Raw genomic sequence first — 205,293 nt, 5'->3', positions numbered from 1 at the left:
CAACTATGATCATGCGAACAAAATTAAAGATTTAGTAGTAGGTACGTCAAACAGTATTCTACTTTCTGAACGATATGAATATGACCAAGCAGGCAACCGTACAAGTGTTAAGGTTGTAGAGAATGGAAAAGAAACAAAGTCCATAGCGGCAACATTCAATGAAGGAAATCAGCTTGTAAAATTCGGAAACGAATCGTTAACGTATGATGCGAATGGCAATCGTACATCTGATGGAAAGTACAAGTATACATGGAATGAAAATGACCAACTTGTAGCTATCACAAAACAAGGTGAGAGCAATGCATTCGCAACTTATAAATATGATGAGAATAACCGTCGTATTGAAAAGAGTATAAATGGTCAAGTAACACGCTACTTCTATGATGGCGATAGCATTAATCCGTTATATGAGACGGATAGTAGTGGAAATGTTCTTCGTCAATATGTATACTCCACAAGTGGTACACGCTTAGCTATGAAATCAAAAGGGCAAACACTATACTATCACTACAACCCACGTGGTGATGTAGTCGCGATGACAGATCAAAATAGAGAAGTTGTAGCAACGTATGAATATGATGCAAGGGGTAATGTATTAAAGAGTGAGACGAAAGGTATCGCCGCAGATAATCCGTTTGGATATGGGGGATACATGTATGATAAAGAAATTGGAATGTATTACTTGATTGCGAGGTACTATAATCCAGACCATGGTGTGTTCTTATCGGTGGATCCGGATGGACATTGGGCATATCGTCTTTGGGTGACGACACGATTGTGGATTTATGATGACAGAACAGCTTATGCTAACTCTAGGGGAGTAAAAGCGGGAATAAAGGGTTGGGCAGAGAGCTATAGTTTTAATTTTATGGGTGGAGGGAATTTTGTTAGTAAATTGGGATCGTTTATAACGGGAGCATCTAAAGGGTGGAAACAATCTAAAACAAAATGTAAGGTAAAGGCGTCCCAAGTAAAAGTTGGAAATCGAAAAGCGATGCAAAGTGTGCTGAAAAGTGCAGGTAAACAAGCAATAAAGGCTGCTATAGTAAGAGGTAGTAATAAAGCTGTAGGAGTATCATCTAAGGTGATTTTAAATGCTGTTAAAACTGGCGAAAAAGTTATACAAAGTGGCGGTAGAACTAAATCTACTAGTAAACAGGCTGTAGTAGTTTTAAATAAAAAAGGTAAAGTAATTACAACTTTTGCTAAGGGTTCAAAATAAACTGGGAAAGGAGAAGATAAGGTTGTTTAAATTAAATAAAGAGATGCAGATTTTATTGAAACAGACATTAGAATCACAAAATAAACATTTACTATGGTTAAATGTTTATGAAGACTTAAGTATGATAGAAACTGAAAAAATAAATAAATTGAGAGATATTATAGTAGATGAATTAACGGAAAAAGGTTTTGATGAACGAGACAATATAAACGATTTGGGAAGAGCATTAGAAGAGCTAATTGATATCTTAGGAAATTTAATACCTTAGAAAATGTTAAGCTGTATGGCAACGTTTTTAGCAGATGGAAAGTTCCGTTAATTACAGAATGAAAGATTATATAATTTTTAACAATGCGCTTAATACGAGCGTAGCTATGATTAGAGAGTTTTGCATGTGTAGAATAACTCCAAAAATATAAGGATATATTCTGAGGGCGTATGATTATATATTATATTTATTGATTCGAATCTTTAAAAGGAGAGGAAACATGGAGAAAATAATAGGGATTATTCTGATTATAGGTGGTATGATTCCATTAATTTATGCAATGATACAAATCTATCGGCAATGGAAAGAAAAAGGACCTTCTTTTTCCCTTAAATCAATAATTTTCCTAGCCGTAAGCATTTTGCTAGATACTGCAACAACTATTATATTGTGTATAGTAACAGTATTCATTGGTATTTGTTTAATTATCTACACATAATAAGTTCAAGAAGGCTAACTTATCGATTGTTACTAATTGGAGGGATTGGATGAACTTCATTTTACATGGATCTAAACATACAGTTTTGGCTTCCGTTTTTGACTCATTTGAAGGTAGGGAAAAAGAGTTTAATTGGCTTATAACAGACATGGAGATTGTCGCACATCAGGAAGAGAAACTTATCCGAGATTATCCTAAAATGTCGCATCCAATAGTTTGGATAGCAGGTGAAGATCTTTCAAATCTCGTAAAGAAATATAATCCTCAATTTATTTGGGGCGTACTATCTGCGTTTGATAAGTCTATAAACATTGATATTAATAATTTGCTTGTAGAGCCCTATGCAAATGGAAACGAAGGGATCTGGGTACCAAGTCCAAATATTCAGCACCCTCAAGCAAAACTTGAAATTGTTTGTTGGGATTCCAGTTTGATGTTGTTATTAAGTAACGATATAAATATTGATGATAAATTTAGAAATTACTTTAAAGAAGCTAGGGATTTAAATGCCTATAATTCGGAATTTTGATTTAAATGGAGACAACATTAATCCGTTATACGAAACAGATATGGAAAAGGGAATGGTATGCATACTCTACAAGTAGCGTATTATAAGGTGAAAAGCGGATTCTCTGTGAGGAGAATTAGATTATTATTGATTTATAAAAACAAATAGGAATAGATAAACTTAATATTATTAAATGAGAATAGTAGGATGGAATAGGGATAAATATAACTTTGAGAGAAAAGAAGGTGTATTATGGAGTTTACATTCGAAAAGGTTCAACGTATTGAAGATGCAAATATATACCGTGTTAGTAATATAACTGATATTTATGAAACAGATTTATTTGATGATTATAATCGTAATGTTGATAATTTAAGTTTACTTGTTCAAGAGAGGATTAATCAGTTTATTGTACATGTAGATAAATCTGAGGAAAAAAATGTGAAAGAAGAAATAGAGTCTAAAAACATTTCCTACACAGTTTTTGATTCGGGAAGAAGGAACATTTTCTTTGTTTTTGATTCTATACCAAGGACAGAAGTATCATATATAATCAAGTATTTTTATGGTGTAAGTATAGAAAATACTTTTGCTATTATCAGTTTAGGAAATAGCGTTGGTATTAAACTAGAGGAAATAAATCAAAGTAAATTGATGAAGTGTTTAATGGGAGAATGTGTTGTACCACAAATCGAATTAGTTCCATCATCGGCGTGTGCATTTATTCAATATGATGGTGCGCTTTTAACAATTGCTAGTAATAATTTCGATATTTATGCAACATGAAAATAATAAGAGGTAATTAAATGATTTTTTTAGCGCAAGGAGATACTGGAGATATCCAAAGTTAATTAATATATATATATGTCGCACCACTTATATTTTTCAGAAAAGGTAACTTTAAGAATATAGGAGGATAAAAGATACATGGATAAAGAATATGAAGAACTCATAGTTAGGAGTTTTTTTCAAAAAAAAATCCAGGATAGAATTATTTTTGAACTAACTTCACCTAAAAAAAGAGTGAAGGCATTAGGGCGTTTGGCGCATAACCATGACACTATCTTAAATTCTATGTATTTTGAATCTATCCCAAAAAATATGGTGTATGCTGAAGGAATATCAACGCAATTAAAAAAATATGGAGCAAAGGATTCTTGTTACGTAATGTCCCTTATTAGTGAAATTGATGGGAGTTTTATGGGATTAGAATGTGCAATAGAAAAAGTTATTTGGTGTGGTTTACCTTGTTTAATTTCATGCATACCGAGTAAATTATTATATTTTCAAGCTGAGCAGGGGAGCGGCCTGCCTGAAAGATATATTCTACGTAAAATTTAAAAGTATATCCCTATAAAAAGATATATAAGGTAGGAGAAAGAGTGGCACCATCAATCCATTATATGAAACAGATAGAAAGCGTCCCCCGCTAAATATTTTAGTGATTCAATCAATTATATTACTTTTCCTTTGGGGGCTTATGCAGTGTGTAAAGAAGTACAGAGGAAAGTGGTATATTACAATGATTGCACTTATTATTTATGGTCTTAGCTGTTATTTTCATATTATGTATGCGAAAACTGTATAGATAATGAGAGGGTATTTGTAGACCTAGTTACATGATAGTAAGAATCTTTAATGAAAATTATAATAAAATGATGTCAAAAGGGAGGCTAAAAGTGCTTATAGAATTTTTAGAATTCATTTCTATCTTGGCTTTAGTAGCTGTATTAACATTAACTGTTATGTTGCAAGATATATTTTTTATAAATATAAATAAACAATATACTGAAACACGTATTGGGGCGATTATTTTTTGTATTCGGATGTTGTTCGGGACATGGGTAGTATTTGTTACAGAAACTACTATAATTGCTGTCTCAAAAGTGACTGCAATTCAATTAATTATTTTACTTCTTTTTTGGGCATGCTCGAAGTATGTACAAAAAAATCGTGAAAATTGGCTAATTACTATAGTTGCTTTTGTTATTTATGGTGTTGGTACATACATGTATATTCAGTTTGCTTTTAGAGGCTATTAATATATCACCAGAAAAGTTAGTGGTTAGAAAGATGCATTTGTTAAATGTGTATATGAAGGAAGAGCGAATATAGGCTCTTTTTCTTTATATATAGGATAGGACATGTATCTAATCCTCGTGGGACAAATCAAAATAGAGAGCGGAAGGAATTATATGAACAAAAAAGAATTAAAATTAAAGCTACTGCAAGATCTAGGTGAAGAGTTAAAAGAAGACGGTTATAAGACTAGGATTACACAACAAGACCTGGTGAAAAAATTTGATAAAGGAAAAATCGGTATACATTTAGCCTTTATCAATCACCTAGAAGATTTTGATGTGACGGTGGATGTGGGAATTCGTTTTGATGAATTAGAAAATATGAAAAATCAATGGGCTGACGGTTTAACAATTAGAGAGAAAAAGGAAACCTATACAATTGGAGTTGATTTAGGGAATTTAGTCTATAGAGAGCAAAAAAGGTGGCGTGTTGAAAAGGAAGAAGATATTTTACCTGTTACTATGGATATTTTAAAAGAAGTTAAGGAATACTTCATTCCATATATTGATAAGTATGTAGATATGGAAAATGTATTTGATTTATGTGTAAGAGATGATGATGAGGCTGGATTAATAGGGACAATATTTGATGGGACGCGAGCACAAAATGCTATTGGATTAGCCTTGTTATTAAATAAAGAAGAGATGCTAGAACAAATCATTGAGAAAAAGAAAGAGTATTTAAAGACGAGGGATAAATTTGAATTGGAGTTATTTGAAAACTTTCTTTTTAATATGGAACTAGGATAGACAAATTTAGTTACTCATTTTGAGGATTATAGTAGATTTGAGTGCTAATATAGTATTGAAGATTTTTCTGCTATTTAATATTTAGAGGTCCTAAATATTTTTAGTTGTGGGGATGTAATTACAATAAGTTTTATAGAAACATTGTGTAGATTAAAGTAGTTCTCTTTTGCAGAAAGTAATGTTGTAGATGATGATTTTAGTGTCTGTAAAGGGATAGAATTTGGTAGCTTTATGGATAAGAGGCATTATTCGCATAAAAATAAGAGTTTTAATGGTATATAGGAGGGGATTATAATGAAATTCCCAAAAGATGAAGATGGACAAGTATTAAATATGTTATACAAGCAAGGTATAGATGTTAATAAAAAACATATAGTAGATTTCTTTATTGCAATTCCTGATCAAGGTAATGGAGAAAAAATAATTGGCAGAGTACAAGCGCTGGGCTTAAATTGTGAGTTAGATTATAATGAAGAATTTGAAGATTGGACATGTACTTGTTCTAAAGAAATGTTCTTAATTTATGAGGATATCGTAGAGATGCAAAAGGAATTGAATAAACTGGGTGAAGAGTTTGGTGGATATACAGATGGTTGGGGTGCATTTGTGTAATATTGAATTTATTTATCGTGATAAAATAAATTAGACTGAGTAAAGAAACTATTTATGGAAACAAGAGCTTATATAAGCTCTTGTTTCGTTGTATATATTAAGATAGCTTAGTGGTAAAAACGTATATGATATGTGGGGGGCGGGCTGCCTGTAAAAGCCCAATTGGTAAGGGCTGATTAAAGTTTCACTTTATATAGGTTTTGAGAGAGTAAGATATATTGTTTGTAGCAGGATCTTGAAGGAAGGAAGCGTGTGATAATTGGCAATGACGGATGAACAATTCGAGAATTATCTTGTTATGTGTTATGACAAATTAGAAAGTAAACAGCAAAAATTCATTTCGGATTATAATATCGATAACTTTGATGAGTATTGGTATGATCAAGATCAATGTATATTACAGTTTAAAAAAAATGGTCAAGTGTTACTTGAATTTAGTGTTGTTTTTATAGGGTCCTGGTCTGGAAAGAGTAACAGTTGGATGTGGTCTTGGGCTAATGAGAATGTGGCTGATTATACAAGAAGTAAGTCTAACTGTTTGAAAGATTTACAAAAGATTACAGGAAGTGAGGTTTTTATAAATCCACTTTTTGAATGCGATCAAGAAATGGCGTATGAGCTAGCAGCCTTTTCCATTGAATATTTAGATGCAGAAGGAATGTATATGGCACCAGGTGAGAGAAGTGATGTATTTATGGCTGTTATGTCACCGCGTGCGTTGTGAGTAAGCATATTAAAAATATAGATAAGGTAGAATGAAAAAGGAGTACAGTTTAATAAATTAATAAAAGGTATCATAGGTCCCTGATGCCATGGTGATAAATTTAAAGGAGTGAATTATATTGCTTGAAGTAAAGTTTTACGATTGGAAAAAAAACGTCCTAAAAAACATTATTTGCTTGTACATGAAATTAGGATTTTTGAGTTGATTTTCGCAAAGAAAGTTAGCGAGTTTGAGATGGGATTAAAAGAAATTGAGAAAGTTACTGTTTATTGTTTAGCTAAGGAGCACACTGATGTTTCATATAAAGTGAATAGGGCATCGGGTGAAATTAGTATACTGGTTCCTTATGATTTTATGAATTTCTTAACACTGGAATCAGTTGAAGAGAAATACAAAGAGTTTTGCAAATTAGTACGCCAATATGTTGTCCCTGGACTTGAAGAAAACTCTACTCTTTCATCATCTGTTGTTAAAGGGTATATAGAGGAATCTTTAGATGAAATTGTGAAGCAAAACTATGAAGGAATATTTTTAGTTGGAAAGACACCTAAGAAAAGTCCAAGCCGTAAGAAGATAGCGATATTAAAAGGAATTCATCGTGTTAAAGGTTTCCAGCTACGATGTGAAGTGTATGATGAAAAGGGATTAAAGATTCGAGATCAATTATTGGTGGAAGAGGTAGGGAATGAAATGGTGTATGCAAGATTTTTGGGTACATTAAAATGGGAAAGTGAAAATCTAATAGTAGTTCAATCTAAATCCAGTAGTTGGAAAGAAGAAATCTATCTTTAATAACAAGATAGCATTTTATAAAAAAGAATGTTTTTGTGTTGAAGAGATTGCGGATTTTACTTGTATTTGAAAGGAGTAATAATATGGATATTTATGAGTTAGCTAATGGTGTAGATTCAAAAGAAAAACTAGTAGAATTCCTGTTTTATCTTCAAAAAGATTTTAAAGAAAATAAAGATGAGTGGGAGAATATAACGTTAGAATCATTGGAAGCATGGCTAAATGATTGTGATGGTGCTTTTCAAAATAAAGGTGAAGAGATGCCTAAAAATATATCATAGAATTTCATAGCGACGGTATTACTCGCGGGATCTTATTATGAATAAGTAAAAAACGAAGAGTCTAAATAGTCCCTTCGTTTTTTTTACTTATTTTTGCTCTACCAATTTTTTATTCTTCCAATCTAGTGTGAACAATTTATTAAATGTTTTTTGATCAACGTCTTTTACGTTGTTTCCAACCCAGTTTGCAGTTCCGAATGTGTAGCCTGGACGAAGTTGGTAATCGTCGGCGTGTTTTGTATAAGCGACTTGTAAGTTAGATTGATCTGTATTTTTTTCAGAGATAACAACAGCAATCATACCAGGAGAGAAACCGCTATTTGTTAATGCTGGAAGTTGATCCATCGGTATTAAATTACCTTTTGCATCAGATTCATATAGGTATGTGCGAGAGTACATGAAAAGTTGGTTTCCATATAAAGAATGATAGGAGTCACGTGTGTAAATACCCCAGTTTTGATTGTTATATCCGTTAAAGAATACGTTCCACTTTACGTTTTTGTTTGTTTGGTCAATTAAATTTGTTTTATAACTAGTTTGTTTATAGCTTACAGAGTCAGACCAAGTGACTTGACCAGTTGCACCAGCTTCACCGCTAGGGCCATTAGGCGTTACAGAAGCTTTAACAGAGCCACCAAGTTGATAAGATACGCTAGATGTTACAGTCGTTTCTTCTACAGCATTTGTAGGTGCTACGTTAAAGAAACGAGCGCTGTTATCTTGAAGGTTAAATGCAACATCATATTGTGAAGGATAACGTAATGTTGCACTAGCGCCAGGGATTGGGTAGTTATCAATAGGTGCATCACTTATAGTAGGATTTGCTTTTAGAAAACTACCAGTTGTATTAATAACGGCAATCTGTTTATCAGCGCTTGGATCATCGATAAAAGTTACCTTTAAAGACATTGTCATATTATCAGCTTGATCATTATTAAATGTATTATAGCTCGTATGTGTTTTTGCATTTTGCCCGATATCTGTTACAACTTGTGACGTCGTTTGAGCGTAAGTAGCAGGTGTTGAAAGAGTTACAGCACTACTAGCAAAAACAGCGGATAATGCTAAACATTTTAAGTAGGTTTTAGAACGTTTCATACAATCACTTCCTTTTATCTTTGTCGATATATGTCGTATTACATTTATATCGTAACATGAAAATAAAACGTAATGGATGGTTATGCATAATTGCATAGATGAGTTTTGAAGGATAAAGATAATAGAATTTCATCCAACACTTAAGACTCGAAAATGTCCATTACAGCCGTTCTTAAAAATTTTAAGACAATATGTTTATCAATGTTCTTATTCTGAAGATTGAAGTGCTTAATATTTACGTTATAAGTGCATAACAAGTTATAATAGAAGAAATCAATAAGGAGGCTGGCTGTGAAGAATCTTCGTTATCTCAATATATTTACCATATTAATTATATACACACTACTTATGTTTTACATCGGCTGGAACGGATGGGTTTGGCTTCATGCGGTATTTGGCTGGGAATCTTGGGGATATTATGCTTTCATAGTCGCATTTATTTCATATGCGTACATTCTCGTGCAAGTGTTTAAGTTTCTGCCATTTCTGCGAACGATAGGTTCGATTTGGTTTGCGGTTATACAATATGCACTTATGTTGTTGCCATTAGCTGATATTATGGTCTTTCTTTTACAGTTTTCAGTGGAGAAAGAAGCAGCAATTATTTGGACAGGGGCGGCTGTGATAGCTGCATTTATCTTTATCTTTGCGTACGGAGTATTTAATGCGTATAGTCCGGTAGTAAGAAAGTACGAAGTGCACATACCGAAAAAAGTAGAGGGGCGTAAAAGTTTACGCATTGCGATGGCTTCTGATATGCATTTCGGTAAACTGTCTGGCGTTTCACATTTAAAAAGACTTGTTCGTCATGTAAATGAGATGGAACCTGATATTATTTTGCTGCCAGGTGATATTATCGATGATCATCCAGGTGTGTTCATTCAAAAGAATATGGGACCAATCATGAAACAAATGAAAGCACCATTAGGTGTATATGGCGTATTAGGAAACCATGAATACTACGGCAGAGCGGTTCCAGAGTTTTTACAAGAGATGGATAAGATTGATATTCGTATTCTTTTAGATAAAGTAATCACCATTGAAGATGATTTCTATCTCGTTGGAAGAAGAGATAAAACAGAGCGAGATCGCCAAAGCTTTGAAAAACTTATGAGTACAGTGGATAAATCCATGCCAGTTATCGCAATGGATCATCAGCCATTTGAGTTGAAACAGGCAGCGGATGCTGGTGTAGACTTATTGTTATCCGGTCATACGCACCGCGGACAAATGGCGCCCAATCATATTGTAACGAGAAGAATGTACGAGCTAGACTGGGGATACGCACAAAAAGGCGCGTTCCACGCAATTGTTTCTTCTGGATTTGGATTTTGGGGACCACCGCTTAGACTTGGTAGTAGGTCGGAGATTGTGCAGGTAGAAGTTACGTTTGAATAAGGTTAAATAAAAGGGATTATACATATTAATCATGTATAATCCCTTTTATTTTTTATTTCTCAATCGCGCTCTTTACTTAAATATAATCTCAATTAGTTGTTGTGGATGTGCATTAATTAATCCATGAACAATAATAATTACCCATACCTTACGATAACGCGCCCACAAATATCCAAGGAATAGACCTACGATACCAAGGTTCACAATGACCGTAGCTGTATCAATATCCCAATGACCAGAGCCATGTAATGCGATATGCCAGCTTGCCCATAACAATGATGTAAGAAGAATAGCCGGCCAAGTACCTAGTAATAATTCCAAACGTGTTTGCAACCAAACTCTATAAAAAATCTCTTCAAGTAGACTATTTATAAGAAACCCTACAAGTAAAATGGAGATTAAAATCGTCGGTTCCATTTTCATTGAAACAAATGGTGTAGAGAATATAGAAAAGAAGTTGAAGTAACCCCAGATTATAATGACAATAAGTGGTGTAAACTGATACCATCTAATATCCCCTGTTGATTTTACTTGCTTTGGTCGTTCTTTTTTATAAAACAAAAGCAGCATTAATGGAGTGAATAATAATAAAATAATTTTAAATATCATAAACCACAATTGTAATGCCATTCCTTCAAAGTTCGTGGTGAGAAGACAAATCGTGAAGAGGGAGCCACTTAAGAATAAGATAGCAGTTTGAATTATGATGCGCCTTGGTTCAAATTGTTGAAGGGGATTATAGTTTTTATGATGAAATGGTAGGAAACGGACAAGGAGTATACCGACAATAACAGGGATCCACTTGTACCAAAAAGGGATTGTGCCCTTATGATCTCCACTGTAACGAATGTTCGTTTCTCCAATCCATATAAGCCAAAGAGATGAAAGCAAGATAATAAGCATAATGATACCGCCAATTAACTTCCCCGCTTTTGGAAAATAACTGTCCATAGTTATCCGACCTTTCATATTATAATTGTAAGTCAGTTTCTAATTGACTCTATTCGTTGCTTTTTTCTTTAATAAATATGTATGTATAAATCTATTAAAACAAAAAAGAGGGGGTGTGAAAATATTTTCTTTTTTATGATTGAACTTGATAAGAATAGGAGAACCTGCTTTTTTTATAAAAACAAAACGTTTATATTCAAATTGCAGAATAGTATATTTACGCTTCTTCAAAAAAGAGATAATATAAAAAGACTTTGCTTGAAAAGGGGGATTGTAAGTGATCATATCAGATGTACTATACGGAAAATTTGAAGTGGATGCAGTGCTAGAAGAATTATTTTTAAGTAAGCCTATGCAAAGACTAAAGGGAATTCACCAAGCAGGCGCAAGTTACTTAATGAACGAGAAATGGAATGTAACTCGTTTTGAGCATTCAGTGGGTGTTATGTTATTAGTGAAAAAACTAGGTGGTTCAGTAGAAGAACAGATTGCTGGTTTACTGCATGACATATCACATACTGCTTTTTCCCACGTGATTGATTATGTTTTTGATAATGAAGATGAAAGTTATCATGAAGAGATATTTAGTTCTGTTGTGAAAAACTCAGAAATTCCAGCGATCCTTGCGAAGCATGGTTATAACTATGAAGATATTTTATTAGATGATTCGAAGTGGACGTTACTGGAAAGGTCAGCGCCAGAATTATGCGCAGATCGAGTGGATTATACGTTACGAGATATGTATACATATGGGTATATTTCTTTAGAAGAAGTTCATAGTTTTTTAGAGGATGTCATCGAAGTAGAGGGGAAAATGGTTCTTCAAAATATCGAAATAGCGGAATGGTTTACAGAAACGTATTACAAAGAAGTAATCGATTTCTTTATGGAACCAATGAATATTTACGGAAATGATATGTTAGCGAAAACGTTAAAGGTAGCTCTTCATAAAAGGATTATTCATGCAGATGATTTTCTTCTTGAAGATGAGGAGCTTATTTCGAAATTGCAGCAATGTAATGACCCCGAAGTAGAAGCTTTATTAAGCAAAGTTCATCAAAATGTAAAAGTAAAAGAAGATAGAAATGATTATGATTTACATCAGAAAAATAAAGTGCGTCTTATTGATCCGCTGTTACTTCGTGAAGGGAAAATTGTTCAGTCGTCTGTTGTATCAGAAAAAATAAGACAGATGAGTGATATCGCTTATGAAAAAGCGGTGAGAGGGATGTATGTGAAAGTGATTGCGGATTAGCAAAAAGAAGGTATCATCACATAAGATGATACCTTCTTTTTATTCATCTAATATTTTCCACTCATTTCCCCAGTCCTTCATCGCGTCAAAAATAGGACGGAGTGTTTCGCCTTTTTTTGTTAGTGAATATTCCACGTGAGGTGGCATAGTTGAATAGATTTTTCTCTTTATAATATTTTCTTGTTCAAGTTCTTTTAAGCGAAGAGAGAGTGTGCGTGGGCTAATGCCACTTAGACGTCTTTCAAGCTCAGCAAAACGTTTAGGACTATAGAACAAATCTCTTAAAATTAAGAAAGTCCACTTTCCACCTATTACAGACATTGTTTTTTCAATGGGACATTTCAATAAAATTTCATCGTTTTTATTTTCCATATAAACACTCCTTACTATATAAAAGTATAGGTACTATATAAAAAATCAGTACTTTTATAATTAAAGTACTTTCTTTATTATAGTTCTAAAGGAATATATAGGTAAATTACTAATTTTTGAAAGGGGAGTTAGCAAGTGGGTGGGGTGGCTAGTAGAAATTCAGATGTTCAAACAAAAGAGAAATCGGGTATTATCATTTTATTCGCTTTGGCAATGGGATTTATTATGGCAACGTTAGATGTAACAGTAGTAAATGTTGCAGTGGTGAATATTCAAGAAACATTAGGACTGGCATTGTATAGTTCGACATGGATTGTCGACGGATATATTTTATCTTTTGCGGCATTATTATTGGCTGGGGGGTCATTAGCCAATCGATTTGGAGCAAAAAAAATATATATGATTGGTTTAATTATTTTTGTGTTCGCATCTCTTTTATGTGTGATTGCTACAACTGGGAACATTCTTGTTATGGGGCGGGTAATTCAAGGTGTTGGAGCGGCTTTATTTATGCCAAGTTCACTTAGTTTATTAGTAGTATCATTCCCGGATGAAAAGAAGAGAGCTAAAATGTTTGGTATATGGTCGGCAATTGTATCCATTGCTTCTGGTACGGGTCCTTTTATTGGTGGCCTTTTAGTAAATACATTTGGTTGGCGAAGCATTTTTATTATAAACCTTCCAATTGGGATGATTGGTATTGTAGTGGCTTTTGTAATTATTCCAAATGTTTTACCGGAAAAGGAGAAAATAAATGTAGTGAATCATTTAATCGGTATAATTGCAATAACATTATTGGCGTTTACTCTAATTGAAGGTCCAAGTTATGGATGGTCCTCGTCTCAAATTTTAGGAGGAATAGTAGGGACGGTATTAACCGCAATTCTCTTTGTTTATGCAGAACGAAAGTCAAAAAACTCGGTTGTGCCAAGAGTGTTGTTCCAAAACGAGACGTTTACCTCAGCGAATATAGTTGGGTTTCTAATAAACTTTGCTTTATTTGGCGGAATATTTATGTTTGGACTCTTTTTACAAAAAGCATACGGAGCAAGTCCATTTGTAGCAGGATTACAACTATTGCCGATGATGAGTGTATTTGTTATTGGAAATTTATTATTTGCAAAAATGGTGACTAAGTTTGGATCAAACTTGCTATTATTCATAGCGTTATTTATAGCTAGTATAGGATCTGTATTATTAATGTTTCTAGTGAAAAATGTGAGTTATATAGGAATTGCACTCATTTACAGTGTTGTTAATCTTGGAATCGGTATAGCAGTACCTGCCATGACTACAATTGTAATGAAATCTGCCGGTCGTGAAAATGGCAATATGGCTGGAGCAACTTTAAATGTAAATCGTCAAATTGGTGCATTAGTCGGTATAGCGATTATGGGAATCATTTTAAATGAATCATCGAATTGGTACAGAGGGGCAAGCTATAGTTTTTTAGTTATTGGGCTTTCCTATCTATGTGCAGCATTTTTAGTTTGGAAGTTTGTGGAGAGGGAATAAAACAAGTAGAGCATCACTTCTAGATGCTCTACTTGTTTCACATTACTGGTCAAACCAATTCCAAATCTCAATATCTCCAAGAGTCGCATAACGTACGTGCGGGGAGTTTTGTAATTTTAATAACTCTTTCGACGGGCCAGTAATAACAATTCCGTATACTTTTACACCGTTCTCTTTTACATACTCATAACGCTTATCTAAGTTCAGCTCTTTTTCAAGAGTCCAAGTAGTTTTACTTACAGTTTTTTTATGCTCAGAAAGAATGCGCATCATTTCGAGTACTTCATCTTCTTTTGTCTTCGGTCGTTCTGCTTCACTATCAGGGAGGTTTATATGTTCTGGAAATCCGATAACCTCTCCGCCATGTAGGATGAAATCTTCCTCATCTATTCTCTCTTGTCCTGTGTCTAAAGCGTACCATACAGGAGTTGGTGGCATTTCTTGTGCTTCAAATGTGCTATATAGAATAGATTCTAATTCTTGTAAAGTGTAAAGTTTGTCAAAAGATATCGCTACTTCTGCAACGGTTCCCTCATGTACTTTTGCAAGTGTATCCCACACTTTTTTAGATGGTTCTTTCAAATGATCACCTTGCTTTATTTTCGGATGAACAAAGGAAAGTTTAGAGTAATTCAATTTGTTTGCCCAAGATTTATTTGTAACAGTTACAGACGATAAGAAGCTTTTCGTTGTTACTGTACCGAATTGAACTTCTTTTTTGCCGACAGTTTTAACTAAATTCATTTCATTTTCTGTACGGAAAAAGGGTTTGATTTTTGTACTGCCTCCAGTGGAACGAATATTTGGAATTGTTGCTTCTAGTGCGAGTGCTGGAATCTCATTTACTTCAGCTAACTTTTTCATATTATTGAAGTAAAGAGAAGATGAAAAATGATCGGCAAAATAGATTGCTATACAAACCGCAAGAACAAAACTAACAGTTTGCCAACGCTGTTTCCATTTTATTTTCCAAAATGGGACATTAAGATTTTGTGGTGGTAGTCTTTTCTTGATCGGTGCACTCTTCGTAAGCAATTCATCCAAATACACTTCACATTCCTCACAAGTCTCTATATGATTTTCTAATTCTTCTTGTTCATCACGTGTGAGTGTTCCGTTTTCGTACTTCTCCCATAGTGTTTTAAATTCTGCACATCCCATCTGTATCACTCCTCTATGTTTCTCGCTTCTTTCCGTCCGCGGTGTAATTCAATTTTCACTTTCGCTAATGAGAGACCGGTCATTTCTGCTATTTCTTTATACGAGAATCCATAGTAATCTCGTAGTAGTAGGACATTTCGTCTTTCGAGCGGAATAGAAGATAAACTTTCTAACCAACTAGCGATCTCAAATTTTACGAAATATTCATGTTCTGTACTTGGCACGTTTGGTAAATGGAATTCTTCCACTGTAGTTGTTTTATATTTTTTTTCTTTTCGATACCAATCGATAAAGGCGTTGTAGGCTATTGTAAATAACCACGGCCTAATTTCTTCACCTTTATAATAATCAATATGGACGAGCATGCGGTAAAAGGTTTCCTGCATGAGATCTTCAGCAAAATGAGAATCTCCGGTTAGGGAGAGAAGATAGCGAAATAAATCATGCATATGATCTGAATAAATGTCTTCTAATGATTGTTTGCGTTTCACTAATTTCCCTCCCTTCATACATAACAACGAAATACATATAAAAAAGTTACAATTTTTTATGGAATTATAGTAAAAAACGTCAAGAATTGGATTGCGTTCTCTTTTATCATAATACATATAAGGCGGGTGAACAGAGATGGAAAGCTATGAAACACAAATTCAAAGGTCAATTGATTATATTGAGGAAGATGTAATGGAAAAACAAACGCTGCGTAATTTAGCTCGCATTGCAGGTTTTTCTGAGTCGCATTTTCACCGTGTATTTCAGGCATTAGTAGGTGATACAGTAATGGAGTATGTTCGAAAGAGGAGGTTAGCCCGGGCAGCTTATCAACTTTCTCATACGGATGAAAAAGTTATTGATATCGCGTTTGAACATGGCTTTCAATCTCACGAAACGTTCACGAGAGCCTTTAAAAAATTATTTCAAATGACACCGAGTGAATATCGAAAACAAGAAATCGAAACACCGATGTATTACAGAGTGAATGTAAAGCAAAGAAAATTAAATCCGTATTTAGGGGGCATACAAATGGAATATCGTATTGTAAATAAACCAGAATTTTTAGTGGCGGGTTATGAATTGAAGACGACAAGTAAAGAAGGGAAAAACCATCAAGACATTCCAGTATTTTGGCAAGAATATTTACAAAAAGATCTTGGGACAACAATTCCCAATCGTAAAGATACGAGCCAATGGGTAGAGCTTGGATTATGTACTGATTTTAATTTAGAAACAGGGGACTTCACTTACATTATCGGAATGGAAGTTACAGACTTTGAAAATGTACCAAATGAAATTGCGAAGCGTACTTTCCCGGCAGCAACATATGCAGTATTTACAACGCCGAAAGTTCCTCATGAAGAAATGGTATCGTCTATTCACCAAACTTGGAATGCAGTATTCTCAGAATGGTTCCCGCATTCAGGATATGAACATTGCGGTGTTACGGAGTTTGAACTGTACGATGAGCGTTGCCACGAAGATAAGAGTGAGTTTGCACAAGTAGAGCTTTGGATACCGGTGAAGAAAAAATAATAGGGTAAGAGCGAATCGTTGGGAGATGGTTCGCTTTTTCATAAAGGGGGAAATGGGAAAATGTTCAAAAAACTAGAATGTGTATCTATACATACGAAAGATATAGAAAGATCAGTTTCTTTCTATAAAGAAATGGGAATGAAGCAAAACTGGATGATAGAAAGAGAATTAGAAGAAGGGGTTATTTGGACGTTAATAGGATTGAAGTTTCCAGATGAGAAAAGTTCGGAGTTAGTAATAAGCAATCATCCGGATATTAATTTTGCGGAAGTCGAAGTATTAGTAGAAGATGTACAACAAACGTATGAAAGTTTAAAAGATAATAAAGATGTAAAATGGATTCGCGAACCATTTCCAACAGAATCAGGACATGTTGCAGTAATGGAAGCACCTGATGAGAATGTGTTTGTGTTAGTAGGGAAATAGCTGAAATATGGAGTGACCTTTCATAGTGAGTTATGAAGGGTTATTTTTAATTTGTATAGTAGTAGAGGAAGTAGGTTAGTATTGTCGGTAAGTCGATATATCTAGAAAATCGCTGATATAATTCGAGTTGCGCCGATATATTCAAAAAATCGCCGATATAATTTCATATACCGCTAAAACACCTCAAAAAAAAACGATCCACATAATTTCAATTACCGAAAAATTCTCCCAGAAAAGAAAAAAAGACGCCACATAGCGTCTTTCCTACGAACGAAACGGAAATACAAGAATAATCGTCGTTCCTTTTCCGAGTGCACTATCAACGGAAATTGTCCCGTTATGAGCATGAACGAGCTGTTTTGTAATGGCTAGGCCAAGTCCAGTTCCGATGTTGCTTTCTTCTGTGTTTGTTCCGCGGTAATATCGTTCAAATAGAAGTTCTTTCGTTTTTTCATCCATTCCTTTTCCGTCATCTGAAATGGAGAGTGTAAAGGAATTAGCGTTTTGTGATAATTTTACGATGACAGTAGTTGTTTCGTTATTATGTTTTACAGCATTTACGAGTAAGTTTTCAATAATACGCTGGAACCATTTTTCTTCAATGAAATATTGAATTTTATTTGAGCTCGGTACGAATTCAATATTTTGATTTTGGAGTGTTGGATTGTTAATAAATTGCAATAATACTTTTTGAACGAACTGATTGATTTCAACGTTTACGTGTTGGGCAGGAAGGCTGTTATTTTTTAATTGATACGTTAAGCTTAAATCATCAATTAATGTCGTCATATATTGAGATTTCTCTTTCATAACACTACCAAATTGCTGAATATCACGATCAGTCCAGTTATATTGATTCGATTCGAGTAATAGTGCGTAGCCATATATAGAGCTAAGTGGTGTTTTTAAATCATGCGTTAGACCGGTAATCCATTCTTCTCGTGTTTGCTGAAGTACTTGCCTCATCGCATCGTTTTTTTTGAGTGTAATAGAAAGGTGTTCTAGTGAACTTGTTACATCTCTAAACAAACGGAATGACCATTTTTCTTTACCAGATCGCCGGAACCTGACAGGTTTTCCTTTTTTACTAATGGGTTCTTCATACTTTCCACCAGCGATATTTTTAAGCCAGCGCATCGCATGTAATAACGGTTTCCCGAATTTATTACCGTACCAAATAGAAAGAATGACTAAATAAACAAATACGATAAGAAGGATTAATCCGCATCCGATGAGAAACTTCTTAGTAAATACATCTTCAATTTCGTCATCTGGATAGTAGTGATCATTTTTCGCAGTCACAACGAGAAGGTTGCCACTATTTGCATCGTAAAAGCTAGACGTGTTTTCTTTATGATTCCACGGTTCTTTTTCATTAAGGGCGATTTGTATTGCTGAAAATGTTTTTTTCTTTCCAGCTGGATAGGCAAAAACCTCTTCGCCATTTTGATTAAATATTTGAAGTGCTGCTTTTTCTTTAGACAGTAACTGTTTTTCTTGATCTGTTAATGTAAACGAATCCATCGTTAAAGAGGAGTGATCCTTTTGAATTGCTGTCAGTAACGCATTGCTTTTTAACATACCACCATAAATAACAAGTACTTTCTTTTCTTCTAATTCAATTTCCCAATATGTAAATTTATAATTACTTTCGATATGATGTTGTATATATGCGACTAAAGATGTCTTCGTATAAGCATTCGGAACATCATTTGGTGTATTAAAGTGGTAGAGGATTTTTCCGTTTTCATCTACAACTTGGAGCCAATCATTTTTCTCCTTTATTAAATCTTGCACTTCAGATTGTAACGAAATATGCCCATCTTCTGAAGAGATGTATCTTGAAATTGTAAAACTATCAGAATCTGGAATATTAGGTTCGTATAAAGTACTAGTAAGAAGAAAAATTAAATAAGTAAAAGCAGCAACTACAGCGATAAGTAATGTAACTAAAACAAAAACGTGTTGCATGATAAATTGAATAATAAGTCGTTTATTAAAATTCATATCGTCACCCTACTTTGTAACGAACTTATAACCAAGCCCGCGAACGGTTTTTATATATTCTGGTTTACTTGGATCTTGTTCAATTTTTTCACGTAGTTTTCGAATGTGGACCATAACAGTGTTGTCATCGCCATTATAGGCAGGAGCTCCCCAAACTTTTTCATATATTTCCTCTTTCGAAAATACGTAGTTCGGATTCTCGCAAAAGAAGAGTAGTAGTTGAAAGAGTTGAGCGGAACATTCGACAATGTGCCCATCTACTGTTAGTTCTGCAGAGTGCTGATCAATTTCAAATCTTCCAAATGAAATCGAGTGTGATTTTTGTTCGTGTGGTACGGTTTGTTTCATATGTCTCCGAAGCTGTGCTTTCAAGCGTGCTACTACTTCTAATGGATTAAAGGGCTTCGTAATATAATCATCTGCACCGTATGAAAATCCGGATATTTTATCTAAATCAGATGCTTTTGCTGATAGGAAGAAAATTGGACAATCTGTTTGTTGGCGAATGATTGGACAAATATCAAAACCAGATTGTCCAGGAAGCATTACATCTAAAATAATTAAATCGTAATTGTTTTGCTTAGTTAGAGATAAAGCTAGTTCAGCTGATGTTGCAGTTGTAATATGAGAAAAACCTTCTTTTTCAAGAATGGTAGTTAGTAATTGTAAAATTGCTGTTTCATCATCAACAAGTAAAATATTTGCTTGGTACATAAAAATCCCTCCTAATTTTCTCGAATATCATATCATCATTTTGTAACTTATGGAATTTTTAAGGAAATTTTAAGGTTTTCTTTCGCAAAAAATTAAGAATCAAATGATATGATAAAAGTAACATAGGGGAGGAGATGAGTGTGAATCCGTTTCAAGTGATGCGAGCTAGATATTTTTTAATTGTATTTGCACTATTAATTTTAATAGCGAGAAGTAGTGGCGATTTGCTAACAAGTATATTTCATATACAAAATTCTTCTTTTATAAATATCCTTATATTCTATATCCTTCCGATCGTATGGATTTTTTATGAGTATAGAAAGCATCGCATTTCATTTTCATTGTTTGTTAATAAAAATGAAACATTTAACTTGGTGCAAGTTTTATACATTACGATTATGCTATGCATGTTTAGTTACGGGTATCTTATTTTGTATATGTATAGTTTTGCATGGATTACACCGGACTTTATTATGAATGCATTGCATGAACCGATTATAGATAGTACTGGGGGATATGTATATCAAGTCATTAGGGTCGTATTCATCGCACCAATTATCGGGGAGTTTGTTTTTCGCGGATTTTTACTTCAACGTTTTGCAACAAAATGGGGAACGAGCATAGCGACCATCGTTGTAGCAATATTGTTTGCGTTGTTACATGTTGATTTCCTCGGTGCAGCCATATTCAGCATCGTATTATCAATCGTATATATTCGTACGAAAAGTTTACTCATGCCAATTGCAATACATATGTTAAACAATGCATTTGTAATGGGTGCGTCTTTTTTAATAAGTAGAGAAAAAATTATGAGTTTTGCCGATTTCTCAAATTACACGACATTCTTTCCTGGACTTATTATTTTTATAACAGGATTAAACTTAGTACTTATCTTTTTATTTGTTAATCGTAAATATTGGAGTAAAGAAGTGCCAGTTATATATGCAGAGCAGGAAAAGAGCTTTTCAGATGTAGTGGGGAGTAAATGAGATGAAGAAGACGGTTGAAAAAATATTAAAAGATATTATAGATGCTACGTCTATTACAGATATGTGTGATAAAAGCGTTTGTCATTGGCTTCAACCTGTAGTAGATACGATTGTGTTTCCAGAGTATTACTTATTTTCTAGTACTGATTTAAAAGAAAATATTATTTCTCTTCTTATTGTGTTCGGGGTTTTACTAATATTTGGTCTAATTGTAGAAGAAATGATGAAGCGCATCTTCAGAAAGAATGAAGAGAAGTATATGTGGATTCATAAAGTATTCGAGAAAGTAATGGTGGCTTTCCTTTTGTTTTATGGTATAAAAACAATCATTTACTTTATAGCTTTGAAACATCATTAATTCGAAATTTGAAAGGGATGTATAAAATTATATGAATGAAACGATATCATCAAATAAGTTTTTTTATTTGATTTTACTTAGTCTAGTGTTAATAACGACAGTGAATGTTATTTTGCGCTGGGAGGAAGCTTATTTTTTCATGTATTTAGCGCTCCATTTGTTGGGGATTTTATGCATAAGTGGTGGAGTCGTTACTGAAAAAAAGAATGAAGAAAGCGTTAACTATATGTGTGTGATCGGTCTTGTTTTACTTTTAGCTGTACAGGGTATTATGAAATATAGTTCTTTCTCTTTACAAGATTTTAGTTTATTAATAGATGTACTTCCTTAAAGAGGCTTTTTATGTTATCTAAAAAGCAAGTAGGGTACGTGTTGGTTTGCAAGTGCGATCCTTATTCCGGATTGTGAACCGAAGAAAGTGTTTAAAGATAGGTAAAACTCTTCTTATGTAGAAGAGTTTTTTTATGTAAATAAAAGGATTTCGAGCAATTCACATAATAAGCTTGTTCTAATTTAGCGTGTACGAACTTACAATAATAATAGACAGGCAGCATAGAGGAGGGAATAGCGTGAGGAAGGTTATTGGTTGGTCGCTTTTTTTGTACGTTGGATTTGCGTTACTTATATATTGGTATTTATTTGGATGGAATCATGAACTTATTCCGGACATGTATAAAGGAACAAGTGCAGATCCAGAAACGTTTATGAGTGCGAGAGAGCTTACGCTAAGCCAAGATTATTCGCGCGTGAAAAATTTACTATACTTTTTAGCGACGCCTCTTGAATGGATTATTTTATTGTTTGTACTTGTGCTAGGTATTTCAAGAAAGTTTGAGAAATGGTCGAAGGAAACGACTAAAATAAGTGTCTTGCAAGTTGCGATTTATTTCTTTTATTTATCATTACTGACAACAGTGCTTGCCTTACCGATGCAATGGATTGGCCGGAAAGTGTCCGTTGATTACGGCATTTCAACGCAAAGCACACAAAGCTGGATTAAAGATCATGTTATCGGTTTTTGGGAAAGTTATGCGACTATGTTAATTGTAGTGACCGTTCTATTATGGCTTATCCGTAAATTTCCGAAGAGATGGTGGCTAGCAGGGTGGGCGCTCTCTGTTCCATTTACAATCTTTTTAACATTCATACAGCCTGTCGTTATTGACCCACTGTATAACGACTTTTCGACGCTGAAAAATAAAGAATTAGAAACGAAAATTTTAGCGATAGCAGACAAAGCGGATATTCCTGCTAAACACGTATATGAAGTAAATATGTCAGAAAAAACGAATGCATTAAATGCTTACGTAACAGGAATTGGCCCTAACGCCCGTATTGTAATGTGGGATACAACGCTTAAGCAGTTAAAAGATAAAGAGATTTTATTTATCATGGCTCATGAAATGGGGCATTATGTTATGAAGCATATATATTTTGGCGTTGCAAGTTATGTATTGCTATCGTTTATAGGTATGTTTTTAATTAGTCGTATTATAAATATGTGTATTCGCAAATGGGGAGATACATTGCAAATTTCAAAGGTAGCATGTTTCTCCATTTTACCTTTATTTTTCTTAATTTCTTCTGTACTCTCTTTTGCAGCACAACCAGCAACAAACTATGTTTCACGTATAGAAGAAAGAGCGGCAGATCAATATGCTTTAAATATGACGAAGGATGGGAAATCTGGTGTGAAAACTTTTCAATATTTATCAAAAACAAGTTTAAGCCAAGTAAATCCGCCTGCGTTAGTGAAGTTTTTCTTATACACGCACCCACCAATTTTTGAAAGAATTCATACGTTTGAACAATATGAGAAACAAAGAAAAAAGGAGTAGCTATTATGCTACTTTTTTTTATAGAAAAATAAGTTTTATATTGGGAATATTTATCATTGCTTTTTACTGTGATTTTGTAAATAATAAGCTATAAAATTCTAAAAATCTATATATAAAGGAATAAAGGTGAAAAAATGTATTTTTTACAAAATTTAAAAGTGAAATATAAATTATTAGCGCTTATTTCATTAGCAGTTTTAGGTATGGTAATTATGAGCAGTGTAGCAATTAATTCCATTAATAAGATTAAGCACGATACAGAGGTTGTAGTAGATGATTATCAAAATTCCGCAATTTTATTAGAAGGAATGCTTCGTACACAAAATTCACTAGAATATAACTTACTAGAATTAATTACGGCGTCACAAAATGAAGTGGTAAATAAAGAGGGCATAATTGATAATATTGAAAAGGATCTTAAAAAATATGATTCTTTATTAAAAGAATATGATGATGGCGTTAATTTAAGTAAGCAAGAGGATGAGTTGTTTCAAAAGATGAAGAAATCTTTGCCAAGTTATATGGAGACATACAAGAAGTTGTTTGACAAAGCGAAGGTAACAAATGAATCTCAAATGGTAAACGAATTTCAAAAAGACTTAAAACCAAAGGGAGTAGAGTTAGCTGGTTATGCAGTGGATCTAGAATCGTATGTTTCAAACTTAGCTGATCAAGTGTTTAAAGATTCTCAAAAAATGATTGATCGATCCGTTATTACCTTTATCATTCTTGTAGTAGTTACTACAATCGTTATATGTATAGTAAGTTATATTATTAGCAAGCTTATAGTTGCACCTTTACAAACGGTTAGTCGTATGATGGAAAGAGCGAAAGAAGGCGATTTAACCGTACATGGTGATTATACTGCTAAGGATGAATTAGGTGTATTAGTAAGTAATTTTAACGAGATGATTGCAGGGCTAAGAACAAATATGCAAGAAGTAGAGAATAATATTCAGCTTCTATTCCAATATGCAGACGGAGTAGCATCTGCATCAGAAGTATCTAGTAGTGCAGCAAAAAAAATCACTATGGATATTGAAGAAGTCGCAAATGGCGCAGAGAGTCAAATGCAAGCAATGGAACAAACTGCGGGTGCGATGGAAGAGTTGACACAAGGAATGCAGAGTATAGTCAATACATCATCCTCTGTAAATGAATTATCTGCTCAATCAGCATTAGATGCAGAGAGTGGTAACAAATTAATGAAACAAATGATTCAACAGATGGATACAATCCAAAACTCGGTACATAGCGGTGTGAAACAAGTAGAGACTATGAAAGAACAATCAGAAGAAATTGTTAAAATCATTGATGTAATGCAAGGTATTACCTCTCAGATTAACTTATTAGCATTAAACGCCGCAATTGAGGCTGCACGTGCTGGTGAAAGTGGTAGAGGATTTGCAATTGTGGCAGATGAAGTGCGGAAATTAGCAGAACAATCTAGTGATTCTGCAAAACAAATTGAGAATCTTATTACTCAAGTTATGGGAACAACGAACCATACGGTACATATGATGGGGAAAGTAGATAATGAGGTACAGGCAGGTACACAAGTAGTAATGCACACAGAAAAAGTATTTGGAACAATTACAGAAAAAGTACAACAAGTATCTGAGCAAATTCAAACGGTATCTATGTCTACAGATGAAATTGCAGCGAGTAGTGAGGAAATCTCGGCTTCTGCAGAAGACATGGCTCAAATTTCCCAAAGATCATCTGATCGAACTGATAGGGTAAAAGAGTCTATTCAACAGCAAGAAAAATCTGTTCAAGAGATTTCGGTTTCAATTGAACATATGCATAACGCAGCAGGAAAACTAAAACAAATTGTTGCCCAATTTACTCTTCAAAAGTAGTAGCATATTTGAGTGTTAATAAATATAAAAAAAGCATCCTCTTTTAATAAAAAAGGATGCTTTTTTAATTGCTACTATTCATAGACTTCGGGCATTTTCAAGGCGATGATTTATACATACTAGATTTGTATATTACTTATTTTTTGACAGTTTAAGAGATTTATCGACGAGACTCATTTCTGTATTAGTGTTTTTAGATCCTGCTGTTGCCAAACTATTAGACCGGATTTAGATGCAAGTAATAAGGATTATCCTTATATTTGTAGGGATGGCACTAACTTTTCGCAAGGGAAGAGAAGGCGAGTTATCAGTGAAGGGGAATGCTAACTCTGAAATATAAATCATGAATATAGTAACCTCCATTAGGTATTTCCTTTACGCGCCAATAAAGGGAAGTTGTAAAGTGAAAAGGAGTTTATAAAGAGATTGTAGAATGTTTTAGTACATAACACCTTAGAGGTGACAACTTCCTTTTTGAAAAAGAAAGAAGGAGGCATAAAGCAGAAAGGTAGTGGAAATATTTCTTCTAGAAGATTTGCATTTTATCTTACATTCACCAAAAAAGAGTACTCCTGAAACAATGAAATTCATTTTATTTGAATGAAATAGGGAGAGAGGATAATGAAGAAAAAAATATTGGGTGTAATGATGATTGCGACAATGGCAGGAGGTATATTTGCAGGGACGAATGTGACGCCTGTAAAAGCGGAAGAGTATCCACAAATGATTGTGTTTGAAGATGTTCCATACGGATTTTGGGCATATGATGCTATTATGGATTTAGCATATCATAAAATTATATTAGGTTATGGAAACGGGAAGTATGGTGTTGGTGATCTTATAACACGTGAACAAGTAGCTGGGACTATTTACAGAACACTTGAGATAAAAGAAGAAGGATCAGTAGCGAATCCATATAAAGATGTTTCTGATAGTACAACAACTTTTAAAAAGGAAATTTTGGCGTTAACAAAACGTGGTGTTTTTACAGGGGATGGCCAAGGGAATTTTAGGCCGAAAGCACCAATCTCTAGAGCGGAAATGGCTGTCATTTTAAAACGAGCATTTAATTTTGAAACGAAACAAAAACATACATTTAAAGATATTCCAAAAGGCCACTGGGCAGAAGATGCAATTAGTGCGCTACAATCTAATAATGTTGTAAGAGGAACTGGGAATGGCATGTATGAATTAAATCGCCCTGTACCTAGAGAACAATATGCTCAGTTTATTAATAATGCGATTATTAATTATCATTTGAAAGAGGATTGGAAATAGAGTGAAATATGAAAGCACAAATAGAAATATTTGTGCTTTTTTGTTTGTTTAAAAAAGAATTATTATTCGTTTATTTGTATTTTTAATGTTATACATAAGCTTTATAATCAACCCCATAAAAAAGACATGATGTGTAATATGATTCACAAAACCGTCACGAAATGTGTCGAAAAATATATTGTCACTATACCATTCATTCTGTTTTTTTTTTTAAAACATATACATATTGGGGAGATAATTTGATGAGCAAAAAATTATTAAAAACAGCTACAGCATTAACAATTATGGGTGGGGTGTTATTCTCACCAGAGAGTAACAGTGTAAAAGCGGAAAGTGCACCGTTGCAAAAAACAAATACAATTGTATTTAAAGATGTACCAAAAGGACATTGGGCATATGAGGCAATTCATGAATTAGCGGAACAAGAAATTATTTTGGGATATGGCGATGGAATATTCGGTTTTGGGGATAATGTAACACGTGAGCAAGTTGCAGCTTTAATTTACCGTGTGTTTGATATGGAAGAACAAGATGAATATGAAAACCCATATGGAGATATTGATGAAAATTCAACAAGCTTTATCGAGGAGATATTGGCTTTAACGGAAATGGGAATTTTCCAGGGAGACGAGAATGGAAACTTTAGACCGAAGGCGACGTTAACGCGTGCGGAAATGGCACAAGTTCTTACGAATGCTTTTGACTTACAGGCCAAGGGATCTCATAACTTTAATGATGTTTCAGCAAATTCATGGGCAACGAATGCAATTAGTGCAGTACAAACAAATGGTATTACAATGGGAATCGGAGAAGGTAAATTCGGTCCGTCTATGAAGGTAACGAGAGAACAATACGCACAGTTTTTACATAGAGCAATATTGCATGATATGGAACAAGGGCAGTAATAAAGTTTAACTAGTCAAAGTGAAATTTAAAAATAATACAAAAAGGTCGTTGTTGTATAACAGCGGCCTTTTTTGTATGAAATAAAGCACGAAAGAATGGCGTTTTGAAAAAAAATGAAATGAATTTTCAAAAAAAACTTCCTTTTCTGAAGATTTGTTATATAATATAAAACATGAAATCAAATCTGTTATAAAACAGTTTAAGAAGGGGATGCTAATATGTCGACGCAAACTTCACGGGTTACACTCGTTGGAGAAATGTTACCAGCGTACAACGAAATATTGACACCTGAGGTGCTTAGTTTTTTGAAGGAACTACATGAGAATTTCAATGAGCGCCGCATAGAACTTTTACAAAAACGTGTAGAAAAACAAAAGAGAATTGATGCAGGGGAGTTTCCGAAGTTTCTAGAAGAAACAAAACACATACGTGAAGCGGATTGGACAATTGCCAAGCTGCCAAAAGACTTAGAGGATCGCCGCGTAGAGATTACTGGACCGGTAGATAGAAAGATGGTCATTAACGCTTTAAATTCAGGAGCGCATCTTTTTATGGCGGATTTTGAAGATTCGAATGCACCAACTTGGGAAAATGCAGTTGAAGGTCAAATCAACTTACGAGATGCAGTAAAGGGAACGATTTCACATAAAAATGATAAAGGGAAAGAATATAGATTAAATGAGAAAACAGCTGTACTCATTGTACGTCCAAGAGGATGGCATTTAGAGGAAAAGCATATGCAAGTTGATGGGAAGAATATGTCGGGTAGCTTAGTAGATTTCGGCTTGTACTTTTTCCATAATGCGAAAGCTCTTTTAGCAAAAGGAAGCGGCCCATACTTTTACTTACCAAAAATGGAAAGTTATTTAGAAGCGAGATTATGGAATGATGTATTCGTATTTGCTCAAAAATATATCGGCATTCCAAATGGAACGATTAAAGCAACTGTGTTACTGGAAACGATTCACGCTTCGTTTGAAATGGATGAAATTTTATATGAGCTAAAAGATCATTCTGCTGGCTTAAACTGCGGAAGATGGGATTATATTTTTAGCTTTTTAAAGAGTTTCCGTAATCATAATAAATTCTTACTACCAGATAGAGCACAAGTCACGATGACGGCGCCATTTATGCGTTCGTATTCTTTGAAAGTAATTCAAACATGTCACCGCCGTAATGCACCAGCAATTGGAGGAATGGCGGCACAAATTCCGATTAAAAATAATCCAGAAGCAAATGAAGCAGCTTTTGAAAAAGTGCGTGCTGATAAGGAACGCGAAGCTTTAGACGGTCATGACGGGACTTGGGTTGCCCACCCTGGACTTGTACCGGTTGCAATGGAAGTGTTTAATCACATTATGAAAACACCAAATCAAATTTTTAGAAAACGTGAAGAAATATGTGTAACAGAAAACGATTTACTAGAGGTACCGGTGGGAACGATTACAGAAGAGGGCCTTCGCATGAATATTAGTGTAGGTATTCAATATATTGCATCTTGGTTAAGCGGACGGGGAGCAGCACCCATTTATAACTTAATGGAAGATGCGGCAACTGCTGAAATTTCAAGAGCACAAGTATGGCAATGGATTCGTCATGAAGGTGGAAAACTAAATGATGGTCGTAATATTACGCTTGAATTAATGGAAGAGCTAAAAGAAGAAGAATTAGCAAAAATAGAAAGAGAGATTGGTAAGGAAGCCTTTAAGAAAGGGAGATTCCAAGAGGCGACAACGTTGTTTACAGATCTCGTTCGAAATGATGAATTCGTACCATTTTTAACATTACCGGGTTATGAAATTTTATGAAAAATGAAAAGGGGATGGAACAAATGAAAAACGAAAGAATCGAGAAGTTACAAGAAAGCTGGGAATTAGATGAGCGTTGGAAAGGGATCACACGTCCATATTCGGCAGAAGATGTAATTCGCCTGCGCGGGTCAATTGATATTGAACATACGTTAGCGCGTCGCGGTGCTGAGAAGCTTTGGACATCGCTTCATACAGAAGACTATATTAACGCACTTGGCGCATTAACAGGAAACCAAGCGATGCAACAAGTAAAAGCTGGGTTACAAGCGATTTACTTAAGTGGTTGGCAAGTAGCAGCTGATGCAAACCTTTCTGGACATATGTATCCAGACCAAAGTTTATATCCAGCGAACAGCGTACCTGCTGTAGTAAAACGAATTAATCAAACGCTTCAACGTGCGGATCAAATTCAGCATATGGAAGGAAGTGATGATACAGACTATTTCGTACCGATTGTAGCAGATGCAGAAGCTGGATTTGGCGGACAATTAAACGTATTCGAACTGATGAAAGGTATGATTGAAGCAGGTGCATCAGGTGTGCATTTTGAAGATCAATTATCTTCAGAGAAAAAATGTGGCCATTTAGGCGGAAAAGTACTACTACCAACGCAAACAGCAGTACGCAATTTAATTTCTGCACGTCTTGCAGCAGATGTAATGGGAGTGCCGACAATTATCGTTGCAAGAACAGATGCGGATGCAGCTGATTTAATTACGAGCGATATCGATCCTGTTGATAAAGCATTTATTACAGGAGAAAGAACACCAGAAGGATTTTACCGTACGAATGCAGGTCTTGATCAAGCAATTGCGCGCGGTTTAGCGTATGCACCGTATGCAGACCTCGTTTGGTGTGAAACGTCAGAACCAAATTTAGAAGATGCAAAACGATTTGCGGACGCAATTCATAAGGAGCATCCAGGAAAGCTACTTGCATATAACTGCTCACCTTCATTCAACTGGAAACAAAAACTAGATGAAAAAACAATTGCAAGCTTCCAAAAGGAAATCGCATCTTATGGTTACAAGTTCCAATTCGTAACACTTGCTGGATTCCATTCATTAAATTACGGTATGTTTGAACTAGCACGTGGCTATAAAGAGCGCGGCATGGCAGCATACTCTGAACTACAACAAGCAGAATTCGCAGCTGAAAAACATGGCTACTCTGCAACACGTCATCAACGCGAAGTAGGAACAGGTTACTTTGATGAAGTTGCACAAGTGATTACAGGCGGAACTTCATCAACGACAGCGTTAAAAGGATCTACGGAAGAAGCACAGTTTACGAAATAAAAGGAAGGGGCACCTTTTTGAAGGGTGCCCCTTGTTATTTTCTAAACGATTCGAAAAGAGAGATTGAGTTGTCGGCAAAAAACGATACTTCCTTTTCTTTATTACTAAATCAACTCCACTCAGCCCTATGATCACGAATAAACTTCATATCTTTCTCATAATGCTCTAGATGTCCTTCATCAATCATTCTTTGGAAATTCAAGTCGCCTTCTTGCGCTTTTCGTTTCATATATGTACATAATCCTTCTAATCGAAGCAACACCATTCCTAAGTAATCTTCATCCATATTTTTATCATAGGACTGAACGAACAAATTCATTCTCTCTTTAATGCGATCTGCATGTTGCGATAAGTCATAATGAACGGCTTCACCGGATTCTGTATAATACACTCTACTTAAAGGCACACAAGTATAGAGTGTATAAGCGATATCCCATAGTCTTGGACCAGGAGCAGCAACATCGAAATCAATAATCCCTACTGGCTTCTCATTATTAAAAATAATGTTATATATGGCAAAATCATTGTGACATAAAACCTCAATGTTATTTGGAGTGTGATCCATCGGTTTCCAATCATCTAATAACGGAAAATCACTTACAGCATCATGGTAAAGGCGAAGTATCTTTGCGATTTCTTTTAATACATCATTAGATCGCATATATTCTTTTAAAGGATAATTGCCAGCTTCTCCTTCAATAAAGGATAAAATCTCTCTATCTTTTTCATCTACACCTAAAAACTTTGGAGCATAATGAAATCCTTTGTTTTCTAAATGTTGCAATAGCTTATGAATCTTTTCACCGCCCGGCTTTAACTCTCGCCGAACAGTATTTTCAGAACGATATACGTTTGAGACGTTTCCCCCTGTTAGCCTTTCTTCTTTAGCGTAGTTTGACATGTGAAAATTCCCCCTGTGATTACAAAATCCAATTCCAAATAGTAAATAGACCAACAATGGCAGAAAAGAGAAGGCAAGTAAGGAATGCTAGACAGCCAAAAGGAACTAGCTTATCTTGCCATGTTTCTTTATACTCATAAATTAACTCCTCTGCTACTTTCTTCTGCACTGAAGATAAAGGTTGATCTTTATACAAACCTTTTATATGGTTAGAATCACCTTTAAACTTTAAAGCACGTGCAATATGATGAGGATTATTTCCCATTGATTTTTCAAATAATAAACATGATTCATGCATAATATCTGTTTTATGCTCCTCTAGATACCAGTAACGTCCAGCCATTTCTGGATATTGTAATGTATAATAAATATCTCCGAGTTTTTTTCGAAGATGTAATTCATTTGGATATGTAAAGATGAGGCCATGCAATCTATCTCTTGCTTTTCCAAGATTATTATTTTCAATATCCTCTTCAATTCTTTTTAATGTTTTTCTAGGAATTTTATTGGTCATAAACTCCTCCTTATTTGGAATAAAGATAATTATATTTTATAAGAAATACTAAAAATTAGAAATTCTATTTTCGAAAAAGATTGTACATTTTATTTTAATGTGCTATGATGATGTCAGTTGAATAGTTAAATTAAGCAATCCATATGTTATCAAGTGCTGAAAACGAACGAGAAAAAGTATGTGAGAACTAGTTTATGTTTCGTATTTGATAATGTGTGGATTCTTTTTTTAGACAGGAAGACTAAAAAAATTAAATTTGTATTTTCTTAGGAGGAAATAATCATGGCAGTAACAGGACAAGTAAAATGGTTTAACAACGAAAAAGGCTTCGGTTTCATCGAAGTTCCAGGCGAAAACGACGTATTCGTACACTTCTCTGCAATCGAAACTGAAGGTTTCAAATCTCTAGAAGAAGGCCAAAAAGTTAGCTTCGAAATCGAAGAAGGTAACCGTGGACCTCAAGCTAAAAACGTAATCAAACTATAATTTTATAGTTGATGATGGAAAAAAGGATGGCTAATGCCATCCTTTTTTTTGTTGTGGGGAAAGTTTTTTCAGAGCCTGTTTTTATATCTAAATCTCTTTTTCTATGTTACAACGGGTGAAAAATTATCTGGAATGCGTATTAGTTTCTGTAGAAGAATTAGTTCAGCAAGAGCATTTGCTGTGTATGATAGTAAATAACTATAAATTTGTATTCTCTGTTGAAATGGGGAAATCTTTTCCAGATGGACCTTAAGTAACATCTTTTTTGTTAGTGTTGTTGTTGGAATTTTGTACGTTTTGAGATGATGTTTCTAACAGTTGTTCTTGTTCCTTACTAGGGGTATTCAGAGCATCTGAGGGGATGCTATTAACCTGCTGGCTTAATAGGTTTTCTTTATCCATAGTATACAGCTCCTTTTTGGAATTCGATAAAAAGCAATGTAATTATAAAATGACCACTTATATATATTGTGTTTTTGAATGAAATTATATACAAAACTTATATTATAAAGTTAACTAATTAACGAATTGTTAGTGATGGATAAAGGTGTACAAATTTGAAGTTATTAATAAAAATTAAAAGCGAGTAACAAGTACAAATACTTTTTCTCATGTTTTAGATAAGGATCATATTACAAATCAAAAAAGATGTAGAGAACCTTGGAAGAAAATATAGTTTTTTTAGAGTGAAGAAGAATAAATAAAATGATACTACAAATGTAAAAAGGCATTCCATAAAGGAAGGCCTTTTATTGTTCTTGCCCTGATTTTTTCTTCTCACGTTTTTTACATTCTGGACATTTTGATTTACGAAACGGTTTAGCAAAGAATAGCAGAATGAAAAATAAACCGAATATAATGCTAGCTGAGTTTTTCACGATAATGACGCTGCTATTTTTCATTTGAATCGATGGTTGGATTTCTTTTTCTTCCATAGTGGCCCTCCATATATTGGATTTATATTTTAATTATAGCAAAGTTAGTTGTTGTAATGATGTGAAATGAGGAAGTGATTTCAAATATTTATAGTAGAATAAATGTTTTTTGTGTACATTATTATCTTTTTATTATTATATAGTTAATTTTAAATTTAAAGAATGGTTGATAAATAATAAATCTATGTAAAATAGTGGAATATGCAATCCGTTTTCTTTTCATAGGTGCTAAAATTATATATGCAGCTGCTAATATAAATGGAAAAAAGGAGATAATAGAGCATGGAAAGTAAAGTGGAACGCTATGTCGAAAATTATGTTGTAACGAAAAATACGATGGCCTTACTTCCTGTTATTCTAAGTGAAAAGAAAATTGTTACTCGAGTCGTTGAAATGAATGATTCTTTTTTCGTATTTCAAAAACCTCTAGATATTATAGAAAGAAGTTGCCGCAAGCATGGCTCTAGTTTCTTAGGCAGAAAAGAAGGAACGAAAGAGTTAACTCATATTACACATAAAGCACCGATTGCGATTAGTCCAGCAGATCAACTTTATTTTTTCCCTACCTATTCTTACTCTAGAAAAGAGTGCGCTTGGTTGTCTCATTTTTATATTGAAAGTAATAAAGAATTAAAAGATGGAAATCTTATTATTAGATTTATAAATGGCTTTGCTGTGAAATTAGAGATATCAAAAACTAGTTTTGAAAATCAACAAAATCGTACAGCGAAATTACGTACTGAATATGAAGATCGTAGGAAAAAACAAGGGAATCCTTGTTTTAAAGAGGTTGATAAAAAAGAGGAATCAACATTAAGACCCGCTTATGAGAGTGTGTATTTTGTGAAGGAAGGCGAAGTGTGAAAGGATGGGGGAATCCCCATTCTTTTTTGTTTATCCTGTTATTTGTGGGCAGTAAGACCCCCGCCTCAAAATTCAGCGAAAGCAAAGAAGTTAAGCGGGGGATCAACAAAATCCCCACTGATTAAAGTTTCACCTTATCAGTCTTTGTAGGTAAGGCGATATATTAGAAAAACCGAGTTGTAATTGTTATATTTAGAAAATCACCAGTGTAATTTCATTTAACGATAAAAATCGGAAAACCATCTAAATAACAAAACGAACGACATGTCCTGTCGAATATTGATAGATTATCATAGCTAAATAATGAAGGAATTCTTATGAAAGATATGGAAACTTTAATAAATGCATCTCCATATGTCGTATCTACCATTTCCTCTTTCATATAAGCGATGATACAGTAGGGATAGTATTTAGAGTAAAGGGGTAAAGTGTAGAATGGATTTTCAGACAATCAAAGAGTATTTTTCACCAGAAAATATGGATCATATTGTTGAGAGTTATAAAGCGTTCGGACCACTTCTTGGTATTGGTTTACCGATGATAGAGGCGTTGATTCCAGCATTACCGCTTATCGTATTTGTACTGGCGAATGCTGTTGCATTTGGCTTTTGGCTCGGTTTTCTTTATTCATGGCTTGGATCAGTAATGGGTGCATTACTTGTCTTTTTCATCATCCGCCATTTTGGTCGCAGTCGTTTCTTTTCGTTTGTAAATAAGCATGAGAGAGTACGAAAAGCAATGGGGTGGATTGAAAGGAAAGGATTCGCACCGATTTTTGTTATATTTTGTTTTCCGTTTACACCGTCAGCGCTCATAAATGTTGTCGCTGGTTTATCCCGAATTAGTGTAAAACAGTTTGGTCTAGCGTTAGTATTCGGAAAACTTGTGATGATTTTTATTTTAACGTATATCGGTCATGATTTAATGTCATTTATTCATAACCCGGTGAAATCAGTCATTGTAGCGATTGGTATTTTTATTTTATGGTATGTCGGTAAGAAAATCGAAGTAAAGTTAGAACTACATTAAGAATAGTCTTCTTTGTAAAGGAAAGCTTCAGTATTAAAGGATAAGGGGAGAAGCAGATGAAGAAAACTTTGAAAAAAGAAGGCATAGAGTGGATACGAACAATTTTAATTGGTGTATTATTAGCTGTATTTTTTCGAACGTTTTTCTTTTCAACGTATGTTGTAGAGGGGAAGTCAATGATGCCGACATTGCAAGATGGCAATATGCTCGTTGTAAATAAGGTGAGTTATCAAGTTGGGGACTTGAACAGATTTGATGTTGTGGTGTTTCATGCGAATAAAAAAGAGGACTATGTAAAGCGAATTATCGGTTTACCTGGAGATCATATTGAATATAAGCATGATAAGTTATATATAAATGGACAATTTATTGATGAGCCGTATCTAGAGAAGTATAAGAAAGAGATAAATGGAAGGCAACTAACAGGCGACTTTACATTAGAAGAGTTAACGAAAGAAAAGCTGGTGCCACCCGGGTTTATTTTTGTAGTAGGTGATAACCGGCTCGGGAGCTGGGATAGTAGACACTTTGGCTTTGTAAAAGCTGATACAGTCGTCGGTAAAGTTGATTTGCGATATTGGCCAATTCAAGAGGTACAAACGAATTTTTCAAAAGGTTGATATAATGAAGTAGAAGTATAGAAAAGACAAACAACTCAGTTTGTCTTTTTTCGTGTACTATAATACAATTATAGTAGCAAACTAACGTTCGTTATGTAAGTGAAAGGTGGGGTTACATGTCACTTCGATTTGTGATTGGTAGAGCGGGAAGTGGAAAAAGTACACTTTGTTTACGTGAAGTGCAAGAAGAGTTAAAACAGCGCCCGAGAGGGAAAACAATATTATATCTTGTGCCAGAACAGATGACATTCCAGACGCAGCAGGCGTTAATTGGAAGTGAGGATGTAAGAGGTTCTATTCGGGCACAAGTTTTTAGTTTTTCACGATTAGCGTGGAAGGTGCTGCAAGAAGTTGGCGGAGCGAGTCGTCTTCATATTGATGAAGCTGGTGTACATATGTTACTCCGTAAAATTGTAGAGTCTCGTAAAGATGGATTATCGGTGTTCCAAAAAGCAGCGGAGCAAAATGGTTTCTTTGAACATCTTGGCAGTATGATTGCAGAGTTTAAACGTTACAATGTAACGCCATCTAACGTATATGAAATGTGGCAACAATTAGATGCGCATAGTAGCAGTGCCGAACAAAAGTTACTAGCGAATAAAGTGTATGATTTACAGTTACTATACGATGATTTTGAACGTGCTTTAATTGGAAAATACTTAGATTCAGAAGACTACCTGCAATTGCTAGTGGAAAAGCTTCCGCAGTCTGAATATGTAAATGGTGCGGAAATTTATATAGATGGATTTCATTCATTCTCCCCGCAAGAGTTAGAGATTGTAAGACAGCTTATGATTTGCGGAGCGAGAGTTACGATCACGTTAACGATAGATGAAAAAACGTTAGCACAGCCAGTAAATGAACTCGATTTATTTTATGAAACGACGTTAACGTATGAAAAAATAAAACAAGTAGCGCGTGAAGAGAAAATAGAAATTGAAAAAACAATTCCACTTATGGAACAGCCGCGTTTTCATTCTCCGGCATTAGCGCATTTAGAAGCTCATTATGAAGCGCGTCCGAATGAAAAATTTAACGGTGAAGCGAGTGTAACGATTAGTACAGCTGCGAATTTACGAGCGGAGGTAGAAGGTGTTGCTCGTGAAATTCGTAAACTTGTTGCGGACGAAAAATATCGTTACCGAGATATTGCAGTGCTTCTTCGTAATGGGGAAAGTTATTACGATGTGATGCGAACGTTATTTACAGATTACAATATCCCGCACTTCATCGATGAAAAGCGCCCGATGTCACACCACCCATTGGTAGAATGTATTCGTTCTGCACTCGAGATTATTAGTGGGAATTGGCGTTATGATGCGGTGTTCCGTTGCGTGAAAACAGAGCTTTTATATCCATTAGACGTAAGAAAAGAAGCGATGCGTGAAGAAATGGATGAATTTGAAAATTACTGTTTAGCGTACGGTGTACAAGGAAAGAGATGGACTGCTGAAGATCCATGGATGTATCGCCGTTATCGTTCTCTTGATGATACGAACGGGATGATTACAGACAGTGAACGTGAAATGGAAGAGAAAATAAATAGGCTACGTGACGTTGTAAGAACACCTGTTATTCGCATGCAAAAAAGGTTAAAGCGTGCAGGAACAGTTATGCAAATGTGTGAAGCAGTTTACTTGTTTTTAGAAGAACTGGATGTTCCGAAGAAACTAGAAGAATTACGTATACGTGCAGAAGAAAGTGGAGATTTCTTATTTGCGACAGATCATGAACAAGTATGGGAAGAAGTAATGAACCTTCTTGATACATTTGTAGAGATGCTTGGGGAAGAGAAAATGTCTCTTTCTATGTTTACTGACGTTATGTCGACAGGTCTTGAGGCACTTCAATTTGCTAACATTCCGCCTTCATTAGACCAAGTGTTAATTGCTAATATTGATCACTCCAGATTATCTGATGTGAGAGCAACGTTTATTATAGGTGTAAATGAGGGTGTCATTCCAGCAGCACCTATGGATGAAGGTATGCTTTCTGATGAGGAAAGAGAAGTTCTTGGTGCGGCAGGGATTGAATTAGCGCCAACGACGAGACAAACTTTGTTAGAAGAACAGTTCGTTATGTATCAAATGGTAACGAGAGCATCTGAGAAGTTATACATTTCATGCCCGCTTGCAGATGAAGAAGGAAAGACGTTACTTGCGTCTAGCTTTATTAAGAAAATAAAAAGAATGTTCCCTAATGTGAAAGATTCATTTATTACGAATGACGTAAATGATTTATCACGTTCAGAACAAATTTCATATGTAGCAACGCCAGAAGTAACGTTATCTTACGTTATGCAGCAACTACAAACGTGGAAGCGATACGGATTTGAAGGGAATTTAGACTTTTGGTGGGACGTATATAATTTCTACGTAACTTCAGATGAATGGAAACAAAAAAGTAGCCGCGTCCTATCAAGTTTATTCTACCGAAATCGTGCGAAGAAACTAAGTACAGCAGTAAGTAGAGATTTATACGGAGATATAATTAAAGGAAGCGTCTCTCGTATGGAACTATTTAATCGTTGTGCATACGCTCATTTTGCGCAGCACGGTTTATCGCTTAGAGAGCGTGATATTTTCAAGCTTGATGCGCCAGACATCGGCGAATTATTCCATGCGGCATTAAAGAAAATTGCGGACAAGTTATTGCGTGAAAACCGTACTTGGGCGGATTTATCTATAAAAGAGTGTGAGCATCTTTCTGTTTTAGTAATAGAAGAAATTGCGCCGTTATTACAACGACAAATTTTATTAAGCTCAAACCGTCATTTCTATTTAAAACAAAAACTACAACAAATCATTTTCCGTACGTCAATCATTCTTCGTGAACATGCGAAGTCAAGCGGATTCGTACCAGTTGATTTAGAGGTGCCGTTCGGTATGGGAGGTACAGGGTCACTTCCGCCGATGGAATTCTCATTACCAAATGGTGTAAAGATGGAAGTAGTCGGCCGTATTGACCGTGTTGATAAGGCAGAAGATGAAAACGGGACGTTCTTACGTATTATTGATTATAAATCAAGTTCAAAAGCGTTAGATTTAACGGAAGTGTATTACGGATTAGCACTTCAAATGTTAACGTATTTAGATGTTGTTACTTCGAATGCACAGACGTGGATGAAAAAAGGCCACGCAGCATCACCAGCTGGTGTATTGTATTTCCATATTCATAACCCAATCGTTGAGATGAAAGGTGACGCATCTGAAGCTGAAATTGAAAAAGAAATTTTAAAGAAATTTAAAATGAAAGGACTCGTATTAGGAGATGCTGACGTTGTTCGTTTAATGGATAACAAACTTTCAACAGGAAGCTCAGATATTATTTCTGCTGGCCTGAAAAAAGACGGAAGCTTTAGTGCGCGTTCAAGTATTGCAAGTGAGCAAGAGTTTAACGTACTGCAAAAATATGTACACCATACGTTTGAAAATATCGGAAAAGATATTACAGAAGGTGTTATCGATATTGCTCCTTATAAAATGGGAAATAAAGCAGCATGTACGTTCTGTAACTTCAAATCTGTTTGTCAATTTGATGAGTCACTTGAAGATAATCAGTTCCGATCGCTAAAAGATATGAAAGATAGCGAAGCGATGGAGAAAATAAGAGAGGAGGTTGGCGGAGAATGATAGAAAATTGGCCTAAAAAACCAGAAGGTAGTCAATGGACAGATGACCAGTGGAAAGCTGTTGTAGCGAACGGACGTGATATTTTAGTTGCGGCTGCAGCTGGATCAGGTAAAACAGCAGTATTAGTTGAACGTATTATTAAAAAGATTATTAATGAAGAGAACCCAGTCGATGTCGACCGCCTGCTCGTTGTAACATTTACGAATGCAGCAGCACAAGAGATGAAAAACCGAATCGGAGAAGCGTTAGAAAAGGTATTAATTGATGAACCAGGCTCTCAACACGTAAGAAAGCAGCTGAGCCTATTAAATAAAGCTTCCATTTCAACAATTCACTCATTCTGTTTACAAGTAATTAGAGGATATTACTACATGCTTGATGTTGATCCTCGTTTCCGTATTGCGAATCAAACAGAAAATGAATTGTTAAAAGAAGAAGTGCTAGATGACATATTAGAAGAAGAGTATGGCATCGAAGATAATACGATATTCTTTGAACTCGTTGATCGTTATACGAGTGACCGTAGTGATGATGACTTACAACGTATGATTTTAGCGCTTCATACAGAATCAAGAGCGCATCCAAATCCGGAAAAATGGCTTGATAAATTAGTAGAAGCATATGACGTAGAAGGAAAGACAATTGAGGATTTAGTATATGCTTCTTATTTATTAGAAGATGTGAAATTCCAGCTTGAAACAGCGGAACAGCATATTCGTAAGGCAACTGAACTCGCAATGCTTCCTGACGGTCCAGCGCCTCGCATTGAAACCCTGCAAGCAGATGTAGCTTTACTTGGAACGCTATCATCAGCTGCTCGTGAGTCGTGGACAAGTTTGTATGAAGCAATGCAAAACGTATCGTGGCAAACGTTAAAGCGTATTAAGAAAAGTGATTACAATGAAGAGGTTGTAAAACAAGTAGACTCTCTTCGTAATAAAGCGAAAGATGAAGTGAAGAAATTACAGGAAGAGTTATTTAGCCGCAAACCTGAAAGTTTCTTACGAGATTTTCAAGATATGCACCCAGTATTAGAAAAGCTTGTTCAACTTGTAAAAGTATTTACAGAACGTTTCCAAGCGATGAAGCGAGACAAAGGAATGGTCGATTTCACAGATTTAGAGCATTTCTGTTTACAAATTTTAAGTGAACAAAGTGAAAATGGTGAAATGAATCCTTCAGCAGTAGCGCTTCAATATCGTAATAAATTTGCTGAAGTGTTAGTCGATGAATATCAAGATACGAACTTTGTACAGGAATCCATTATTAAATTCGTAACGAAAGATTCTGAGAGTGAAGGAAACTTGTTCATGGTTGGAGACGTAAAGCAGTCAATTTATCGTTTCCGACTAGCCGAACCAGGCTTATTCCTAGGAAAGTATAAACGCTTTACGCAAGAAGGATCGGGCGGCGGAATGAAGATTGACTTAGCGAAAAATTTCCGTAGTCGTCATGAAGTGCTAGCAGGAACGAACTTCATCTTCAAACAAATTATGGGCGAAGAAGTTGGGGAAATCGATTACGATGCTGACGCTGAATTAAAGCTAGGTGCTAGCTATCCAGAAGGTGAAGATGTAGCGGCAGAGCTATTATGTATTCAGCAAACGGAAGAAGAAGTAATAGACGGTGAAGAAGGTGCAGAAGTCGAAAAAGCACAGCTAGAAGCTCGTCTTATGGCGCAGCGTATTAAAGCGATGGTTGATTCCGGTTATGAAGTGTATGATCGTAAAACGGATAGTATGCGCCCTGTACAATACCGTGATTTCGTTATTTTACTCCGCTCGATGCCGTGGGCGCCGCAAATTATGGAAGAGTTAAAATTGCAAGGAATTCCAGTATATGCTGACCTTGCGACTGGTTATTTTGAAGCGACAGAAGTAAATATTATGATGAACGTATTCCGCGTTATTGATAATCCGATGCAAGATATCCCGCTTGCAGCTGTACTTCGTTCACCGATTGTGGGACTAAATGATGAAGACCTTGCGACGCTTCGTGCTCATGGGAAGAAAGGGTCATTTTATGAAGTAATGAGCTCGTTCTTAAAAGGAGCACCGCTTGAAGAAGAGCAAGAACTTCATGATAAATTAGAGTGGTTTTATAATTTACTTCAAGGATGGCGTGAATTTGCCCGTCAACAATCCCTTTCTGATTTAATTTGGAAAGTGTACGGTGAGACAGGTTATTACGACTTCGTTGGCGGTTTACCAGCAGGAAAGCAAAGACAAGCAAACTTACGCGTACTATATGACCGCGCAAGACAATATGAAGCAACATCATTTAGAGGATTATTCCGCTTCTTGCGTTTTATTGAACGTATTTTAGAACGCGGTGATGATATGGGTACGGCAAGAGCTCTCGGTGAACAAGAAGACGTCGTTCGAATTATGACGATTCATAAAAGTAAAGGGCTAGAGTTCCCGGTCGTATTTGTAGCTGGACTCGGTCGTCGTTTTAATACACAAGACTTAATGAAGCGTTTCTTACTGCATAAAGATTTCGGTTTCGGTTCACAATTTATCGATCCGCGTAAACGAATTAAATATACGACATTATCGCAACTTGCAATTAAACGCAAAATGAAAATGGAATTAATCGCGGAAGAAATGCGTGTATTATATGTAGCGTTAACGCGTGCGAAAGAGAAGTTAATTTTAATCGGAACAGTTAAAGATGCAAATAAGGAAATGGAAAAATGGCTTGATGCGAGGGAACATAATGAATGGTTATTACCAGATCACATACGTGCCGGAGCGTCTTGTTATTTAGACTGGATTGCACCTTCATTATATAGACATCGTGATAGTGAAATGCTTCTTGAATTAGGACAAGGAAGCATTCCGGATGAAATTTACGGGTATGACACTAGCTGGAAAGTAGAAGTTGTGGACGGTAACACGCTACTTGCACCAGAGCCAGTTCAAGAAGAGAAACAAGAATTGTTAGAAGCGCTTCGTGAGAAAAAGGCTGTTCCCCTGCAAAGTGAACGGAAAGAAGAAGTGTACGACAGATTAATGTGGAAGTACGGATATGAGGATGCGACATCTCATCGTGCGAAGCAATCTGTTACAGAAATAAAGAGAAATTATCAATCTGAAGAAGGTAGCGATAACGCCTTTATTAAAAAACTACGTGCACCAATTAAAACACGTCCGCGCTTTATGGAGAAAAAAGGGTTAACGTACGCAGAGCGTGGAACAGCAGTCCATGCCGTTATGCAGCATGTAGATTTGAAGAAACCGATTACGGCCGAAACGCTACAAGAACAAATCGCAGGAATGGTAAATAAGGAATTATTAACATTCGAGCAGGCGGAAGAAATAGCAATTGAAAAAGTAATTTCATTCTTTGACAGTGACTTAGGTAAAAGGGTATTAGCGGCAAAAAGTGTAGAGCGTGAAGTACCATTTACGATGATGCTTGCAGCAGAAGAAGCATATCAAGATTGGCAAGGGAAGAGTGAAGAAACGATTCTTGTCCAAGGGGTTATCGACTGCATGATTGAAGAGGAAGATGGCATTACGTTAATCGACTTCAAAACAGATACGATTGAAGGGAAATTCCCAGGCGGATTCCAACAAGCAAAACCAATTTTAGAAGATCGATATAAAGTGCAACTTTCGTTATATGCAAAAGCACTCGAGAAAAGCTTACAACATCCTGTCAAAGAGAAATGTTTATACTTCTTTGATGGGAATCACGTTGTAAATATTGAAGGATAGACGACAGAAAGGGGCTATAAAAAATGACAACGTTAAAAACTTGTGAACAGGGACACGAGTACTATAAAAGTAGCGATTGTCCAACTTGCCCAACCTGTGAGAAAGAGAGGAAACCAAAAGAAGGTTTTCTCTCTCTTCTTTCAGCGCCAGCAAGAAGGGCATTAGAACACCATGGAATTCAAACTGTAGAAGAACTCTCAAAATATAGTGAAAAAGAAATTTTAAAACTGCATGGTATGGGACCTGCGTCTTTGCCGAAGCTTAGACAAGCTTTGGAGGAGAGCGGATTATCATTTAAATAAAATGAAATAGTGCCTCTTCACTACTTACTTGTTTATACTACTATTTGTGAACAGTAAAGCTCTTGCTGATTAAAATTTCATTCTAATAATTTGAATTAGATAAAAGAAAAAAGTAGGAGAATATCTCCTACTTTTTTTACGCTGTTCCAATCTGATCTTGATCCGCCACATCAGAATCAAATGTATTTGTTGCACTAACACCGCTAAAAGTATTCACAACAAACCCAACATTGGAAGCTCCAGATCCGTTATAGGCTTTCGTGTTTTCTTTCGGAGACACGTTATAAAAATCTCCTAAGTTGAAAGAGCCGTTACTGTTTTGAACGACGAGATTTCCTACAACCGAAGGCATACCATCCACCTACTTTACTAAGCTTTTTAATTACTATATGAATTATTGTGCGGAAGGTTCATCTGTAATATATTGGCGGATTTGCATAATACGAGAGTTATTAAAAACATAATCAACATTTCCAATTTGAAAGCAACCAGAATTTAAAAGTGTCCGTAATTCAACGTTATTAACTTCAATAAAAGGGCATTCATTTACAATATTTAATTTTACATCTGTCGTTCGTTTTGGAATTGTAATGTGTTCATCTGTAAAGATTTCAAAAGCATCAAAACGACCTTCTCCCCTTATATAACAAGGAATTTCACGGTGGACGGCAAGAGCTCTACTTTTTAATTCCATTTGGTTTGCATCTCCAACTTGCAATACGGCAGTAATCCCTAAAGAAATAATAGAAACATTTTGGACAATGGACACATGATGCAACATAATTTCTCAGTCTCCTTAACCTGGAGTAGGAGGGACATCTGTTACTAATGGTACAAATGGACCCTCTGTAACTGTTTCAAATGGTGTATCGAGAATAGAAGATAGAATGAGGAGATTTGCATCTCCAATTAAAAAGAGTGCGGACGATGATACACCGTTCATTTTAATCTGTCCGACTTTTAACTCACGGTTTACAACGTTAAGGTTCATACATACTTACTCCTTTCGGAAATTTCCCGGTATGTGCTGAATAAAGGAGAGAAAGGCTTTGTCAATATCTTGTTTCATTGCCTGAATAATGATATCTCGTAAATAATCTGGATCTGTTGAAATACCTTCATATGATTGAACTTGTGATAAATAATAAGGGAGTCGATGCTCCATCTGTTTTTTTATGTCATCCACCATCATTTGTCGATACATTTCATCAAGCGGTGTTCTCTCTTCTTGTTCAAAATGTAGAATACGATTATATGCTTCTTCATCTAAGTATCGATGCATTTCTTGAAGGATACCTTGATAAAAGTCTGGGTTTGTTTCGGTTTCAGGATTTACCTTCAATGTTTCTGTATCCACTTGAAAATCTTCAATTTGTTGTCCTTTTGCTGAAAATGGATTTAAACCAATATTTAAAGTACCATTTAAGTTTTCGACTTTTAATTGATCGAATTTGTATTCCACTTTTCCTACAGAAGAGGAGGGGCGATTTTTTAATTCGTTAAGCTCTTCTTGGAGTTGTCGCACTTGATCTTCTAAATTCAGGATGGCTGCTTGTTGTGTTTGAAGAGCTTGTTGAAGTTGGTGTAAGTAAGTATATATATCTTGATTCATTTGTGAAACCTCCTTTTCAATAGGGAGGGTAAAAATATTCCTGCTATATATTTATGACAAGGATGTCTTAAGAAGAACTAGTTGATGGTTTGATAGAAATAATTTGTCCTTTTGCCTGTAATGGGCGAAGTGGCTCCGTAAATCCGCCTGTATTTGAAAATTTAGATAGGGCTTTAATACTTCCGGCAGTACCAATTTGGAATACAGAAGAGGTTGTGATGCTATCAATTTTAATACTGTTGATGATGATACTTTGATTTACATAAAAATTCAATTCAATTGCCTCCTTTAAGTTGAGCCAATTATCGCTTGATCGATTACATCTGAATCGTTGACAGTCGTTGCACTTTGATAATTGTAGACAGAAACATTATCTCCAACGTTGAAAGAACCGGCCCCGGCGAAAGCACGTGAGTAACTAATAGGCCTAATCGCAAATACATCTCCAATATGAAAAATACCACTTGATCCAATATTGACGATACGAATATGTCCGACCATAGCTGGCATACAAAACACCCTTCGTTTTTAAAATTTTCTTTTCTACTATTGTATGGGCGTTTCCAATAAAATGTGTGTTTTTTTGAAATAAAAGAAACACACGCGTTATTGCGTGTGTGTGTTGAACGTTTGAGTAGGGTGTAAATCCGTATGTACATGACAAATTACATTTAAGAGCCTGTCCAGTTCTTGGCTACAATCCACTGTTCTTTGAGAAGTCATTCCATAGCGTTCAGCAAAATAGATCATTTTTTCACGTTTTTTTTCAATAGCTTGCTCAAACATTGAAATCGGCTCCATCTCTAAATGAAATTTTTAGTATATATGTAGTACATATTATACAAAAAAATCATAAAAAAGAAATGCCTTCGCTAAAAAAAGTAAAATTTCTACATTTTATGCTAAATAATGAATAAGTAACGAATAAGATGCGAGAAGAATATTGTAAAAATTAGCGTGCATGAGAAGGTTTTTTTCTTGCGGATGCGAATACAATTAAAGGGTATGAGTTTTAGGATGGAGAGTGGAAATATTGCGTTTTGTAACGGCGAAGAAAGAAGAAAAGGTATTTGTAGGTATTGTGGATGAAGAAGAAGAAAAGGTATTACACTTAAGAGAAGCGCAAAGACAAAAAGGGGAAAAGGTTACAATCCCTATTACAATGTTAGAGTGTATTGAAAGAGGGACTGAATGTTTTGAGAAAGTATGTGAAATTGTAAATTGGGCAAAAGAGAACGGGGAAGCGGCGTATTATCCGTTAACAGAGGTGAAAATATTAGCGCCGATTCCAAGGCCAAGAAAGAATATTTTGTGCGTTGGAAAAAACTATCGTGAGCATGCGGTAGAAATGGGCGGAGTAGAGTCTATTCCAGAAAATATAATGATCTTTACGAAAGCACCAACAACAGTTATTGGGATAAATGAGCAAATTAATGGTCACCCTCACGCAACGGACGAACTAGATTACGAAGGAGAACTAGCTATCATTATTGGTAAGCGAGGGAAGCAAATTAAAAAAGAAAAAGCGCTTGAGCATGTTTTTGGTTATACGATTATAAATGATGTAACAGCTCGAGACATTCAAAGAAAACATAAACAGTTTTTCCTTGGGAAAAGCTTCGATACATTTTGTCCGATGGGACCTTATTTAATTCATAAATCGGTGGTTGAAACGCCGAATGCATTACACATTGAAACGGTAGTAAATGGAGAAGTAAGGCAAACTTCCAACACAAATAAAATGATTTTTTCAATAGAAGAAATTATTTCAACGATAAGCAAAGGAATGACTTTAGAACCAGGCGATATTATCGCAACAGGAACGCCGGCTGGTGTCGGAAAAGGTTTTACACCACCGAAGTTTTTACATGCTGGTGATGAAGTGGTCATTACAGTGGAAAGAATTGGTACTTTGCGAAATGTAGTGAAATGAGAAAAGAGCTATCTTGTATAAAGATAGCTCTTTTCTATGGTCTCGGATTATAGAGATAATCGATAACGGCAAAAGTGTAAAGACCAATTAATGCAAGTGTACAAATGCCAAATAATATAACCGCAAGTGCGCTTTTTTCTCGTCCAAATCCAATAATAGTAAGAATAACAGCAGTCCAAAATGATGCTTTCAGTAGTGTGAGTGTAGTAGGAGTTGAGTAATGAAGCCATGTTGTGGAAAGTAGGAAACTAAAGAATGTAACTAAAATAAACGCTGTAGCTAAATAGTTAATATGTTTACCATATCTTAGTAGCATATCGCACCTCCTTTATGAATTTAAAATACAGAAAATTACAATTTAATTTTAGTATAAATCAATATAAAAAGAAAGAGGTTGTCCCAACATGTTGGACAACCTCTCTATTATTACGATAATACAGCTTTAATTTTTTGGAATGCCCACTCTAAATCTTCTTCAGAGATTACTAGAGGTGGTGCGATACGAATTACGTTTTCGTGTGTTTCTTTACATAGTAGACCAGCTGCTTTTAGTTGTTCACAGTAAGGACGAGCTGGCTCGTTTAATTCGATACCGATGAATAAACCTTTACCGCGAACTTCAGTGATCATTGGGTTATCAATTTCTTTTAATTGCCCAACTAATTTTTCTCCTAATTGAAGAGAACGCTCTGTTAATTTTTCTTCTTCTAAAACTTCAAGAGCTGCGATAGAAACAGCACATGCAAGTGGGTTACCGCCGAATGTAGAACCATGAGAACCTGGCTCAAATACACCTAAAATGTCGCGGTTTGCTGCAACACAAGAGATCGGGAACACACCGCCGCCAAGTGCTTTACCAAGTATGTACATGTCAGGAGTTACATCGTCCCAGTCACAAGCGAATACTTTACCAGTACGGCCTAAGCCTGTTTGGATTTCATCTGCTACGAATAAAACGTTTTCTTTTTTACATACTTCAAGAGCTTCTTTTAAGTAACCAGCTGGTGGGATGTTAATTCCTGCTTCACCTTGAATTGGCTCTAAAATGAATGCTGCTGTGTTTGGTGTAATTGCGGCTTTTAATGCTTCTAAATCACCGTAAGGAATTACAATGATGCCAGGAAGCATTGGACCAAATCCACGCTTGTACTCTTCATTTGAAGACATAGAAACAGAACCCATTGTACGTCCGTGGAAGTTATCTTCACAAACGATGATTTCAGCACGGTTTGCTTCTACTTTCTTCACATCATAAGCCCAGCGACGAACTGTTTTAATTGCAGTTTCAACAGCTTCAGCACCTGTATTCATTGGAAGTACCATTTCTTTATTAGTTAGTTTCGCAACTTTTTCGTACCAAGGACCTAATTGATCGCTATGGAAAGCACGAGAAGTTAACGTAACACGATTAGCTTGGTCAATTAAAGCGTTAATAATTTTCGGGTGACGATGACCTTGGTTTACTGCAGAATATGCACTTAATAAGTCCATATAGCGGTTTCCTTCAGGATCTTCTACCCAAACACCTTCTGCTTTAGAAATAACGATTGGAAGTGGGTGATAGTTATTTGCTCCATATGTGTCTGTAAGTTCGATAATATCCTTAGTTTGAATCATGATTGTTCCCCCTTTTGTTATTACAAGAAGTTTGTAAATACTCTAAATATTATAGCATTTAAATGTAAAAAAGCGAAACATTTCCTGAAAATAAATGAACATGTTATCATATAGAGTGAAAAAGTGTGAAAAGAGGAGGTAAGGGATACGATGGTACATATGCATATTACAGCATGGGCGTTAGGTTTAATTTTATTCTTCGTTGCGTATTCACTTTATTCAGCAGGAAGAAAAGGGAAAGGTGTACATATGGGGCTTCGCCTAATGTATATCATTATTATTGTGACAGGCTTCATGTTGTACATGAGTATTGTGAAGACAGCAACAGGTAGCATGCACATGTGGTATGGCTTAAAAATGTTAGCTGGTATTTTAGTTATCGGTGGAATGGAAATGGTTCTTGTGAAAATGAGCAAAAACAAACCAACAGGGGCGGTTTGGGGCTTATTTATTGTTGCGCTAGTAGCAGTATTTTACCTTGGGCTGAAATTACCGATTGGCTGGAAAGTATTCTAATAAAAAATAAAGCCACCTTATAATCTCAAAGACTTGGGAGATTATAAGGTGGTTTTTTACTTTATCCCGTAAACATCAGATTGGTGAAGGCTAATAATCAGTGGGCTCCCCCGCTGATTAAAGTTTCACTTTATATCGCATCGATATGCAACTCTTCTCCATTTACTTTCGTAAAACGGAACATATTTTTATTTGACGTAGTGTGACGGACGAAATGGTGCTGCAGTGTACAGATCATTTCTTCGTTATCAAACAAAAGAATATTTACTCCTTCGCGTGACTCCTCTTGCGGTAAGAAAGATAAATAATTATGACAATACATGCAATCATATAAAGAGTAGTGAAGTGATTGCAATGATTCGGTTAATAATGTGAAGACAGAGTCAGGTAATTCCTCCAGCCATTCATTATAGCTAAGAAGTAACTTTTTTCGAATACGTATCATTTCACCATTTTGCAAATGGTGTTGCTCGTTGGCGATTTGTAATACATCTTGTTCATAGAAACGGGCTGGTAGCCAATTGTTATTATACAAAATTTCAAACCCATCTTCGGCAATATCTTCTAATAAAAACGCTTCATCATTTTCATCATCAAAGAATACCCACTCATTGTTTATATATTCTACATTACCGACTGTATGAGCACGGGGCTGATTATATAAAATATGTTTACGTTGTATCATACACGATTTCTCCTTTATGAAAAGTAGTTATTCCTGTTATAGACAGTTCGTGCATTCTTTATAACTAGACACATATAGACATAGGTGGGCATACAATAAAACACGTTTTACTGAGTGAAAATGCTATTCCATATGTGGATAGTAGGTTATCGTCAAGTTTTTCATTTTTTTGATCCGCACTCTTAGGGTGGGGATTACTGCACGTTCAAGAAAAGAAATAAGATGGAAGGATGATTTATATGTGCGGGATTACAGGATGGGTGGATTATAAACGCTCATTAGAAGGAGAAAGAGATGTCGTTACGAAGATGGCTGAGACGTTAGCGAAACGGGGGCCGGATGATAATAAAGTTTGGATTAAAGGAAATGTCGCATTTGGGCATAAGCGGTTAATCGTTGTGGATCCTGAGGGCGGTAAACAGCCGATGACTTGTTTAAAAGATGAAACGAATTACGCCATTTGCTATAACGGTGAACTTTATAACACAGAAGACATTCGAAAGGAATTATTAAGAAGAGGATATACATTCAAAGGTCATTCTGATACAGAAGTATTATTAGCTTCTTATATTGAATGGAAAGAAGAATGTGTCGATCATTTAAACGGTATATATGCGTTTGCTGTATGGGATGAACAGAAAGAACAAGTATTTATTGCGCGAGATCGACTAGGTGTAAAACCTCTATTTTATAAATATGATAGTGGGCGATTACTATTTGGTTCAGAGTTAAAAGCGATACTGGCTCATCCAGATGTGAAGGCGGAAGTAACGTTAGAAGGGTTATCCGAAATATTCGGCCTCGGACCGTCAAGAACGCCTGGCCATGGTATTTATGCTGGTATAAAAGAATTACGTCCAGGTCATGCGATGACATTTTCAAAGAACGGTTTATGTATATGGAGATATTGGAATGTAGAAAGTAAAAAACATGAAGACTCTTTTGAAGAAACAGTAGAGAAAACGCGCTTTTTATTACAAGATGCCATTACAAGACAGCTTGTTTCTGATGTGCCACTATGTACTTTTTTATCAGGTGGTGTAGATTCGAGCGCTATTACAGCTATCGCAGCGAAAGAATACGAGAGATCAGGAAAAGGGCAATTACACACGTATTCTATTGATTACGAAGATAATGACAAATACTTTAAAGCGAATGCGTTCCAGCCAAATTCAGATGCTCCGTTTATTAATTTAATGACTGAGACATTTCAAACAACCCATCATCGCTGCGTCATTTCGAATGAAAAATTAGCAGAGTATTTAACTGAAGCAGTACTCGTTCGTGATTTGCCTGGTATGGCAGATATCGATTCGTCATTATTATGGTTTTGCCGCGAAATTAAACAAGATTTTGTCGTCGGTTTATCTGGGGAATGTGCAGATGAAATATTTGGTGGATATCCGTGGTTTTATAGAGAAGATGATTTACAATCGAGTGCCTTTCCGTGGATGCGCTCTACAGAAGCACGTGAACAACTGCTAAAGAAAGAATGGAGAAATAAATTAAATTTACAACAATATGTACAAAGGCGCTATGAAGAGTCGATTCAAGAAGTTCCTATTTTAGAGGGAGAAAGTCCGCTAGAAGCAAAAAGACGCCAATTATTTTATTTAAATATGGTATGGTTTATGACAACATTATTAGACAGAAAAGACCGCATGAGTATGGGGGCAAGTTTAGAAGTACGTGTTCCATTTGCAGATCATCGCCTTGTCGAATATGCGTGGAATATTCCTTGGGAAATGAAAATGTATAAAAACCGCGAAAAAGGTCTATTACGTAAAGCGTTAGAAGATGTACTTCCACATGACATCTTATATAGAAAGAAGAGCCCTTATCCGAAAACGCACAATCCACACTATACAAAAGCAGTAACAGTATGGCTTCAAAATCTATTAACGGATAAAGGTTCAATTTTACACGAATTGTTTGATAAAGAGCAGTTGAACGGATTAATTCAGTCTGGTGGCAGTGCATTTCAAACACCATGGTTTGGTCAATTGATGACTGGGCCACAGCTTTTAGCTCATTTAGCACAAATTCACGTTTGGTTTAAAGAATATGGGGTAAATATTAAGGAATAAGGGAAAAGCGGCTTACACTTATGTAAGTCGCTTTTTATTAAATAAATTGTCATATAAAATTCAAAATCACCTTATAAATAATACTTAATTAGAATTATTATTTTGACGTATTTATTATTGCTTGTTATAATTGGAAACAAACGTTCTGAAAAGGATTCTCATTTATAAAATTGAGGTGTTATATAGATGACAAAGAAAAAAATAGGTTTACTCGTAATGGCGTATGGAACACCAGAATCATTAGACGATGTAGAGGCATATTATACACATATCCGTCACGGGCGTAAGCCGTCAGAAGAAGCGCTTGAAGATTTAATTGGGCGCTATAAAGCGATTGGTGGAATTTCGCCGCTTGCAAAAATTACGAAAGAGCAGGCGCATAAATTAACAGATTCAATGAATAACATATTTACAGAGTATGAATTTACTTGTTACTTAGGTTTAAAACATACTGCGCCATTTATAGAAGATGCTGTAGAGGAAATGAAGCGAGATGGAATTGAGCAGGCGATTAGTATCGTATTAGCGCCGCACTATTCTACATTTAGCATTAAAGCGTATAATGACCGTGCTATTCGTCTTTCAAAAGAAATCGGTGGTCCTGTTATTGAACCAATTGAACAATGGTACGATGAGCCGAAGTTTATTTCGTATTGGGCAGACCAAATAAAAGAAACGTTTACAGAAATTGATGATAAAGAGAAAGCAGTCGTAATTTTCTCAGCGCATAGTTTGCCAGAAAAGATTATTGCAGCAGGAGACCCATATGTAGAACAACTAAAGTATACGGCAGATTTAATTGCAGAAGCTGCAAATATTCAAAACTATACAATTGGTTGGCAAAGTGCTGGGAATACTCCCGATCCATGGATTGGTCCAGATGTGCAAGATTTAACGAAAGATTTATATGAAGAGCATGGGTACGAATCTTTCATATATTGCCCAGTTGGTTTTGTAGCGGAGCATTTAGAAGTTTTATATGACAACGATTATGAATGTAAAGTTGTAACTGATGAATTAAATGCCAAATATTTTAGACCAAATATGCCGAATGCACAATCAGCATTTATCGACTGTTTGGCTGAAATTGTTTCCAAAAAAGTGAAGGAAATAGTTGACAAAGATTTAGTTTTGAATAATAATTAGTTTATAATAATTTTAAATAAATAATAATTACTATGAAAGAAAGAGGAGGATCCCCCTAGATGAATCCAAATAATCGCTTAACAACAAACCAAGGTGCTCCAGTTGGAGATAACCAAAATTCTCGTACAGCTGGTCGTCGTGGACCAGTATTATTAGAAGACTATCATTTAGTAGAAAAACTTGCGCACTTTGATCGTGAACGTATTCCGGAGCGTGTTGTGCATGCACGTGGTGCAGGTGCTCACGGTGTATTCGTAACGAAAAATAGTATGAAGCAATATACGAAAGCGGCATTTTTACAAAATGAAGGAACTGAAACGCCTGTATTTGTTCGTTTTTCAACGGTTATTCATGGTCAAGGTTCTCCTGAAACAGCACGTGACCCACGTGGGTTCGCTGTTAAATTTTATACAGAAGAAGGAAACTACGATATCGTAGGTAATCATTTACCGGTTTTCTTCATTCGTGATGCAATTAAATTCCCTGATATGGTACATTCTTTAAAACCAGCACCTGATACGAATATTCAAACGCCAGATCGTTACTGGGATTTCATGACGTTAACTCCAGAATCTACACACATGATGACATGGGTATTTTCTGATTACGGTACACCAGCAAGTTATCGTGAAATGGAAGGTTTCGGCGTCCATTCATTTAAATGGATTAATGAAGAAGGTAAAATTGTTTATATTAAATACCACTGGAAACCACAGCAAGGTGTACGTAACTTAAATGCGAAAGAAGTGCAAGAAGTACAAGGGAAAGACTTCAATCATGCAACTCGTGACTTGTTCGACGCAATCGAAAAAGGAAATCACCCGAAATGGGATTTACACGTACAAGTTATGCAATTAGATGAAATGGACTCTTTAGACTTTGATCCACTAGATCCAACGAAAGTGTGGCCAGAAGATCGCTTCCCATTAATGGAAGTAGGGACAATGACGTTAAATCGTAATCCGAAAAACTTCTTTGCAGAAGTAGAACAAGTAGCGTTCTCTCCAAGTGCAACTGTAAATGGTATTGAGCCATCGGAAGATAAATTATTACAAGGTCGTTTATTCTCTTACCCAGATACACAGCGTTATCGTCTTGGTGCAAATTACTTACAAATTCCTGTAAACTGCCCATACGCAGCTGTTCATAATCAACAACGTGATGGTGCGATGCAAGTGAATCAAAACCCATCTACAATCAACTACGAACCGAGCCGTCATGCAGAGAATCCAGTTGAAGACTCAGCTTACCGCGATTCAACTATGAAAGTAGAAGGCTATGTATCTCGTGAAAAAATCGAGAAACCAAATGACTTCAAACAAGCAGGTGAGCGTTACCGTTCATTCTCTAAAGAAGAGCAAGATAACTTAATTGCAAACTTAACAAATGATCTAAAAGACGTAAATGAACGCACAAAATTATTAGCTGTTTGTAACTTCTTCCGTGCAGATCAAGAATACGGTATGCGTTTAGCGCAGGCATTAAATGTTGATATTACGCAATATGTAGGAAATGCTCCGAAATAAATAGGAAAAGACGACTGTTATGAAACGGTCGTCTTTTTTATGTGTAAAGTTACACGCGGGTATTCTTCAGTTTCGTTATGTCGGAATTTGTTGGTAAATCGATATCTTGTTTCGAAACGTTGATATATTGAAAGAAACAATCGATATATTTGAAAAATCGTTGATATATCTAAAAAACCGTTGATATATTTACATTTATACTAGGTGGGGTATGTTACCTCGTGCGCAAAAAAAAGGGATGCAATCTATTACTAATAGATTGCATCTCTTTTTTAGTTCACTCGCTCAGTATACTCATAAGCTTTCTCACCATGCATCGAAATATCAAGTCCCATATGTTCCTCGTGCTCATCTACCCGAACAGGGAGGAAGAAGTTAATCGCTTTAATAATGGCATAAGTCATTATTATTGTGAATGCATATGTTGCTCCAATTGCTACCAGTTGTTTAAACAGTAAAGTGGCGTTTCCATAAAACAATCCGTTCGCACCATCCCCGTTTACGGTAGTAGTTGCAAATAGTCCTGTTGCAATACCGCCCCAAGTTCCTCCGATGCCGTGGCATCCAAAGGCATCAAGTGTATCGTCATACCCGAATTTTGTTTTTAAGAAGAAAACGGCGCCAAAGCATAATATACCACCAATTGCTCCGATAAGAAGAGCGGAGAAAGGTGTAACGAACCCGCAAGCTGGTGTAATAGCGACTAGACCAGCAACAACTCCGCAAGCAGCTCCCATCGCAGTCGGTTTTGATTGGAAGAACCATTCAGAAAGCATCCAAGTTAGAGCGGAGGCAGCAGCGGCTATATTTGTATTAATAAATGCAGTTAAAGCTACGTCGTTTAAGGATAATGCGCTGCCGACGTTAAAACCGAACCAGCCAAACCATAATAAGCCTGCGCCTAACATTGTAAATGGCAAATGGTGAGGAGAAGAACCATTTATGTTTTTTCGTTTTCCAAGGAAAATAGCTAATACAAGACCAGCAACTCCGGAAGTGATGTGAACGACGTTTCCGCCAGCGAAGTCTAGTGCCCCAAGTTCCCTTAGCCACCCGCCGACGCCCCATACCCAATGAGCGACAGGATTGTAAACAATCGTTGTCCATAAAAGGATAAAAATAAGAAAGGCAGAAAATCGCATTCTTTCAGCAAATGCACCTGAAATTAAAGCTGGAGTTAAAATGGCGAACATGAGTTGAAACATCATGAATAAATTGTGAGGAATAGTAGATGAGTAGTCTGGATTTGGTGCGTAGGTAACTCCGTTTAGCCCGAACCAATCAAGTGTACCGATAATCCCGTGCCAATCTGGTCCGAATGATAAAGAATAGCCGATAACAATCCATTGAATCGAAACGATAGCCATTGCGCTATAACTATGCATCGTTGTACTGAGTACATTTTTGCTGCGAACCATACCTCCATAAAAAAGTGCCAATCCTGGTGTCATCAACATGACCATTACTGTCGTCACAAACATAAAAACCGTATCTCCCATATTCATGATTTCCCCTCCTGTAATGTTAGAAAAAATAACATCATTTTGTTATGTTTCATATCATATTCGAAATTAAACTAAAAATCAACTAAAAATTCAGAAAATTATATACATAATGTCAGAAAACCTAACATGTATTATTTTGTGAGGCTTGAAATCGACATATGCGTTTCATTCGGAAAATTGGTATAATATTCTTACAATTAAAAAACTTGGGGGATGCGTGTGGGAAAAATACGGACTAGGAAACTATTCATTTGTTTTTGCTTAGCTTTTGTTTTGTTTGTACCAATACATACTTTTGCAGACGAAAAAAGAGAGTGGAAAGATGAAGTTATATACTCCATTATGATTGATCGCTTCAATAATGGAGAACCGAAAAATGACAAACAATTAGAAGTCGGTAATTTAGAAGGGTATCAAGGCGGGGATATAAGAGGAATTATAAAAAGGTTGGATTACATAAAAGAAATGGGTTTTACTACCGTTATGCTTTCGCCACTTTTTGAAAGTGGAAAGTACGATGGATTAGACGTGCGAAATTTTAAAAAGGTAAATGAACATTTCGGGACAGAAAATGATGTAAAAGAACTTGTAAAAGAAGCTCAGGCAAAAGGAATGAAAGTTGTATTTCAATTTCCACTTGGAGAAAACGAACGACAGGTAATTGATGCAATGAAATGGTGGATAAAAGAAGTTGATTTAGACGGAAGCTATGTTATACATAGTGAAAAAAAGCCGCGTTCCTTTTGGGATAACGCGCAAAAAGATATGCAAGTGATAAAGAAAGATTTTCGTATTATGACAAAGGAGGATAGTGAATACAACGAAAAAATAGTAGAATCGTTTTCCAAAGCGGATGTATCGGTGAAATCGTTATACGATGTGAGTAAAAAAGAAGGGGAATTTGTTACGTTTTTAGATGATCAAGAAACAAAAAGATATGCGCGTATTGCAAAAGAAAATATGTATTATCCGCCATCACGTTTAAAACTGGCGCTTACATATTTGTTAACATCACCTGGAATTCCGAATTTTTATTACGGAACTGAAATTGCATTAGATGGAGGAAGTGTACCCGATAATAGACGATTAATGGATTTTAAGTCAGACGAAAAATTTATGCAGCACATAACAAAACTAGGTGAACTTAGGCAGGCGAGACCGTCTTTACGACGTGGTACGTTTGAGCTTCTGTATGATAAGAGCGGGATGAGCATACTAACACGAAAATATAAAGATGAAGTAACTTTAGTAGCAATTAATAATACGAAAGAAACACAAAAAGTCTCCTTACCTGCAAGTGCAATTGGTGAAAAACAAGAGTTAAGAGGATTGTTGCAGGATGAAATTATAAGAGAGGAAAACGGAAAATTTTATCTCGTTTTAAAGCGTGAAGAATCAAATGTGTATAAAGTTAACAGAGAAACAGGTGTGAATTGGTTATTTATCTCCTTAATCGTTGGTGTGAATGTATTATTTATTGCGTTTTTAATTGCAGTTAAAAGGAAGCGTAGATGAGATGAGAAGTTACGCACTCTATGTTCATGTCTTCTTATTGGATTTGTAAGTTTGTTCGGTGGGGCCAGGTTTAGGGAGAAAGTTTCTTCCTAAACCGTTTTTGTGTCAATACGGATAGAGAAAGACCTTTGAAACAAACAATAATGTGTAATAAAAGATTGCTTAAAAAAACAATGTAAAGAACTGTATGGAATAGTGAAAAAAGAGAAAATATAAGAAAAATTTCCAGGACAAAGAAGGTAAACAATTTCTACTATGGCATGAAGCAATTGCTGTATTTGAGGTGCACAGATCCATAAAAATTGCTTTAAAGCTTTTAAATAATGCATTAAAACTAACTTTAACCAATGTTGATTTTTTATCAGAAAGAGAAATAGATATTATGCAGACAATGTCTATATTTTATGCGGAAAATAAAGAATATGATAAAAGTATTACTATATTAGGAAGATGTGTAACTAATTTTAATAAGTTAGATTTTCCGAGAGATAAAGCGATTAAATTAAAAATCATTTTTAATTTAGCGAAATGTTTAGGTATGACCTATCAATATGAAGAAGCGGTAAAATACATTGATAAGGGCATCAAATTAGCTATTAATCTAAATACTCTATACTTATTAGGTGAACTTTACTATTTAAAAGGATGGAATTTATTAAGATTTAAACAACAGAATGAAGAAGATATTGCAAATAACATGAAAAAAGCATTATTTATATTTGAACTAACAGAAAAAGAAAATCTGATAAAAATGGTTAAAGAAAAATATTTTGAAAACCAAACTGAAAAAAGCCACTCATAATACATTTGGAAATCACTTGAAATATAATAAAACCTACAGGGGAAATCCCTGTAGGTTTTACACTTATAAACTTGCTTCTAAAATATTAGTGTTTAATATAAATTTTTGAATAAGAGTTTACTTAGTGTACTTTTTATTTTGAAGTCTGCATCTTTATTAACAATTTATGCTTCTTTTTAATTACATCCAAATATTGTTAAGATTGAGATGGTTCAAGTCGGAGGAAGGCACTTTGAGGTGTCTTTTTTTTATGACCTTTATCATTAACTATTTAATGTTTTTTTAAATGATTACATGACATATTTTTTTTGTACCAAGCTTTGTTGATACAGTTAGACTTATCCGTTAGTGTATTCGTATTATTAGAACATCCTACAGTATTTAGGGAGAATGTGGCCAATAAAAACCATAATATTAATTTCTTCAAATAACCACTTCTAACTCTTTTTTAATTAACATTTTTTAAAATACTTATTAATTTTACATTACATTAAAGGTTGGAAAATATTCTTATACTCATAAATTGTTACGTTTTGGCGAGGAGAGGAATTATGAGTTATAGCAATTTTTAAGATGACTTTGGCCTAGGATGTAATTACTAAGAAAAGTAATTCAAATCGAAGGGAAAACGTCTTAAGGTGTCTTTTCCTTATTTTCAATTTACTTAGTGATTTTTACCGCACATACCCTTTTTTCTATGGTTTGTTCTTGTAATATTGTCTCTACAAGACAAAAAGAAAACTCCTCTAATTAAGAGGAGTTTTTTTAGCGGTAGTTAATGAACTGTACGTCGATTGGTAAATCAGCGCTACGAACAGCTGCGATTACGGCTTGTAAGTCATCACGGCTTTTCGCTGTAACACGTACTTGATCGTCTTGTACTTGTGTTTTTACTTTTAATTTCATTTCTTTAATGATGTTGTTAATTTTTTTAGCGTTATCTTTATCGATACCTTGTTGAAGTGTTGCGCGTTGGCGAACTGTGTTGCCAGTTGCAGCTTCAACTTTTCCGTAATCTAAGTTCTTAATTGGAACGTTACGTTTTACAAGTTTAGAAATTAAAACGTCTTTTACTTGGTCTAATTTGAACTCGTCGTCAGAAGTTAAAACTAGTACTTCTTTTTCTAATTTAATATCACTTTTACTTCCTTTAAAGTCATATCGGTTTTGGATTTCTTTTAATGCGATATTAATTGCGTTTGTTACTTCAGGTAATTCTACTTTCGAAACGATGTCAAAAGAACTATCTTTTGCCATAGTTAGCACCTCCAAATAAATTTCTAATCTTGTTATGTACTGTACATACTAAAGTATAGCTGAAAACGAGTCTAGACTTAAGTGTTTTCGTACTTATATTCATGGAACCTCATTTTATTATAGTGAATTTTGGGCAGTTGGACAAATACAGGAAAAATCATGTTATAATTAACTTTTGTTTGGAATGATAAAAAAGATAATTTTATATATATAGAAGGGAATTAAAAAATATGTATTTGCAAATAGGATCGATTGAACAGGTAACTGTTTTACGCGAAACGGAAATCGGATATATGGTTGGGAATGAAGAAGAAGAAATTTTCCTACATAAAAACGAAGTAGCTGGAGAAATTGAAGAAGGCGATACGATTGATGTATTCTTATACCTTGATCACCAAAATCGTATTTCAGCAACAATGAAGGAACCGATTATTACAACTTATGATTGGAACTGGGTAAAGGTTGTAGAAGTCATTCCTAGTTTAGGTGTGTTTGTTGATATTGGTGTGTCAAAAGATATACTAATTCCAGCTGATGAGTTCCCGATTTATATGCCAGTATGGCCAGAAGTAGGCGACGAATTATATTGTACGTTAAAATTAACGAATCGTGATCGTTTAATTGCTCTTCCGGCAAGAGACAGTGATATGCAAGAAATTATCGTAGATGCAACGCCATCTATGCGTAATAAAAACGTAAATGGACGTGTATATCGTTCGCTTCAAGTTGGTTCATTCATACTAACTGATGAGCATTTCCGTGCTTTCTTACACCATACAGAAAGAAAAGAACAAGTTCGCATCGGTGAGCGTGTAACGGGCCGTATTATTGACGTGAAAGATGATGGTACAATTAACATTTCACTTCTTCCTCGTAAAGAAGAAGGAATGGAAGACGATGCGGCAGTAATTTATGCATATATGGAAGAACGAGGCGGAGCAATGCCGTTTTGGGATAAGAGCCATCCGGAAGATATTAAAGAACGCTTTAACATGAGTAAAGCTGCATTTAAGCGCGCACTTGGTAAATTGATGAAAGAAGAAAAGGTTTACCAAGAAGAAGGTTGGACTTACTTTAAGAAATAAAGGAAATGAAAAAAGAACTATTCTTTCTCTGAATTTTTAAGAGAAGAGATAGTTCTTTTTTATTATAAAGTAGATAAAAAGTAAATAAAGTGTAATAAAACGTTTAATCTACAAATATTTTACTGTATTTATAAGGAAAAAGGAATATAAAATGGTAAATTGTCGGAAAATATACATTTTTAGAAAAAATGTCACAATATTGTCATTTTTATGTTGAACCCCCTCGGAAAATTCTTTAAATTGTTAATTGTAAGAATAAAACCGATGCCGTATCATAATAATCGGACAGCATATGCACATGTTAAGGGAGTTAAGTCTGGGTTGATTGCGGTAAGAGATAGTTATGCAGGATTTGTTGGAATGGGAAATGGATTGAATAAGGCATTTACTTTTGGTGTCGGCTGGGCTTTTGGATGGAAAACATCTAAAAATAACTCAAAAAAGAAAATTGCAAACTTATCTCCTGGACAGCGTGTTGCAAAACAGCAAATCATAAAAAATACAGTGAAATCAGCGGCTAAAGGAGCGTTTTTTGTTGGTAGTAAAGCTGTTGGAGGAATAGGGCTTATCCCGGACTTGGTAGTTTATGTAGATGGATATTATAAAGGATATACGGAGTATAGACCGAAAAAAACTAATTCTAAGAAAAGGAGGAAGTAGATTAGTAATATGGAGATGACACAGATATTTATTGGTATATATAATGTTGTTTTAATTTTAGTTGTATTAGCGATTATGTTAAAAAAGAAACAATATAAAGTGGTAACGGTGTTAGTAGTGAGTCTAATATATATATTCATAGCAACCTTTACTCCATATAGATCGTTCTTTAGTAATACAATGAATGTATTAATAGTGATCTTTTTGATGATTAGTGGAATATTAGCTAGTATATTTGAAAAAGAAAAATAAAGTAAAGTTGATTCAGTGTATCTCAAAATTTAAACAGTTAGTTTAATTTTGGGATACACTTTTTTATTTAAAATTACTTATTCTTATATGACGGTAATAGAAGCAATCCATGAGGAAAAGGGAGTTATGATAATGCAAGATAATGTACTAGAAAAATTAATAAAACGACTTTCCGTATTATCCACTGAAAAAGAACGTGAAATATTAGCGGTGGATTTAAATGATATATATGAGAGTAGTAAAAGTTTTGAAAAATTGCTTGAAAATATTATGAACTCACAACAGTCTAAAGAAGACTTAATAGATGCGCTAATTGAAGTGGAGATAGAATTAGATCACATCAATTGGCATTACAAAAGCTTGAAGAAAAAGTTGGGAATATTGATGAAAGATTAAAAAACACAACCTTATTTAAAAAGATAAGGTTGTGCTTTTTTAATTTCCTTGCGGTGAAACAAGAGTAAACGTATCTTTTAAATCACTATCATTTATTTTAATATTCGCCTTTTTTAATTCCTCTTGTAATAATTTTTGGCTGAATGCAGGATCAGCAGTACGTTCTTCCTCTAAGTTTTTGCGAATAGAGTTTTTTACCTCATCGTAAGGTTTTAGATCTTTTTTATCAGTTAATTTAATAACGTGATAACCGTTTGATGATTTTACGGGATTGCTAATTTGTCCAACATTTAGTTTGTAGGCAGCGGTTTCGAATTCAGGAGCCATTGTACCTGAATTGAAGTATCCAAGGTCTCCACCTTTATCTTTTGATAGTAGATCTTGTGATTCTTGTTTTGCTAATTCTTCAAATGAAGCACCAGCATCTAATTTACTCTTTATTTCTTTCGCTTCATTTTCGTCACTTACTAAAATGTGACTCGCTTTAATTTCTGGCTTATAGTGATCTTTTACGTCTTTTTCTGTAATGCTTTTCTTAATCGCTTCATTCATAGCAAGTTTGAACTTAATTTGATTTTTGAAATCCTCTTCATCTTTTAAACGATTGTTTTCTAATACTTTTTTGAATTGATCTCCATATTGTTTTTTTACTTTTTCTACTTCTTTATTTACCTCTTCATCAGGTACTTTATATTTTTTTGTGATGACGTCTTGTGCCATCATTTCGTATAGCATGTCTTTTCCGTAACGATCTTTCAATTGTTTTTCGAAGTCGTCCTTCGTAACAGTCGAGTCTGTTGCTGTGGCGACTGTAGCTGAGCCGTTTTTTTGTCCGCAAGCAGATAGCATCAATATACTTATTAGTGCAGTAATAATGAAAATATGTTTCCCTCTCATGCCAACACCTCATCCGAATATGTTATCGCTATTGTAGAATATAGAAGTGAACATGAAGTGAATTTTTAATGTTTTTTCCTTTAAAATGTAAAAAAGTACATCAACATAATTGTTGATGTACGATGGGATCAAAGGTGATCGGTCTTTTTAGAGTATGCACGTTTACCTTGCTGAATATTTTTTTGCTCTTGCTCATTTTTTTGTGTGCGTTTTGCATTATTATCGCGTGCTTTTTTGTCGTTATCACTCGTATGTGGCATATGTATCAACTCCATTTCTAAACGTTGTACGTTTATCATTTCCTTTTTCGTAAAGACTATGTATAGCGGTGCATTTATGAAGGGTAAAGGTGGATTCGAAATGGATTTGAAGTTGAATTATACTGAACTTATAAAGAAGTTAATCGTTGTAATCATCGCAGGTTTATTAAACGCGATTGGGATGAATTTATTTTTAACGCCAGCGAAAGTGTATGCGAGCGGCTTTGCTGGATTGTCTCAATTATTATCACAAATATTAGGTGATTTTTTATCGATTCACATATCTACGGGAGTATTGTTTAGCTTATTTAATATTCCTGTCGTTATTTTAGCGTGGAAAAAGGTTGGAAAGGCCTTCACCTTTTTTAGTTTTCTTTGTGTTATATTTATGACTTTGTTTCTAGAAATCATCCCTGTTAGAGCGGTTTCGAATGATATCATATTAAATGCGATTTTTGGCGGGATTATTTCGGCAATTGGAGTAGGGATTGCTTTAAAGTGGGGTGCTTCTACAGGTGGATTAGATATTATCGCTATGATTTTATCAAAAATAAAAGATAAGCCTGTCGGTACATACTTTTTCTTTTTTAATGCAATTATCATTATCGCTGCTGGCTATGTATATGGATGGGAAAAAGCGTTATATACGTTAGTGACTTTATATGTATCGACGAGAATTATTGATGCAATTCATACTCGTCATGTAAAGATTACAGCATTAATTGTTACGAAGAATGGGGCGGACGTAAGAAAGGCGATTCACTCGCGATTAGTAAGAGGAATTACAACGATACCAGCAACAGGTGCTTATACGAATGAAAATAAAGAAATGTTAATGATGGTTATTACCCGTTACGAGTTATACGAATTGGAGAGGATTATTAAACAAGTGGACCCAGGTGCATTTACAAATATACTGCAAACAGTTGGGGTGTTCGGATTGTTTCGGAAAGATTAAAGAGGACCGAAGTTGGTCCTCTTTTTTAATGTACATTCGTAATGTTTTGCAATTGCTCTTGCATTTCACGGAGCTGAACTTTTTCAGCAGTTGAAGAGTTTGCGTAAGCGGATTGCAAAGCATTTTTTGCTCTATATACGAGATCTTGTTGCTCAGTACCGCTTGAACAAGATACGGCATTTTCAACAGCATCTCTAGCTTGTTGGAATAGTAAGTTCCCCATTTAAACCCCTCCAAAAGAAGAGTTACTTCTTGCCTTTTCTGCCTCAGCTAATGTACCTCTGTACGGGAATCTTGCATCATGCTTCATAACAGCATCGGCTCCTTGTTGGATAAAACGCTTTGATTTGTTCTTTTTACCCATTCGAAAAACCCCCTTTATTTAGCTGAAAACAATCGACGCGATGTCTCTTGCGTCTACTTATAGTATGGACATTTGGCAGGAAACTATAAGTAGGGAATTTTTAGATTACAACCCAAGAACCTCTTCTAAATATAAAGCGATACCATCTTCTTCGTTCGTTAGCGTCGTATGGTTTGCGAGTGATTTTAATTCAGGGATGGCATTCCCCATTGCGATGCCGTGACCAGCAAATTCAATCATTTCAAAATCATTATCTTCGTCACCGAAAGCGATAATTCGCTCTTGTGGAATGTTGTAATGACTAGAAATTTTTTGTAATCCAACCGCTTTATTTAATCCGCTTTTCACAATCTCAATAATCGGCCAAGGTGCGCCCCATTTTCTATGATCGATTACTTCCGCGTGCATATCCGTTAAATGTTGACGAATTGCAGTGGAATGCTCGTCATGTGCATCAATTAATAAGCAAGTTGGATGATCGTTTAAAATATTTAATAAGTCTCCCGTAAAAATCTTAGGAGAGCCGAATTCGAAAATATGTTTTTTATCTTCATCAATTTCACGAACATACACATCGTCCATTACTTCCGCGTATATATTTTTTACGCCGAAATCAAAGCAAGCTCGTACAATTTCTTGCGCTGTTGCTAGCTCAAGAGGAGAGTGATGTGTTCCCCAGCTTGAATCAAGAGGATGATGTACGTAAGCACCGTTAAAGTTTACGATAGGTGTGTTAAGAGCAAGTTCTTTATAGTAATCATAACTAGCACGGAATGGACGTCCTGTTGAAATAACAACAATATGTCCCTGTTCCTTTGCTTTTGCAATTGTATGTTTCGTTCGAGTGGAAATTATTTTGTTGTCTGTTAATAAAGTGCCGTCTAAGTCTAATGCGATTAAATGTTGTTTGTTCATAATTTCACCTCTTATAATAATTTTTTTGTATCTATCTGTATTTCCGTTTTTAATATGCAGAAATAAGAGGTTAGACTCGGTGAAATCACCATAGATGGAAATTTCACTATATATCCATCTTACGTCTCAAAGTGCTGTGGTGTCTACTATTTATCGTTGGAAATTAAGAAAAGTCAACATCTTTTTAGAAAGTTCAAACAATGTTTCTTTCATTATGTACAAATTGTGAAAAGGGTTACATTGCTCGTGTGATGAGACTTATAATGAACATGTAATCTTCTCGTATATGTTTGACTCTCCTTTGAAACTAGCCTAGAGTAGGTTGGTTTCTTTTTTTTCTACAAGTAGGAAAGAAATCCCTGCTTACGCTTGTATCATTCATATATATGTACAAGGACGAGATGTAGTACTGTTTCCTAAACATGACAGAAAACCTTTCTTTTAAAATGGATATACTAATGAGGCAAAGACGTCATGGAAGGAGAATGAAAATGGGACAAAATCGCAGGTTTCGTTCTGGACAAAAAGCGCCGAATGATGGTATTTATGTAGAAATTGGTGAAACGGGAAGTATGGTGAAAAATCCGCAAATGGTACAATTAACTGCCGGTGAAAAGTTTCCAGATAATACGAATCATAACCGTCAGTGGACATATAAAAGAAAACCGTAACAGAAGCCGCAATCGTTATTGCGGCTTTTTTGTCGTTACACATTATAATTTCACTTACCGTATTTTTAAAACAATATAATGAATGCTTCCTTTTTCTTTTTCCAATAATAAGTTTGAAAATACATAGGCAAAATTATTGTATAAAAAAGTCAGTTGGCGTATAATCAAATCAAAGGTCAAAGAAAGTCAAACTTTTGGAGGGCTGTAAAGATGGACTTAAATCAAATGACAACAAAAACACAAGAGGCGATTATGAGTGCCCAATCTTTAGCGGTATCTCATCATCACCAAGAGGTGGATACTGTTCATCTATTACTTGCATTATTAGAAGAGCAAGATGGATTAGCAGTACGTATATTTCAAAAAATGAATGTTGATATAGAAGCATTAAAGCAAAGCGCTGAAAGCTTAATTAAAAAGAAACCTTCTGTAACAGGGAGCGGTGCAGAGGTTGGAAAATTGTATGTAACGAGCGCTCTGCAACAATTGCTTGTAAGAGCAGGGAAAGAAGCAGAAAAATTGCAGGATGATTACATTTCAGTCGAACATGTATTGCTTGCTTTTTCCGAAGAAAAAGGCGATATAAATCAATTATTTGCAAGATTGCATATTACGAAAGATAACTTATTACAGTCTTTAATGACAGTTCGGGGGAATCAAAGAGTGACTAGTCAAAATCCAGAAGCAACTTATGAAGCGTTAGAAAAATATGGCCGTGATTTAGTGGCAGAAGTCAGAGCCGGGAAAATTGATCCTGTTATCGGCCGAGATAGTGAAATTCGACGCGTTATCCGCATTCTTTCACGTAAAACGAAAAACAATCCTGTTTTAATTGGTGAGCCAGGTGTTGGTAAAACAGCAATCGTTGAAGGATTAGCACAGCGTATTGTGAAAAAGGATGTACCTGAAGGATTGAAAGATAGAACGATTTTTGCGTTAGATATGAGTGCGCTCGTAGCAGGTGCGAAATTCCGTGGTGAGTTCGAAGAGCGTCTGCAAGCTGTATTAAATGAAATTAAAAAGAGTGAAGGACGCATTTTATTATTCATTGATGAACTTCATACAATCGTTGGAGCTGGTAAAACAGAAGGTGCGATGGATGCAGGAAATATGTTAAAACCGATGCTTGCTCGTGGTGAACTGCATTGTATCGGGGCGACAACATTAGATGAATATCGTAAATATATTGAAAAAGATCCAGCACTAGAAAGACGTTTCCAACAAGTATTAGCAGAAGAACCAACTGTTGAAGATACGATTTCCATATTACGTGGATTAAAAGAACGCTTTGAAATTTATCACGGTGTAAATATTCATGACCGTGCGATTGTAGCAGCGTCAGTTTTATCAGATCGATATATTTCAGATCGCTTCTTACCGGATAAAGCGATTGACCTTGTTGATGAAGCGTGCGCAACAATTCGTACAGAAATCGATTCTATGCCGACAGAATTAGATGAAGTAACGCGTCGTATTATGCAGCTGGAAATTGAAGAAGCGGCTCTTGGAAAAGAAACGGATCGTGGTAGCCAAGAGCGTCTAAAAACATTGCAACGTGAATTATCGGATTTAAAAGAAGTTGCAAGTGGTATGAGAGCGAAATGGGAGAAAGAAAAAGAAGACATTCACAAAGTTCGTGACTTACGTGAACATTTAGAACGTCTGCGCCGTGAATTAGAAGAAGCAGAAGGTAATTACGATTTAAATAAAGCAGCCGAACTTCGTCACGGGAAAATTCCTGCAATCGAAAAAGAATTAAAAGAAGCGGAAGAAATGGGCGCGCATAATAAAGAAGAAAATCGTTTATTACGTGAGGAAGTAAGTGAAGAAGAAATTGCAGATATTGTTTCACGCTGGACTGGTATTCCTGTTGCTAAACTTGTTGAAGGCGAACGTGAGAAATTACTACGCTTAGAGCAAATCTTATCAGAGCGTGTCATCGGACAAGAGGAAGCAGTAAGCCTAGTATCAGACGCGGTTCTTCGTGCACGCGCTGGTATTAAAGACCCGAATCGTCCAATTGGTTCCTTCATTTTCTTAGGCCCTACGGGTGTTGGTAAAACAGAACTTGCAAAAACGTTAGCGCAGTCTTTATTCGATAGTGAAGAGCAAATGATTCGTATTGACATGTCTGAGTATATGGAGAAACACGCTGTGTCACGCTTAATTGGTGCGCCTCCTGGATATGTAGGATATGAAGAGGGCGGTCAATTAACAGAAGCGGTAAGACGTAAACCATATTCAGTTATTTTGTTAGACGAAATCGAAAAAGCACATCCAGAAGTGTTCAACATTTTATTACAAATGTTAGATGATGGACGCATTACAGATTCACAAGGAAGAACAGTAGACTTTAAAAACACAGTTATTATTATGACTTCAAATATTGGATCTGCTCATTTACTAGAGGGATTAGAAGAAGATGGTTCGATTAAAGAGGAATCAAGAGACCTTGTAATGGGGCAATTAAGAGGACATTTCCGCCCTGAATTTTTAAACCGTGTTGATGAAATTATTTTATTCAAACCTCTTACAACGAATGAAATTAAAGGCATTGTTGATAAAATTGTAAAAGAACTACAAGGCCGTCTAGCTGACCGTCACATTACAGTAGAATTAACAGATGCAGCAAAAGAATTTGTTGTAGAAGCTGGTTTCGACCCAATGTACGGAGCTCGTCCATTAAAACGATACGTACAACGTCAAGTGGAAACGAAATTAGCAAGAGAATTAATTGCAGGAACAATTACAGACAATAGTCACGTAGTTGTTGATGTAGAAAATAACGAATTAGTCGTTCATGTGAAATGAAAATAAAAAAGAGTTCGGATAAAATCCGGACTCTTTTTTTAGTGTTGTTCTACTGGCTCGTTTGGAATTGCAGCTGAAATTGCGAGTACTAATACAGCAAGAACAACTGAGAAAATAGACGCTTGGTTAAAGTCGTATGTACCGCCAGTCATAGAGCCAATTACGTAGCTCATCATATGTACAAGTAAGAACGACCAAATTAATGCCCAAATGAAACGCATATTTTACACCTCTATTCGTTCAATCTGTCCTTATTGTAACACAATTGAAAAAAGAATATAGAAAAATATTTGTAGATTTTTCAACGCAAATTTGCATTCCGTTCATACATTATAAAAGAGTGGTTTTATATGTTTAGAAAATAAGGCGGGGGAAAAATGAGTATTACGGAACGTTTTTTTTACTTAGAAAAAGAACCATGTGTCATTTATTTACCGGAGAAGCCAAATGGATTTTCTGTTATGCTCCTCGGTGATTATAACTACTTTATTGAGAATGGTACAAGTTTATGGACACAACATGCGGGTAAATCTTATTTCTTACATGGTCTTATTGAGCAAGGCTACACGGTCTTTTCCTCTAATTTATACGGAAGACATTGGGGGAACGATCAATCTGTTCGTCTGGCAAAACGTTTATATGATGTTGTTTTGAGAAAAGAGACGTTAAATGCGAAGATGCACATTATGGCAGATGGTATGGGAGCGCTTGTGGCACTTGAAATGATGAACAAATATCCTGAATGTATTCGTTCTGTTGTTATGTTAAATCCGTGTTTAGATTTACCAGAATATGTGGGTTTTGAGAAAGAGCATAAGTTTTTTTACAAGAGACTCGTGAAGGAATTAAGTTTGGCGTATGATTCCAAAGAAGAAGAATTAGATTTAAAAATAAATAAGAAATCATTTACGCTTCTTCCATCTTGTGTACCTGTTAAAATTTTCGTATCAACACAAGAAAAAAGAGGAAGAAAACAGCAGTTGCGGAGATATGAGAAAATGAGGCAATTAAATCAATGTGATACTTCTGTCTTATTCCATCTGCAAGATGTGAAATATAAAATGGTTAGGCAAACGACCGATTTCTTTAAAAAATATGAAGAAGAATTGTGAAGCTCCCATATACATAAATGAGGAGCTATTTGTTTCAAAGGGAAAGGGTTGGTGGTATGGAACGCGTGCTGATAATAGGTGCACTTACGTTTGTAGGTTATCACCTTGTGAATAAAATGATCGCAGAAGAAGTAGAAGTGTATGGTCTTGATTTTGATGAATTCGATAGTATGACCAAAATTAATGAAGAGAAGTTATTGTTAATTGGGCGAAATGCGTTATTTACGTATTATTCGATAAGAGATGAAGATGGATGGAGATCGGTAGAGGAAGAGAGATTCGATACTGTCTACTTTTGCTTATATGAGCCAAATCAGCAATGTGGATTTCGGAATGAAAGAGTCATATTACAATATTTAAAGCGAATTATAAGAATGTGTGAAGAACAAAAAGTGAAGTTAAATTTAATTTCTTCTATTGAAGTAAGTAGTACAGGTGAATCCGAAAATAAGCGACTATTTTTGAAAGTAGAAGAAGGGTTGAAAAAAGGGAATTTAAAATATAGTGTATTTCGAGTTCCTACATTATATGGACCGTGGCAACCATCCTTTATGATGTATCATCAGCTCATTTTATCAGAATTAGAAGAGAAAGAGTGCCGTTGTACGAGTGAGGAAAAAGGAAGTGATTTACTTTATATTGAAGATGTATGTGAATACTTATGGGAAAATGGAACGAACGGGGCGCATCTTGGTATATACAATTTACTTAGTGGTAAACAGTCATTATGGGAAAAAGGTATGAATCTTTTACGCGCGGATGATAAAGTAAATAAAAATAATAATGAAATAAGAGATGAGGCTATTGAAGTCATTTCGATAAAAAGAAATACTCCGTTAGAATACGGTTTAAATAAGCAACTGGCACACATGAAAAAATATAAAGAGTTATACGAAGAGTAGCACGCGTGTTACACTATTGTATGTGAAAGTTTTAATGGAGAGGAAGAGTATAATATGAACGAAAAAAGCATGCAGTTTTTACAAATCGCAATGAAGCATTTACCGGAAGCGAAGGCAATTTTAGATGATAACGGAATTGCACTTGATATGGAGAAGGCACAGCCGGTGTTAGAGTTGTTAATGAAAGTTATGAACGAAGCTTATGAGCTTGGGAAAGCAGATAAAGAATAAAAAGCATCTTTTTAAGATGGAAGAGAGGCCCGAACCGTGGATAGAAGCGGTCAGGGCCTTTTTTATTCTCGCCTGGGGGAAAACCAGAGATATGAATAGGATAAAGGAAAAGTAGTGAAGAGAACTCTCTAGTTTAGAAGAAAAGCAGATAAAGAATAAAATCCTTCTTTTTTGATGGAGGGGAGGCTCGAATCGTGAGTAGAAGCGGTTCGGGCCTTTTTATTTGGAATGAAACACGAAAAGGTATGATTCTGTTTCTTTTAATAAAAAATAAAGTGGATAATGCGTTAGCTTTCTGTTTTATGCGAAATATATTCTAGACAAAAATACATTTATGTTTTAAAATTAGTACCAAGTCATAATAATTGATATAAAACGGAGGGCTGCGATGTGAACGTGGGCATTTTAGGGATCGGAAGATATGTGCCAGAAAAAGTAGTCACAAATCACGATTTAGAGAAAGTAATGGATACATCCGATGAATGGATTCGTACGAGAACGGGAATTGCAGAAAGACGCATTGCCGATGATACAATAGATACTTCATATATGGCCGTAGAGGCTGCAAAAAAAGCACTTGAAGATGCAGGGGTTAGCGGAGAAGATATCGATCTTATTTTAGTGGCGACAGTAACACCAGATCGTGCGTTTCCAGCAGTAGCTTGTGTCATTCAAGAAGCGATTGGAGCGAAACATGCAGCTGCAATGGATGTAGGTGCAGCATGCGCTGGTTTTATGTACGGAATGATTACAGCGCAGCAATTTATTCAAACGGGGACTTATAAAAACGTATTAGTAGTTGGTAGTGATAAGCTATCTAAAATTGTAGACTGGAATGATCGAAATACAGCGGTATTATTTGGAGACGGAGCCGGTGCTATCGTAATGGGAGCAGTTTCAGAAGGAAGAGGCGTTCTATCTTTCGAATTAGGAGCAGACGGAAGCGGCGGTAAGCATCTATATCAAGACGAGTATGTTATGATGAATGGCAGAGAAGTCTTTAAATTTGCCGTTCGTCAACTTGGTGAATCTTGTCTTCGCGTGCTGGATAAGGCTGGTCTTACAAAAGAGGATGTAGATTTCTTAGTACCGCATCAAGCGAATATTCGTATTATGGAATCTGCAAGAGAGAGGTTAAATTTACCACAAGAAAAAATGAGTATGACAATTGAGAAGTTCGGTAATACATCAGCTTCTTCAATTCCGATTGCAATGGTAGAGGAATTGCAAAACGGACGTATTCAAGACGGTGATTTAATTATACTTGTTGGTTTTGGCGGTGGATTAACATGGGGAGCAGTTGCTCTTCGTTGGGGTAAATAAGGACTGAGAGAAAAAAAGGAGTGTATTTTGTATGGAAAAAAAGAGGGTCGTAATTACAGGACTAGGAGCTGTTACACCGGTCGGAACAGATGTTGAAACAGCATGGGAAAACATTAAAAAGGGTGTATCTGGAATCGGGCGACTTACAAGAATTGATCCAGAACTATTTCCAGCAAAAGTAGCAGCGGAAATTAACGACTTTGAAGTCGAGAAATATATTGATAAAAAAGAAGCGCGCCGTATGGATCGCTTTACACAATATGCAGTAGCAGCAGCGAAAATGGCAGTTGCAGATGCAAAGCTTGAAATTACAGAAGAAAACGGACCTCGAATTGGTGTATGGATTGGATCTGGTATTGGCGGTATGGAAACATACGAAGAACAATTTAAGATTTTTACTGAGAAAGGCCCACGCCGCGTGAGCCCATTCTTCGTGCCGATGATGATTCCAGATATGGCAGCAGGCCAAGTATCAATTGCAACAGGAGCAAAAGGAATTAACACTTGTTCTGTAACGGCTTGTGCATCTGGTGCAAACTCAATTGGCGATGCATTTAAAGCAATTCAGCGTGGTGATGCTGATGCAATGATTACAGGTGGAGCAGAAGCACCGCTAACAAGTATGGCATTCGCAGGATTTAGCTCAGCGAAAGCATTAACATTTAATGAAGACCCAGCAACGGCTTGCCGTCCATTTGATAAAAACCGTAGCGGTTTCGTAATGGGTGAAGGCTCAGGTATTCTAATTCTTGAAGAATTAGAACACGCATTAGCTCGTGGTGCTCACATTTACGCGGAAATCGCTGGTTACGGTGCAACTGGTGATGCATTCCATATTACAATGCCTGCTCCTGGTGGTGAAGGCGGAGTGCGTGCAATGCGTCAAGCTTTAGCTGATGCAGGCCTACAGCCAGAAGATATTGATTACATTAATGCGCATGGTACAAGTACGGATGCGAATGAAAAATATGAAACGATGGCAATTAAAGAAACGTTCGGTGAGCACGCGTATAAAGTAGCAATTAGCTCAACGAAATCAATGACAGGTCACTTATTAGGAGCAGCTGGTGCTGTTGAAGCGATTTTCTCTATTAAATCAATTACAGACGGAGTAATTCCTCCAACAATTAACTATGAGACACCAGATCCAGAATGTGACTTAGATTACGTACCGAATCAAGCGAGACATCAAGAAGTTAATGCAGTATTAAGTAACTCATTAGGATTCGGTGGTCATAACGCAGTGTTAGTATTTAAATCGTATAAATAATAGATAAAATAAGGAGTTTTTCCGCATTATATTGCGAAAAAACTCCTTATTTATTTTTACGTCTTTTTCTCCTGTAGCATATACATAAGAAAAAGGAGGGATAAAGATGGGGATTGTTGAAACAGCTGAATGGCTACATTTATATTATGGACGGCCAGAGAAACTTTGTGAGAAATTTACGAAGTATATTCCGTTGCCAAAAGAAAGGTTGTATCGCTTTTTAATTTCAAAAGGGATGTATCGCCCGATCATGCGCGGGGAAAAGGAAATTAAAGAATTAGAGGAAAAGGAAATTTGGAAAGAGTTGAGCCTGGAGTATGATAAATTGAAAAATTGGTTGAAAGGTCCGGATGTCCCTGTCTTTATTTTATTATCAGATTCCTATAATCGAACTGTGCAAGAAGAGTATAACGGTAGGGCTGGATTATCTATGCGTCATGTTATTTTCTTATTCGTATGTGGACGGAATTCGGTAGAAGAATTAAAAGTGTTATTGGCGCATGAATACCATCACATATGCAGGTTACATCAAATTGAGACGAAAGAAACAGAATATACATTACTTGATACAATGATTATGGAAGGGCTAGCTGAGCAAGCAGTAACAGAAAGGTATACAGAAAAAAATAATGCACCGTGGACGGCGTATCTTTCAAAAGAAGAGGCTATTTATTATTGGAAAAATGTTGTACATGAAAGAATAAGTATAAAACGAGGAACAAGGGAACATGACATCTTATTAAATGGCTTTCACTCTTATCCGAAGATGCTTGGCTATGCGCTTGGATTTCATATTGTCAAAGATTGTGTAACTTTGGAAGGAGAAGATACACTTTCTTTATTATCTATAGATGCAAAAGAAATATTGAATAAAGCAAATACATTTCATATATAAAAAAACAGGGGCTCTATTTCCTGTTTTTTTTAGTATTAATAGAAGAAAAAATAATAATTAGAATATATTTCCTCAAGTGGAATAAAGTTAAGCAAAAATGAACATAATGATTGGTACAAACAGTAGTGAAGTGAGGGGTAGTGAATGTTATATCTACATGATGTATGGGTAAATTGGTTTGAAGGTGAAGAGAATGGGTATAACGTTTGTCATTTTTACGAATGGCGGAAAGATGATACGATTGAGCTATTAGATCAAGTGCCATTATTAAAAGTAGATGCCACATTATATCATTACATCGAGAACGAATTGTTAGAGCTTCCGCAAAAAATGCTGGAAGACGTACATCATAAGGCTTATATTCGTAAAAATCATGAACGTTTGCAGCAAGAGTATTGCTTTGTTGTTACAGATGGAAAAGGAATTATTGCGATTGACACAATTGGTTACAATGTACCAATTCGCAAAAGTAGACTTATACCACGCCAAGAGCAGATGGTATATGAGATGGTAGAAAACGTACAAGCAGAAAAGTATGAGTTCCAAGTAGAAGAAACAGAAAAAGAACATCACATTTTATCACCATCGCCTTTCATTATGAATGGCTTGACTCGTAAAGAAAGACAGCTAAAACAATTATTATTTATGGCGTTAGATCAATTACATACAACGAAAAATACAGCAGAGATTCGCTATTGGTACACAGAGTGGGATCCATCAGCATATGGAACGGTTCAACATATGGAGTTCGAGGATATTTGGGCTAGACTGTATGATGAAGCGAAAGCTGGCTGGTCTGAGAAACATGAACAATTATGCGAGCGTCTCGTAAAAGGACAGCCATTTTTTGAAAAGTTATGGGAAATGGAAAATGAGCAAAAGGTAAATTAAAAAACCGCCAATTGGCGGTTTTTTAATTTTGTAGTAATCTAGTTCCAGCGGCAAGAATGTTCGGTGGCTTCGCATTCTAAACTAGCCGCCTCCGCTTTATATGTTACCTACGTTTTCTGCTTAGTCCCATTGCGTTTTCTACTTTGCGTAGTTGTTTGAATGCAACGCGGTTTGCTTTTTCTGCACCTTTGTCTAGAATTTCGTCTAGTTCTGGTGAGTTGATTAGTTCGTTATATTTGTCTTGGATTGGACGAATTGCTTCTACGACTACTTGCGCTAGGTCGCCTTTGAAGTCGCCGTATCCTTTTCCTTCGTACATTGCTTCAATTTCTTCAACTGTTTTTCCAGAGAATGAAGAGTAGATTGTTAATAAGTTAGAGATACCAGGTTTGTTTTCTTTATCAAATTTCACAATACCTTCAGAGTCAGTAACAGCACTCTTAATTTTCTTTTCAATTGTTTTTGGCTCATCAAGCATACTAATCATTGATTTTGGATTCGGATCAGATTTGCTCATTTTTTTCGTAGGTTCTGTTAATGACATAACGCGAGCTCCTACTTTTGGAATACGAATTTCAGGCATTGTAAAGATTTCACGGTAACGTTTGTTGAAACGCTCTGCTAGGTCACGTGTTAATTCGATATGTTGCTTTTGATCATCACCAACCGGCACGATTTCAGTATTGTAAAGTAAAATATCAGCAGCCATTAATGGTGGATACGTAAGTAATCCAGCTGGAACTGAATCTCTACCAGAAGCTTTATCTTTATATTGCGTCATACGCTCTAATTCTCCAACGTAAGCAACAGATTGCATGATCCAACCTAGTTGAGCGTGTGCTGGTACTTCTGATTGTACAAATAAAGTAGCTTTTTCAGGGTCAATGCCACATGCCACATAAAGTGCAGCAAGACTGCGGATGTTTTTACGAAGCCCGACGGGATCTTGAGGTACTGTAATCGCATGTTGGTTTACAATACAGAAATAACAGTCGTGTTCATTTTGAAGCTCTGTAAACTGCTTCATTGCTCCTAAATAGTTTCCAAGTGTAATCGTTCCACTTGGCTGAATACCAGAAAAGATAACTGACATAAGTAATTCCTCCTAAAATTGAATGCGTGATGGGGGAAGAGAAGGCAAACAAAAAAGCCCATTCATCCCAAAAACTATAGGGACGAATGGACCGCGGTACCACCCTAATTATTTCACTACTGTGAAATCTCTCTAATCCATAATAACGTTTGGATATAACGCCAAAGCCTACTACTTTCGGTTCGGTTTGGTGCTCAAAAGCCCATTCCATACTGTACAATTACTTGTTCACACCGACCACAAGCTCTCTGAAATTGCCTCAATATGTACTCTTCTTTATCATCGCATACATATAAATTTATTTATTGTTACTTGAGCTCTTTTAATATGAAAGAACTAAAGTTTTATAACAAAATGTTTTGCTGATTATTATATCATATGGGATAGTGTTTGCAAACTACATCAAAATAGTAAAGCTAATAAGGGTCGAGAACAACCCAAGAACGATACCTGTAATACAAATTGGATATGTCCATTTGAATGAATATGTTTTATAAATACGTTCTTTCTTATCTGTAGGTTCCTCGACTTCTTCAATTAAAGAGTCAATCTTTTTATTCGTACCAAATACTCTTTGGAATGCGTAAATGGTTACATTGAAAAAACCATTTTGAAATATGTATAAAAAACCGCCGATAAGAATAAAAAACAGTGCAATATAAAACAAGATGTTGACAAAATTCAACAAAAATTGCGATGAAATGAGGAATGCGCCAATACTAGAAGCGATTATCGCTATGAAAATTAGTATACAAGTATGAAAAAAAACTTTATTCAAAATGTTCCCCTCCGTCAAAATATTACTAGAATTATTATACTATAAAAGCTATAATATGTACTAGAATTAATTTTTTGAAAATTATACGCAATTAAAGGTCTGATTTCAAGATGATGGTATCAATGTTAACGTATCCCTTTACAAAAAAATAAAAATATAAACATTTTATTAAAAATTTTAACAAAAAAACAAAAAACTATATTCACAATTGTTATATTATATGTATAATGAAAATTGTAGAAACTTGGAGATTATTCTTTCAATTCTACTTTTTAACAAGTGAGGGTACAGGAAGTGCAAGTAGGGGAGGCAACACAACATGAAGAAAAAGATACCGTTATTAGTTGCATCGACGTTGACAGTCAGTATGCTAGGGGCTTGTAGTTACCAAAAAGAGGACAATAAAGCAGGCGCAAAAGAAAAATCCTCAAACAAACAAGTGTTAAATTTAACCGAAACAGCTGAAATTCCAACTATGGATACGACGTTATCAACAGATGCAACATCTTCTAACATCATGAATAATACAATGGAGGGATTATATCGTCTGGGGAAAGATGATAAACTTGTTCCAGGTGTCGCAAAATCTTATGAGAAATCAGAGGATGGCAAAAAGTATGTATTTAAATTACGTGAAGATGCGAAATGGTCTAATGGTGAACCTGTAACAGCGAAAGACTTCGTTTATTCTTGGAGAAGAGCTGTAGATTCAAATACGGGTGCCAAGTTTGCTTACATACTATTTGATGTTAAAAATGCGGAGAAAGTTAACAAAAAAGAATTACCAATTGAAGAACTTGGTGTAAAGGCAATTGATGATCATACACTTGAAGTGGAATTAGATAACCCTGTTCCTTATTTTGTAAGTTTAACAGTCTATCCAACATTGTATCCTTTGAATGAGAAGTTTGTAACAGAACAAGGAGCAAAATTTGGATTAGAATCCAATACGACACTTTATAATGGTCCATTCGTATTAAATGAATGGAAGCATGAACAAAGCTTCCAACTTAAGAAAAATCCAACGTATTGGGAAAATAAAGAAGTAAAACTTGAAGAAATAAACTTCAATATTGTTAAGGATCGTTCAACTGCTATAAATTTATATGAAACGAAAGCAATTGATCGTGTAGTGTTAACATCAGAGTTTGTAGATAAATACAAATCAGATGCTGATTTCAAAACGATTAAAAGGCCATCTACACAATTTATTCGCTTAAATGAAAAGAATAAATTTTTAGCAAATAAAAATATCCGAAAAGCAATTGCAATGTCCTTTGAACGTGAAAATATCGGAAAAGTTATCTTAAACGATGGTTCAGAGGGGATATATGGTTTTGTTCCGAAAGGCTTAGCAAAAGGTCCGAATGGAAAAGACTTCCGTGAAGAGAACGGAAAGCTTATAAAAGAGGATATTAAAGAAGCTCAAAAATATTGGGAAGCTGGTAAAAAAGAACTTGGTGTAGAGAAAGTAGAGTTAGAGCTATTAAACTTTGATACTGATGATGCTAAAAAAATCGGAGAGTATTTAAAAGGCCAATTTGAAAAGAACTTACCAGGTCTAACAGTTCCGACAAAAATGCAGCCATTTGCACAAAAATTAAAACTTGAAGCAAGTGGAGATTATGCGATGTCGTATGCAGGATGGAGTCCAGATTATATGGATCCAATGTCATTCCTTGAAATGTATACAACAGGTAATGCGCAAAACAAAGTAAATTACGCAAATTCAGCGTATGATGATTTAATTAAAAAAGCAAAAACAGAAGTTGATGTACAAGCTCGCTGGGATGCACTATTAAAAGCGGAAAAACAACTGCTTGAAGATGCTGCGATTGCTCCAGTATATCAACCTGGAAAAGCATATTTACAACGTGGCTCAATTACTGGCCTATTAGAACATAAATATGGCGGAGAATTTAGCTATAAGTGGGTTGAACTCAAAAATTAAAAATGGTTTCCATCATGAATAAGGGTATATGCCTATGATGGGCATATGCTCTTATTTTAAAAAAATAAAAGTAAGAATATTTTAAACTATCTTATTGCTTTTGAGAAAAACGGGGAGGTGCTTGACTATGGGACGTTATGTATTAAAACGTTTCGTGTACATGGCTTTGACATTATTTTTAATTACTACGCTGACTTTCTTTTTGATGAAATTACTTCCGGGTTCTCCGCTTAAAAACCAGGAGAAGCTATCACCGGCACAAAAAGAAATCATTCTGGAAAAATATGGTTTAAATGATCCGGTACCAGTTCAATACGCACGTTACTTAGGTAACTTAGCAAAAGGTGATTTAGGGGTATCATTCCAATATGATAACCGTCCAGTAACAGATATGATTGTGGATCGCATTGGACCATCAGCACAGCTTGGTTTACAAGCGATTATATTAGGAACATTTATCGGTTTAATTTTAGGAATCGTTGCGGCACTTCGTAACAATACATGGGTCGATTATGGAGCGACAATTATTTCCGTACTCGGGATGTCGGTACCATCATTCGTATTCGCCGCTTTACTACAATATTTCGTAGGGGTAAAACTTGGTTGGTTCCCAGTAGCGTTCTGGAAAGGACCAGAGTTTACAGTAATGCCTACAATTGCTTTATCGATGGCAGTTATTGCAACAATCGCACGTTTCGCTCGTGCCGAGTTAATTGAAGTTATGCAAGCCGATTACATTTTAACAGCAAAAGCGAAAGGGATTAGCCAAGGTGTTATCATTATCAAACACGCACTTCGTAACGCGTTAATTCCAGTAGTAACAATTTTAGGACCAATGGTTGCAGGTTTAATCACAGGTACATTAGTTATTGAGCAAATTTATGCTGTACCAGGACTAGGGGAACAGTTCGTTAAATCTATTACAGTGAATGACTATACAGTTATTATGGGAACTACAATTTTCTATAGTGCAATCTTCATTTTAGTTATTTTCATTGTCGATATTTTATACGGAATTATTGATCCTCGAATTCGTTTAGCGGGAGGGAAAAAGTGATGAAAGATGTACAAAAATTATCTCCAGATTTATTTCAACAAGCCAATCAAAATAATGTGGATAATGAAGTCATTGCCCGTCCAAGCTTAACGTTTTGGCAAGATGTAAGAAGACGTTTGTTCCAACATAAAGGCGCGATGTTTGGTTTCGTATTATTAAGCCTTATTATATTACTAGCAATTTTTGGACCGATGGTAAGTAAACACTCGTATAAAGAGCAAGATTTAGGTCGTGCGAAAATGCCACCGAAAATTCCTGTTATTGAAAATGTTCATTGGTTACCATTTGACGGTACAGATCAATATGGTGTTGACCAATATGAAAAACGTGATATTAAAGAGTATTTCTGGTTTGGTACAGATGATCTTGGTCGTGATTTATGGACAAGAACATGGGAAGGTACACGAGTATCATTATATATCGCTCTTTTAGCAGCAGCAATTGACTTAGTAATTGGGGTTGCATACGGAGGTATTTCAGCGTTTTATGGCGGCAGAGTAGATAATATTATGCAACGTATTATGGAGATTATTAACGGTATTCCATACTTAATCATCGTTATCTTAATGGTAATCATTATGGGATCTGGTATATGGTCAATTACACTCGCAATGGCAATTACAGGTTGGATAGGGATGTCGCGTATCGTTCGTGGACAAATCCTGAAATTAAAAAACCAAGAATATGTGTTAGCATCTCGTACATTAGGTGCAACAAATACACAATTAATTGTAAAACACTTAATCCCGAACGTAATGGGACCAATTATCGTAATGACAATGTTTACAATTCCAACGGCGGTGTTTGGTGAGGCGTTCTTAAGCTTCATCGGTTTAGGTATTCAGCCACCATTCGCGTCACTTGGTTCTCTTGTAAATGACGGTTATAAATCTATTCAAACGTATCCGCATATGATGTTCATCCCTGCGGTTGTCATCAGTATATTAATTTTAGCGTTTAACTTAATGGCAGACGGATTACGCGATGCGTTAGATCCAAAAATGCGTAAGTAAAAGAGGGGAGAGGCAAAGATGAAAACATTGTTAGAGGTAAAAGATTTACAAGTCTCCTTTGATACACATGCAGGTGAAGTACAAGCTGTACGCGGCGTTACTTTTGATTTGAAAAAAGGAGAGACATTGGCGATTGTAGGAGAATCTGGTTCAGGGAAATCAGTTACTTCTAAAGCGTTAATGGGATTAATTCCGAATCCTCCTGGACGCATTAAAAATGGTGAGATCGTATTTGAAGGTCGTGACTTAACGAAATTAACAGAAAAAGAAATGCAGCAAGTACGTGGTAAAGATATCGCGATGATTTTCCAGGATCCAATGACATCATTAAACCCAACGATGACAATTGGAAATCAAATTATGGAAGGCCTTATTAAACACCAAGGGATGAGTAAAGCAGACGCACGTAAAGTTGCTTTAGAATTAATCGACCTTGTAGGTATTCCAAATCCAGAAGCTCGTTTAAAACAATATCCTCACCAATTCTCAGGTGGTATGAGACAGCGTGTAGTTATTGCGATGGCGTTAGCTTGTAACCCGAAATTATTAATTGCCGATGAGCCGACAACAGCGCTAGACGTTACGATTCAGGCACAAATTTTAGAACTTATGAAAGACATTCAGCAAAAAACAGAAGCGGCAATTATTTTCATTACGCATGACTTAGGTGTAGTAGCAAACGTTGCTGACCGAGTGGCAGTTATGTATGCTGGTAAAGTTGTTGAAATTGGAACTGTAGATGAAATTTTCTATAATCCGAAACATCCATATACTTGGGGCTTAATCGCATCTATGCCAAGTTTAGATGGCTCAGAGGAAGAGTTATATGCAATTCCTGGAACGCCTCCGGATTTATTAAAGCCGCCAAAGGGTGATGCTTTTGCACCACGTAACCCACAGGCACTAAAAATTGATTTTGAAATGGACCCACCTTTATTTAAAGTAAGTGATACACACTATGCGGCAACTTGGTTACTTCACGAGCAAGCTCCAGAGGTAAAACCGCCGGCAGTCGTTGAAAAACGTATTCTTCAAATGAAAGCAGGTGAACAACATGACTAAACAACGTGAGAAATTAATTGAAGTAAAAAATGTAAAGCAGCACTTCGACGTGAGTGGTGGTGTTGTCAAAGCGGTTAATGATATTTCATTTGATATTTACCGCGGAGAAACATTTGGTCTTGTAGGAGAATCAGGTTGTGGTAAATCAACTACTGGAAGAACGATTATTCGTTTATATGATGCAACTGCTGGTGAAGTATTGTTCGATGGTGAAAACGTACATGGTAAGAAATCACGCGCAGAATTGAAGAAATTCAACCGTAAAATGCAAATGATTTTCCAAGATCCATACGCATCATTAAATCCTCGTATGACAGTAGGGGATATTATCGCAGAAGGTATTGATATTCACGGATTAGCGAAAAGTAAAAAAGAGCGCATGGACCGTGTTCATGAACTATTAAACACAGTTGGTTTAAATAAAGAGCACGCGAACCGTTTCCCGCACGAATTCTCAGGTGGACAACGTCAGCGTATCGGTATCGCTCGAGCGCTTGCTGTAGAACCAGAATTTATCATTGCGGATGAGCCGATCTCAGCACTTGACGTATCGATTCAGGCGCAAGTTGTAAACTTACTGAAAAAGCTACAAAAAGAAAAAGGTCTAACATACTTATTCATTGCCCATGATTTATCAATGGTAAAATACATTAGTGACCGCATCGGTGTAATGTACCGTGGTCAAATCGTTGAGCTAACAACAAGTGAAGAGTTATATGCGAATCCAGTTCATCCATATACGAAATCACTATTATCAGCAATTCCGCTACCAGATCCAGATTATGAGCGCAATCGTAAACGTATCGTATACGATCCATCGCAGCATGATTACGGTAGCGAAGTGCCAACAATGCGTGAAATTCGCCCAGGACATTTCGTACTATGTTCTGAAGCAGAGTATAAGAAATATAAAGAGATTTATCAATAATAAAAAAAGCCATTCTTCCATTAAGGAAGGATGGCTTTTTTCTATACTATATAAATGAGTTGTCGGTAAGTCGATATAAATTGCATTTATTAATAACTACATCATGATCAAACAAGTACTACTGTGCCTGAACAGAACCAATCTCGTCTTGCTCTTCTGGTTTCACAAGTGCGTAACGTTCCCACGCCCTGCTTTTCCAGCGGAAGAACATAATAATGGCACGCGTCCATTCGTCGATGGCGATCGCTAGCCAAATACCAACGAGCCCCATATCTAAATGAAAGGCGAAAAAGTAACCTAGTGGTAAACTCATTAACACCATAGAGAATGCACCGATTAAAACAGGATATTTTGCATCACCAGCTGCACGAAGCGAATTAATGATGACGATATTCATCGTACGTCCCGTTTCAAGTAGTACACTTAGTAAAAGAACACTTGCGCCTAACCCGATAATGTGCGGATTATCTGTAAACAGTCCCATTAATTGTGTACGGAATGTAATAACGAGAGCGACCATACATAGAGTTACACCAATCGCCCATTTTACACTTTTCCATAAGCGTTCGTATGCTTCATCCTTTTCGCCACCACCAACAAGGCGGCCAATAATAATGGCTGTTCCCATACCAATCGCAATTGCAAATAAATAAGTGAACATGGAAATGTTAGTAGCGTACTGTCTAGCAGCTAATGATTCCGTTCCTAAGTACGTTGCGTAATAAAGGAAGACGATTTGACAAGCTTGATACATCACTTGTTCAAATGCAGATGGAATACCGATTTTTAAAATTTTCCCAATGTATTCTTTGGATAAAGTGAAGTAATATTGTAATTTCACGCGATATTCCATAACGCGGTATAGTAACCAGAAGAAAACAATAAGTGCGATCAATCGACTGATAGCGGAAGAAATTGCAGCCCCTTGTACACCGAGCTCAGGGAAACCAAATTTCCCGAAAATGAGTACGTAGTTTCCAGCGATATGAATAATATTCATTCCGAGTGAAATAAACATCGCTTGCTTTGTAAAACCATGTACACGGATGATTGCGGCTAATGAGTTAATGATAGCTTGCAGGAAGATAGCCCCTCCGACGATAGATAAGTAGTTTTGCGCATACGTTAGTACATCGCCTTGTAAGTTCATTGCGAGCATCATATGTTTCGAAAATAAAAGAAAACCAGCGCTTATAACGAGCCCAACTATTAAATTTAATGTGACGGCTAATGCTGATATTTTAGATGCTTCCATAAAGCGTCTGGAACCGAGGTATTGAGATACAACGATAGCAGCACCGTTCCCGATGACTTCTAATACCAAAATCGCAATATGGAGATATTGATTCGCTGCACCAACCCCAGATACAGCATCGTCTGATAATGCACTTAACATGAAAGTATCAGCGATCCCCATCAACATAAAAAGAAAAACTTCTAGAAAAATAGGCCATGTTAATAAGAATAAACTTAATTTCTCTGTTGGCCCATTTTTTTCCTGAATTGCTGTCATGTCCGTCCCCTCTTTACCGATATCTATTTTTAGCAAAATGTATCGTAACATACTTTCTTATCCTTTGCACTCATTTTAGCCTACATATTTTTAATATGAAGGGACTGCTATTTTATGTTAAAAAGGTTGGGATAATTATACATAAAGTATTATAAAATATAAAATTTATTTTTCTCTGATAATTTAGAAAAATATAAAAATAATTATTTTTGGTACTTTAGTAAAGATAATCAGCAATATAAAACGTTTACAAAGATATATTTTTTTACAGAAAATTTTAATGAAATAGAAATATAAATATACAAAAAATATATTTGTGTGTATAATATGAATTATTAGAACATATATATATTTCTTTCTGTTTGAAAATGAAAGGGCTAACATTTTTTTGGAGGGTGGAAGTATGAAAAAAAAGATACCAGTTTTTGTAGCATCAACAGTAGCGATGAGCATGATGTTAGGGGCATGTAGCTATCAAAAAGATGAACCGCAAGCAAACGCAAAAGGGGATAGCGGGAAAAGCGGTGCGAAGCAAGTTATTAACTTAATTGAAACACAAGAAATTCCAACGATGGACACAGCATTATCAGCTGACGCAGTTTCTTCAAGAGTAATGAACAATACGATGGAAGGCTTATACAGTTTAGGAAAAGATGATAAGCTAGTTCCAGGTGTAGCGAAGGAATTTAAAAAGTCAGAAGACGGTAAAAAGTATACGTTTAAGTTACGTGAAGACGCGAAATGGTCAAACGGTGAGCCTGTGACAGCGAAAGATTTCGTATACGCATGGCAAAGAGCGATTAATCCAGATACAGCTGCGAAATCAGCTTATATTATGTACGATATAAAAAATGCAGAGAAAATTAATAAAAAAGAGATGAGTCCTGATCAACTAGGTGTAAAAGCAATTGATGATTACACATTAGAAGTTGAATTAGACAATTCCATTCCATATCTTGTAGATTTAATGGTATATCCAATCTTCTATCCTGTGAATGAGAAATTTGTTAAAGAGCAAGGTGCAAAGTTTGGTTTAGAAGCAAATACTACACTTTATAACGGACCATTTACATTAAGCGATTGGCAGCATGAACGTAGCTTTAAAATGACAAAGAACCCATCATATTGGGACAATAAAGAAGTGAAGATTGAAGAAGTAAACTTTAATATTGTAAAAGATACATCTACGCCAATTAACTTATATGAAACAAATGCAATTGATCGAGCGTCGTTATTAGCGGAGTTTATCGATAAATATAAAGGAAAACCAGATTTCCAAACAGTAGAAGATACATCTGTATTCTTCCTACGTTTAAATCAAAAAGATCCAGCTTTAGCAAATAAAAATATTCGTAAAGCAATTTCACTTGCTTTTGACCGTAAGCCATTCGTGGATACATTATTAAACAACGGTTCTAAGCCAGCGACAGGATTAATTCCTGATAACTTCATTAAAGGACCAGATAAAAAAGATTTCCGTGCTGTAAACGGGGATATTGTAAAACCAAACGTGAAAGAAGCGAAGAAATATTGGGAAGCTGGTAAAAAAGAACTTGGTAAAAATGAAATCGAATTAGAATTATTAAATGAAGATGTAGAGTTATCAAAGAAAACTGGTGAATATTTAAAAGGTGAATTAGAAAAGAATTTACCAGGTTTAACAGTAAAAATTAAACAACAACCATTCGCACAAAAACTAAAATTAGAAGATGCGGGTGATTATGTCATGTCATTCTCTGGATGGAGTGCGGACTTCCCAGATCCAATTACATATCTTGATATGTTTGTAACAGATGGGTCACAAAATAAGATGAAGTACTCTAATCCAAAATACGATGAAATCATTATGAAGGCGAAAAAAGATGGAAGCGATGTAAATGCTCGTTGGAAGAACTTATTAGAAGCAGAAAAAATGTTACTTGATGATGCTGCGATCGTTCCAGTATATCAACGTGGTAGAGCATATTTACAAAGAGATTCAATTAAAAATATGTATAACCATAAATATGGCGGCGATTTAAGCTTTAAATGGGCGTCAGTAGAGAAATAAGAAAAAAAGCAGGTGATCGCCTGCTTTTTTTTAATACGTTCGTTTCTTATAAATGCCTTTTCCGCCAACTTGGTTCCAGCCAGATTGTACATCCAAACTTTTGTTAACAAACTTCATTTTTTCTTTTCCACCAAAGAGCTTTTCGCCGATGCTATTTGTAATGACACCAATCAATGCTGTTATTCCGATGATGAGGGCAGCAACCGTAATAAAATCAATAAAAAAAGCAATCATTTGAAAACTCCCCCTTTGCCTGTCTGTATGTTTATTGTATGAGATAAAAAATGAAAAAGAAAGAAATGTCAGAAAAATATTTAATTTACTTTAGAAATCGTGTAGACAGGAGGGAGGATATTTGTTAAAATAAGAACAAACGTTCCTTTTTATTCTCGTTTGTATAGTCTTACATTTCTTAATTGATTTATCAAGAAAAAGTAAGAAAACGTTCTCTTTTTCATAGGGAAGATTATAGATAAATAACTATATATTATATGAAAAATCTATGAGAAGTGAGTAGTAAAAGGATTGAAAGTTATTGTTAAAGTACAGCTGAAGTGAGAGTAATCATGTTACATAGCAGTGAAATACACGGAAGAGTTTTCTCAACTAGCAGGAAATTTGCTGTATATTTCTTGCAAAATCTATTGTATAATGATTATAGAAGTTACTTATTAAAAGTAATTGTTGTTTATTATAAGTTGTTGCTTACATGAAATGCGATTTTTGTACTTTTCAATAAGACAAGTTATCGCGAAAAATTGCTGAAGTTAGAAATTAAAACTGTATTTAGTACAGAATTTGTACTCTTTAAGGAGAGTGAGCTTTGTATGGTAACATTATATAGTTCTCCAAGCTGTACGTCTTGTAGAAAGGCGAAATTATGGCTAGAGGAAAATCATATTCCCTATACAGAACGTAATATCTTCTCAGATCCATTAACGATTGAGGAAATTAAGGAGATTTTACGTATGACAGAAAGCGGAACGGATGAGATTATTTCTACTCGTTCGAAAGTTTTCCAAGAATTGAATGTAAACTTAGAGTCTTTACCACTTCAAGATTTATATAAGATGATTCGTGACTATCCAGGAATTTTACGTCGTCCAATTATGATTGACGAGAAACGCCTTCAAGTTGGTTACAACGAAGACGAAATTCGTCGTTTCTTACCACGTACAGTAAGAACGTTCCAATTACGTGAAGCACAACGTCTTGTAAATTAATTATAATAATATGAAAACCTTCTACCTATTATATAGTAGAAGGTTTTTTTTAATGTTTCACATTGCGTAATCGAACTTGTTTTACGATAAAGCCGATGCATAAAATAGTGAAAATGAACAAATAAGGAATGCTTGCGGTGAAACTTGGGTTGTTATGAAAAAAGATTGCAAGTCTGTCTTCATGTGTAACCATTTTCCCTGCAGTATAGGCAAGAATTGCTGCACCGCAATAAATGAGGAATGGAAATCGTTCCATAAGTATTAAAATAAGTTTACTGCCCCAAATAATAATAGGGATAGAGATGAGTAAGCCGATTATGACGAGTAAAAATCTCCCGTGAGCTGCACCTGCAATGGCAATAACATTATCAAACCCCATAACGAGATCCGCGAAAACAATTGTCCGCACAGCTTGAAATAAAGTTGTTTTTCCTTGAATGGCAGAAAGGTCATTGCTATCATCAGTTAATAAATTGATTGCAATTAATGTAAGTAAAACCCCGCCAATCAATTGTAGAAATGGAATGTCGAGTAAATAGACAGCTAGTATAGTAAGGACAATTCTTAGTACGATTGCTAAAAGAGTACCGATCAAAATAGCTTTATTTCGTTTCGATTCAGGTAAATTTCGGCTAGCTAGTGCGATGACGATTGCATTGTCACCACCTAATACAACATCGATACCGACAATCATTAGTACGGATGTTAAAAACTCTAAGTCCATTCGTCTGCCTCCATTTATGATGTTTTAATAAGCGAACTGTATGTATGTGATGAAGAAAGTTGTTGTTAAATAATCCCTTCTAATAGAAGTTTCACCTTATTACAGTGTACGGGGGAATGTGGAAATGTATGTCCAAATTTTTTGTAAGTAAGAAATCGCTATAATAATATATTTATGTAGTTGATCGAGTAAAGATAGGCATATAACTATTTTTGTAAAATAAATCGATTTTATTTCCATTCTGGAGAATCTTATCATAAAATGAGAGTACAAGAATCTATTGATTTGTCATATGAGTGGGGAATCCCTTCATAACAATTCTAAGCAGGAAGGGAGAGTTGTATTTTGGATATTGAAAGAATTAATGATCATACGATGAAATTTTTTATTACGTACATTGATATAGAGGATAGAGGATTTAATCGTGAAGAAATTTGGTATGATCGCGAACGAAGTGAAGAGCTCTTTTGGGAGATGATGGACGAAGCTCGTGATCATGACGATTTCTTTATTGATGGGCCGTTATGGATCCAAGTGCAAGCAGTCGATAAAGGGATTGAAGTACTTGTCACGAAAGCAGAGCTTTCAAAGGATGGGCAAAAGCTGGAACTACCGATAGGGGTAGACAAAATTATAGATATTCCTCTAGATGAAGGCATTGAATCATTATTCCAACAAGAGTTAGTCGAAGAGGTAGAAGAACAAACAGGAACAAACTTTAATGAAGATGGGACGTTTGGCTTTTTAATTAAATTTAATGATTTTGAAGATGTCATTTCATTAAGTCATCGTCTTATCTTTGAAGATATAAAAGATGAGCTGTATTCATTTGAGGACCGCTATTATGTATATGTGGAATTCGATGAAGTGCTACATGATGAAGAAGAAATCGATCGTATTTTAAGTATTGTTTTAGAATATGGGGAAGAATCAACTTTAACAATTCATCGTGTAAGTGAGTATGGAAAACAAATTGTGAAAGAGCATGCGCTTGAAACGATTCGCAATAATTTTCCTGCTAAAACGTAGGCCGATTTCTGTAGTATGAAATCGGCTTTTTATATGAAGAATAGGAAAGCTTTCTTAGTTAGGAGGTAAGAGATGAAAAATACGTTAAAGCTGATTTTCTTTATCTTGCTATTGTTCGCATTATTTGTTTCGTTACGTATGTTTATTGATGTAGCATTTTATTCAGATGTGATTGGGATAAAAGATGTTTCGATTTTAGGTATTATTAGTATTTTATTTACAGTATCTGCGTTTTTAATTGGTTGCGTTATTTTCTTAGAAAATCGCCATCCATCTAAAACACTTACATGGTTAATTGTGTTAGGGATTTTTCCTGTGTTTGGCTTCTTTGCTTATTTATTATTTGGACAAAATTTTCGGAGAAAAAGAATGTTTCAAAAGAAGGCGTTACTTGATGAACAGGCGTTTTTACAATATAAAGGGCATGAAGATTACGAAGAACGAATTTTACGCAATCATAAGCATCAAGAACTGTTATTTCGTTTAGCGGATCGATTAGGTGCTTTAAATATTTCATTTCAAACTGAAACGAGGACATTAACAAATGGAGATGAAACGTTTCAGGCCATTTTAAATGGGTTAAAACGAGCGAAACATCACATTCATATGGAATATTACATTGTGCGTGATGATAAATTAGGAACAGAAATTAAAGATATTTTAATACAAAAATCAAAAGAGGGCGTTGTTGTTCGCTTTTTATATGATGCGGTTGGAAGTTTTAAGTTATCGAAATCGTATATTGAAGAATTAAACGATGCAGGTGTAGAAATGATTCCGTTCTTTCCTGTGCGCTTTCCGATTTTAAACGATAAGATTAATTATCGAAATCATAGGAAAATTGTTGTGATTGATGGGAACGAAGGGTTTGTAGGTGGATTAAATATCGGTGATGAGTATTTGGGAAAAAGTAAATATTTTGGCTTTTGGCGAGACACGCATTTGTATTTACGTGGTGAAGCGGTTCAAAGTTTACAGCTTATTTTCCTTCAAGATTGGTTTTATATGACTGGAGAGGCTGTGCTAGCTCCGGAATATCTACAAGCAAAAGCAGTTGAGGGTGATCATTGGGGAGGAGTACAGCTTGTCGCAGGTGGCCCCGATAATAAGTGGGAAACGATTAAGCATTTATATTTCGCAATGATCGCTTCTGCTCGGAAATCTATTTGGATTGCAACGCCGTATTTTATTCCGGATGATGATATTTTATCCGCATTAAAGGTTGCTGCACTTGCTGGTATTGATGTTCGTTTATTAATGCCGAGTAAACCTGATAAGCGCACTGTCTTTTACGCATCGAGATCGTACTTCCCGGAGCTTTTAGACGCAGGAGTAAAGATATATGAATACGAAAAAGGTTTTCTTCATAGTAAAATTGTCATCGTTGATTCTGATTTAGCTTCAATTGGGACAGCTAATATGGATATGAGAAGTTTTCATTTGAATTTTGAAGTAAATGCTTTTTTATATGATACAGATAGCATTAAAAGACTTGTTCAAGACTTTAAAGACGATTTAGAAGAATCCAGTGAAATTCACGTCGATCGTTTTCATAAAAGGCGTCTGCATAGACGAATTGTTGAATCAACGTACCGGTTATTATCGCCATTATTATAAAAAGAGATGTCCGAAATTGGGACATCTCTTTTTTAAAAGGAATTTGTAATAAATTGTAGAATATAAGGAGCTGAAAGGGTGTGATTCCGATATTTATAGCTAAAAGAGAAAACGGAGAAAAAATTCATTTACTCTATAATTGTAATGAAGAGCTTTTGCGCCGTATGCGCCAACAGGAACGATTCTTTTGTGTAGCTTGTGGAAAGGAAGTGCAAATGAAATTAGGGAAACAAAAAAGTTGGCATTTTGCTCATAAAAAAGTGGATTCATGTCTTGCCTTTTATGAAGCGGAATCAACGTATCATATGCACGGTAAAGAATTGTTATATAGATGGTTCAAACGTCAAAACTTTCAGGTGGATATTGAGTACTACCTTCCGGAAATTAAGCAACGACCAGATATTTTTGTAGAGAGGGCGGGCAGAAAAATTGCAATTGAATACCAATGTGCAAACCTTGCTATAGAGCAGCTGTACAAAAGAACCTATTCATATTGGCGAGCTGGTATACAGGTCATTTGGATCGTTGGTGGAAATCAATTGAAAAAGCAATCTGCATATTGGATGAAATTCTCCTCACTTATGGCTTTCTCCTTACAATCTTATCCTCAACCATTTCTTATTTTCTTCTGTTCGAAAGAGAAATCATTTATGAAATGTGCATTTGTCACTCCATTTTCTGCAAATATCTTTTTCGCGCATACTGTATATTTACCAATCGATAAAACTACTTTTGAAATGCTTTTTTCTCCCGTTCCTTTCGAGAAAGAGATACTAAGGGAAGAGTGGAAGAAGAGAAAGAACTACTTCCGCAAAAATGCCCTGCCGATTTGGAATTATAATTATAAGTCATTATTACGCCTCTTATATCAATTTAAATGTACCCCAGCGAGTTTTCCTTCTGAAATTGGTGTTCCACTCCCTTCTGGATTTGCTTTTCAAACAAACCCATTTATATGGCAAGCTTTTCTATATATGAAGTGTATAGGGGGGCTTGCAGTAGGAGAGTGTATTTCTCTTCAATATGTGTGTAGTTATGTAAAAAGGTATACGAAAAGGCGGATACTTCCGTACTTTTCACAGCACACATGGAAAGTGGCAGTTACTGAATATATGACATTTTTATGCTATATAGGTGTATTGCATAAAGCGGGAAGTTATACGTACCGAAAAATAAGGGATGTAGTGATGTTAAAAACAGAGGAGGAAATTATGAAACATGATGAGATTTGCTTAATACATGCGCTATCTTTATTTGAGGCAAATTTTAACATGAGAGGAGGAAAAGGGGATATAATAAAGAATGATTGTGAAGGAATTACATAAGAAAAAACGAATTGTACTTAAGTAGAGATATTTAAAGGAGGGCTTAAAGAATGTCTGAACAAAACAAAGCGAAAGCATTACCAGATCGCAACGAGATTGAAGAAGCAAGTACGTGGCGATTAGAAGATATTTTCCAAACGGATGCAGAATGGGAAAAAGAATTCCAGGCTATTAAAGAGCTATTACCGAAGTTAACTGAATTTAAAGGGAAACTTGGTGACTCTGCGGACAATTTACTTGAGGCATTGCAATATGAAGATGAAATTTCAATGCGATTAGGTAAGCTATATACATATGCTCATATGCGTTACGATCAAGATACAACAAACTCTGTATATCAAGCATTAAATGATCGTGCAACAAATTTATATTCACAAGTATCTAGTAGCACAGCGTATATTGTGCCTGAAATTTTATCGATTTCAGCAGATACACTGCAAACATTCTTGAAGGAAAATAGAGATTTAAGTGTATATGAACATGCATTAGAAGAAATTACACGTCAACGCCCGCACGTATTATCAGAAGCTGAGGAGGCTTTATTAGCGGAAGCATCTGAAGTAATGAGTTCGTCAAGCAATACATTCGGTATGTTGAATAACGCGGATTTAAAATTCCCATCTATTAAAGGTGAAGACGGAGAAGAAATAGAAATTACACATGGCCGTTACATTCAGTTTTTAGAAAGTGATGATCCTCGTGTTCGCGAAGATGCATTTAAAGCTGTATATGAAACGTATGGGAAATTTAAAAATACATTCGCAAGTACGTTAAGTGGAGCAGTAAAACGTAATAATTTCAATGCGCGTGTTCGTAAATATGATTCTGCTCGCCAAGCTGCACTGAGCAATAATAATATTCCGGAAGCAGTATACGATCAACTCGTTGAAACGGTAAATGACAACTTACATTTATTACACCGTTACATCGATATTCGTAAGCGTGCATTAGGACTTGATGAGCTTCATATGTATGATTTATATACACCACTTGTACCAGAAGTGAAAATGAATGTGAAATACGAAGAAGCGCAAGACCTTTTATTAAAATCTTTAAACGTACTTGGTGATGAATATGTTGATATTTTGAAAGAGGCATATGAAAATCGCTGGGTAGATGTGTATGAGAATAAAGGAAAACGAAGCGGGGCATACTCATCTGGTGCATATGGAACAAATCCGTATATTTTAATGAACTGGCATGATAATGTAAATAACTTATTTACACTTGCTCATGAGTTTGGTCATTCGGTGCATAGTTACTATACAAGAAAAACACAACCGCACGTATATGGTGATTATTCCATCTTTGTAGCAGAAGTGGCATCTACTTGTAATGAAGCGCTTCTAAATGATTATTTATTAAAAACGACAGAAGATAAGAAAGAGCGTCTATATTTATTAAATCATTATTTAGAAGGATTCCGTGGTACTGTATTCCGTCAAACGATGTTTGCAGAGTTTGAACATATTATTCATAAGAAAGTACAAGAAGGACATGCTGTTACGCCAGATATGCTAACGGAAATCTACTATGATTTAAATAAGAAATATTTCGGTGAAGCTTTAGTAATCGACGAAGAGATTGGTTTAGAATGGTCTCGTATTCCACACTTCTACTACAACTATTACGTATATCAATACGCAACAGGATTTAGCGCAGCGACAGCTCTATCTAAACAGATTTTAGAAGAAGGACAACCAGCAGTAGAACGTTATATTAACGAGTTCTTAAAAGCAGGAAGCTCTGATTATCCAATTGAAGTGCTGAAAAAAGCAGGAGTAGATATGGCATCTCCTGAACCAGTAAAAGAGGCACTACAAGTATTTGAAGAGAAATTAAATGAATTAGAAGCATTATTATTTGAAGAAAAGTAATGAAAAAAGACGAGGGATTGTATCCTCGTCTTTTTTTGAATAGATTAAATGTCGATATATGTCGAAAAAACAAGGTGAATTTCTTTGTTTTTTCTAACTGAAAGGATAGTTTTACGGCTGATTTTTGAAATTAAAACCCTTTGAATCGTTTTTTATGATTGAAATAAGAGAGAGTGATAACAATGATTACGAATAAAAGAGGTAAGGCAATAATTTTAGGAAAAGCTTGTAGTAGAGAGAGGATGTACAAGAAAAAAGAAACGATGACAGCTAGAAAGAGAAGAGCAATATAAGATTTTTTCATAAATAACCCCCCTAAATGACCTTTTTTATAGCTTATTCAAAAATGAAAACGTTTAGAATGTGACAAAAGTGTGAAATTCGACAAAAGGGGTTGTCATCTGACGTCGAATCTTGTAATATAATAAGCGTGAACGAATTCACATACAAACATATACCCCTTTGTTTGAACGTGAAAATTTCTCCCATCCCCTTTAATATTTTTATAAGCCGTAAAGAAGAAGACCTGGTGTTTACACCAGGTCTTTTTCTTTTGCTATCCATTTCCAATAACGTTCGCATTTTACTTCTATCATTTGTACTTTTCGTTTCAGTTGTAATTTTTTAAGTTCGCGCTCAATTTCTTGTTGCGGACAGTCATAAATAAATGCTACTTCTTTTGAAGATATAAATTGTGTTGCTTCTAGTAGCACTTCTAAAGGTGGTAATGGTTCTGGCTCAATTTCACATTTTACAAGTTCTTTCAATAATTGTACGTATACATCGTAGGAATAATTTCCAGCGATTTTAATACCTTCTTCATCTGAGTTCGCATGAAAAAAGACGAGGGAGGGTATTTCTGTAATATGCATTTCATTCGTGAATTTCAAGTCACATTGGAAAGCTTTTTTTGCACTAGCAGAATGTAGATCTTTTTTAAATTCTTCTACATCAATATTGCTATCTTTCGCACATGCAAGTAATAGTTCGCAGTCAGGGCTTGATACATTTTCAAGGAAAATGTATTCTTGGAGTTTTCGCAAAAACTTCGAACCTGCTTTTCGGCCTTGCAACTCCGCTGCCTTAATTGCCATCGAAACTAAATATGGTGTTGACGATGCTTCTTGCATATGTACCTTTCCATCGCATGAAAAACCTTGTAAACTTGTTGTCTTTTCCCACACAAATCGAATATTAGCAGGTTTATTCCATTTGTGTGAGGAAGCGTTCGTTCCATCCACTTTTCCTGTTACGATATGACGAATAGAGAAGTATTTCCCGTATTCAAGCCATAGTTTAATAATAAAAGGCTCAATTTCCCAGCAATCTTTACAAAGTGGATCAATAAATAAATATGCTTCTACAGACTTATGCTCACATGCGGAAGGAGATGGCATATTTATATGCTTTGCTTCCTGCTTATCCATTACACTTCACCTGTTTCGTTTGGAGTATTAACCATATGCTGAGCGGTTAATGCTAAACGTTCAAAGACAAACTCTCTTATATGACCATGCACTCCAGTATCATCCATTGCTTGCTCCATGCATGATAGCCAAGCCTCTGCTCGTTTTGGAGTAATCTCAAACGGAAGATGGCGTGCTCTTAACATAGGATGACCATGTTCTTCAGTGTACAAATTAGGACCACCTAAATATTGTGTTAAAAATTGCTTCTGCTTCCTAGCGGTTTCTGTTAAATCTTCCGGGAAGATGGGAGATAAGTCAGGGTGTTTACTGACATAGGAATAAAATGTATCTACTAATATTGCAATGCATTGTTCACCGCCAATTGCTTCAAATGGTGTCATCGGTTGCTTGCTCATCCTTTATAAACTCCTTTTTCCATGAAATGTATATCTATTGTAGCAATGGAATGTTCGAGAGGGCAAATAAACAGCCTTCTCAAAGATTCTTTGCTTATTCTACGGGTGTAAACTTTTTTAGTGAGATGTATCCACTAGTGAAACATATTCACTAGTGGAATTTTCACTTTAGCGTGCTTTGTTTTGTTTGGCAAGGAAAAAGCGTTTTACTTTGTTATTTGTATGGCGAACAGGTATGTTATGTTGCGTTAATAAATGAATAAATGCAGCTTTTCCTGTTTCTTCATCTTGTACTTCAAATTCAATTTCATAATCATCGTGATTGTAATAGAAACTATGATCAAAGACAAGCGTTCCGCCTTTAAATAATGTTTCTGCTCTTTCTGTTGTTAAACTACCCATATATGTTAAAGCAGAAACAGGAATTTGTAATTTGTGTAATTGATCTACTACTGCTCCTTGAATGATTGTGTTTGATTCCATCATCATTTTTGCTTCGTCTTCTGTTACGACTTGATGCGTTTCTAATAAACCGATTTCTGCAGGTTGTTTCAACGTTAACGTATAAGTTTCTCCTTTATGACGAATACGAAGTGCAGAGCCAGCTTCTTTTAACGAGAAGTCAGGTGTTTCAAAGTAGTGATTCACTTGTTTCGTAAATGCTTCAATAGAAAACGATTTACATAATGTATCGAATTCTTCTTTTGTAACGATATTTTTGAATTCAATTTCAATTTCTTGTGTCATTGTATAATCTCCTTTTGAAAAATAATTCTTTACACATTATCGCTTTTTCATAAATTTGGTTCAATGTTTTATTTGTTTGCGTCCATGTTATGATACAATAATACTGTTAAGTAAGACAGGAAGTTGAGATGGAGGAGTTAGAGCATGCAAAATAAAATCCAAGTTAAGAGCGTAGAAAAGAGAGAGAATGCTCTTATTTTTTGTGCGGAAAATAGTGAAATAGAGGTAAAGGAGTTAAGTGCACGTAATCACGTACTTGTAGACTCAGACAATTTATCATTTTTATATATCTTAGAAAATGAATCATCTTTCATTTATGTAAGTATTCCGCATACATGCTGGGAAGCAATGCATGAAGCGATGAATAACGATGTGGTTATGTTCGTTAGCGTGAATGACATTGAAATGGAATTAGAAGGATTAAAAGAAGAAGTAGAATATTTAGTTGAAAATATTGAAGGTAATGCAAATTACGGAGAAGAATTAGTAACTGCTGTAGAAAAAGTATTTCTATAAGCAAATGGATTGATTTTGGTGGTGGTTGAAATGAATCGAAATTGGGAAGAATTTTTAGCACCTTACCACCAAGCGGTGGCAGAGCTGAAAGTGAAACTAAAAGGAATGCGTACTCAATTTGCAATGTTAACAGAGCATTCTCCAATTGAGTTTGTAACAGGAAGGGTAAAGTCGGTTGCAAGTATTATTGATAAAGCGGAGAAGAGAAATGTACCGCTAGACCGATTGAGAGAAGATATGCAGGATATTGCTGGGCTTAGAATGATGTGTCAATTTGTTGATGAGATTAAGCCTGTTGTAGAATATCTTCGAAAACGAAATGACTTTGAAATCGTGGAAGAACGTGATTATGTCACGCAAAAGAAAGATAGCGGTTATCGTTCTTATCATGTTGTCATTAGTTATCCTGTTCAAACGATTCAGGGTGAACAAAAAGTATTGGTAGAAATCCAAATACGCACGCTAGCAATGAACTTTTGGGCAACAATTGAGCATTCTTTAAATTATAAATATAGTGGACGTTTTCCTGAAGATATTAAAATACGCTTGCAACGTGCAGCTGAAGCGGCGTTTTTATTAGATGAAGAAATGTCTTCTATTCGTCTTGAAATTCAAGAAGCGCAAAAGGCTTTTTCAAGAAAGCAAGAAACGAAAGATTCCGAATCATAAACTAAAGGGTGTTGGGCGATGAAATTTACAATTATGTCAAAGGGAGATCAATCATCAGATACACTGGCAAGCACGATGAAAGAGTACTTGCTAGATTTTGGATTTATAATGGATGAAAAGGAACCCGATATTGTAATTTCTGTTGGGGGAGATGGAACGCTTTTGTATGCGTTTCATCGTTATTATAATCGATTGGATGAAACAGCATTTGTTGGTGTACATACAGGACATTTAGGTTTCTATGCAGATTGGTTACCGACAGAAGTAGAGAAATTAGTAATTGCGATTGCAAAAACACCATTCCAAGTGGTGGAATATCCGCTTTTAGAAGTTATTATTCGCTATGTGAATGGAAGTAAAGAGTCACAGTATTTAGCGATGAATGAGGCGACTGTAAAAAGTGCAGAAGGTACATTAGTAACAGAAGTAGAAATACGCGGAGAATATTTTGAAACATTCCGCGGGGACGGCCTTTGTATTTCTACTCCTTCAGGAAGTACTGCGTATAATAAAGCGCTTGGCGGAGCAATTATTCACCCATCTATTGAAGCGATTCAAATTGCAGAAATGGCGTCCATTAACAATCGTGTGTTTCGTACTGTAGGATCGCCACTCGTATTGCCGAAGCATCATACATGTGTGTTAAAGCCGGCTGCAGGAATGAACTTACAAATTACAGTGGATCATTTAACAATGGTCCATCAAGATGTGAAATCAATCCAGTATCGTGTCGCAAACGAGAAAGTACGATTTGTTCGTTTCCGCCCGTTCCCGTTCTGGAAACGAGTTCGTGACTCGTTTGTTGCAGATAAATAGAAAGGGTTATATATTTGAACAGATTTACATTGAAATGGGATATAGGGCTGGCTGAAGAGGGAACTTTAGTTAGGGAATTTTTGAAAACGAAAGGTATTTCTAAAGCCGCTTTAACGGATATAAAGTTTCACGGCGGGGCAATTGAAGTAAATAGTCAACATGCGAGTGTTCGTCATCAGTTGCGCGCTGGTGAAGAATTAAGTGTCTTTTTTCCAGTGGAGGAAAGAAGTGAAGGGATGATGGCAGAAGACATCCCTTTATGCATTGTATATGAAGATGATGCGATTCTTATCATTGATAAAGAGGCGAACATGTCAACGATTCCATCTAGAGAACATCCGACAGGGAGTGTTGCCAATGCGATTTTATCTCATTATGATAAGCAGCATCTTGCAAGTACAGTGCACATTGTAACACGGTTAGATCGTGATACTTCAGGGCTTATGCTTATTGCAAAAAATCGTTTTGTGCATCATCTTTTATCTAAGCAGCATCAACAAAAAGCTGTGAAACGAACGTATGAAGCAATTGTTCACGGTGAGATGGTAGAACGAGAAGGAATGATTGATGCACCAATTGGTCGGAAATCTGATAGCATTATTGAGCGAACGGTTTGTGAGGATGGACAAAGGGCGGTTACTCATTTTAAAGTAATTGATAGTACATATGATAAGACACATGTAGCGCTGGAGCTTGAGACAGGAAGAACGCATCAAATTCGTGTGCATATGGCTCATATAGGACATCCATTACTTGGTGATAACTTATATGGAGGAAGAAGGGATGAAATGAAACGGCAAGCACTTCATAGTAAATCTTTGACGTTTTATCATCCTATTTTAGAGAAAGAAATGTCTTTCACTATAAAAATTCCAAGCGATATGCAAGAGCTACTTAGGAATGCTTAAAAAGGGAACAAAATTCTTATATTATAAAGAATTTTGTTCCCTTTTTTCTTAGCGGAATAATATTAAAATTTGGTTTTCACCCGTACGCTTTATAACGAAAAATCCACTTTCCGCTTTTGTAGCAATGCCATTGTCATTTGGACGACAATATCCATGCGTTTCGCAAGTGCTGTCATCACGTACTAACATTTGCCCAATTAATCCGACAGGAAGCCACTCGGTGCGATCTTTTCTTGCTACATATTTGCAAGCTGGATCCCATTCTGTATTTAAAAGAGGTTGTATTTCTTCTGTTTCCGTCCATACATATTGGCGTTTCCCAAAGTTATCTGTTTTATAGCGTTTTTGCCAACTTAAAGCCCCGCTATTTCCTATAAGTGCAGGGGTTGCACTAGATATTCCTAAAATGAACGAATCGTGTGAAGTAGCTATCCGAATTTTTTCTTCGCTACTAAATGTAACGAAATAACCGACATCAATAGGTTTATGACCTTCTGTTTCAAACATTTGTGCAAAATCCGTTCCGCTTGCATTGTAAGACGCGCCCTCAATGTACATTTCTCCATTATGGGCAAGCCATTTAGCACCGATATTATGGTCGGTGTCGTTTACACCATTTGCAATAAACCAAGAATAAGCTTCTTCTGCAGTGCCGAAGCGCCCCATAATATGGCTACCTGCAAAATGAGCTGTTGATGTATGATGACCTTCCGCATGAGAAGAGGAGCCGTTAGCGATAGTTGCGGTTCCTTCTGCGTGTGCTGCTTCGCCTAAAGCAGTCGTCTGTTTACCCTCTGCATGAGAATAAGCACCGCCTGCTGTCGTTTCACTTCCCTCACTATGCGAACTATGTCCAGTTGCTTTTGAGTTTGATCCTTCTGCATGAGAGAAAGAACCTTTTGCGTGCGTTAATAAGCCTTCCGCATGTGCTGCCATGCCTTCCGCATGAGAGTGAAGCCCCTCCGCATATGCATATCGGCCGCCCCTTTTAACTTTTGTATTTTCAGGTGTAGGTGTCTCAATTATGAGTGGTTTTTCAGTTTGTATATCATTCGATGAAGCTAATGCTTCTTTTATTTTTTTTACTTTGTTTATAATAGCAGCTGGAATTTCTGGTTCCACTTTTTTATTTATTGCTACAGAAATATTTTCTTCCGCCTTTTCTTCTGTTTGGTTAGAATGTAGTACCTGTTCATCTTGATTTGAGAGCTGTTTATTTTTTTGTTGCATCTTTATTTTTTTACGATCGATTATGCGACTCATCACAGCATTTTCTAAAGAGACATATGTTGGTTTTACTTTGCTTTTTTTTGATGACTCTTGTTCTTCCAGTTCTTCTATCGCTGCAGCTCGAATACTACACCAGTTGTTAATTCCGTACATGGGCAGATATAAAGGGGGAAATTTTCTTTTTTGTTTAGAAGATTTTTTCTTCATTCTGTCACCTCCTGCGACATTATATGTAGGGTAATTAAAAAAAGATGCACTTTATTGCATCTTTTTTTAATTACTTTACCTAGTTTTATATGAAATCTGCCTAAATAATGCTAAGTAAGGTAGTTATGAAATTGGACGGAATTTCTCAGCGACAAAAGGTAACGAAGAAGGGACAGAGATAGTCTCCATTTCAGGATAACGTAATCCGGTTAATTTGCCACCAAATACAGCACCAGTATCAATATTGACTGTCTGATTGACGAATCGAGGTTCTGCTACTGGTGTATGTCCATATACAATCCAAGCTTGCCCCTTGTATTCTTGCGCCCAATCACGACGGACAGGTGAGCCATCGGCATGCTTTTCTCCTGTAATATCGCCATATAATACAAAGGTTTGTACTTTTTTATCTCGTCTTCCTATGTAATCTTGCCGAATCCCAGCGTGACATACGATTACTCTTTTTTCATCTAGTATGTGGTAGAGCGGTGATTGTTCATAAAGCGTGGTAAACTTTTCTTTTATAATGTTTTGCTTACGAGAAGGAAGTGCTTCATATTCAGCAACAGTTGTTTCAAGTCCGTGAGCGACTGTTACATTACGTCCAAGGAAAAATCGATATAGTTTATTACAGTGATTTCCAGGAGCGTAATAAGCTTCTTTTTTATGTATGACAAGTTCCCATACAATTTCGATCATACGTAATGAATGAGGACCACGGTCTGTAATATCGCCAACGAATGCAAGTTTACGTTGGTCAGGGTGAACCGGTAGACCGCTACTCCAGTTATATCCTAGCTTCTCTGTTAAATTTTGAAACTCTTGGAAGCATCCATGAATATCTCCTATAATGTCATATTTCATATTTAAACCTCCATCGTATTTTTCATTAGTATATCTAAAAAAGGATAGAGATAAAAATATAGCGTTTTTTTGTTGTTCATTTAAACATAAAGATTTTCGTTCTTGAGCGAACATTTAAAATGAATCCAATCGCAATCATGTATGTAAGTAGTGAACTTCCTCCGTAGCTCATAAGAGGTAATGTTATGCCTGTAATGGGAAGTAATCCGATTGTCATCCCGATATTTTGGAATACTTGGAAAGTAAACATTCCGATTGTACCAGCGCAAATGTAACTACCGAAAGGGTCATTACTTTCTAAAGCGATATGAATCATTCGAAAAATGAGTAAGAAAAAAAGTGAAATAATGACACTTGCGCCTAGAAATCCAAATTGTTCAGCGACATTAGTGAAAATAAAATCTGTATGTGGTTCTGGAAAATATACTTGTCCATTTTCCCACCCTTTTCCTTGCATTTCTCCGGATCCAGTCGCTAAGAATGCTTGTCTTAATTGATAGCCTTGTGCATCATATTTGTAAGGTGCTAACCATCCGTAGAAGCGATTTAGTTGATATTCTTTTAAAATGTGTGCTTTAAAGAAATCTGTGTGAGTAAAAAAAATATATATTAATGTAGATCCAGCGACGAAAGTACCTGAAACTAATCCGAAAATAAAACGCCATCGTATGCCAGAAACTAGTATCATTGCTGCAAGCATCGCTGAAATGACCATTGTGTTTCCTAAATCTGGTTCTTTTGCAATAAGTAGTAGTGGTGGCAAACTTGTCGCAAATATTTTTCCAAGTAATAAAAAATCGTCACGCACTGTTCTGGAAAAATATTTCTCATTATGATTTGCTATAATTCGTCCAATGACGATAATTAAAAATAATTTCATAATTTCAGAAGGCTGAAAATTTCCGATGCCTGAGAGCCTGTACCAAGCAGTAGCGCCTTTAATTGTAACGGCACCTGGTACTTGAAGTTCTAGTCCTATAAGTAGTACCATTGCAAAGCTATACAAATACCAAGCAATTTTTTGATAACGATCGAAATCGATAATCATAATAACACCAATGGCTATAAATCCAATGAAGTACCATTGGATTTGCTTTAGTACAAAATTGACGTTTTGTAAAAATGGTGGTAAAGAGGCTTGCGCACTTGCGATAGCACAACAACTAACAATCCCAATGGCAAATAAAATAAATAGTAATACGTAGTCTATTTGATATTGAGAATTTGGATCTTTCAATGTAGGTATTCCTTTCTACTGCTCTTTATAGTAATGGATTTTATAGTATGAGAAAGAATGTATGAACTATACGAATGATTCGCATATAGCCCATACACTTTTGATTTTGCAGAGTAGTTTAATTGTTTAACTCTTTAATAATTATATCCAAACAATGGGAAAGACGTACATGTGCGTCAGGAAAAATATCTAGTTGATGAAGATAGTATTTTAAGGAACTTTTACACCATTGGTAAGCACTAAGTAGAGCTGCTCTATAGTCCATAGTATTTTGTAAAAAGCCATATTCTTTTGCTGTTATAACAAGGTGTGTGAAATCTTCACAACCTTGAAGGAGCTTATTGTGTATTTGTTGTCCTGCATGGTAGCGAAATTGACTTAAAGGCTCAGAAATGTATATTGCATTTCCTTTAGAAAGTAAAGAAATCCATGAGGCCATATCAACACTACAAGAATATTGTCGCTCTTTAAGGGTACCAAAAGGATCCGTGAGCAATTCTTTTCGAAACAAAGTAGTTGTAGGCTCACCGATAATGTTGTGCCCGCCCTTTAACATCCAATTACCTAAAAATATTCCGTTTAATGGAGTGTCTTCACTATATAACCTTTGGGTTGGATGGGAATCACCGATTAGATTTCCATGATCATCAATACGTACTCGATAAGAAGTAACAAGAGCAAGATTTTTATTGGAATCTTGCTCAAAATAGTTCATCATTTTTTGTATTTTATGCTTATAAAACACGTCATCGTCCATTAAAAAATTTATATACTCACCATTTGATTTTTCTATGAGCATAAGGTCATTGTGAAATTGTCCTAGAGTAGGGATATTTCGAATGTATGTTATATTTTTATAATTTGGTAAGTATTGTTCGCGTATTAAAGTTTCTGTTTCATCATTTGTGCTGTCATCTCCGATGATGATTTCAATATTTGAATAAGTTTGTGCCAATGCACTTTCTAGAGCAATTTTGAAATAATGAGGCCGATTATAAGTGGGAATAAGGATGGAAACGAGAGGTGGATTTTTTTCATTCATCATACATAACTTCCTTTCAGAAGCTTTTTTTTGTAAGAACAATATCTTGGTAACTTGTATATTCATTTCTGCCGCACCATAAACCGTAATGCGGCTTATTAATTATTTCTAGGCCGTACTTATTCAATAGATTGCAAATATCTGTCTCAGGATAAGCAACTGCAAAATTCGGAATATCTTTATTCACAACGTAGCAATTTTCAATTCGATGATAAAATCCTAATGTACTTTGTCCTGCATTTAAATAATAGGACGATTCAGGATTTATTAGAAAGAATGTAATGAAACATCTCCCGTCTTTTTTTAATACACGTACAATTTCAGATACGTAATGTTCTAATTCTTTTGGGAGAAGATGTGTAAATACAGAAGTTAAAAAGATAAAATCGAATGTTTCGTCTTCATAGGGAAAACGATATTGAGAGGCATCTTCTTTTCCTTCCGGATTATAGAATTGATTGTATATGTCAACATGTTCAAATTGAAAATTATTACGCATAGTTGAAATGTTATTTTGACACCAAGTAATTCCATCTTTAAACAAATCAAATCCATAATACGCTCCATCATCATTTAAGTAATTCATTAATGGTACAGCCATTCGGCCGACGCCGCAGCCTACATCTAATACTTTTTCATTTGATTTTAAAGCGCCAATTTGAATAAAATGCTTTAGGAACTCTTTTCCAACCTTTTTGAAGTCGCCACCTACATATTGGACGAGTTCAGGAGGGGGGAGTAAAGTCATTTCTTTGTTAAGTTCGCTCATGAGTATACCCCTTTCTTATGTGAGAATATATAGTAACTCTAGTAATAAAATTTTTAATTTGTAGTGAGAGAACAAAGGAAAACAATTGTTATATGTAAGGAGATTCCACAAAAGAAATACTTAATTGGATTAGAAGTGAGAGAAGGATGAGTAGAAATGGAATCTCCTATAGATTAAATCTTGTTTATTCTTTTCTCCAATAAACGCCAAATACATCAATTTTAGTAATAGGGGCTTTTAAATTTCGTTGCTGTCTAAAGTCTGTCACAGCCTCAGCGCATGGTGGTAGCCCGTAGTCATCGATAATTATATAGCCACCTTTAGAAACTTTATCATATAAGTTCATGAGACCATCCATGGTGGATTCGTACATATCACCATCAAGCCGTGCAATTGCTATTTTTTCAATTGGTGCTGTTGGTAAAGTATCTTTAAACCAACCTTTTAAAAATTTCACTTGATCATTTAGTAAATCATATTTTTTGAAATTCTCTTGTACTTGTTCTAAAGAGACGCGTAAGTAATCGAATGTGTGTAAATAATCACCGTAATCTTTTGGATATTGTTCTAGATTCGGTGCTGGCAAACCTTCAAATGAATCTGCAACCCACACATTACGATCCGTAATGTTGTTTGCTTGTAAAAAACCATTCATAAAAATGCATGATCCTCCGCGCCATACACCTGTTTCAATAAAATCACCTTCTATATTTTCACGAACAACGGTTTCCATTGCCTCTTGTAATTGGTTCATACGTTCTCGACCAATCATGCTATGTGCTGCTCTTGGCCAATCCATTCCATCATGACGTTCACTTTTTGAAACATTTGGTTTTACAATTTTTAAGTTATGGTTTTCGGCATATTGCTTAATGAATAAAGGGAGAGGGACTGTAACTGGTTCGAATTCTAGTTCTTTCGAAATATGTAGAGATGCGGGTAAGTATGCCTCATATTCTAACCATATTTCAAATAAAATTGTCTTTTTTAGCAATTCGAGATAAAGCTGAACAGCAGATTTACTTTCCATATTTGTGCCTCCTGCAAAATGTCATACAACAATATGATTATGTAGGTACCGAATGTTTCATGATTGAATTTGAAATTGAAAAAAGCAGTAAAACTGATATCAGTTTTACTGCTAAGTAAAAATTAAGCAACTTTTTCAATAATAATAGATGCACTCGTGCCAAGAGCTAATGATAGCCCAAGCCCTGTAACAATTACTTCAACTAATGATGGAGTTGTCGTAATTTGCGTAATTGCTTGAATAACGATAGGTGCTCCGAGTGAGATTAAACTCGATCCAGTACCTGGTACAGGTACTCCATTCACTTGAATTGTAAGACCTCCTAATAGACTTACTGTTGCAGTGTTAGCGATAACAGTAATTTTATAGAATCCAGTTTCACTAATTACGAAAGTATCAGCATCTAATTGAGAAATTGCTGTACCAAACTGAGATCCAACAGTATTAAATGGTACTGGATCATTAATTCCTAGATCTAAAGAAATCCCACCGGAGTTAAATGCGTATAGTCCTGCTGGAAGTCCTAGTCCTGATGGGCCAGTCGGTCCAGTCGGTCCAGTAGCCCCAGTCGGCCCCGTAGGTCCAGTAGCTCCAGTGTCACCAGTCGGCCCCGTAGGTCCAGTAGCCCCAGTGTCACCAGTCGGCCCCGTAGGTCCAGTAGTCCCAGTGTCACCAGTCGGTCCAGTCGGTCCAGTCGGTCCAGTCGGTCCAGTTGGCCCAGTCGGCCCAGTCGGCCCCGTCGGTCCAGTTGGCCCGGTAGGTACAGTCGGCCCCGTAGGTCCAGTCGGTCCAGTTGGCCCGGTCGGCCCAGTCGGAAGGGTAAACGGTGGTATCGGTGGTAATGTAGGTCCTACAAGATTAGGGTCAAATGCACTAGCTGATAAAGATTCATCGGGATTTAATCCATTTGAATAATTATTATTTGACATAAATTCACCTCCATAAAGCGTTCATTATATAGTAGATGCAAAACCGAAAGAAAATGACACGGACATTTGAATTATTGAAAAGAAATCTTAAACTACTTGAACAATTTAAAAAAATGGAAAGTTTAGTATATGTATAACATATGATTGATTTGGAAGAGGGTGATTATGTTGAACAAGCAAGGAATTACAATTAGTCTATGTATGATTGTTCGAGATGAGGAGGAGACAATAGCCCGTTGTTTAGACACAGTTGAAAAAATTGTGGATGAAATTATAGTGGTTGATACAGGTTCCGTCGATCGAACGAAAGAAATCGTAGAGAAATACACTTCTAACATATATGATTTCCAGTGGATTGATGATTTTGCAGCAGCAAGAAATTTTTCTTTTTCAAAAGCGACGCAAGAGTATATATTGTGGCTAGATGCAGATGACGTCTTATTAGAAGATGCTCAAGAAGCATTGAAATTTTTAAAAAGAGAATTAGATTCTAAAATTGATGCTGTTTCGATGCTTTATCATCTTGCAATGGATTCTAACGGGAAACCTTTATATTGTACAAAAAGAAATCGACTTGTAAAGCGTGAAAAACAATTTCAATGGTTTGGAAAGGTTCATGAGTATTTAGCTATTTCTGGTGAGGTTTTTAGTAGTAATGTTGCTATTACACATAAAAAAGAAAAAAAAGTAACAGATCGTAATTTGAAAATTTTTCAAAATACTGTAGCTGCAGGTGAAGAATTGAGTCCGAGAGATTTATTTTATTACGCAAATGAATCTACGGATAACCAAAAATATGATGATGCAGTTCTTCTATATGAAACATTTCTTAATCAAGACGAAGGATGGTATGAAGAAAAAATTTATGCATGTGGTAAGCTAGGAGATTGCTATGCGAAGCTCGGAATGTGGGAGAAGGCAATCGAATCTTGTGTGAAGTCGTTTCGGTATGACGTCCCTAGAGGAGAGAATTGTACAAGAATAGGATATATATATATGGAACAAGAAAAATATAATGAAGCGATATTTTGGTTTAAACTTGCTACGGAAGTACCAATGGCAACGGAAAGCCCTTTCCATAGTCCAGCTAGCTACACATGGCTACCCTATTTACAAATGTGTATTTGTTATAGCAGGTTAGGGGAGCAGGATAAAGCGTATTATTACAATGAATTAGCAGCTTCTTATGTTCCGAATAATGCTGCAATTGAATATAACCGTAAATATTTTCGGGGGGTTTTTGATAAACCATATAAAGTGTAATAAGTTTCGTTTTTTAGAAATGATGTATCTTTATTCTAACTCTAATAGATTGGTTATATATTAGAGTATCGGTAACGTAACCAATATAGATAAAAGATTTTATAATGCTATTTGTAGGCTAATAATCAGCGGGGGATGAACAAAATCTGCACTTTATAGAATTCATATGAGATTTATATTTCTAATTCAATTTGCATAAGGAGTGTGTGAAATGAATCGCGAAAAAAGTTCTTTATATGAAGAAAAATCCGAGCATTATTATAATGCAGCGAATCCGAATTTATTAAAGCATATAAAAAAGGAATGGAAAGAAGTTCTTGATATTGGTTGCTCGAGCGGTGCATTGGGAGCAGCTATTAAAGAAAATGGTACACGTGTATCAGGAATTGAGGCATTTCCAGAGGCGGCAGAAAAAGCGAAAGAAAGACTAGATCATGTTATTTTAGGGGATATAGAAAAAATAGATCTTCCTTATGAGGAGGGGCAATTTGATTGCGTCATATTTGGGGATGTATTAGAGCATTTATTTGATCCGTGGGCTGTAATAGAAAAAGTAAAGCCATATATAAAGCAAAATGGTGTGATTTTAGCAAGTATACCAAACGTTGCTCATATTTCAGTATTAGCTCCCTTACTTGCCGGAAACTGGACGTATACAGAATATGGTTTATTAGATAAAACACATATTCGTTTTTTTACATTTAATGAAATGCTAAGAATGTTTTTAAAAGCAGGATATGTTATTAGTAAAGTAGATCGTGTATATGTTGATCATAAAATGTATGAACCACTTATTGAGGAGTTATATGGAATTTGTAAAAAATATCGTCTTGGAAGTGGCTTCATGGCTGAGACAGTTGTATTTCAGTATATTATTGAAGCTGAAAAATCACAATTATGAGTGCTGCAGACAAAACAATATTATTTGTTACATGTATAAATGATCGGAAATTGTATGCAAACTGCGTGCGACATATATTGCAATTGTTAGTACCGCCAGGATATATTGTCCAATTTATGCCGATTCGAAATGCGAAAAGTATGACGAGTGGATACAATCAAGCCATTTCACATCCTGCGAAGTATAAAGTGTATATACATCAAGATGTTTTTATTATAAATAGGGCTTTTTTATACGGATTACTTCAATTATTTGAGGAACATGAACACCTTGGGATGATTGGGATGGTTGGAGCGCAATATGTTCCTCCGACTGGTGTATGGAACGAAGGGCGTGGAATTGTAGGGAAGGTCATTGGTTATATGAATGATTTGTTTTATATGGCAAGTTTAGAACAACCGTATCATGAATCAAAAACATTTATTCCTGTAGAATGTATTGACGGTTTATTAATGGCGACACAATATGATGTTCCATGGCGAGAAGACATATTTGACGGATTTGATTTTTATGATGTATCTCAATCGTTTGAATTTAAAAAAGCAGGATATACAGTCGGTGTGCCTGTACAGCGCGATGCTTGGTGTATCCATTATCATTTTGATGTGAATATGACGAACTATGAAAAGTATCGAAAAATATTTGTGGAACACTATATGTCAGATGTAAATAAGGAAGAATAAAAGGGGGGACAAAAATGAAAGATCATACAATATTAGTCGTTGTTTGTGTAAATAATGAGGAGCTTTTCGAACAATGTGAGAGCCAAATAAGAAACATTTTTGTTCCCCCTGGTTATGTCGTGCAAATTTTTCCGATACGAGATGCGCAAAGTATGGCAAGTGCATACAACCGAGCCCTTTCATATCCAGCGAAATACAAAGTGTATATACATCAAGATACATATCTTATTAATCGAGACATGTTTTCTACACTTATATCTCTTTTTAAAGAAAATGAAAAGCTTGGTTTAATAGGAGTCGCTGGGGCTCAGTTTTTACCGAATAACGGGATATGGTGGGAAGGAAAAAATTTAGTAGGGAAAGTGATTGAGTATAGAAGACAGAATTATCAATTATTAAATTTAGATCAGGTTTTTTATGGTAATCAACCATTTTTGTCAGTTCAGGCAATTGATGGTTTATTCATGGCAACGCAGTATGATATTCCGTGGCGAGAAGATTTGTTTCAAGGGTTTCACTTTTATGATGTGTCACAGTCTTTAGAGTTTCAAAGGGCTGGTTATTTAATCGGTATCCCAAATCAAGCAAATTTATGGTGTATTCATTACAACGGGGATGAGTTTGATGCGGATACATATGAGAAGTACCGGAAAGTGTTTGTAGAACATTACAAAGATATATTATCTCCATCATAAAGGAGAGATGCAAAGTGAAAGGAATTATTTTAGCAGGTGGTACTGGATCGAGATTATATCCAATAACGAAAGTAACGAATAAACATTTACTTCCTGTTGGTCGGTATCCGATGATTTATCATGCGGTATATAAGCTAAAACAATGCGATATTACAGATATTATGATTATTACAGGTAAAGAGCATATGGGGGATGTCGTTAGCTTTTTAGGGAGTGGTCATGAATTTGGAGTGTCCTTTACGTATCGTGTGCAAGATAAAGCGGGCGGGATCGCACAGGCGTTAGGGCTTTGTGAAGATTTCGTCGGGAATGATCGTATGGTAGTTATATTAGGGGATAATATTTTTTCAGATGATATTCTTCCGTATGTTGAAGAGTTTGCAAATCAAAAAGAAGGTGCGAAAGTGCTATTGCAATCTGTAGAAGATCCCGAAAGATTTGGCGTAGCACATATTCAAAACCGAAAAATAGTTGAAATTGAAGAAAAGCCGAAAGAGCCGAAAAGTTCTTATGCGGTTACGGGAATTTATTTGTATGATTCGAAAGTCTTTTCTTATATTAAAGAATTAAAACCTTCTGCACGGGGAGAACTTGAAATTACAGATATAAATAATTGGTATTTAAAACGAGGGGTACTTACTTATAATGAAATGAGCGGCTGGTGGACTGATGCGGGAACTCATGCTTCGCTTCAAAAGGCGAATACGTTAGCACGGGGTATTAATTTTGGGAAACAGTTTAACGGAGAATAGGTGAGAATATGAAAGTTGTAGAAACAAATTTTACCGATGCAAAATTGTTAGAACCGAGGTTGTTTGGAGACGAGCGTGGCTTTTTTTCAGAGAGCTATAATAAGCAGGTGCTAGAAACATTAGGGATAACGTATTCATTTGTACAGGATAACGTATCTTATTCGGCTAAGGCAGGAACGATTCGGGGACTACACTTTCAAAAAAAACCGAAAGCACAAACGAAACTCATTCAAGTTATGCAAGGGGCAATTTATGATGTTATCGTTGATTTACGAAAAAAATCACCAACATTTAAACAATGGAAAGGATATATTTTAAGTGCAGATAACCATCGGCAGTTACTAGTGCCAAAAGGATTTGCGCATGGATTTTGCACGCTTGTCCCGCATACTATCGTTATGTATAAAGTAGATGAATATTATAGCGCAAAGCACGACTCTGGATTACTTTGGGAAGATAAAGATTTAGCAATTCCTTGGCCAGTAACAGATCCTATATTGTCCGATAAGGATCAGATATTGCCATTACTAGAGGAATATGAAGATAGTTTTTAAGTAGGAGAGTTGTTTATGAATATATTAGTAACAGGTGGGGCTGGATTTATTGGAAGTAATTTCGTTCATTACATGCTACAAAGTTATGAATCATATAAAATTATTAATTACGATGCATTAACATATAGCGGGAATTTAAATAACGTAAAATCTCTTCAGAATCACCCGAATTACTCTTTTGTAAAAGGAGAAATTCAAAATGGAGAGCTGTTAGAATACGTTATAAAAGAGCGAGACGTACAAGTGATTGTAAATTTTGCAGCTGAATCACATGTGGACCGTAGTATTGAAAATCCGATTCCTTTTTATGATACAAATGTAATTGGGACGGTCACTTTATTAGAACTAGTTAAAAAATATTCGCATATAAAACTTGTGCAAGTATCAACGGATGAAGTGTATGGCTCTTTAGGGAAAACAGGGAAGTTTACAGAGACAACGCCGTTAGCTCCAAATAGTCCATATTCTTCAAGTAAGGCGAGCGCGGACATGATAGCTTTATCTTACTATAAAACATATCAATTACCGGTTATAGTAACGCGTTGTTCTAACAATTATGGACCGTACCAGTATCCCGAAAAATTAATTCCGTTAATGGTTACGAATGCACTGGAAGGAAAAAAACTACCGTTATATGGTGATGGTTTAAATGTAAGAGATTGGTTACATGTAACAGATCATTGCAGTGCGATTGACGTTGTTTTGCATAAGGGACGTGTAGGAGAAGTATATAATATAGGTGGAAATAATGAAAAAACAAATGTAGAAGTTGTGGAACAAATTATTACTCTTTTAGGAAAAACAAAAAAAGACATTGAATATGTTACAGATCGTTTAGGACACGATCGTCGTTATGCGATTGATGCAGAGAAAATGAAGAATGAATTTGATTGGGAACCGAAATATACGTTTGAACAAGGATTACAAGAGACGGTGAAATGGTATGAAAAGAATAAGGAATGGTGGAAACCACTAAAAGACCAGTAAGGGGCATGTTACATGAAAGAGAGGGTTATCATAACAGGAGCAAACGGCCAATTAGGAAAGCAACTATTTGAAGAGTTAAACTCTGAAGAATATGATATATATCCATTTGATAAAAAGTTATTAGATGTGACAAATATATCCCGAATACAACAAGTAGTACAAGAAATAAAACCACATATAATTATTCATTGTGCTGCCTATACGAAAGTAGATCATGCGGAGAAAGAACAGGATCTTGCATATAGAATAAATGCAATCGGAGCTAGAAATGTAGCGGTTGCTTCACAATTAGTAGGGGCGAAGCTAGTTTATATTAGTACTGATTATGTATTTCAAGGCGCTAGACCAGATGGATACGACGAATTTCATAGTCCAGCGCCGATAAATATATATGGAGCCTCTAAGTATGCGGGGGAGCAGTTCGTCAAAGAGTTACATAATAAATATTTTATCGTTCGCACATCGTGGCTATATGGTAAATATGGAAATAATTTCGTGAAAACGATGATGCGATTAGGAAAAGAAAGAGATGAAATATCTGTTGTAGCGGATCAAGTTGGCTCGCCTACGTATGTGGCGGATTTAAATATGGTTATTAATAAGCTCATTCATACTTCTTTATACGGTACATACCACGTATCAAACAGAGGCTCATGCTCTTGGTTTGAATTTGCACAAAAGATATTTTCGTATGCAAATATGAAAGTGAATGTATTACCTGTTTCAACGGAAGAATTCGGGGCTGCAGCTGCGAGGCCCAAATATTCTATTTTTCAACACAACATGCTACGATTAAATGGTTTTTCACAAATGCCTTCTTGGGAAGAAGGATTAGAGCGGTTTTTTATAGAAACCAAAAGTCATTAACAAATTTCTGTTAATGACTTTTTTGTTTGCCTTTAAGCGGTTTTATGGTACTATAATTATAGTATCAGGTACTAATAACAAGTATAAGTATTTCTGGGAGGATATATCATGGAACTATTACAAGGGAAAACATTTGTTGTTATGGGCGTTGCGAACCAAAGAAGTATTGCATGGGGAATTGCTCGCTCTTTGCATAATGCAGGTGCAAAATTAATATTCACATATGCAGGAGAACGTTTAGAAAGAAACGTTCGTGAATTAGCGGACACATTAGAAGGACAAGAATCACTTGTATTACCTTGTGATGTAACGAATGATGAGGAACTTACAGCTTGCTTTGAAACAATTAAACAAGAAGTAGGTACTATTCACGGTGTAGCACATTGTATTGCTTTTGCAAATCGCGATGACTTAAAAGGTGAATTTGTAGATACTTCTCGCGATGGATTTTTACTTGCACAAAATATTAGTGCATTCTCTTTAACAGCTGTAGCAAGAGAAGCGAAGAAAGTAATGACAGAAGGCGGAAATATTTTAACGTTAACATACCTTGGCGGCGAGCGCGTTGTGAAAAATTATAACGTTATGGGTGTTGCGAAAGCTTCATTAGAAGCGAGCGTGAAATATTTAGCGAACGATTTAGGTCAACATGGTATTCGCGTCAACGCTATTTCTGCAGGACCAATTCGTACGTTATCTGCAAAAGGTGTAGGCGATTTCAACTCAATCTTAAGAGAAATTGAGGAGCGCGCACCACTTCGTCGTACAACAACTCCAGAAGAAGTTGGCGATACAGCAGTATTCCTATTCAGTGATTTAGCACGTGGAGTAACAGGAGAAAACATTCACGTTGATTCAGGGTATCATATCCTAGGATAAATATAATATTAATTTTTAAAGGACAATCTCTAAATGCTGAGATTGTCCTTTTTATTTGTTCTGAGAAAGAACGATTTTTAACGAAAGTTCTTACCACGTGATGAATATAACTATAATAGTACACGATTTATTCAGCTACGTATGGAAGTGGGAGGGACGAGTGTGAAGAATAAAAATAAAAGTTCAACAGTTGGAAAACCGTTGTTATATATCACGCAAGTAAGTTTAGAACTTACTGCACCGAAAATAAAAAGGATTATCCTGACAAACTTTGAAAATGAAGATCAAAAAGAGCAAAGTGATAGACAAGAAAATATTGTAAGCAGTGCTGTGGAAGAGGTAATAGAGCAAGAACAACAAGAAGAGCAACAAGTGGAAGAAAAAATAGAAGAGGAAAAAGAAGAACACGCAGAACAAGAAGAGCAAGAAGAGCAAGAACAACAAGAACCAGTAAGAACTGTCCCGTATAATAAATCATTTAAGGATATGAATAATGATGAAAAAATTCATTTTTTATTAAACCGCCCTCATTATATTCCGAAAGTAAGGTGCAGAATAAAAACAACTACAGTTTCTTATGTTGGATCGATCATATCGTATCGTAATGGCATTGTATCTATTATGCCGCAAAATAGTATGAGAGATATTAGGTTGTCTATAGATGATATCCAATCGATTAGTATGGCTGGCTTTTAAATATGTAAAGGTGGTAGAAAGCTTCTACCACCCCAATAGTTTTTTAGTTTACTTAACGATAGAAACGTCGCGTAAGCATTGAATCGCACAGAAACAGCTTAAATCAACAGTAATGCAAGTAGTTGTAGATATTAATCTTGCATTTGGTACAGCTAAAAACGTACAAATTGGATCGTCACCAGGTGGTACCGGAGAACTGTCACCTAAAACTACAGTTAATACACGTAGTACAGCACAGCTATCGTCATCTACACTTTCCACACGGAAAATTGGAGATCGGCAGCTAGTAAGGCTTGCAGATGGTGCGAATGCTTCAAAAGGTTCTCCAGTTTTTGTGTATAAAATAAAAGGGCGTGTATTAGCTACTGATGCAGTATTGTGTGCACCTAAGAATGGGATTTCACAACCAGATCCACATGTTGTTGTAGAACAATCTTGTAATTCATTGATGAATTTTACAACGTCAACTACACAATGAGAAGAGCCATGGTGTTTATTTTCGTTACAACTCATTAATGTCACTCCTTATCTTCTTGTTTGTATTTACATTAATAAGATATTGGAGTCGAGGAGATTTGGTCACAATCTCAAGACCTTTTTTTTTAAATAGGCGAAAGAGGATAAGGGAAGGTGGAATTATGCTGTTTACAAGCTGGCTTTTATTTTTTATTTTTGCGTTAGCTGCTTTTAGGCTCACTCGTTTAATTGTATATGATAAAATAACAGCCTTTTTGCGAAGACCATTTATTGATGAATTAGAGATTACGGAGCCGGATGGAAGTGTATCAACGTTTACAAAAGTAAAAGGTAATGGATTAAGAAAGTGGATTGGCGAATTATTAAGCTGTTATTGGTGTACAGGTGTATGGGTTAGTGCTTTTTTATTAGTTTTATATAATTGGATTCCTATCGTTGCGGAGCCGTTACTTGCATTATTAGCCATTGCAGGAGCAGCGGCAATCATTGAAACAATTACAGGATATTTTATGGGAGAATAATATATTTTCATAATACGAGAAAAAGCGGAGTTTAAAAGAATGAGGGAACGGAAATAAAGAGTTGTTCATATAGTAAATAGACAGAATTGACAGTAGAGGAGATGTTTGCTGTGAGCAATAATCCAAGGCAAAATTCATATGACCTGCAGCAGTGGTATCATATACAGCAACAACACCAAGCACAACAACAGGCATATCAAGAACAATTACAACAACAAGGATTTGTGAAGAAAAAGGGATGCAATTGTGGGAAAAAGAAGAACGCAATAAAACAATATGAAGAATGAAACACTCATGCTACTGTGAGTGTTTTTTATTATATATAAAAAGCGGTATTTCTGTATTAGAAATACCGCTTTTTACTAACTAATTTGTGCAACTGTTAATGCTGCTGCGCGGATGTCTACAGTTCCAATTAACTGAACTGGCACAATTTGAATTAAGTCACCAGGATTTAAGTTAATAAGAATAACCCCACTGGATACGTCTACTTCACCAGTACCAATAACGTTAGAACGAACTGCTGTACCTGATCCAGGAATAATGTTAGCTGGTGTACCTAATGATAAGAAGAAACGACCAGCTTCTGGTGCAACAGGTGAGTTATCAAGACTAATTGTTAATGTATAACTGATTTGATAAATACCAGCTCGTAGAATTCGAATGCCATCTCCGACACTTACTGTATCGTTGATTACAGGAACAGTAATATTTGGATTTGGACTTACGCTAGGTAATAGTAGTGGTGTAAATAGTGAAGCGAACTGAGGTGCAGAAGCATTGAAAGCAAAACCAAAGGCAGGTAGTGTACTAGCTGGCTTCGCCTCGCAATCAATTTTAGTAAATTCGCAATCAGAAGAGAACATGTTTTTCACTCCTTTATCTGTTTCTACTTTCAGTTAATGAAAAGGACAGGTTCTATGTTCTAGACAAGTTCCCAATTTTAAGAAATTTACATAATAATACTCTTTAAGCATGGATTGGGTGGCAGAATTATCTGCCACCCAATCCATGCTTAACTCATTATTTAGTTTTATATAGAAACATCGCGTAAGCATTGAATAGCGCAGAAGCAACTTAAATCAACAGTAAGACAAGTGGAGGTTGATATTAGTCTTGCGTTTGGTACAGCTAAAAACGTACAGATTGGGTCGTCACCAGGTGGTACAGCGGTACCATCACCTAAAACTACAGTTAATACACGTAATACAGCACAGTCATCATCATCTATACTTTCTACGCGGAAAATAGGAGATCGGCAACTAGTAAGGCTTGAAGATGGTGCGAATGCTTCAAAAGGTTCTCCAGTTTTTGTGTATAAAATAAAAGGACGTGTATTCGCTACTGATGCATTGTTATGTGCACCTAAAAATGGAACTTCGCAACCAGATCCACATGTTGTCGTTGCACATTCTTGTAGTTCATGTATAAAACGAACAACATTCGATACACAGTTGAAATCACACTCATGTTGATGATCTTCATTACAATTGCAGCTCATTATGTTCACTCCTTCTCGTGAGTTCTGACATACACTATTACAATATGAGTGGGATATGGTTGATATTACGTTAATTCTTATGATAAAAACAAGGAATTTATATAGAAGGGATGTACATAACGCATTATAAAAAAAGACATCCTTATTTAGTGGATGTCTTTTCAGGTAAATCTTTTCGCACAGTATATAAAAAACGAGATATATCTAATTTCTTTCCTCTGAAAAATTGCGGAGAAGAAATGTAAAGTTCTTCTTTCGCACGTGTAATGGCGACATAAAGTAATCGGCGTTCTTCTTCTAACGCTTCAGAAGTTTCCGTAACACGATCATTTGCATCTTTTAAAGAAGAAGTATGCGGCAGGATCCCATCACTCGCTCCAAGTAAAAAGACACACGGAAATTCAAGGCCTTTTGCGTTATGAATTGACATAAGTGAAACGGCATCTTTTTGCGGCATTGTTTTTAATGCTTCCATTTCTTTTTGACCTTGAATCGCTTCGTCAATAAATTGTAAATAAGCTGGAATATCGGTGAAACGAGTTGCAGACTCCATTAATTCTTCCAACATTTCTTCTTGTATGTCTTTATGCATCGTAAAGGAAGAACGATCGTTACTTTGTAAGTACTCTAAATATTTTCCTTTACCATGAATGATTTCTTTTAATGCTTTTTTCGGTTCTAATTCTTTAATAAATTTAATAAAATCAATACGCTCATTTACCTTTTTCACTTGAAAAGGTTTTAAGCTCGGATTTAATAATAAGAAATGAAGAAGAGAAGGAAAACGGCCTTCACCATATTTCCATTGTTCACGCTCAATAAATGAAATACAATCATCACGTCCGATATACATCGTCGGCAATATGTTTGAAAGTGATTCTAGTCGAAACGGCTCAATCACGAGTCTTAAATGATCTAATACAGGCTTAATTAAAGAATGTTCATAAAATGATTGGCTCGCCCCGTGTTTAATAAACGGGATTTTATGAATGGTAAGCTGATCAAGTAACGAACGGCTTACAGAATGTGTGCGATACAGTAAACAAAAATCTTTATAGTTTCGTTCACCGCTATCCACTTTTTCTTGAATGAGCTGTAAAATTTGATTTGCTTCATCAAGAGTCGTAGCAGGTCTTGCATAAAAAGGTTGTACACCTTCCTCACGAACGGAGTATAGCTCTTTATCAAAACGTTCTTGATTTAATTTTATAACTTCATTTCCAAGCCCGACGATAAAGGGATTGGATCGATAATTCGTATTTAGTGCAATAATTGTTGTGTTATCAAATTCTTTTGGAAAAGATAAAATAATTTGGTGACTTGCCCCTCGCCAGCCATAGATAGCTTGATCATCATCACCTGCGATGAACAAATTATTTCTTGGCGAAGCTAACAATTTTACAATTTCATATTGTGCATACGATGTATCTTGAAACTCATCTACTTCAATGTAGTGAAAACGTTGTTGTAATTGAGTTAGTAAAGGAGCATTATTTTCTAACATATAATATGTTTCCAATAAGATGTCATCGAAATCAATATAATTGTATCGTTGTTTTACTTCTTCAAAACGTTCATATACTTCTTTAAATTCTTGTTCCACTGGTGTTTTTGCTTTTACATCTTTCGGACGATTTAATTTGTTTTTCTCAAGTGAAATCATCGCGAGTATCGTTTCCGCATCATAATCGTCTTTTAAACGCAATTCTTTTAAGATTTTCTTTATCATAATTTGTTTATGTTTTTCATTTGCTAAAATTTGCTGATTATACCCTTGACTACGAAGCAATTTTAAGAAAACAGAGTGGAATGTACCAGCAACAACATAGCTACTTGCTGCATGATTCATACCTGGTAACTTCGCAACACGACTTCGGATTTCTTCAGCTGCTTTTTGTGTAAATGTAAGTAATAAAATATTTCGTGGATGAACTTGTTTTACATTTACTAAATAACCAACGCGAGTTGTTAAAACAGATGTTTTCCCGCTTCCAGCACCAGCTAGTGTGAGAACAGGACCTTCTGTTGTGCGCACGGCTTCTAATTGTTTTTCGTTTAAAAAAACATTTTGTTGTTCGAGAGCGCGGAAATAAGCCGCATCTACATCTTCTTCCATAATTAAATGGGTAGATGTTTTCGGAATATGATATGTCGCACGCGGAATATCAGCGTGTGTTAACGATTTTTGTGAAAATTTTTCTTGTGTCATATGTTCACCTTCAAAACTATAGCATCAACATTTAACTTTAGCGGAAGAAAAAGAAAATAGCAATGTAAAAAACAGGAGGGGTCACCTCCTGCTTTCAAATTACAATTCTTTTATCATTACGACGTGCGGGATATTTGCTTCCATAAATACATCAGAACTCGTTACATAGCCAAGTTTTTTATAGAAATCTTCAGCATGTGTTTGAGCATGAAGTTTCAATTTTGGTAGCGAATTTTCTTTTGCATACGCTTCAAGCGCATCCATAACAATTTTTCCGATACCTTTTTTACGATGGGAACCTAGCACGCAAATGCGTTCCATTTTCCCTATACCATCAAGGGTGCGAAAACGTCCAGCACCAACTGGAACATCATTGTCATATATAACAACGTGTGTTGAAGTTTCTTCAAACTCATCGTACTCTTCTTCAGCAGAGACACGTTGTTCATTTACAAACACTTGTTTACGTACAGAGAATGCATCTCTTAGTTGTTCGTCCGTTTGTACAATCTGTGCGTGCAAATTAGTTGTTCCCCTTTCCAAGGTGGAATGTTTCGTGTACAGTCCATGTTCCATTTTCTAATTGATATAGAAGATGGAAACGATCAATTGGTTGTTCATAATAGAAATCTTTCATACGTAATCGACCCAATACATCAGCATGCTCTGCATCTGATAAGCCTTGTCCGATTGTTAAGTGAGGTACGAAAGCATATTCGCGTTCTTGTGTGAATAACCCGCCATGCATTTCTTCATTTAAGAAAGTAAGTTCAGGTGTTTTTTCTACTTTAAAATAAAGGACGTTATTAACAGGTGCGAATGAACCAACTTTCCCAACATGAAGGGTGAAAGGATTCGTTTTACCTGCGATTGTATGTAGCTCGTTTACAATCGATTCTAATTGTTCATCTTGCGTCTCAAAGGGTGTTTTCAATGTAATATGTGGCGGAACTAATGCGTAGTGCGGGTCATAACGCTTACGCAATCCGTTCGCTTTATCTTGAATCATTTTAGATGGAAAAATTACAATGCCTAATTTCATGTTCCAATTCCTCCCTTTGTAAGTCTAGTTAGATTTTGAGATAAATAAATCTCTTTATCTATTATATCAAATTATTCTGAATACTGCTCTCTATTATTTCATTGATAGAATATGAGAGAAGGCTTTCGGTAAATCAGTTTGCCAATATTTCCAAGTATGATTACCTTCAAACTCCTCGTAATGCGTAATGAAATTTCTATCTGTGAGAAGTGTATTTAACTCACGGTTTGGTTCTACGAAATCAGATACTTGTCCATCAGTACGCTTTACAGCCGTTTCTTCTGTACCAATGACGTGATACAGTTCTAATGCTTGTGGATCTTTGAAGTCTTTTGCTAAGTTCATCACTGTCTCATCCACAAATGGTGATTGCATAACGACTTTACCGAATGTATGCGGATACATAAGTGCAGTCATAAAGGAAACTGTTCCGCCAAGAGAATCACCAATTAAAACACGACCTTTTCCCATTTGGTACGTTGGATAATTTTCATCAATATATGGTGCAAGTTCATGAGCAAGGAAACGAATATATGCAGCATTTTTTACTTCATTTGGGAAATATTTTTCTTTACGATCCTGTACATTTTTATATGGAATACCGACAATAATTGTACGGTCAATTTCTTCAGTTTCACGAAGGCGCTCAATTACACGGTGCGCTTTACCAAGCTGAAAATAATCTCTACCATCTTGTGCAATTACAACTGTATGTTTGTGCAGTGGTGTGTAATTTACTGGCAAATAAACGAGAAGCGTAACGTCTTCTTGAAGTGATGCGCTATAAAATGAAATTTCTTCAATTCTCCCTATTGTTTGACTCATGTAGATCCCCCTAAATAAAAATTTACTGTAACGATTGTAAGAGCGACGCTTGTAGTGAAAAAGGAAATAAATATTCACTAATTGGTGCCTTAATTTCTATTTTACCATAATGGTACGAAGAATCTAAAAAATTAGTATTTAAGTTACGAAAGAAAACGGATATAATGAAGTGGGATTTTTGACAGGTGAGAGGGGAGACAGGATTTGAAACAAGAAAAATCAATCGCACTACCATTGGCTATTTCTATAATTGCTATTTCCTTTGCAGCAGTTTTTGTAAAGATGTCCTCAGCACCATCTTCAATATTAAGTATGTACCGCTTATGGATTATCGTACTTATTATGCTGCCTATCGTATGGAAAAAAAGAGAGGAATTTAATAGGATTCAAATGAAAGATTGGGGCTTTTTAATTGGATCTGGTTTCTTTTTAGCACTTCATTTTCTTTTATGGTTTGAATCTTTAAAGCATACAACAGTTGCTAGTTCAACAATTATTTTGGCACTTCAACCGATCGTATCTTTAGTTGGAGGTTTTTTTCTGTTCAAAGAAAGAACAACATATTCAGCCATTGCAACGATGGGAATCGCTATTCTAGGCGTAATGTGCATTGGTTGGGGAGATTTAGGTTTAAGTAAGCAAGCAATTTATGGAGACATATTATCCTTTCTAAGTGTAATAGCAGTTGTCGGTTATTTATTTATCGGGCAAACGACAGTAAAGAAAGTATCACACTGGATTTATAGCTTTACAGTCTTTGCATTCGCAGGTCTTTTTATGGGGATTTATAATGTCATATTGCAAGTACCCTTTACAGGTTATACGAAGTGGGATTGGACCGTTTTTCTTTTACTTGCGGTTGTGCCGACAGTGTCACATGTAATTAATAACTGGCTATTAAATTATGTAAATGCAACGACAATTTCAATGAGTATTTTAGGAGAACCTGTTGGAGCATCTATACTTGCGTTCTTCTTACTTGGAGAAAAATTAAATGCAATGCAAATTATCGGTAGCATGCTCGTATTGTTTGGTGTATCTGTTTTCTTACTGCAGCAACAAAAGCGAACATCAAAAAATGTCGTAAACGAGCCGGTGTATACACAGGAATTATAGTGTTAGGGGAGAAAAGAGAAGTTGTGATACTTCTCTTTTTTTTTTAGAAATACGAGCGTAGAAGGGGGAGGGAAATGGAGTTTCCATCAAAAAAAGATACATGGTTATATCCAATTTTTTTTATTGTTTTGGGTGCTTGTTTTGCACCAATTTTTGTAGGGAGAGAATATTTTCTTTTGCTTTTTACAATTCCATTAGCAATGTTGTTTAGCTGGAGTTGTTTTTTGGCAAAATATATTGCCCGGGAAGAAATAATTACGATTAGATCGGGTCTCGTTACAAAACGTATTTTTATACGAGATATAAAACAAATTTCAAATACGAAAAATCCAATAGCAGCCCATGCATTATCATTTGACCGACTTGAAATTGTTTACGATACACATAAAACAGAAATTATTTCTCCAAGAAATAAAGAACAATTCATTAATCTTGTAAAAAGTAAAAACTCAAATATTGAAATCAAGTAAAAGAGTGGCTACAAAGCCACTCTTTTACTTTGGATTTGTCATATAAGGTTGTACATGAATGACACATAGGTCACGGAATTTGCCTTCAGCAGTTGTGACAATTACGACTGCTCTACCTGCGCTTTTTCCAGTAATTGTCACGATGTCGCCTTTTGGATATATGGTGATGATATCAGAATTCATATTTGACCAAATAAGCTCTTTATGCGTTGCTTGTATTGGCAAAATGGAAGCTGATAACACAATGTTTTGTCCCGTTTTTATTTTTAATTTATGTTTTTCCATATGAACACCGATGACTGAAATAACAGAAGGAGCAATTGAAATTTTAGGCGGGTTAGGTTGCATGTTTAAACAAGACGCAGAAGTATTTGTGATAGGTGAAAATTTTCGTGTTTGTTGTTGCTGGAAAGCTGCTAACATGTTGGAGTCCCCTTTCTGTATAAGTGCTGATACTCATACTATAAAGGAGTAGTGTTATGTTAAATTTAACGAAACATAAAGAATTTGTTAAATTTGATAAGAAGATTGTCGAACTGTAAAAAATCTCTGCTGTTACGATAACAGCAGAGATTTTTTTATAAATTATGACGATGTTGTTTTTCGAAATCCTCAAATTGCTCTTCAACTTCTTTTGAAGGTTGTGTTAGTAAACTAACAATTACGATGGCTAGTAAACTAATAGCGAAACCTGGAATCATTTCATATAAGAAATCTTTTAAGAATTTGAATTGAGTCCATATAATAACAGTAGCGGCACCAGAAATCATACCAGCAAGCGCGCCCCATTTCGTCATACGTTTCCAATATAAGCTTAATAAAATAGCAGGTCCAAATGAAGAACCAAAACCAGCCCAAGCGTACCCAACAAGAGCTAAAATCGTATCATTTTGTTTAAACGCTAAAGCGCACCCAACTAAGGCAATAACAAGCACAGCCATACGACCGACAAATACAAGTTCTTTATCAGATGCAGAACGTTTGAAGAATGTACGATATAAGTCTTCCGTTACGGCACTAGAAGTAACGAGTAACTGAGATGAGATTGTACTCATGATCGCTGCTAAAATAGCGGCTAATAAAAATCCAGTAATAAGTGGGTGGAATAAAATTTTTCCAAGTTCAAGGAAAATTGTTTCTGGGTTAGATAATGTTAACTCTTGTTGTGAATAGTAAGCAATACCAATAAGACCAGTAAACATAGCTCCAACAACAGAGAAAATCATCCAGCTCATACCAATTCTTCGTGCACTTTTAAGTTCTTTTACAGAAGAAATTGCCATAAAGCGTACGATAATATGAGGTTGTCCGACATAACCAAGGCCCCATGCGAATAGAGAAATCATTCCTAAAGTAGAGGCACCTTTAAAAATATCTAGACGTGTTGGATCTACAGATCGAATTGTATCAAATGCAGGTCCAAGTCCGTTCGAATTCATAATTGTTACGATAGGAACAAGAATAAGAGCGACTACCATAATGATTCCTTGTACGAAGTCTGTCCAACTTACTGCTAAGAAACCACCAAATAATGTGTAAGCGACAACAACGCCTGCAACAATGAATAATCCAACATGATAGTTCATGCCAAATGAATTTTCAAATAATACAGCGCCTGAAACTAATCCTGAAGCTACATAAAAAGTAAAGAAAATCATAATAACAAGTCCGGATACTAAGCGTAGCATATGAGATTTGTCGTGGAAACGGTGTTCCAAAAATTCTGGAATAGTAATAGAGTTGCTTGCAATTTCTGAGTAGGTACGTAAGCGAGGAGCGACATAAAGCCAGTTTGCATATGCGCCTAGTGTTAGGCCGATCGCAATCCAACTACTACTTAATCCAACGCTAAACATTGCACCGGGTAATCCCATTAAAAGCCAACCACTCATATCGGATGCTCCAGCACTTAATGCTGTTACTGCGGGGCCTAGTGTACGCCCGCCAAGCATATAATCTGTTAAGTTGGACGTTCGTTTGTAGGCGAAATAGCCGATTACTAACATCCCGAGCATGTAAATAGAGATAGAAGTTAAAGTTAACATCTGCGTACTCATGTAGTTCCCCTTTCTTTTGTCAGGTCTTTTGATGCGTTATGCATATTTATCCCGCATTAACGGGCAGTAAAACCCCCACCTTAAAATTGGCTGGGCAAGGAAGTTAGGTGGGAGATCAACTGTCCGAAAATGCCCGATTGGTTCAACTAATAATCAGTGGGGATGAATCCCCTCTACTGATTAAAGTTTCACTTTATAATCTATCATGATTATTCTGAAAAATCCATATAGAAATACGAATTTTCAGAAATGTAAGCGTTTTTTGATGTCATTTTACTTTTTTAATATATAATATTCATACAAAAAACCTTATTTTTAATAGAGTATTTATTATATTTACATAAAAAGAGGTTGTTTTGTCAATATAATATTGAAAGGAAAGAAAAATAAAATTTTTAAAAAAGTATTGACTTGTGAAAAAAGTCAGGTCTATAATGAGTGCAACTTAAAAAAATGCAAGCGTTGATGAAGAAGAGTACACATGATGAACATGTCAGAGAGCTGATGGTTGGTGCGAATCAGTATGGAATTGATGTGGAATGGGCTTCGGAGCTTCCAAACCGAAACGAAAGAAGTAGGCTTTGGCGACATGATCTCATCGATACAAGAGACACGTATTGTTTTTGATACGGTAAAGTGCGTTACATTTGTAACGAATTAAGGTGGCACCACGGGAGTACCCGTCCTTTCTATAGGATGAGTACTCCCTTTTTGTGTATAAAAAATTAAATAAATGAAATCGTTTAAGTAAGAAGAGTACGTATATTGGAGACGTTACAGAGAGCCGGGAATAGGTGGGAGCCCGGTACGGTGCCATATACGGAATGGGCTTACGAGAGGTATGCTGAACAATTATTTTTAGTAGGCAACCCGGGTTCCGCCGTTACAAGGATAAGGTATAAAATTTGTACCTGAACAAAGCGGGATGCTTTTGCATCCAACACGAGGTGGTACCGCGGTATATTTATCGTCCTCTACATATTTTCGATATGTAGGGGACTTTTTTATTTTTCAGAGTGAGGTGAAGGACATGATGACGAAAGAAGAATTTATAAAACAAAAAAGAGAGAGAAAGACATTTTTAGTAATTACTGAAGAAGAAGGAGATAGCATTACGCCAATTTCTTTATATAGACGTATGAAAGGAAAGAAGAAATTTTTATTAGAAAGTTCACAGCTTCATCAAGATAAAGGGCGTTATTCTTACTTAGGATGTAATCCTTATGGAGAAGTAAAAAGCGTTGGTACGGAAGTAGAACGAACGATTTTCGGCCGGGCAGAAAAGTTACAAGGTAACGTACTACAAGTGTTAGAAGAAATAATCGCACCATCACAAGTAGACAGCCCATTTCCATTTTGCGGAGGAGCAGTTGGTTATATTGGATATGATGTCATTCGGCAGTATGAAAACATTGGAGCGGATTTACACGACCCATTAAATATTCCGGAAGTACACCTCTTACTATATCGTGAGTTTATCGTTTACGATCATTTACGCCAAAGGTTGTCGTTTGTATATGTATGCAGGGAAGATGATTCAGCAGATTATGAGGAAGTATACGAAAGGCTACGAGTATACAAAGAGGAAGTGCTACAAGGAGAAGAAACTGAAGTAAATGCAATACAATCCACATTATCATTCACTTCTTCTATAACGGAAAAAGAGTTTTGTGGGATGGTAGAAATGGCGAAAGAACATATAAGAGCTGGAGACATATTCCAAGTCGTACTGTCACAGCGTTTACAAAGTGAATGTATTGGTGATCCATTCGCGTTATACCGAAAACTTCGAATTGCAAATCCATCACCATATATGTTCTATATCGATTTTCAAGATTATGTTGTACTCGGTTCTTCACCGGAAAGTTTGCTATCAGTAAGAGAGAATAAAGTGATGACGAATCCAATTGCTGGTACAAGGCCGAGGGGGAAAACGAAAAGGGAAGATGAGGAAATCGAAAAAGAACTGTTAGGCAATGAGAAAGAGCGAGCAGAACATATGATGCTTGTAGATCTTGGGCGAAACGATATTGGTAGAGTGAGCGAAATCGGCTCGGTTACGATAGATAAATATATGAAAGTAGAAAAATACTCTCACGTTATGCACATTGTATCTGAAGTTTACGGAACATTGCGAAAACAAATGAGTGGATTTGATGCATTAGCGTATTGTCTACCAGCAGGAACAGTGTCGGGAGCTCCGAAAATTAGAGCGATGGAAATTATAAATGAGCTAGAGAATGAAAAAAGAAATGTATACGCGGGTGCAGTTGGATACGTTAGTTTTTCAGGGGATCTTGATATGGCGCTCGCTATTCGAACGATGGTCGTAAAGGGTGAAAAAGCATACGTTCAGGCAGGAGCGGGAATTGTTTATGATTCAGACCCAGTAGCTGAATATGAAGAAACGTTAAATAAAGCGAGAGCACTATTGGAGGTAATGAAATGATTGTACTAATTGATAATTATGATTCATTTACTTATAACTTGTATCAACTGTTAGGTGAATACGAAGAAGATATTGTAGTCGTAAGAAATGATCAAATAACGATAGAACAGCTAGAAGAGATGAATCCAACAAGAATTGTGCTTTCACCAGGACCAGGAAAACCAGAGGATACTGGTATTTGTATCGAAGTGATTCGTCATTTTTATAAGAACGTTCCCATATTAGGTATTTGCCTTGGTCATCAGGCGATTATATCAGCATTTGGAGGAGGAATTGTTCGAGCGGAGCGTATTAAACATGGGAAAACATCACGCGTGAAACATAATGGAACGTCAATTTTTTCATACGTTACACAGCCGTTAACAGCGATGCGCTACCATTCCCTTGTTGCAGCGCAAACGAGCTTGCCAAAGTGTTTTGACATACTAGCGACAGCGATGGACGATGGAGAAATTATGGCAGTTCGTCACAATTATTATCCGCTCTTCGGATTACAGTTTCATCCGGAATCAATCGCAACAGAAGAAGGCGGAAAGTTAATACTTGCCTTTTTAACAGAAGTAAAAGAGGAGGAAAGAGTATGAATAACTATCTTCGTAAATTAGTGGAGGGTCAACATTTAACAGAAGAGGAAATGTATAAAGCAGGACTACTTTTATTAAGTGAAAACATATTAGAAAGTGAAATTGCAGCTTTCTTAGTCTTACTGAAAGCGAAAGGTGAAACTGCAGAAGAAATATACGGTCTCGTTCGAGCTCTTCGCGAAAAGGCATTGCCGTTTTCGAACCATATACAAGGAGCAATGGACAATTGCGGGACGGGTGGTGACGGTGCTCAAACGTTTAATATTAGCACAACTTCAGCATTCGTACTGGCAGGAGCAGGTGTAAAGGTTGCAAAACATGGTAATCGTGCTGTTTCTAGTAAAACAGGAAGTGCGGACTTATTAGAAGAATTAGGTGTAAATATTAGCAGTACGCCAAGCGAAATTGATTATTTACTAGAGCATGTGGGCATTGCATTTTTATTTGCACCAGCGATGCATCCAGCACTAAGGCGCATTATGAAAATAAGAAAAGAGTTAAACGTGCCGACGATCTTTAATTTAATTGGCCCTTTAACAAATCCAGTGAATTTAGAAACACAATTTGTCGGTATTTATAAACGAGATATGTTATTACCAGTTGCGCAAGTATTACAAAAGTTAGGCCGGAAACAAGCACTTGTCGTAAATGGAAGTGGTTTTTTAGATGAAGCATCATTACAAGGGGAAAATCACGTAGTCCTTTTAAAAGATAATGAAATAGTGGAAATGAGTATTGATCCAGAAAAGTATGGTTTTTCAAGAGTGAAAAATGAAGAAATTAGAGGGGGGAATTCAAAAGAAAATGCAAAGATTACAGTCGGCGTATTGAGCGGAGAAAAGAGTGTTTATCGCGATACCGTTTTATTAAATGCAGGTCTAGCTCTTTTCGCAAATGGAAAAACAGAAACGATTGAAGAAGGAATTAAACTCGCGGCACATAGCATTGACTCTGGAAAAGCATTAGCCAAATTAAACTTATTAATTGTAGCAAGCAACGAAAAATTAGAAAGGGTGAACTAAAGTGGGGACGATTTTAGATAAAATTGTAGAACAGAAGAAAAAGGAAGTTGCGGAGTTATATGAAATATATACACCAGTAAAAACAAAAAGAAAGACACATTCACTTGTAGAAGCGTTACAGCAGTTTACTGTCATTGCAGAAGTAAAGCGAGCATCACCATCAAAAGGAGATATCAATTTACACGTTGACGTACGAAAACAAGTGGGAACATATGAGAAATGTGGTGCAGGAGCAGTATCTGTTTTAACAGATGGTCAATTTTTTAAAGGATCGTTTCACGATTTACAAACAGCAAGAGAAGAAAGTAACATTCCGCTTTTATGTAAAGATTTCATAATCGATAAGATTCAAATCGATAGAGCGTATGAAGCGGGAGCAGATATTATTTTACTAATCGTAGCGGCGTTAACGAAAGAGAAGTTAAAAGAGTTGTATAGCTACGTGTTAGAAAAAGGATTGGAAGCGATTGTTGAAGTTCATGATGAACAGGAATTAGAAACTGCGATTGTATTAAATCCGCACGTTATTGGCATTAATAATCGTAATTTAAAAACGTTCGAAGTAGATTTAAGCCAAACTGAAAAGCTTGGAAAAAGATTGAATGAGGAGAAACTACTTTGGATTAGTGAAAGTGGCATTCATTCAAAAGAGGATATTATTCGTGTTAAAAGAGCTGGAGCCAAAGGTGTATTAGTTGGAGAGGCGCTTATGACATCATCTTCTATTAGTAGTTTTTTTGAAGATTGTAAGGTGAATATATGAAAGTGAAAATTTGCGGCATCACTGATGTGGAAACAGCGAAAAGTGCGTGCGAATATGGCGCAGATGCACTCGGATTTGTTTTTGCAGAAAGTAAACGGAAAATCACTCCAAAGAGAGCGAAAGAAATCATTCAGGAGCTTCCAGCCAACGTGTTAAAAATCGGTGTTTTCGTAAATGAATCAGTAGAAGTGATCCAGAAAATTGCAGATGAGTGTGGGTTAACACATGTACAACTACATGGGGATGAAGACAATCATCAAATTAGAAGATTGAATATTCCGTCTATAAAATCGCTAGGAGTAACTTCAGAGAGTGATATGAAAAACGCCCAAAGGTATGAAGCGGATTATATATTATTTGATAGCCCGAAAGAAAAGTTTCATGGAGGAAATGGAAAGACATTTTCATGGGAACTACTTGGGCATATGCCAAAAGAATTGCAAAAGAAAACGATATTAGCTGGTGGATTAAACGCTCTTAATATAGAAGAAGCAATTCGAACTGTTCGGCCTTATATGGTTGATGTGAGCAGCGGAGTAGAGATAGAAGGAAAAAAAGATGTAGAGAAAATAAAACAATTTATTATAAAAGCGAAGGAGTGTTCCAAATGAACTACGCATATCCAGATGAAAAAGGACATTACGGTATATACGGAGGACGATATGTTCCAGAAACGTTAATGCAATCTGTACTAGAACTAGAAGAAGCATATAAAGAAGCGATGCAAGATGAAGCATTTCAAAAGGAATTAAATCATTATTTAAAAACGTACGTCGGAAGAGAAACACCGCTATATTATGCTGAAAATATGACGAAGTATTGCGGTGGTGCAAAGATTTATTTAAAACGTGAAGATTTGAATCATACAGGAGCTCATAAAATTAACAATACAATCGGTCAGGCACTACTTGCAGTGCGAATGGGCAAGAAAAAAGTTGTCGCTGAAACAGGAGCTGGACAACACGGAGTTGCAACAGCTACTGTATGTGCCCTTCTCGGATTAGAATGCGTCATTTTTATGGGAGAAGAAGATGTAAGACGTCAAAAATTAAATGTGTTCCGAATGGAATTACTCGGAGCGAAAGTAGAAAGTGTAGCGGCAGGTAGCGGTACATTAAAAGATGCGGTAAACGAGGCGCTTCGTTACTGGGTTTCACATGTGCATGATACGCACTACATTATGGGATCTGTTCTCGGACCACATCCATTCCCGCAAATTGTCCGTGATTTCCAAAGTGTAATTGGAAATGAAACTAAAAAACAATATGAGGCGTTAGAAGGAAAGTTACCAGAAGCAGTCGTTGCTTGTATTGGCGGTGGTAGTAATGCGATGGGGATGTTTTATCCGTTCGTACACGATGAAGAAGTTGCTCTTTACGGCGTAGAAGCAGCTGGAAAAGGCGTTCATACAGAAAAGCATGCAGCAACTTTAACGAAAGGAAGCGTTGGCGTTCTCCACGGATCAATGATGTATCTTCTGCAAAACGAAGAAGGACAAATTCAAGAAGCACACTCTATTTCAGCAGGACTTGATTATCCAGGTGTTGGTCCAGAACATAGCTTGCTAAAAGATATTGGCCGCGTTTCTTATCATTCGATAACAGACGAAGAAGCATTAGAAGCATTTCAATTATTAACGAAAAAAGAAGGCATTATCCCGGCGTTAGAAAGCTCGCATGCTGTCGCATACGCATTAAAATTAGCTCCGAAAATGAAGGAAGATGAAGGACTTGTTATTTGTTTATCTGGCCGTGGTGATAAAGATGTAGAGAGTATAAAACGTTATATGGAAGAGGTGTAAAAAATGGGAGTAGAAAAAATTAAAGCAGCGTTTGAAAATGGTAAGAAAGCATTTATTCCGTACGTAATGGGCGGAGATGGTGGCTTTGAAAAATTAAAAGAAAGAATTCGTTTTCTAGATGAGGCTGGAGCGAGCATCGTTGAAATCGGCATTCCGTTTTCGGATCCAGTCGCAGACGGTCCAACGATTCAAAGAGCAGGGAAACGAGCGCTAGATAGCGGTGTAACAGTAAAAGGTATTTTTCAAGCATTAATAGAGGTAAGGAAAGAAGTGCAAATTCCGTTTGTACTCATGACATATTTAAATCCAGTACTCGCATTCGGAAAAGAACGATTTGTAGAGAAGTGCTTAGAGGCCGGTGTGGATGGTATTATCGTTCCAGACTTACCGTATGAAGAACAAAATATTATTGCGCCGTTACTTCGAGAGGCAAACATTGCGCTTATTCCACTCGTTACCGTAACGAGCCCTATTGAAAGAATTGAAAAAATCACGAGTGAATCAGAAGGGTTCGTTTATGCTGTTACAGTAGCGGGCGTAACGGGAGTACGTCAAAACTTTAAAGAGGAGATTCATAGTTACTTAGAAAAAGTAAAATTACACGTCAACTTACCAGTAGTCGCTGGATTTGGCATTTCAACAAAAGAACATGTAGAAGAAATGGTTACAATATGTGACGGTGTTGTCGTTGGAAGTAAAGTGATTGAGCTATTAGAAAATGAAAAACGAGAAGAAATATGTGAATTAATACAGGCAACAAAACAAAAAGAAGAGGCGTAGTCTCTTCTTTTTGTTTTGCGTAATAAATGTTAAAATATACAGAAAATACATATAATTTAGAGGGTGAGAAGGCATGCTAAGACGTAAACTACTATATCTTCTTTTAACTGTACCGCTATACGCTTGGCTCATTAGCATGACGAAAATAGAGTTGATGGCTCTATTTTTAGGATATGTATTTATCTTTTCCAACTTAAATCGCATTCAAGAACAGTCTATTTTAGAAATATGTCTATTTTCGATTAGTATAGAATTATTTAGTATCGTTTCGATTGTATTATTAAACGAATTATTTCTACGGATTCATTCATTTACATTAATGAAATTTTGGAATATTGCATTGCAAGCAATATGTACTTACATTGTGTTTGTTGTGTTGAAAAAAATAATCGGACAGCAGACAGTTTTTCAGGATAATAGAAAATGGGAGTGAATGAAAAGGGGCCGTTTGGCTCCTTTTTTAAATCTGTCTTAAAAACAATTGAAAATTACAACATCTGTTATATAATAGTTAAAAATTGTATTTTAAACGAAATGAGATGATAACATGGCCATATTGTTGGCACTTATCCCAATTATGATGATTTTCATTTGTTTATTTTTATTTAAACAAACGTCATTAAGGTCTTCGTTAATTTCTTATGCTGTGTCTGTTGGAATCGTTTTACTCTCGCCAATGTTTCAATTAGGGATAAGTGAAACTGTGCACGCAACGATTAAAGGATGGTTAATTTGTTTTATTGTCGGGTACGTTTTATTTTTCGGTATTTTTTTATTTCACCTCATGAACAAAATGGGGTACATCGACCAAGTAGCGCGTTTTTTAGAAGAAGTGACGCAAGATCGTTTATTACAAATGCTTCTTATGTGCTTTGGTATTTGCCCACTAATTGAATCGGTAAGTGGATTCGGAATTGGCTTCATGGTTGCAGCACCTATTTTTCTTTCACTAGGATATAAACCATTTCAAGCTGTACTGCTCTCATTTATCGGCTTACTAGCTAGTTCATGGGGCGCAATGGCAACTGGTACGATTATCGGTTCGCAGCTAATAAATATGCCTCTTACAACACTTGGTACAAATACAGCGCTATTAAGTATTCCGATGTTTGCTTACTTTGTTATTCTTTCTTTACACGTTGTTGGCGGCTGGCAAGCGGTTATAGAAAAGTGGAAAGAAGGAGTAGGATTCTTTCTATTATTTTCTCTCGGAATCTATCTTTCTAATGCGTACGTAAGTGTTGAACTAGCCGGGATATTAAGTTCTATCGTAACGATTACATTTGGCTTTCTTATCATTAAATTAAAAGGAAAAAGTGGGCAAAATCTTATAACAGAACATGCGGCTGCAACGGAGAGAGAAGTATCCATTATAAAAATTATTAGCCCTTATATATTTCTAACAGTTTGTATTTTACTTTCTCGCCTCGTTCCAGCATTACATGATTTGTTCAGATCATATGCGGTTCTTGATTTGAAATCATACTCTTACAAACTAGAGTTACTATATTCACCAGGATTTTGGCTCGGTATGACTTGCTTATTTACTATTATTTTCTTCCGCATCCCGTCTAATATTATTAAACAATCACTCTCGCAAACGATCAAACAATGGATTCCTTTTGCGATTACGACGACAATGTTTATCGCCATTTCAGAACTAATGGGTGCATCAGGCATGCATTCATTACTCGCAAAGACAGCTGGTGATACATTTGGAACATTTTTCGTTTTCGTTGCTCCGTTTATTGGCGCTATTGGTGGGTTTTTAACAGGTAGTAACGCAGGATCAAATGCAATGTTTATAAAACTACAAATGCAAACCGCACAAAACGTAGCACTCCCGTGGCAATATGTCACAACACTTCAAAACACCGCATCATCAGTAGCGACAATCGCTTGTCCATCACGGATTACACTAGGTGCTTACTTATGTAATATCCCTTACCGTGAAAATGAACTATTAAAGAAGACGACGATAATGATCTTTGGTGCGGTGTTGCTTGTAGTGGTAGAGGTTATTGTTTGGTATATGTTGAGAAATTAAAAATCCTCCTAACATAGGAGGATTTTTTTTATGAATGGATAATGATTTAAATATGAATAGCTTCTACTCAATGAATAGGAGATGAAATGTATGCCCCTAAAAAACTACGGTGTGTTAAAAGGTACAGTTATACAATCAAAGATTGGAAAAGGGAAGACACCTCATTATCAAGTTCATTTACAGGGCGAGACTGGAGTAGATTATCGTATTGCAATTAACGTAAAGTCGCAAAGTTACCCGTCAGAAGTTTTATATTTTGCGAGTAACGATATTCGGTCAGAGGCGATTCATATTTTACCGACATTACCATTTGGTTTTACGGAAGTAAAAAATAATGAACCGAAAGTAGCTTTAGATTATGTAAGAGGAAATCTATTTGACTCAAAACAAATGATTCCTTTGCCTCCCGAAAAAGCAGGAGCAGATAATGATTTAAACGAAAAAATAGAACGTTATATAAAGCGAGCGATGGAAGAAAAAGCAATTATTTACGCGTTTGGCGAAAGATGGGGACCAGAAGAAAATACACCAGATTCCTATTTTCATTTCAAACCAGGAAACGGTATACATGATATTCACATGAATCAAGGGAATGTAGAGAAATGGAAAGGAGATAATGGTATATGGCAAGACGGAGGAATACTCATTCACTTTGAAGAGGAAGAAGAATGGATTGGTATCTTTCTTGCCTTCCAATCACAGTCATGGTGTACCGATGAAGAGGGGCATGCTCGTGTTCCGGTTGAGCATTGTGATTATAAGGGGAATAATTAATAAGAAGAGGGCGTTCAAAAAGAACGCCCTCTTCTTATTTTATAAAACGAAAAACTAACGAGTGTAGAAAGACAAGAGAACAGCAGTGCCACACTAGAAAACGCAATGAGATACATATTATATTTCATAACCTGTCCAATTAGCTGATTACTGTCGTATTGAAACAGTCCTGCTATTATGTTGAATAAAAATAACACGATAAACATGACGACAACACCGTCTATTGATCCTTTAATGTCTGGTTTACTTAAAGCGATATGTGCGGAAATGCAAATGGCGATAAATAAAAATAACCAAAAGGAAGGATTCAATAAATTGCCGATTGTAAATAAGCTTTTCAATAATACAAACGTCGACAAGAGCATGTTTTGAATCATTTCTACATTAATAGAAGTAGAAGCAATCGTTTTTTCGAGAGTTGTATTAAATAAAAAATATGATTCTGGTACGAAATAGCGCATTAAAAGGATTAATGCAGTAATACCAGAAATAATAGGCCCAATGCCGATAAAGAAATTCCCAATTCGTTGATACACACTTTTTTGATTGTATTGATGTTGTATATAACCTAAGGCCCCTTGACTTGTATCTGTTGGGAAGAACTGAGTCGCCACAATTTTATGACGGAACAGTACGCACATAATGGCATGTCCAAGTTCGTGAATCGGAACACCGATCCAAGCCGTTAATAGGAATCCTTTTCTTCCAAAAGCTCTCGACCAATACATGCGTGTGAGAGATTCTAAATAGCCTAATAGAAATCCAATTACAATGATAACGCCAATTAAAGATAATAATTGGATTACGCTTGTAAGGAGTATTTGAAAAATTGAGTTTACCAATTCCATTTTCTTTCATCCAATCTATTAAAAATATTATTTATTCTGTTTCATAATAGCATTTTTTTTCAAGATTGCTAGCACATATATTTTCTTTCGGAAGAAGGATTTCAGAATCTTTTTCTTGTAGTCATGTTTTATGTACAAATTCATATATTGAACTTGTAACACCCTATAAGGTATATGCTTAAGGAGGGATAAGAGAATGAAATGTCCGTCATGTCATACAGAACATGCAGTAGAGGCAAAGTTTTGCGGGAATTGTGGACATTCGTTAACGGAAGAAGTAGTGGCAAGTAGTGGCCAAGAAGAAGGGCAGGAACAAGCACGTGCGGCACAAGCAAAGGAAGCTCGGCCAAATGAAACGGTAGAACAAGCGAAGCGGTTTGCGAGCGGCTATTTTCAATTTTTTAAACATGCATTACAAGCACCGACAGCGATTATGAAAAGCGGCGCTATTGAAGTGCGAAATGGAATTGTAAGTCTTGTTCTTATTTGTTTTTTAGGAGCATGTATTTTTTATAGAATGATGAGTGCAGCGTCAGCAGTTACGAGAACATTTGCACCAGATATATCTACTCCCACGTTTTTTGGAGAATCTATAACGGTCTTTTTCTTTTTATTAATTTTAACTTTATTTGTCGGATTTATTATTTTTGTAAGTGGTAAGATGATGAAATCATCTTTTTCGTTTCTTGAAGTATTTGGTATATGGGGAACGATAGCGACGCCGGCTATTGTCATATTAGTTCTTTCTTTTCTTTTTAGTTTTTTATTAATCTTTTTCTTACCGATATTATTATCGGTAGTTGCAACTTATATAGGGATTAGTATAACTGTAGCCGTATTAAAACTAGACAATGGCGGATTAGATCTCGTTTACACACTTATTATTGCAAATGTTTTAATTGGAATTGCAACGTTCATTGTACTTTGGTCTTACATTAGCACGATAATTCAAGCCTTAACACAGGGAATAACTGGCTTCTAATGAAAAGGTGGTTGACTGAATGAATGTATGTACAAAGTGCGGAGTTCAGTTTGAAGATGGTGTGCAATTTTGTCAAAACTGCGGGATGAAGAGGGGAAGTCCTGTAGTAAAGAAGAACATGAGCAGTGGTACAAAAGTTGGCATTACACTGTTAGCACTATTTGTTATAGCGATTATTGGATTGTATTTGTACGGATCATCGTATTATACGCAGGTGGCACAAGTAGACCGGATGATTACGATTTTACAAGAGCGGGACGGAGAGAAATTAGCTGAGATCGTTACGGCAGATGATCCATCGGTTATGATAACGAGAGAGAGTTTAACGCCTCTATTTTCATATATAAAAGAAAATCCATCTTACGTAAATGAATTAAAAGGATATTTGAGACAAGGTGAAAAACAACGGGACGGAATAGAAAGAGCTGATTTTTCATTAACGAAAGACGGAAAGTATTTCTTTATATTTGATCGGTATAAATTGAAAGCGAAGACGTACTATACAACTTTGCTTACAAATGAAAAAGGCGTATCGTTAAAAATGAACGGAAAAGAAATTGATAAGACAGATGACAAAAAGTTTGAGAAGCAATATGGACCATTTCTTCCGGGAAATCAAGTGTTTCAATCAGAATATAAAAATGACTATGTAAAACTATCACGTGAGGAAAAGGTTGTACTTATGAAACAAAGCCAAAATAACGTAACGATAGATTTAACGTTGCAAGGTCAATATATTACAGTTCAAACGAACGCGCCTGGTGCAACATTGTACGTAAATCAAAAACCGGTTACAGCGCTGGCAGGAGAAGAAATTACATGGGGGCCTGTAGCGACTGATGGAAGTGCGACGATTTATTTAGAACGAAATGGAGAAAGTGGACGGGAAACGACACAAGTAGAGACGGTAACGGCACTTTTGTCTTATAATCTTCCATTCCAAAAGAAAAATACAGAAAAAACAGTTGTTTATAACGTTACTCCAACGCCCGCGACTGGGTATGTATATAATGGTTTCATCTTTCCTGATAGTGATATTCGAAAATTAACGAGCACAGATTTAACCTATTTATCGAAAGAACAGTTGAAAATTGCTAGAAATGAAATATATGCAAGGCATGGACATATTTTTCAAACGAAAGATATGCAAGCGTATTTTGCAAAACAGTCTTGGTATAGAGAAAATCCTTATTTTACAGGAAAGTTAACAGATATCGAAACTTATAATATTGAACTAATTAAATCAAGAGAATAGAGCGCGGGAAAAAGGTACAGTGTATATTACTGTACCTTTTTATGATTATTTAGCTGGACCAGGATCCCTAGAGAAAAAGATATGAAAGAGAAATGTGACTTTACTTGCTCCCCCTGATGTACTGGCTTGCACATCAGATAAAGAACTAGACGTTAAGGCAGCTTCAGAATGAGGAGGAACGATTATTTTAAGCGCATCGTCTGATTCTGATGATATAGTAACCGTTATAGTATCATCAGAAACATTTACAATTTTAACAGTACCTACGGGGAAGATGGACTTACCAGCGTGTGATGCAGAAGCGAAGCGAGTGGCTTTCCAAATAGTTTGAGAGAAAGTGTCATTGTCTGATAACCAAGCGCGAGCACTGTATAATGTTGCATTAACAGTAAATTCTTGTTCAAGCGGGAGGGCGGCTTTCGGTTCTTTCGGTTCCTCTGGAAACTGAGCGAGAAGACCAGCGCACATGTATATTTCACCTACTTTCAATACTAACTGTTATAGCATATTAAACATGTTGTTTATAAGACACGACAGTTACCTATTCATACATAAGTTTGTGCACCAAATTTGAAGATGAAATTCTCTTTCTTTACAATGGAGTTAGGTGTTATTTCTATAAAATATGGAAAACGTAAAGAGTATGTAAAAAAGAAGGAGTGGTAAAGTGAACTATGTCATTATTGGCGGAGATGCAGCTGGTATGAGTGCAGCTATGCAAATTGTTAGAAACGATGAAAATGCAAATGTTGTAACTTTAGAAAAAGGTGAAATTTATTCATACGCTCAGTGTGGATTACCGTATGTCATTAGTGGTGCTATCGCTTCAACTGAAAAGTTAATCGCGCGCAACGTAAAGACGTTTCGTGAGAAATATGGAATTGATGCGAAAGTGCGTCATGAAGTAACGAAAGTAGATACGGAAAAGAAAATGGTGTACGCAGAGCATACGAAGACGAAGGATGTCTTTGAATTTCCATATGATCGATTATTAATTGCGACTGGAGTGCGTCCTGTTATGCCAGAATGGGAAGGACGGGAATTACAAGGCGTTCATCTTTTAAAAACAATTCCTGATGCTGAGCGCATATTAAAAACGCTAGAAACGAATAAAGTTGAAGATGTAACGATTATTGGCGGTGGTGCCATTGGACTAGAGATGGCAGAAACATTCGTCGAACTTGGTAAGAAAGTAAGAATGATTGAGCGAAATGATCATATCGGTACGATTTATGATGCAGATATGGCAGAGTACATACATAAAGAAGCAGATAAGCATCATATTGAAATTTTAACGAATGAAAATGTAAAAGCATTTAAAGGAAATGAACGAGTAGAAGCAATCGAAACGGATAAAGGTACGTATAAAGCAGATCTTGTTTTAGTGTCGGTTGGAGTGAAGCCAAATACTGATTTTCTTGAAGGGACAAATATACGTAAGAATCATAAAGGAGCAATCGAAGTAAATGCATATATGCAAACAAATGTGCAAGACGTATATGCAGCCGGTGATTGCGCAACACATTACCACGTTATAAAGGAAATTCATGATCATATCCCGCTCGGAACGACTGCCAATAAGCAAGGGCGACTTGCTGGACTGAATATGCTGGATAAACGAAGAGCCTTTAAAGGTACGTTAGGTACAGGTATTATTAAATTTATGGATTTGACGCTTGCAAGAACAGGATTAAATGAAAAAGAAGCGAAAGGGCTACACATCCCGTATAAAACAGTCAAAGTAGATTCGACTAATATGGCGGGCTATTATCCAAATGCGAAACCACTTTACTTGAAATTACTATACCGTTCTGACACGAAACAATTATTAGGCGGACAAGTAATTGGAGAAGAAGGCGTAGATAAACGTATTGATGTAATCGCAATGGCACTCTTCAATAAAATGAGCATTCACGATTTAGAAGATGTCGACTTAAGTTATGCCCCACCATATAACAGCGTTTGGGATCCAATTCAGCAAGCGGCAAGGAGAGCGGAATAGCACTTTTTAAAGTGCTATTTTTTTCGTTAAAGGGGAATAATTATTTTTGGCGAATAAAAAAGGGGGAAATAGTTATAGATAGGGAAGGGGATTTTTTTAATGGTTGTAGCACTTCAAAAAGTTCAAGAATTAGAAAAAGAAATATTACGCAATTTGTACGCATTATATCTTCATGATCTTTCTAAGTTCACTATGAATATAACTATCGGAGCGAACGGATTTTTTGAATACGAAGATTTGCATATGTTTTGGAAAAATGACGGAATCACGCCGTATTTTATAAAAGTTGATCATAGTATTGTAGGATTCTTATTACTACTGGAACGTCCGTTTTTGAAGAAGGAAAATGATTTTGGTATTAATGATATTTTCATATTGAATCAATATAAAGGAAAAGGAATCGGTAAACAAGCTGTTGAGAATTTACTAGAAGAGAAAAGAGGACAATATTTCGTTATCGAACTTCTAAAAAATGTACCAGCAGTGTCGTTTTGGAAGAAAGTATATAAAGAACTAAACATTGAATTTGATGAGAGAGCGCAGCTAATTGATGATGAAGAATGTCTCGTTCAAACGTTTAAATTTTAATGGAATTGGTGTTCCTTTTATATTAATTTGAAATTTAACTTTATCCCGCTATTTGCGGGCAGTAAGACCCCCATCTCAAAATCCAGCGAAAACAAAGAAGTTAGGTGGGTGATCAACTGCCCGTAAAAGCCCGATTGGTTCAACTAATAATCAGTGGGGATGAAGACCCCTATTGATTAAAGTTTCACTTTATTTTGAATATACCGTTCCCCCTTGAAAACATATTACTAATCGCTTATATTTTCATATAGTATTTATTTTTTTAACGAAGCAATGAACGAACCAGGGGGCGCAGTATGGCAATTAATATGAAAACAATCGAAGAATGGATTGTTGAATCAAATACAAGACATGAAGAAGACTTTGGACACGTTGTGGAAGAAATGAAAGAAGTATGTGTCGGACTTGATAACGCGACATTAATTTATACGAAAAATGTATTTTGTTTCGGTAAAAAAGTAGAAGTATTTTTCTTCTTCCAAGACCATGTCGTGATCGGACAAGAAAAAGACGAATATATTGAGATTGAAAAATTAAAGTATGATGATATTACAAATAGTAATTTAAAAACAAATGACAAAAATACAACGTTAGAATTAAAGTTTGCTAACGGACAATCTATTAATTTAGATAGTTTAAATGATAACTACGGTACGAAAAATTGGTTATTTGCTAGACAAATTAAGAGTATTTTTAAGTTAATCTAGTAAAAAAGCAGACCCTTTGAGGTCTGCTTTTTATTTAATTCCTATTACACAAAGGCAACCTCTTTCTTCATAGCATTTCACACTTGTAAATCCTGTTTTATAAAATAGGTTTATTAATTCTTCATTCGTTTTCCATTTCTCCATATGATATTGAATTTTGAAAGTTTCAGCTACTAATAAAAAAGATCCATTCGGTTGTAAGACGCGAAATATTTCTTTTATATCTTGTTCCACATCGGGCCAAAAGTAGTGTGTTTGAAAAGCGGTTATGAGATCGAAGAAGTTTGTATTGTAAGGAATAGAGGAGACACTTGCCTGATGAATGATTACTTTTCCTTTTTTTACGTCCTGTATATTGGCTTTCTTTGAGTTTTCAACAGCTTGATCTGAATAATCAATTCCATATATTTTCCCAAATGGAATTCGTTTTGAAAGAGTATGTATTGTTTTGCCGCCGCCACAACCAATATCTAAAGTAATTGCATCTTTACGTATATGTATTTTTTGTAATCCCCAATTTGTTAGTCTCATATGTGCAGCGTTCATAATACAAAGCATGGAAGAACCAATTGTCCCGCGAGGGTTTTTTGCTTGCTGAATTAATCGTTGTAAAATGTTCAAGTTACATTCTCCTTTTATGTAAGAATATATACTCATTTCGCTTTTTATAAATTAAGTCCTTTAAAAAAAGCACGCCGTCTACCGGCGTGCTTCTAATTATGCAAAGCCCCTTTTAACCAATTCCGCGCCCGATATGCCCCAACTGGAACTTGAATAAGAGACGTTTCATTCCCAGCATCAATTCCGTACAATTGATCACATGAATTTGTATCAAAACTTAGTAAAGGATGCCCGCCCATCCCCATAGCAGTTGCAGCAAAAACGAGTTTATGAACGAGGATACCAGCTTCCATTTGGTGAATACGGTATCCTCTATAACCTAATGCACGTGTATAGTAATCTTTCTTTCCGACTACATGTAAGCAAAGTGGTACTTGAAAAAGGTTTACGTTATCCATCGTCATACTAGATTGAAGGAGATAACGAAGGTCCCCATATCGAAGTGGTTGTATGGAATGTGTTTTACTGTTATAAGTGTAAGCACCGTTTTCTATATCTTTTACGTTATAGAAACATCCATATAATGAGACGCGTGCATTTTCATTTATATACTTACCATCAAGGTCGTTGGAATAAGGGAGGGAGAGGGTCGCTTCTTGTAGTAAAGTAGCGAGCTCGGCTGCATCCCATTTCGTTAAAGTAAAGTCAGCATCAGGGGAATACCGTTTTCTGCAAAGTTGCAAGAAATCATAAGATAAACGCTCTACTTTCGGCAGTTGTACAGCATGCTCATGATATTGATAGTGCTCTTCATGAGCTAGTGTTTGGAAGTGTGCTGTCGATTCGATCATAGAAGCTTCATTTATTTTTGTTATCATCGGATGTTCATTTACATGTTTTGAGCGAACGAAATGTTCATGTGCTAACGGCGGAATTTGTTGCAACAACTCATGAGAAGTAACTGTTTTATTTTCACGGTAATCATTGTGAAACCAATTAGTTTCTGGCTCTGTACTTAAAGGAATAACGGCATACACACTTTCTTCACCTTCTGACAATCCGAGTAAATGGTTCAGTGCACGGTCTAGAAATTGAAAGTATACGCCGTTCGTATAACCGAACTGTTTTGCACATTCTAGTAATTGTCCAATGAGAACCCCGCTATCTAATCCTTGAAGGCGATATGAAAAGTTATTGTATTTAAAGAAGTTTTTCCAAAACATAGTGGATACGAATGCGGCACCGAAACAATCATGTATATTACAGCGATTACCGAGTGCGTCTGCTAAATAAGAATCGAAATTTCCTTCGCGAAGTAAAATAAGTCGATGATGCGCGGCGTCATAATGGTAAATGCCGTCTGGATAATCGTCAATCTTTAAATAGATATACAATTCATTCGGATATAAAGCACCGCCTGAAGGAATGGATCTGCGTAATACATTTCTCTCGCTATTTAGCTGACATAATTGTGTTACACCAAATGAATACCAAAGGTAGTGACCAATCTCATTTAGAGTAGGTGTAGTAGAAGAGTTCGATAAAGATAACGGGATTTCTAAGGAGAGCGGGATGGTAGGTACATTTCGATATAATTTATAAGGAAGCGGCGCGTCTTTCCAGTCCACCTCATGATTCGGCATAATTTCATCAATAGAGAAATGGAGATGATGTAAAAAAGTATTTAGCTGCATGAAATCCCTCCTTTACTATGGAAACGGATGTGGATGTGGATTTAACCTTTCATTCGTTAAAGGTTCGTCTGTATATCCAAGTGTCATTGGTACAGTATATACCCGGTCCAGTCCTGTAACCCGAGTAAGATGGTGACCGAACGTCATCGGTAGCATGCCTGGAATAATGACTTTTACACAGTGTAGCCCGTTCTTTTCTATAAGGGGAACAGTTTGATCTACAACGATTACTTCAAGGTCAGATTGATGCAAACGATTTAAAAGTTGGTGGAGATCGGAAGTTAAATCCATATCAAATGATTGTGATACATTCATTTCTTGGAACGTTTGCACCGGTGCATCTTCTCGTAAAAGGAAGTGAAGACGTTCTTCCGTTTCTTTCAATCCATACAGCATACTATGGTCTTCCATTTTATTAACGAAATAAGGATCTTGTAAGCATTTTTCATAGTATTCTCTTTTGTGCTCGAGCTCATCGTCTGTTATAAGTAACATGCCTGCTATTTCTTGAATGGCACTTTTTAAAGCTCGAATAGGATCTAAATGAGCGCCTCCCGCACAAACAACGTTCATTCCATTTTCACGTGTATTTTTTGCAATTACCCATAAGCTCGGGATGCCGTGTTCCATCGTCGCATTAAAAGCGTGTAATTCATATCCGGTAATCGTACGTAACCGCTGAATCATTAATTGTAATTCTGTATCATTTGCTGAACTCAGATCAAGGCGGGGAAGAGGTAATTCGGCATACCAAGTGAGTAAGAAGGCATCACGCTCTACAATTTCTAAAATGCCGTGAAAAATCGCTTCTTCTAAACTACCGCCAATTGCACATCCATTTGATGTTTCATACACGAAAGCATCTCGATGACCGAGGCTATAATAAGCAATTGATTCAGGAACTAAAAGCGGTCTGTTTTGTGATAAAGAATATCCCCATACCCAGTTTTGCTCATAATCAGGATCAAACGGCTTAAATGGAAAATTATCACGATTGTAATGTTCATTTGTATGTACACCGAGTGTGAGGGGATTTAGTGCATGTTCCTCTAAATCATGAAAACTACCATGCACATTTGTCTTTTTCCCGCGAGGCGACATACCGCAATATCGTTCTAAACCTTCTAAAATAGCAGTTGCTTCACTCACTGCAAATGAATGAGTTCGGCCTGCAACACCTTCATTTCCAAACATTAATGGCATGTTTATAATGACGTCAGCAAATGGCAATAAAGAATGCTGCATTTTGCCGTTCAACATACCGATCCGATAATCTAAATAGTCTTTCGTTAAAAATGTGTTTAATTCATGAATGGAACGGCAGCGATACGTTTCGGTGCTTACTTTTAAACTCGGTTGTAAAGAAACTTCCGCCGCATCCGCAGTATCATCAGGTAAATTGCTACATACAGGACAGAGAGGATCTGGAAGAAAAGAATGCCGCGTACATTGTAATGTTTGTAAGTTTAGTAAAATAAGTTCATTTTCTAAAGAAGAATGGTTATGAGTTAATATTTTTTCTATTTCTGCGCAAATAAGATGGCACATTTGTAACATTCCATTTTGGGTGGCACGTACATCACGCCTCGTTCCATTTTCGGCTTTAAAGGCATATTTCCGCTGTAGTTCCCACATTTCTTTTTGATCAAAGCCAGCGATAAAACGGCGTCCATCAGAACAATGGGAACATCCGGGCGTAAGAGGATGAATGTAAGGACCGATAATACCTTCGCCAAATGAAGTGAAACCACGAAGCCACGGAATATGATTTGAGCGAAAAATAAGTTCGGCATCGTGATGAATAGTAGAAGGAGATCCGTCATGTAATACGAGAGCGAGATGAATATTTTCAGGGAGTTCTTCTGTAAGGGTATGTTGACGAATGATGGAATATTGTTCGCATAATTGATCATGTACATAGTCTGCAAGTAGGCCATCTCCTATAAGCAATATATTTTGAATCATAAACCGTCCTCCTTTGCAATTAATACTCCGTACACACCGTCTAAGTTTTCTTTCAAAAATGGTTCAATCGCTAAATCAAATACGAATGGATAAAAATTATGTTCTTCTAAATGTTGTAAGGCGAGTTGTAAAGATTGTACGCTTGGAATTTCTTCTTCCGCTTGTATTTCCACTCTAAAAGAATCAGTGTCATATAAAATAATAGATGAGTCATACAAAATATTAGCTCTGTAAGGAATTTCTTCATTTTGAACGTGAAAGAGTGATAGTTGTAGTGCGTTTCGTAACGCTAACGTCATATTAATATTAGATGCACCGTACCATCTATCATTTATACCAACCCAAACGGCTGGAAAACTGAGAATCTCTTCACTCATTGCGATTTTAGGTGTTTCATGAATTGTAGAGAGAGCTTCGTAATAAAATCTACAATGTTTATCGTGAATATCAGTTAAATCAATCGTTGTAAGTTCTTCTAGCATATGTGACTGCCGCTCATACAATTTATTGTTTAAATGTTGCTGTAGTGCCCGGTAAAATCCTTCTGTCATCGTTTCTCCAGCACCGATACCGATATCGTTATGTTCAGGAATAAGGCGGTGAATGATTTCTGCTACATATGTTTCAATTCCTGTTAAACCGGCTTCTCGGCGTGCTTCATTATGAGTCAATCCACTGCAAGTCATAAGAGGCAGAAGGTGAGCTGGGCCATCTGATAGTGGAGTGGCTACTTGAATATAGCACTGTGATAACGGTAATTGATATGAATCTTGTTCATCCCATACATGGAATATACCGGCTTCTTTAGAAGTTAATGAGTCAAAAAATCGGAATACATCAGTTGAAGTATGTTGGTTCGACCGATGCTCAAGTTTCTCAGAAAGATTTTCTATCGTATCAATTGTAAAACTTTCATCAGTTGCAAGAGGATGTTTTATAAAAGAATGCCACGTTCCTTCAAGTGTTTCATAGTTTAATAAAAAGAATTGTGCTTCTTTTTCCCGATGTGAATCATCTGCGACATGCTTAAATAATTCAAAAACGATTACATTTGTTAACATTGCAGATGTAATTGGTGAGAAGGAATCAGATGAATTTTCATTTTGTAAATTCGTTTCATGTAGTCGATGCCATGCGGATTCCCAGCATTCATCACGATTTTCCGTTACGACAGGCCCAGCTATACCGAGTGTAGATAAACAAATAGCTGGTATGAAATTCTTTTTCGTATCTCTACAAATAGTGTGAACTGTTTGTAAACCATCAATGTCCCCATTTTGAGAAACATATAAAATCCAATCAAAAGGTTCGAATACTTCATGCAAGGGACGGTCAATTGTAGTATCGATTTCTTGAACAAGTACACTGTTATCAACTTCATATGCACGTTCTATTAGCTCATGTATTCTGTCATAGTTTGTTTCATCCCGATCTGTAACGAGGTAATGAAATGTAGGTAAACCAGATTCTAACAAAGAAGAAACTAAGGAAGTAAGCATATCCCCAGAACCAAGTACAAGTACATTTGCCCCGCGGTACGTTTCGAATTTTAAAGCACCTGAATGAGAATCAGCTTCTAAAAATTCAATTTGTGAAGCATATCTGTCGAGTAATGTACTGTTTAATTCATGAGGTGCATCTTGATTTACATCACGAACGAAACCATTTTCATATAAAACCTCTCCAATTTCAAATACACGATTTTGATAGGGGAGAGGGAGTCCATCAGTTATTTCTGCTAAAGAATAATTACCGTTAAACATGGGCATTAATTTTTCAATCCAGTCATAAATTCCATCACCGTCCATGCGAAATGAACTGGCGTTATTTCGAAAATAGACACCCCCGTTTGAATCGGGGAGGAAGAAAGTATCCTTATTTACTTTAAGTTTTGCATGAATTGGAAGGTTATTCATTTTAATCCTCCTTACGTTTAGGCATACATTATTACTTTATGTCATGAAATTTGTCCCGTATGAACACAATAAAAAAAGGCTGTAGAATGATTCATTCTACAGCCTTTAATAGATTTTAATCTATCAACCTTCTAATAATAATGACTTTGGATCTTCAAGCATATCTTTAACAGCAACAAGGAAGCTAACTGCTTCTTTACCATCAACAATACGGTGATCGTAAGATAAAGCAATGTACATCATTGGGCGGTTTTCCATACGCTCGTTATCAATTGCAACTGGGCGTACTTGGATTTTATGCATTCCTAAAATACCAACTTGAGGGCTATTTAGGATTGGTGTTGACATTAGAGAACCGAATACACCACCGTTTGTAATTGTAAATGTACCACCTTGTAGTTCTTTTAATGAAAGTTTGTTATCGCGTGCTTTCATACCTAAATTACGAATTTCACTTTCGATTTCAGCGAAGTTTAATTGGTTAGCATCGCGTACAACTGGAACAACTAATCCATCTGGAGCTGCTACTGCAATACCGATATCATAGAATTTTTTGATGATAAGCTCGTCACCTTGAATTTCAGCATTTAATAATGGGAATTGTTTTAATGCTGCAACAACTGCTTTTGTGAAGAATGACATGAAGCCAAGACGTACATCATGTTTTTTCTCGAAAGCATCTTTGCGTTCTTTACGTAATTCCATGATCGCGCTCATATCAACTTCGTTAAATGTTGTTAACATTGCAGATGTTTGTTGAACTTCTACAAGACGTTTTGCAATTGTTTGACGGCGGCGGGACATTTTCACGCGCTCAACTGGTTTTTCGAATTCAGTTTTTGCAACTGGAGCAGGAGCTGGGCTCTTTGGAGCAGCTGGTGCTTCTTTTGGTGCTGCAGCATGAGCTTGTACATCATGTGGTCTCACGCGTCCAAGTGGATCTGTGCTACGTACGTCGTTTAAGTCGATTCCTAATTCACGAGCCATTTTTCTAGCAGCTGGTGATGCGATAGGACGGTTCGTATTTGGTAAGCCTTGTAGACCCGTAGTTTGTTCAGCATTTGGAGCCGCAGCTTTCGGTGCTTCAGCTGTTTCTTGTTTTGGTTGCTCAGCAGCTGGAGCAGGTGTACTTACTGCAACTGGTGCTCCATTAGCATCTAAAATTGCGATAGTTGCGCCAACTTCAACTGTATCCCCAGGTTCGCCTAGTAACTTCGATACAATACCTGAATCTTCTGCAATGATTTCTACATTGACTTTATCAGTTTCAAGCTCAACAACGCTGCCACCTTTCTCAACTTTGTCGCCTACGTTGATAAGCCATTGTGAAATAGTTCCTTCGGTAATAGATTCTGCAAGCTCAGGTACTTTAATTTCGATCATTTTAAATGTCCTCCCCTTATTTGCCTAACGGTGTGTTTTTTCTTCTTTTGTCTTCGGTAATCTCCATTTGTTAGCCTGGCCTTGGGCAGATATTCTGCCCAAGGAACAAGCTAGAAACCTTCATTGTTACTTTTTAGTTGCTGTAAACTTCAATTTCTTGTTTATCTTGACGGAAGTTATACTTCACATCTAAAGCATGTGCAACAATTAGTTCTTGCTCAGCTTTGTGAGCGAATGGATCGCCTCCAGATGGACTAGAGCGATCAGGACGTCCAATGTAACCTGTTTTCACTTTATCTCCAGCAAGTTCGAACAGAATTGGAGCCATGTAATGCCATGCGCCCATATTACGAGGTTCTTCTTGAACCCAAATGATTTCTTCTAAGTTTTTAAAGCGTTTAATAATAGATTGAACTTTCTCAGCAGGGAATGGGTACAATTGCTCAATACGAACGACATGAACTTCGTCTAAGTTGTACTCATGTTTACCAGACTCGATTTCTGCTGCTAAGTCAATCGCCATTTTACCTGTACTTAAAACAAGACGTTTTACTTTATTTGGTTTCATACCAAGGTTTTCTTGTTCTAAAGCAGGTTGGAATCGTCCTTCGCTTAACTGATTAGCAGTTGAAAGCGTAAGTGGGTGACGTAATAAACTCTTCGGCGTCATCAGTACTAATGGTCGAACAGCTTCTGTTCCTAAGATAGATGCTTGACGACGCAGGATATGGAAGTATTGTGCCGCGCTCGTTAAGTTTGCAACTGTCCAGTTATTCTCAGCAGCTAACTGTAAGAAACGCTCTGGACGTGCACTAGAGTGCTCTGGTCCTTGACCTTCATAACCGTGTGGTAATAGAAGAACTAAACCAGATTTTTGACCCCATTTTGCTCTTCCAGCTGAAACATATTGATCAAATAATGCTTGCGCAGTATTTGAGAAGTCACCATATTGCGCTTCCCACATAACAAGAGTTTCTGGAGCGAATACGTTATAACCATATTCGTAACCAACAACAGCAGCCTCTGATAACGGACTGTTATGAACAGAGAACGAAGCATTAATGTTTGGTAAACGGTGTAATGGTGAATATGTTTCGTTTGTATCAGTATCGTGTAATACGATATGACGGTGTGCGAATGTACCACGCTGTGAATCTTGACCAGTTAAACGAATTGGCGTACCTTCTTGTAAAATAGAAGCGAATGCTAATGATTCAGCAAGTGCCCATTCAATTTTACCGTTCTCTTCAAGAGCATCTTTACGGCGCTCAAGAATTTTCTTCACTTTTGGATATACGTTAAATCCTTCTGGCCAAGATAGTAGACCTTCATTAATTGCACGAAGTGAGTCAATCTCAACACCAGTATCGATTGGTTGAATACCTTTTGCAACAACATCTGGGACTTTAACGTGAATTGTTGCATCACCCGTATCAGCTGGTGGTACTTGTGCATAGTCGGATTTTAATTGCTCTTGTATAAACTGTGTAATTGTTTCAACTTCATCTGCATTTAGAACACCAGCAGTTTGTAATTGATCTGCGTAAATTGCTCTTACAGTTGGGTGATTTTTAATTTTTTTGTACACTTGTGGTTGCGTAACTGCTGGGTCATCCATTTCGTTATGACCGTAGCGGCGGTAACCAATTAAATCGATTAAGAAGTCTTTTTTGAACAACATGCGATATTGAATCGCAAGGTTAGCAGCAGCAAGACAAGCTTCCGGATCATCAGCGTTTACGTGAACAATTGGAATATCGAAACCTTTTGCAAGGTCACTTGAATATTTCGTAGAACGAGAATCATAGCTATCAGTCGTGAAACCAACTGCATTGTTTGCGATAACATGAATCGTTCCGCCTGTTTGATACGCGTTCAATCTGCTTAAGTTCAACGTTTCAGATACAATACCTTGACCAGGGAATGCAGCATCACCATGAACTAAAATTACGAATGATTTTGAAGTATCTTGATCTGGAAGACCAGATTTTTTACGATTCTCTTGAGCAGCACGTGCGAAACCTTCGACTACAGGATTCACGAACTCAAGATGACTCGGGTTATTTGCTAATGTCACGCGAGTGCTAACTTCTTCGTTACTAACGACTTGTTCTCTACCTAGGTGGTATTTTACGTCGCCAGTCCAGCCAGAATTGGCTACTGCGCCTTCTATTTTTGCATGTTTGAACTCAGCAAACATGTGACTATATGGTTTTTCTAATACGTGAGCAAGTACGCTTAGACGACCGCGGTGAGCCATACCAATCATGACATCCTCTACGCCGTTCTTAGCACCTTCTAGAACAATTTCATCTAAAACAGGTACAAGCATATCAACGCCCTCGATAGAGAAACGTTTTTGCCCAACGAATGTTTTATGCAAGAATTGCTCGAAACCTTCAACAGCTGTTAAACGTTTTAAAAGAGCAGTTCGTTTTTTATTTGATAGTGGTTGACGCAATGAATTTGATTCCACCATTTGATGCAACCACGCGCGTTCTTCACTATCTTGTATATGAGAAAATTCATAAGCTAAAGATTTTGTATAAACGTCTTTTAATCTATGAATTACATCAAGTGCAGTGTGAATACCTTTTGGTGCATCTTGCCATACTGTTTTCGCTGGAATCGCTTTCAAGTCAGCATCGCTCAGTTCACTCATTGCTTTCTCAAGAAGTGATTGTCCATTTGCAGCATCTTCCATCGGGTTAATGTGAGCCAACGTGTGCCCGAAAGAACGAATTTGCTCAACAAGTTGAACGACTTTAAGAATCTTTTCAATGTTACCTGTGTTTTGAGGAGAAAAATGTGTTGCTGTGTTGTCCCCTGTTACGACATCATCTTGAAACGAAGGAGCTCCAAAAATTTCAAAAAGCTCTTGTAATTCCGGATCAACAGAACCTGCTCCAGTTACGTAAAGATCATACTGCTCAATAACATAACCAAGGTTCGGACCGTGGAACTTGGCCCAAGGGTTTGTCGTTGTATTCTTCCTCGTCATTTGTTTAAACCTCCCAATGCATATAATCCTTTTCCATACAAAGGTGCATTTTGCTCTTTTTCAATAAGTAATAAATCAATAATCAATGTAAATGTTTTCTTTACTCTTATGTTATTACAATAATTTACATAATACCAAACACTATTACTTATCTGTTTTGTAAAAAAACATTCACAATAACTTATCACCCAAGTTAATCTTTCATGTTATAAAGTAATTTTACAGAAAAATGGGGTGGATATATTTGGTATGCCTATACTAATAGCTATAATTGTTGCATTTAAATATAGGTATAATAGTTAGAATGTTTCGATAAAATCAGTTTGAATTATGTATATTGAAATAATAAGCGCTTTCATAGATATTATACAACAATATAACGGAATATAGTATAAAAAATAAAAAATTATGAATTTATCGTAAACTTTATTTCGATAGTGTTAAATATCGAAAGGAAAATGAAGGATTTCTACAAAAAAAGTTGCTAAACATAAAAAATGCTCCATAAACAGTTAGTTTCTATAAATATGACGAAAAACACCGTAAAACAAATAACGTATTTCGTGAAATAAAGAAATAAATGAAATATTTTAAAAGGATAAAACAAATATGAAGATATTAAATTTTAAAAAAGGTGAGGAGGAAATATAGTAACGATTACATACAGTGTTCCATGTTTTATTACAAAATAGACGTGCTGAAATCGAACAAGTTTCTTCTATATAAATAGAGTGAAAAATGATTGGGATAAATGTAAAGGAACCTTGACGTAAAGGTTGCTTTACATATATACTCGATATATGGGAGGAGGGAGAAATTTCCTTGGAAAATAAAATGGTCGAATACCGAAAGAAATTTGGACTATCTCAAGAAAAACTGGCTGAGAAACTCGGGGTTTCCAGACAAACCATCATTTCAATTGAAAAGGGGAAATACGATCCATCACTTCCGCTAGCCTTTGAAATAGCAAAAACATTTCAAACAACGATAGAACATGTATTTATTTATGAAGGAAAAGAAGAGGGGGAATAGGGATGAATTATTCACAAAAGTACTTTGTAATTATGGGTGTTATTTTTCTATTTATGAGTGGATTTATGATATTAACAGGTATAATGACGCATTCTGCACCGCCAAGTCCTACTTATACGTTACTTGCAATGATGGTTATGTGTTTCTGCCTTAGTTACTTACACCCGCAATTTAAAGAAAAAGATGAGCGAATGAAACTCATTCGTTATAAAGGAATGTTCTTCAGCTTTTTTGCGTTAACGGCATATTATCTTCTTTTCTCTATCGGCTTAAACTTAAAAATACTTACACTATCTGCTACTGAATTATTGAATATACTTATGGCACTTACAATGAGTACCGTCTTTATCTCATTTGTTGTTTTGGCAAAAAGATATTAAGATGGAAGAGAGAAAGGAAGATTAACATATGCAAATGATGTATGCTTTTGGCATTGGGCTTGTATTATTTTTAGCTGTATTCTTATTTATTCGTAAAGACGTTCAAGGCGGGACGTTAACGAAACGAGGATTTTATAAAATGATCGGCTGTTTAGTTATTATGTTTATTGCGATTATTGTAATGATTGTTTTAATAAGTCGGTCACTATAGAATGTAAAAACGGAACCTTACTGCGGTAAGGTTTTTCTTTATTATTCAACCTAAAAATTACCACTAAATCCATTTACTATAAATGACTTGTATTATATAATCCAATGAAATGATAGATAAGGAGTGTAGTATATGAATAAAAAAACTATCTTCTATTTATTAACTTGTCTACTACTTGTAGCTAGTACTACTTATATAATATGTAACAAACGAGAACAAGTGCCACCTATGTTAGTATGGGACGAACAAGAATACTATGTTACGAATGAATCTGCCAAAATAGAAGAGGTTGGGCAAAAACTTGGCGAAGTAACAAAGAAAATTAAAACAAGTAAAAAACCTACTAAAAATAAAGAATCTAATACATTACAAGAGAAAACAGAAGTATTCACAATGATTGAGGAAGAAAAAAGTGATTACCCGCCTTTAATCATAAAGGAAGCTTATAGTGATAAATATAGGGTAGTGAGGCCGATGTTGAAGCAAGTATTATGATGAAAAGGAGATTCATATGCAGACAGTAATTTCGTATCCGTGGGTGTTAAGAAAAACTTTTTCCTTTGTTTTATTTTGTCCCCTATCGGTGCCGCTTGCATTTTGATGAATAGAGGAGCAATACAAAAGAGAGATTTCATTTTATATTTATTATTTGCTGCTATGAATATATCACTTTGGTTATTGCTTATGATTTTTGATTGGAGTATGTGGATGGTAGTAGGGCATTATTTGTTTGGAGCAGTTGTTATTGTTTTTTCGAATATGAATAAGAGCTAAGCCAGCAACCTTAAAGTTGCTGGTTTTTATTTTGCTATTTATAATGAAGAAACAAATAAATCAATATGTAAAGAAGGAATGGTATAGATAAAAGTAACGCCTGAACGGTTAGAACAGACTGCAAAGACAGTAAATAACATCAGGCACTTCTTAGAATACTTACATAATGACTTATACAATCAAATTAAGAATATCGCTATACAATGGAATGGAGCGAGTAGAGAACAATTTTAACAGAGATTTAACGAAGTAAAACCAAAAATGTTTAATGTTTTAATAGAAGTTAAAAACTACAATGTTTATTAATGAAATCTAGTGGTAGACTTTCATTAATAAACATTGTAGTAAAACAGTTGGAAGATAGATTGAAATATTTGCCCGAAGGTTCACATCAGACTGTCGTGATAGATGTGAGAGGACCAGATGGAACGAGAGAAACATTGAAGCAAATAAGAGAAGAAATAAATCAAAGAACATTTGGACAGGCAGAAATTATCATTAAAAAGATACAAAAAAGTAGGTTATATTACAGAGTTAGCACAAATGCATAAGGATAACCCTGAGGAGAAAAAAGAATTCTGTTTTTTAAGATTATATAAAATATTCGTAGTTGCAAAAACTCTATTGTGGTAAAATATTCTATATAAATATTTAAAAGGGGAATGGCTATGGGGGATATAAAAGTTACTCCTGAACAGTTGCGAAAAGTGGCAGGGACTATTAGATTAACTATCACGAATGCAACTGCAACACAGGAGCGACTAAAACGAGATATTGATATGATTTCTAGTAATTGGTTGGGCTCAACCTATATGAAATTTAATACGGATTTCCGTGATTCATCCTTTAAGATGGCACAATTTATAATCATATTGGAGCCACTTGAGAAGTTTCTTCTTGATTCTGCTAATAAATTTGAACAAGTAGATAACATGGATGTTGCTATTGCGTTGGCTTCCAGTATTTTAACTGGGAAACCTTTTAAAGGGGATTACGAAACTTTAACAGGTGATTTTAAATTAGCAGAAGGAAATCGAGTGGGAATGAAAGCAGAAGGTTCATTGATAAAAGGTGAATATGAGATTTCGAAAGGAACAAAGCTTACTTTTAAAGGGGGAAATGGCTCCTTAGAGACCAGTGTTCCAATGGATGAAAAGACATTTATTAGTGATGTTGCAGGAGGGGGGGTAGTAGGGTTTAAAGTTGGTGCTTCTCTTTTTGAGGACTCAATAGAAAAAGAAATAAATAGCGGTTTTGCAGAAAAAGCAACAGTTACACAAAAGTTTGCAGATGCATCTGCTGTTGTTGGAATAGATGAGTATACTTTTCAGTTAGGAGCGGAAGTTACAGCACAGAAATATGAAGTTTTATTTGAAAAAATTGATATTCCAGACTTTATCCCATTTTTTAAGGATCATGATTTAACAGTTCGTTTAGAATATGGGTTTGGTACTGGAGGGGCTAAAATACACCTCGGTCAAGAGATGGGTGCATACTTTGGTAAAGCTCATGGCGGAGGTTTTTTTGCTAAATTTGAGAAGAATACAAAGGAGTAGTATGATGATAAAAATTGCGAGAATCGTAATGATGATAGCAATTGTAATTGTAATCATTGCAGGGCTAATAGCTCCATTTTCATTAAAAGAAAAGATGGTACATACATTCGGCATGCTTGTTTATGGTGCAATCGGGTTAGGTGGACTTACTTTAATAGACTATATTATTAAAAAGAAAAGAAAAGGAGAATAACTATGAAACTTTTACCAATCGGAACAGTAGTTAAGCTAGAAGATATAGAACAAATTGTAATGATTATTGGAAGAATGGTTGTATCAGCAGATAAACGTGATTTTGATTACGTAGGTGTTCCTTACCCAGTTGGCTATCTTGGGGATGAAAAAGTATTATGTTTTAATCACGATAAGATTGTAGAGGAAATGCATAGAGGGTATATGACTGAGAGTGAATTGATTCTACGTGAGAAATTAGTAGAATTATAGGTTAGTTGGAAAATACATATAGATTTTAAAAATACGATAGGGGAAACAAAATGGGAAAGATAATGAGAGCTATTGTAATCATTGGCATACTTGTTCCTCCAGTGCTGCTGTGGAGTGCACCTGATATTCCGCTAAATGATAAGTTGCTATTTACAAGCATACAACTAACTGTTGGATTCATCACAGTAGTAGCGTTAGAGATTATATTTAGAAATCGGAAAAAGAAGAGGACGAAATAGATATAAATTGTATAGAATGGCAGATAAGAATATTGGTGGCTAATCTTCTCAATAAAAGCAATTAACAGAAGCAGGGAGAAATCCCTGCTTGATTTTTGTATAGAAGTACTAATTAGGGTATCATTAAATTAGGATGTTCGAGTCGACCCGGCAGGTATTATCTATTAAACGTATCGTTGTTTACCTCCTCAGTTAATTCGTCTAGATTAAAACTAAGAGTTTCAGAGATTTTTCCAGCTCGTATGCTAACTACAATTGTACGAGGGGGACAGATTAGCGAACTCTTTTTCCTCCTTGAAATTCTTCATAGCAAACTTAAGTAGCATTTTCTTTTCAGTCCTTTCTCAGTTTTATGGAAACAAAAAGAGGACTACCCCTGAGTCAGCTGGTTTGCTGACTAGAAGTAGTCCTCTTTTAACTTGTGGTGTCTGATGGAGACCTCCACAGTTTTAGCTTTTGAGAATACTCTCTTAAGCCTTGATACTATTAGGTTTTATGACCCCGGAGAGGCTCGAACTCACGACCTCCACCCTGTCAAGGTGGCGCTCTCCCTGCTGAGCTACGGGATCCCAACTATAAATATTACGATCAGCAATGTGTTTTCATTTCATTCGTGTAATCGAAGGATTTGTATAATTTATTGAATATTGTAACATTTAATGTATTCCTATAATAACAACAAACTTTAATGGTGTAAAGATTTAATTTTCTGGATATTATCATTCCAATTTTTATATAAAAAATAAGCCCCGAAGAGCTTATTTTAATAATAATATCACCGCGATTATCAATGATATTTTCAAAAATACAATCATAAATAATGTGGCTCGTTCATGAGTTATCGTCCTGTAACTGTCATTCCTGCTGTGTAAATTGTATCTACAGAACCGTCAGCACTTACAACTTCAACTTTATAGCGATATGTTCCATTGTCTGAAATGTTTTCGCCATATCCTGTGAAAGTAGAAATTTCATCATTACTTCCAGCTGGAACCCATTGATTTTGCCAATGGAAGAAAGTATCATATTCTCCCCAGTTATCGCCATATTTTTTCTCGATGCTGACATTGTAATGAATATCTTCAGCTCGTTCATTTGTAATTCTTGCAATTACGTTTTGACCAAAGCTATATTCTGTAGCGTGTACTTGAACTGTAACACCATTCAACGTTTCGCTAGGACCACAAATATAACGACAGAACTCGCTTGCTCCGTCAGCATGTGCCTTTGGTGTATCAATGTTCATAGCTGTTAAACCGCCTAAAGCTAAAGCTCCTGTTAATAATACTTTACCAAATGTTTTCACTTGAAATTCCCCCTAAGTATATTCTCAATTCGTTCCATAGATATCACATTAAGTAGTTTTATAACATTAATCTAATCGAACACTTTTTTCCTCGAGTGCATTTGCTATGAATCTTTCATCTTGTAGTAATCTAATCTCTACATAAAATTTCATAGTTTTGATTCCATATATGTATCATGATTTACATAGAACAAATCTGTTAATACGTTTTGGTTATTTACTTATCACACGTCTCTTCATTACCTTTTATTGGTAAAACATTGGTTTTATTATATACCATTATTATCTATTTACAAGAGAAAATCATACTATATGCAAAAATGCATAATAAAAAACAATGCTTGTATTCTGAATTACAGAATACAAGCATTGTTGGGTTTCAATTAATATTTGATTGGAACCTAATGCTTATTTTTTATGTTTAATAGTATACATATATCATCGTTTATTAAAGTCATAATTGATAAACCTTGTCCAGGGGACGCCCTTTCTGCTGAGCTACGGGATCTTCAAAAGGGAAAGTATAAGCGATTATGAGAGTAATGTATGAAGGGATAATGATGAGAAGCGAATTTAGTAGAAAGTAGTCTTTGGATGTAGAGGTTATATTATTTCCGATACCAATTGAAAGGACCTTCATCACTCAAATCAACAAGAAAAGGGAACAAGAAGTGTAAAGGTAAGCTTATAAGTTCTGGCATAGCGTTCACTGTTTTCTTTGATAGATATTGCCTCCCAAAACAATACGGACAATCTTTTTCAAATGTTATGAGAAGCGACCATACATCTTTTACTTTCCATTTCGTTTTACAATACGTACAACGCGCCATTGAGTTCCTCCTCAGTTTAAGGTGTTTTCTAATATATTCTACTTTATTGTACGAAAGTCATTTGAATTTGATGTGGTAAAATGCAAAACAAGCCTAACCTCGTTCTACATTCAGGGAGGGGCTAGGCTTGTTTTAATTCCGTTCAATGTCTCTTTGTATCAGGCTGTTTATACATTGCCTAGATAGCTTCGTGTTAAATTCGGGAGAATAATTTTTCCATCTTTACTGTATTTTTCGAATAGCTCTGATAGGAGAAAAATAAAGTTTTTATACTGTTCGTCATTTTCTTTCGGAGCATAAGATGCTGATAAATTCCTTCCCAAAAACCCTTCATAATCAAAAAGTAAATCATTTTGATATTCTTTAAAATCATACTTTCCATCTTTAAAAAAGTTGTTAAATACTTCTGGAGTTTCATCTATTCCACCGCTAAAGCCTTTAAAGTTTGGACAGGTTTTCTGGCAAATTTCTGCATTCTCTTTAATAAGTGGACTAGTTAAATCTCTACTATTCCAAACAAGTGCAACATTTGCTTTTTGTTTTAAAATTCGTTGGCATTCGATTTTGAAAGCCTCTTTATCAAACCAATGAAATGCTTGGGCAACAGTTACTAAATCTACACTATTTTCTTTTAAAGTGGTATTTTCAGCAGTTGCTTTTATGGATTGAAAACGAGAATATAGTTTTAATGATTGCTCAGCCATCTTTCTCATATCATCATTTGGCTCAACTCCAATAACATGTAAACCACTTTTAAGCAGCTGGTGGCTAAATATCCCCGTACCTGAACCAATATCAGCCACAATCCGATTCCCTTTCAGTTGGTTAGCTGAAAGCAAGTAATCAATATATTCATTAGGATAACTAGGGCGATATTTTGCATATATATCGGCCCTGTCAGTAAAATTTTCTGTTGTTTTCACAGTACTACCTTCTTTCTTACGATATGATGTACAGAAATAGAAATTAAATATGAATTCAGGCATCAGTCTTTAAGTCTACAACTTAAGAATCCAGCTAAATAGAGGGCCTCAGTTTCTTTATTCAAATATCCTTTATCCGTTTAGTATACTATTTTAGATAATATCTTCCAAAAGACTAGAATGGCTTACTCAATTATGTTTTAAAGTGTATATTTTTATGGATTTATTTAATAATTTATGAGCGATTGTATGTCGTATTACGTTTACGTAGGTAAGAGATTTTTATTTTTGCTATTTAAATTGGCCAATATATCCTTTTTACAATTTACTGAAAATCATGTATAACAGAGATACATGATTATTTTATCTCGCTATTTGCGGGCAGTAAGATCCCTTACCTCGAAATTCAGCAAAAGTAAAGAAGTTAGGTTCGGGTCGGAATGCCCGTAAAAGTCCGATTCGTGAGGGTTGATGAAAGTTTCACTTTATAAATATTCAGAAGTAGAGGGAGAAAAGTTGTAATGGTAAGAAAAACGTTCAAGATGCGCGTGTCTAAAAATAGAACGATTTCGATTAATGGATCGATTCTTGATGTGGATGTTACACATGATGAATTTTTACAAGAGTTTGTTGAGTGGGTTGATTCTAAAGGTTGGTCGTTTATGGGAATAACAGATGAGATTACGCCCGAGGAAGCTAGTCAAAAGTTAATAGATTCGTTGATTGATGAGAAGGATAAGAAAGAGTAATTCCTTCTTATTTTTATTGTATATTTATGTTCTTTATCTTAAAAGTATGATATAGTAAAAAATAGTGAAATTTCTTCCAATATAATACAAATTACATATGATTGGTAGATTTATTATTTTGTTAAGGAGTAAATGGAAAAGGGAGAGTCATATGGTAAATTTTAAGAAAATTTTGGTTTTTATTACAGTTATTTGTTCGTTTTTTTTGACGCCCATAACATTGCGTGCTGAGACGAATATTGGAGTAAATCCAGAACAAGTTGCACCACCACCTGCGGAAGGACCGAATGTTTTTAGTCAGTTTGCAACGACAATTGATGCGAAAACAGGAGATGTTTTGTATGATAAAAACGCATATCACCGAGCATATCCTGCTAGTACGACGAAGGTGTTAACAGCGATTTTACTCATGGAGCATACAAAGCCAGAGGATCAATTTACATTTTCACAATTAGCATTAGATCAAGAGAAGAGTAATTATCAAATTGAGTTTCAACCTGGAGAGACAATTAATAGAAATACTGCGCTTATGATTTTAATGGTGCTGAGTGCGAATGATGTGTCGTATGCGATTGCGGAGCGGATTGGCGGGAGTGTTGAGAATTTCGCTAATATGATGAATGAGAAAGCGAAGCAATTAGGGGCGAAAGATAGCCACTTTGTAACACCGAATGGACTGCATGATCCGAACCATTATACGACGCCGTATGATATGGCTATGATTACGAAGGGTGTGCAAAAGTATCCTGAAATTTTACAAGCGATGAATACGAAAAGAACGACAGTTACGACGTCTAGGCAGACGGTGTCTATTTTTAATAAATCTAATTTTTTTGAAAATCCATATAGCATTGGCGGTAAGACAGGGTTTACGAATGAAGCACGTAATACACTTGTTTTATTAAATGAGAAAGATGGAAACCGTATTATAAGCGTAGTAATGGCTTCTCAAAGACCTGAAATTTATGAAGATTTGAAGCAGATGGCGGAATATTCTTTCGGTCAATTTACGAAGCAAATGGTGCTTGATAAACATAATTGGCATCAAAAAACAACATATTTAAATAAAGATGTTAATTCTGAGTTGGAACAAAGTGCGGAGCTTATGCTTAAGAAAGATGAAGGGAAAAATGTGAAAACTATTTTCCGGGCGGCTTCATTAGATAAAGAATCTTTATATCATAAAGGAATACATCGTGGTGAGGTAGTTGGTGCAGTTGATATTACGAAAAATAATCAAACAATTGCGACGGTAAATGTTCTTTCAACAGAAGATGTCACTTTTGCGATGCCTAAAAAAGATACAACTATGCCTGAAGTAAAAGACTCAAATGTGAAAGTAATAAGTGTTGGGATAGGTGCGATTGTATTATTTGGAGCAATTTTATATGTAGTGTTGCGCCGAAATACAAAAGGAATGAAATCAGAAGAAAAATAACGTAGTAGTAAAAAGGCTGTGGAGAGATTTTGTCACAGTCTTTTTTATATGCTAAAAAGATATTTAACTAATAATTGTAAATTTTCTTATTGCAATAACTTAAAGTTCGTTATATCATTTACTTGTGTTCTTGTTAAAGAACGAGAGTAAATGAACATTGCATACTTCAAATAATATAAAACAACGGAGAGGGAGAGAGACGATGAAATTAATATGGAAGATAATTAGCAACGCGATCTCATTTGTTTTATTTGCATTGATGGTTTTTTTAGCTTTTGTAGTTATTTCTTCAAAAGCAAGCGGTGGTGATCCGACAGTGATGGGATATCAATTTAAGAGCGTTCTTTCAGGATCAATGGAGCCGACGTTTTTAACGGGATCAATCATTGCAATAGAACCAAACAAAGATGGTTCTAAATATCAAAAAGGTGATGTTATTACCTTTAAAGAGAAAGATCAAAAAATTATCACTCACCGTATTATCGGTGTGAAAGATACAAATGGAAAAGTAATGTATGAAACAAAAGGGGATAACAACAACGGACCAGATTTAGAGCCAGTACTTGCAGAAAATGTAGTTGGAAAGTATGCAGATATTACAGTTCCGTACGTTGGTTATTTACTGAATTATGCGAATTCAAAAGCGGGAGCAGCATTACTTCTTATTATTCCAGGAGTCTTTTTACTTGGATATTCCGCGATTTCTATTTTTGGGGCTATTCGTAGCATTGACGGAGAAAAGAAAGATAAAAAAGTAGAACAATCCGTCTAGTTCGTTTGGTTATACTTTCCGTTTAGGAAGTTAACAAATATATATATATTAAGGGGATATGGACATGACTTTAAAGAAAAAATTAGGAATGGGTATTACATCAGCAGTACTAGGAGCAGCGTTAGTTGGTGGAGGAACATTTGCATTTTTCAGTGATAAAGAAGTGTCAAACAATACATTTGCGGCTGGGACACTGGATTTAGCATTAAATCCATCAACAGTTGTTAACGTATCGAATTTAAAACCTGGGGATACAATTGAAAAAGAATTTAAACTAGAAAATAAAGGCTCTTTAGATATTAAAAAGGTTTTACTGAAAACAGATTATAATGTAGAAGATGTAAAGAAAGATAATAAAGATGATTTTGGTAAACATATTAAAGTAACATTCTTAAAAAATGTAGATAAGCATGAGACAATTGTGAAACAAACTACTTTAGATAAATTAAAAGGTGACACACTTACAGCTGTAGATAATGATTTATCGGCTTGGTTCTGGGATGAAAAAGGTATTTCAGCAGGTAAATCTGATAAATTCAAAGTGAAATTTGAGTTCGTTGATAATGGAAAAGATCAAAATCAATTCCAAGGCGATAAGTTACAATTAAATTGGACGTTTGATGCACAACAAACAGCAGGTGAAGAAAGATAATAACAAAAAGGGCTATCACATGGATAGCCCTTTTTCTATTTTTCTAGTATTTGTCTATCAATTTTAATAGTTCTTTACTATAATATAGATAATGTTCTGTATAAAGAACGTAATGTTCGATGGGAGAGATTAAGATGCTGAAAAGACCGCGTAATTTTAAAAAGATGCTTATATTGCCGTGTATGTGTTCTATTACGTTTTATTTAGGATCTCAAATTATGACGCATACAGAAGCGGCGTTCATTCATGAAACGAAAGTAGAAGCGACGTTTTCTACAGCAATTATATTTCCGAAAACAGTTAATACGTTAAAAGAGCAATCTGAGAAACATAAACAGTTTATTGAGCGTGAGTATGGAACGATGAAGGGAAAATCGAAAGCAACTTCTATTGAAGAAATAAAACAGGCGATTTCTGTATGGCAACAAGGGCGTGAGAAAATTGTTGCTGAGAAGGAAGCTCTGCAAAATGTATATACTGAAATAGAAGCTCCTTACAATCAAATACAAGAAGAATTAAAGGTAAATAAAGATGAGTCGATGCAGCAAGTGTCCGTATATGTAAATGAAGGCTTTCGCAGTATCAAAGAGAAACGTGACTATATTGAGAAAGAAATTAGCTTGAAAGCTATTGATGAGCAAATTCAGGCTCTTCAGCAACAATTAAACGTTGCAATTGAAGCGGAAGGACAAAAGAAAGTAGAAGGACAAAAGAAAGTAGAAGAACAGAAGAAAGTAGAAGAACAGAAGAAAGTAGAAGAACAGAAGAAAGCAGAAGAACAGAAGAAAGCAGAAGAACAGAAGAAAGTAGAAGAACAAAAGAAAGTAGAAGAACAGAAGAAAGCCGAAGAACAAAAGAAAGCCGAAGAACAGAAGAAAGTAGAAGAACAGAAAAAAGTAGAAGAGCAAAAGAAAGCGGAAGAACAGAAAAAGCTAGAAGAGCAGAAGAAAGCGGAGTAACTGCTTTAGTGAAACAGCCAGAAAACAAGAATGTGTTGTAAGAGAGTGTGAACGAATAAGCAAGACTAGTAATATTTATACGAGTGTGAGGGAAAGTTAGCCCTCACCTCTTTGTTTTGCTTTTTCTTATAGTATTAAATGATTTGAGTGTGAAAAAAGATATAAATTATCATTCGTTTTTCTGAAAAGTCTAAATAATATTGAGAAATAAAAATAACTGAAAATATTAATAAATATGTGTTGTGTTTATATAGGTTTGTTCGTTATAATGAACATAAGGTTTTTAAAAAAGAACACATATTAGCTAAGCTAATATAGTTTTCTTTACATCTCTTATTGAAAAATAAGTGATAAAAATATAAAAAAAAGCTAGGGGGAATTGATTGTGAGTCTGAAAAAGAAATTAGGTATGGGAGTTGCATCAGCAGCATTGGGGTTAGCTTTAATTGGTGGAGGAACATTTGCATTCTTTAGCGATAAAGAAGTATCAAACAATACATTTGCAGCTGGGACGTTAGACCTTACATTAAACCCTAAGACGCTTGTAGATATTAAAGATTTAAAACCAGGGGATTCTGTTAAGAAAGAGTTCTTATTACAAAACAGCGGTTCGTTAACTATTAAAGACGTTAAATTAGCAACAAAGTATACTGTTAAAGATGCAAAAGGTGATAATGCTGGTGAAGACTTTGGTAAGCACGTTAAAGTAAAATTCCTTTGGAACTGGGATAAACAAAGTGAGCCTGTATACGAAACAACTTTAGCAGACTTACAAAATGTGGATCCAGATCTTTTAGCTAAAGACATCTTTGCTCCTGAGTGGGGAGAAAAGGGTGGATTAGCAGCTGGTACAGAGGATTATCTATGGGTGCAATTTGAATTTGTAGATGATGGAAAAGACCAAAATATCTTCCAAGGTGATACATTGAATTTAGAATGGACATTCAATGCTAACCAAGAAGCTGGGGAAGAAAAATAATAAAAAAGCGGGTATTCCCGCTTTTTTTTATAAAGAAAAAGAAGTGCTGGTTGTAAGCACTTCTTTCTATTATTATTTTTGATTTTGCTTCCACTTTGTAAATTCAAGAAATTCACGAAATTGTTCTTTGGAGACACCAGAGTTCATTGCATCTTTAACGAGTTGTGTCCATTCGGAGTCTAGGTTAGTTTCCTTTGTTGTTTCATCATGAAGTAAAGTATCAACTGGAATTTGTAGAACTGCTGCGATTTTTTCAAGAAACTGAATGGAAGGGTTTTTTTGTAAATTTCGTTCTATAGAACTAATGTAAGATTTAGCAACGCCAGCTTTTTCGGCAAGTTCAGTTAATGAAATCCCTTTTTGTAAACGAAGGCGTTTTATACGTTCTCCAATCATATTTGCGCACCTTTCTATCAATATGTAGTTGTCTTATGATGTCATTATTATAACATAAACTTCGTTAAAAAGAACAAACCTATTGAGCCTGACTGGATGGCTTCATACGTTGGAAAAATTGCTCAATGTCTTGCATGGCGATACCAGCATCTAGAGCTTCAAGTATTAAATCAATCCATTCTTGATCCAGTGCGTCTGTCTTATCTTTGTACAAATGTAATTCCTCCCTAATTATCGGTCATAATTGCTGCTACAGAATACATGATAATGCAATCGGATTTTGTGTTTTATATAGTGAATTATCAAATATTTTGTAGATGAAACAAAGATAAAATCCCCATTAAACTCCCTCTATGGAAATTATAAATTGTTCGATAAAAACTTTCAATATTTTCAGAAAACATTGTTGAATTGTGATATATTCGTATGCTAACTATGAAATTTTTACAAATATATTAAAAACATTACATAATATGACTAAATATTGAAAAAATATTGAATTTTTAATAAAATTCAATTTGTAATACATATTATTTATTAGGGGAGGAAATATGGGATGAACAAGAAACCGTTCAAAGTTTTGTCATCAATCGCTTTAACAGCTGTATTAGGCCTTTCATTCGGAGCTGGCACTCAATCTGCATATGCTGAAACACCTGTGAATAAAACAGCTACGAGCCCAGTCGATGATCATTTAATTCCAGAAGAACGTTTAGCAGATGCACTGAAAAAACGTGGGGTAATTGATTCTTCAGCTTCAGAGAAAGAAACAAAGAAAGCTGTTGAAAAGTATGTAGAGAACAAAAAGGGTGAAAATCCTGGGAAAGAAGCAACAAATGGGGATCAACTTACGAAAGAAGCATCTGACTTTTTAAAGAAAGTGAAAGATGCGAAAGCAGACACGAAAGAAAAACTAAATCAGCCAGCAACAGGGACACCTGCAGCGACAGGCCCAGTTAAGGGTGGTCTAAATGGTAAAGTACCAACTTCTCCAGCAAAGGGAAAAGAATATAACGGTGAAGTTCGTAAAGATAAAGTACTCGTTTTACTTGTAGAGTACGCTGACTTTAAACATAACAATATTGATAAAGAACCTGGTTATATGTATACTGACGATTTTAACAAAGAACATTATGAAAAAATGTTATTTGGTAATGAGCCATTCGCATTAGAGGATGGTAGCAAAATCGAAACGTTTAAACAATATTACGAAGAGCAATCCGGTGGTAGTTACACAGTGGATGGAACAGTTACAAAATGGTTAACAGTTCCTGGGAAAGCTGCTGATTACGGTGCAGATGCTGCTACAGGTCATGATAATAAAGGACCAAAAGGACCACGTGATCTAGTAAAAGATGCATTAAAGGCAGCTGTAGATAGCGGTCTTGATTTATCACAGTTTGATCAGTTCGATCAATACGATGTAAATGGTGATGGAAATCAAAATCAACCTGACGGTTTAATCGATCATTTAATGATTATTCATGCGGGTGTTGGACAAGAAGCTGGCGGTGGTAAATTAGGTGATGATGCAATTTGGTCACATCGCTGGACAGTTGGACCAAAACCATTCGCAATTGAAGGTACACAAGCGAAAGTTCCATATTGGGGCGGAAAGATGGCAGCATTCGACTACACAATTGAACCAGAAGATGGCGCAGTTGGTGTATTCGCGCATGAATATGGTCATGATTTAGGTCTTCCAGATGAGTATGATACAGACTATACGGGTCATGGTGAGCCAATTCAAGCTTGGTCTGTTATGAGTGGCGGCAGCTGGGCAGGTAAAATCGCTGGAACAACACCGACGAGTTTCTCACCACAAAATAAAGAGTTTTTCCAAAAAACAATCGGTGGTAACTGGGCAAATATCGTAGAAGTAGATTACGAGAAATTAAATAAAGGTATCGGTCTAGCAACATATTTAGATCAAAGTGTTACGAAATCTAACCGTCCAGGTATGATTCGTGTTAACTTACCAGATAAAGATGTAAAAACAATTGCACCAGCATTTGGTAAACAGTATTACTACAGTACAAAAGGTGACAATCTTCATACAACGTTAGAAACACCACTGTTCGATTTAACGAATGCAACGAATGCGAAATTTGATTTCAAATCGTTATATGAAATCGAAGCAGAGTATGATTTCCTTGAAGTACATGCTGTAACAGAAGATGGTCAAAAAACGTTAATTGAAAGACTTGGCGAGAAAGCAAATAATGGAAATGCAGATTCGACAAATGGAAAATGGATTGACAAATCATATGATTTAAGTCAATTCAAAGGTAAAAAAGTAAAATTAACGTTTGAGTACATTACGGATGGTGGTTTAGCATTAAATGGTTTCCTACTTGATAATGCTTCATTAACAGTGGATGGTAAAGTAGTATTCTCTGATGATGCAGAAGGTACACCACAATTAAAATTAGATGGTTTCGTTGTATCTAGCGGAACAGAGAAGAAAAAACATAATTACTACGTAGAGTGGAGAAACCATACTGGATCAGATAGCGCATTGAAATTTGCTCGCGGTCCAGAATATAACTCAGGTATGGTTGTATGGTATGCAGACTCAGCTTACGCAGATAACTGGGTTGGTTTACATCCAGGACATGGTTTCCTTGGTGTAGTTGATTCTCATCCAGAAGCAATTGTAGGGACTTTAAATGGTAAACCGACAATTGAAAGTAGTACACGATTCCAAATCGCTGATGCTGCATTCTCATTCGATAAAACGCCAGCTTGGAAAGTTGTATCTCCAACGCGTGGAACGTATACGTATGATGGCTTAGCGGGTGTACCGAAATTTGATGATTCGAAAACGTATATTAATCAACAGATTCCAGATGCAGGACGTATTTTACCGAAGCTTGGTCTGAAGTTTGAAGTAGTAGGACAAGCTGATGATAATTCTGCAGGTGCTGTTCGTTTATATCGTTAATACTGTGAAACTACCGAGAGATTTTCTTTCGGTAGTTTTTTTGTGAGCAATGAATTTTATATAGCTGAAAAAGTCATATATAATGTAACTTTAAGAATAGAAATTTGTTATATATGAAGTCTATATAAATAATGAAAGAATTGGATAAAAATAGTGGGAGAAGGTGAGTGAATGAGTATTACCTCTATTGTAAGTAGGCAAAAGGAATATTTTTTAAAAGGGCATACGAGAAGCATCGAAATGAGAAAGAATAATTTGAAGAAGCTTTATGAAGGCATTCAGCGTTTTGAAGAAGAAATATTTCAGGCATTGAAATTAGATTTAAATAAGTCAGTTCACGAGTCGTTTACAACGGAAGTTGGATATGTATTAAAAGAAATTTCCTTTCAATTGAAACATATGTCATCGTGGAGTAAACCGAAGCGAGTTCGAACAGCACTCACTCATTTTGGATCAAAAGGAAAAGTAGTGCCAGAGCCGTATGGTGTGACGCTTATTATTGCACCGTGGAACTATCCTTTTCAATTAGCAATTGCACCACTTGTAGGAGCACTTGCAGCTGGAAATACAATCGTTTTAAAGCCGTCAGAGTTAACGCCAAGCGTTTCAAAAGTGCTTAAGAGAATGTTAGGTGAATTATTCCCAGAAGAGCTTGTAGCGGTAGTAGAAGGTGGCGTTGAAGAGAGTACATCTTTGCTGAGGGAACCAATTGATTATATTTTCTTTACTGGTAGTGTTGGCGTTGGAAAAGTTGTAATGGAAGCAGCAGCGAAACAGTTGACGCCGCTTACGTTAGAACTTGGCGGGAAAAGTCCTTGTATTGTACATAAAGATGCAAAGATAGAGATGACAGCAAGAAGAATTGTTTGGGGTAAGTTTTTAAATGCAGGGCAGACATGTGTAGCGCCTGATTATATGTACGTGCATTCTTCCGTGAAAGAACAGCTAGTTGAGGCACTGCGACATGAAATCACAGAGCAGTATAGTAAAGAACCTTTGCAAAATGAAAATTATGTGCGTATTGTAAGTGAGCGTCATTTTGAACGATTATGTGGATTTTTACAAGATGGTCAAGTCGTAATTGGTGGAAACTATGAGAAAGATACATTACATATTGAACCGACAGTACTAGCGGATGTTACATGGCAAGATGCTGTTATGGAAGATGAAATTTTTGGTCCGATTTTACCAATCATAGAGTACGACAATATAGAAGATGTAATTGGCACAATCCAGCAACATCCGAAGCCGTTAGCGTTATATGTATTTTCGGAAGATAAAGAAGTACAAAAGAAAGTGACGAGTAATATTTCATATGGTGGAGGCTGTATTAATGATGTTGTCTACCATCTTGCCACGCCATATTTACCTTTTGGGGGTGTTGGAAGTAGTGGATTAGGGGGTTATCATGGGGAAGAAAGTTTTCGGACTTTTTCACATTATAAAAGCATTTTAGCCCAATCTACAGCATTCGACATGAAAATTCGTTACTCTTCTACAAAAAGTGCTTTAAAATTCATACGAAAGTTGTTAAAATGATGATGGTGTTTATCAGTAGGCGTAGCCGTATGATAATAGCCCCTTCGCAATGGAAGGGGTTTTTCTGTTCGACGTTATGTATCATGCGAAAATGAATCAAACATACTACATAAAGAATAGAAACGAACGCTTGCTAAATAACCATTTTTGTTTGGATCGAAACAAAAAATAGTCTATAGAACATAAATATTTATTCATGAATATAAAAATTTAAAATTTAAGGTAGATAGGACGGGAAAATGAAAAAGATTATTAAAGTTGAAGCAGTTGAAAAACATTTTGGAAATCAAGTGATTATCCCACCTCTTTCTTTAGATATTAAAGAGGGAGAGTTTTTAACAATTTTAGGGCCGAGTGGCTGCGGGAAAACGACTTTACTTCGTATGATCGCAGGATTTGAAACTCCAACTAAAGGGAATCTTTTATTAGATGATGAAAGAATTAACGATTTGCCGCCATATAAGCGTCATATGAACCTAGTGTTCCAACATTACGCACTATTCCCACATATGACAGTAGAGAAGAATATTTGTTTTGGTATGAAAATGCAGAAAGTATCAGCAGCAGAGCAGAAAGAGCGTGCTGAAGAGGCAATGCGTTTAACGCAGTTACTTGAGTTCCGTAATCGTAAACCTGCTAAGCTTTCTGGTGGACAACAGCAGCGTGTTGCAATTGCAAGAGCGATTGTAAATAATCCGCGTGTATTACTATTAGATGAGCCACTTGGAGCGCTTGACTTTAAGTTACGAAAAGACTTGCAACGTGAATTGAAAAACTTACAACGTAATTTAGGAATTACGTTTATATACGTAACGCACGATCAAGAAGAAGCAATGAGCATGAGCGATCGTATCGTCGTTATGAATAAAGGACATATCGAACAAATTGGAACGCCGAAAGAAATTTATAATAAGCCGAAAACATTGTTCGTTGCGACATTCATCGGTGAAAATAATATTGTGAAAAATGGGGAAGGCTATGTAGCAATTCGCCCTGAAAATGTGAAAGTACGTTCGGTTGAAGAACCAATTTTAAAAGAATACCATCTTGGACATATTGAAGATATCGAGTTTGTCGGAAATATGGAGAAGCTTTATGTACGTGATGAGAAAACATCAGAATTACTAATGGCATATCAAACTGCTGAAGAGGCAGCGCAGTGGAGCATTGGAGATAATGTATATGTAGGCTGGGAGCAAGAGGACGAGGTGACCTTAAATTGAAAAAAGGGAAATTACTCGCACTACCTACAGTCGCGTGGCTGTTAATTTTCTTCCTAATCCCGCTCGTATTCGTATTAGGATTCGCCTTCATGCAGCGCGGAGCTTACGGGACAGTAGAAATGCAATTTACGCTGGAGAATATATCCCGTGTGTTTGATCCATTGTACTTAGGAACGTTATGGGAAACTGTTAAGATTGCAGTTATTACTACAGTAATATGTTTATTAATTGGTTATCCATTTGCGTATACAATTACAATTGTTGACCGCAAATATCGTTCTATTCTTTTATTATTGGCAACGATCCCGTTTTGGATTAACTTTCTTGTTCGTTCATACGCATGGATTGTTATTTTACGTTCACAAGGTCTTGTGAATACGTTGTTATTAAAACTCGGCATTATTAGTGAACCGTTAAATTTATTATATAATACGCCTTCTGTAATACTCGGAATGGTCTATTCTTTATTACCATTTATGATTTTACCAGTGTATGCAGCAATTGAGCAGCTGGATAAGCGTAAGCTAGAAGCGGCTTATGATTTAGGAGCAACACCAATAAAGGCATTTTGGAATATAACAGTGCCGATGACAATGTCAGGAATTGCGACTGGTTCTATTTTAGTATTCGTTTCTTCTATCGGAATGTTTGTTGTATCAGACGTGATGGGCGGATCGAAAGTAGCATTAATCGGAAACGTTATTCAAAACCAATTCTTAGGTGCACGTGACTGGCCGTTTGGATCTGCGTTATCGATTATCGTTGTTCTATTCTCTGTTCTGTTAATTTACTTATATTATCGTGCAACGAAAGTATATAAATATAATGAGAACGGAGGGGAATAGGCAAAGATGAAGAAGTTTTTAGTTTCTTATTCTTGGTTAATTTTGTTATTCTTGTATTTTCCAATGATGGTTTTAATGGTCTATTCTTTCAACGACTCTCGCATTAATGCGGAGTGGGAAGGTTTTACATTCCATTGGTATACAGATTTATTTCAAAAACAAGATGTTATTGATGCATTTGTAAATAGTATTACGATTGCAGTTATAACAACGATTGTGACAACGGTACTTGGTGTATTCTTTGCGATTGCTTTACATCGTTATAAATATCGTTTCGAAGGGGCTATTAATGGCCTTGTATATTTACCAATTTTAATTCCTGATATTTTAATGGGATTATCTTTACTAATTCTTTTCAGTCAGCTAGGAATGGAACTTGGACAAACAACGATTATTATTGCACATATTACATTTAGTATTTCGTTTGTTGTTGTTATTTTAGCTGCGCGTCTTTCAAGTATGGGACGTGACTTAGAAGAAGCTGCAAATGATTTAGGAGCAACGCCTTGGCAAACGTTTCGTTTTGTAACGTTCCCAGCAATTGCACCGGGAGTTATTTCAGCAGCATTATTAACATTCACATTATCAATTGATGATTTTGTAATTAGTTTCTTCGTATCAGGACCAGGATCAACAACATTGCCATTATACATTTACAGTATGGTTAAGCGCGGAGTATCACCAGAAATTAATGCTCTTTCTACAATTTTAATTGTTGCTATCGTAGGATTAATGGTTCTATCTGAAATCTTCCGTAACAAAGGTGCAGATGGTGAAGAAAACTCTGGAGGACACCTTCCTTTATAATACGAACGATATAGAAAGTACGAGGGGGTAATAAACCGATGAAATTAATGAAAAGAATAGCTGGCGCAGCAATTAGCTTTAGCCTTGTTGCTGGTGTGCTTGCTGGTTGTGGTGAAAAGAAAGAAGAATTAAATATTTATAGCTGGGCTGACAATTTTGATGAGCAAGTGCTAAGAGATTTTGAAAAGAAGTATAATGTGAAAATTAACTATGATAAGTACGCAAGTAACGAAGAAATGCTTGCGAAATTACAAGCTGGTGGCGCAAAGTATGATTTAATTCAACCATCTGATTACATGGTTAAAACAATGGCAAAAATGGATTTATTAGCGCCGTTAGATAAAAAGAATATCCCAAATATCGAAAACATGGTTTCTAATTTCAAAACACCTGCGTTTGATCCAGAGAATAAATATTCTTTAGTGTACACTTGGGGTGTAACAGGGATTGCATACAATAAAAAGTATGTGAAAGAAGCACCTACAAGCTGGGCTGACTTATGGAATGAGAAATATAAAGGACATGTAACGTTATTAAACGATTCTCGTGAAGTATTAGGAGTGGGTCTTAAGAAGCACGGGTTCTCAAACAGTACAAAAGAAGATGCAGAGTTAAAGACAGCAGCAGATGATTTAAAGAAGCTGCTTCCAAACTTATTAGCATTTGATACAGATAACATTAAACAAAAATTCATTACAGAAGATGCTTGGATCGGAACAGTTTGGTCTGGAGATGCAGCATTTATCGCAAAAGATAATAAAGATGTAGAATACGTTGTACCAAAAGAAGGCGGCACAATTTGGGCTGATACGTTAGCAATTCCAAAAGGTGCAAAACATAAAGAGCTTGCTGAGAAGTTTATGAACTACTTACTTGATGAAAAAGTAAGTGTGAAAAACTATGAGTCAATTGGTTACAGTAATCCAAATGAAAAAGCTCATCCTCTTCATAGTAAAGAATACCGTGATAATCACATGATTTTCTTAACGAAAGAAGAGTTAGATCGTACAGAATGGCTTGTTGATGTAGACGATAAGTTAAAAGACTATGATCGTTACTGGACAGAGCTAAAAACAAAAGGTAAATAAGTAAGAAAATGCGGTTTCTAAAGTAGAAATCGCATTTTTTCATAGTAGGAGGAAATCGTTTGAAGAAGAAGTTACATCAGTATGAGGTAATATGTATCGGTTTATTATTTGCTGTATTTAGTATTGTTGCTTGGCGCGTACATGCAGGTGGCGTTACAGTAATGGATACATATGTCCGCGGATTAGTAAAAGGGCTACAAACGGAAAGTTCCCTTACATTTTTCTCGTACTTTACAAAATTGGGGTCAGCAACTGGGATAGCTGCTACGCTCGTTATAAGTTTGCTTGTTTTTTGGAAGCAGCGTTATTATGCTGCGATGATTGTGTATCCAATGGGAATTTTAATAACACATCTTGTGAATAAAGGGATAAAAGAGATTGTAAAGAGAGAACGTCCGTCATTAAATGAAGCGTTAGATGCACTTGGATATAGTTTTCCTAGTGGACATGCAATGCTATCGATTATGACATTTGGATTTCTTGCTTATATCATTGCTGCTAATTTGAAAAGCATTGCTGGGAAATGTGTCATAACGATTTTGATGGGTATAGTAATCCTATCGATTGGATTAAGTAGAGTCATTTTAAATGTACATTACCCAACTGATATTTTAGCTGGTTACTGCGTAGGTGGTATTTTGTTAGTTATCGCTATTTACTATCATCGTTTACTTACTGAGAGATTGGGGCTTAATAAAGAGAGATAGAAAAAACGCCTGGAAAAACTATCATTATAGTGTTCCTAGGCGTTTTTTGTTTGTATAAAGATATGATACAGTATAAGTGACAATTGAATTATTTAAAGTAGGTGAAAATGTGTGAAGACAAATGTTCATAAAGTTGATAAGTGGGGGAAGTTAGGAGCTTTTTTGTATCAATTTCGTTATACAGTAATTGTAGCGTTACTGTTGCTTGCAATCGCACTTGGGATTTTTGCTCCAAAGCTACCGGGAGTATTAGGTGGTGACGGTTTCCAAACGGAAGGAGACTATCAAAAAACAAAAGAAATTTTAGATAAAGATTTTAAGAAGTCTCAAGATACGCTTCTGCTCGTTTTTGAGAAAAATAAAGATGCTTCGCATGAGGAATTTAAAAAGCGAATAGATGAAATTGTAAAGAATGTTCAAGAGAAAGAGAACTATGAATCTTTCCATCACCCAATCCAAAATAAAGAAATGCTACAAGATGACATCGGTTATGCGACAATTTTATTTTCCGGGAAAACAAATAAAGAAAGAATGGAAAAGACATTACAATTTGCTAATGAGATTGAGAAAGAAAGTAATGTAGCATTAAAAGTAACACCTACAGGATTTCCGAAAATTAATCAAGAGATTAATGAAAGAACGCAAAATGATTTAAAAGTAGCAGAAATGATTGGATTACCAATTGCGTTTCTTGTATTACTATTTTCGTTTGGTAGCCTTTTGGCATCAATTTTACCGATTTTGAATGGAGCGCTTAGTGTTATTAGCACGATGGGTATATTGTATTTCATCGGTGTGGATAAAGAACTATCTATTTTCGTGTTAAACGTTGCACCGATGATTGGACTTGCACTATCTATTGATTTTGCGCTATTATTTGTGAACCGTTTTCGAGAGGAAGTTGCTAAACGAACGGTAAAAGAAGCGATAGCAATTACATATCAGACGGCAGGACGTGCAATTGTATTTTCAGGATTATGCGTATTTGTTGGGTTATCCGGTTTGTTTTTCTTTAAGATAGATTATATTCAATCTGTCGCAATTAGCGGAATGATTGTTGTGATTATGAGTATTTTATTCTCACTCACACTTCTTCCAGCGTTATTATCGTTAATCGGTAAAAAAATATTAAAAAAGAATCAAGTAGCACATACGCCGGCAAAAGCATGGCGTAAATTTGCACAATTTGTGATGAAACATCCAATTGCAATGATTGTTGTTGTTACAACATTTATTGTTATTTGCTTATTACCGTTACGTACAGCTAATTTGCAGTTCCCTAGTGTTGAAGCTTTACCTGAAAAGAGTGATACAAGGATTGCATATGAAAAGTATGAAGAAGCATTTAATAAAACTGTCAAAACACACGCTGATGTTACGTTAGTTGTAGAGACGAAAAAAGATATGAAAGAAAAAGAAAGTCTACAAAAGATAGAAGAAGTCGTTCAAAAGTTAAAAGATGATAAAAAAGTACATGAAGTAAGAAGTTTATACGACGGGTTAACTGGAATGAAAGCAGAACAAGTTGCTGGAATATTGCAGTCGCCAGAAGCAGCAAAACTAACTCCTGTATTTGAAGCATACACAAAAGGGAATAAGACGACGATAGAAGTTTTTTTGAAAACAAAACCACGTACAGAGACTGCAAAACAGTGGGTGCGTGACTTTAAAAAGAACTATAAAGAAACGAATGTTACGTATTATCTAGGCGGAATGACGACGTTTCAACAAGAATTAGAAGATGAAATTAAAGATAAAGTTGTAATTGGTATGTCTGTTATATTTGGATCGACCTTTGTTATATTATTATTTGCATTCCGATCTATACTCATTCCAATTAAGGCAATTATTATGAATATACTTAGTTTGAGTGCAACCATTGGAATTGTTGTTTGGTTATTTGAAGGTGGTCATTTCGGTTTAGAAGCGAGTCCGGTTCTGTTTGTCTTACCAATCTTCATTTTTGGCCTCGTATTTGGGCTTAGTATGGATTATGAAGTATTTCTTATTTCACGTATTCACGAGCTCTATGAAGAAACAGGAGATAACGATCAAGCAACGTTAGAAGGGCTCGTTTCAACAAGTAGAATCATTACATCAGCTGCATTAATTATGATTGTTGTAACGGGTGCATTCGCATTTACTGATATTTTACCAGTAAAGCAGATGGGGCTTGGCGTGGCATTAGCAATATTTCTTGATGCAACAATTATTCGTCTTATGCTCGTTCCAAGCTTAATGAAGTTATTTGGAGACTGGAATTGGTGGTTACCATTTCGAAAAAAACGAGAAAAATCATCGTAAAAAAATGCTCATCATATTGATGAGCATTTTTTTATGAATAGCAAGACCTACATTTTGCAAATAGTATGTGATAAGAACATTACATACAAGTAGGTGAAGGCAATGTTTCGTTATTTTAAGTTTAAGTTAAATGATACAGTACAGTTTGCAGAAAACGATGGGCATATGTATCGCATTGTCGGTTATCGGTTAGAAAAGGGATTTTATCCAAAAGATGAATGGACTCATATCATTTATGAACTACTTAGAGAATTTGACGGGTATACGATGGATGCAGAGGAGGAAGAACTTGTAAAGGTCGTTCAAGTAGAGGATGAGTATTACAAAATACAAGAAGTATCAGGTTATCGTTATCCAGTAAAAATGAAACAAAAACAACAAGTGATGAAAATAGAAAGGATGGATGATTTATTAGATGCTTACAATGACTATAAAAGGTTGGCGGATTTCTTTAAAGATTTATCGTATGAACAAAAAGCTGAAGAAGTATTGTTAGAAATGAAAAGACTTAGAGCTTGAGGGGCAGTCTATTATAAGACTGTCCTCTATTTTTGACGGTGCACCAAAGTGTGTTTTCCGTTACAATGAGAGAATCAATAGAAATAAGGTGATAAACAGTATGGAAACAAAGAAAAAGGGCGAATGGTGTGAAATTACCGTTCCAGCTAAATGGAATGGTATAAGTATTGAATCGGTATTAAAAGTAGAATGGGAAATACCGAAAAAGCTATTACATCAGCTTCGTATGGAAAAAGGTGTTACGGTTAACGGAGAACAAAGAAGATGGAACGAGCTTTTAAAAGAGAACGATAAGTTACAAGTTCATATGTTTGCGGAGGAAGAGTACGGTGTGGATCCAGAATATGGTGAATTGCATGTAGTATACGAAGATGATCACGTACTCATCGTAAATAAACCAGAGAAAATGGACACACATCCTGCTGAAAAAGGTGGAACCGGGACGCTTGCAAATCTTGTTGCTTTTCATTTTCAAATGCAAGGTTTAGAGACGAAGGTGCGTCATATTCATCGTTTAGATAAAGATACGACAGGTGGTGTCGTATTTGCTAAGCATAGAATTGCTGGTGCAATTATGGATCGTTTATTAATGGAACGAAAAATTAAAAGGACGTACGCAGCGCTCGTTGAAGGGAAAGTAAAGAAGAAACAAGGAACGATTGATGCTGCTATTGGAAGGGATCGCCATCATGCTACAAGGCGTCGTATTTCTCCAAAAGGTGACCAAGCTATCACATATTATAAAGTAGAAAAGTATTTTAAGAAGCAAAACACGACTTTCGTAACGTTACAATTAGAAACGGGTAGAACGCATCAAATTCGTGTTCATATGAGCCATAATGGTAATCCACTAGTTGGGGATGTATTATATGGTGGACAAACAAAATATATGTCCAGTCAAGCATTGCATGCGATGAAGATAAATTTCTTGCATCCAATTACGAAAGAAGCGATTGAAGTTGATGTGCCGTTTCCTACAAAGTTAGATAATAAAATAAGAGAATTTCAAAAAGAAAATGCGTAAAGTATAAGTTTTAATTTGAAAAAAGTAGATTTTTGCAGGGATTTCTCTAAAAGGAGCGAAGCCGTTAAGAGAAAAGAGAGGTGAGAATCACTTGATCAAATATAAGTATGTACTTGGAATATTTTTCGCTTGTCTTTTAGTTACTCTATGTCTCTATCCCTATTTACCAACTCGTATGGCAGTACATTGGAATGTAAATGGTGAGCCAAACGAGTTTATGAGTAAACAAGTTGTTGTAGCATTTATTCCTTGTTTTATTATTTTTTCATATGGATTTTTGTATATTATTTCACATAATATATTTAAGTTTAATGAAAGAGAGCATGGTATTATAGACGGATTTATAAAGAAAATTACGTTATTTATGTTGTTTATTCATATGCTTATCCTCTTTATTAATTTTGAGGATTTGATATCCTTTCAAACAGGATTAACGATTGGGATTAGTATGTTTCTTTTTATGCTGAGTAAAGAATTTAAGAAAATAAAAGGCAAAGAAAAAGACCCAATTAAATTACAAAAAATTCGTTTAGTAAGTAGACGGATTTTTCAAGTGATGGCATGTGGCATATTGTTTTCATTGTTTTTGAACTTAGAGTGGGGATTTTATGTATTGCTTAGTGTAATAAGCTGTGGATCTATGCTATTTATGTTATATATTTTCTATTCATATATAATAGAAAGTTATGAAACTTAAAAAAGAGTCTTCTCATTATGAGAAGACTCTTTTAATCTATTTACTTTGTAATAAATTGTTGTGTCCAGTAGTTGCCGCTTTCTACATAACCAACACCGATGTGAGTGAAGCCGTTATTTAAGATGTTTGCACGGTGTCCAGCGCTGTTCATCCAAGCTTGTACCACTTCTTCAGGTGTACGTTGGCCTTGAGCGATGTTTTCACCTGCAGATGTATAAGAAATACCAAATTTCTTCATCATGTCAAACGGAGACCCGTATGTAGGGCTGTTATGATCAAAGTAGTTGTTTTTTTGCATGTCTTCAGACTTAATACGTGCTACTTTGCTTAATTCAGTATCGATTTTTAGTGCTGGTAAACCTTGTTTTGCACGCTCAGCGTTTGTTAATTCAACAACACGTTGTTCGAACTCGCTTAAAGATTTTGCTTCTTCAGCAGGCTTTTGCTCAGCTGGTTTTTGTTCAGCAGGTTTTTGCGTATTGTTGTTTTCAGCAGGCTTTTGAGCTTCTGGTTTTTGAACTTCTTCAGCAGGCTTTTGCTCGGCAGGTTTTTGCTCAGCAGGCTTTTGAGTTTCTGGCTTAGCTGTTGGTTGCTCAGTTACAACATTTTCAGTAGGTTGTTGACCAGGAATGAAGCAGTTTGGTTGGAAGTTTCCTTGTTGCCATTGTGCTAATGATTCAACTCCCATAGATTGTAAGAATGCTTGTAGTTCTTGTTGGCTCATTTGCTTCATCATCACTTTTGAATGCTGAATATTTTGAACCTTTATGTTAGATGGTTGTACTGTTGCAGCTTGTGCATCTAGAGAAGATACTCCTAAAGTAAGAGCTGTTGCAGCAGCTACAGATAATAAAACACGCTTTTTCATGATGTGTGTCCCCCTATATAAAGTTTTAATTTGTTTTCACACGATTTGTTTTTGACAGCCTGTCTGACTGACAAATTCATCGTAGCATACAATTTGCGAGAAAAAAGATGGAAAAAAATTCATAGACTTTAAAATTACCTAATTTATCCTAAGAGAAGAAGGGAGCAAAAATAAGATAAATATAGATTATAAAAGGAATTTATAGTGTTTTTATACTTGGTTTTAAGAGGGGGTTTTTGGATAAAGTTACCTAAATAGAAAATGAAGAATCCTATTGTATCAATGGTTTGAGCGATTTTTTGAGGAATATAATGGATTGATTTTTACAAAACTGTAATGTTTCTGTTGTTCTTTTTTATAATAAAGTAACATATTTTTAATGTTGTAGCAGACAAAAAAGCGGCTATCTCTTTACATAGACGAAGGAGATAGCCGTTTTCCTATTATTACGTATGTTACGAGTTATTACGAGTTAGTTTCAATTGCTTCTAATAATAAATCCACAATGTGAATTCCTCTCATTTTATGAGAAAGCCCTTCTCGCTCAATACCCAATTTCATTTGTAATAAACAACCTGGATTTGCAGTAACAATGGTTGCTGCGTCTGTTTCATGCACACGGTCCATTTTGTAATCTAGAAATTCCATTGATAACTCTGAATGAACAATATTGTAAATACCAGCAGAGCCACAGCAGCGGTCCGCATCTTTCATTTCTCGATATGTTGCACCTTGGATAGCCTCTAGTAACATACGAGGTTCAGAAGATGTGCGCATAACATTGCGTAAATGACAAGAGTCTTGATACGTAATAACCTGCGGCGTGAGTCGTAAGTCAGTTCGCTTATGGAAGTCTAGTTCTACTAGTATAGCAGTAATATCTTTAATCTTAGAAACAAACTGCTTAGCACGTTCAGCCCAATCCGGATCATCCTTTAAAAGATAATCATAGTCTACGAGGTAAGCTCCGCAACCTCCTGCATTCGTAATAATATAGTCGATGTTTAAATCTTCGAATGCTTTTATATTTCGCTTTGCTAATTCTTTTGCTCCACTCTTTTCACCAGCATGTCCATGCAATGCACCGCAGCAACTTTGTGTTTTCGGAATAACAATATCACAACCAGCTAATTGAAGAAGTTTCATCGTTGCGTTATTTGTTTCTAAAAACATCGTATCCATTAAACAGCCTGCGAAGAATGCAACTTGTTTTTTCTTTGTACTTTCTGCAGGTAAAAATGAAGGACGATCTTTCATTGCTTTCATTTTAGGGACTTTTGGTAAAACGAGATCCATCGTTGCAAGTGTTTCAGGGAATAACTTCATAATACCTGTTTTATGTGTTAGCGTTTGTAAACCAGAACGTTGATAAAATCCGATTAGTCCGGTTAATGTTCGCATTCGATTTTGATGGGGGAATAATCCTTCAAAAACGACTTTTCGAACAGCTTTCACTGGCATTGAGAATTTTTTATTTTGATTAATAATATCTCGAGCCTCTTCTAATAAATGTCCATAATTTACACCAGATGGACAAACAGGCTCACAAGCACGGCAACCAAGACAAACGTTTAATGTATTTTCAACATCTTCATCTGGTTCGATTAAACCATCAACGACTGCTTTCATTAATGCGATACGTCCGCGTGGTGAATGTGACTCTTTATATCCGGATTGAATGTAGGTAGGACAAGTAGGTAAACAAAAACCGCATCGCATACAGTTAAGTAGCTCATCTTCACTTAATCGTTCTTTAAATTCTTTTTGAATATTTTCTTTATTTAATGTGGTCATCGCTCAACCACCACTCTTTTTCGAGTGTCTTTCGCGAACATTTTTCCAGGGTTCATAATGTTGTTTGGATCGAAAGCTTGCTTTATTCCTTGCATAGCTGCAATACCTTCTTTACCTAATTTCATTTCTAAATATGGAGCTTTCATTGCACCAACACCATGTTCACCAGTAATTGTGCCACCAAGTTCAATTGCTTTCGCAAATATTTCAGCAAAAGCTTGTTCAGCTCGGTGCATTTCTTCTGCATTACGAGCATCTGTCATACAAGTTGGATGTAAGTTACCATCACCAGCGTGTCCAAACGTACAAATAGGAATATTATATTTTTTTGCAATGGCATTAATAGCTTCAACCATTGGAGCGATTTGTGAACGTGGTACAGTCGCATCTTCTAATATTGTAGTAGGTTTTAATCGTGCGAGCGCTGATAGAGCACTACGGCGAGCAGTACGAAGCGCATCTGCTTCTGTTTCATCTTTTGCAATGCGAACATCAACTGCATTCATAGAGCGGCAAACGTTAGCCATGTTTTCAATATCTCGATTGACTACTTCGGGCGGGCCGTCTTGTTCGATTAATAAAATTGCTTTTACGTCAGTTGGTAAACCGATTTGCGCAAACTCTTCTACTACTTCAATTGTCGGTTGGTCTAAGAACTCCAGTGTTGCTGGAATGATTTTATTTGCAATAATAGAAGAAACAGCACGTGTAGCTTCATTAATATCTTCATATAGTGCAAGCATTGTTTTCTTTGTTTCAGGCATAGGAACAAGTTTTAATATAGCTTCTGTTACCACGCCAAGTGTTCCTTCAGAACCGATAAATAACCGAGTTAAATCGTAACCAGCTACATCTTTTGCTAATTTACCACCAGTGCGAATAATATCGCCATTTGGTAAGACAAGTTCAAGCCCCATTACATAATCACGTGTTACGCCGTATTTCAAACCGCGTAATCCACCTGAGTTTTCATTAATATTACCGCCGATTGTAGAAATTTTCATCGAGCTTGGATCTGGTGGATAAAATAAACCTTTTTCTTCTACCGCTTTAATAATATCAAGTGTAATGACACCAGCTTGTACAGTAATTGTTAAGTTTTCTTCATCAATTTCTAAAATATTGTTCATATGGCGGAAAATAAGGACGATACCGCCTTCAAGTGGACATGTTCCTGCGCAAAGATTTGTTCCAGACCCGCGCACATACACAGGAATTTTGTGAGTGTTACATACTTTTAACACTTCAGCTACTTCATTTGTATTACGAGGAGCAATGACTGCATCAGGCATTGCTTGGAAGTTTGGAGTGGCATCATAACTATAAGTTAAACGCCCCATATTGGATGTATCTACATTATCTTCGCCAACAATAGATACGAATGAATGAATAATTTGTTTTTCTAACATTGGAAATCCCCCTCAAACTGTTAACGTGTTTAGTTATAATAAACAACGTGGTAACAGTGCTTTCATTATAATGATAAAAAAGTCGAGGGATTCTTTCTATGTATAATCATCTAAAGATTAATCTGTTTTATCGTTCTTTTTTGTATGATCATCTAATAGGAGGAGTGCGAAGTATAAAACGTTTAAGTCTTTGAATTGTTTTGGATCAAGTCCTGTATGTTCTTCAATCTTTTTTAGCCTGTAATGTAATGTGTTAATGTGTATATGTAATTGTTTAGCCGTCTGTTTATAAGATTGGTTATAATCGATAAATAAGCGCAAAGTATGCATAAGCTCAGGAAATGATAATAAGTTTTCGATGGTACGCTCTAGAAATTGTTCACGCGTTTCGGCAGAAATATCTTGTAAACACATTTCTAAACGTAAATCTTCATTAAATACAATTTTTTTCGTTTCCAATGATACAGAAAGAGCGCGTAATGCTTGTTCGTAACATATGTTCATATTGTTTGAGGTAACTGTTTGTCCAATCCCGATATATAAAGGAATAGAAAATAAAGTTTCGCAGTCTTGTTTTAACCGTTTTAAAAATTGATAAGTTTGCTCTTTGGAGCTCGTTGCTGTAAATAAAATAAAACGATCATTTCCCCAACGAACAAATAGATGCTCTTTTGTTAAAATATTACGTATGTGTTGCCATATTTTACGCTGGAGCATCGTGTCATTTTTGTCAATAGAAAACAAAATAAGTTGTTTTTTCTTATATAAATCAATGCCAAGTGTTTTGGCGCGATCAAGAAAACTCGGGGACCACTCTGTATTTTGAAGCCAATCAAAGACGAAAGCTTCATAAGAACGGTGCTCAAGTTCTAGTTGCTCTAAAAAGTAGTTTTCATGAATTAATAATTCGGTCATCTTACGCAATATTTCTCCGTAGCGTGAAATATTTTCAGGTTCTCCTGTAATTCCAATGACACCAATTACTTCATCATGAAATAATAAAGGAAGATTCATCCCAGCCTTTACACCTTGCAATTGCCTTTCATCTTCTTTTGTAATGATGACGGTTTTCTTTTGTTTGGCGCAGCGGAGTGCACCTTCATGAAATTGACCAATTCTTTCTGTATCTGTACTTGCGATAATAACGCCTTCTATATTAATGATAATAATATTTTCTGTAATTAGTCTGCGTACTTCTCGTACAATTTTATTCGCTAAATCAGGAAATAGCATAATTGACACACCTCAAATTCTATTTGTTGTACATTATATATGTAAATTGAGTAAGAAAGGAAAATTTCACACTTTCCACACATTTATTTGTTATTTTACAATTATAACGAAATCATCCGAAGATGGAGGGAATCTTTTGAGAAAGTATGTTTTTCTTCTCTGTTTTTTATTTCTATTAGTAGGGTGTCAAGGAAGTTCATATACACCAATTGCTAAAGATAAAAATGTTATTATAACAACGAATATAAAAGAAGGCAGTATTAGTTTTATTGATAAAAAAGATAAAAAGTTAATCACGACATGGGAACTAAATGAGCCAATGGCCGGAATCACACTGCTTCCAAATGGTGAGGAAATACTTGTATACGGTAAGCAATTAGAATATATGTATGTATATTCACTAACGGAAGGAAGGCAAGTGGAAAAATATAAAACTGGAAAAGGCATTGTAAATGTGGTCGTATCAGCAGATAAAAAACAATTATTTGCTGCTGATCAAAATGCTCAAAAGGTAAGGTTCTTTACGATAAATGGGAAAGAGACAGGAAATGTTTCAACAGGAAAAGGGCCTATAACGATGGTAGAGTATCATAATCGGTTATCTGTACTAAACTTTTATGATACGAAACTAACGACAATTGATACGAAGAAAAAAGAAGTTATTCAATCCTTTATGATTCCGCCAGCATCAACAGGAGCGACGATTAGTCCTGATGGGAAAGAAATATGGATTGGCGGACATGGTGATGGAAATCAAGTAAATGAGAAAGTGTTAGTGTATTCTTTACAGAGTGGAGAAATGGTGCGTTCTTTACACGCTCCATTTATGCCTGTGAATATAACGAAGGATAGTAAGTACGTATATGCACTCAGTCATGGATCGAATACACTTAGAAAGTTTGATATTAGCACATATAAAGAAATAGCTTCTGTAGAAGTAGGGTCGAATCCATTTGCATTTTTGGAGAGCGGAGCAGAAGGATATGTAGCCAGTTATGATAGTGATGAAGTGTGCGTTATGGATATGAAGAATTTGAAAATAAAACAAACAATTAAAGTCGGAAAAGGACCGTTTCAACTCTTAGAGAGGGAAGGGAAGGAAAATGAATAAATATAGAGTGCTAGTTGTAGATGATGAAAGTGATATGAGGCAGCTTGTTGGAATGTATTTGGATAACTTTGGATATGAGTGGGGAGAAGCTGAGAATGGAAAAGAGGCTCTTAAAAAACTAGAAACGGATCATTATGATTTCGTTGTATTAGATATAATGATGCCAGAAATGGATGGACTTTCAGTTTGTAAAGAAATTAGAAAAACGTCAGATGTGCCGATTATATTTTTAACCGCAAAAGGTGAAGAGTGGAATAGGGTGAACGGCTTACGTATGGGAGCAGATGACTATATTGTAAAACCGTTTAGTCCTGGTGAATTAGTTGCCCGTATGGAAGCTGTGCTAAGAAGATATACAAAGCAAGAACAGCAAGAAGAGATTCAATTTGGACCAATTCTTATCAATGAAAAAAGTAGAAGAATCGAGGCGGATGGTGAGTCGATTTCTCTTACTGTAAAAGAGTTTGATTTACTATATTTTCTTTGCCAGCATACAGGACAAGTATTTAGCCGGGAGCAATTACTTGAAAAGGTATGGGGATATGATTATGCCGGAAGTACAAGAACAGTAGATACGCACGTGAAAACGATGCGCTTGAAGCTTGGAGAAAGTGGAAACTACATTCAAACTGTTTGGGGTGTAGGCTATAAATTCGAGGTGTAACGTATGTTTACAATGGTACAAAAACTTTGGCTTACAGTAGTATGTGCAGTATGTGTAACAGTGTCCTTTCTTTATTTCGTATCTTTATACTCGTATGAAAAACTATACGTTGATAATTTAAAAGGTTCATTAGTAATGGAAGGAAAAAATCTTGCTGCCCAATATGATAAGCACGAAGGAATATCAACTTTTGAAGAGAAAGTAAGATCGTTTGATCAAATATCTAGTTCAGACGTTATTTTCGTGTCTAATCCGCGTGATTTAAGTGCATGTTTGCCTTTTGATGTGCATCATCATTCCCTTATAAGTGAAGGAGATAGGCAAACGCTATTAGATGGGAAAACTGTGACAAAAATAGGATATGAAGAACATTTTGACCGTAATATTATGGGGGTTGTCATCCCTGTATTGGAAAATAAAAAATTAGTCGGAATTGTCTATTCGTATATTCCTTTAAAAAGTATAAAAGATTTAATCTATGATATGGGTCTTATTTTAGCACCGTTAGCAATTGCTATGATTTTAATTACTATATGGGTTGGAAGAAAAATTATAATTGCAATTACGAAGCCACTTTCGCAAATGGAACGGGTTGCAAATCATTTGGCTACGGGAGATTTCTCGGAGCGGATTACAGTTTCTTCAGAGGATGAGATTGGACGACTAGGAAAAGCATTTAATAAAATGGCCAATTCATTAGAAACAGAAGATGTAAAGCGTAAGGAATTTTTAGCAAATGTTTCGCATGAACTTAGAACACCACTTAGTTATATAAAAGGGTATAGCGAGGCTATTTTAGATGGCGTTGCCAAGGGACCGCAGCAGGAAAAAGTAACGCAGCTAATTCATAAAGAAGCAGGTCGTATGCAGCGTCTCGTTCATGACTTGTTAGACTTAGCACAATTAGAAGGTGAGCACTTTCCGTTAAAGAAGCAACCTATCGTTTTTTCACAGCTGATTGAAGACGTATTAGATACGTATGAGATTAAGTTTATAGAAAAGGAACTTCATATTTCAACCAATTTAAATCCAGAGATCATTGTCATGATTGATGAGGATCGTATGCAACAAGTGCTTCATAATGTGTTAGATAATGCGATACGGTATACAAATCAAAACGGAAATATCGTTATAACTTTAGAGCAAATCGATGATTACTGTGAATTGAAAATAAAAGATACAGGAATTGGCATTGATATAGAGCATTTGGAGAATCTTGGGGAACGCTTTTACCGAGTTGATAAAGCGAGAAGTCGTCAACACGGTGGAACAGGTTTAGGCCTTGCTATTGTGAAACAAATTGTTCATATACATGGTGGACAGTGGAAAATTGAAAGTGAAAAAGATAAGGGAACAACGGTTATTATTAAACTGAATGTACAGGATGAGGGGGGCATGTTCTAATTTTTAGGACATGTTCTTTATATTGAAGAAAATATTTATCCCGCTATTTGCCGGACAGTAAGACCCTCACCTCAAAATTCAACGGAAGCAAAGAAGTTAGGTGGAGGCCCTGCTGTCCGTAAAAGCCCGATTGGTGAGGGCTAATAATCAGTGGGGGATGAACAAAACCCCTACTGATTAAAGTTTCACTTTATACGTAAAAATATAAATTAATATGTAATAAATATCGAAAATTTGACTATTTTATGAACAAAACATTTGTACTTCTTATCAATTCGGTCTAAAATAGTTATGATGCAAAGTTCTTATAAATCGTTTCAATTGTTGTTTGGAAGATACTGAGGTGATTTAACTGGAGTACAAATCTATTAAACCGAAAAAAATTTACGAAGAAGTATCTGAAGCTATTTTAACAATGATTAAAAATGGTACGTTAAAACCTGGTGACAAACTACTCCCTGTGCATCAATTAGCTGAGCAGTTTCAAGTTGGTAGATCTGCTGTTCGTGAAGCGCTAAGTGCGCTAAGAGCGATGGGCTTAATTGAGATGAAACAAGGAGAAGGTACATATGTGAAGAACTTCGATTCTTCTTCATTAACGAAATCATTAAACAATAGATTATTAATGAAGAAAGAAGATATTTTGAATTTATTAGAAGTACGAAAGGTGCTTGAAGTGGGGGCAGTTCGAGTAGCGGCGGCAAAACGTACGGAAGATAATTTACAAAATATGAAACATTGGTTAGATGAAATGGCAAAGAGCATTGGAGATGAAAAGGCTGGCGAAAAAGCCGATTTTCAATTCCATATGGGAATTGCAGAGTCTTCGCATAATAACATTTTGCTTGAACTCATGAATCATGTTTCAGAGATGATTGCTGAAACGATTGGTGAATCAAGACGCATTATTTTATATGGTGAACAAACGACATCAGAACGACTTATAGAAGAGCATCAAGTTATATATGATGCGGTGTTAAAACAAGATGTAGAATTAGCGCAGCAAGCAATGCTAGATCATTTAACAAATGTAGAACATATTGTCACAGGTAAAAACGATATAAATTCGTAATTTAATCTTTTAAAAATTTAATTTTCTGATAAAATAGAGAAAGATTAAGTAAGCGTTTTCTTTAGAAGAGGGAGAGGATAGGCCATGGTTGAGCCTATTTCTTCTCTACTCGGTCATCTGATGACCATATGTTTGTTGGCGAAGTTGTAAAAAGGGGGAGTAATAGTTATGAAAGTTACTTTATTTGTTACTTGTTTAGTCGATATGTTCGAAACAAATGTCGGCAAAGCAACAGTTGAAGTGTTGGAGCGTTTAGGTTGTGAAATTGAATTTCCAGAAGCACAAGTTTGTTGTGGCCAGCCTGCTTATAATAGTGGCCATGTAGAAGCAGCAAAAGAAGCGATGAAACATATGATTGAAACTTTCGAAGATGCAGAATATATCGTTACGCCATCTGGTTCGTGTGCGACAATGTTTCATGAGTATCCGCATGTTTTCAAAGATGATCCAAAGTGGGCTAAACGTGCACAAAAAGTTGCTGATAAAACCTATGAATTTACACAGTTTATTGTAGATGTTTTAAAAGTTACAGATGTTGGTGCAAGTTTACCAGGGATAGCTACTATTCATAAATCATGTCATATGACACGTATGCTCGGAATAAAAGAAGCACCAGGAATTTTATTATCAAATGTAAAAGGATTAACTGTGAGAGATTTACCAAACGTGCAAAATTGTTGCGGGTTTGGGGGAACGTTTTCAGTTAAGATGACTCCAATTTCTGAGCAAATGGTAGACGAAAAAGTAGATAGTGTAATGGAAACAGGTGCAGATTATTTAATCGGTGCAGATTGTGGGTGTTTGTTAAACATTGGCGGACGTATTGAGCGTTTAGGAAAAGAAGTAAAAGTAATGCATATTGCTGAGGTACTGAATAGTCGCTCATGAAGGGGGAACATAAGCTATGTCTATGAAAATCAGTGAGAAAAAATTTAATGATCGCGTTGGTGATGGAATTCAAGATTCGTTTATGCGCGGAGCAGTTTCTTCTGCACAAACGCGTTTATATACGAATCGCTTAAAAGCCGCAGATGAATTAGGAAACTGGGAAGAGTGGCGAGAACTAGGTGAACAAATTCGTCAACATACGTTAGAAAATCTTGATTATTATTTAATGCAGTTAAGTGAAAATGTATCAAAAAGAGGCGGACACGTGTACTTTGCGAAGACGAAAGAGGAAGCAGCAAAGTATATTCAAGACGTTGCCAAAAAGAAACAAGCGAAAAAAGTAGTAAAATCAAAGTCGATGGTAACAGAAGAAATCAGTATGAATCATGCGCTTGAAGAGATTGGCTGTGAAGTGTTAGAGAGTGACTTAGGAGAGTATATCTTGCAAGTAGATAACGATCCACCTTCACATATTATTGCACCTGCACTTCATAAAAATAGAACGCAAATTCGCGATGTATTTAAAGAAAAGCTAGGCTATGAAAATTCTGATGACCCGTATGAAATGACAAAGTTTGTTCGTAAACAACTTCGTGAGAAATTTATGGATGCAGAAATTGGTGTAACTGGTTGTAATTTTGCTGTTGCAAATACTGGCTCTCTTTGTTTAGTAACGAATGAAGGTAATGCAGATCTTGTTATGTCAATTCCGAAAACACAAATTGCGGTAATGGGTATGGAACGTATGGTTCCGACAATGGAAGAATTAGATGTTTTAGTTGGTTTACTATGTCGTAGTGCAGTAGGTCAAAAATTAACAAGTTATGTAACAGTAGCAGGACCAATTCAAGAAGAGGAAGTTGATGGACCTGAAGAATTCCATTTAGTTGTTGTTGATAATGGTCGCTCTCAAATTCTGGGATCTGAATTCCGTTCAGTATTACAATGTATTCGTTGCGCTGCTTGTGTTAATGTATGTCCTGTATATCGTCACGTTGGTGGACATTCATATGGATCGATTTACTCAGGACCAATCGGTGCGGTATTAACACCGCTTCTAGGTGGATATGATGATTACAAAGAGCTTCCTTATGCATCTAGTTTATGCGGAGCATGTACAGAAGCTTGTCCAGTAAAAATTCCATTGCATGATTTATTATTAAAACATCGTCAAGTTATTGTTGAGCAAGAAGGTCGTGCACCACTTGCAGAAAAACTAGCGATGAAAATGTTTAGTATGGGTGCTTCTTCAGCTGCTTTATATAAAATGGGGTCAAAAATGGCACCAGCGGCAATGAGTCCATTTACATCTGGTAATCGTGTATCAAAAGGTGTTGGACCACTTAAAAACTGGACGGATATTCGGGAATTCCCAGCTCCAAGTAAAGAGCGATTCCGTGATTGGTATAAAGATCATAAGAAAGGCGGGGATAAATAATGACAGGATTAATTCAAAACCGTGATGCCTTTCTAGATAACATTGCAAAAGAACTTGGGCGCGCGCGTAAAACAGAAGGTGTAGAGCGACCAGTATGGAAAAGTAATGTGAATATAGAAACGTTAAAAGATTGTTCACAAGAAGAATTACTAGAAGTGTTTAAAAAGCAATGTACAAACATTCATACAACTGTAGTAGAAACGACAAATGACCGATTAGGTGAAGACCTTCAAAAAGTAATCATGGAAAACGGCGGTGGACCTATTTTATTATCAGCAGATGAGCGTTTTGATGCATATGGTTTAACATCTTTATTTAAAGAAGAACTTCCAAAGCGAGACGTTGAAGTAAACGTATGGGATCCAGAGAGAAAAGACGAAAATATGCGTTTAGCTGAAAAAGCGAATATTGGTATTGCATTTAGCGATTATACATTAGCTGAATCTGGTACAATTGTTGTACAAAGTCATAAAGGGCAAGGACGTTCTTTACACTTTTTACCGACTGTATATTTTGCTATTATTCCACGTGAAACACTTGTGCCTCGTATTACACAAGCAGTTCAGGATATGAACTTACGCGTAGAAAATGGGGAGACAGCGGCATCTTGTATTAACTTTATTACAGGGCCAAGTAACTCGGCTGACATTGAGATGAATCTTGTTGTCGGAGTACATGGACCATTAAAAGCAGTATATTTCATCGTATAAAAGAGGGGAAAGCAGGCCAGAAAATGGCCTGCTTTTTAGTAGAATAAAGGATAATATGAAGTAGAAGTTCTCTCCTTTTTTTGCTATGTTTTTTGGGAAAGGAGAGGAAGGGATGTTCACTTATTTATATGCACTGTTAGCAGGGATGGTGTTTGGTTCTTTTTTTATGCTAGTTGCGATGAGGGTTCCATTAGGTGCGTCTATTATTACCCCGCGTTCACATTGTTATTATTGCAAATATGTGCTAAGGCCAAAAGAACTAATCCCCATCATTTCATTTTATATACAAAGAGGCTGTTGTACGAATTGTAAGAGGAAAATTCCAATTATGTATGTAGCATTTGAATGTATAACAGGAAGTATATTTCTTCTTACCGTGTATATGATTGGAATAGAACGAGAGCTTATTATCATTTTATCCCTTTTTTCGCTACTTCTTATTATTTCAGTTACAGATTACTTATATATGTTAATTCCTGATTGTATTTTAATTTCGTTTGCCGTTTTACTCATTCTTGAAAGTGTTTTTGTACAATTAGTTACTTGGACAGATAGTATAGTTGGTAGTGGTGTTATATTCATTTTGTTATATTGCATGCAAAAGATATATCCAGAAGGGCTTGGCGGAGGTGATATAAAACTACTTTCGTTACTTGGGTTTATAGTAGGAGTGAAAGGCGTTTTTATCATTTTATTTTTAGCATCTTGTTTCAGTCTTTGTTTCTTTGGGGTGGGTATCGTATTAAAACGTATAGAAGTACGAAAACCAATTCCATTTGGTCCTTTTATTAGTCTTGGGGCAATATGTTATGTATTGGCCGTATATTCAAATTAGAGAGGGAATAGAAAATGAACGTATATATGGATGATCAAAGAAGTTGCCCGTTCGGGTATGTGCCCGCAACTACAGTAGAATGTGCTTTGCAAATGGTTCGGGATTATGATGTGAATATTCTTTCCCTTGATTTTAATATGGGATGGGGAGCAAAAAATGGACTGGATTTTGTAGAAGCTTTTTGTACAGAGGGGTTATATGTAAATGAAATTCACCTTCATACGAATGATGTCATCGGTATGCACAAGATGAAACAGAGAATGGATAAGGGAAAGGAAGAAGGAGAAATTAATCATCACCTTGTTGTTAAATACGTGGGAAGCTAAAAACTCCAAAGTAAAACTTTGGAGTTTTTAATGTTTCATATGTGCTTGTAAAGGAATAATCTCTTCTTGTTGAGCTGCTGCGATTTCAGTTTCTTCCTGTTGAACTTCAGGTGTTTTTTTTGTTAAGTAGTGGTATACCATACCGACAAATACTGATCCGCCAATAATGTTACCGATTGTAACAGGAATTAAGTTATGAATAGCACCTGAAAAAGAAATTGTCTCAGGATGTGGTGAAACTAAAGATAAAGCAAAGAGTGACAAGTTTGCAATACTATGTTCGTAACCAGATAAGAAGAATGTGAAAACAAGTAGCATCATGACCATTATTTTTGCCGTGTCGCCTTTAACCTGAGATGGTAAGAAGCAAGCAAGACATACGAGCCAGTTACATAAAATGGCTTTAAAGAATAACTGCATTGTAGGTGTGTTCATCTTTCCTTCAACGACTTTATTCATTAGGTGACCGTGATCAATTGCTTCAAAAATTCCAGTTGCGTAAAATAGTAAGGCAAAGAATAACGCGCCGGCTAAGTTACCTGCATAACAAGCAACCCAGTTACGAAGTGTATCAGAAATCGTTGTTTCTTTTCTTAAAGTTGCTACAGTAAAGTACATTGTGTTTCCAGTAAACAATTCAGCACCGCCATATATAATAAGTACGAGAGCAATCCCGAAAAACATAGAAGCAGCTAAATAAGTTGCTGGTGAATCTGCAATGTGAAAAAAGTTACCTAATTTAAAACATAGTACAATAATAAAACCGATATAAATACCCGCAAGTGCAGCACGAATGAAATATTGCATTGGGTTTGTATCTAGCATTTTCTTTTTGCTTTTAGCCAGTTTGACAACATAATCTAGTCCTTGTTCTAGCATGAGTAATACGCTCCTTTAGTAAATCTTCTATAAATACTCCTTATATGAATAAAGTACATGGAATTGTTCTCACTTTCAATAAGTTTGTGCAATGTTTCACAAAAAGGACATACATACGTTAAGAAAACGTTTACAAAAGATAGTATAATGGAATTTTTTCTGGACATTGAGAGGAAGAAAGGAAAAAGAAAAAGCGCTGTAATTACAGCGCTTTTTCGTCTAAATTCTTTTCTACTTTTACTTCTACTTCTTTTGAGAAGAACCAACCACCAACTGCGATTCCGACTAATACAATCCAGAATGTAAGCTTCCACGGAGTGGATTCTGGGAATGAATGTGGAATTACATTTAATGCAGGGTGTGCTAATGTATAAACTGCTAGCTTCACACCAACCCAACCTACAATTAAGAATGCTGCAGTTTCAAGTCCTGGTTTACGTTTTAAGATTTGTACGAATGCAGTTGCTGCAAATCGCATAATGATTAATCCGATAAGTCCACCTACAAAGATAACAACGAATTGCCCAGTATCTAGACTACCAATTGTACCTAATCCTGTTTTTGGTAAAGTCATTGCTAGTGCAACCGCAGCTAAAATTGAATCAACTGCGAAGGCGATATCAGCAACTTCAACTTTAAATACAGTCCACCAGAAGTTCTCTTGTTTTTTCTTTGCTTCTTTTTCTTCTGTTTCTTCATCTGTATTCTTTTTAACATATGTTTTAAATAAGTGATTACCAGCGATAAACATAAGGTAGATGGCACCGATTGCTTGCACTTGCCATACATCGACTAAGAACGAAATCATAAATAACGATCCAAATCGGAAAACAAATGCCCCCGCTAATCCGTAAAATAGTGCTTTCTTTCGTTTTTCTTCTGGTAAATGTTTTACCATAATTGCAAGAACAAGAGCGTTATCAGCCGCTAAAATCCCTTCAAGTGCAATTAGGATGAGTAATACCCAACCATACTCCAATAATAATGATACATCCATGTACATTCTCCTCTCATCTCTATAAGTTCTAAATAAGTGAAGAATTTCCCCACTATTTAGTTTCCCCATACTCCTGCCTATTAACTTTGGAAGAATTTGGAAATGAATACAAAAAAGACCTCTGCCGTTAATAGGCAAAGGTCTTGCTAGACATATGTAATAAAAATGCCAACAAAGCCGGAAGAACTAAGTTCTACGTAATGACGACTTTGTTTCCAAGAAATATTCTTGGACGCTACTCCCCTTTGGAGATATGTTATTGTATTCTCATTATATGGATAATTGATACGGTTGTCAACCTGTTAAAATATCTTCATTAGGATATTTTATTTTCCGGTTCTTTTTACGAGCAAATGAAAAAGCCAATGTTAAAGGCCCCATTTTCCCAAAAAACATCATAAAGATAATAATAGCTTTTCCGATTATAGTTAAGTGGGGTGTTAAGTTCATACTGAGGCCAACAGTCCCGAATGCTGAAAATACTTCGAAAGCACTCATCAATAGAGGAACTCGCTCAGTAATACTCAAAATTAAAATAGCAAAAAAGATAAATGAAATGGAAATAATAGTAATGGTTAATGATTTGACAATGAGAGTATCTTTAATGGATTTTTTAAATACGACAATATCCTCTTGTTCTTGTAAAAATTTAAATACGCCAAAAAATATGATTAAAAATGTTGTTAACTTAATCCCACCACCCGTTGAAGCACTACCAGCACCAATAAACATAAGGAGCATCATTAATAGGAGGGAAGGTTTTGACAATGTAGAAATATCAACAGTATTAAACCCGGCAGTTCGTGTTGAAATTGCTTGAAAATAAGAGGCCATTCCTTCTTCAAATGGGGTAAAACCTCTCATAGAAAGGGAGTTATGGAACTCGAATATAAAAATAAAAAGGGTAGCAATAATGTTGACGATTAGAGTAGAAGTGAGCATAAGTTTTGAATGTAGTGTAAGGTTTTTAAAGTTTTTCTTTCTTTTTATGTCTACAATTACTGTAAAACCAATTCCACCTAAAATGATGAGAGAGGAAATGACGAAATTGACAAGAATGCTATGAGAATGGGACATTAAATTATCGCTCCACACAGAAAAACCAGCATTGTTAAAGGCTGAGATTGAATGGAAAAAACTATAATAGATCCCTTTGGCAACCCCATATTTGGGTACCCATTCAAAAGAAAGAATTAAAGTAGCGATACATTCGACTGTAAAAGAGAATAAAAATAATGCTTTGGCAAGACGGATAACGCCGCCGATATTCGTTTGATTTAATGCTTGTTGTAATAAAATACGGTTTTGAAGACCGATTTTTCTTCCGAGCATAATAGCAATTAAGACCGCAAAGCTCATAATGCCAAGCCCGCCAACTTGTATAAGCGTTAAAATGACACATTGTCCAAATAAAGTAAACACTTTTCCAGTATCCACAACACCAAGCCCAGTAACAGTACAAGCGGAAACGGTTGTAAATAAGGCATCGAGCCATGAAATGGACGTTGTCGTAGCAATTGGCAGTTTTAATAAGCATGTGCCGACAACTGATAATACAATAAAAGATAAAGTAAGAACGCGGGGAGGGCTCATGCTAATATTAATCCGTTTCATGTCACATATTGCTCCTTTCGTTTTGCTTTGATTAGTATGTGAAAAAGCACTATTATGTATGTTGAAAATAGAAAGAGGCAGATAATATCTGCCTCTAAGCCATATGTTATATAATTATCCACGTAATTGTTGTTGAGCTAAAGCAACAAGACGTTTTGTTACTTCACCGCCAACTGAACCGTTAGAACGAGATGCTGTATTAGAACCTAAGCTTACACCAAATTCTTGTGCAATTTCATATTTAAATTGTTCAAGCGCTTGTTCTGCACCTGGAACTAATAATTTGTTTGTTTTTACCATGTTGATACACATCCTTATGAGTAGTCCAGTTCAGCTAAGTTCTTATCTAAACTGGTAACGTTATTTTATGTGGAAATGACATACTCATACGCGGAAGTAATCGGTGCGATTAGAAGTTCTTGGATAGAAAAAAAGAGTAGCAACTTTGCTACTCTTTTTTTAGTATTGTCGCTGTTCCTTCCACGACAATATCATCTGATTGATTATATATGTTTGTTTGCAACGTAATGATTTTTTTATCGTCACGCTTCTTAATAACCTCTGCCACAACACGAAGTGTATCACCGATTTTGACAGGGGCACGGAATGAAACATTTTGGGATAAATAAATCGTATTTTTGCCTGGGAGTTTCGTTCCAAGGATGGTAGAAATAAAACTTGAAACGAGCATACCGTGAGCAATACGTTCTTTAAACATTGTCGTTTTTGCAAAAGAATCTAAAATGTGAATAGGATTCACATCTCCAGTCAATTTTGCAAAATTGATAACATCTTCATCTGTAATTGTTTTTGTAAGGGATGCTTGATCACCGACTTGAATCTCATCATAACGAAGCTCCGGAACAGTTTGTGCTTCTTGAAATGGATTCATTTTGTCCTCCTTCTTTTCCATATCGAAAAATGTTAGCCATCTTGATGTAGTAGGAGGAAGAAAGAGTTTTGTTTGTGCTGCAGTTAGCTCCCACATTTTTCTTACTTGATGGAAGTAAATAGATTTTTTGAGTTTTCCTCGAACTTTTTTGCGAGTTCCAACTGTTTTGACTTGAACTCTTCCAAAAAACCCTCTAACTGTTTTTGAGCCTCTTCACGTTGTAATTGTTGTTGCTCAATAAATTGTTTTGTCGTTTCTTCAAATTGACCGCTTGTTTGTGTCAGAATTGACAAAGATGTTTTTGTAGGAGAAACAGTAAGCTGCTGCATATGAGCAGAAAGTTCTTTCCACTTGTCTTGCCACTCGTTAATTTGATCATTTAAGGAGTTACCAGTTAATTGTTTCACGTAATCTGTATATTGGTTATTGAACTGAGCAGTGATTTGTTGTAGTTCTTTTTCTAGTTCATCTACTCCTGATGTTAATTTATGCAAAGCGTCTTGTTGTTGTTTTAATGTTTCTAAAGTAAGTTGCTCTAATTGTTTCCCAGCTGAAGAAAAAAGGGAAAGTGATTGAGACCAGTTTTTCCAAAATGCATCGACTAATTCGTATGGTTTAGTTTCCATTGTTTGACCCCCAAATGTTTTTTTGCATATTGTGAACGCAGATTACTCTGCTGTACCACCAGGTGAAGATGAAGAATCCTTTTCATCCTTTTCTGGAGAAGTAGAAAATGGAAAGAATGCATTGGTGTATAACGTGAAAAACGTCCGCAACATATTTTGATAATGTTCAAAAGAAGTCGCACATGTTGTTAAATATTGCTCTCCATATTCAGTTAAAGAATAAATTCTTTTTGCCGGCCCTCCATCGCTTGTATCCCAAGTAGAAGAAATAAGGTTTTCTTTTTCTAATTTGCGTAGTGTTCTATAAACATTACCTTGGTCAACAGAAGAAAAGCCGATATCCATTAGCATTTGAATAAGTTTGTAACCATGAAGACTCCAGTCTTTTAGACAGAGAAGTAAGAAGGGAACTAAGAAGTTTTTTGGCATGGAGTTTGGTTGTTTCGCTTGGTTGTTCTCCAAACTTTCGCGTTGTTCTGGTTCATTTTGTAGCATGATTGTGCATCACCTCATGAATCAGTTAGATGGAATTTTTTGCTTATAAGTGCAATTTACACCTATCTGTTTTTAAAGTCAACACATTTGTTAGAAAATAGAAAAAAATAAAATATAGACTTGAAGTTTTATTCAGAATATTAGAAAATAGTGAATAGGTTGAATTGTTTCAAAAAAGAAAAAGGGAGTGTAGGTAAAGTGATTGATCAAAAATTCGATCCACTACAAGCATGGAAAAATGCTTATGAACAAACCGAAACATTTTGGGGAAAAGCGCTCAATGAAACAATTAAAACAGAAGAATATTCTGCTTGGATGGGCAGCGTTCTAGATTTGAATTTGTTTTATCAAAAAGCATTAAATGATACGACAAAAAACTATTTAGAACAAGTAAATGTGCCGACGAAAGAGGATATCGCAAGAGTGGCTACGCTTGTTATTAACTTAGAAAATAAAGTAGATAACATTGAGGAGTTTCTAGAGGAGAAAGTAGATTCTTTAGGACAAGCTCCTACATTAAAGCGTGATGTGACAAAAGTGAAACAAGATATTCGTACGCTTGAAACAAAAGTAGATCAAATTTTAGAATTGCTAGAAAAGCAAAATGCAGTACTAGCTAAACTACAAGTACCTGTAAAAGAAGAGATAAAGCCTGCGAATAAGCCGGAAAATAAAAAATGATAAAAGCGCTTGTTTATAACAGGAAAAAGAGAGAGGGAGAATCTCTTTTCACATGTAAACGGCGAAACATAATTATATAGGGACTCTACAGTATGAGTACCAAAATGATTCATAACAATCGTTCACAAATTCATTTAAGGGGGAAAAGAAATGGTTCAATTAAATGGCAAAGTAGCAATCGTAACAGGTGGAGCAAAAGGGATTGGAAAAGCAATTACAGTAGCTTTAGCACAAGAGGGCGCTAAAGTTGTTATTAACTATAATAGCAGTAAAGAAGCAGCTGAAAACTTAGTAAATGAACTAGGAAAAGACGGACATGACGTTTATGCAGTGCAAGCGGATGTTTCAAAAGTAGAAGATGCAAACCGACTTGTAGAAGAAGCTGTGAATCATTTTGGTAAAGTTGATATTCTTGTTAATAATGCTGGTATTACAAGAGATCGTACATTCAAAAAGTTAAATCGTGAAGATTGGGAGCGCGTAATTGACGTGAATTTAAGTAGCGTATTTAATACGACAAGCGCGGTTCTTCCATACATAACGGAAGCGGAAGAAGGAAGAATTATTAGCATTTCTTCTATTATTGGTCAAGCAGGTGGATTTGGCCAAACAAACTACTCAGCAGCAAAAGCGGGTATGTTAGGATTTACAAAATCATTAGCGTTAGAACTTGCAAAAACAAATGTCACTGTAAATGCAATTTGCCCAGGATTTATTGATACTGAAATGGTAGCAGAAGTGCCAGAAGAAGTACGTCAAAAAATCGTTGCAAAAATCCCGAAAAAACGTTTTGGTCAAGCTGATGAAATTGCAAAAGGTGTAGTATACCTATGCCGTGACGGTGCGTATATCACAGGTCAGCAATTAAACATTAACGGCGGATTATATATGTAATGAAGTAAGAAAAAAGTGCATATCCATAGCAGGAATGCACTTCTTTTTTTAAGAAGGAAATCGACCAAAAAGGAGATAAAAAAATGACTACATTCGCAACAGAATGGGAAAAGCAATTAGAGCTATACCCAGAAGAGTACCGAAAAGCATACCGCCGAGTGAAAAGGGCGAGTGAAATTTTATTACGTGAACCAGAGCCGCAAGTAGGATTAACGCCGAAAGAGGTTATTTGGACGAAGAATAAGACGAAGCTTTATCGCTACATTCCAAAACAAGAAAAAACACAAAGAGTTCCAATTCTGTTAATATATGCTCTTATTAATAAACCATATATTATGGATTTAACTCCTGGAAATAGTTTAGTGGAATATCTAGTGGATCGTGGTTTTGATGTGTATATGCTTGATTGGGGCACATTTGGTTTAGAAGATAGTCATTTGAAATTTGATGATTTCGTGTTTGATTATATTGCAAAAGCAGTAAAAAAAGTGATGCGAACTGCAAAATCGGACGAGATTTCTTTACTTGGTTATTGCATGGGTGGAACGCTAACTTCTATTTATGCAGCACTTCATCCGCACATGCCAATTCGTAATTTAATTTTCATGACAAGTCCTTTTGATTTCTCTGAAACAGGATTGTATGGTCCTTTGTTAGATGAGAAATACTTCAATTTAGATAAAGCGGTTGATACATTTGGAAATATTCCGCCAGAAATGATTGATTTCGGAAACAAAATGTTAAAACCAATTACGAACTTTGTCGGTCCATATGTTGCTTTAGTAGATCGTTCAGAGAATGAGCGCTTCGTCGAAAGCTGGAGATTGGTTCAAAAGTGGGTTGGTGATGGTATTCCGTTCCCAGGTGAATCATACAGACAGTGGATTCGTGATTTTTATCAAAATAATAAACTGGTTAAGGGTGAACTCGTTATTCGCGGACAAAAGGTAGACCTTGCAAATATTAAGGCGAATGTCTTAAATATTTCCGGGAAACGTGATCATATCGCTTTGCCATGTCAAGTAGAAGCATTACTAGACCATATTTCTAGCACAGATAAACAATATGTATGTTTACCGACAGGGCATATGTCTATCGTTTACGGTGGAACAGCTGTAAAACAAACATATCCGACGATTGGAAATTGGCTTGAAGAGCGTTCTAATTAAAAATAAAAAATCCAACTAGCCTATGTTAGTTGGATTTTTTTATGGAAAATAACAAAACATAGAAAGGAGAAACTTATATTTTAGGAGTATAATTATGAAACTTATGAACGGTAAGTTGTTTTGGAATACAGGAGTTTCTGTACCTTGTTATCCACTGTTAGAAAATGGTATGATATGTGATGTGCTCGTAGTCGGAAGCGGCGAAGCTGGTGCTCATATAGCGCATTCGTTAGCGAAAATTGGCATGAGTGTTACGCTTATTGAAAAAAGAGCAATTGGGTGTGGTAGCACAGCTGCTAATACAGGTTTACTACAATTCCTTCATGATAAATCGTTAACCTCCCTTATTCATACATTTGGTAAAGAAAAAGGGGTACGAGCATATAAGCTTTGTTATGAAGCGCTAAGAACAATGGAAGAGGTTATACCGACTCTTGATATTGATCCCCATTTTATTCCGCGAAATAGTTTATATTATGCAAGTAAAAGTGAGGATGTCTCATTTTTACAAGAGGAATATAATACGTTACAGAATTATGGATTTCCAGTTGAATATTTTACAGAAGCTGATATTAAGAAACGTTATTCTTTTGCAAAACAAGCAGCGTTATATACGCAAGGTGATGCTGAGGTGAATCCGTATTTATTAGCGCATAGTTTTTTGCATAAAGCAAACCAAATAGGAGCTAATATATATGAACATACAGAGGCAATACATATAAAAAAACGCCAAAATGATTTAATTTGTTACACGAAAACAGGAAATCAAATTGTAGCAAAGAATATTATTATGGCGACAGGTTATGAAGCGCTTTTTGGAAAGAAAGAAAAAAATACAACAGTAGAAACTTCTTATGCAATTGTAACAAATGAAATAGATCAGTTTGAAGGCTGGCATGAGCGATCGTTAATTTGGGAAACGGAACGGCCTTACTTATATTTTCGAACGTATCGAAACCGCATTATTGTAGGCGGATTAGATGAAGCGATGCAAATTCAAACAATCGGTGATACGAAATTATTGCATAAGCGTGATATCCTTATTAATATTGTAAAAGAGATGTTCCCGCAGTATAAAAATATACAGGCAGACTACTATTGGGCAGCCGCATTTGGTGGTACTCATGATGGTCTCCCCATTTTAAAAGAAGACGAAAAGATACATAATTTATTTTACGCATTGCCGTATGGAGGTAATGGAACTGTATATGGAATGGTCTTTGCCAAATTATTTGAACAGTTATTTACAAATAAAGAAAGGGAAGATTTTTCTTTATTTAATCGATAGAAAAAAGGTAGCGAAGTGATGGAATGAGAGATATAAAAAAGTTTTTACAAAAATTACGTCCAGTACAACTCATTGTTTTATTTTATTTATTAGCAGTAGTTGTATCGGTAATCTTGCTTAGTTTACCGTTTGTTACGAAACCTGGTGTGAAATGGACATTTATAGATGCCCTTTTTACATCGGTTAGTGCGGTAAGTGTTACGGGGCTGTCTGTTATTACGATTTCAGATACGTTTACTACAGCAGGAATTATTGTTTTAGCCCTTATTTTACAATTAGGCGGCTTAGGAATTATGGCGCTTGGTACATTTGTTTGGATCATTACGGGGAAAAAGATTGGTTTGCAAAGAAGAAGATTAATTATGGCAGACCATAATCAAGGAAATTTATCAGGTCTTGTAGAATTGATGCGTTCTATTTTAATTGTAATTATTTCGATAGAACTTATTGGAGCAATCCTATTAGGTACAAGATTTTTACTTTACTTTCCGACTTGGCAAGAAGCTTATTTTCACGGTTTCTTTGCAGCAGTTAGTGCGACTACGAACGGTGGATTTGATTTAACAGGACAATCGTTAATTCCGTATAAAAAAGATTATATTGTTCAAATGATCCATATGTTACTAATTATTTTAGGAGCGATTGGTTTCCCTGTGCTAATGGAAGTGAAACAATTCCTTAGTAAAAGAGGACAACAATTATTTCGTTTTTCATTATTTACAAAATTGACGACAACAACATTTTTTGCACTCGTTGTTGTTGGTACAATTATGATTTTTTTACTGGAGAGAAATCACTTTTTAGTAGGAAAGTCATGGCATGAAACGGTATTTTATACATTATTCCAATCTGTGACGACGCGAAGTGGTGGACTTGCTACGATGGATATACGTGAATTGTCACAACCGACGCTTTTATTTATGAGTATATTAATGTTTATAGGGGCATCTCCCAGTTCGGTTGGGGGCGGAATACGTACAACTACATTTGCTGTTAGTATATTGTCACTATACACCTTTGCAAGGGGCGGTAGAACAGTTAGAGTCTTCAAACGTCAGCTACATGAAGAGGATGTACTAAAAGCATCTGTCGTTATGACGATGGGGATTTTGTTATGTGCTACTGCGCTATTCATTTTATCTATTACGGAAAATGTACCGCTTATGAGCTTAATTGTTGAAGTTTGTTCTGCTTTCGGAACGACGGGACTATCAACAGGTGTTACGCCTGATTTAACAACTGTTGGGAAACTTGTACTCATTGTGCTTATGTTTATCGGACGCGTTGGTATTTTAACATTTATTTTAGCTAGTGGTGGAAGGGAACAACCACCTCGCTATAAATACCCGAAAGAGCGGATTATTATTGGATAGTATGAAACCATTCTACCTACGTTAGGTAGAATGGTTTTTTAGTCGTTAATGCCAAATTGTGGATGCATAAAAGCTTCATTTTTATTATCCACTTCGTTTTTTAGTAA

217 protein-coding genes, 1 tRNA gene, 5 pseudogenes, 1 riboswitch and 3 other annotated features (1 of these 227 cut by a window edge) are annotated in these 205,293 nt (G+C 35.7%); of the genes and pseudogenes, 142 read left to right on the top strand and 81 right to left on the bottom strand.

Going from position 1 to position 205,293, the window contains the following annotated elements; all coding sequences use genetic code 11:
• From IBT51_RS16500 to IBT51_RS16445, 12 genes and pseudogenes are all read left to right on the top strand, one after another.
• The coding region (locus IBT51_RS16500; RefSeq protein ID WP_234472623.1) for an RHS repeat domain-containing protein at window positions 1-1,222 on the top strand (1,222 nt) is incomplete at its 5' end.
• A gap of 22 nt (window positions 1,223-1,244) precedes the next feature.
• Window positions 1,245-1,490 (top strand): hypothetical protein, encoded by a 246-nt coding sequence (locus IBT51_RS16495; RefSeq protein WP_200458435.1) that lies wholly within the window; start codon window positions 1,245-1,247, stop codon window positions 1,488-1,490.
• Between the two features lie 220 nt (window positions 1,491-1,710).
• A complete protein-coding gene (locus tag IBT51_RS16490; protein WP_200458434.1) occupies window positions 1,711-1,929 on the top strand; it encodes a hypothetical protein in 219 nt (72 codons plus the stop codon).
• A 49-nt stretch (window positions 1,930-1,978) separates the two neighbouring features.
• Complete coding sequence (locus IBT51_RS16485; RefSeq protein ID WP_200458433.1) at window positions 1,979-2,458, top strand: hypothetical protein; 480 nt, start codon at window positions 1,979-1,981, stop codon at window positions 2,456-2,458.
• Between the two features lie 231 nt (window positions 2,459-2,689).
• Window positions 2,690-3,223: a hypothetical protein gene (locus IBT51_RS16480; RefSeq protein WP_000397230.1), complete on the top strand. Its 534-nt coding sequence runs from the start codon at window positions 2,690-2,692 to the stop codon at window positions 3,221-3,223.
• A 141-nt stretch (window positions 3,224-3,364) separates the two neighbouring features.
• Window positions 3,365-3,778 (top strand): hypothetical protein, encoded by a 414-nt coding sequence (locus IBT51_RS27070; RefSeq protein WP_234465768.1) that lies wholly within the window; start codon window positions 3,365-3,367, stop codon window positions 3,776-3,778.
• A gap of 338 nt (window positions 3,779-4,116) precedes the next feature.
• Window positions 4,117-4,479, top strand: a complete 363-nt coding sequence (locus tag IBT51_RS16470; RefSeq protein WP_200458432.1) for a hypothetical protein — start codon at window positions 4,117-4,119, stop codon at window positions 4,477-4,479.
• 153 nt (window positions 4,480-4,632) lie between these two features.
• Entirely contained in the window at window positions 4,633-5,268 is a 636-nt protein-coding gene (locus IBT51_RS16465) for a hypothetical protein (RefSeq protein WP_200458431.1), read from the top strand.
• A 294-nt stretch (window positions 5,269-5,562) separates the two neighbouring features.
• Window positions 5,563-5,880: a ribonuclease E inhibitor RraB gene (locus IBT51_RS16460; RefSeq protein WP_200458430.1), complete on the top strand. Its 318-nt coding sequence runs from the start codon at window positions 5,563-5,565 to the stop codon at window positions 5,878-5,880.
• Between the two features lie 259 nt (window positions 5,881-6,139).
• Window positions 6,140-6,604 carry a DUF6882 domain-containing protein gene (locus IBT51_RS16455; RefSeq protein ID WP_001251757.1) on the top strand — a complete coding sequence of 155 codons (465 nt, stop codon included), beginning with the start codon at window positions 6,140-6,142 and terminating at the stop codon, window positions 6,602-6,604.
• Between the two features lie 118 nt (window positions 6,605-6,722).
• Window positions 6,723-7,396: pseudogene (locus tag IBT51_RS16450) on the top strand (hypothetical protein).
• An 83-nt stretch (window positions 7,397-7,479) separates the two neighbouring features.
• On the top strand, window positions 7,480-7,677 hold the full coding sequence (locus IBT51_RS16445; RefSeq protein ID WP_069355186.1) for a DUF7660 family protein: 198 nt from the start codon (window positions 7,480-7,482) through the stop codon (window positions 7,675-7,677).
• 87 nt (window positions 7,678-7,764) lie between these two features.
• Here the strand turns inward: IBT51_RS16445 and cytK2 are convergent, their stop codons facing one another.
• Together cytK2 and IBT51_RS27315 are read right to left on the bottom strand one after the other, a co-directional pair.
• A complete protein-coding gene (gene cytK2 / locus IBT51_RS16440; protein ID WP_200458429.1) occupies window positions 7,765-8,775 on the bottom strand; it encodes a beta-channel forming cytolysin CytK2 in 1,011 nt (336 codons plus the stop codon).
• 143 nt (window positions 8,776-8,918) lie between these two features.
• Window positions 8,919-9,032 (bottom strand): annotated as a pseudogene (locus IBT51_RS27315) (TetR family transcriptional regulator); the annotation flags it as partial.
• 34 nt (window positions 9,033-9,066) lie between these two features.
• On the opposite strand from IBT51_RS27315, the gene IBT51_RS16430 reads away from it, so the two are divergent.
• Window positions 9,067-10,173, top strand: coding sequence for a metallophosphoesterase (locus IBT51_RS16430; protein WP_200458428.1), 1,107 nt, complete (start codon window positions 9,067-9,069; stop codon window positions 10,171-10,173).
• Window positions 10,174-10,245: 72 nt separating this feature from the next.
• On the opposite strand, the gene IBT51_RS16425 is transcribed toward IBT51_RS16430, so the two are convergent.
• The gene (locus tag IBT51_RS16425) at window positions 10,246-11,124 is read right to left on the bottom strand and encodes a CPBP family intramembrane glutamic endopeptidase (RefSeq protein WP_088022526.1); all 879 of its coding nucleotides are present in this window, start codon (window positions 11,122-11,124) and stop codon (window positions 10,246-10,248) included.
• Between the two features lie 277 nt (window positions 11,125-11,401).
• Here IBT51_RS16425 and IBT51_RS16420 point away from each other — a divergent pair, with 277 nt between their 5' ends.
• Entirely contained in the window at window positions 11,402-12,379 is a 978-nt protein-coding gene (locus tag IBT51_RS16420; RefSeq protein ID WP_197242075.1) for an HD domain-containing protein, read from the top strand.
• A 39-nt stretch (window positions 12,380-12,418) separates the two neighbouring features.
• On the opposite strand, the gene IBT51_RS16415 is transcribed toward IBT51_RS16420, so the two are convergent.
• On the bottom strand, window positions 12,419-12,751 hold the full coding sequence (locus IBT51_RS16415) for a winged helix-turn-helix transcriptional regulator (protein ID WP_064532861.1): 333 nt from the start codon (window positions 12,749-12,751) through the stop codon (window positions 12,419-12,421).
• A gap of 135 nt (window positions 12,752-12,886) precedes the next feature.
• Between IBT51_RS16415 and IBT51_RS16410 the strand changes: the two genes are divergently transcribed.
• Window positions 12,887-14,266, top strand: coding sequence for a DHA2 family efflux MFS transporter permease subunit (locus IBT51_RS16410; protein WP_200458427.1), 1,380 nt, complete (start codon window positions 12,887-12,889; stop codon window positions 14,264-14,266).
• Window positions 14,267-14,308: 42 nt separating this feature from the next.
• Here IBT51_RS16410 and IBT51_RS16405 read toward each other — a convergent pair whose 3' ends face one another.
• Both IBT51_RS16405 and IBT51_RS16400 read right to left on the bottom strand, forming a co-directional pair.
• Window positions 14,309-15,427 carry an anti-sigma factor gene (locus IBT51_RS16405; protein WP_064532865.1) on the bottom strand — a complete coding sequence of 373 codons (1,119 nt, stop codon included), beginning with the start codon at window positions 15,425-15,427 and terminating at the stop codon, window positions 14,309-14,311.
• Window positions 15,428-15,432: 5 nt separating this feature from the next.
• A complete protein-coding gene (locus IBT51_RS16400; RefSeq protein WP_003269770.1) occupies window positions 15,433-15,936 on the bottom strand; it encodes an RNA polymerase sigma factor in 504 nt (167 codons plus the stop codon).
• Window positions 15,937-16,054: 118 nt separating this feature from the next.
• Between IBT51_RS16400 and IBT51_RS16395 the strand changes: the two genes are divergently transcribed.
• Window positions 16,055-16,957 (top strand): AraC family transcriptional regulator, encoded by a 903-nt coding sequence (locus tag IBT51_RS16395; protein WP_000446842.1) that lies wholly within the window; start codon window positions 16,055-16,057, stop codon window positions 16,955-16,957.
• Between the two features lie 60 nt (window positions 16,958-17,017).
• Window positions 17,018-17,383, top strand: a complete 366-nt coding sequence (locus IBT51_RS16390; protein WP_200458426.1) for a VOC family protein — start codon at window positions 17,018-17,020, stop codon at window positions 17,381-17,383.
• 264 nt (window positions 17,384-17,647) lie between these two features.
• On the opposite strand, the gene IBT51_RS16385 is transcribed toward IBT51_RS16390, so the two are convergent.
• The gene (locus IBT51_RS16385) at window positions 17,648-19,390 is read right to left on the bottom strand and encodes a sensor histidine kinase (protein WP_001010445.1); all 1,743 of its coding nucleotides are present in this window, start codon (window positions 19,388-19,390) and stop codon (window positions 17,648-17,650) included.
• Between the two features lie 9 nt (window positions 19,391-19,399).
• Window positions 19,400-20,104, bottom strand: coding sequence for a response regulator transcription factor (locus IBT51_RS16380; RefSeq protein ID WP_200458425.1), 705 nt, complete (start codon window positions 20,102-20,104; stop codon window positions 19,400-19,402).
• A gap of 140 nt (window positions 20,105-20,244) precedes the next feature.
• On the opposite strand from IBT51_RS16380, the gene IBT51_RS16375 reads away from it, so the two are divergent.
• From IBT51_RS16375 to aceA, 11 genes and pseudogenes are all read left to right on the top strand, one after another.
• Window positions 20,245-21,093 carry a CPBP family intramembrane glutamic endopeptidase gene (locus tag IBT51_RS16375; protein WP_197242078.1) on the top strand — a complete coding sequence of 283 codons (849 nt, stop codon included), beginning with the start codon at window positions 20,245-20,247 and terminating at the stop codon, window positions 21,091-21,093.
• A 1-nt stretch (window position 21,094) separates the two neighbouring features.
• Window positions 21,095-21,451: a hypothetical protein gene (locus IBT51_RS16370; protein ID WP_197242079.1), complete on the top strand. Its 357-nt coding sequence runs from the start codon at window positions 21,095-21,097 to the stop codon at window positions 21,449-21,451.
• Window positions 21,452-21,482: 31 nt separating this feature from the next.
• Window positions 21,483-21,782: a DUF2101 family protein gene (locus IBT51_RS16365; RefSeq protein ID WP_001006050.1), complete on the top strand. Its 300-nt coding sequence runs from the start codon at window positions 21,483-21,485 to the stop codon at window positions 21,780-21,782.
• 238 nt (window positions 21,783-22,020) lie between these two features.
• Entirely contained in the window at window positions 22,021-23,289 is a 1,269-nt protein-coding gene (locus tag IBT51_RS16360) for a M48 family metallopeptidase (protein ID WP_001233317.1), read from the top strand.
• Window positions 23,290-23,423: 134 nt separating this feature from the next.
• A pseudogene (locus IBT51_RS27425) lies at window positions 23,424-24,203 on the top strand (MCP four helix bundle domain-containing protein); the annotation flags it as partial.
• Entirely contained in the window at window positions 24,198-25,151 is a 954-nt protein-coding gene (locus IBT51_RS27420; RefSeq protein ID WP_404978304.1) for a methyl-accepting chemotaxis protein, read from the top strand. The pseudogene IBT51_RS27425 and the gene IBT51_RS27420, both read left to right, overlap by 6 nt.
• A 68-nt stretch (window positions 25,152-25,219) precedes the next feature.
• Window positions 25,220-25,491: pseudogene (locus IBT51_RS27060) on the top strand (EamA family transporter); the annotation flags it as partial.
• A gap of 281 nt (window positions 25,492-25,772) precedes the next feature.
• The gene (locus IBT51_RS16345; protein ID WP_000727104.1) at window positions 25,773-26,429 is read left to right on the top strand and encodes an S-layer homology domain-containing protein; all 657 of its coding nucleotides are present in this window, start codon (window positions 25,773-25,775) and stop codon (window positions 26,427-26,429) included.
• Between the two features lie 242 nt (window positions 26,430-26,671).
• Window positions 26,672-27,334, top strand: coding sequence for an S-layer homology domain-containing protein (locus IBT51_RS16340; protein WP_200458423.1), 663 nt, complete (start codon window positions 26,672-26,674; stop codon window positions 27,332-27,334).
• 219 nt (window positions 27,335-27,553) lie between these two features.
• Window positions 27,554-29,143 (top strand): malate synthase A, encoded by a 1,590-nt coding sequence (gene aceB, locus IBT51_RS16335; protein WP_078401646.1) that lies wholly within the window; start codon window positions 27,554-27,556, stop codon window positions 29,141-29,143.
• Window positions 29,144-29,166: 23 nt separating this feature from the next.
• A complete protein-coding gene (gene aceA / locus IBT51_RS16330) occupies window positions 29,167-30,444 on the top strand; it encodes an isocitrate lyase (protein WP_082188049.1) in 1,278 nt (425 codons plus the stop codon).
• Window positions 30,445-30,553: 109 nt separating this feature from the next.
• On the opposite strand, the gene IBT51_RS16325 is transcribed toward aceA, so the two are convergent.
• Entirely contained in the window at window positions 30,554-31,345 is a 792-nt protein-coding gene (locus IBT51_RS16325) for a phosphotransferase (protein ID WP_200458422.1), read from the bottom strand.
• Window positions 31,346-31,364: 19 nt separating this feature from the next.
• Window positions 31,365-31,859, bottom strand: a complete 495-nt coding sequence (locus IBT51_RS16320) for a DUF6584 family protein (protein WP_088022723.1) — start codon at window positions 31,857-31,859, stop codon at window positions 31,365-31,367.
• 282 nt (window positions 31,860-32,141) lie between these two features.
• Here IBT51_RS16320 and cspA point away from each other — a divergent pair, with 282 nt between their 5' ends.
• Window positions 32,142-32,345 (top strand): RNA chaperone/antiterminator CspA, encoded by a 204-nt coding sequence (gene cspA, locus IBT51_RS16315; RefSeq protein ID WP_000301522.1) that lies wholly within the window; start codon window positions 32,142-32,144, stop codon window positions 32,343-32,345.
• 249 nt (window positions 32,346-32,594) lie between these two features.
• Here the strand turns inward: cspA and IBT51_RS16310 are convergent, their stop codons facing one another.
• Window positions 32,595-32,747, bottom strand: coding sequence for a hypothetical protein (locus tag IBT51_RS16310; protein WP_071740672.1), 153 nt, complete (start codon window positions 32,745-32,747; stop codon window positions 32,595-32,597).
• 347 nt (window positions 32,748-33,094) lie between these two features.
• Entirely contained in the window at window positions 33,095-33,280 is a 186-nt protein-coding gene (locus tag IBT51_RS16305) for a hypothetical protein (protein ID WP_000391373.1), read from the bottom strand.
• 282 nt (window positions 33,281-33,562) lie between these two features.
• Here IBT51_RS16305 and IBT51_RS16300 point away from each other — a divergent pair, with 282 nt between their 5' ends.
• The 6 genes from IBT51_RS16300 (at window position 33,563) to IBT51_RS16275 (ending at window position 43,449) form a co-directional block, all read left to right on the top strand.
• The gene (locus tag IBT51_RS16300; protein WP_000444443.1) at window positions 33,563-34,144 is read left to right on the top strand and encodes a competence protein ComK; all 582 of its coding nucleotides are present in this window, start codon (window positions 33,563-33,565) and stop codon (window positions 34,142-34,144) included.
• A 435-nt stretch (window positions 34,145-34,579) separates the two neighbouring features.
• The gene (locus IBT51_RS16295) at window positions 34,580-35,173 is read left to right on the top strand and encodes a TVP38/TMEM64 family protein (protein ID WP_088022721.1); all 594 of its coding nucleotides are present in this window, start codon (window positions 34,580-34,582) and stop codon (window positions 35,171-35,173) included.
• A 56-nt stretch (window positions 35,174-35,229) separates the two neighbouring features.
• The gene (gene lepB / locus IBT51_RS16290; RefSeq protein WP_000751897.1) at window positions 35,230-35,793 is read left to right on the top strand and encodes a signal peptidase I; all 564 of its coding nucleotides are present in this window, start codon (window positions 35,230-35,232) and stop codon (window positions 35,791-35,793) included.
• Window positions 35,794-35,909: 116 nt separating this feature from the next.
• Entirely contained in the window at window positions 35,910-39,425 is a 3,516-nt protein-coding gene (gene addB, locus IBT51_RS16285) for a helicase-exonuclease AddAB subunit AddB (protein ID WP_053565038.1), read from the top strand.
• Window positions 39,422-43,147 carry a helicase-exonuclease AddAB subunit AddA gene (addA, locus tag IBT51_RS16280; protein ID WP_053565037.1) on the top strand — a complete coding sequence of 1,242 codons (3,726 nt, stop codon included), beginning with the start codon at window positions 39,422-39,424 and terminating at the stop codon, window positions 43,145-43,147. The genes addB and addA overlap by 4 nt, the downstream gene beginning before the upstream one ends.
• A 23-nt stretch (window positions 43,148-43,170) precedes the next feature.
• Entirely contained in the window at window positions 43,171-43,449 is a 279-nt protein-coding gene (locus tag IBT51_RS16275) for an RNA polymerase alpha subunit C-terminal domain-containing protein (protein WP_053565036.1), read from the top strand.
• Window positions 43,450-43,585: 136 nt separating this feature from the next.
• Here the strand turns inward: IBT51_RS16275 and gerPF are convergent, their stop codons facing one another.
• The 7 genes from gerPF to IBT51_RS16240 form a co-directional block, all read right to left on the bottom strand.
• Window positions 43,586-43,801 carry a spore germination protein GerPF gene (gerPF, locus tag IBT51_RS16270; protein WP_001141570.1) on the bottom strand — a complete coding sequence of 72 codons (216 nt, stop codon included), beginning with the start codon at window positions 43,799-43,801 and terminating at the stop codon, window positions 43,586-43,588.
• A 42-nt stretch (window positions 43,802-43,843) separates the two neighbouring features.
• The gene (locus IBT51_RS16265; RefSeq protein WP_000902329.1) at window positions 43,844-44,230 is read right to left on the bottom strand and encodes a spore germination protein GerPE; all 387 of its coding nucleotides are present in this window, start codon (window positions 44,228-44,230) and stop codon (window positions 43,844-43,846) included.
• A gap of 15 nt (window positions 44,231-44,245) precedes the next feature.
• Complete coding sequence (gene gerPD, locus IBT51_RS16260) at window positions 44,246-44,440, bottom strand: spore germination protein GerPD (RefSeq protein ID WP_001052807.1); 195 nt, start codon at window positions 44,438-44,440, stop codon at window positions 44,246-44,248.
• A gap of 6 nt (window positions 44,441-44,446) precedes the next feature.
• Window positions 44,447-45,061 carry a spore germination protein GerPC gene (gene gerPC / locus IBT51_RS16255; protein ID WP_001070761.1) on the bottom strand — a complete coding sequence of 205 codons (615 nt, stop codon included), beginning with the start codon at window positions 45,059-45,061 and terminating at the stop codon, window positions 44,447-44,449.
• A 67-nt stretch (window positions 45,062-45,128) separates the two neighbouring features.
• Window positions 45,129-45,335 carry a spore germination protein GerPB gene (gene gerPB, locus IBT51_RS16250; RefSeq protein ID WP_001012508.1) on the bottom strand — a complete coding sequence of 69 codons (207 nt, stop codon included), beginning with the start codon at window positions 45,333-45,335 and terminating at the stop codon, window positions 45,129-45,131.
• Between the two features lie 14 nt (window positions 45,336-45,349).
• Window positions 45,350-45,571: a spore germination protein GerPA gene (gene gerPA / locus IBT51_RS16245; protein WP_001111187.1), complete on the bottom strand. Its 222-nt coding sequence runs from the start codon at window positions 45,569-45,571 to the stop codon at window positions 45,350-45,352.
• A 96-nt stretch (window positions 45,572-45,667) separates the two neighbouring features.
• The gene (locus IBT51_RS16240; protein WP_000462857.1) at window positions 45,668-45,847 is read right to left on the bottom strand and encodes an aspartyl-phosphate phosphatase Spo0E family protein; all 180 of its coding nucleotides are present in this window, start codon (window positions 45,845-45,847) and stop codon (window positions 45,668-45,670) included.
• Between the two features lie 247 nt (window positions 45,848-46,094).
• On the opposite strand from IBT51_RS16240, the gene IBT51_RS16235 reads away from it, so the two are divergent.
• Window positions 46,095-46,994 (top strand): fumarylacetoacetate hydrolase family protein, encoded by a 900-nt coding sequence (locus IBT51_RS16235; RefSeq protein ID WP_053565035.1) that lies wholly within the window; start codon window positions 46,095-46,097, stop codon window positions 46,992-46,994.
• Between the two features lie 34 nt (window positions 46,995-47,028).
• Here the strand turns inward: IBT51_RS16235 and IBT51_RS16230 are convergent, their stop codons facing one another.
• Both IBT51_RS16230 and rocD read right to left on the bottom strand, forming a co-directional pair.
• Window positions 47,029-47,310 (bottom strand): hypothetical protein, encoded by a 282-nt coding sequence (locus IBT51_RS16230; protein WP_000926859.1) that lies wholly within the window; start codon window positions 47,308-47,310, stop codon window positions 47,029-47,031.
• Window positions 47,311-47,420: 110 nt separating this feature from the next.
• Complete coding sequence (gene rocD, locus IBT51_RS16225; protein WP_097903944.1) at window positions 47,421-48,611, bottom strand: ornithine aminotransferase; 1,191 nt, start codon at window positions 48,609-48,611, stop codon at window positions 47,421-47,423.
• Window positions 48,612-48,761: 150 nt separating this feature from the next.
• Between rocD and IBT51_RS16220 the strand changes: the two genes are divergently transcribed.
• On the top strand, window positions 48,762-49,127 hold the full coding sequence (locus IBT51_RS16220) for a YisL family protein (RefSeq protein WP_000233494.1): 366 nt from the start codon (window positions 48,762-48,764) through the stop codon (window positions 49,125-49,127).
• A gap of 130 nt (window positions 49,128-49,257) precedes the next feature.
• Here IBT51_RS16220 and IBT51_RS16215 read toward each other — a convergent pair whose 3' ends face one another.
• The gene (locus IBT51_RS16215) at window positions 49,258-49,812 is read right to left on the bottom strand and encodes a DUF2777 domain-containing protein (RefSeq protein WP_000616045.1); all 555 of its coding nucleotides are present in this window, start codon (window positions 49,810-49,812) and stop codon (window positions 49,258-49,260) included.
• A 239-nt stretch (window positions 49,813-50,051) separates the two neighbouring features.
• Here IBT51_RS16215 and asnB point away from each other — a divergent pair, with 239 nt between their 5' ends.
• The 3 genes from asnB to katB all read left to right on the top strand — a co-directional run bounded on the left by asnB (window position 50,052) and on the right by katB (window position 54,571).
• Window positions 50,052-51,899 (top strand): asparagine synthase (glutamine-hydrolyzing), encoded by a 1,848-nt coding sequence (asnB, locus tag IBT51_RS16210; RefSeq protein ID WP_000333991.1) that lies wholly within the window; start codon window positions 50,052-50,054, stop codon window positions 51,897-51,899.
• Between the two features lie 186 nt (window positions 51,900-52,085).
• Window positions 52,086-53,045: a ferrochelatase gene (hemH, locus tag IBT51_RS16205; RefSeq protein WP_069355203.1), complete on the top strand. Its 960-nt coding sequence runs from the start codon at window positions 52,086-52,088 to the stop codon at window positions 53,043-53,045.
• A gap of 59 nt (window positions 53,046-53,104) precedes the next feature.
• Complete coding sequence (katB, locus tag IBT51_RS16200) at window positions 53,105-54,571, top strand: catalase KatB (RefSeq protein ID WP_089170596.1); 1,467 nt, start codon at window positions 53,105-53,107, stop codon at window positions 54,569-54,571.
• A gap of 272 nt (window positions 54,572-54,843) precedes the next feature.
• Here the strand turns inward: katB and IBT51_RS16195 are convergent, their stop codons facing one another.
• Window positions 54,844-56,076, bottom strand: coding sequence for an ammonium transporter (locus tag IBT51_RS16195; RefSeq protein WP_088024995.1), 1,233 nt, complete (start codon window positions 56,074-56,076; stop codon window positions 54,844-54,846).
• Window positions 56,077-56,289: 213 nt separating this feature from the next.
• On the opposite strand from IBT51_RS16195, the gene IBT51_RS16190 reads away from it, so the two are divergent.
• Both IBT51_RS16190 and IBT51_RS16185 read left to right on the top strand, forming a co-directional pair.
• The gene (locus tag IBT51_RS16190; protein WP_053565031.1) at window positions 56,290-57,591 is read left to right on the top strand and encodes an alpha-amylase family glycosyl hydrolase; all 1,302 of its coding nucleotides are present in this window, start codon (window positions 56,290-56,292) and stop codon (window positions 57,589-57,591) included.
• Between the two features lie 144 nt (window positions 57,592-57,735).
• A pseudogene (locus IBT51_RS16185) lies at window positions 57,736-58,393 on the top strand (transcriptional regulator); the annotation flags it as partial.
• 765 nt (window positions 58,394-59,158) lie between these two features.
• Here the strand turns inward: IBT51_RS16185 and IBT51_RS16180 are convergent.
• Window positions 59,159-59,650 carry a YajQ family cyclic di-GMP-binding protein gene (locus IBT51_RS16180; protein WP_001040146.1) on the bottom strand — a complete coding sequence of 164 codons (492 nt, stop codon included), beginning with the start codon at window positions 59,648-59,650 and terminating at the stop codon, window positions 59,159-59,161.
• A 230-nt stretch (window positions 59,651-59,880) separates the two neighbouring features.
• Between IBT51_RS16180 and IBT51_RS16175 the strand changes: the two genes are divergently transcribed.
• From IBT51_RS16175 to IBT51_RS16160, 4 genes are all read left to right on the top strand, one after another.
• Window positions 59,881-60,735: a CvfB family protein gene (locus tag IBT51_RS16175; protein WP_000281259.1), complete on the top strand. Its 855-nt coding sequence runs from the start codon at window positions 59,881-59,883 to the stop codon at window positions 60,733-60,735.
• Window positions 60,736-60,999: 264 nt separating this feature from the next.
• Entirely contained in the window at window positions 61,000-61,395 is a 396-nt protein-coding gene (locus IBT51_RS27055; protein WP_234472621.1) for a hypothetical protein, read from the top strand.
• Between the two features lie 15 nt (window positions 61,396-61,410).
• Complete coding sequence (locus tag IBT51_RS16165; protein WP_234472620.1) at window positions 61,411-61,647, top strand: hypothetical protein; 237 nt, start codon at window positions 61,411-61,413, stop codon at window positions 61,645-61,647.
• Window positions 61,648-61,779: 132 nt separating this feature from the next.
• Window positions 61,780-62,043 (top strand): hypothetical protein, encoded by a 264-nt coding sequence (locus IBT51_RS16160; RefSeq protein ID WP_140155596.1) that lies wholly within the window; start codon window positions 61,780-61,782, stop codon window positions 62,041-62,043.
• A 39-nt stretch (window positions 62,044-62,082) separates the two neighbouring features.
• On the opposite strand, the gene prsA is transcribed toward IBT51_RS16160, so the two are convergent.
• Window positions 62,083-62,940 carry a peptidylprolyl isomerase PrsA gene (gene prsA / locus IBT51_RS16155; protein ID WP_063546784.1) on the bottom strand — a complete coding sequence of 286 codons (858 nt, stop codon included), beginning with the start codon at window positions 62,938-62,940 and terminating at the stop codon, window positions 62,083-62,085.
• A 128-nt stretch (window positions 62,941-63,068) separates the two neighbouring features.
• Window positions 63,069-63,200: a DUF3941 domain-containing protein gene (locus IBT51_RS16150; protein ID WP_001120851.1), complete on the bottom strand. Its 132-nt coding sequence runs from the start codon at window positions 63,198-63,200 to the stop codon at window positions 63,069-63,071.
• 100 nt (window positions 63,201-63,300) lie between these two features.
• On the opposite strand from IBT51_RS16150, the gene IBT51_RS16145 reads away from it, so the two are divergent.
• Window positions 63,301-64,158, top strand: a complete 858-nt coding sequence (locus IBT51_RS16145; RefSeq protein ID WP_000364431.1) for a YitT family protein — start codon at window positions 63,301-63,303, stop codon at window positions 64,156-64,158.
• A 25-nt stretch (window positions 64,159-64,183) separates the two neighbouring features.
• Here IBT51_RS16145 and IBT51_RS16140 read toward each other — a convergent pair whose 3' ends face one another.
• The 3 genes from IBT51_RS16140 to IBT51_RS16130 form a co-directional block, all read right to left on the bottom strand.
• Complete coding sequence (locus IBT51_RS16140; protein ID WP_000527408.1) at window positions 64,184-64,381, bottom strand: DUF3813 domain-containing protein; 198 nt, start codon at window positions 64,379-64,381, stop codon at window positions 64,184-64,186.
• Window positions 64,382-64,522 (bottom strand): hypothetical protein, encoded by a 141-nt coding sequence (locus IBT51_RS16135; protein WP_000516816.1) that lies wholly within the window; start codon window positions 64,520-64,522, stop codon window positions 64,382-64,384. It abuts the gene before it with no gap.
• Between the two features lie 105 nt (window positions 64,523-64,627).
• Window positions 64,628-65,437 (bottom strand): Cof-type HAD-IIB family hydrolase, encoded by an 810-nt coding sequence (locus IBT51_RS16130; protein WP_001041231.1) that lies wholly within the window; start codon window positions 65,435-65,437, stop codon window positions 64,628-64,630.
• A gap of 491 nt (window positions 65,438-65,928) precedes the next feature.
• Between IBT51_RS16130 and IBT51_RS16125 the strand changes: the two genes are divergently transcribed.
• Complete coding sequence (locus IBT51_RS16125) at window positions 65,929-66,108, top strand: YjzC family protein (RefSeq protein ID WP_000531422.1); 180 nt, start codon at window positions 65,929-65,931, stop codon at window positions 66,106-66,108.
• 210 nt (window positions 66,109-66,318) lie between these two features.
• On the top strand, window positions 66,319-68,919 hold the full coding sequence (gene clpB / locus IBT51_RS16120) for an ATP-dependent chaperone ClpB (RefSeq protein WP_064532900.1): 2,601 nt from the start codon (window positions 66,319-66,321) through the stop codon (window positions 68,917-68,919).
• A 38-nt stretch (window positions 68,920-68,957) separates the two neighbouring features.
• Here the strand turns inward: clpB and IBT51_RS16115 are convergent, their stop codons facing one another.
• On the bottom strand, window positions 68,958-69,140 hold the full coding sequence (locus IBT51_RS16115) for a YjzD family protein (protein WP_001211116.1): 183 nt from the start codon (window positions 69,138-69,140) through the stop codon (window positions 68,958-68,960).
• A 156-nt stretch (window positions 69,141-69,296) separates the two neighbouring features.
• Here IBT51_RS16115 and IBT51_RS16110 point away from each other — a divergent pair, with 156 nt between their 5' ends.
• The 7 genes from IBT51_RS16110 to IBT51_RS16080 all read left to right on the top strand — a co-directional run bounded on the left by IBT51_RS16110 (window position 69,297) and on the right by IBT51_RS16080 (window position 75,543).
• Entirely contained in the window at window positions 69,297-70,031 is a 735-nt protein-coding gene (locus IBT51_RS16110; protein ID WP_000028690.1) for a lipase family protein, read from the top strand.
• Window positions 70,032-70,060: 29 nt separating this feature from the next.
• A complete protein-coding gene (locus IBT51_RS16105) occupies window positions 70,061-70,933 on the top strand; it encodes an NAD-dependent epimerase/dehydratase family protein (RefSeq protein ID WP_053565026.1) in 873 nt (290 codons plus the stop codon).
• Window positions 70,934-70,987: 54 nt separating this feature from the next.
• A complete protein-coding gene (locus IBT51_RS16100) occupies window positions 70,988-71,164 on the top strand; it encodes a ComZ family protein (RefSeq protein WP_001986215.1) in 177 nt (58 codons plus the stop codon).
• A 390-nt stretch (window positions 71,165-71,554) separates the two neighbouring features.
• Window positions 71,555-72,487: a beta-ketoacyl-ACP synthase III gene (gene fabH / locus IBT51_RS16095; RefSeq protein ID WP_053565025.1), complete on the top strand. Its 933-nt coding sequence runs from the start codon at window positions 71,555-71,557 to the stop codon at window positions 72,485-72,487.
• Window positions 72,488-72,518: 31 nt separating this feature from the next.
• The gene (gene fabF, locus IBT51_RS16090) at window positions 72,519-73,757 is read left to right on the top strand and encodes a beta-ketoacyl-ACP synthase II (protein WP_000412656.1); all 1,239 of its coding nucleotides are present in this window, start codon (window positions 72,519-72,521) and stop codon (window positions 73,755-73,757) included.
• Between the two features lie 106 nt (window positions 73,758-73,863).
• Entirely contained in the window at window positions 73,864-74,652 is a 789-nt protein-coding gene (locus IBT51_RS16085) for a DUF2268 domain-containing putative Zn-dependent protease (RefSeq protein ID WP_071731607.1), read from the top strand.
• Between the two features lie 144 nt (window positions 74,653-74,796).
• Window positions 74,797-75,543, top strand: a complete 747-nt coding sequence (locus IBT51_RS16080; protein WP_000966129.1) for a YjbA family protein — start codon at window positions 74,797-74,799, stop codon at window positions 75,541-75,543.
• Between the two features lie 103 nt (window positions 75,544-75,646).
• Here the strand turns inward: IBT51_RS16080 and trpS are convergent, their stop codons facing one another.
• Complete coding sequence (gene trpS / locus IBT51_RS16075) at window positions 75,647-76,636, bottom strand: tryptophan--tRNA ligase (protein WP_000110982.1); 990 nt, start codon at window positions 76,634-76,636, stop codon at window positions 75,647-75,649.
• 75 nt (window positions 76,637-76,711) lie between these two features.
• Window positions 76,712-76,928 (bottom strand) — a binding site (T-box leader).
• Between the two features lie 105 nt (window positions 76,929-77,033).
• Window positions 77,034-77,414 (bottom strand): DUF3899 domain-containing protein, encoded by a 381-nt coding sequence (locus tag IBT51_RS16070; protein ID WP_001044985.1) that lies wholly within the window; start codon window positions 77,412-77,414, stop codon window positions 77,034-77,036.
• A gap of 319 nt (window positions 77,415-77,733) precedes the next feature.
• Between IBT51_RS16070 and IBT51_RS16065 the strand changes: the two genes are divergently transcribed.
• The 5 genes from IBT51_RS16065 (at window position 77,734) to IBT51_RS16045 (ending at window position 83,425) form a co-directional block, all read left to right on the top strand.
• The gene (locus IBT51_RS16065; RefSeq protein WP_053565022.1) at window positions 77,734-79,365 is read left to right on the top strand and encodes a peptide ABC transporter substrate-binding protein; all 1,632 of its coding nucleotides are present in this window, start codon (window positions 77,734-77,736) and stop codon (window positions 79,363-79,365) included.
• Window positions 79,366-79,492: 127 nt separating this feature from the next.
• Window positions 79,493-80,422, top strand: a complete 930-nt coding sequence (gene opp3b, locus IBT51_RS16060) for an oligopeptide ABC transporter permease (protein WP_000534165.1) — start codon at window positions 79,493-79,495, stop codon at window positions 80,420-80,422.
• Window positions 80,419-81,435 (top strand): oligopeptide ABC transporter permease, encoded by a 1,017-nt coding sequence (gene opp3C / locus IBT51_RS16055; RefSeq protein WP_000974098.1) that lies wholly within the window; start codon window positions 80,419-80,421, stop codon window positions 81,433-81,435. Before opp3b ends, opp3C begins: the two co-directional genes overlap by 4 nt.
• Window positions 81,436-81,453: 18 nt before the next feature.
• Window positions 81,454-82,497 (top strand): ABC transporter ATP-binding protein, encoded by a 1,044-nt coding sequence (locus tag IBT51_RS16050; RefSeq protein WP_000854346.1) that lies wholly within the window; start codon window positions 81,454-81,456, stop codon window positions 82,495-82,497.
• A complete protein-coding gene (locus tag IBT51_RS16045; protein ID WP_016082471.1) occupies window positions 82,490-83,425 on the top strand; it encodes an ABC transporter ATP-binding protein in 936 nt (311 codons plus the stop codon). The genes IBT51_RS16050 and IBT51_RS16045 overlap by 8 nt, the downstream gene beginning before the upstream one ends.
• 118 nt (window positions 83,426-83,543) lie before the next feature.
• Here IBT51_RS16045 and IBT51_RS16040 read toward each other — a convergent pair whose 3' ends face one another.
• On the bottom strand, window positions 83,544-84,989 hold the full coding sequence (locus tag IBT51_RS16040) for an MATE family efflux transporter (protein ID WP_003291568.1): 1,446 nt from the start codon (window positions 84,987-84,989) through the stop codon (window positions 83,544-83,546).
• 352 nt (window positions 84,990-85,341) lie between these two features.
• On the opposite strand from IBT51_RS16040, the gene IBT51_RS16035 reads away from it, so the two are divergent.
• A complete protein-coding gene (locus tag IBT51_RS16035) occupies window positions 85,342-86,988 on the top strand; it encodes a peptide ABC transporter substrate-binding protein (protein WP_053565020.1) in 1,647 nt (548 codons plus the stop codon).
• A gap of 30 nt (window positions 86,989-87,018) precedes the next feature.
• Here IBT51_RS16035 and IBT51_RS16030 read toward each other — a convergent pair whose 3' ends face one another.
• Window positions 87,019-87,222 carry a hypothetical protein gene (locus IBT51_RS16030; protein WP_000559971.1) on the bottom strand — a complete coding sequence of 68 codons (204 nt, stop codon included), beginning with the start codon at window positions 87,220-87,222 and terminating at the stop codon, window positions 87,019-87,021.
• Between the two features lie 593 nt (window positions 87,223-87,815).
• Between IBT51_RS16030 and spx the strand changes: the two genes are divergently transcribed.
• Window positions 87,816-88,211 carry a transcriptional regulator Spx gene (gene spx / locus IBT51_RS16025; protein ID WP_000258267.1) on the top strand — a complete coding sequence of 132 codons (396 nt, stop codon included), beginning with the start codon at window positions 87,816-87,818 and terminating at the stop codon, window positions 88,209-88,211.
• A 49-nt stretch (window positions 88,212-88,260) separates the two neighbouring features.
• Here the strand turns inward: spx and IBT51_RS16020 are convergent, their stop codons facing one another.
• Window positions 88,261-88,935 carry a TerC family protein gene (locus IBT51_RS16020; protein ID WP_053565018.1) on the bottom strand — a complete coding sequence of 225 codons (675 nt, stop codon included), beginning with the start codon at window positions 88,933-88,935 and terminating at the stop codon, window positions 88,261-88,263.
• Between the two features lie 345 nt (window positions 88,936-89,280).
• Here IBT51_RS16020 and mecA point away from each other — a divergent pair, with 345 nt between their 5' ends.
• The 4 genes from mecA (at window position 89,281) to pepF (ending at window position 94,783) form a co-directional block, all read left to right on the top strand.
• Window positions 89,281-89,964 (top strand): adaptor protein MecA, encoded by a 684-nt coding sequence (gene mecA, locus IBT51_RS16015; RefSeq protein WP_000350715.1) that lies wholly within the window; start codon window positions 89,281-89,283, stop codon window positions 89,962-89,964.
• Window positions 89,965-90,036: 72 nt separating this feature from the next.
• Complete coding sequence (locus IBT51_RS16010) at window positions 90,037-91,581, top strand: cardiolipin synthase (protein WP_000799191.1); 1,545 nt, start codon at window positions 90,037-90,039, stop codon at window positions 91,579-91,581.
• 80 nt (window positions 91,582-91,661) lie between these two features.
• Window positions 91,662-92,906: a competence protein CoiA family protein gene (locus IBT51_RS16005; protein ID WP_200458421.1), complete on the top strand. Its 1,245-nt coding sequence runs from the start codon at window positions 91,662-91,664 to the stop codon at window positions 92,904-92,906.
• A 50-nt stretch (window positions 92,907-92,956) separates the two neighbouring features.
• Window positions 92,957-94,783: an oligoendopeptidase F gene (gene pepF / locus IBT51_RS16000; protein WP_088024979.1), complete on the top strand. Its 1,827-nt coding sequence runs from the start codon at window positions 92,957-92,959 to the stop codon at window positions 94,781-94,783.
• 130 nt (window positions 94,784-94,913) lie between these two features.
• Here pepF and IBT51_RS15995 read toward each other — a convergent pair whose 3' ends face one another.
• The 4 genes from IBT51_RS15995 to IBT51_RS15980 form a co-directional block, all read right to left on the bottom strand.
• Window positions 94,914-95,087, bottom strand: coding sequence for a hypothetical protein (locus IBT51_RS15995; protein ID WP_081366397.1), 174 nt, complete (start codon window positions 95,085-95,087; stop codon window positions 94,914-94,916).
• Between the two features lie 229 nt (window positions 95,088-95,316).
• Window positions 95,317-96,210, bottom strand: coding sequence for a ClpXP adapter SpxH family protein (locus IBT51_RS15990; protein WP_053565015.1), 894 nt, complete (start codon window positions 96,208-96,210; stop codon window positions 95,317-95,319).
• Complete coding sequence (locus IBT51_RS15985; RefSeq protein ID WP_000043386.1) at window positions 96,210-96,608, bottom strand: globin domain-containing protein; 399 nt, start codon at window positions 96,606-96,608, stop codon at window positions 96,210-96,212. The genes IBT51_RS15990 and IBT51_RS15985 overlap by 1 nt, the downstream gene beginning before the upstream one ends.
• Before the next feature lie 168 nt (window positions 96,609-96,776).
• Window positions 96,777-97,355, bottom strand: a complete 579-nt coding sequence (locus IBT51_RS15980; protein ID WP_000191118.1) for a CYTH domain-containing protein — start codon at window positions 97,353-97,355, stop codon at window positions 96,777-96,779.
• A 144-nt stretch (window positions 97,356-97,499) separates the two neighbouring features.
• Here IBT51_RS15980 and IBT51_RS15975 point away from each other — a divergent pair, with 144 nt between their 5' ends.
• From IBT51_RS15975 to IBT51_RS15960, 4 genes are read left to right on the top strand one after another with little or no spacing between them, the layout of a single operon-like run.
• Window positions 97,500-97,871, top strand: coding sequence for a UPF0738 family protein (locus IBT51_RS15975; RefSeq protein ID WP_001180005.1), 372 nt, complete (start codon window positions 97,500-97,502; stop codon window positions 97,869-97,871).
• Between the two features lie 30 nt (window positions 97,872-97,901).
• On the top strand, window positions 97,902-98,540 hold the full coding sequence (gene yjbM, locus IBT51_RS15970; RefSeq protein WP_001081482.1) for a GTP diphosphokinase: 639 nt from the start codon (window positions 97,902-97,904) through the stop codon (window positions 98,538-98,540).
• 18 nt (window positions 98,541-98,558) lie between these two features.
• Window positions 98,559-99,356, top strand: a complete 798-nt coding sequence (locus tag IBT51_RS15965) for an NAD kinase (protein ID WP_000673190.1) — start codon at window positions 98,559-98,561, stop codon at window positions 99,354-99,356.
• Window positions 99,357-99,370: 14 nt separating this feature from the next.
• The gene (locus tag IBT51_RS15960; RefSeq protein WP_200458420.1) at window positions 99,371-100,264 is read left to right on the top strand and encodes an RluA family pseudouridine synthase; all 894 of its coding nucleotides are present in this window, start codon (window positions 99,371-99,373) and stop codon (window positions 100,262-100,264) included.
• 48 nt (window positions 100,265-100,312) lie between these two features.
• Here IBT51_RS15960 and IBT51_RS15955 read toward each other — a convergent pair whose 3' ends face one another.
• The 7 genes from IBT51_RS15955 to IBT51_RS15925 all read right to left on the bottom strand — a co-directional run bounded on the left by IBT51_RS15955 (window position 100,313) and on the right by IBT51_RS15925 (window position 107,572).
• Window positions 100,313-101,701 (bottom strand): peptidase G2 autoproteolytic cleavage domain-containing protein, encoded by a 1,389-nt coding sequence (locus IBT51_RS15955; protein WP_200458419.1) that lies wholly within the window; start codon window positions 101,699-101,701, stop codon window positions 100,313-100,315.
• Between the two features lie 123 nt (window positions 101,702-101,824).
• A complete protein-coding gene (gene prpE, locus IBT51_RS15950) occupies window positions 101,825-102,565 on the bottom strand; it encodes a bis(5'-nucleosyl)-tetraphosphatase PrpE (RefSeq protein ID WP_000872701.1) in 741 nt (246 codons plus the stop codon).
• 76 nt (window positions 102,566-102,641) lie between these two features.
• The gene (locus tag IBT51_RS15945; RefSeq protein WP_053565012.1) at window positions 102,642-103,802 is read right to left on the bottom strand and encodes an FtsW/RodA/SpoVE family cell cycle protein; all 1,161 of its coding nucleotides are present in this window, start codon (window positions 103,800-103,802) and stop codon (window positions 102,642-102,644) included.
• A 118-nt stretch (window positions 103,803-103,920) separates the two neighbouring features.
• The gene (locus tag IBT51_RS15940) at window positions 103,921-104,847 is read right to left on the bottom strand and encodes a glycosyltransferase family 2 protein (RefSeq protein WP_200458418.1); all 927 of its coding nucleotides are present in this window, start codon (window positions 104,845-104,847) and stop codon (window positions 103,921-103,923) included.
• 13 nt (window positions 104,848-104,860) lie between these two features.
• Window positions 104,861-105,613 (bottom strand): class I SAM-dependent methyltransferase, encoded by a 753-nt coding sequence (locus IBT51_RS15935; protein WP_200458417.1) that lies wholly within the window; start codon window positions 105,611-105,613, stop codon window positions 104,861-104,863.
• Window positions 105,614-105,797: 184 nt separating this feature from the next.
• Window positions 105,798-106,643, bottom strand: coding sequence for a TylF/MycF family methyltransferase (locus tag IBT51_RS15930; RefSeq protein ID WP_197242092.1), 846 nt, complete (start codon window positions 106,641-106,643; stop codon window positions 105,798-105,800).
• Between the two features lie 122 nt (window positions 106,644-106,765).
• Window positions 106,766-107,572, bottom strand: a complete 807-nt coding sequence (locus tag IBT51_RS15925; protein ID WP_200458416.1) for a BclA C-terminal domain-containing protein — start codon at window positions 107,570-107,572, stop codon at window positions 106,766-106,768.
• Window positions 107,573-107,737: 165 nt separating this feature from the next.
• Here IBT51_RS15925 and IBT51_RS15920 point away from each other — a divergent pair, with 165 nt between their 5' ends.
• The 10 genes from IBT51_RS15920 (at window position 107,738) to IBT51_RS15875 (ending at window position 115,849) form a co-directional block, all read left to right on the top strand.
• Window positions 107,738-108,835, top strand: a complete 1,098-nt coding sequence (locus tag IBT51_RS15920) for a glycosyltransferase (RefSeq protein ID WP_200458415.1) — start codon at window positions 107,738-107,740, stop codon at window positions 108,833-108,835.
• A gap of 211 nt (window positions 108,836-109,046) precedes the next feature.
• Window positions 109,047-109,736 carry a class I SAM-dependent methyltransferase gene (locus tag IBT51_RS15915; RefSeq protein ID WP_001078431.1) on the top strand — a complete coding sequence of 230 codons (690 nt, stop codon included), beginning with the start codon at window positions 109,047-109,049 and terminating at the stop codon, window positions 109,734-109,736.
• Window positions 109,733-110,419 carry a glycosyltransferase family protein gene (locus IBT51_RS15910; RefSeq protein ID WP_053565007.1) on the top strand — a complete coding sequence of 229 codons (687 nt, stop codon included), beginning with the start codon at window positions 109,733-109,735 and terminating at the stop codon, window positions 110,417-110,419. The genes IBT51_RS15915 and IBT51_RS15910 overlap by 4 nt, the downstream gene beginning before the upstream one ends.
• A gap of 14 nt (window positions 110,420-110,433) precedes the next feature.
• Complete coding sequence (locus IBT51_RS15905) at window positions 110,434-111,114, top strand: glycosyltransferase family protein (RefSeq protein WP_064532918.1); 681 nt, start codon at window positions 110,434-110,436, stop codon at window positions 111,112-111,114.
• A gap of 14 nt (window positions 111,115-111,128) precedes the next feature.
• The gene (locus IBT51_RS15900) at window positions 111,129-111,866 is read left to right on the top strand and encodes a sugar phosphate nucleotidyltransferase (RefSeq protein ID WP_053565006.1); all 738 of its coding nucleotides are present in this window, start codon (window positions 111,129-111,131) and stop codon (window positions 111,864-111,866) included.
• Window positions 111,867-111,874: 8 nt separating this feature from the next.
• Entirely contained in the window at window positions 111,875-112,420 is a 546-nt protein-coding gene (gene rfbC / locus IBT51_RS15895; RefSeq protein ID WP_000869417.1) for a dTDP-4-dehydrorhamnose 3,5-epimerase, read from the top strand.
• 15 nt (window positions 112,421-112,435) lie between these two features.
• Complete coding sequence (gene rfbB / locus IBT51_RS15890; protein WP_064532919.1) at window positions 112,436-113,407, top strand: dTDP-glucose 4,6-dehydratase; 972 nt, start codon at window positions 112,436-112,438, stop codon at window positions 113,405-113,407.
• Between the two features lie 12 nt (window positions 113,408-113,419).
• Entirely contained in the window at window positions 113,420-114,274 is an 855-nt protein-coding gene (gene rfbD, locus IBT51_RS15885) for a dTDP-4-dehydrorhamnose reductase (protein WP_000664659.1), read from the top strand.
• A gap of 108 nt (window positions 114,275-114,382) precedes the next feature.
• On the top strand, window positions 114,383-115,153 hold the full coding sequence (gene fabI, locus IBT51_RS15880) for an enoyl-ACP reductase FabI (protein WP_000421885.1): 771 nt from the start codon (window positions 114,383-114,385) through the stop codon (window positions 115,151-115,153).
• Between the two features lie 141 nt (window positions 115,154-115,294).
• Window positions 115,295-115,849, top strand: a complete 555-nt coding sequence (locus tag IBT51_RS15875) for a spore coat CotO family protein (protein WP_083984292.1) — start codon at window positions 115,295-115,297, stop codon at window positions 115,847-115,849.
• 48 nt (window positions 115,850-115,897) lie between these two features.
• On the opposite strand, the gene exsY is transcribed toward IBT51_RS15875, so the two are convergent.
• A complete protein-coding gene (exsY, locus tag IBT51_RS15870; protein ID WP_001277740.1) occupies window positions 115,898-116,362 on the bottom strand; it encodes an exosporium assembly protein ExsY in 465 nt (154 codons plus the stop codon).
• Window positions 116,363-116,487: 125 nt separating this feature from the next.
• Here exsY and IBT51_RS15865 point away from each other — a divergent pair, with 125 nt between their 5' ends.
• Window positions 116,488-116,847: a DUF1360 domain-containing protein gene (locus tag IBT51_RS15865; protein WP_000899664.1), complete on the top strand. Its 360-nt coding sequence runs from the start codon at window positions 116,488-116,490 to the stop codon at window positions 116,845-116,847.
• Window positions 116,848-116,948: 101 nt separating this feature from the next.
• The gene (locus IBT51_RS15860; protein ID WP_023521433.1) at window positions 116,949-117,134 is read left to right on the top strand and encodes a hypothetical protein; all 186 of its coding nucleotides are present in this window, start codon (window positions 116,949-116,951) and stop codon (window positions 117,132-117,134) included.
• A gap of 75 nt (window positions 117,135-117,209) precedes the next feature.
• Here IBT51_RS15860 and exsF read toward each other — a convergent pair whose 3' ends face one another.
• The 6 genes from exsF to IBT51_RS15830 all read right to left on the bottom strand — a co-directional run bounded on the left by exsF (window position 117,210) and on the right by IBT51_RS15830 (window position 122,424).
• On the bottom strand, window positions 117,210-117,713 hold the full coding sequence (gene exsF / locus IBT51_RS15855) for an exosporium protein ExsF (RefSeq protein WP_053565003.1): 504 nt from the start codon (window positions 117,711-117,713) through the stop codon (window positions 117,210-117,212).
• 167 nt (window positions 117,714-117,880) lie between these two features.
• A complete protein-coding gene (gene cotY, locus IBT51_RS15850; protein WP_016082445.1) occupies window positions 117,881-118,348 on the bottom strand; it encodes a spore coat protein CotY in 468 nt (155 codons plus the stop codon).
• Between the two features lie 142 nt (window positions 118,349-118,490).
• Window positions 118,491-120,557 carry an ATP-dependent helicase gene (locus IBT51_RS15845; RefSeq protein ID WP_053565002.1) on the bottom strand — a complete coding sequence of 689 codons (2,067 nt, stop codon included), beginning with the start codon at window positions 120,555-120,557 and terminating at the stop codon, window positions 118,491-118,493.
• A 99-nt stretch (window positions 120,558-120,656) separates the two neighbouring features.
• Window positions 120,657-121,079: a GNAT family N-acetyltransferase gene (locus IBT51_RS15840; RefSeq protein WP_000543305.1), complete on the bottom strand. Its 423-nt coding sequence runs from the start codon at window positions 121,077-121,079 to the stop codon at window positions 120,657-120,659.
• Between the two features lies 1 nt (window position 121,080).
• Complete coding sequence (locus IBT51_RS15835; protein ID WP_000765871.1) at window positions 121,081-121,599, bottom strand: YjcG family protein; 519 nt, start codon at window positions 121,597-121,599, stop codon at window positions 121,081-121,083.
• Between the two features lie 93 nt (window positions 121,600-121,692).
• Window positions 121,693-122,424, bottom strand: coding sequence for an alpha/beta hydrolase (locus IBT51_RS15830; protein WP_053565000.1), 732 nt, complete (start codon window positions 122,422-122,424; stop codon window positions 121,693-121,695).
• Between the two features lie 204 nt (window positions 122,425-122,628).
• Between IBT51_RS15830 and IBT51_RS15825 the strand changes: the two genes are divergently transcribed.
• Window positions 122,629-123,540, top strand: a complete 912-nt coding sequence (locus IBT51_RS15825; RefSeq protein ID WP_016082441.1) for a DMT family transporter — start codon at window positions 122,629-122,631, stop codon at window positions 123,538-123,540.
• A gap of 74 nt (window positions 123,541-123,614) precedes the next feature.
• Window positions 123,615-124,010, top strand: a complete 396-nt coding sequence (locus IBT51_RS15820) for a PH domain-containing protein (RefSeq protein ID WP_078401513.1) — start codon at window positions 123,615-123,617, stop codon at window positions 124,008-124,010.
• 24 nt (window positions 124,011-124,034) lie between these two features.
• Here the strand turns inward: IBT51_RS15820 and IBT51_RS15815 are convergent, their stop codons facing one another.
• Window positions 124,035-124,433 (bottom strand): Ig-like domain-containing protein, encoded by a 399-nt coding sequence (locus tag IBT51_RS15815; protein WP_200458414.1) that lies wholly within the window; start codon window positions 124,431-124,433, stop codon window positions 124,035-124,037.
• Between the two features lie 155 nt (window positions 124,434-124,588).
• Window positions 124,589-126,067, bottom strand: coding sequence for a sodium/proline symporter PutP (gene putP, locus IBT51_RS15810; protein ID WP_053564997.1), 1,479 nt, complete (start codon window positions 126,065-126,067; stop codon window positions 124,589-124,591).
• Window positions 126,068-126,520: 453 nt separating this feature from the next.
• Window positions 126,521-126,758 (top strand) — a binding site (T-box leader).
• A gap of 42 nt (window positions 126,759-126,800) precedes the next feature.
• Window positions 126,801-127,045: a binding site (T-box leader), on the top strand.
• Window positions 127,046-127,097: 52 nt separating this feature from the next.
• Between putP and trpE the strand changes: the two genes are divergently transcribed.
• The 10 genes from trpE (at window position 127,098) to IBT51_RS15760 (ending at window position 136,287) form a co-directional block, all read left to right on the top strand.
• Window positions 127,098-128,516, top strand: coding sequence for an anthranilate synthase component I (gene trpE / locus IBT51_RS15805; RefSeq protein WP_142245233.1), 1,419 nt, complete (start codon window positions 127,098-127,100; stop codon window positions 128,514-128,516).
• Entirely contained in the window at window positions 128,513-129,100 is a 588-nt protein-coding gene (locus IBT51_RS15800) for an aminodeoxychorismate/anthranilate synthase component II (RefSeq protein WP_200458413.1), read from the top strand. The genes trpE and IBT51_RS15800 overlap by 4 nt, the downstream gene beginning before the upstream one ends.
• Window positions 129,097-130,122 carry an anthranilate phosphoribosyltransferase gene (gene trpD / locus IBT51_RS15795; RefSeq protein ID WP_001067370.1) on the top strand — a complete coding sequence of 342 codons (1,026 nt, stop codon included), beginning with the start codon at window positions 129,097-129,099 and terminating at the stop codon, window positions 130,120-130,122. Before IBT51_RS15800 ends, trpD begins: the two co-directional genes overlap by 4 nt.
• A 1-nt stretch (window position 130,123) precedes the next feature.
• Entirely contained in the window at window positions 130,124-130,885 is a 762-nt protein-coding gene (trpC, locus tag IBT51_RS15790) for an indole-3-glycerol phosphate synthase TrpC (protein ID WP_000536699.1), read from the top strand.
• On the top strand, window positions 130,882-131,496 hold the full coding sequence (locus tag IBT51_RS15785) for a phosphoribosylanthranilate isomerase (RefSeq protein WP_098678818.1): 615 nt from the start codon (window positions 130,882-130,884) through the stop codon (window positions 131,494-131,496). Before trpC ends, IBT51_RS15785 begins: the two co-directional genes overlap by 4 nt.
• Window positions 131,493-132,686, top strand: a complete 1,194-nt coding sequence (gene trpB / locus IBT51_RS15780) for a tryptophan synthase subunit beta (RefSeq protein WP_001105035.1) — start codon at window positions 131,493-131,495, stop codon at window positions 132,684-132,686. Before IBT51_RS15785 ends, trpB begins: the two co-directional genes overlap by 4 nt.
• Window positions 132,687-132,689: 3 nt before the next feature.
• On the top strand, window positions 132,690-133,466 hold the full coding sequence (gene trpA, locus IBT51_RS15775; RefSeq protein ID WP_063546850.1) for a tryptophan synthase subunit alpha: 777 nt from the start codon (window positions 132,690-132,692) through the stop codon (window positions 133,464-133,466).
• A 73-nt stretch (window positions 133,467-133,539) separates the two neighbouring features.
• Window positions 133,540-133,899 carry a DUF4029 domain-containing protein gene (locus tag IBT51_RS15770; protein ID WP_000946150.1) on the top strand — a complete coding sequence of 120 codons (360 nt, stop codon included), beginning with the start codon at window positions 133,540-133,542 and terminating at the stop codon, window positions 133,897-133,899.
• A 114-nt stretch (window positions 133,900-134,013) separates the two neighbouring features.
• A complete protein-coding gene (locus tag IBT51_RS15765; RefSeq protein WP_098235208.1) occupies window positions 134,014-135,513 on the top strand; it encodes an L-lactate permease in 1,500 nt (499 codons plus the stop codon).
• A gap of 90 nt (window positions 135,514-135,603) precedes the next feature.
• Entirely contained in the window at window positions 135,604-136,287 is a 684-nt protein-coding gene (locus IBT51_RS15760; protein WP_200458412.1) for a DUF2278 family protein, read from the top strand.
• A 14-nt stretch (window positions 136,288-136,301) separates the two neighbouring features.
• On the opposite strand, the gene IBT51_RS15755 is transcribed toward IBT51_RS15760, so the two are convergent.
• Window positions 136,302-137,135: a hypothetical protein gene (locus IBT51_RS15755; protein ID WP_000424522.1), complete on the bottom strand. Its 834-nt coding sequence runs from the start codon at window positions 137,133-137,135 to the stop codon at window positions 136,302-136,304.
• Window positions 137,136-137,331: 196 nt separating this feature from the next.
• Here IBT51_RS15755 and IBT51_RS15750 point away from each other — a divergent pair, with 196 nt between their 5' ends.
• Both IBT51_RS15750 and IBT51_RS15745 read left to right on the top strand, forming a co-directional pair.
• Window positions 137,332-138,117 (top strand): zinc ribbon domain-containing protein, encoded by a 786-nt coding sequence (locus IBT51_RS15750; protein WP_069355227.1) that lies wholly within the window; start codon window positions 137,332-137,334, stop codon window positions 138,115-138,117.
• 19 nt (window positions 138,118-138,136) lie between these two features.
• Window positions 138,137-139,372, top strand: a complete 1,236-nt coding sequence (locus tag IBT51_RS15745; RefSeq protein ID WP_197242103.1) for a TcaA 3rd/4th domain-containing protein — start codon at window positions 138,137-138,139, stop codon at window positions 139,370-139,372.
• A 45-nt stretch (window positions 139,373-139,417) separates the two neighbouring features.
• Here IBT51_RS15745 and IBT51_RS15740 read toward each other — a convergent pair whose 3' ends face one another.
• Window positions 139,418-139,840, bottom strand: coding sequence for a hypothetical protein (locus IBT51_RS15740; protein ID WP_098256697.1), 423 nt, complete (start codon window positions 139,838-139,840; stop codon window positions 139,418-139,420).
• Window positions 139,841-140,039: 199 nt separating this feature from the next.
• Between IBT51_RS15740 and IBT51_RS15735 the strand changes: the two genes are divergently transcribed.
• The 3 genes from IBT51_RS15735 to IBT51_RS15725 all read left to right on the top strand — a co-directional run bounded on the left by IBT51_RS15735 (window position 140,040) and on the right by IBT51_RS15725 (window position 142,669).
• A complete protein-coding gene (locus IBT51_RS15735; RefSeq protein ID WP_001110229.1) occupies window positions 140,040-141,374 on the top strand; it encodes a CoA-disulfide reductase in 1,335 nt (444 codons plus the stop codon).
• Between the two features lie 99 nt (window positions 141,375-141,473).
• The gene (locus IBT51_RS15730; RefSeq protein ID WP_063546873.1) at window positions 141,474-141,962 is read left to right on the top strand and encodes a GNAT family N-acetyltransferase; all 489 of its coding nucleotides are present in this window, start codon (window positions 141,474-141,476) and stop codon (window positions 141,960-141,962) included.
• Between the two features lie 296 nt (window positions 141,963-142,258).
• Complete coding sequence (locus IBT51_RS15725; RefSeq protein WP_000996808.1) at window positions 142,259-142,669, top strand: DUF3908 family protein; 411 nt, start codon at window positions 142,259-142,261, stop codon at window positions 142,667-142,669.
• A gap of 30 nt (window positions 142,670-142,699) precedes the next feature.
• Here the strand turns inward: IBT51_RS15725 and IBT51_RS15720 are convergent, their stop codons facing one another.
• The 6 genes from IBT51_RS15720 to odhA form a co-directional block, all read right to left on the bottom strand.
• Window positions 142,700-143,290 (bottom strand): class I SAM-dependent methyltransferase, encoded by a 591-nt coding sequence (locus tag IBT51_RS15720; protein WP_063546875.1) that lies wholly within the window; start codon window positions 143,288-143,290, stop codon window positions 142,700-142,702.
• Window positions 143,291-143,382: 92 nt separating this feature from the next.
• On the bottom strand, window positions 143,383-144,924 hold the full coding sequence (locus IBT51_RS15715) for a SagB family peptide dehydrogenase (protein ID WP_200458411.1): 1,542 nt from the start codon (window positions 144,922-144,924) through the stop codon (window positions 143,383-143,385).
• 15 nt (window positions 144,925-144,939) lie between these two features.
• Entirely contained in the window at window positions 144,940-146,889 is a 1,950-nt protein-coding gene (locus tag IBT51_RS15710) for a TOMM precursor leader peptide-binding protein (RefSeq protein WP_200458410.1), read from the bottom strand.
• Window positions 146,886-148,805 carry a putative thiazole-containing bacteriocin maturation protein gene (locus tag IBT51_RS15705; RefSeq protein ID WP_200458409.1) on the bottom strand — a complete coding sequence of 640 codons (1,920 nt, stop codon included), beginning with the start codon at window positions 148,803-148,805 and terminating at the stop codon, window positions 146,886-146,888. Before IBT51_RS15705 ends, IBT51_RS15710 begins: the two co-directional genes overlap by 4 nt.
• Before the next feature lie 123 nt (window positions 148,806-148,928).
• The gene (odhB, locus tag IBT51_RS15700; protein ID WP_000569893.1) at window positions 148,929-150,188 is read right to left on the bottom strand and encodes a 2-oxoglutarate dehydrogenase complex dihydrolipoyllysine-residue succinyltransferase; all 1,260 of its coding nucleotides are present in this window, start codon (window positions 150,186-150,188) and stop codon (window positions 148,929-148,931) included.
• Between the two features lie 133 nt (window positions 150,189-150,321).
• Window positions 150,322-153,189 carry a 2-oxoglutarate dehydrogenase E1 component gene (gene odhA / locus IBT51_RS15695; RefSeq protein ID WP_078401027.1) on the bottom strand — a complete coding sequence of 956 codons (2,868 nt, stop codon included), beginning with the start codon at window positions 153,187-153,189 and terminating at the stop codon, window positions 150,322-150,324.
• Window positions 153,190-154,011: 822 nt separating this feature from the next.
• Between odhA and IBT51_RS15690 the strand changes: the two genes are divergently transcribed.
• From IBT51_RS15690 to IBT51_RS15640, 11 genes are all read left to right on the top strand, one after another.
• Window positions 154,012-154,221 (top strand): helix-turn-helix transcriptional regulator, encoded by a 210-nt coding sequence (locus IBT51_RS15690; RefSeq protein ID WP_000428506.1) that lies wholly within the window; start codon window positions 154,012-154,014, stop codon window positions 154,219-154,221.
• 2 nt (window positions 154,222-154,223) lie between these two features.
• Entirely contained in the window at window positions 154,224-154,601 is a 378-nt protein-coding gene (locus IBT51_RS15685) for a hypothetical protein (RefSeq protein ID WP_053564975.1), read from the top strand.
• A 28-nt stretch (window positions 154,602-154,629) separates the two neighbouring features.
• On the top strand, window positions 154,630-154,812 hold the full coding sequence (locus IBT51_RS15680; protein ID WP_001178297.1) for a DUF3976 domain-containing protein: 183 nt from the start codon (window positions 154,630-154,632) through the stop codon (window positions 154,810-154,812).
• Window positions 154,813-154,944: 132 nt separating this feature from the next.
• Window positions 154,945-155,307: a hypothetical protein gene (locus IBT51_RS15675; RefSeq protein WP_200458408.1), complete on the top strand. Its 363-nt coding sequence runs from the start codon at window positions 154,945-154,947 to the stop codon at window positions 155,305-155,307.
• Window positions 155,308-155,346: 39 nt separating this feature from the next.
• Complete coding sequence (locus IBT51_RS15670) at window positions 155,347-155,586, top strand: hypothetical protein (RefSeq protein WP_033794956.1); 240 nt, start codon at window positions 155,347-155,349, stop codon at window positions 155,584-155,586.
• 87 nt (window positions 155,587-155,673) lie between these two features.
• A complete protein-coding gene (locus IBT51_RS15665; RefSeq protein WP_080546092.1) occupies window positions 155,674-155,820 on the top strand; it encodes a WXG100 family type VII secretion target in 147 nt (48 codons plus the stop codon).
• A gap of 71 nt (window positions 155,821-155,891) precedes the next feature.
• Window positions 155,892-156,137 carry a hypothetical protein gene (locus tag IBT51_RS15660; RefSeq protein WP_120459914.1) on the top strand — a complete coding sequence of 82 codons (246 nt, stop codon included), beginning with the start codon at window positions 155,892-155,894 and terminating at the stop codon, window positions 156,135-156,137.
• A gap of 117 nt (window positions 156,138-156,254) precedes the next feature.
• Window positions 156,255-157,142, top strand: coding sequence for a WXG100 family type VII secretion target (locus tag IBT51_RS15655; RefSeq protein WP_200458407.1), 888 nt, complete (start codon window positions 156,255-156,257; stop codon window positions 157,140-157,142).
• Window positions 157,143-157,146: 4 nt separating this feature from the next.
• Window positions 157,147-157,335: a hypothetical protein gene (locus IBT51_RS15650; RefSeq protein WP_000589990.1), complete on the top strand. Its 189-nt coding sequence runs from the start codon at window positions 157,147-157,149 to the stop codon at window positions 157,333-157,335.
• A gap of 2 nt (window positions 157,336-157,337) precedes the next feature.
• Window positions 157,338-157,586 (top strand): DUF4176 domain-containing protein, encoded by a 249-nt coding sequence (locus IBT51_RS15645; protein WP_000771619.1) that lies wholly within the window; start codon window positions 157,338-157,340, stop codon window positions 157,584-157,586.
• Window positions 157,587-157,636: 50 nt separating this feature from the next.
• Window positions 157,637-157,825, top strand: coding sequence for a hypothetical protein (locus IBT51_RS15640; RefSeq protein WP_200458406.1), 189 nt, complete (start codon window positions 157,637-157,639; stop codon window positions 157,823-157,825).
• Between the two features lie 496 nt (window positions 157,826-158,321).
• Here the strand turns inward: IBT51_RS15640 and IBT51_RS15635 are convergent.
• The 4 genes from IBT51_RS15635 to IBT51_RS15620 all read right to left on the bottom strand — a co-directional run bounded on the left by IBT51_RS15635 (window position 158,322) and on the right by IBT51_RS15620 (window position 160,884).
• A tRNA-Val gene (locus tag IBT51_RS15635) sits at window positions 158,322-158,394 on the bottom strand.
• 269 nt (window positions 158,395-158,663) lie between these two features.
• Window positions 158,664-159,131, bottom strand: a complete 468-nt coding sequence (locus tag IBT51_RS15630; RefSeq protein ID WP_016082408.1) for a hypothetical protein — start codon at window positions 159,129-159,131, stop codon at window positions 158,664-158,666.
• Window positions 159,132-159,739: 608 nt separating this feature from the next.
• Window positions 159,740-159,961, bottom strand: coding sequence for a hypothetical protein (locus IBT51_RS15625; RefSeq protein ID WP_200458405.1), 222 nt, complete (start codon window positions 159,959-159,961; stop codon window positions 159,740-159,742).
• Between the two features lie 167 nt (window positions 159,962-160,128).
• Window positions 160,129-160,884 carry a class I SAM-dependent methyltransferase gene (locus IBT51_RS15620; protein ID WP_197235891.1) on the bottom strand — a complete coding sequence of 252 codons (756 nt, stop codon included), beginning with the start codon at window positions 160,882-160,884 and terminating at the stop codon, window positions 160,129-160,131.
• A gap of 521 nt (window positions 160,885-161,405) precedes the next feature.
• On the opposite strand from IBT51_RS15620, the gene IBT51_RS15615 reads away from it, so the two are divergent.
• From IBT51_RS15615 to calY, 6 genes are all read left to right on the top strand, one after another.
• Entirely contained in the window at window positions 161,406-161,633 is a 228-nt protein-coding gene (locus IBT51_RS15615) for a hypothetical protein (RefSeq protein WP_000251856.1), read from the top strand.
• Between the two features lie 151 nt (window positions 161,634-161,784).
• Window positions 161,785-163,071 carry a D-alanyl-D-alanine carboxypeptidase family protein gene (locus IBT51_RS15610; RefSeq protein WP_200458404.1) on the top strand — a complete coding sequence of 429 codons (1,287 nt, stop codon included), beginning with the start codon at window positions 161,785-161,787 and terminating at the stop codon, window positions 163,069-163,071.
• A gap of 202 nt (window positions 163,072-163,273) precedes the next feature.
• The gene (gene sipW, locus IBT51_RS15605; RefSeq protein WP_000767792.1) at window positions 163,274-163,843 is read left to right on the top strand and encodes a signal peptidase I SipW; all 570 of its coding nucleotides are present in this window, start codon (window positions 163,274-163,276) and stop codon (window positions 163,841-163,843) included.
• A gap of 64 nt (window positions 163,844-163,907) precedes the next feature.
• Window positions 163,908-164,495, top strand: a complete 588-nt coding sequence (locus tag IBT51_RS15600) for a CalY family protein (RefSeq protein ID WP_000172852.1) — start codon at window positions 163,908-163,910, stop codon at window positions 164,493-164,495.
• A gap of 134 nt (window positions 164,496-164,629) precedes the next feature.
• On the top strand, window positions 164,630-165,454 hold the full coding sequence (locus IBT51_RS15595; protein WP_200458403.1) for a DUF4047 domain-containing protein: 825 nt from the start codon (window positions 164,630-164,632) through the stop codon (window positions 165,452-165,454).
• Window positions 165,455-165,839: 385 nt separating this feature from the next.
• Window positions 165,840-166,433: a biofilm matrix protein CalY gene (calY, locus tag IBT51_RS15590; RefSeq protein WP_000053715.1), complete on the top strand. Its 594-nt coding sequence runs from the start codon at window positions 165,840-165,842 to the stop codon at window positions 166,431-166,433.
• Window positions 166,434-166,505: 72 nt separating this feature from the next.
• Here the strand turns inward: calY and IBT51_RS15585 are convergent, their stop codons facing one another.
• A complete protein-coding gene (locus IBT51_RS15585) occupies window positions 166,506-166,829 on the bottom strand; it encodes a helix-turn-helix domain-containing protein (RefSeq protein WP_000578885.1) in 324 nt (107 codons plus the stop codon).
• A 79-nt stretch (window positions 166,830-166,908) separates the two neighbouring features.
• Window positions 166,909-167,043 carry an anti-repressor SinI family protein gene (locus IBT51_RS15580; protein WP_000276219.1) on the bottom strand — a complete coding sequence of 45 codons (135 nt, stop codon included), beginning with the start codon at window positions 167,041-167,043 and terminating at the stop codon, window positions 166,909-166,911.
• Between the two features lie 342 nt (window positions 167,044-167,385).
• Here IBT51_RS15580 and inhA1 point away from each other — a divergent pair, with 342 nt between their 5' ends.
• The 11 genes from inhA1 (at window position 167,386) to IBT51_RS15525 (ending at window position 180,526) form a co-directional block, all read left to right on the top strand.
• Window positions 167,386-169,773, top strand: coding sequence for a M6 family metalloprotease immune inhibitor InhA1 (gene inhA1, locus IBT51_RS15575; protein ID WP_061660516.1), 2,388 nt, complete (start codon window positions 167,386-167,388; stop codon window positions 169,771-169,773).
• Window positions 169,774-169,944: 171 nt separating this feature from the next.
• The gene (locus IBT51_RS15570; protein WP_200458402.1) at window positions 169,945-171,312 is read left to right on the top strand and encodes an aldehyde dehydrogenase; all 1,368 of its coding nucleotides are present in this window, start codon (window positions 169,945-169,947) and stop codon (window positions 171,310-171,312) included.
• 239 nt (window positions 171,313-171,551) lie between these two features.
• Window positions 171,552-172,535, top strand: a complete 984-nt coding sequence (gene potA, locus IBT51_RS15565; RefSeq protein ID WP_000720333.1) for a spermidine/putrescine ABC transporter ATP-binding protein PotA — start codon at window positions 171,552-171,554, stop codon at window positions 172,533-172,535.
• A complete protein-coding gene (gene potB / locus IBT51_RS15560) occupies window positions 172,532-173,380 on the top strand; it encodes a spermidine/putrescine ABC transporter permease PotB (RefSeq protein WP_000715500.1) in 849 nt (282 codons plus the stop codon). Before potA ends, potB begins: the two co-directional genes overlap by 4 nt.
• 6 nt (window positions 173,381-173,386) lie before the next feature.
• Window positions 173,387-174,187, top strand: coding sequence for a spermidine/putrescine ABC transporter permease PotC (gene potC, locus IBT51_RS15555; RefSeq protein WP_000714190.1), 801 nt, complete (start codon window positions 173,387-173,389; stop codon window positions 174,185-174,187).
• Between the two features lie 38 nt (window positions 174,188-174,225).
• Window positions 174,226-175,275, top strand: a complete 1,050-nt coding sequence (potD, locus tag IBT51_RS15550) for a spermidine/putrescine ABC transporter substrate-binding protein PotD (RefSeq protein WP_000772490.1) — start codon at window positions 174,226-174,228, stop codon at window positions 175,273-175,275.
• 59 nt (window positions 175,276-175,334) lie between these two features.
• Window positions 175,335-175,982, top strand: coding sequence for a phosphatase PAP2 family protein (locus tag IBT51_RS15545; protein WP_140155591.1), 648 nt, complete (start codon window positions 175,335-175,337; stop codon window positions 175,980-175,982).
• A gap of 111 nt (window positions 175,983-176,093) precedes the next feature.
• A complete protein-coding gene (locus tag IBT51_RS15540) occupies window positions 176,094-178,286 on the top strand; it encodes an MMPL family transporter (RefSeq protein ID WP_053564949.1) in 2,193 nt (730 codons plus the stop codon).
• 102 nt (window positions 178,287-178,388) lie between these two features.
• Window positions 178,389-178,805 (top strand): hypothetical protein, encoded by a 417-nt coding sequence (locus IBT51_RS15535; RefSeq protein WP_000490302.1) that lies wholly within the window; start codon window positions 178,389-178,391, stop codon window positions 178,803-178,805.
• A gap of 100 nt (window positions 178,806-178,905) precedes the next feature.
• Window positions 178,906-179,829, top strand: coding sequence for an RluA family pseudouridine synthase (locus IBT51_RS15530; protein WP_088024900.1), 924 nt, complete (start codon window positions 178,906-178,908; stop codon window positions 179,827-179,829).
• 91 nt (window positions 179,830-179,920) lie between these two features.
• Window positions 179,921-180,526, top strand: coding sequence for a DUF1648 domain-containing protein (locus IBT51_RS15525; RefSeq protein ID WP_000599010.1), 606 nt, complete (start codon window positions 179,921-179,923; stop codon window positions 180,524-180,526).
• Between the two features lie 40 nt (window positions 180,527-180,566).
• Here IBT51_RS15525 and IBT51_RS15520 read toward each other — a convergent pair whose 3' ends face one another.
• The 4 genes from IBT51_RS15520 to IBT51_RS15505 form a co-directional block, all read right to left on the bottom strand.
• Window positions 180,567-181,394: a CAP domain-containing protein gene (locus tag IBT51_RS15520; RefSeq protein WP_016513122.1), complete on the bottom strand. Its 828-nt coding sequence runs from the start codon at window positions 181,392-181,394 to the stop codon at window positions 180,567-180,569.
• A gap of 465 nt (window positions 181,395-181,859) precedes the next feature.
• Window positions 181,860-183,188, bottom strand: a complete 1,329-nt coding sequence (locus IBT51_RS15515) for a (Fe-S)-binding protein (RefSeq protein ID WP_000209624.1) — start codon at window positions 183,186-183,188, stop codon at window positions 181,860-181,862.
• Complete coding sequence (glcD, locus tag IBT51_RS15510; protein WP_200458401.1) at window positions 183,185-184,597, bottom strand: glycolate oxidase subunit GlcD; 1,413 nt, start codon at window positions 184,595-184,597, stop codon at window positions 183,185-183,187. The genes IBT51_RS15515 and glcD overlap by 4 nt, the downstream gene beginning before the upstream one ends.
• Before the next feature lie 117 nt (window positions 184,598-184,714).
• On the bottom strand, window positions 184,715-185,839 hold the full coding sequence (locus IBT51_RS15505; protein ID WP_200458400.1) for a sugar diacid recognition domain-containing protein: 1,125 nt from the start codon (window positions 185,837-185,839) through the stop codon (window positions 184,715-184,717).
• Window positions 185,840-185,966: 127 nt separating this feature from the next.
• Between IBT51_RS15505 and IBT51_RS15500 the strand changes: the two genes are divergently transcribed.
• The 9 genes from IBT51_RS15500 (at window position 185,967) to IBT51_RS15460 (ending at window position 194,278) form a co-directional block, all read left to right on the top strand.
• Complete coding sequence (locus IBT51_RS15500) at window positions 185,967-186,941, top strand: YncE family protein (protein WP_078401488.1); 975 nt, start codon at window positions 185,967-185,969, stop codon at window positions 186,939-186,941.
• On the top strand, window positions 186,934-187,605 hold the full coding sequence (locus IBT51_RS15495) for a response regulator transcription factor (protein ID WP_001046397.1): 672 nt from the start codon (window positions 186,934-186,936) through the stop codon (window positions 187,603-187,605). Before IBT51_RS15500 ends, IBT51_RS15495 begins: the two co-directional genes overlap by 8 nt.
• 3 nt (window positions 187,606-187,608) lie before the next feature.
• On the top strand, window positions 187,609-189,009 hold the full coding sequence (locus IBT51_RS15490) for a sensor histidine kinase (RefSeq protein WP_053564942.1): 1,401 nt from the start codon (window positions 187,609-187,611) through the stop codon (window positions 189,007-189,009).
• Between the two features lie 382 nt (window positions 189,010-189,391).
• Window positions 189,392-190,081 carry a FadR/GntR family transcriptional regulator gene (locus tag IBT51_RS15485; protein ID WP_254904515.1) on the top strand — a complete coding sequence of 230 codons (690 nt, stop codon included), beginning with the start codon at window positions 189,392-189,394 and terminating at the stop codon, window positions 190,079-190,081.
• Window positions 190,082-190,249: 168 nt separating this feature from the next.
• Complete coding sequence (locus tag IBT51_RS15480) at window positions 190,250-190,969, top strand: (Fe-S)-binding protein (RefSeq protein WP_000869147.1); 720 nt, start codon at window positions 190,250-190,252, stop codon at window positions 190,967-190,969.
• A 16-nt stretch (window positions 190,970-190,985) separates the two neighbouring features.
• Window positions 190,986-192,407, top strand: coding sequence for a LutB/LldF family L-lactate oxidation iron-sulfur protein (locus tag IBT51_RS15475; protein ID WP_000061930.1), 1,422 nt, complete (start codon window positions 190,986-190,988; stop codon window positions 192,405-192,407).
• On the top strand, window positions 192,407-193,117 hold the full coding sequence (locus IBT51_RS15470; protein ID WP_000147182.1) for a LutC/YkgG family protein: 711 nt from the start codon (window positions 192,407-192,409) through the stop codon (window positions 193,115-193,117). The genes IBT51_RS15475 and IBT51_RS15470 overlap by 1 nt, the downstream gene beginning before the upstream one ends.
• A gap of 112 nt (window positions 193,118-193,229) precedes the next feature.
• On the top strand, window positions 193,230-193,952 hold the full coding sequence (locus IBT51_RS15465; protein ID WP_088024888.1) for a prepilin peptidase: 723 nt from the start codon (window positions 193,230-193,232) through the stop codon (window positions 193,950-193,952).
• 14 nt (window positions 193,953-193,966) lie between these two features.
• On the top strand, window positions 193,967-194,278 hold the full coding sequence (locus IBT51_RS15460; protein WP_200458399.1) for a cyclic-phosphate processing receiver domain-containing protein: 312 nt from the start codon (window positions 193,967-193,969) through the stop codon (window positions 194,276-194,278).
• A gap of 27 nt (window positions 194,279-194,305) precedes the next feature.
• Here the strand turns inward: IBT51_RS15460 and IBT51_RS15455 are convergent, their stop codons facing one another.
• The 7 genes from IBT51_RS15455 to phaQ all read right to left on the bottom strand — a co-directional run bounded on the left by IBT51_RS15455 (window position 194,306) and on the right by phaQ (window position 199,781).
• The gene (locus tag IBT51_RS15455; protein ID WP_000893034.1) at window positions 194,306-195,157 is read right to left on the bottom strand and encodes a formate/nitrite transporter family protein; all 852 of its coding nucleotides are present in this window, start codon (window positions 195,155-195,157) and stop codon (window positions 194,306-194,308) included.
• A 202-nt stretch (window positions 195,158-195,359) separates the two neighbouring features.
• The gene (locus tag IBT51_RS15450; RefSeq protein ID WP_000383326.1) at window positions 195,360-196,154 is read right to left on the bottom strand and encodes a TerC family protein; all 795 of its coding nucleotides are present in this window, start codon (window positions 196,152-196,154) and stop codon (window positions 195,360-195,362) included.
• Window positions 196,155-196,244: 90 nt separating this feature from the next.
• Window positions 196,245-196,410: riboswitch (yybP-ykoY riboswitch) on the bottom strand.
• 38 nt (window positions 196,411-196,448) lie between these two features.
• Window positions 196,449-197,768 (bottom strand): TrkH family potassium uptake protein, encoded by a 1,320-nt coding sequence (locus tag IBT51_RS15445; RefSeq protein WP_000822356.1) that lies wholly within the window; start codon window positions 197,766-197,768, stop codon window positions 196,449-196,451.
• 114 nt (window positions 197,769-197,882) lie between these two features.
• The gene (locus IBT51_RS15440) at window positions 197,883-198,068 is read right to left on the bottom strand and encodes an alpha/beta-type small acid-soluble spore protein (protein ID WP_000241212.1); all 186 of its coding nucleotides are present in this window, start codon (window positions 198,066-198,068) and stop codon (window positions 197,883-197,885) included.
• 148 nt (window positions 198,069-198,216) lie between these two features.
• Window positions 198,217-198,660 (bottom strand): MaoC family dehydratase, encoded by a 444-nt coding sequence (locus tag IBT51_RS15435; protein WP_001067916.1) that lies wholly within the window; start codon window positions 198,658-198,660, stop codon window positions 198,217-198,219.
• A gap of 101 nt (window positions 198,661-198,761) precedes the next feature.
• Complete coding sequence (gene phaP / locus IBT51_RS15430; RefSeq protein ID WP_000448592.1) at window positions 198,762-199,286, bottom strand: polyhydroxyalkanoic acid inclusion protein PhaP; 525 nt, start codon at window positions 199,284-199,286, stop codon at window positions 198,762-198,764.
• Window positions 199,287-199,328: 42 nt separating this feature from the next.
• Window positions 199,329-199,781, bottom strand: coding sequence for a poly-beta-hydroxybutyrate-responsive repressor (gene phaQ / locus IBT51_RS15425; RefSeq protein ID WP_000939954.1), 453 nt, complete (start codon window positions 199,779-199,781; stop codon window positions 199,329-199,331).
• Between the two features lie 198 nt (window positions 199,782-199,979).
• Here phaQ and phaR point away from each other — a divergent pair, with 198 nt between their 5' ends.
• From phaR to IBT51_RS15400, 5 genes are all read left to right on the top strand, one after another.
• Entirely contained in the window at window positions 199,980-200,462 is a 483-nt protein-coding gene (gene phaR / locus IBT51_RS15420; protein WP_000566941.1) for a polyhydroxyalkanoic acid synthase subunit PhaR, read from the top strand.
• 150 nt (window positions 200,463-200,612) lie between these two features.
• Window positions 200,613-201,356, top strand: coding sequence for an acetoacetyl-CoA reductase (locus tag IBT51_RS15415; RefSeq protein WP_000250407.1), 744 nt, complete (start codon window positions 200,613-200,615; stop codon window positions 201,354-201,356).
• An 83-nt stretch (window positions 201,357-201,439) separates the two neighbouring features.
• Window positions 201,440-202,525, top strand: coding sequence for a class III poly(R)-hydroxyalkanoic acid synthase subunit PhaC (gene phaC, locus IBT51_RS15410; protein WP_000206336.1), 1,086 nt, complete (start codon window positions 201,440-201,442; stop codon window positions 202,523-202,525).
• 94 nt (window positions 202,526-202,619) lie between these two features.
• On the top strand, window positions 202,620-203,813 hold the full coding sequence (locus IBT51_RS15405; RefSeq protein WP_200458398.1) for an NAD(P)/FAD-dependent oxidoreductase: 1,194 nt from the start codon (window positions 202,620-202,622) through the stop codon (window positions 203,811-203,813).
• Between the two features lie 23 nt (window positions 203,814-203,836).
• Window positions 203,837-205,186 (top strand): TrkH family potassium uptake protein, encoded by a 1,350-nt coding sequence (locus IBT51_RS15400; RefSeq protein ID WP_001204706.1) that lies wholly within the window; start codon window positions 203,837-203,839, stop codon window positions 205,184-205,186.
• A 38-nt stretch (window positions 205,187-205,224) separates the two neighbouring features.
• Here IBT51_RS15400 and IBT51_RS15395 read toward each other — a convergent pair whose 3' ends face one another.
• Window positions 205,225-205,293: the final stretch of a DUF3905 domain-containing protein gene (locus tag IBT51_RS15395; protein WP_000726028.1), read on the bottom strand. It continues 267 nt past the right edge of the window; only the last 69 of its 336 coding nucleotides appear in the window; its start codon lies beyond the right edge, outside the window; it ends in the stop codon at window positions 205,225-205,227.

Source organism: Bacillus sp. S71 (assembly GCF_016625265.1).
Classification (GTDB): domain Bacteria; phylum Bacillota; class Bacilli; order Bacillales; family Bacillaceae_G; genus Bacillus_A; species Bacillus_A cereus.
Note: the sequence above shows the minus strand (reverse complement) of the source record. Positions and strands in the feature narration are given on the sequence as shown.

Bases quoted from the DNA above. Each gene is read 5' to 3' on its own strand.
- IBT51_RS15985 (WP_000043386.1), bottom strand. From the start codon at position 96,608: ATGAGCAAGCAACCGATGACACCATTTGAAGCAATTGGCGGTGAACAA.
- IBT51_RS15705 (WP_200458409.1), bottom strand. From the start codon at position 148,805: ATGAATAACCTTCCAATTCATGCAAAACTTAAAGTAAATAAGGATACT.
- IBT51_RS15875 (WP_083984292.1), top strand. From the start codon at position 115,295: ATGGAAGTGGGAGGGACGAGTGTGAAGAATAAAAATAAAAGTTCAACA.
- IBT51_RS16040 (WP_003291568.1), bottom strand. From the start codon at position 84,989: ATGTTACGATACATTTTGCTAAAAATAGATATCGGTAAAGAGGGGACG.
- cotY (WP_016082445.1), bottom strand. From the start codon at position 118,348: ATGAGCTGCAATTGTAATGAAGATCATCAACATGAGTGTGATTTCAAC.
- IBT51_RS16240 (WP_000462857.1), bottom strand. From the start codon at position 45,847: ATGTTTGAGCAAGCTATTGAAAAAAAACGTGAAAAAATGATCTATTTT.
- IBT51_RS15530 (WP_088024900.1), top strand. From the start codon at position 178,906: ATGGAAACAAAGAAAAAGGGCGAATGGTGTGAAATTACCGTTCCAGCT.
- IBT51_RS16490 (WP_200458434.1), top strand. From the start codon at position 1,711: ATGGAGAAAATAATAGGGATTATTCTGATTATAGGTGGTATGATTCCA.
- IBT51_RS15675 (WP_200458408.1), top strand. From the start codon at position 154,945: ATGAATAAAAAAACTATCTTCTATTTATTAACTTGTCTACTACTTGTA.
- IBT51_RS15860 (WP_023521433.1), top strand. From the start codon at position 116,949: ATGTTTGCTGTGAGCAATAATCCAAGGCAAAATTCATATGACCTGCAG.
- IBT51_RS15755 (WP_000424522.1), bottom strand. From the start codon at position 137,135: ATGGAATTGGTAAACTCAATTTTTCAAATACTCCTTACAAGCGTAATC.
- IBT51_RS16480 (WP_000397230.1), top strand. From the start codon at position 2,690: ATGGAGTTTACATTCGAAAAGGTTCAACGTATTGAAGATGCAAATATA.
- cspA (WP_000301522.1), top strand. From the start codon at position 32,142: ATGGCAGTAACAGGACAAGTAAAATGGTTTAACAACGAAAAAGGCTTC.
- IBT51_RS15845 (WP_053565002.1), bottom strand. From the start codon at position 120,557: ATGACACAAGAAAAATTTTCACAAAAATCGTTAACACACGCTGATATT.
- IBT51_RS27420 (WP_404978304.1), top strand. From the start codon at position 24,198: ATGATTGCAGGGCTAAGAACAAATATGCAAGAAGTAGAGAATAATATT.
- IBT51_RS16220 (WP_000233494.1), top strand. From the start codon at position 48,762: ATGGTACATATGCATATTACAGCATGGGCGTTAGGTTTAATTTTATTC.
- aceB (WP_078401646.1), top strand. From the start codon at position 27,554: ATGTCGACGCAAACTTCACGGGTTACACTCGTTGGAGAAATGTTACCA.
- IBT51_RS16345 (WP_000727104.1), top strand. From the start codon at position 25,773: ATGAAGAAAAAAATATTGGGTGTAATGATGATTGCGACAATGGCAGGA.
- IBT51_RS16365 (WP_001006050.1), top strand. From the start codon at position 21,483: ATGAATGAAACGATATCATCAAATAAGTTTTTTTATTTGATTTTACTT.
- IBT51_RS16275 (WP_053565036.1), top strand. From the start codon at position 43,171: ATGACAACGTTAAAAACTTGTGAACAGGGACACGAGTACTATAAAAGT.
- IBT51_RS16045 (WP_016082471.1), top strand. From the start codon at position 82,490: ATGACTAAACAACGTGAGAAATTAATTGAAGTAAAAAATGTAAAGCAG.
- prpE (WP_000872701.1), bottom strand. From the start codon at position 102,565: ATGAAATATGACATTATAGGAGATATTCATGGATGCTTCCAAGAGTTT.
- IBT51_RS15655 (WP_200458407.1), top strand. From the start codon at position 156,255: ATGGGGGATATAAAAGTTACTCCTGAACAGTTGCGAAAAGTGGCAGGG.
- exsF (WP_053565003.1), bottom strand. From the start codon at position 117,713: ATGTTCTCTTCTGATTGCGAATTTACTAAAATTGATTGCGAGGCGAAG.
- IBT51_RS15415 (WP_000250407.1), top strand. From the start codon at position 200,613: ATGGTTCAATTAAATGGCAAAGTAGCAATCGTAACAGGTGGAGCAAAA.
- IBT51_RS16265 (WP_000902329.1), bottom strand. From the start codon at position 44,230: ATGTTGCATCATGTGTCCATTGTCCAAAATGTTTCTATTATTTCTTTA.
- IBT51_RS16035 (WP_053565020.1), top strand. From the start codon at position 85,342: ATGAAAAAAAAGATACCAGTTTTTGTAGCATCAACAGTAGCGATGAGC.
- IBT51_RS16385 (WP_001010445.1), bottom strand. From the start codon at position 19,390: ATGAATTTTAATAAACGACTTATTATTCAATTTATCATGCAACACGTT.
- trpA (WP_063546850.1), top strand. From the start codon at position 132,690: ATGGGAGTAGAAAAAATTAAAGCAGCGTTTGAAAATGGTAAGAAAGCA.
- IBT51_RS15640 (WP_200458406.1), top strand. From the start codon at position 157,637: ATGGGAAAGATAATGAGAGCTATTGTAATCATTGGCATACTTGTTCCT.
- IBT51_RS15570 (WP_200458402.1), top strand. From the start codon at position 169,945: ATGAGTATTACCTCTATTGTAAGTAGGCAAAAGGAATATTTTTTAAAA.
- IBT51_RS15715 (WP_200458411.1), bottom strand. From the start codon at position 144,924: ATGCAGCTAAATACTTTTTTACATCATCTCCATTTCTCTATTGATGAA.
- IBT51_RS16320 (WP_088022723.1), bottom strand. From the start codon at position 31,859: ATGACCAATAAAATTCCTAGAAAAACATTAAAAAGAATTGAAGAGGAT.
- spx (WP_000258267.1), top strand. From the start codon at position 87,816: ATGGTAACATTATATAGTTCTCCAAGCTGTACGTCTTGTAGAAAGGCG.
- IBT51_RS15770 (WP_000946150.1), top strand. From the start codon at position 133,540: ATGCTAAGACGTAAACTACTATATCTTCTTTTAACTGTACCGCTATAC.
- IBT51_RS15445 (WP_000822356.1), bottom strand. From the start codon at position 197,768: ATGAAACGGATTAATATTAGCATGAGCCCTCCCCGCGTTCTTACTTTA.
- IBT51_RS16115 (WP_001211116.1), bottom strand. From the start codon at position 69,140: ATGCGTTTCATTTGGGCATTAATTTGGTCGTTCTTACTTGTACATATG.
- IBT51_RS15450 (WP_000383326.1), bottom strand. From the start codon at position 196,154: ATGGATGTATCATTATTATTGGAGTATGGTTGGGTATTACTCATCCTA.
- IBT51_RS16010 (WP_000799191.1), top strand. From the start codon at position 90,037: ATGAAAAATACGTTAAAGCTGATTTTCTTTATCTTGCTATTGTTCGCA.
- IBT51_RS15660 (WP_120459914.1), top strand. From the start codon at position 155,892: ATGAAATCTAGTGGTAGACTTTCATTAATAAACATTGTAGTAAAACAG.
- aceA (WP_082188049.1), top strand. From the start codon at position 29,167: ATGAAAAACGAAAGAATCGAGAAGTTACAAGAAAGCTGGGAATTAGAT.
- IBT51_RS16050 (WP_000854346.1), top strand. From the start codon at position 81,454: ATGAAAACATTGTTAGAGGTAAAAGATTTACAAGTCTCCTTTGATACA.
- gerPD (WP_001052807.1), bottom strand. From the start codon at position 44,440: ATGAACCTTAACGTTGTAAACCGTGAGTTAAAAGTCGGACAGATTAAA.
- IBT51_RS15915 (WP_001078431.1), top strand. From the start codon at position 109,047: ATGAATCGCGAAAAAAGTTCTTTATATGAAGAAAAATCCGAGCATTAT.
- IBT51_RS15745 (WP_197242103.1), top strand. From the start codon at position 138,137: ATGAATGTATGTACAAAGTGCGGAGTTCAGTTTGAAGATGGTGTGCAA.
- IBT51_RS16080 (WP_000966129.1), top strand. From the start codon at position 74,797: ATGTTATATCTACATGATGTATGGGTAAATTGGTTTGAAGGTGAAGAG.
- IBT51_RS15865 (WP_000899664.1), top strand. From the start codon at position 116,488: ATGCTGTTTACAAGCTGGCTTTTATTTTTTATTTTTGCGTTAGCTGCT.
- IBT51_RS16460 (WP_200458430.1), top strand. From the start codon at position 5,563: ATGAAATTCCCAAAAGATGAAGATGGACAAGTATTAAATATGTTATAC.
- IBT51_RS16400 (WP_003269770.1), bottom strand. From the start codon at position 15,936: ATGAAGGGAGGGAAATTAGTGAAACGCAAACAATCATTAGAAGACATT.
- IBT51_RS16190 (WP_053565031.1), top strand. From the start codon at position 56,290: ATGCGTGTGGGAAAAATACGGACTAGGAAACTATTCATTTGTTTTTGC.
- IBT51_RS16165 (WP_234472620.1), top strand. From the start codon at position 61,411: ATGACACAGATATTTATTGGTATATATAATGTTGTTTTAATTTTAGTT.
- yjbM (WP_001081482.1), top strand. From the start codon at position 97,902: ATGAATCGAAATTGGGAAGAATTTTTAGCACCTTACCACCAAGCGGTG.
- IBT51_RS15940 (WP_200458418.1), bottom strand. From the start codon at position 104,847: ATGATGAATGAAAAAAATCCACCTCTCGTTTCCATCCTTATTCCCACT.
- IBT51_RS15685 (WP_053564975.1), top strand. From the start codon at position 154,224: ATGAATTATTCACAAAAGTACTTTGTAATTATGGGTGTTATTTTTCTA.
- potD (WP_000772490.1), top strand. From the start codon at position 174,226: ATGAAATTAATGAAAAGAATAGCTGGCGCAGCAATTAGCTTTAGCCTT.
- IBT51_RS16230 (WP_000926859.1), bottom strand. From the start codon at position 47,310: ATGCTACTAAGATATGGTAAACATATTAACTATTTAGCTACAGCGTTT.
- potC (WP_000714190.1), top strand. From the start codon at position 173,387: ATGAAGAAGTTTTTAGTTTCTTATTCTTGGTTAATTTTGTTATTCTTG.
- IBT51_RS15600 (WP_000172852.1), top strand. From the start codon at position 163,908: ATGACTTTAAAGAAAAAATTAGGAATGGGTATTACATCAGCAGTACTA.
- IBT51_RS15980 (WP_000191118.1), bottom strand. From the start codon at position 97,355: ATGACACAAGAAATTGAAATTGAATTCAAAAATATCGTTACAAAAGAA.
- IBT51_RS15455 (WP_000893034.1), bottom strand. From the start codon at position 195,157: ATGCTAGAACAAGGACTAGATTATGTTGTCAAACTGGCTAAAAGCAAA.
- IBT51_RS15475 (WP_000061930.1), top strand. From the start codon at position 190,986: ATGTCTATGAAAATCAGTGAGAAAAAATTTAATGATCGCGTTGGTGAT.
- IBT51_RS16370 (WP_197242079.1), top strand. From the start codon at position 21,095: ATGAAGAAGACGGTTGAAAAAATATTAAAAGATATTATAGATGCTACG.
- IBT51_RS15760 (WP_200458412.1), top strand. From the start codon at position 135,604: ATGCCCCTAAAAAACTACGGTGTGTTAAAAGGTACAGTTATACAATCA.
- IBT51_RS16135 (WP_000516816.1), bottom strand. From the start codon at position 64,522: ATGGGTAAAAAGAACAAATCAAAGCGTTTTATCCAACAAGGAGCCGAT.
- IBT51_RS15740 (WP_098256697.1), bottom strand. From the start codon at position 139,840: ATGTGCGCTGGTCTTCTCGCTCAGTTTCCAGAGGAACCGAAAGAACCG.
- trpE (WP_142245233.1), top strand. From the start codon at position 127,098: ATGATGACGAAAGAAGAATTTATAAAACAAAAAAGAGAGAGAAAGACA.
- IBT51_RS16195 (WP_088024995.1), bottom strand. From the start codon at position 56,076: ATGAATATGGGAGATACGGTTTTTATGTTTGTGACGACAGTAATGGTC.
- IBT51_RS16130 (WP_001041231.1), bottom strand. From the start codon at position 65,437: ATGAACAAACAACATTTAATCGCATTAGACTTAGACGGCACTTTATTA.
- IBT51_RS15535 (WP_000490302.1), top strand. From the start codon at position 178,389: ATGTTTCGTTATTTTAAGTTTAAGTTAAATGATACAGTACAGTTTGCA.
- gerPA (WP_001111187.1), bottom strand. From the start codon at position 45,571: ATGCCAGCTATGGTCGGACATATTCGTATCGTCAATATTGGATCAAGT.
- glcD (WP_200458401.1), bottom strand. From the start codon at position 184,597: ATGTTAGAAAAACAAATTATTCATTCATTCGTATCTATTGTTGGCGAA.
- IBT51_RS16485 (WP_200458433.1), top strand. From the start codon at position 1,979: ATGAACTTCATTTTACATGGATCTAAACATACAGTTTTGGCTTCCGTT.
- IBT51_RS16175 (WP_000281259.1), top strand. From the start codon at position 59,881: ATGTATTTGCAAATAGGATCGATTGAACAGGTAACTGTTTTACGCGAA.
- IBT51_RS15765 (WP_098235208.1), top strand. From the start codon at position 134,014: ATGGCCATATTGTTGGCACTTATCCCAATTATGATGATTTTCATTTGT.
- IBT51_RS16380 (WP_200458425.1), bottom strand. From the start codon at position 20,104: ATGTACCAAGCAAATATTTTACTTGTTGATGATGAAACAGCAATTTTA.
- sipW (WP_000767792.1), top strand. From the start codon at position 163,274: ATGAAATTAATATGGAAGATAATTAGCAACGCGATCTCATTTGTTTTA.
- trpD (WP_001067370.1), top strand. From the start codon at position 129,097: ATGAATAACTATCTTCGTAAATTAGTGGAGGGTCAACATTTAACAGAA.
- IBT51_RS16145 (WP_000364431.1), top strand. From the start codon at position 63,301: ATGGATTTGAAGTTGAATTATACTGAACTTATAAAGAAGTTAATCGTT.
- fabI (WP_000421885.1), top strand. From the start codon at position 114,383: ATGGAACTATTACAAGGGAAAACATTTGTTGTTATGGGCGTTGCGAAC.
- gerPC (WP_001070761.1), bottom strand. From the start codon at position 45,061: ATGAATCAAGATATATATACTTACTTACACCAACTTCAACAAGCTCTT.
- phaP (WP_000448592.1), bottom strand. From the start codon at position 199,286: ATGGAAACTAAACCATACGAATTAGTCGATGCATTTTGGAAAAACTGG.
- IBT51_RS16445 (WP_069355186.1), top strand. From the start codon at position 7,480: ATGGATATTTATGAGTTAGCTAATGGTGTAGATTCAAAAGAAAAACTA.
- IBT51_RS16405 (WP_064532865.1), bottom strand. From the start codon at position 15,427: ATGGGATGTGCAGAATTTAAAACACTATGGGAGAAGTACGAAAACGGA.
- IBT51_RS16065 (WP_053565022.1), top strand. From the start codon at position 77,734: ATGAAGAAAAAGATACCGTTATTAGTTGCATCGACGTTGACAGTCAGT.
- IBT51_RS15405 (WP_200458398.1), top strand. From the start codon at position 202,620: ATGAAACTTATGAACGGTAAGTTGTTTTGGAATACAGGAGTTTCTGTA.
- prsA (WP_063546784.1), bottom strand. From the start codon at position 62,940: ATGAGAGGGAAACATATTTTCATTATTACTGCACTAATAAGTATATTG.
- IBT51_RS15750 (WP_069355227.1), top strand. From the start codon at position 137,332: ATGAAATGTCCGTCATGTCATACAGAACATGCAGTAGAGGCAAAGTTT.
- IBT51_RS15465 (WP_088024888.1), top strand. From the start codon at position 193,230: ATGTTCACTTATTTATATGCACTGTTAGCAGGGATGGTGTTTGGTTCT.
- IBT51_RS15585 (WP_000578885.1), bottom strand. From the start codon at position 166,829: ATGATTGGAGAACGTATAAAACGCCTTCGTTTACAAAAAGGGATTTCA.
- IBT51_RS15435 (WP_001067916.1), bottom strand. From the start codon at position 198,660: ATGAATCCATTTCAAGAAGCACAAACTGTTCCGGAGCTTCGTTATGAT.
- IBT51_RS16390 (WP_200458426.1), top strand. From the start codon at position 17,018: ATGTTCAAAAAACTAGAATGTGTATCTATACATACGAAAGATATAGAA.
- katB (WP_089170596.1), top strand. From the start codon at position 53,105: ATGAATCCAAATAATCGCTTAACAACAAACCAAGGTGCTCCAGTTGGA.
- IBT51_RS16215 (WP_000616045.1), bottom strand. From the start codon at position 49,812: ATGATACAACGTAAACATATTTTATATAATCAGCCCCGTGCTCATACA.
- IBT51_RS15610 (WP_200458404.1), top strand. From the start codon at position 161,785: ATGGTAAATTTTAAGAAAATTTTGGTTTTTATTACAGTTATTTGTTCG.
- rfbC (WP_000869417.1), top strand. From the start codon at position 111,875: ATGAAAGTTGTAGAAACAAATTTTACCGATGCAAAATTGTTAGAACCG.
- potA (WP_000720333.1), top strand. From the start codon at position 171,552: ATGAAAAAGATTATTAAAGTTGAAGCAGTTGAAAAACATTTTGGAAAT.
- IBT51_RS16325 (WP_200458422.1), bottom strand. From the start codon at position 31,345: ATGTCAAACTACGCTAAAGAAGAAAGGCTAACAGGGGGAAACGTCTCA.
- IBT51_RS15905 (WP_064532918.1), top strand. From the start codon at position 110,434: ATGAAAGATCATACAATATTAGTCGTTGTTTGTGTAAATAATGAGGAG.
- trpS (WP_000110982.1), bottom strand. From the start codon at position 76,636: ATGTCAGTTATCTTTTCTGGTATTCAGCCAAGTGGAACGATTACACTT.
- IBT51_RS15785 (WP_098678818.1), top strand. From the start codon at position 130,882: ATGAAAGTGAAAATTTGCGGCATCACTGATGTGGAAACAGCGAAAAGT.
- IBT51_RS15965 (WP_000673190.1), top strand. From the start codon at position 98,559: ATGAAATTTACAATTATGTCAAAGGGAGATCAATCATCAGATACACTG.
- IBT51_RS15490 (WP_053564942.1), top strand. From the start codon at position 187,609: ATGTTTACAATGGTACAAAAACTTTGGCTTACAGTAGTATGTGCAGTA.
- IBT51_RS15815 (WP_200458414.1), bottom strand. From the start codon at position 124,433: ATGTTAGCAGCTTTCCAGCAACAACAAACACGAAAATTTTCACCTATC.
- IBT51_RS16125 (WP_000531422.1), top strand. From the start codon at position 65,929: ATGGGACAAAATCGCAGGTTTCGTTCTGGACAAAAAGCGCCGAATGAT.
- IBT51_RS15725 (WP_000996808.1), top strand. From the start codon at position 142,259: ATGGCAATTAATATGAAAACAATCGAAGAATGGATTGTTGAATCAAAT.
- IBT51_RS15930 (WP_197242092.1), bottom strand. From the start codon at position 106,643: ATGGAAAGTAAATCTGCTGTTCAGCTTTATCTCGAATTGCTAAAAAAG.
- IBT51_RS16020 (WP_053565018.1), bottom strand. From the start codon at position 88,935: ATGGACTTAGAGTTTTTAACATCCGTACTAATGATTGTCGGTATCGAT.
- putP (WP_053564997.1), bottom strand. From the start codon at position 126,067: ATGAGTACGCAGATGTTAACTTTAACTTCTATCTCTATTTACATGCTC.
- addA (WP_053565037.1), top strand. From the start codon at position 39,422: ATGATAGAAAATTGGCCTAAAAAACCAGAAGGTAGTCAATGGACAGAT.
- IBT51_RS15400 (WP_001204706.1), top strand. From the start codon at position 203,837: ATGAGAGATATAAAAAAGTTTTTACAAAAATTACGTCCAGTACAACTC.
- IBT51_RS15520 (WP_016513122.1), bottom strand. From the start codon at position 181,394: ATGAAAAAGCGTGTTTTATTATCTGTAGCTGCTGCAACAGCTCTTACT.
- IBT51_RS16465 (WP_200458431.1), top strand. From the start codon at position 4,633: ATGAACAAAAAAGAATTAAAATTAAAGCTACTGCAAGATCTAGGTGAA.
- IBT51_RS15800 (WP_200458413.1), top strand. From the start codon at position 128,513: ATGATTGTACTAATTGATAATTATGATTCATTTACTTATAACTTGTAT.
- IBT51_RS16140 (WP_000527408.1), bottom strand. From the start codon at position 64,381: ATGGGGAACTTACTATTCCAACAAGCTAGAGATGCTGTTGAAAATGCC.
- opp3b (WP_000534165.1), top strand. From the start codon at position 79,493: ATGGGACGTTATGTATTAAAACGTTTCGTGTACATGGCTTTGACATTA.
- IBT51_RS15595 (WP_200458403.1), top strand. From the start codon at position 164,630: ATGCTGAAAAGACCGCGTAATTTTAAAAAGATGCTTATATTGCCGTGT.
- inhA1 (WP_061660516.1), top strand. From the start codon at position 167,386: ATGAACAAGAAACCGTTCAAAGTTTTGTCATCAATCGCTTTAACAGCT.
- IBT51_RS15650 (WP_000589990.1), top strand. From the start codon at position 157,147: ATGATAAAAATTGCGAGAATCGTAATGATGATAGCAATTGTAATTGTA.
- IBT51_RS15515 (WP_000209624.1), bottom strand. From the start codon at position 183,188: ATGACCACATTAAATAAAGAAAATATTCAAAAAGAATTTAAAGAACGA.
- IBT51_RS16085 (WP_071731607.1), top strand. From the start codon at position 73,864: ATGGGGATTGTTGAAACAGCTGAATGGCTACATTTATATTATGGACGG.
- IBT51_RS16110 (WP_000028690.1), top strand. From the start codon at position 69,297: ATGAGTATTACGGAACGTTTTTTTTACTTAGAAAAAGAACCATGTGTC.
- cytK2 (WP_200458429.1), bottom strand. From the start codon at position 8,775: ATGAAACGTTCTAAAACCTACTTAAAATGTTTAGCATTATCCGCTGTT.
- IBT51_RS16425 (WP_088022526.1), bottom strand. From the start codon at position 11,124: ATGGACAGTTATTTTCCAAAAGCGGGGAAGTTAATTGGCGGTATCATT.
- clpB (WP_064532900.1), top strand. From the start codon at position 66,319: ATGGACTTAAATCAAATGACAACAAAAACACAAGAGGCGATTATGAGT.
- IBT51_RS15995 (WP_081366397.1), bottom strand. From the start codon at position 95,087: ATGAAAAAATCTTATATTGCTCTTCTCTTTCTAGCTGTCATCGTTTCT.
- trpB (WP_001105035.1), top strand. From the start codon at position 131,493: ATGAACTACGCATATCCAGATGAAAAAGGACATTACGGTATATACGGA.
- IBT51_RS16305 (WP_000391373.1), bottom strand. From the start codon at position 33,280: ATGGAAGAAAAAGAAATCCAACCATCGATTCAAATGAAAAATAGCAGC.
- IBT51_RS15925 (WP_200458416.1), bottom strand. From the start codon at position 107,572: ATGTCAAATAATAATTATTCAAATGGATTAAATCCCGATGAATCTTTA.
- addB (WP_053565038.1), top strand. From the start codon at position 35,910: ATGTCACTTCGATTTGTGATTGGTAGAGCGGGAAGTGGAAAAAGTACA.
- IBT51_RS15990 (WP_053565015.1), bottom strand. From the start codon at position 96,210: ATGGATAAGCAGGAAGCAAAGCATATAAATATGCCATCTCCTTCCGCA.
- IBT51_RS15615 (WP_000251856.1), top strand. From the start codon at position 161,406: ATGGTAAGAAAAACGTTCAAGATGCGCGTGTCTAAAAATAGAACGATT.
- IBT51_RS27055 (WP_234472621.1), top strand. From the start codon at position 61,000: ATGCCGTATCATAATAATCGGACAGCATATGCACATGTTAAGGGAGTT.
- asnB (WP_000333991.1), top strand. From the start codon at position 50,052: ATGTGCGGGATTACAGGATGGGTGGATTATAAACGCTCATTAGAAGGA.
- IBT51_RS16295 (WP_088022721.1), top strand. From the start codon at position 34,580: ATGGATTTTCAGACAATCAAAGAGTATTTTTCACCAGAAAATATGGAT.
- pepF (WP_088024979.1), top strand. From the start codon at position 92,957: ATGTCTGAACAAAACAAAGCGAAAGCATTACCAGATCGCAACGAGATT.
- IBT51_RS15440 (WP_000241212.1), bottom strand. From the start codon at position 198,068: ATGGTAAAAACAAACAAATTATTAGTTCCAGGTGCAGAACAAGCGCTT.
- IBT51_RS15975 (WP_001180005.1), top strand. From the start codon at position 97,500: ATGCAAAATAAAATCCAAGTTAAGAGCGTAGAAAAGAGAGAGAATGCT.
- IBT51_RS15645 (WP_000771619.1), top strand. From the start codon at position 157,338: ATGAAACTTTTACCAATCGGAACAGTAGTTAAGCTAGAAGATATAGAA.
- IBT51_RS16415 (WP_064532861.1), bottom strand. From the start codon at position 12,751: ATGGAAAATAAAAACGATGAAATTTTATTGAAATGTCCCATTGAAAAA.
- IBT51_RS15625 (WP_200458405.1), bottom strand. From the start codon at position 159,961: ATGGCGCGTTGTACGTATTGTAAAACGAAATGGAAAGTAAAAGATGTA.
- IBT51_RS15470 (WP_000147182.1), top strand. From the start codon at position 192,407: ATGACAGGATTAATTCAAAACCGTGATGCCTTTCTAGATAACATTGCA.
- IBT51_RS15920 (WP_200458415.1), top strand. From the start codon at position 107,738: ATGTTGAACAAGCAAGGAATTACAATTAGTCTATGTATGATTGTTCGA.
- IBT51_RS15730 (WP_063546873.1), top strand. From the start codon at position 141,474: ATGGTTGTAGCACTTCAAAAAGTTCAAGAATTAGAAAAAGAAATATTA.
- IBT51_RS16300 (WP_000444443.1), top strand. From the start codon at position 33,563: ATGGAAAGTAAAGTGGAACGCTATGTCGAAAATTATGTTGTAACGAAA.
- IBT51_RS15680 (WP_001178297.1), top strand. From the start codon at position 154,630: ATGCAAATGATGTATGCTTTTGGCATTGGGCTTGTATTATTTTTAGCT.
- IBT51_RS16100 (WP_001986215.1), top strand. From the start codon at position 70,988: ATGAACGAAAAAAGCATGCAGTTTTTACAAATCGCAATGAAGCATTTA.
- IBT51_RS27070 (WP_234465768.1), top strand. From the start codon at position 3,365: ATGGATAAAGAATATGAAGAACTCATAGTTAGGAGTTTTTTTCAAAAA.
- lepB (WP_000751897.1), top strand. From the start codon at position 35,230: ATGAAGAAAACTTTGAAAAAAGAAGGCATAGAGTGGATACGAACAATT.
- gerPF (WP_001141570.1), bottom strand. From the start codon at position 43,801: ATGCCTTCGGTTGTAGGAAATCTCGTCGTTCAAAACAGTAACGGCTCT.
- IBT51_RS15955 (WP_200458419.1), bottom strand. From the start codon at position 101,701: ATGAAGAAAAAATCTTCTAAACAAAAAAGAAAATTTCCCCCTTTATAT.
- IBT51_RS15830 (WP_053565000.1), bottom strand. From the start codon at position 122,424: ATGAGTCAAACAATAGGGAGAATTGAAGAAATTTCATTTTATAGCGCA.
- IBT51_RS16150 (WP_001120851.1), bottom strand. From the start codon at position 63,200: ATGCCACATACGAGTGATAACGACAAAAAAGCACGCGATAATAATGCA.
- IBT51_RS15710 (WP_200458410.1), bottom strand. From the start codon at position 146,889: ATGATTCAAAATATATTGCTTATAGGAGATGGCCTACTTGCAGACTAT.
- IBT51_RS16030 (WP_000559971.1), bottom strand. From the start codon at position 87,222: ATGATTGCTTTTTTTATTGATTTTATTACGGTTGCTGCCCTCATCATC.
- rocD (WP_097903944.1), bottom strand. From the start codon at position 48,611: ATGATTCAAACTAAGGATATTATCGAACTTACAGACACATATGGAGCA.
- hemH (WP_069355203.1), top strand. From the start codon at position 52,086: ATGACAAAGAAAAAAATAGGTTTACTCGTAATGGCGTATGGAACACCA.
- odhA (WP_078401027.1), bottom strand. From the start codon at position 153,189: ATGACGAGGAAGAATACAACGACAAACCCTTGGGCCAAGTTCCACGGT.
- IBT51_RS15495 (WP_001046397.1), top strand. From the start codon at position 186,934: ATGAATAAATATAGAGTGCTAGTTGTAGATGATGAAAGTGATATGAGG.
- rfbB (WP_064532919.1), top strand. From the start codon at position 112,436: ATGAATATATTAGTAACAGGTGGGGCTGGATTTATTGGAAGTAATTTC.
- exsY (WP_001277740.1), bottom strand. From the start codon at position 116,362: ATGAGTTGTAACGAAAATAAACACCATGGCTCTTCTCATTGTGTAGTT.
- IBT51_RS15935 (WP_200458417.1), bottom strand. From the start codon at position 105,613: ATGAGCGAACTTAACAAAGAAATGACTTTACTCCCCCCTCCTGAACTC.
- fabF (WP_000412656.1), top strand. From the start codon at position 72,519: ATGGAAAAAAAGAGGGTCGTAATTACAGGACTAGGAGCTGTTACACCG.
- IBT51_RS16180 (WP_001040146.1), bottom strand. From the start codon at position 59,650: ATGGCAAAAGATAGTTCTTTTGACATCGTTTCGAAAGTAGAATTACCT.
- phaC (WP_000206336.1), top strand. From the start codon at position 201,440: ATGACTACATTCGCAACAGAATGGGAAAAGCAATTAGAGCTATACCCA.
- IBT51_RS16340 (WP_200458423.1), top strand. From the start codon at position 26,672: ATGAGCAAAAAATTATTAAAAACAGCTACAGCATTAACAATTATGGGT.
- IBT51_RS16310 (WP_071740672.1), bottom strand. From the start codon at position 32,747: ATGGATAAAGAAAACCTATTAAGCCAGCAGGTTAATAGCATCCCCTCA.
- IBT51_RS15910 (WP_053565007.1), top strand. From the start codon at position 109,733: ATGAGTGCTGCAGACAAAACAATATTATTTGTTACATGTATAAATGAT.
- IBT51_RS15480 (WP_000869147.1), top strand. From the start codon at position 190,250: ATGAAAGTTACTTTATTTGTTACTTGTTTAGTCGATATGTTCGAAACA.
- IBT51_RS15820 (WP_078401513.1), top strand. From the start codon at position 123,615: ATGGAGTTTCCATCAAAAAAAGATACATGGTTATATCCAATTTTTTTT.
- IBT51_RS16395 (WP_000446842.1), top strand. From the start codon at position 16,055: ATGGAAAGCTATGAAACACAAATTCAAAGGTCAATTGATTATATTGAG.
- IBT51_RS15835 (WP_000765871.1), bottom strand. From the start codon at position 121,599: ATGAAATTAGGCATTGTAATTTTTCCATCTAAAATGATTCAAGATAAA.
- IBT51_RS16160 (WP_140155596.1), top strand. From the start codon at position 61,780: ATGCAAGATAATGTACTAGAAAAATTAATAAAACGACTTTCCGTATTA.
- phaQ (WP_000939954.1), bottom strand. From the start codon at position 199,781: ATGCTACAAAATGAACCAGAACAACGCGAAAGTTTGGAGAACAACCAA.
- odhB (WP_000569893.1), bottom strand. From the start codon at position 150,188: ATGATCGAAATTAAAGTACCTGAGCTTGCAGAATCTATTACCGAAGGA.
- IBT51_RS15460 (WP_200458399.1), top strand. From the start codon at position 193,967: ATGAACGTATATATGGATGATCAAAGAAGTTGCCCGTTCGGGTATGTG.
- rfbD (WP_000664659.1), top strand. From the start codon at position 113,420: ATGAAAGAGAGGGTTATCATAACAGGAGCAAACGGCCAATTAGGAAAG.